This is a genomic window from Knoellia sp. Soil729 (assembly GCF_001427985.1).
Classification (GTDB): domain Bacteria; phylum Actinomycetota; class Actinomycetes; order Actinomycetales; family Dermatophilaceae; genus Knoellia.
In genome coordinates, this window is the sequence record NZ_LMSA01000001.1 from 346,030 (window position 1) to 576,715 (window position 230,686).

The window sequence follows — 230,686 nt, forward strand, 5'->3', positions numbered from 1 at the left end:
AGGGGTCCGGCACGTGACGAGGAGGTGAGTTCCGCGGAGCTGAACGAGGCCTTTCGCGTCCTGGACCTGACCGGGGTGTTCGCCAACGCGCTGCTCGGCGGCGTCATCGCCAGACGGGAGCGGCTGGACCCGATCGGCTTTGCCACCCTCGCAGTGCTCTCCGGTCTGGGCGGTGGCCTCATCCGCGACGTGCTCCTGCAGCACGGGCCGCCGATCGCCCTGACCGACTACGCCTACCTCGCGACCGCGTTCGCGGGTGCGGCCGTGAGCTTCCTCGCCCGCGTGGACGGCCGCGCCTGGGACCGGATCTGGCCGTTGGTCGACGCGGTGGCCCTGGGCACATGGGCGACCGCGGGCGCACAGAAGACGCTGGCGGTCGGACTGGGGTGGCTGCCCGCGATCATCCTCGGCACGGTCACCGCGGTGGGCGGTGGCGCGGTGCGCGACATCGTGCTGCGACGGGTGCCGGGCGTGCTGGGTGGCAACACGCTCTACGCGACCTGCGCCATCGTCAGCAGTGCGGTCCTCGTGGCGGTCACCGGGCTCGGTCACCCGAACGCCGCGATCGTGGCCTCGGTCCTCGTCGGCGCAGGCCTGTGCCTCCTCGCTCGATGGCGCGGCTGGATCCTTCCGGAAGCCGACGCCTGGTCGCCCTCGCAGATCGTCCGCAAGTCCTACGAGACCCGCCTCAAGAAGCACCTCAAGCGCAAGAGCCGCAAACCACACCGACCCGCAGCCGAGGAGAACGCATGAACTCTCACCAGGAGCAGGCACGGGCGGTCCTCGCCGGCCTCGACGACACCCGCAGCTGGCGCGAGGAGCTCTATCGCAGCCTGCACCAGAACCCCGAGCTCTCCCACCAGGAGACCAGGACGGCGGCAGCGGTGCGCGAACGGCTCGACGGCGCCGGGTTCGAGATCACCGACGGGGTGGGAGGCACCGGCCTCGTCGCCATCCTCCGCAACGGCGACGGACCGACGGTGCTGTTGCGCGCCGACATGGATGCGCTCCCCGTCCAGGAGGCCACGGGCCTGCCCTACGCCAGCACCGCCACTGACCAGGACGACCAGGGGCAGACCGTCCCGGTGATGCACGCCTGCGGCCACGACGTCCACGTGGCCGCGCTGGCCGGGGCAGCGTCTCTGATGGCGGCGTCGACCCAGCAGTGGAGCGGGACGCTCGTCGCCCTCTTCCAGCCCGCCGAGGAGGTCGGGGACGGAGCACGAGGGATGGTCGACGACAACCTCGCCGGCGTGGTCGGCAAGGTCGACGTGGCACTCGCCCAGCACGTGCTCGCCATGCCGTCGGGCGTCGTCGGCACCCGCAGCGGCGCGGTGCTCTCGGCGGCTGACAGCATGCGCGCCACGGTCCACGGGCGAGGAGCCCACGGGTCGATGCCGCAGGCCGCCATCGACCCCGTCGTCCTCGCGGCGATGATCGTCATCCGCCTCCAGACCGTCGTCTCCCGGGAGGTGGCACCGACCCAGCCGGCCGTTCTCACCGTGGGCAGCCTGCGGGCGGGCACCAAGTCCAACGTCATCGGCGACCATGCCGTCCTCGAGCTCAACATCCGCACCTACGACGACCAGACCCGCACCACGGTCCTCGAGGCGATTCGCCGGGTCGTCAACGCCGAGTGCGAGGCCTCCGCCAGCCCAGCCCCTGCTGAGTTCGAGCTCTTCGACCAGTTCCCCCTCACGACGAACGACCCGGACACCACGCAGCGCGTGGGCGAGGCGTTCACCGAGTTCTTCGGCGTCCGGCACCAGGAGCTGCCCCTCCAGAGTGCGAGTGAGGACTTCAGCGACATCCCGGTGGCCTTGGGCGTGCCCTACACCTACTGGGGCATCGGCGGCACCGACCCCGCCACGTACGCAGCAGCCCAGCGGGCCGGACGGGTCGACCAGGACATCCCGGTCAACCACTCTCCCTACTTCGCCCCGGTCCTCCAGCCCACGCTCGACACGGGTACGCAGGCACTGGTCGTGGCCTCGCTGGCTTACCTGGGCGCCCCCGGCTGAGCCCGACGGCCCACCGGTATGCCGCCTGCCCACCTCCGCAGGCGGTCCTCGCCTCCCGCTTTCCTCCGGAGCTCAGCTCGTGAGGAGGACGCCCGTGGTGGCGACCACGAAGACCCACGCGGTGGAGACTGCTCCCAGAACGACCGGGCGTCCGCCCAGCTTCCTGAGGACGCTCACCCGCACACCGCAGCCGAGGGCAAACATGGCCGCGGACAGCAGAACGGTGTGCAGGATCGACCCTGCGTGGACCACCTCTGGACCGAGCGGCAGGAACGTCCGGGCCAGGGCCGCCACGAGGAAGCCCACGATGAACAGGGGCACCAGGGGTGGTCGGGTTCCCTCGACCGGAGCCGACCCGCGACGGCGCACCAGGCCGATGACGAGGATGACCGGTGCGAGCATGAGGACGCGGGCGAGCTTGACCACGACGGCCGTCGCCAGCGCACCACCACCAATGATGCCGCCCGCAGCGACGACCTGCGCGACCTCGTGGATCGACCCACCGGCGATGAGCCCCTCTTGGTGGTTGGTGAGGTCAAGCAGGCTGAGCACGCCAGGTGCGATGCCGATCATCGCCGTGCCGAAGACCACCACCAGGCCGATGGCGGAGGCAGTGTCCTCCTCGCCTGCATCGACCGCTCCGTCCACGGCAGCGACGGCCGCCGCTCCGCAGATGGAGAATCCGCAGGCGATGAGCAGGCGTTGCATCGGCGGTACCCGCAGGGCCCGACCGACGACGAGCGTGCCACCGATGCCCAGGCCGACGATGAGCAGGACCACGAGGATCATCCGCGGGCCGAGCGCGAGGATGTCCCCCAGCGCGAGCTGCAGACCGAGGACGACGATCCCCAGGCGCAGGAACCGCTGCGCCGCGACCTTCATCCCCGGAGCGAACGAATCGGGGATGGACCACAGGTTGGTGAGGGCGACGCCGAGGATGATCGCGACGAGGAGCGGACTGACGGCCGGAAGCAGCCTCTGCCCGAGAAGCGCGACCGCGGCGGCAGCGAGGGCCAAGGCCACGCCGGGCCACGGGGATCGCCGAGCAGCCACTTCTGGCGGCGTGACCTCGCTGCTCATGTCTTCACTCTCGCGCACCGTGGGGGGCGCAGGTAGTCCGCCCTGCGGGCGGTATGGACCAGGACCAGGCGGCCCCTGGTGGGTGCCCAGGACGTTCGCGCCCTCCTCCGGCGGGTGGGCCGCCCGGACAACGGGCTGACACAGCGGCGCGCCGCGCGGGCTGGGCCCGACACGGCGCGTCCTGGTCTTCGGCGTCCTCAGCGGCGGCCGCGCAGCACCTTGATCGCCAGGATGACGGCGACGACAGCCACGGCCGCAGCCACGCGCTCGACGCGAAGGTCGCCCTCGGGTGTCGTCGTCGCGTCGGCGAAGCGAGCCTTGGCCTGGTCGACCTGGCGCTTGGCGATCGCGGAGGGCGTGGCCCTCGCCGTGAGCTCGTTGAGGGTGCGGGCCAGGCGCGTACGGCGCTCGGCGATGTCTGCCTCGAGGGCGGGGATGCTGCTCATGGGTCAGTCCTCACTGAGTCCGAGGTCGCGGCGCAGCTTGGCGACGTGACCTGTGGCTTTGACGTTGTACCAAGCGTGCTCGACCGTGCCGTCCTCGTCGATCACCAAGGTGGAGCGAATCACGCCCTGGACGATCTTGCCGTAGAGCTTCTTCTCGCCGAAGGCACCCCACGCCGTCATGACCGCTTTGTCCGGATCCGAGAGCAGGGTGAGCGAGAGGTGCTCCTTGTCACGGAACTTCGCGAGCTTCTCGGGCTTGTCCGGCGAGATGCCGAGCACGGTGTAGCCATCGGACTTCAGGGACTCGAGCGACTCGCTGAAGTCGCACGCCTGCGTGGTGCAGCCCGGCGTCATGGCGGCGGGGTAGAAGTAGACGATGACCTTGCCACCACGCAGGTCCGAGAGCGTCACGCTCTCGCCGGCGTCGGTGGTCAGGGTGAAGTCCGGGGCAACGTCGCCCGGGCTGAGTCGCTCAGTCACGCAGATCTCCTCGGTGGTCGGCTCTCGCCAAACTATCAGCGGAGCACCGGCAGTCAGTGCGCGAGGCGGGACTCGAACCCGCACACCCGAAGGCACTGGATCCTAAGTCCAGCGCGTCTACCTGTTCCGCCACTCGCGCTTGCGGAAGACAGGGTATGCCGTCCGCCCACCACCTGCGTCCCGCTCCCCCACGACTGATTGCCCGTTTGGCCAGTCGCGAGCGCAGCGAGCTCCTCGCCAAACGGGCAATCAGTCGCGCAGTCCAGGGTCAGGTGAGGCGTTCGCGCAGGATGGGGATCATGGCGCGGAAGGCGCGCCCACGGTGCGAGATCGCGTTCTTCTCGGCGTCGGTGTACTCAGCCATCGAGCGGGTGTCGCCCTCCGGGACGAAGATCGGGTCGTAGCCGAACCCGTTCTCGCCGACCGGGTTCCGGCGGACCGTCCCGGGGACGCGTCCCTCGACCGACTCGACCGAGCCGTCGGGCATGGCCAGCACGGCGGCACACACGAAGGCGGCACCACGGTGCTCGTCGGGCACGTCACCGACCTGCTCGAGGAGCAGGGACAGGTTGGCGCGGTCACGAGCTGCTCGGGGAGCGTCGGCGCCGGCGTGCGTGCCGGACCAGCGCGCGGAGAACACGCCCGGTGACCCGCCGAGCACGTCGACGGCCAGGCCGGAGTCGTCCGCGACGCTGGGGAGCCCCGTGGCCCTGGCGACCGCCACGGCCTTGAGGCGCGCGTTGCCCTCGAAGGTGACCTCGCTCTCGACGACGTCAGGGGCGTCCGGGAACTCCGACGCACCGACGATCTCGAGACCGAGCTCGTCGACGAGCTCGGCGAGGATCTGGCGCAGCTCGTGGACCTTGTGCTCGTTCTGGGTCGCGAGGACGAGCCGAGTCACAGCGTCCGCTCCCGGGGGGCCTCGGCGAGCGCCTGCTTCTGCTTCTCGGTGAGTGCCGCGCATCCAGTCGCCGCGAGGTCGAGCAGCTCGTTGAGGCGGTCACGGTCAAAGGCGGCGTCGGCACCCTCGGCGGTGCCCTGCACCTCGACGTACTTGCCCGACCCGGTCATGACGACGTTCATGTCGGTGTCTGCTGTTGAGTCCTCGGGGTAGTCCAGGTCGAGCACCGGCAGACCACCGACGACCCCCACGCTGACCGCCGCGATCGAGTCCACCAGCGGCGAGGCGTTCTTGGCGATGAGGCCCTTGGCCTTCGCGTCCTCGATGGCGTCAACGAGCGCGACGTAGGCACCGGTGATCGACGCGGTCCGCGTGCCACCGTCGGCCTGCAGGACGTCGCAGTCGACGACGATCGTGTTCTCGCCCAGCGCCTGGGTGTCGATGACCGCGCGGAGGGCTCGGCCGATGAGCCTCGAGATCTCGTGGGTGCGGCCGCCGACCTTGCCCCTGCGGGACTCCCGGTCCGAGCGGGTGTTGGTCGAGCGCGGAAGCATCTCGTACTCGGAGGTCACCCACCCTGTGCCCTTGCCCTTGAGCCAGCGCGGTACCCCCTCGGTGAAGGACGCGGCGCAGAGCACCCGCGTGCGGCCGAACTCGATGAGCACGCTGCCCTCGGCGTGGTCGAGCCAGTTGCGGGTGATCCGCACCTCGCGCAGGTCCTCGGGGGTGCGTCCGTCATGTCTGGTCTGCTGCTGTGAAGTCACACGAGCAGGCTAGACGCGACCCGCGGCCCGGGGCACATCGACGTCAGCAGGGACCGACGTGGTAGACCGCGTCGGCCTGTGCCACCTCGACACCGGGCCAGAACGGCTCGGCCTGCGCACGGCATACCTCTGGGTCGTTCCACGCCGGCATGTGGGTGAGCACGAGCCTCTTCACCCCACCGGCCGCCACGGCCGCCTGGGCCGCACGGCTGGCCGTGAGGTGGATGCCCCGGAACTCGTCGCGCCCGTCGACGAAGGCCGAGTCGGCCAGCACGAGGTCGGCGTCCTTCATGAGGGGCTCGAGGTTCTCGCACGTGTCGGTGTCGCCGGTGTAGCACAGCACCGCCCCGTCGGACTCGACGCGGAAGCCGAAGGCCTCGACCGGATGGCGCACGGCCCGGGCGGTGATCGCCATGGGACCCACCGTGGTGGTCGCCCCGTCATGGAGCCGGTCGACGTCGAAGACCTTGTCCATCCCCCCGTTCTCGAGACCGTGGTACATGAGGGCCAGCCGAGAGGCGGCGCCCTCAGGGCCCCACACCGGCAGCCGCCCGTCGACGGCGCCACCGGGGGCGTAGTGGCGCCACACGTAGAGGCCGCACAGGTCCGCGCAGTGGTCGGGGTGCAGGTGGCTGAGGAAGATCGCATCGAGGTCGTGCAGGTCGAGGTGTCGCTGCAGCGGGCCCAGCGCGCCGGAACCGAGGTCGAACAGGACGTTCCAGGTGCGTTGGCCGTCGTCGACGGACACGAGGTAGCTCGAGGCAGGAGAGGCCGGACCGGCGAACGACCCGCTGCAGCCCACGACCGTGACCTTCACGCGCTCACCTCCGCAGGCTCCCCCACGGACGAGGTGAAGATGTGACCGAAGTTGGGGCCGAGCCCGAGGAACCTCAGTGCGAGCCGGCGGAACTCCTCGGGATCGCCCGTCGTCGTGAAGCCGTGCTGCGGCGCCGGCGCACTGTCCGGACGCAACAGGTCGGCATCGGCGAGCACCCGGTAGAGCTCCTTCGCCGTCTCCTCCGCCGAGGACACGAGCGTGACGTCCGGACCCATGACGTAGGAGATGACACCGGCGAGCAGCGGGTAGTGCGTGCACCCGAGGATGAGCGTGTCGACGTCCTGCTCCTGGAACGGTGCAAGGTACTCCCGGGCCACCGCACGCAGCTCCTCGCCACCGGTCACCCCCGACTCCACGAAGTCGACGAAGCGTGGTGCAGCACCGCTCGTGACGTGCAGCTGCGGGGCTGCGGCGAAGGCGTCGAGGTAGGCGCGCGATTGGTGCGTGCCCAGGGTGGAGATGACACCGATGCGGCCGCTGCGCGTCGCGGCCACGGCGCGTCGGACCGCGGGCCGGATGACCTCCACCACCGGCACGTCGTAGCGCTCGCGCGCATCGTGCAGGACGGCGGCGCTCGCGGTGTTGCAGGCGATGACCAGGGCCTTGACGCCGTGGTTGACCAAGCGGTCGAGGCACTCCAGGGCGAAGGCCCGGGTCTGCGCGATCGGGCGTGGGCCGTAGGGGGTGCGCGCCGTGTCACCGAGGTAGGCCACCGACTCGTGCGGAAGCTGGTCGAGGACCGCTCGGGCGACGGTCAGGCCGCCATAGCCGGAATCGAAGATTCCGATCGGGGAGTCAGGCACCGCCCAAGGTTAAGCGTTGGGACCGGCATCGGGGAGCATCGCCGTGGCGAGCGTCTCCTGAAGCCAGGTGAGGAAGTCGTAGACCGACATCGCGTGCAGGCGAGGGTCGTCGTCGTCCGCGGCGTCCAGCTCCTTCTCGAGACGGTCGACATCGGCGTCCTCACGCAGCCCGAGGCGTTCGCCCAGCACGAGCCGCACGTCGGTGAGGGCGACCACCATGTCGATGGCCGCACGCTCGTCGAGCTCGACGCCCGAGCCGGGCGCACGCAGGGAGGCGATGGCCGACTCGAGGTGTCGGGCCTTGCGCTGGCGCAGGCTGTGCTCGGTGAGCCGGCGGAACTCCGCCGACGCCTGGTCGTCGGCCCGGTTCCCGGCGGGGAGCAACCGCTCGAGGGCAGGGTCGCGGTCCCCGAACGAACGGGCGTCATGGGGCAGGGGACGGGCGTCCGGCAGCTGGTCCTCCGCCGAGACCGAGACTCCCATGCCGAGCCCGCCGAGCCCGGACACGATGGAGTCGAAGTCGTTCCCGCCCCGCGCTGCGGTCGTCGCGTCCCCCGGCTCCGGAGCCACGAGGTCGTGGACCTGCTGCATAAGGCCCGCGACGACGGTGCGCTCCACGGCGTCGAGCTTCGCGGCATACCTGACGGTCCTGCCCTTGCCCTTGCGGGCGAACGCGCGAGCCATCAGTCGTCCTTCTGGCTGGTCATCTCGCCCTTGCTCTCAGAGACATTCGCACGCGCCATCAGTCGTCCTTCTGCCTGGATGTCTCGCCCTTGCTCTCACGGGCTATCGCACGGACCATCAGTCGTCCTTCTGAAACGTGGCCCACAACCCGTACCCCTGCAGCGCCTCGGTGTCGATCTCCATCTTCTCGCGGGAGCCGTGGGAGACGACCGCCCGACCCTGCGTGTGCACGTCCATCATGAGCTTCTCCGCCTTGGCGCGCTCGTAGCCGAAGTAGCTCTGCAGGACATAGGTCACGTAGGACATGAGGTTGACCGGGTCGTTCCAGACGAGAGTGATCCAGGGGACGTCGGGCGCGATGTCGGTCGAGGAGGAGGTGATCTCCTCCTGCACGGGCGCGATGGACACGGCTCCCACAATAGGGTGCCAAGAGTGAGCCCCCACCTCCCCGCACCCGCCCCGTCACCCCGGTCGACCGCACTCCTGACCGACCACTACGAGCTGACCATGGTCCAGGCAGCCCTGCGCTCGGGTGCGGCCTCGCGACGCTGCGTCTTCGAGACGTTCGCCCGCCGCCTGCCCGACGGTCGGCGCTACGGCGTGGTGGCCGGGACGGGCAGGTTGCTCGACGCGATCGAACACTTCCGCTTCGGGGACGCGGAGATCGCGGCCCTGCGGGCGGGCGAGGTCGTCGATGACGAGACGCTCGACTTCCTCGCGGGCTACCGCTTCGACGGGAACATCTCCGGGTATGCCGAGGGCGAGGCCTACTTCCCCGGCTCACCGGTGCTCGTGGTCGAGTCCGACTTCGCCCACGGTGTCGTCCTCGAGACCCTCGTGCTGTCGATCCTCAACCACGACAGCGCCATCGCCAGTGCGGCCTCGCGCATGACCGGCGCCGCGGGCACGCGTCCGTGCATCGAGATGGGGTCCCGGCGCACCCACGAGGAAGCCGCAGTGGCAGCCGCGCGGGCGGCATACATCGCAGGGTTCGAGACGTCCTCGAACCTGGAGGCGGGGCGCCGCTGGGGGGTGCCCACGGCGGGGACCGCGGCGCACGCCTTCACGCTGCTGCACGACGATGAGCGCGAGGCGTTCGCCGCGCAGGTCGAGGTCCTCGGCACGGGGACCACCTTGCTCGTCGACACCTATGACGTCGAGCGCGCCGTGGAGATCGCGGTCGAGGTGGCCGGGCCAGAGCTCGGCGCCGTGCGCCTCGACAGCGGCGACCTGCTCGTCCAGGCCCGAGAGGTGCGAGAGCAGCTCGATGCGCTGGGCGCCACCAACACCAAGATCGTCGTGACCTCCGACCTGGACGAGTTCGCGATTGCCGGGCTGGCGGCCGGTCCGGTCGACGCCTACGGAGTGGGCACGCAGCTCGTCACCGGCTCCGGCGCACCGACGGCCGGCATGGTCTACAAGCTCGTGGCGCGCTCGGACGACTCCGGCGAGATGGTCGGCGTCGCGAAGGCCAGCAAGGACAAGACCTCGGTGGGCGGGCGCAAGTTCGCGCTGCGCCGCCGCACCTCCCGCGGGACCGCGGAGGCCGAGATCATCGGGATCGGTGAGCCGCCTGCCGACGACGGGGACGACCGGGCTCTGCTCGTCGACTACGTGCGTGCCGGGGAGGTCGTCGGGGCGGCGCACGTCCAGCTGGAGGCGGCGCGTGACCGCCACGAGTCGTCGGTCGCCGAGCTGCCCCGTGCCGCCCACCAGCTCAGCCGGGGCGAACCCGCGATTCCGACGACCTACCTCTGACAAACCCCAAGAACCACTGATTGCCCGTTTGGGCAGTATTTCCGCACCGACCCAACGGGCAATCAGTCGTGCTTGTCAGCGCCGCTTACCGCTCCAGGAGAGGTGGTACTTGCCGTCGTCGCACGCCAGCCCGCCCTCACCGAGGTCCAGCGGACGGAAGGTGTCGACCATGACGGCGAGCTCGTCGAAGTACTCCGCGCCGATCGACGCCTCCGCCGCGCCCGGCTGGGGGCCGTGGGCATGGCCGCCCGGGTGCAGCGAGATCGAGCCCTGTCCGATGCCCGAGCCCTTGCGGGCCTCGTAGTCGCCCTCCACATAGAACATGACCTCGTCGGAGTCCACGTTGGAGTGGTAGTAGGGCACCGGGATGGACAGCGGGTGGTAGTCGACCTTGCGGGGCACGAAGTTGCAGACGACGAAGTTGGTGCCCTCGAAGACCTGGTGCACCGGCGGCGGCTGGTGCACCCGGCCGGTGATCGGTTCGTAGTCGCGCACGTTGAAGACGTAGGGGTAGAGGCAGCCGTCCCAGCCGACGACGTCGAGCGGGTGGAAGGGCAGGGTGTGGATCGTGCCGACGATCCCGCCGGACGCCGCCGGCCCCGAGCCGCGATGCTTGATGTAGACCTCGGTCTCGTCGCCCTGCTTGGCACCCACGTCCTCGGCGAGCAGCGGTCCCTGGGGCACCCGCAGGTCGCGCTCGCAGTAGGGGGCGTGCTCGAGCAGCTGGCCGTACTTGCTCAGGTAGCGCCTCGGCGGGGCGATGTGGCTGTTGCCCTCGATGACATAAGCCCGCAGCGGCTCCTTGCGCGAGGCGACCGGGATCCAGCGGTGCGTCGTCGCCCTCGGGATGATGAGGTAGTCGCCCTGAGCGACCTCGAACGCGCCGAAGACGGTCTCGACCCTGGCCGCGCCCCGCTCGATGTAGACGCACTCGTCGCCGATGGCGTTGCGGTACCACGGGCTCGTGGCGCCGGCGACGGCATACGAGATGCGCACGTCACCGTTGCCGAGCAGCAGGCGCCGCCCCGTGACGACGTCGGTGTCCTTGACCGTTTTGCCCTTGTCGAAGAGCGCATGCGGCTGCAGGTGCAGGGGCCTGAGCGGGTGGTTGGGCGTCGTGGACAGGTCGCCGATGTCCCACACGCGTGCGTCGACGATGGTCGACGGGATACCCCGGTGGTAGAGCAGCGAGGAGTCCGACGAGAACCCCTCCTCGCCCATGAGCTCCTCGTAGTAGAGCTCGCCGGTCTTGCCCCGACCGGCCGGTCGCCGGTGCTGCGTGTGCCGCTTGGGCGGGATGCTGCCCATCGACTGGTAGTGCGCCACTTGCTCTCCACCTCACTGTGGTCCGGAACGGGTCTCAACCCTGTGCCAATCTGCTGCTTCCCCCAGACTAGTAGCGTGTCAGGCATGTCAACGGCGCCTCCCGCCCTGCTCGCAGGGCTCATCGACGATGCCGCCGTCTTCCCTCCCGGCAAGGCGCCCCTCGACATCGCGGTGGCCCGCCACCGTGGTCACCGGACAGCGGCGTATGCCGGCCTGGTCGGTCCGCTGCTCGTGCCCGCTTCCGGCGTGGAGGCCCTCGTGGCCGAGGCTCGCGGGGGCAGCGACGACAGCGGTGAGCCGCTGCGGGTGGCACTCATCGCGCGCCCTGGAGTCGACCCGTCAGTGGTGGTGGCCGCAGTGAAGCGCCTCGCAGACGTGGATGAGGCAACGGCAGTGGGTGCCGAGCTCGGCTGGTTCCCGGGGTGGCGCGACGTGCCGGTCGGACAGCTTCCGCTCACGCTGGAGGTCCCGCGGGGCAAGGACCGGGACCGGGCCCTGGAGGACATCCGGGCCGGCACCGACGAGGCCGGTCACGTCGTCCAGGCGAAGTTCCGCACCGGCGCCACCCCGTCCTGGCAGTGGCCCGACGAGGGGGAGCTGGCGGCGTTCATCCACGACTGCGCCCGGCTGGGTGTCCCGTTCAAGCTCACCGGCGGCCTGCACCACGCCGTCCGCGCCGAGCACCACGGCGAGCCGCAGCACGGACTTCTCAACGTGCTTCTCGCGGTGCGCTCGGCCTCCAACGACGGAGCGCTGCCTGCCGTCGAAGCGCTTCTGGCACACCGCGACTCGCGGATGCTGGTGGACACCGTGTGCGACCTCGACGAGACGGACGCGGCCCGGCTGCGCAGCTTCTTCACGGCATACGGATGTTGTGAGGTCACCGACCCCATCGGTGAGCTCGACGACCTCGGCATCCTCGACCTCGACCGCCGCCCCACTGAGGAGACCCCTTCATGACCTGGCTCGACCTGCCTGCCGACCACCCCTTCGGCATCACCAACCTTCCCTACGGCGTCTTCTCCACCCCGGGGTCCGAGCCCCGCGTCGGCACCCGCATCGGGGACCACGTCCTCGACCTCGGCGCGTGCGCCGAGAAGGCAGGGATGGAGTCGTATGCCGTGTGGCAGCAGCCGTCGCTCAACGCCTTCCTGGGCCTGGGCCGTCCTGCGTGGACGTCAGCGCGCGAGTGGCTGGTCGAGGCCCTGACCAACCCGGCCATGCGCGACTGCGTCGAGCCCTACCTGCTCGCCGCGGCCGACGTGACGATGCACCTGCCCATCGAGGTCGCCGACTATGTCGACTTCTATGCGAGCGAGCAGCACGCCACCAACGTCGGCAGAATCTTCCGCCCCGACTCCGAGCCGCTCACCCCCAACTGGAAGCACCTGCCCATCGGCTATCACGGCCGCGCCGGCACCGTCGTCGTCTCGGGCACGGACGTCGTGCGTCCCAGCGGCCAGCGCAAGCCCCCGACCGAGTCCGAGCCCGTCTTCGGGCCCAGCGTCCGGCTCGACATCGAGGCCGAGCTGGGCTTCATCGTCGGTGGAGCGACGCAGCTGGGTTCGCCGGTCTCGGTGGCAGCTGCCGATGACCACCTCTTCGGGGTCGTGCTGCTCAACGACTGGAGCGCGCGCGACATCCAGGCCTGGGAGTACGTCCCCCTCGGGCCGTTCCTCGGCAAGTCCTTCACCACGACGATCTCCCCCTGGGTCGTGACGACCGAGGCCCTGCGCTCCGCCCGGGTGCCGCTGCCCGGCCAGACCAATCCCACTCCCCTGCCCTACCTGCAGGGTGAGGCGACCGATGACGGTGCGGGCACGGCATACGGGCTCGACATCACCTACGAGGTCGAGTGGAACGGCACGGTCGTCTCACGACCGCCCTACTCCTCGCTGTACTGGTCACCCGCGCAGATGCTCGCGCACATGACGGTCAACGGCGCGACCCTGCGCAACGGCGACCTCTTCGGGTCGGGCACGATCTCCGGCGCCGAGAAGGAGCAGCGTGGCTCGTTCCTCGAGCTGTCGTGGAGCGGCCAGGAGCCGGTCACGCTCGACGACGGAAGCGAGCGCACGTTCCTCGAGGACGGCGACACCGTGGTGCTGCGCGCGACTGCGCCCGGCCCCGACGGGACGACCATCTCGCTCGGCGAGTGCGTCGGGACGATCCGCCCCGCTCGCTAGGGCGTGGTCCGGCGCTCGGCGCGCCCCTTGATGACGATCGTCCTGGCGACCTTGTCGTGGAGCGCCTGGTTCCGGTCGTCCGCAATGGGCCAGACGAGGTCGATGACCAGGGCGACGGAGCCGATGAGGGACGCGTACGGCAGGTTGCCCAAGGCCTGCACGGCGGCCTGGAAACCGGCCCGTCGCAGGGCGGTGTCCATGTCGAGCACACCCGCACGGTCGACGCGTCGCACGCTGATGCCGACGGCCATCTTGCCGGGGGTGGCGCCCCACCGGACCAGGCAGAACACGTGGTAGATCATGAAGAGCACGAGCTGCAGGGCGATGAAGGCGGCAAGGTAGCCCAGGCTTGCCTGGGTGATCGCCTGGCTCATGGCCTCGACGTCCCCGGTGTTCAACGCGGTGTCGAACTGCTCCAGGACCGGCTCGAGGGCCTTCCAGAGGAACCAGCCACCGAGGAGCAGCGAGACGGCACCGACCACCAACATGTCGAGGATGTAGGCGACGACGCGCAGCCCATAGGACGCGAGCACCGGCTGGCCGGGGAGCGTCGACTGCCCGGGCCGCAGGGTCTGCGCCAGCGGACCCGTCTGCTGGTGTGGCTGCGGCCCCCACCCGGCCGGCCGTTCACCCGGAGCCGTCGGTTGCGGCGCGACGGGTCCCTGGTGGGCCCGCTTGCGCAGCGGCGTCGTGTTGGCGGTCCAGAGGATGCCGTCGAAGTAGCGCAGCTCTTCGGGGTTGTCGGGGTTCTCGTACCACCCGGGGCTGCTGGGGGTGCTCATGACCCGCAGGATGTCACACGGAGCACCCCACGCCCGCATCGCCGGCGGGAGGCTCCCATGCGTCCAGCCGGCTCAGCTCCTCATCGACGGGATCCGCCGGGCACTGAGCAGCACACCGGCGAGGACCACGGCCGCATAGAGCCCCACAAGGAGTCCGGCGTCTGCCACCGTGATCGGGAGTGGTGGCCGTAGCTCGAACTGGCCCCAGAAGTCGTAGATGCGACTACCGAAGACAGCCATGACGTTGCGCGGGTCCCAGGCCACGACGAACGGCGCCATGAACAGGGCGAGCGCGGCCAGGACGAGCGGCCAGGAGGAGGATCCCGTGAGCGCACCCATGAGGTATCCCACCAGCCCGAACCCCAGGCCCACCATCGCGGTCAGGGCGATCTTCGCCCACAACGCACGGCTCTCGGGAAGCACCAGGGGGTAGGCGACCTGGTCACGCACCTCACCCGCGAAGAGCTGACCTGCACCACCGACGAGGAACCCGAGACCGGCCGTGGCCAGGGCCGCCGCCGCGGCTGCCACCGCGAGCACCAGGCTCTTGGCCAGGACGATGGTCGACCAACTCTGGCGGGTGGCGCGGAAACCGACCGTTCCAGCGACACGGTCCACCAGGGCGATGCGCGTGCCGAGGAAGAGGAACAGCAGGGGCACGACGAGGAACGTCACGAAGTCGAGCGCGGTCGCGGCCATGCTCGCCGGCTCGACGGCGCGCACGGCGGCGGACAACTGCAGGAAGTCGTACTTCAACGGGTTGTCGATCGTCTGGGACCCCCCGGAGGTGGTGACGGCAACTGGGGCCGCGAGCGCGGCCTCCAAGGTGATGCCCTGGTGGGCGAAGCGGGCGACCTGCTCCTCGAAGCCACGGACAGCCGCCACCGCGTGGCTCCTCGAGCCGACGTAGGAGAGGACCACACCCACGGTCAGGACGAAGAGGGCCGCCAGCGCCTGGCGGGTGTGGACGAAGAGCAGCAGCTCAGAGCGGAGTTCGCGTCGCACGCGAGTCGTAGAGGTCAACAAGGGAGCTCTCCTTCGGTGTGGGACAAGGCGGTTGGGCCACGCGTTCGAGCCCGCCCTCGCGCAGAATGCTGACGGTGTCGACGAGGCCGGAGTAGAACTCGAGGTTGTGGCCCGTGAGGACGATGGTTCGCTCCTTCTTCAGGGCCTGGAGGTCTTCCTGGAGGCGCACCATCGAGGTCCGGTCGAGCCCGTTCGTCGGCTCGTCGAGGAGGAGGACGGGAGAGGTCGAGTTCAGTGCCATCGTCAGCGTGAGACGCATCCGTTCGCCGTGCGAGTACGTCGAGACCCTGGACCCGAGCTTTGCCTCGCTGAGGTACTGGATCGAGCCGTCCACGCTTTCCGGGCAGAGCACTGACAGGTTCTGACGGCCGGTCAGGCGAAGGTAGGCGGGGGCGGTGTCGAAGACCGGCGTGAGGGTCCTGCTCTCGGGTGCGATGCGCCGGCCCTCCCACGTCACCTGCCCGAGGTGTCGCTCGATGCCCATGATGCAGCGCAGGAGGGTGCTCTTGCCCGCGCCGTTCTCGCCCATGACGAAGTGGACAGCGTGGGGTTCGAAGGAGGCGCTCAGGTCGTTGAGGACCGGGGTGCTCCCGTAGCTCTTCGTGAGGCCGACGACGTCGAGGGTCATGACAGGCAGCTTTCTGTTGTGCGGGTGCCTGGAGGGCTCGTGTGAGCCCTCCAGGCAGGTGGGCGGATCAGTCGGACCAGGCCGACCAGGCGCCGTCGTGGTTCACCGAGAGGCGGTGGATGAAGTCGGAGGTGTAGACCGTGACGTCACCCCACGGCGTCACCACCCCGGCCCCGATGGTGTTGGCCGCACGGAACCGGTCGTTTCGCACCGTGTCGTAGTACTTCGAGATGCCCTTGTTGCGCGCCACGTTCGGGAAGACGGAGCCGGACTGCTGGTAGGGGCTCGTCCAGTTCACCCGGGTCCAGTCGAACCCGAAGTCGACGTTGTCGCGGGTCCACATGAGGAAGGAGCCCCGGTAGTAGCTCGCCCGACGGCTGGCCGTCGTCAGTGCTACGGCGTTGCTCGAGGGCTTCACGGCCCCGGCCGACACGGTGCTGCCCGCCACGAAGCTGTCGATCGCGGCCTGCTGGCTTGCCGAGAGGTCCGTGCGGGCCTCGAGCTGGGCGGGCGACAGCGTGTCGGCACTGGCGGCCTGCATCGGAGCGACGAGCGCTCCGACACTGAGGAGGAGTACTGCGGCCTTGCGCATGTTCTGTTCCCTTCGATCGCGGTGATCGAGACGGTCCCGATCACCTGTCCTCAACGGGGTCCAGGAGCTACGCTCGTCGAGGATCTTCTGCATCCCAACTGCCGAAGTCCGGCCCGGACCAGTGCCTCTGGTCCGGGCACTTTTCTTGGTGACCGGGCAGTGATCAGGACGCTAGCGAGCGGGGGCTGCGCGGTGACAGGCCAAAGGCCTGTCCGGGTCGGGCCATGTCCGCAGTGGGCCAGACCGCACTCCTGCCCACCGCCCATGCCGCCGCTGAGAAACCGCCTGGTCGCGGAGGGGAGAGCTGCTTGAGCTAGTCGAAGGGGCTGTCGATCCATCCGCGTGCGGAGGCTCGCAGCGCGAGGTCGAACCTGCTGCGTGCGTTGAGAGTGACGGCGAGACCCGCCACGAGCCGGCGGATGGTGCGCGTGGACTGGCCTGTCGAGCGAGCGATGGCCTCGTCCTTGTGTCCCAGCGCCAGCAGGTTCAGGACAGCGAGCTCCATCGGCCGCGGCCCCTCGGCTGGGTGGCTCGGCGCCGTTGCGGTGATGGGGTCGGAGTCCTTCCAGTGCAGCTCGAACAGGCTGTGCAGCAGATGGACGATGGTGCCGTGGTCAATGAACGTGGCGCCTTCGGCGGACACCTCTGGATCCAGGGGCAGCACCGCGACGCTCCGGTCGAACAGCAGCATGCGGGTGGGCAACGTCGGACGAGTTCGGACCTTGATCCCGAGGTCGGCCGACAACAGGAGGTGGCGGGCCTCGGTGGCATCGCGGTAGAAGGCCTCGAGGCAGACCATGCGCAACGTCACTCCGCGAGCGAGCAGCAGTCCGTCCAGGCGGCGTCCCTCGGCCGCTGCGTGCGCGGGCGCCTGCACGGTGACGAAGGAGCAGACCTCGTTCTTGACTTCTCGGCCCAGCTCGGAGAGCCGCTCCATGACCTCGTCGCGGCGGTACAGGGTGACGACCCCCGGGGCGTCGATGTGCCGGCCACCGTTGGCGAACACGTCGGAGAGGCGGTCCACGAGCTGTCGGGTCTCGGCCAGCTCGTCCATGTGGACGGCGAGACGACGCTCCCGGTCGGCGAGGAGTCCGTTGAGGGCCGACCGGGGGTGGATCAACGACCAGCCGGCGCCCGGTTCGGGCTTGACCACCCCCAAGGACTCGAGGTCCTCGAGCCGGGCGGTCACCACCTTCTCGTCGAGGTCGGTCAGGCCGGACAGCGTCGCGACGTCCCGCTGCGGGTGCTCCAGGAGGGCCTCGAGCACCGCCATCAGCGCTTCGTCACGCACGTCACCGTTGACGACCTCACTGTCGGACGACCACCCCATGGGCTCACGCTATCGCCGAAGCCGCCGGGGCGCGCGACACCCTCACCTGTCGGCGGCGCGTGTCACCAGCAGACCACGCACCACGTCTGGATGACGTCGACGACGCCCTGCAGCGGGGGCAGGCCGAGCCGCTCCCAGGCGGTCGTGAACGTGAGCAGCGAGTAGATGTCCATGTGTGGGTCCCCTGTGTTCTGCGAGTCGTGCGGTTACCCGCTGAGCCTCACACCCACCGGGCCGCCGCGCATCACGATTCGGGTGTCCGCAAGGGGCAGTGTCCGCTTGCGGCCTTGGCTACACGCGGGAAACCTCGCTCTCGTGGTCAGCCCAGCGCCCGCTCGAACGTCACGAGGACGCCCTCGACACCGCCGGGGCCGATGCGCCCCTTCACCTCGACCGAGGTGATCTGCTTGAGCTGCCAGCCCTTGGACGCCCACTCGTTGAGGACCGACTCGAGCTTGTCGGCGGACATCTTGCCGCCGATCATGCCTTCACGGATCTGCACGACCTTGTACTCGTATCCCATGCCCCAACCCTACGGTCGACTTCGCTTGACGACGGGCGACTTCGCTTGACGACGGGCGACTTCGCTTGACGAACGCCCTCTTCGCTTGATGGCGGACGTCAAGCGAAGAGGGCGCAACCCACTTCAGGCGGGAAAGGTGGGGCGGGTGGGGTGGGGTCAGAGGTTGCCGCGCTTGTCCTGCTCGCGCTCGATGGACTCGAAGAGGGCCTTGAAGTTGCCCTTGCCGAAGCCGAGGGAGCCGTGGCGCTCGATGATCTCGAAGAAGACCGTCGGGCGGTCGCCGAGCGGCTTGGTGAAGATCTGCAGCAGGTAGCCGTCCTCGTCACGGTCGACGAGGATCTTGCGCTTCTTGAGCTCCTCGATCGGCACGCGGACCTCGCCGATGCGGGCGCGCATCTCCGGGTCGTCGTAGTAGGCGTCCGGGGTGTCGAGGAACTCCACACCCTCGTTGCGCAGCCAGTCGACGCTGCCCAGGATGTCGTTGGTCGCGACGGCGAGGTGCTGGGCACCGGGGCCCTGGTAGAAGTCGAGGTACTCGTCGATCTGGCTGCGCTTCTTGGCGATGGCCGGTTCGTTGAGGGGGAACTTCACCCGGTGGTTGCCGTTGGCCACGACCTTGGACATGAGGGCCGAGTAGTCGGTGGCGATGTCGTCACCGATGAACTCGGCCATGTTCACGAAGCCCATGACGCGGTTGTAGAAGGTGACCCACTCCTCCATCTTCCCGAGCTCGACGTTGCCGACGATGTGGTCCAGGGCCTGGAAGAGGCGCTTGGGCGCACCCTCGCGCTTGGTGTAGGTCGTCTCCTTGACGACGTAGCCCGGGAGGTACGGACCCGCGTAGGTCTGGCCGTCCACGGAACGCTGCACGAGGGTGTGGCGCGTCTCGCCGTAGGTCGCGATGGCGCCGATGCGCACCGAACCGAACTCGTCGGACACCGTCTCGGGCTCCTGGACGACGCGGGCGCCGGCGGCCCTGGCCTGCGCGATGCACTTGTCGACGTCGGGGACCTCGAGCGAGATGTCGACGACACCGTCACCGTGCTTGGCGTGGTGGGCGATGAGCGGGCTGTCCGGGCTGACCGCACCCTTGAGCACGAAGCGGATCGAGCCCGACTTGAGGACGAACGCCTTGTGGTCGCGGTTGCCGTTCTCGGGGCCGGAGTAGCCGACGAGCTCCATGCCCCAGGTGGACTGGTAGTACTGCGCTGCCTGGGTCGCGTTGCCGACGACGAACACGATGGCGTCCCAGCCGGTGACGGGGAACGGGTCCTTGCTCTCGTCGTACTCCACGAGCCCGACGAGTCGCTTGAGCTCCTGGATGTTGAGGTCGGCCGCGCGCTCCTGGTCGGTGAGGTCGATCGGGTTGCCGTTCGCCTCCGGCAGGGCGTGCGAGGCCTGGTCCTTCAATGTCGTGTCAGTCATGGTTGCAGGGTGTCTGACCCACGCAGGATGTGCAACGGTATGCCGCCGCGCTGCACAGACTGCGCACCGTGTTGCCTTTTCGTGGGTACGGGGCCGACACTGTGCCCATGATCCGACCCGACGGCATCGACGCCCTGGACGCCCGCCTCATCGCGCTCTTCACCGAGAACCCGACGGTGGGCGTGCTCGGCGCTTCGCGCAGCCTCGGAGTGGCGCGAGGGACGGTCCAGGCCAGGCTCGACCGGCTGCAGGGCCGCGGCATCATCTCGTCGATGGGGCCACAGGTCGACCCCGTCGCGCTGGGCTATCCCGTGACGGCGTTCTGCACGCTCGAGATCCGTCAGCGCCAGGGTCACGAACCGGTGGTGGCGCACCTGGCCGCCATCCCCGAGGTGCTGGAGATCCACTCGACGACGGGCATCGGTGACCTCATCGTGCGGGTCGTCGCCCGCGACAACGCCGACCTGGGCCGCGTCATCGACGAGATCATCGACGACGTGCACGTCCTGCGGGCCAACACGTCGATGTGCCTGGTGACCCACCTCGACCACCGCACGGGTCCTCTCGTCGAGGCGTCAGCCCGGCGAGGGTCCGACTCCTGACCCACGTCCGAACGACGTCACGCAGGGAAGGCGTTGCCGAGCACGAAGGCCGCCCAGATGGACCCGACGATGAGCAGCCCCCCGAGCACGGAGACCGCCATGCCGCGGGAACCGCCGGTGGCCCTGCGCCGCAGGCCGCCGACCACCACGAGGAGGGCTCCGACGACGTTCATGGGGATGGCGACGAGCCACGCCCACGTCCCCGTCGTGAAGGCACCGAAGGTGAAGGCGCCGGCGATGAGGACCGCGATCACCACGAGGGCGATCTGGTTGACGGTGATCTTGGCTTCGAGGATGTTCACCGGATCACCACGTCCCGAACGAGGCCGGCGGCCGGGGTGGGTCGTGGCGAGGAGCCTCCTGCTCCGGCGCCCGCCTGCCGTCGCTCGACGGCTCGGGAGTCGGCCAGTCCGGAATCCTCGTCTCCGGGTCACCCGGCCGGGAGTGGCGCGCCATGTGTTCGAGCCCCTCGCGCAGCTCCGGGTCGTTCTCGCTCTCCTGCTCGACGATGCTCCGCAGCCATCTCCCGACCTGCTCGCGGTAGGCCTGCGCACTCGAGTGCTCGTCCCGGCCGGTCAGCACGTCGGCCCACGACGTCTCCTCACGGTCCAGCCGGCGTTGCAGCTCACGTCGATCGGGTCCCAGCGCGCCCGTCCGCGCCTCCTTCTCCTCCTGCTCCCGGTCGGCGCGTGAGTCCTCGGCCTCGGCATCGAGCTCGGCGCGCGCACGCGCCATCAGGTCGTTGGCCTCACCCACCTTGGCCAGGAGGTCGTGGATGTCGTCCTCCTGCCGGCGCAGCGCGGCCTCCGCCTCGAAGACGGTGCTCTCCTCGGCCCAGCGTGCGTCGCTCACCGGAACCCTGCCTCCGCCGTCTCGTCGACGTGGTTGCCGGCCGACGAGCTGTCGGCCGACGCGGCGAAGCTGAGGATGACGTTGAGGGCCGAGAGCGCCGTGGCGACCGCCGCAGCCGCCGCGGACAGGGCCGGCAGCAGCCTGGTCAGCTCCTTGATGAGGTCGATGGCCTGGTTGATGAGCCGGATGGCTCGCCGCACCCCGGCGCCACCAGTGAAGATCTCCTTGGCGAGCTTGGCCAGGCTCATCGTCAGCACCCACTCCTCGACGAGCCCCAGGAGACCGCACGCCGCGTTCACGACCTGCTCGGTGGCCTTGAGCATGTTGCCGAGCTGCCGGCTCATCAACCCACAGGCGGTGCCCTGCCGGCGGTGGGCGGCAGCGTGCTGGGCCATCCTCGACTGGGCGCGCTCGGCTGCCGGCGCCTGCCAGGCGTCGCCCACCGCGCCCGCGATGGTGTCGTAGTTGTTGCCCGCCGCGGTCAGGGCCAGCCCCACGTTGTGCCAGTTCGACCTGAGGCGGTCGACGCCGTTGAAGTCGCCCGCGATCGGGGACATGAGGGCCTCGATCGGGGAGAAGTGCAGCAGCTTCTGGGCGGCCCAGTCGATGGCCTGGAGGATGATGCCGCAGTTGCCCTTGGCGGACTCGATCATGGCGCCGTAGGCGTCTCCGCCCGACGCGGGCACGAGCAGGTCCTTGGGGTCCTGCAGGGTGATGGCGGTCATCGAAGCCCCTTGTTCTCGAAGTGCTCGTAGTCGTGCTGGTCCTCGACCGCCCCCTGGCCGTCCTGGATCGTCTGTGCCACCGACTCACCCTCCCCGAGGACCGAGATGATCGGCAGCGGGTTGCCCCGTCCCCCACCACGGTGCCTTGGCCCGACGCCATCCTCCCTCTCCAGCTCACGGATGCCTTCGTCGAGGTCCTCCGCGAGACCGGAGCCACTGGCGAGGTTCTTGTCCGTTGTGGTGACGAGGGGGTCGGTCCCCGGTGTCATTCCCGGGATCTGGGGCAGCTCCACCTCGACGGTGATGCCCTTGAGACGGGTGGAGGCCGCGATGTCGTCCTGGCGGTAGCGCCTGCGGTTGTTGTCGATGGTCGTGGCGATCGCCGTGGCGCTCGAGTGCCCCTTGGCCAGACTCTGCTCCGCCGTGTCGTAGGCCTCCTCGTACTGCGCCTTGAAGACCCCGAGGAACCCGGTGAACGCAGCGGCGTCGTCACAGTGGCCGGTGACGAAGGAGTGGGCAGCCTCCAGGTAGCCGGCGTTGAGGGCCGCCGCGGCCCGGAGACTGCGCATCCCCGCGTAGTCGACCTCGATCTCCGTCACTGCTGGTCCCTCCCCGCGTGCGATCAGAACGTGTGCGTGTGTCCCGAACTCTAAAGAACTCCCTGCCCCCGGGCGATGGGGAGCACTCCCCACCTCACCGGCGTCGCACTAGCGACGCCCGACGAACCAGTTGCGCACCTTGTCGATGCGCACCGCCACCTGCTCGGAGGACGCGGCCGCGAGCTCCGGCCCGCCACACGCCCTGCGCAGCTCCATGTGCACGTTGGCGTGCGGCGCCCCGGTCTTCTTGGCATAGGCCGCCACGAGCTTGTTGAGTTCCTTGCGCTGCGCAGCCAGCGCCCGGTGGGCGGAGATCGGCGCCTCGGACGCGCGGGGCTTGCGACCCGTGGCACTCGACTGCTTGGCCTGGCGTTCGTGGAGGAGCACCGACACCTGGTCGGGCTCGAGGAGGCCCGGCAGGCCGAGGTAGTCCTGCTCCTCGTCCGAGCCGACGTCCGCATGCAGGCCGAACTGCTGCGCGTCGAAGAGGACGTGGTCGAAGTGGGCGTCGGACTCGAGCGCCTCGAAGCTCTCCTCCTCGAGGCCCATCGTCCGGTCGGTGCGGTTCGCCGCCGCGATGAGGCCCTCCTCCTCGGCCCACATGGAGGCTTCTGCCTCGGGGTCGCTCTTGCGGTTGAGGGCGTGGTCGCGCTCGAGCTCCATCGACGCGGCGTGCTCGAGGATCGTGGGCACCGAGGGCAGGAAGACCGAGGCCGTCTCGCCACGCTTGCGTGCCCGCACGAAGCGGCCGACGGCCTGGGCGAAGAACAACGGTGTGGACGTCGACGTGGCATAGACGCCGACGCAGAGCCGGGGCACGTCGACCCCCTCGGAGACCATGCGGACGGCGACCATCCAGCGGGCGTCTCCCGCCGAGAACTCCTCGATCCGCGCGCTCGACCCGGCGTCGTCTGAGAGCACGACGGTCGTCTTCTCGCCCGTGAGCGAGTGCAGGATCCTGGCGTAGGCGCGCGCCGTCGTCTGGTTCGTCGCGATGACGAGTCCCCCGGCGTCGGGTACGTGCCGCCGGACCTCCGTGAGGCGCTTGTCGGCCGCGGCCAGGACCGACGGGACCCACTCCCCCTTGGGGTCGAGAGCCGTGCGCCAGGCCTGGGCCGTCTGGTCCTTGGTCAGCGGCTCACCCAGGCGGGCGGCGATCTCGTCGCCGGCCTTGGTGCGCCAGCGCATCGCGCCGCCGTAGGCGAGGAACAGCACGGGACGCACGACAGCGTCACGCAACGCGGCGGCATACCCGTAGGTGTAGTCGGCGGCGGAGCGCACGATCCCGGCCTCGTCCATCTCGTAACGCACGAACGGGATGGGGTTGGAGTCCGAGCGGAAGGGCGTCCCGGTCAGCGAGAGCCGGCGCACGGCCGGGGTGAACGCCACGCGGATGGCGTCCCCCCAGCTGCGGGCGTCTCCGCCGTGGTGGATCTCGTCGAGGATGACGAAGGTCGGGGTCGCCTCGGTCCTGCGCTGGTGCAGGTCGGGCCGGGCGGCGACCTGGGCGTAGGTCAGCGCCACTCCGTCGTACTCGTGCGAGTGGACGGCGGTGGAGTTCGAGAACTTGGGGTCGAGCTGGATGCCCACGCGAGCGGCAGCCTCCGACCACTGGGTCTTGAGGTGCTCGGTGGGCGCGATGACCGTGATCGCCCGGACCTCCCTGCTCTCGAGCAGCTCGGCCGCGATGCGCAGGGCGTAGGTCGTCTTCCCGGCGCCGGGGGTGGCCACGGCCAGGAAGTCCTTGGCATCCGCCTCGAGGTATGCCGTCAGGGCCTCCTGCTGCCAGGCGCGCAGCTTCGCTGCGGTACCCCACGCCGCCCGCTCCGGGAAGGCGGGACTTAGGTGGCTGGCAGCAGAGGTACTCATCGGCTCCGCAAGGGTAGACGAGATCGTGGTGGCGACATGCCGAGGGCCCGCCTCCCGGACGGGCCCTCGGTGAGGTGCTGGCCCTGCTCAGGGGCCGCGGTGACGGGTCAGCCGCGGTAGGCGATCCAGCCACTCTGCATGCGCGCGAGCTGACCGGAGGAGAAGTGGTCCATGCACGCGTCGGTCGTGTAGTCCATGAAGTTGCGGATCGGGTCCAGGCCCGGGAGCGTGCAGGTGTCACGTCCGGTCGGGCACCCCGAGGCCGGGCTCGCCTCGGCGGGCGTGTCACGCACGTAGTCACCGGCCGTGTCCGAGCAGCCGCCCTGGAACGTGTGGTAGAGGTTCAGCCAGTGGCCGATCTCGTGCGTCGCCGTGTCGCCCTGGTTGTAGGGAGAGGCGGTGCCACCGGGCAGGCTCTCGTCGAGGATGACGACCCCGTCCATGACGTCAGCCTGCTTCTTGGGGAAGGTCGCCCAGCCGAGCAGGTTGCTGCCGAGGTCGGCGGTGTAGATGTTGAGGTCCGAGTTGTCACCCTGGTGCAGGGCGGTCTTCATCGCGCGCTCCTGGGTGGTGCCGTGGTCGAGCCCGTTGTACCAGGACGCGTTGTTGGTCGTCGTCGTCCCCCTGAGTGCGAAGCTGAAGCCGGTGCCGGAGTAGGCGCTGTTGAGGACGCTGATCTGGCCGTTGATCTCGCTGGCGCTCAGCGCACCCCTGGTGCCGTCGGTGATGGTGTGCCAGTAGACGTCGATGGTCGCCGGAGCGAAGGAACCGCCACCACCGCCGCCGGGCTTCCTCGCCTCACCGGCCGCGTTGCGCGTGTAGCCCTTGGCGGCGAGCGCCTTGGTGAGCTGGGCCTCCATCGCCTTGGCCTGGGCCGTCGAGACGTCGTGCGGGTCGCGAGCGTGGGAGCTGCGACCGGCCACGGCCGAGCCGGAGGCGGCATCGGTGGCGCACTCGGCCCGGACGCCGTTGAGGCCGGCGGTCGGGATGGCCGACGCGCTCGTGACGCCGAGACCAAGACTTGCAGCGGAGAGGATCGAGGCCGCGAGAACTGCCGCGGAACGCACTGGGCGAACAGACATGTGGTGTCCCTTTCGGTGCACGAACCCGGGTGGGGTTCGAGGGAACCGAACCTAGCGACGCCACCGCCCGCGCTGATACCAGAAACGGTCCTGAAGTCGGTCAAGGTTTGGCAAAGCGGGTCAGGCTGCCCGACCTCTCACTCGCCGCCGTCCTGGGGTGCGCGGAAGCCTTCGTAGATCTCCTTGCACTCCGGGCACACCGGGAACCGCTTGGGGTCGCGCCCGGGGATCCACACCTTGCCGCACAGGGCCGTCACCGGCTCTCCGGAGAGCGCGGACTCGAGGATCTTCTCCTTGCGCACGTAGTGCGCGAAGCGCTCGTGGTCACCCGGCTCCTGGACCTGGGGCAGCGTCTCCTCGCGTTCGAGGACGGCCGTCTGGGTCGAGGGACCGGAGGGCTGCTGCTGGGGGGCGCCGGGGTCACTGAGGGGGCTCTGCGGATCGCTCACCCGACCAGAGTACGTCGGGTCAGTTGAGCTCTGGGTCCGACGGGAAGTACGCGACGAAGGCGAGCTCGCTGCTCTGGCGTCGGAGCACGCGCTGCCACAGGTGCTCGGGGTCGTCGGTGAGCAGGTCGTCGGCCAGGGAGTCCACGACCATCCAGGAGCCACGCTGGAGCTCGTGCTCGAGCTGCCCGGCGGACCACCCGGCATACCCGGCAAAGATCCGGAGCCCGCCGACCTCCGGCATGACGAGCAGCGGCGGCGTGTCGAGGTCGACGATCGCCACCGACCCGAAGAGCCGCTGGCTCCCCGGCGGCAGGGCATCCTCACCCGGGACGGTGACGAGGCCGAGCGCCGAGTCGAGCTGGACGGGTCCGCCCTGGAAGAGCGTCTGCGGCTGGGCGATGTGCTCGCCCCACCCCGGCAGGACGGAGTCGACGTCGGCGCCCAGGGGTTTGTTGAGGACGACCCCCTGGGCGCCGCTGACGTCGTGCTGGAGCATGAGGATCACGCTGCGGTGGAACACCCCGTCGTCGAGCTGGGGGGTGGAGACGAGCAGGCGGCCCGTCGTGCGGTCAGCGGTCACGCTTCCATTCTGCACGGCCACCGGGCCCGCGGCGCTCGCCACCCTGACGTCCTCCCGAACTCCCCTGGTGGCCGCGCGAGGCGCCCTGGAAGCGACGCGGCGGCCCGCCCGGACGATGACCGCGCTGGGGCTGCTTCGCCTCGAGCAACGGCTTCCAGACCTCGTCGGCGACCGGCACCATCGACGGGGTGCGTCCACCGGCTGCCGCGACGTGCTCGTCACCGGGGCGCACGCGGATCGGCGCGACGTCGAGACCGGCGGCCTCGGCCAGGCGCTCCATGGTCCGCTTCTGGTGCGGCAGCGCGAAGGTCACGACCGTCCCCTTCTCGCCGGCGCGAGCCGTGCGGCCGGCACGGTGCAGGTAGTCCTTGTGGTCGGCGGGAGGGTCGGCCTGCAGGACCAGGCCGATGTCGTCGACGTGGATGCCGCGGGCGGCCACGTCGGTCGCCACGAGCACCGGCAGCGAGCCGTCGCGGAAGGCACCGAGCGCCCGGTTGCGCAGGTTCTGCGACAGGCCGCCGTGGATGGCGGCCGCGAGGACGCCCTTCTCGCGCAGCTCGCGGGCGATGCGGTCGGCACCGAGCTGGGTGCGCACGAAGACCACCGTGCGTCCGTCTCGGGCGGCGAGCTCGGCCGTGAGCTGCTTCTTGTTGTTGGGGTCGATGAGCATGATGTGGTGGCTCATCGTCGTGACGCTGGCGGTCACGTCCTCGGTCGAGTGCGTCACCGGGTCGGTGAGGTAGCGGTCGACCAAGGTGTCGATGCCCTTGTCGAGGGTCGCCGAGAAGAGCAGCCGCTGACCTCCGGCCGGCACCTTGTCGAGGATGGCGGTGACCTCGGGCAGGAAGCCCATGTCGGCCATGTGGTCGGCCTCGTCGAGGATCGCGACCTGCACGTCGTCGAGCTCGACGGCGCCGCGCTCGATGAGGTCGGCGAGGCGACCCGGGGTGGCGACGAGGATGTCGATGCCCTTGGCGAGCGCCTTGACCTGCGGCTCGTAGGACAGGCCACCGGCGACGAGCTTGTGGCGCAGGCCGGTCACGTGCACGAGCGGCTCGAGGGCGTCGCTCACCTGCATGGCGAGCTCACGCGTGGGCACCATGATGAGCGAGCGCGGGCGCTTGCTCGCGGGCTTCGTGCCGTCGACGAGGCGGGTGATCGTCGGGAGGCCGAAGGCGAGGGTCTTGCCGGAACCGGTCTGGCCGCGGCCGAGGACGTCACGACCCGCGAGCGCGTCCGGGATCGTCGCATCCTGGATGGGGAACGGGGTCGTGATGCCGTCGCGTGCCAGCCGCTCGACGAGGCGGGGGTCGACACCGAGCCTGGCAAAACCGTTGTCCTCGGTCACCGTCGCGGGTCCGGTGCCCTTCTTGGACTCGTACTTCACCCAGGTGTCGGCCTGGGCACGCTCGGCCTCTGCCTCCTCGAAGGTGCGGGGCTGCTCGAGGTCGTGGCGGTGCTCGTCGAAGTGACGGCCCTCGTGGCGGTCGCGACGCACCGGATCGGCCACGCGACGCGCCGGGGTGTCGCTGTCACGACGGAAGGGCGGGCGACCCTCGCGACGCTCCCCGTAGGCCGGGCGGCTGCCGCGGTCATCGCGACGCTGGCCATGGGCCGGACGCTCACCTCGAGTGTCACGTCCCTGGTAGCCACGGCTCTCGCTGCGGTCGTCACGACGCTGGCCGTATGCCGGACGCTCACCCCGGCTGTCGCCGCGCGAGTCGCTGCGCTGGTCACGTCCCTGGTAGCCGCCACGGCTGTCGCTGCGGTCGTCACGACGCTGGCCGTATGCCGGACGCTCACCACGGCTGTCACCGCGCGAGTCGCTGCGCTGGTCACGTCCTTGGTACCCGCCGCGGCTCTCGCTACGGTCGTCACGTCCCTGGTAGCCGCCGCGCGCACCGGCGCGGTCGTCACGGCGAGGCGCAGAGGAGCCACGGTCGTCGCGGCGCTGGTAGCCACCGCGGTCGCTGGTCACGCGCGCGTCGCGGCTGTCGCGTCGATCCGGGCGCTCGCTGCGCTCGGGGCGCGCGCTGCGGTCCGACGGGGCCTCGCGGTCCCAGCGCGGGCTGCGCTCCGAGCGAGGCGCCTTGGTGCGGGAGGGGCCGTCGGGCTGGCCGCGGTGATGGCTCTTCTTGGCTCCCTGGGCCTTGGCGGCCTTCTGGGAGGAGGTCCAGCGCGGCTTCTTGGCGCCGGCGGAGGGCTTCTTGGGCATGATGAATCACTCGATCCGAGTCGATGGTGGTGGGCGTCTACGGCCCTCCACGCGACTTCTGTGTCAACGAGATTCAACGGGCTGGAACGCGGGCGCCGGACATGGCGCAAGGGTCCATCCTACCAGCGGTGGGCTCCTGCGCCCTACTCGTGAGCACCGACCCCGACCCCCGGCCCTCAGGTCTCGCTTCGTCGGACGTCCTTCGGTTCGCCGGAAACCCGGCGCAACGACCGGGACGCGACGTAGCGAGCGGCCACCAGGCCCACGCCCACTCCCACCAGGTCCGCGACGACGTCCCACGGGTCACCGGACCGGTGCGGCAGCAGCGTCCACTGGATGAGCTCGCTCACCGGAGCATGCAGGGCGACGAGCACGACCACCGGCCACTTCGGAAGACCGGCCACCAGGGCCAGGAGGACCGGCAACGCGAAGACGGAACAGTGCACGAGCTTGTCGAAGCTGGGGAACGGCGCCACCCCTCCGCCCGAGGGCGAGTACAGGACGACGAGCTGGACGACCAGTGCAGCCGCAGCAGGCACCAGGCGCCAGCGACGCGACCGGTCCGCGGTCACGCCAGGGTTTCGGCGGTCTGCGAGATCGGCGTCTGGGGCGCGGTTCCGCCGGCCGTGAGCGCAGCCGCGGAAACGGCGGCGGCGACGACCTCGGCGACGTCGGGGTGGAACACGCTGGGGATGATGTAGGTCGCGTTGCGCTCGTCCTCCTTGACGACGGCCGCCAGCGCGTCGGCGGCCGCGAGGAGGACCTCGGGCGTGAGCATCTTGGAGCCGGAGTCGAGCAGCCCGCGGAAGACGCCGGGGAACACGAGCACGTTGTTGATCTGGTTGGCGAAGTCGGACCGGCCGGTGGCCACGACGGCGGCGTGCTTCGACGCCTCGACCGGGTCGACCTCGGGCGTGGGGTTGGCCAACGCGAAGACGACCGCGTCCTCGCCCATCGTCGCGATGTCGTCGCCGGTGAGGATGTTCGGTGCCGAGACACCGAGGAAGACGTCGGCTCCCACCAGGGCCTCCCTCAACGTCCCCGAGAGCCCCTCGGGGTTGGTGTGCTCGGCGATCCACGTCTGGTTCGGGTGCTCCCCCGAGAGGACGTCCTCGCGGTCACGGTCGATGACTCCGTACATGTCGGCGACGACGACGTTGCGCGCACCGGCATACAGGAGGAGCTTGAGGATGGCCGTGCCGGCGGCACCGGCACCGCTCATGACGAGCTTGACGTCGGCGAGGTCCTTGCCCACCACCGCGAGCGCGTTGCGCATCGCCGCCACGCAGACGATGGCCGTCCCGTGCTGGTCGTCGTGGAAGACCGGGATGTCGAGCTCGGCGCGCAGCCGGGCCTCGATCTCGAAGCAGCGGGGCGCCGAGATGTCCTCGAGGTTGATCCCCGCGAAGACCGGCGAGATCGCCTTGACCGCGGTGATGATCTCCTCGGTGTCCGTGGTGTCGAGGCAGATGGGGAAGGCGTCGATGTCGGCGAACCGCTTGAACAGGGCCGCCTTGCCCTCCATGACGGGCAGTGCCGCGAGGGGGCCGATGTCGCCCAGGCCGAGCACGGCGGTGCCGTCGGTGACCACGGCGACGGTGTTGCGCTTGATCGTGAGGCGCCGGGCGTCCTCGGGGTTCTCCGCGATCGCGAGGCAGACCCGCGCGACACCGGGGGTGTAGATGAGGGACAGGTCGTCACGGTTGCGGATCGGCACCTTGGACTCGATGCTCAGCTTGCCGCCCAGGTGCATGAGGAAGGTGCGGTCCGAGACCTTGCCGATCTCGATGCCCTCGACCGTGCGCATCCGCTGGACGATCTCGTCGGCGTGCTCGGGGTCGCGGGTCATGAGCGTCACGTCGATGCGCACCTGCTCGTGCCCCGACGCGGTGACGTCGAGGCCGGTGACCACTCCCCCGGCTTCCTCGACGACGCTGGTGAGCTCACTGACGGCCGTGGCACGAGCCGGGACGACGAGGCGGACGGTGACGGAGTTCGCGGCGGAGGGAAGGGCGACCATGCGGACGATTCAACCGCTTACTCGTGAGTTCGACGCAATCGACCCTCACAGAGGGGCCGCCGTCGTCCCTCATCGCCCTGCCGGGACGCAGACCTACAGTGGCCCCCATGACCGACCACGTCGAAGTCACCGGCCATGGAACCCACCACGTCCCGCCCGATCTCGTCGTGGTGCGGGCCCGCGTCCAGTGCGAGGCTCGCGAGGTCGCGACGGCGCTGACGGAGTCCTCGAACCGCACCACCGCGGCGCTGCAGGCAGCGGCCGACCACGGCGTCGAGGCCCGTGACCGGCGCACCGACGACGTCGGCCTCCACCCGCGGCACGACCAGGACGGGCGTGAGGTCATCGGCTACACCGCCCACCAGTCCTTCCGGCTCATCGTCCGGGACCGCGACCGCGTCGGCGCCCTCCTCCAGGCCCTGGCGGGGGCAGCCGGTGACGCCCTCGCCGTCGACGGCATCGAGCTGGGCGCCGAGCCGACCGAGGAGGCGCTGGTCGCTGCCCGCGACGCGGCCTTCGGGGATGCTCGTGCTCGCGCGAGCCAGTTCGCCCGCCTCGCCGGTGCGCAGCTCGGCAAGGTCGTGCACATCCACGAGGGCGGTTCCGACGAGCACCTGCCGCGACCGATGATGGCGCGGTCGGCCGACGTCGCCGCCTGGATGCCGGTCGAGGGCGGCACCCAGGCGATCTCGACGACGGTCACCGTGCGGTGGGAGCTGACGTGAGCTGGACCGACGCCCTCGGCTGGTTCGGGTCGGCCCTGCTCGCCTTCTCGCTCCTGCAGGCCCGGATCCTGCGGTTGCGCGTGCTCAACACGGTGGCCTGCCTCATCCTCGTGGTCTTCAACGCGCTGGTTGGCGTCTGGCCGATGGTCGCGATGAACGTGGTGCTGGCTGCGGTCAACCTCTGGTTCATCGCGAAGATGCTGCGCGAGCGCAGCGACGAGAACGCCTTCACTGTCATCGAGGTCGAGGAGGACGATGCCTACCTGCAGCACTTCCTCGAGGTCCAGCGCGCCGACATCGCGACGTTCAACCCCGGGTTCGGCGGGGTGGCGGAGTCCTCGGAGCGTTTCGCCTACCTCGTCCTGCACGGCAACGAGACCGTCGGCGTGGTCGCCGTGCGCGACACCGGCGATGGTGTCGGGCAGGTCGAGCTCGACTACGTCACCGAGCGCTACCGCGACTTCACGCCGGGCGAGTTCGTGTGGCGGCGCAGCGGCCTGTTCGTCGGCCACGGCTGGCGCACGATCCGCACGCCGGCCGGCATGGTCGGCGCCTACTACGAGAAGCTCGGATTCCGGCGGGACGGCGACGCGTGGACGCTGGACCTCGCTGGCGTCACCCAGCCGCCGGACCGTCTCGACGACGTCGAGCCAAGGTGATCCTCAGCCGGTGACCGGTGATGACGGTCGCCAGCCAGCCCAGTCCGATGGCCCAGCCGGCGACGACATCGGTGAACCAGTGATGGCCCAGGAAGACCCTGGAGAGCCCCATGGCGGCGATGAGGACGGTTGCGACGGCGATGGTGACGGCTCGCCACCGCTTCTTGCGCAGCCAGATGACGAGCAGGTATGCCGTGAGCCCCAGGACCACGGTCGCGTTCAGCGTGTGCCCCGACGGGAAGCTGGCGGAGCTCTCGAAGGGTGGCACCGCGAGCGCCCGAGGCGGACGCGTCCTGGCGGTGAGGTCCTTGCCGGTCACGGTGATGAGGAGCGAACCGGCGCTCGCGATGGCCATGAGGACGAGGGGCATCCACCTGCGCCACGACAGTGAGAGACCGACGGCCACGACGAGCGCGAGGATCGGCATGCCCACAGGACCACCGATGTTGGTGAAGTCGGTGGCGAGTCGGTCCGCGAGCGGCGTGCGCATCCGGACCGCTGCGTCGAGCACGGGCTGGTCGATGACGGAGATCCCGTCCCTGTCGACGACGTTCTCGTAGACCTCGGCCGAACCAGCCGTGAGGGCGGCCACGACGCCCAGCCCGATGACGACGGTGAGGACGAGGGCGATGTTGGCGGAGGACCAGCGCAGCGCACGGCCGACGAGCACGGAGACGTGGGCGAGCCAGCCTGCGACGAGCCGGCCGGGGGCACTGCGCCAGTGGGCGAGGTCGCGGTCACCGATCCGCTCGTCCTTGGGCGGCGAGGTGCGCTGGGGCTCTGCTGACGGCATACGAGATCGTCACACATCTGGACGCACGAACACCCGGCGCGGTCAGCGCAAGCCGACCGGCCGGGTGTGGGTGCAGGTGGGATGACCACGGTGGTGGAGGTGGCGGGAATCGAACCCGCGTCCACTGACGGGAAACCAAGACTTCTCCGGGTGCAGTGCGCTGTGGATTTTTCTCGGCCCCAGGGCTCGCGCGCACACGTTCCCTGACAGGCCCAGTCGGATTGAGTCCCACGCCACCCCCCGACAGGAGCGACGCAGCCAGTTCTCTAGATGGCGCCAGGCACTGAGTCGAGATCTAGCTCAGGCTGACGGACTTCGAAGCTCGCTCAGGCGGCGAGGGCGAAGTCGGTGCGCTTGTTGTCGGCACCTATTGGTTTGCACAGATCGTTAACGAGATAACTGTGCATCCTCGACCCGCTTCCCTTGATCTGCCGATCAATGTCGAAACCGATCACCCCCCTGAGGGGGCTCATCCCACGCTGTTGAGTTGTGTCAGCAACTGTACCCGTCAACGCGCGGCGGCCTCGAATCATTTCCCGCAGGCCCGCCGCGCGAGGCGGTTCAGCCCACAGCGGCAGCAAGCGCCTGCGTCAGGGACGTCGTGGGACGGCCCAGCAGGCGTGACAGGTCTCCGGAGTCGACGAACAGCTGACCGTGCTTGAGTCCGTCGTCACTCATGGCCAGGGCCTGTGCGTAGCCCTGCGGCAGGCCGGCGTCGACCAGGGCGGCGGCGTAGTCCGGCACGGACAGGTCGCGATAGGTGACCTCGGTGCCCGACTGCTGCGAGAGGGCTGAGGCGTACTCGCCGAGGGTGAAGGCCTCGTCGCCGCCGAGCTCGTAGACACGTCCGGACTGCTCGTCCCCGGTGATGACTGCCGCAGCCGCCTGCGCGAAGTCGGCACGCGCAGCCGCACTCACGCGACCCTCGGCCGCTGCTCCGAGGACGACCCCGTGCTCGAGCTGCACGGGGACCTGGGCGGTGTAGTTCTCGAGGTACCAGGAGTTGCGCAGGAGTGCGTGCGGCAGGCCCGACTCGGCGAGCGCCTTCTCGGTGGCGATGTGCTCGGCAGCCAGCGCGAGGGAGGAGGTGTCGGCACGCACGATGCTCGTGTAGGCGACGAGCTCGACGTCTGCACGGACGGCGGCATCGATGACGTTCTGGTGCTGGACGCCGCGCTGACCGACCTCGCTGCCGGAGATGAACAGGAGCCGGTCCACGCCTGCGAGGGCTGCGTCGAGGGAGGCCGGGTCGCCGTAGTCCCCGACGCGCACCACGACACCACGCGCAGCGAGGTCGGATGCCTTGGCCGAGTCCCGCACGAGCGCGACGACGTCACCGGGCTCCACGCCGCGGGTGAGGAGGGAGTCGATGGCGAGGCGACCGAGCTGGCCGGTGGCGCCGGTGACGAGGATCGTGCTCATGGGGCAAGGCCTTTCGAGGTGGGAGCTGAGGTGCTGACACCGGAGGAAACGAGCTGATCGTCGGCATGCTTCCCAAAAGTTAGTACCCACTTTGAAGTAAGGTACGTACATGGCGGTAAGCAACCCACTGCGGACGTTCTTCCCCGACCGCGTGTTCGCGGCGGGCTGCCCGAGCCGGACCGTGCTCGACCACGTCATGAGCAAGTGGGGGCTGCTCGTCCTGCTGGCCCTCGGGGACGGTGAGCCCCTGCGTTGGAGCGAGCTGCGCCGGCGTGCAGAGGGGGTGAGCGAGAAGATGCTCGCCCAGACCTTGCGCACCCTCGTGGCCGATGGCTTCGTGGTCCGCGACGCTCGCCCGGTCGTCCCACCGCATGTCGAGTACTCGCTCACCCCCCGCGGGCTCGAGCTCGCTGCCCTGCTCAACCCGCTCATGGTGTGGGTCGTGGAGAACGCCCCCGACATCCTCGAGGACGCCGCCGCCTCATAGGGCCGCGACCGGCCGTGTCCGTCGCCGGTGCCGCCCAGGACGTGCACGCGTCCGGAGTGTGGTCCACCCGTCTCACGTCGTGGGCCGACACTAGTCTTGCAGCACGCATTTTCGACCCCAGCTGGAGGTATGCCGTGTTCCGCAAGGTCCTCGTCGCCAACCGGGGCGAGATCGCCGTCCGGGCGTTCCGCGCCGCCACCGAGCTCGGCGCCAAGACCGTCGCGGTCTTCCCCCACGAGGACCGCAACTCCGAGCACCGGCTCAAGGCTGACGAGTCCTACCAGATCGGCGAGGAGGGCCACCCCGTGCGGGCCTACCTCGACCACGAGAACATCGTGCGCGTCGCGGTCGAGTGCGGGGCGGACGCGGTCTACCCGGGCTACGGCTTCCTCTCCGAGAACCCGCTGCTGGCCGAGGAGTGCGCGGCCCACGGCATCACCTTCATCGGTCCACCGGCCAAGGTCCTGCACCTGACCGGCAACAAGTCCAAGGCCATCGCGGCCGCGCGTGAGGCCGGTCTGCCCACACTGCGCGGGTCCGAGGCGGGCACCGACCTCGACGCCCTCGAGCGGGCGGCGACGGACATCGGCTTCCCCTGCTTCGTCAAGGCGGTCTCTGGCGGCGGTGGGCGAGGCATGCGCCGGGTGGAGCGGCCCGAGCAGCTGCGCGAGGCACTCGAGGCGGCGCAGCGCGAGGCCGACGCGGCCTTCGGCGACCCCACGCTCTACATCGAGGAAGCCGTCGTCGACCCGCGCCACATCGAGGTGCAGATCCTCGCTGACGGCACGGGCACCCGCGAGGAGGACAGCGGCGGCGTGCTGCACCTGTTCGAGCGCGACTGCTCCGTGCAGCGCCGCCACCAGAAGGTCGTCGAGATCGCGCCGGCCCCCAACCTCGACCCGGCGACCCGTGAGCAGATGTGCGCCGATGCCGTGCGCTTCGCCCGCGAGATCGGCTACGTCAACGCCGGCACCGTCGAGTTCCTCCTGGGCAAGGACGGCCGCTACGTCTTCATCGAGATGAACCCGCGCATCCAGGTCGAGCACACGGTCACCGAGGAGGTCACCGACGTCGACCTGGTGGTCTCCCAGATGCGCATCGCCTCGGGTGAGACCTTCGAGGACCTCGACCTGCGCCAGTCCGAGATCGTCCTGCGCGGGGCTGCCCTGCAGTGCCGGATCACCACCGAGGACCCCGCCAACGGCTTCCGGCCGGACGCCGGGACGATCACGGTCTATCGCTCGGCCGGCGGTGGCGGTGTGCGCCTCGACGGTGGCACGGTCTTCGTCGGCGCCAAAGTTTCCGCCCACTTCGACTCGATGCTCGTCAAGCTCACCTGCCGCGGACGCAGCTTTCCCGTCGCGGTCCGCCGGGCGCGAAGGGCCTTGGCAGAGTTCCGGATCCGCGGAGTGTCCACCAACATCCGCTTCCTCGAGGGCGTCCTCGCCGACCCGGTGTTCCAGGCGGGCGAGGCGACGACCTCGTTCATCGACGAGCGACCCGAGCTGCTCACCGCGCGCACCCCGGCCGACCGCGGGACCAAGCTCCTCACCTACCTCGCCGACGTGACCGTCAACCAGCCGCACGGCGCCGCGCGCACGACGCTCAAGCCGCGCAGCAAGCTGCCCACCCTCGACCTCGAGGCTCCCCTGCCGCCTGGTTCGCGCGACCTCCTGCAGCGCGTCGGCCCGGCAGGGTTCGCGAGCCGGCTGCGAGCGCGCACGGAGGTGGCGGTCACCGACACGACGTTCCGTGACGCCCACCAGTCCCTGCTCGCCACGCGCATGCGCACCCGCGACCTGCTCCACGTCGCCGGGCACGTCTCCCGCCTCACCCCCGAGCTGCTCTCGATGGAGGCCTGGGGAGGGGCAACCTACGACGTGGGCCTGCGCTTCCTCAGCGAGGACCCCTGGGAACGGCTCTCGCTGCTGCGCGAGGCGATGCCCAACATCCCGCTGCAGATGCTGCTGCGCGGGCGCAACACGGTGGGCTACACGCCCTACCCCACCAAGGTGACCGACGCGTTCGTCCACGAGGCGGCCCGCTCGGGCCTGGACATCTTCCGCATCTTCGACTCGCTCAACGATGTGGACCAGATGCGACCGGCCGTCGAGGCGGTCCTCGCCACCGACACGTCCGTCGCCGAGGTCGCCCTCTGCTACACCGGCAACCTCAGCGACCCCGGCGAGAAGCTCTACACGCTCGACTACTACCTGCGCCTCGCCGAGCAGATCGTTGGCACCGGCGCCCACGTCCTCGCCATCAAGGACATGGCCGGGTTGCTGCGCGCCCCCGCGGCTCGCACGCTGGTCAGTGCCCTGCGCGAGCGCTTCGACCTGCCCGTGCACCTCCACACGCACGACACGGCGGGCGGCCAGATCGGCACCCTGCTCGCAGCGATCGACGCCGGCGTCGACGCCGTCGATGCCGCGTGCGCCGCGATGGCGGGCACCACGAGCCAGCCCTCCCTGTCGGCCCTGGTCGCCGCAACCGACGGGACGCCGCGCCCGACGGGCCTGGACATCGACAAGGTCTTCGCGCTCGAGCCCTACTGGGAGGCGGTGCGTCAGGTCTATGCGCCCTTCGAGTCGGGCCTGCCCTCCCCCACCGGACGCGTGTACTTCCACGAGATCCCGGGCGGCCAGCTCTCGAACCTGCGCCAGCAGGCGATCGCTCTCGGGCTCGGGAACCGCTTCGAGGACATCGAGAACATGTATGCCGCCGCCAACCGGATCCTGGGCAACCTCGTCAAGGTCACCCCGAGCAGCAAGGTGGTGGGGGACCTCGCCCTGGCACTGGTGGGGGTCGGCGCGGACCCGGACGACTTCGAGGAGAACCCCACGAAGTACGACATCCCCGACTCGGTCATCGGCTTCCTCGAGGGCGAGCTGGGCGATCCGCCCGGCGGCTGGCCCGAGCCGTTCCGCACCAAGGCCCTGCAGGGCCGCCGGCGCAAGCCACGCGTCACCGCACTCTCGCCCGAGCAGGAGCAGGCCCTCGACACCGACCCCCGCGCGACGCTCAACCAGCTCCTCTTCCCAGGTCCCACCAAGGACTACCTCTCGTCCACCGAACGCTACGGCGACCTGTCGGTCTTGGGCACCGTCGAGTTCCTCCACGGCCTGGAGCAGGGACGCGAGTACGAGGTCGAGATCGAGGCGGGCAAACGGCTCCTGCTCGGCATCTCGTCCATCGGTGACGCCGATGCCAAGGGAATGCGCACCGTCATGTGCACCCTCAACGGTCAGTTCCGCCCGATCACGGTGAGGGACAGCGCTGTTCAGGTGGACGTCAAGGCCGCTGAGAAGGCAGACCCGGGCAACGCGATGCACGTGCCAGCACCCTTCGCGGGAGTCGTCACTCCTGCGGTCGCGGAGGGTGACACGGTCGAGGCCGGTGCCGTCGTGGCCACCATCGAGGCCATGAAGATGGAGGCCAGCATCACCGCTCCGAGCGCCGGCGCCGTCGAGCGCCTCGCCATCGGTGGTCACCAACAGGTCGAGGGCGGAGACCTCCTTCTCGTCCTCAAGGGGTTAGCCTGAAAGGGCACCGAGGCGTCAAGAGGCGGCGTCACTGCAACGGTGCAGATCACTATCCGCCCGACCAAGGAGACTCACCATGGGTATCGGAGACAAGATCGACAACATGACCGACGACGCTTCCGGCAAGGCCAAGGAAGCGACCGGCAAGGCGACGGATGACGAGGGCCTGGAGGCCGAAGGTCGCGCCGACCAGTCGAAGGCCGACATCAAGCAGGCTGGCGAGAAGGTCAAGGACGCGTTCAAGAACTGACTCGCTCCACGACACACGCGAAGGCCGGTCCTCCTCACGGAGGGCCGGCCTTCGTCTGTCGCCCGGGACTCAGCCCGGCGCCCGGTCTCAGCCCAGGGCGTCGAGCAGCGCCTTGGTGAAGGCGGGGATGTCATCGGGGTTGCGGCTGGTGATGAGGTTGCCGTCGACGACGACCTCCTCGTCCTGCCAGGTGCCACCTGCGTTGCGGATGTCGGTCTGCAGGCTGGGCCACGATGCGAGGGTGCGACCCTGCAGGACGTCCGCCTCGACGAGCGTCCACGGTGCGTGGCAGATGGCCGCCACGGGCTTGCCCGACTCGACGAACGCCTTGACGAAGGCCACCGCGTCGGCGTCCATGCGCAGCGCGTCCGGGTTGGCGACGCCACCCGGGAGGACCAGGGCGTCGTAGTCGTCGACCGAGGCGTCCTTGACGACTCCGTCGACGGGGCGGGTCTCGGCCTTGTCGAGGTGGTCGAAGGTCTGGACGGTGCCCGGCTCGGTGCTGAGGAGCGAGGCGGAGTGCCCTGCCCCGGTGACCGAGTCCCAGGGGTCGGTCAGCTCGACCCGCTCGATGCCTTCGGTTGCGGTGAGGAATGCGATCTTCTTGGTCATGAGGTCCACACCATCACACCCGTCCAACCCCTCGCCACCCCCCATCGGGTGAGGCTCGCGATGCGTGCGTCCGCGACGAAGAAGCAACCGAACGAGCGTCGTGAGTGTCGCCATGCATGCGTGCCCGACGAACGAACAGCCGAATGTGTGTCGTGAGTATCGCCATGCGTGCGTGCCCGATGCACGAACAGCGGAAAGTGTGTCGTGAGTGTCGCCATGCGTGCGTTTGCGACGAAGGAGCAACTGAGCGCGCATGGCGACACTCCCGACACCACGACGCGTCACGACACCCCACGACACCACAGGCACCCGACCGAGCTGGGCAGCGACCGGTCACCTACCAGGAGCCGCCGCCACCTCCCCCGCCACCACCTCCGGAGAACCCCCCGCCTCCGGAGAAGCCACCACCACCCAGTCCCGAGCCGCCGGACGACCCGGGCGTCGACACGAACGTTCCGGCCGCCTGGGTGGAGAAGGAGTCCATGCTCGAGGCGACGTAGCCGAAGTTCCACCCCGTCACCGGCCCGGCGTACCAGAGCGGCGCGGCAATGACGTGGCCCGCAGCGGCCGCGGCCGCGGCGACGTCCTCGAAGACCTTGGCCCAGCGGTCGGCCAGACCGAAGACGATGGCGTAGGGCAGGAACTTCGAGAAGATGTCCTGCGCCTCCTCCCACCTGATCTGGTTGGCCTCGGCCGTCGCGATGTAGCGCTCGAAGCCCTGCGACTGTGCGAAGACGGCACTGCCCTCGGCCGTCCTGGCAGCCATTCGGCGCCCCAGGGCCTTGACGATGAAGCCCGCGACGATGAGGCCGATGCCGAAGACCCAGCCCATGGCGCTCAGACGTGGACCCCCGAGGCCGCCGAGGGCGCTCGAGAGGAAGAACAGGGAGAGACCACCGAGGACGAGAAGGACGGTCCCGAGGCCGCTCCATGCAGCGCGCTGGGCATCCGGCGAGCGGCGGAACCAGTGGCGCTGCACGGCTTCGGTGTACATCATTCCCTGCACCGTCGCCAGGGTGCTGGCGAACGAGTTCTTCAGCGCCGACAGGCGGGTCTCGTCGCCGGAGGCGAAGACCCCGTCGAGCAGTCGCTGCTCATAGGCGGCGAGGGCGGCCGCCCCGGAGGGCGGGGTGGTCCGTCGCAGGATCCAGTCGTCACTGCGGAAGCGTCCCTTCTCCTCGGCAGTGAGGGTGAGGTGGCCGCGGACCGCGAGGTCGATGAGGGTGGCGGTGACGTCGACGACGTCGGCGCGCTCGTCGATGATCGTGCCGACCATGCCCGGCTGCACCCCGGCCGGAGGCGTGAACTGCACCGCGATGGTGGGGGCCGAGCCGCGCACGACCGGCGCGCTCTCCCCCGCACCGGGGGTGAGGCCCGGAGTGAGCCCGGCATAGACCTCGTCGCGGCCCCTGGTCCACACGAGCAGCCCCATGAGCCCGCCGGCGAGCAAGGGGATGAGCACGCCGCCACCGAGCAGCGCGGCTCCGAGGTACTTCTGCTGGTCGTTGCTCAACGAGGGCCCGGGGTCGTAGCCGCCGCCGTAGCCGCCATCGCTCCCGGACTCGCGCAGGTCGGGCGTCAGGTCCCCGAAGGCCGTGCGCGGCCAGGAGACGACGATCGTCGCCCCCTGCCCGGGCTCGATGTCGGGGATGGTGAACGAGGAGGTCGCGCCAGCCGTCCCGGTGCACGTGGTGTCCTCGTGCAGCACGCCGTAGTAGCAGGCGACCCGGGTGGCCGGCACGGGACCGGTGACGTCCGCCGTCACCTGGTGGTAGGCGTACTCGTTGGAGGGGTCGATGTGGTTGTAGTAGAGCTCTGCGGTGCCGTCGCCGACGTCGTTGATGACGTTGTCCAGCACGTACGACAGGACGTACTCCTGGACCCCTGACACGGTCTCGTCGGCGCTGCCGATCCGCACCTGCTCGTAGGCGCCGAAGTCCGAGATGTCCGTGTCGGTCGGTGCCCCGGTCGGCGAGGTGACCTCGACGTCGGAGAGCTCGTAGTGGCGGTACTGCGTCGTGGAGTCCTGGTAGCCGGCCCGCGTCTGGATCGTGCGATAGATGCCGTGGCGGTCCTCCCCGTCGGGGAAGTCCCAGCGGATGCGCTGGGTGACCTTCATCGACCCGTCGGGACGCACGGCATACAGGACGTTGAAGCTCGCGGCGTCGTCATCCATCGGCAGGAAGCCGACGAGCGAGGCCGGCGACGAGCCGGGCGGGCTCGCGAGAGCCGCACCGGCCGGCATGGCGAGGACCAGGGCCACCAGCACCCCCGCTCCCGCCACCCAGGAACGAAGCCGACCGGTCATGGACTACCCCCTGCTCGTACCGAGCGCGCGCTCGGTCTCACGACGATCCTGACGCTCACGCAGCGCGTGACGCTTGTCGTACTCCTTCTTGCCCTTGGCGATCGCGATCTCGACCTTGGCCCGCCCATCCTTGAAGTACAGCTGGAGGGGGACGATCGTGTGCCCGCTCTCGCGGGTCTTGTGCATGATGCGGTCGAGCTCCTTGCGGTTGAGCAGGAGCTTGCGACGGCGGCGCGGCGTGTGGTTGGTCCACGTGCCGGAGATGTACTCGGGGATGTGGACGCCCTCGAGCCAGAGCTCGTCACCGGTGAAGCTGGCCCACCCGTCGACGAGGGTCGCGCGGCCCATGCGCAGCGCCTTGACCTCGGTGCCCATGAGGACGAGCCCCGCCTCGAACGTGTCCTCGATGAGGTAGTCGTGCCGTGCCTTGCGGTTGCTGGCGATGAGCTTGCGCCCATCGTCGGGCTTGGCCTGCTTCTTCTTGGCTTGTGCCACGACGTCACCTCCTCGAGTGGGCTCCACAGGCTACGTCAACGTATGCCGGGTGCGCGCCCGGGTTCCCTGGCCCACCTGTCAGAGGTAGTTGCGCGGGTCGACGAACGTGCCGTCCTCGTAGACCTCGAAGTGGATGTGGCAGCCGTTGGAGGTGCCCGTGCTGCCCTCATAGCCCACGACGTCGCCTCGCGACACGTGTCCGCCGGTGACCCGCAGGCGCTCCATGTGGTTGTAGGTCGTCGTGAGGTTCACGCCGCCCATGACCCCATGGTCGATGACGACACGGTTGCCGTAGCCGGAGTGGTAGCCCGCCTCGATGATCTCGCCGCTCGCCGCAGCGTGGACCGGTGCACCACAGGGTGCGGCGTAGTCGCGTCCGCTGTGCAGGCGCCACACGTGGTCGATCGGGTGGAAGCGCATCCCGAACTCGGAGCTCACCCAACCCTCGGTGGTGGGTGCGCTCAGCGGACCGCCGGCGGGGGGCGGCGGGGCGGGTGGTGGTGGGGCGGGTGCCGGACGGCTGGGGGCGTCGGGACGGCTGGGGCGGCTGGCCTGGGCAGCCGCCGCGGCACGGGCGGCTGCCGCGGCCCGGGCACGGGCAGCTGCGGCCTCACGGGCGGCAGCACGGGCCGCGCGAGCCCGCGCGGCGGCCTTGGCGCGGGCGTTGGCAGCGGCCTTGATCTTGGCGCGCTTGAGGGCAGCCGCCGCGCGGGCCTTGATGACCTTGCTGAGGCGCGCGGACTCGCCCTGCATCTGGGCGAGGCTGGCCTTCTCCGCCTCGGACTGGGCCTTGACGGTGGCCGCCTGCGTGGCCTGCTGCGCGGCGAGGGCATCGAGCGCTGCCTTGGCGGCTGTCGCCCTGTCGCGCGCGGAGTTGGCAGCCGCGAGGGCCGCCTCGGCCTTCTTCTTGGCCTTCTGGGAGTCGGCGCGCAGCGCGGAGAGGTGGTCCTCCTGTGCCGTCTGGCTCGCCCTGGCCGTGGCCAGCGCGACCATCGACTGCCCCTGGATGTCCATGACCGTGCCGATGAGCGCGATCCGGTCGGCGAACTGCTGGGGGGTCGTCGACGTCATCGCCATGTCGAACTCGCCGAAGCCCTGCTCCTGGTAGATCTGCGCAGCGAACTGGGCGACCTCGCTGCGGCTCTCGCGGATCTGCTTGCTGGTCGTGGCGAGCTCGTCCTCGGCCTTGGTCTCGTTGGCCTGCGAGACCTCGAGCTCCTGCGCGGCCATCGCGTTGGCCGTCTCGGCTCGGGTCGCGGCCGAACGCGCCTGGGCCAGCGCGGCCTGGGCACCGGGCAGCTTGCCCTGGGTCGTCTTCAGCGCGATGTAGGCGTTCGCGAGGGACGCGTTGGTCTCGTGCAGGTCCTCGCGCAGCTGGTCGATCTGGGAGTCGACCTTGCGCTTCTGCTGGTGTGGGTCAGGGTCTCGCCCCTGCAGGGCGGAAACCGGCGTCATCATCAGCGCCATGGAGCACGCGAGCGCCACGGAGACACCGGAGTACCGACGTACGGCAGCGGTTCGGGGCGCAGGGGTTCGCCACATAGACACCATTGGTAACACGAGTCACGTCCAAAGGGAACCGTTGGGGGCACATCCGAGCCAAATTGTTTCAGCCCGGGACCCCTGTCGCGGGCAGAATCGCCACGACACGCGCCACCCGGCAAGGAACACCTCAGACACGCAGGTACCGACGCAGGGTCACGACGCTCGTGAGCACGGCGATGACGATGACCCCGCCGAAGAGCCACGGCGTGAGCGCCCAGACGTCGTTGGCGCCGATGAGGGCCTTGTTGAGCACGACCTGGTTGAAGCCCAGGTTGAAGATCAGGCGCAGCCCGAGCCACAGCATGCCGACCGCCAGGCCGACGCCGAGGGTGGCGACGACGAGCATCTCGATGATGAACGGCATGCGGATCGTCCAGTTCGACGCACCCACCAACCTCATGATCCCGATCTCGCGTCGTCGGATGAACGCCGCCTGGCGAATCGTCGTCGCCATGAGCAACGCGGCACAGACAACCATGAGGCCCGCGAGGAAGACCGAGAAGACGGTGATCCAGTTGATGATCTGGAAGAAGCGTTTGAGGACCTTCTCCTGGTCCTGGACGCTGGCCACACCCGGTGCACGTTCGAACTGACTCGTGACGACCGCATACTTCGTCGGGTCACTGAGCTGCACGCGGAAGCTCTGCGGGATGTCGCCCTGCTGGACGTTGCCGGTGATCGGGCTGTTGCGGAACTGCTCCTTGAAGCGGGCGAACGCCTCGGCCTCGGACTCGTGAAAAACCTCCTTGACCTCGGGCATCGCCTTGAGCTGGTTCTCGATGCTCTCCTGCTGGGCCTCCGTCGCCGCCTGGCCCTGGCAGTTGGGCTGCAGCGAGGTGTCCGTGCACAGATAGATCGAGACCTGGATCCGGTCGTACCAGTAGCCCTTCATGGTGTCCGCCTGACGCTGGGCGAGCAGCCCCATGCCGAGCAGGAACATCGACACCATCGTCACGAGGATGACCGAGAGGGCCATGGAGAGGTTGCGGCGCAGGCCTGACCAGACCTCGCCGGCGATGAAGCCCGCCTTCACTTCTCTCCCTCCGGCGCGAGGTAGGTCGCGTCCTCGGCGTCACGCACGACGACCCCGTCCTCGAGCTGCACCACCCGGCGGCGCATCTCGTTGACCGTGTCGGCGTCGTGCGTGGCCATGACGACGGTCGTGCCGGAGCGGTTGATGCGGTCGAGCAGGTGCACGATGTCGAGGCTGATCTTGGGGTCGAGGTTGCCGGTGGGCTCGTCGCACAGCAGGATCTGCGGCTTGTTGACGACGGCGCGCGCGATCGCCACGCGCTGCTGTTCACCGCCCGAGAGCTGGTGCGGAAGCCGCTTGCCCTTGCCCTCGAGCCCCACCATCTCGAGTGTCTCGGGGACGAGCTGGCGGATGGCCGAGGTCGGCTTGCCGATGACCTGGAGGGCGAACGCGACGTTCTGGTCGACCGTCTTGCCGGGCAGGAGCCGGAAGTCCTGGAAGACCGCGCCGATTCCCCGCCGGAAGCGCGGCACCTTGCGGGCGGAGAGCCCGCTGAGGTCCTGGCCGGCCACGAGCACCGTGCCCGACGTCGCCTTCTCCTCGCGCAGGGCGAGGCGCAGCATCGTGGACTTGCCGGACCCGGACGGCCCGACGACGAAGACGAACTCGCCGCGCTCGACGTTGACGTTGACGTCGGTGAGCGCCGGGCGGGTCGACCTCGGATAGACCTTGGAGACGTTGTCGAAGCGAATCATGCGGTGGGGTCAGGCCTCACGGCTCGGGGGCAGGGTGCGAGTCGAGCATAGGTTCCGCTGCAGTGCGGTAGGCGCAACCCCCGCCGGAGCGGCGTGCCCGGCGACCCGGGCACATGAAGTTGCTTGACGCAACCAACGGGTGTTTAATAGTTGACATGGTCAAGCAACCGGGCGAAGGAGATGCCTTCGAGGAGTTCAGCTCCAGCCTCTTCCGGCTCACCCGCTCCCTGCGCTCGACCTCGCACCTGTGGGTGCAGCTGCCCGGCGGACTCAAGCGCACGGACATCGGCATCCTCACCGTGCTCGCCGACCACGGACAGTGCCGTCCGGGCTTCATCGCCGACCGCCTCAACGTCGGCGCCTCCGTCATCAGCCGACAGCTCGTCTCCCTCGTCGCCGACGGCATGGTCGTCCGCGACAAGGATCCGCAGGACGGCAGGGCCGAGCAGATCTCGCTGGCACCCGAGGGGCGGCTGCGACTTCACGCCCTGCGGGCGGCATACATCCGCGGTCTGCGGGAGCAGTTCACCGACTGGGACGAGACCAAGGCTCGCGACGCGGCGGCCCTGCTCCACGAGATCTCCGACCACATCATCCCGGCGCTCGGCGGCCACGAACGGCCCCTTCGAGACGACGCCACGACCTCCCAAGAGAGCACGGACAGTGACACCAAAGACAGCGCAAGCACCACCAGCGAAGACACCGAGGACACCCATGGCTGAGACCACGTTCAAGGAGCCCGACCTCAGCCACAAGGAGATCCTCGAGGTCCTCACCGGACTCCTCTCCATGCTCTTCGTGGCCCTGGTCAGCTCCACGATCGTCAGCACCGCACTGCCGACGATCATCGGCGACCTCAAGGGCAGCCAGACCTCCTACACGTGGGTCGTCACGGTGACCCTGCTGGCCATGACGGTCACCAGCCCCATCTGGTCCAAGCTGTCCGACCTCTTCGACAAGAAGATGCTCGTGCAGATCTCGGGCGTGATCTTCCTGCTCGGCGCGCTCGCGGCCGGCTTCGCCCAGAACGTGCCGCAGCTCCTCGTCGCGCGCGGACTCCAGGGCGTCGGCGTCGGCGGCCTCATGGCGCTCGCCCAGGCCATCATGGGCTCGATCATCCCGCCGCGTGAGCGCGGTCGTTACACGGGCTACATGGCGTCGGTCATGGCCGTCGCCACCGTCTCGGGCCCGCTTCTCGGTGGTCTGCTCGTGGACAGCGTCGGCTGGCGCTGGTGCTTCTGGGCGGCCGTGCCCATCTCCCTCGTCGGTCTCGGCATGCTCCAGAAGTTCCTGCACCTCGAGCACGTGCGGCGCGAGGTGAACATCGACTGGTGGGGTGCCATCCTCATCTCGGTCGCGGCCAGCCTTCCCCTCATCTGGGTCTCGTTCGCCGGCCGCAGCTACGCCTGGGCCTCGGTCGAGACCGCCTCGTTCCTGGTGCCCACGGCCCTGGCAGTGGCCGCCCTCATCTTCGTCGAGCGTCGGCACCCCGAGCCGCTCATCCCGGGCCGCATCCTCCTCGAGAAGACCACCTCACTGGCCATCATCGGCAGCATCGCCGTCGGCATCGCCCAGTTCGGCACCTCGGTCTTCCTCAGCCAGTTCTTCCAGGTCGCACAGGGCTTCTCGCCGACCCAGGCAGGTCTGCTCATGCTCCCCCTGATCTTCGGCAGCATGGTCGGCGCGACGGTGTCCGGCCTGCTCATCACCCGCACCGGTCGATGGAAGCCCTACATGCTCGGTGGTTCGCTCTCACTGATCCTGGGCCTGGGACTCATGGGGTTCACCGACCACACGACCCCCATCTGGCACCTGTCGATCTACATGATCCTCATGGGCCTGGGCCAGGGCATGTTGATGCAGAACCTCGTGCTCGTCGTGCAGAACACCGTCGACATCCGTGAGATCGGCACCGCCAGTGGTGTCGTCAGCTTCTTCCGCTCGCTCGGTGGCACCGTCGGCATCGCCGTGCTCGGCGCCATCCTCACCACCCGGGTCAGCGACCACATCGCCACAGGCCTGCAGGAGGCTCGCATCCCGGTGCCGCCGGGCAGCAGCGCGGGCGCCAACCTCGACCTGGACACGCTGCCCGCGCCCATCCTCGAGATCGTGCGCCACGCCTACGGTGACAGCACCGGCTACATCTTCGTCATCGCCGGCGCCGTCGCGGTCATCACGCTGGTCGCCGTCGCGCTCATGCCCCACACCGAGCTGCGCACCACCGTGGCCAAGCACGATGAGAAGGACCCGCTCGGCCTCGAGCAGCCCATCGACTGAAATCGCATCTGATGGCCCGTTGGGCCGCCTCCTCGCCTCGGTTCGCCGAATGCGGGACGGGCCCAACGGGCCATCAGTGGTTCAGGGTCAGTGCTTCACAGGGTGCAGGTGTTGAGCAGGTCACCCGAGGCCGGTCGCGCCACGGTGGCGTTCGCCGGTGGTGCGGTGCCGTCCTCCACCCAGGCGGTCAGGGCCTCGAACCCGGCACGCGCACAGGGCAGCATCGGGCGCAGCCTGTCCGGGAACGCCGGCACGAGCGCGTCGGTGTGCGTGCCATCCGCGATGCGGAAGGCGCGGTGCTGGGCGGCCCGGCCCTCGTCGGCGACGAGACCGGCATACACGTCCTGGTCGGTCGCGATCGGCAGCAGCGTGTCGAGGTCACCCTGCAGCGAGATGAGTGGCTTCGTGATGTTGCCGGTCAGCTCGACCGAGCGCATGGCCTCCTTGACCGAGTCGGGTCGGCTCGCGTAGTCGTAGTCGGCGTCGCACTGAGGCGTGCCGCTGGCGCAGTACGGCGTCCCCGCGTCGGTCGCCCCGTCGAACTCGGGGTCGAACTCCTCACGGTAGATGCGCTGGGTCAGGTCCCAGTAGACCGTCTCGTGGAACGGCCAGAGAAACTCGCTGCCCGGTGCGAAGCCGGCCGCGATCATCGCGTCGTGGGCAGCAGCGTCACCGGTCGCGGCATACGCGGGGTAGTTCTTGAGCGCGGTCGGGAGGTAGGTCAGCAGGTTGGGACCATCGGCGCGCAGGAGCGTGCCCTCCCAGTCGAGCCCGCCGTCATAGAGGTCGGGGCGGTTCTCGAGCTGCCACCGCACCAGGTAGCCACCGTTGGAGATGCCCGCCATCCACGTGCGCTGGGGCGCCTTGGCCCGCACCTGCTTGACCACCCGCTTGGCCGCGACCGTGAGCTCGGTGACGCGCGAGTTCCACTCGCGCACACTGCCGCCCGGCGCCGAGCCGTCGTCATAGAAGCGCAGCCCCATGTTGCCCTTGTCGGTGCTGGCGAAGGCGTAGCCCTGGGCGAGGACCCAGTCCGACCAGATGAAGTCGTTGGCGTACTGGCTGCGGTTGCCCGGCGCTCCGGTGACGACGAGGCCACCGTTCCAGCTGTCGGGGATGCGCAGGACGAACTGGCTGTCGTGGTTCCACCCGTTGTTGGTGTTCGCCGTCGAGGTGTCCGGGAAGTACCCGTCGACCTGTATGCCGGGAACTCCCGTCGGGTTGACCGTGCCGGGCGTGTGCAGACCGGCGAAGTCTGCCGCCTTGCTGTGTCCGGACGGCACCGTGCCGGCCGTCGTGAGGTCGTCGAGGCAGGCGACCTTCTGCATCTGTGCGCCGGGCACGTCGATCTTGGACTGGCGGGCGCAGTGGCCACCGCCCGGCTTGTCGGTGGACTTGTCGGCCGAGGCCGGCGGTGCGGCCGCCACGAGGGCGGCACTGGCGATCAGGGCGGTCAGGGCGGCAAGCGCCTTGCGAGGAGACGTCGTTGTCGGACTCATGGCGGTCAGCATGCTCGCGTCCGCCGTGGCGTCCCATGTGCCGAGGCCCCACTCCCCCGCGGCCCGGTGTGTGCCCGGGCCGGCGCAGTCCGAGGCGGCTCAACCGGTGGGGCTCAGCCGGGGACGGCTCAGCCGCGGGTGACCAGGAAGATGTCGCGCAGCGTGCGCGTCACGAGGTCGGCCGCTGCCTGCGCCTGTGCAGCAGGCAGGTAGGACGACTCGGCGACGTCATCGGGGAACCAGCGGCTCCAGATGCGGTCCTCGATGAGGTCGTGCCCGGGCCGGCGCCACCCCAGCGCGTCGACGCGTGCCTCCTCGTCCTCGGAGAGCAGGTAGTCACCGCCGAAGTTCTCGCTGCCGATGAGCTCGGCCACCGCGTGGTCCTCGTCGCGGCGCACGCGTGCCCAGGGCGAGGTGTCGTCGTGGTGGGCCGGGATGAGCCCGAACAACCGGCTCTGCCGGAGCATGTGCGGGCGCGTCAACGCGGGGACCGACACCACGATGTCGTCGTCCGGTGCGAGCATGCGTATCCGCAGGGCGAGATCCGCCGACCACGCCGACCAGTCCTCCGGTCCCTGGGCGGGGAGCTCCACGGCATACGTCATGGGGTTTCCTCAGTGTCGGTGTCCGGCAAGCCAGCTCACTCCGCGGCCTTGCGCTCGGCGATCTGCCAGCGGATGCCGGCCTCGATGAAGCCGTCGATGTCACCGTCGAAGACGGCGCTCGGGTTGCCCGTCTCGTAGTCGGTGCGCAGGTCCTTGACCATCTGGTAGGGGTTGAGGACGTAGGAGCGCATCTGGTCGCCCCAGCTCGCCTTGACGTCGCCGGCCATCTCCTTCTTGACCGCGGCCTCCTCGGCGCGCTTGAGGAGGAGCAGTCGCGACTGCATGACGCGCAGTGCGGCGGCGCGGTTCTGGATCTGCGACTTCTCGTTCTGCATCGACACCACGGTCCCGGTGGGGATGTGCGTCATGCGCACGGCGGAGTCCGTCGTGTTGACCGACTGGCCACCGGGGCCCGACGAGCGGAAGACGTCGATCTTGAGGTCGTTCTCGGGGATCTCGATGCTGTCGGTGCCCTCGATGAGGGGGATGACCTCGACGGCGACGAAGCTGGTCTGGCGGCGGCCCTGGTTGTCGAAGGGGCTGATCCGGACGAGACGGTGGGTGCCGCCCTCGACGGAGAGGTTGCCGAAGGCATAGGGCACGTTGACCTCGAAGGTCGCGGACTTGATGCCAGCCTCCTCGGCATAGGAGGTGTCCATGACCTTGGTCGGGTAGCCGTGGCGCTCGGCCCAGCGCAGGTACATGCGCATGAGCATCTCGGCGAAGTCCGCGGCGTCGACGCCACCGGCGCCGGCGCGGATGGTCACGACGGCGGAGCGCTCGTCCCACTCACCACTGAGCAGGGTGCGGACCTCGAGCTCGCCGACGGCCTTCCTGACCGCTCGCAGCTCCTTCTCGGCCTCTTCGAGGGTCTCGGCGTCGTTCTCCTCCTGGCCCATGTCCACGAGGGCCTCGAGGTCGTCGACGCGGGTGTCCATGCCCGTGACGCGCTCGTACTCGGACTTGGCGCGGGAGAGCGCGGAGGTGACGGCCTGCGCCTTCTCCTGGTCGTCCCACAGGTCGGGCGCGGCCGACTGCTCCTCGAGGTCGGCGATCGTCGCCTCGAGCGTGCTCAGGTCGGTGACCTCACGCACGGAGGTCATCGTCGCGCGCAGGTCCTTGATCTCTTGCTGGAAGTCGGTGGCCACGAGAGCCAAGACTACGTGCCCGTATGCCGTGAGCTCACCGCGCGCGTGCCGATGCCGCTGTGCACAAGTGCCAAGGCGGGCGACCCTCCCTGTCGGTCACCCGCCCTGACACGATCGTGGAGGGGCCGCTACCCCTTGAGGAGACCGCTGGTCGCGACCAGTGGTGTCAGTCGCACGGGTCCTCCCGACGGAAGAGGGATGGCCCTCGACTCATGGGATCGTCCCCTTCCGCGAGTCGCGCTGCGGCGACCTCGTTGTCGCCAGTCCTCGGCACAGCTCCTTGCCCTCTGAGTGTCACCCCTGCGGGGTGCCGATGACCTCACGAAACACCGGAATGACCACGATGTGGCGGGTCATTTTATACCCACCCGAAGGAGTTAGTCCCAAGGGGTCATGGGCCGATGGCGGAGGGCGGGTGGCCGGGGCCGGCCCCCACGCAGTCCACCGGAGGGAACGTGAAGGGTCCGGAGGGAAAGGTCCCCTCCGGACCCTGCACGTTCCCTCATGGGGAGCAAAAGTCGGGGCTCAGCGGGCGGCGGAGCCCTCGACGTAGTCGCTGTCGGTGTCGGACTTCACCCACGACATGAGCTTGCGCAGCTCCTTGCCCGTGGCCTCGATGGGGTGCTGGGCACCCTTCTCACGCAGTGCCTTGAACTCGGGGCCACCCTTGTCCTGGTCCTCGATGAAGCGCGTGGCGAACGCACCACTCTTGATGTCGGCCAGGACGGCCTGCATGTTCTCCTTGACCGACGGGTCGATGACGCGCGGGCCCGAGACGTAGTCGCCGTACTCGGCCGTGTCGGAGACCGACCAGCGCTGCTTGGCGATGCCGCCCTCGACCATGAGGTCGACGATGAGCTTGAGCTCGTGGAGCACCTCGAAGTAGGCGATCTCCGGCTGGTAGCCCGCCTCCGTGAGGGTCTCGAAGCCGTACATGACGAGCTGGCTCGCACCACCGCAGAGCACGGCCTGCTCACCGAAGAGGTCGGTCTCGCACTCCTCCGTGAACGTGGTCTTGATGCCGCCGGCACGCAGGCCACCGATGGCCTTGGCGTAGGACTTCGCGAGGTCCCAGGCGGTGCCGGACGCGTCCTGCTCGACAGCGAGGAGCACGGGGACGCCACGGCCGTCGACGTACTCGCGACGCACGAGGTGTCCGGGCCCCTTGGGGGCCACCATGATGACGTCGGAGCCCGGCTCGGGCTGGATGTAGTCGAAGCGGATGTTGAAGCCGTGACCGAAGAGCAGCGCCGCGCCCTCCTTGAGGTTCGGCTTGATCTGCTCGGCGTAGACGGTGCGCTGCACCTGGTCCGGCGTGAGGATGACCACGAGATCGGCGTCCTTGACCGCGTCGGCGACGCTCGAGACCGGTAGGCCCTCGGCCTCCGCCTTGGCGCGGCTCTTGGAACCCTCGGCGAGGCCGACGCGCACGTCGACTCCGCTGTCGCGGAGGCTGAGCGCGTGGGCGTGGCCCTGGCTGCCGTAGCCGATGACGGCAACCTTGCGCCCCTGGATGATCGACAGGTCGGCGTCGTCGTCGTAGAACATTTCAGCCATGGTTTCGCACTTCTCCTTGTGTGTATGCCGGGTGCAACGTGTCATTTGCGCACGTCACGCGTGTGGGTCAGGATCCGCGCAGTGCGGGTCGGGTGATGTGGCAGGTGGTCAGGCTCCGCGCAGCGCGCGGTCGGTGATGGAGCGGGGGCCGCGGCCGATGGCGACGATGCCCGACTGGACGAGCTCGCGCACGCCGTAGGGCTCGAGGACACCGAGCAGCGCGGTGAGCTTCTCACCGTGACCGGTGGCCTCGATCGTCACCGACTCGGTGGCGACGTCGACGACCTTGGCACGGAAGAGCTGGACGAGCTCGAGAACCTGGCTGCGCGTTGCCGCGTCGGCCCGGACCTTGATGAGCATGACCTGGCGCTGGACGGCCGAGGCCGCGTCGAGCTCGACGACCTTGAGCACCTCGACGAGCTTGTTGAGCTGCTTGGTCACCTGCTCGAGCGGGAGCCCTTCGACGTCGACGACGACGGTGATGCGGGAGATGTCGTTGTGCTCGGTCTCGCCCACGGCCAGTGAGTGGATGTTGAAGCCGCGGCGGGCGAAGAGGCCGGCGATGCGGGCCAGGACGCCGGGCTTGTTCTCGACGAGCACCGACAGGGTGTGCTGCGACATCAGTTGTCCTCACCTTCGCCGGGCTCGCCGGGAGCCTCGGCCTCGCTGTGGTCGGCGTCCTGGTCCTGCGGGAGTGCCTCGGACTCTTCCCGATCCCATTGCGGCGCAGTGTCCTTCGCAACCTGGATCATGTCGTTGCTCACGCCGGCCGCGACCATGGGCCACACCATCGCGTCGCGGTGGACGACGAAGTCGACGACGACCGGGCGGTCGTTGATCGCCATCGCCTGTCGGATCGTGTCGTCCACGTCCTCGGGGCGCTCGCACCGCAGTCCGGCGCAGCCGTAGGCGTCGGCGAGCTTGACGAAGTCGGGGATGCGCTGGCCGTCGGCCGAGGTGTGCAGGTCGGTGTTGGAGTAGCGCTTGTCATAGAAGAGCGACTGCCACTGGCGCACCATGCCCAGGCTGCTGTTGTTGATGACCGCAACCTTGATCGGGATGTTGTTGATGACGCAGGTGGCCAGCTCCTGGTTCGTCATCTGGAAGCAGCCGTCGCCGTCGATGGCCCACACCGTGCGGTCGGGCTCGCCGACCTGGGCACCCATGGCGGCGGGCACGGCATACCCCATCGTCCCGAGCCCACCGGAGTTGAGCCACGCCCGTGGACGTTCGTACTGCACGAACTGTGCCGCCCACATCTGGTGCTGGCCGACGCCGGCGACGTAGACCGCCTCGGGACCGGCGATGGCGCTGAGCCGCTCGATGACGTACTGCGGGGCCAGGCTCCCGCTCTCGGACTCGGAGTAGCCGAGGGGGAAGTCGCGCTTCCAGCCCTGGGTCCGCTCACGCCACGCGGCGTAGTCGCCACCGCGACCGGCGTCGATGTCGGTGTCGACCGAGGTGATGAGGTCGACGAGGACGTCCTTGCAGGAGCCGACGATCGGCACGTCGGCCTGACGGTTCTTGGAGATCTCGGCCGGGTCGATGTCAGCGTGGATGACCTTGGCCTCGGGGGCGAAGGACGACAGCTGGCCGGTGACGCGGTCGTCGAAGCGAGCGCCCAGGGTGATGAGCAGGTCGGACTTCTGCAGCGCGGTCACGGCGGCCACCGAGCCGTGCATGCCGGGCATGCCCAGGTGCAGCTCATGGCTGTCGGGCAGGGCGCCGCGGGCCATCAGGGTCGTCACGACGGGGATGCGGGTGAGCTCGACGAACTGGCGCAGCTCCTCGCTCGCGTCGGCGCGGATGACGCCGCCACCGACATAGAGCACCGGGCGCTCGGCGGCAGCGATGAGCCGAGTCGCCTCGCGGATCTGCTTGGCGTGCGGACGCGTCACCGGGTGGTAGCCGGGCAGGTCGATGCGCGGCGGCCAGGTGAAGGTCGTGCGGGCCTGCAGCGCGTCCTTGCTGATGTCGACGAGCACCGGACCGGGGCGGCCGGTCGCCGCGATGTGGAAGGCCTCGGCGAGCACGCGCGGGATCTGGGCGGGGTCGGTCACGAGGTAGTTGTGCTTCGTGATCGGCATCGTGATGCCGCGAATGTCGGCTTCCTGGAACGCATCCGTGCCGATCGAGGCACTCGCGACCTGGCCCGTGATGGCCACGATCGGCACCGAGTCCATGTGGGCGTCGGCAAGCGCCGTGACGAGGTTGGTCGCACCGGGCCCGGAGGTCGCCATGCAGACGCCGACCTTGCCGGTGGCCGAGGCGTAGCCCTCCGCCGCGTGCCCGGCACCCTGCTCGTGGCGGACGAGGATGTGGCGCACCTTGACCGAGTCGAGCAGCGGGTCGTAGGCCGGGAGGATCGCCCCGCCGGGGATGCCGAACACGGTGTCGACCTCGAGGGCCTCGAGCGAGAGTACGAGGCTCTGGGCTCCGGTCACCTCGTGGGGTGCCTTGGCTCGGGCCTGTTCGGCGAGCCGCGCCGGGGTGGGCGCTGCCTGGGTCTCGCTCACGTCGTCACCATCTTCAGTCGGGTCCTTGAGTTGGGGTCGGTTCTGCGGTGCTGCTGTGCCTGCTGCTCGTGCGTGGCCATAAAAAAACCCTCCCGTCCCACATGTACGGGGACGATGGAGGGAGGCGCCTGGCCGGACCTTCTAGGAGAGGCCGGGCGCCGGGGGAAGTACGAGAAGTCGGGACACACGAGAACTCTCTCCCTCCACCCCTGCTGTGTCAACGTGTGAGACGCCACATCCCACCATTCGGTCAAAGGGGGGGTGGCCAACCTCGTGCGCCGTCGACTTATTGCGACTTGGGACAGTGGCTCGCTGCGCTCGCAACTGTCCCAAGTCGCAATAAGTCTGGGTGTGGCTCAGTCGCAGACGGCGCCCTTGCTCGCCGAGCCGACGAGCTTGCGGTACTTGGCCAGCACGCCGCGGGTGTACTTCGGCTCGGGGTGGGTGACGCCCTCGGCGCGGCGACGGTCGAGCTCGGCCTCGTCGACGAGCAGGTCGAGGGTGCCGTTCGCGACGTCGAGGCGGATGCCGTCACCGTCACGGACGAAGGCGATCGGGCCCTCGTCAACGGCCTCGGGGGCGACGTGTCCGACGCAGAGGCCGGTCGTGCCGCCGGAGAAGCGGCCGTCGGTGAGCAGCAGCACGTCCTTGCCGAGCCCGGCCCCCTTGATCGCGCCGGTGACCGCGAGCATCTCGCGCATGCCCGGGCCACCCTTGGGCCCCTCGTAGCGGATGACGACGACGTCCTGGGGCTTGAGCGTGCCCTGCTCGACGGCGTCCATGGCGGCCCGCTCGCCGTCGAAGACGCGGGCGGTGCCCTCGAAGACGGACTCGTCGAAGCCGGCGGACTTCACGACGGCACCCTCGGGAGCGAGCGAGCCGGTGAGGATGGTCAGGCCCCCCGTGGCGTGGATGGGCTTGGTGAACTCGCGGATGACCTTGCCGTCGATGTGCGGTGGCTTGATCTCGTCGAGGTTCTCGGCGACCGTCTTGCCGGTCACGGTGAGGCAGTCACCGTCGAGCAGGTCAGCCTCCATGAGCGTCTTCATGACGACGGGGATGCCGCCGATGTGGTCGATGTCCTTCATGACGAACGCGCCGAACGGCTTGACGTCGGCGAGGTGCGGGACCTTCTTGCCGATGCGCTGGAAGTCGCCGATGGTGAGGTCCACCTCGGCCTCGTGGGCCATGGCGAGCAGGTGCAGGACGGCGTTGGTCGAGCCACCGAAGGCCATCACCACGGCAATGGCGTTCTCGAAGGCCGGCTTCGTCATGATGTCGCGCGCGGTGATGCCCTTGCGCAGCAGCTCGACGACGGCCTCCCCCGAGCGCCGGGCGTGCACGTCACGACGACGGTCCGTGGCCGGCGGGGCGGCCGAGCCGGGGATGGACATGCCGATCGACTCGGCGACGGCGGCCATCGTGTTGGCCGTGTAGAAGCCGCCGCAGGCACCCTCGCCCGGGCAGATCGCGCGCTCGATGGCATCGACGTCCTCGAGCGACATCTTGCCGGCGGCGCACGCACCGACCGCCTCGAAGGCGTCGATGATCGTGACCTCCTTCTCGGTCCCGTCCGAGAGCTTCGCGATCCCGGGAAGGATCGACCCGGCATACAGGAAGACCGAGGCCAGGTCGAGGCGCGCGGCGGCCATGAGCATGCCGGGCAGCGACTTGTCACAGCCGGCGAGCAGGACCGAACCGTCGAGGCGCTCGGCGCTCATGACCGTCTCGACCGAGTCCGCGATGATCTCGCGCGAGACCAGGGAGAAGTGCATGCCCTCGTGGCCCATCGAGATGCCGTCGGACACCGAGATCGTCCCGAACTCGAGGGGGTAGCCACCAGCGGCGTGCACGCCGTCCTTGACCGCCTTGGCGAGCCGGTCGAGGGGGAGGTTGCACGGAGTGATCTCGTTCCAGGAGCTCGCGACACCGATCTGCGGCTTGACCCAGTCGTCGTCGCCCATGCCGACGGCACGGAGCATCCCTCGGGCGGCGGTCTTCTCGAGGCCGTCGGTGACGTCGCGGGAACGGGGCTTGATGTCGATGTCGGGGGCGTCGCTCATGCGGCAACTCTAGGCCGCACGTCCACGGGGTGGGACGCCGATCTCACTCCTCGACGATGCCCACCCCTTGGGTGGCATCAGGCGAAGAGGCGAGGCCACCAGAACCGGTCCCCGAGGACCAGAGAAATCGCCGGGACGAGCACGGTGCGCACGACGAGGGTGTCGAGCAGGACGCCGACGCAGATGATGACACCGAGCTGGGCGAGGACCACCAGGGGCAGGACGCCGAGGACCGCGAAGACGGCGGCGAGCAGGATGCCGGCACTCGTGATGACCCCGCCGGTGGCGGACAGGGCGCGCAGCATGCCTTCACGGGATCCGTGGCCGGGCGCCTCCTCGGCGGCCCGCGTCACGAGGAAGATGTTGTAGTCCACGCCCAGCGCCACGAGGAACACGAAGGCCAGCAGTGGCACCCCGTCGTCGAGCCGCTCGAACCCGAGCACCTGGGTGAAGAGCACCCACGACAGTCCCAGGCTCGCGAGGTAGGTGGCGACGACGGTGGCCACGAGGATCAGCGGGGCCACCACCGAGCGCAGCAGCAGCGCCAGAGCGATGAGGACGAGACCGAGGATGAGCGGGAAGATGAGCAGGCGGTCGCTGCCCGAGGCCTCCGCGGAGTCGAGAGCCTGCGCCTCGGTGCCACCGACGTGGGTGTCCGGCGTGTCGGCCACGGCGTCACGGATCGCCGTCACCGTCCGGGAGGCGGCATCCGAACCCGGTGGGGCGGCGAGCACTGCCTGGATCTCGCTCACACCACCCTCGCTGGCCACGGGACGCGTCGAGGCGACCCCGTCGACCTTCGACACCGTCGCGACCAGCGCAGCGGGGTCCGTGCCGCGTGAGACGACGGTCGTGGGGTCCGCGGAGCCGGCCGGGAAGGACTCCGACAGCCGCTCGCCGGCCGAGATGGCCTCGGGCTTCTGGAGGAACTGGTCGGCGCCGTCGAGGCCGGTGCGGATCGACAACATGCCGGTGGCCGCGATCGCCAGGAGGGCGACCGTGCTCGCGGCGAAGACCACGGGCCGGCGGGAGACGGTGTCCCCCACGCGGCGCCACAGCGACCGGGAGTCGGCGAGGCTGGGCTGTCCCTCTCTCGGCACCTTGGGCCAGAAGATCCAGCGGCCGAAGACCACGAGCGCCGCCGGCAGCACGACGAGGACGAAGGAGGCGGCCACGACGACACCCACGGCACAGGCGAGTCCCAGCCCGCGGGTGGTCGGGAAGGCCGACAGGAGCAGGGTCAGCAGACCGACGATGACGGTCGAGGCGCTGGAGAGGACCGCCTCGGCGGTGCGGGCGAGCGCGCGGGCCATCGCGTCGCGGCGGTCGGCGTGGTGCCTCAGCTCGTCGCGGTAGCGCGAGATGAGCAGCAGCGCGTAGTCGGTGCCCGCGCCGAAGACGAGCACCGACAGGATGCCGATGGTCGACTCGTCCCACTGCACGTCGAACACCGACAGGGTCCGGGTGGCCAGCACCGCGGCGAGCTGGTCGGCCACCCCGACCACGGTGAGCGGAACGAGCCACAGGACGGGGCTGCGGTAGGTGATGATCAGCAGGAGGGCGACCACGGAGGCGGTGGCTGCCAGCAGACGGAAGTTCGCACCGTCGAAGACGGCCGCGAGGTCTGCCTGGATCGCGGCCGGGCCAGTGACCTGGGCGACGACCCCGTCGGGCAGGCCTTCCTTGGCGGCCGCGCGCAGCGCCTCGACGACCTCGGCGACCTTGGCCGCATCGGTGGCCGTGACCGGCACGAAGACGGTCGCTGCCGTCCGGTCCTGCGCGATGGCCGGCGGAGCGCCGACCGCACCGGGCAGCGTCCGTGCGCGCTCCTGGATGATGGCGAGGGCTGCCTCGCTCAGCGGGGCGTCGCTGCTGAACAGCACGACCGCGGCCGATCCCTCGGCCTCGGGCAGCGCGGCACTCAGCTCGGCGGCGGCCCTGCTGTCGGAGCCGAAGGGCAGCGACGCGGTCGCCTGCGGAGTGAGCTCGGCCTGCCCCACCACGCCGATCACTGCCCCGGCGCCGAGAAGGGCGAAGAGGGCGAGCAACCCCGCGACCCACTGACGGGTGATGAGCCGAGCTAGGCCAGCCATGGGAGTCCCCTTGCTAGTGTTGTTCGTTAACGACATGATTAACGAGGTTACTAAGTAGGTGAGTGATATTACGGAACACCCCGCGCCGGAAGCAAACTCCGGCGAACCGACCCCGGGCATCCAGACCACGCCCGCCTCTGTCGCCCCGGGCTATCGGGGCTCGCCCTCGCTGGACGCCCTCCGCGAGCTCGTGGAGCTCGCCGAGCACGTGCCACAGCAGGTGGCACGCCACGCGGGGATGTCCGTCTCCGAGCTGCACTCCCTGCGCCACCTGGCAGCCACGCCGATGGGACCTGTCGAGCTCGCCAAGGCGCTCGGCGTCACCTCCGCCGCGTCGTCGGGGGTCGTGGACCGACTCGTCGCCCGTGGCCATGCCGAGCGCCACGAACACCCTGCCGACAAGCGCCGCACCGCGGTGGTCGTCACCGAGTCGGGGCGCCGTGAGGTGTTCGCCCTGCTGGCGCCGATGTTCACCAAGCTCGCGGAGATCGATGCACCCCTCACCGACGAGGAGCGAGCCGTGGTGGCGCGCTACCTGCGCGGAGCCATCGCCGCGCTGCGGTCGGTCACCTGAGCCGGCGTCACGGTGGCGGACGCGCCTGCCTCAGGCCTCAAGCCGACTCGTGGTCCGTGGCGCGGGCGACGTGGAAGCGGTCCAGCTGCGCCACGCCGGGAGCAAGCTCGCTCCAGTGGCCCGAGAACCGCAGCAGCGCCACCCCTGTGGTGGGGAAGCCCTGGCTCATGAGGTCGTGGGCGCGGTCGCTGCCCTCGCCGTCGGCCAGGAGCGAGGCCAGCACCGGGATCCCCGGGGCGTGGCCCACCAGCATCACGACGTTGGCGTCGGCGTCGGCCTCGCGCACGACCTCGAGCAGCCGGTCGGCCGAGGCGTTGTAGATGCGGTGCTCCTCGTGGATGTCCGCCTCGCAGCAGCCCGCCTTCCAGATGCCCTCGCAGGTCTGCAGCGCCCGGATCGCCGTCGAGCAGAAGACCTCGTCCACCCCGATCCCCTGCTCACACAGCCAGCGGCCGGCCCCCTCCGCGTCACGGTGGCCGCGCGGCGCCAGCTCCCGTTCATGGTCGGCGTCGTAGCCACCCTGCTCGGCCTTGGCGTGGCGCACGAGCACGAGCGTCCGGTCCTCAGCTGCGGTGGTCATGACCCGATCCTGCCCTTGTCCGCCGGGGATGTCAGGTCTTGACAATCGGTCGCACGAGGTGGTGCGGCGCCTCCCCGGCGACGATGAGGGCCAGCTGCTCGCGCACGAGGTCGGCCATCCGCGGAAGCAGCGCCGTCGTGTTGCCACCGGCGTGGGGGGTGATGAGGACGTCGGGTGCCGTCCACAGCGGGTGGCCGTCGGGCAGCGGCTCGGGCTCGGTGACATCGAGGGCGATGCGCAGCCGACCGGCGTGGCGCACGAGCGCGTCGGTGTCGGCCACGGGTCCTCGCGCGACGTTGACGAGCAGCGCCCCGTCCGGCATGGTCGACAGGAAGGTGTCGTCGACGAGCCGCGTGGTGGACTCGTTGAGCGGGACGATGACCACGACGACGTCGTGCTCGGGCAGCAGGGCGGGCAGCTCGTCGATGCCGTGGACGACGTCGACGAGGTCGTCACCGCCGCGCGCCCGGGAGGCCACCGCCGTCAGGGAGACGTCGAACGCGCTGAACCGACGTGCGATCGCCGTGCCCACGGAGCCATAGCCGACGATGAGCACGCGACGGTCGGCGAGCGACGTGCGCTGGCCCAGCGGCTGCCACGTCGCCCGGTCGCCGGAGCGCACGGCTTCCGGGATGCCCCGCAGCGAGGCGATGGTCAGCCCCAGCGCGAGCTCGGCCGTGGGTGCGTCGTAGACACCGGCCGCGTTGGCGATGCCGACCGTCTCCGGGACGACCTCGAGCACCCCGTCGTAGCCCGCCGACTGCAGCTGGACGAGCCGACACTGCGGCAGGTCGGCGACGGTGCCGAGCTTGTGCGCGGCGCCGAGGTAGGGCGCGATGACGACCTCGATGCGGTCGTCGTCCGCGGGACCGGAGCCGGGGTCCCAGATGACGCTGTCCACGCCGGGGACGTCACCCACGGCGTCACGAAGGAGGGGTTCGGGGAAGGAGACGACGACCATGACTGCGCACCCTAGGCGACGTCAGGCCGGGGTGAGCAGCGCGACCGGGATGCGGCGTTCGGTCTTCTCCTCGTAGCCCCCGAACGTCGTCCCCTCCGCGGCGAAGCGCCGCCACAACGCGTCGCGCTCCTCACCGTCGAGGATGCGCACGGTGACGACGTGTCGGCTGTCCCCCACCTCGATCGTCGCGGTCGGTGCCGCCCTGAGGTTGCGGAACCACTGCGGTTCGGCGTCGGACCCACCGGCGCTGCCGGTCACGGCGTAGCCACCGTCGGACTCGATGTAGCAGACGGGTGTGGTGATCTCGCGACCGCTCCTGCGACCCCTCACCGTGAGCAGGAGGACCGGCAGGCCCGCCATGCGCCGGAAGGCCGGCGCGCTGAACCGTCGGTACAGGGCCGCGTGCACGTTCGCGCCCGTCCGGATGACCTTGGACATGAGGGACATCCTGCGAGTGTCCCCCTCGACCATGGTTCTCGTCACCCTTTGCGGCAAGGATGGGGTATGCCGTCCGCCCACCTCGCCCGCCGACCTCTCGTCCTCGCGACGGCGGCTGCCCTGGCCCTGTCGGGCTGCACCGGCAACGGGACCCCGAGCAGCACCGGCCCGACCGAGGTCCCGACGACGCCAGCCGCCTCACCCGTCACCCCCACGGGGTCGAGCAGTTCGCCCTCGAGCCCGTCACCGACTCCTTCTTTAACTGCGACTGCGTCCCAGGGGCGGGATCTCCCCACGGGCTCGCCGTCGGACGTCATCACGGGTCTGGACGTGCCGTGGTCGATCGCGTTCCTGCCCGACGGGGACGCCCTGGTCACCCTGCGCGACAGTGGTGAGGTCCTGCGCGTCAGCCCGACCGGTGAGCGGTCGAGCCTGGGCAAGGTCGACGGAGTGGACGGAGAAGGTGAGGGCGGTCTGCTCGGGGTCGCGGTCTCACCGAGCTTCGCGACGGACGCCACGGTGCACCTCTACCTCACCGCCTCGCACGACAACCGGGTCGTCCGGACAACCCTCGGGGCAGACGGGTTCGGGCCCATGACACCGGTGCTCACCGGCATACCCAAGGCGAGCAACCACAACGGGGGCCGCATCAAGTGGGGCCCCGACGGCTTCCTCTACGTCGGCACGGGTGACGCAGGGCAGTCCGACCGGTCCCAGGACCGGGACGACCTGGGCGGCAAGATCCTGCGGGTCACGGCCGACGGCAAGGCCGCCCCGGGCAACCCCTTCGGGGCCAGTCCGGTGTGGAGCCTGGGCCATCGCAACGTCCAGGGCCTGGCCTGGGGCGCGGACGGCACGATGTTCGCCAGCGAGTTCGGCCAGAACACCTGGGACGAGCTCAACGTGATCGTGCCGGGCAAGAACTACGGCTGGCCGCAGGTCGAGGGCATCGAGGACTCCGGGGGCGACTTCGTGCCACCCATCGCACAGTGGGCGACCTCGGACTCCTCCCCCAGCGGCATCACCGTCGGGCCCGACGGCGCCGTCTACCTGGCAGCGCTGCGCGGGGCCTCGCTGTGGAAGGTCGCCGTCGATGGACGTCGAGTTCGTGGCGAACCAGTTCGCTTGCTGCACAACACCTACGGACGCATTCGTGACGTCGCCACCGCCCCCGATGGGAGCCTGTGGATCCTGAGCAACAACACGTTCCGGGGCGACCCCCGCACGGGCGACGACCGGATCGTCCGGGTCCCCATCGGCTCAGGCCCCTGACCGGCCGGTCGGCTACGCCCCGTTGTGCTCAGCCGGTCGGTACGTTGACAGCAGAGGTGGGCGGCGAAGCCCACCGGACGACGAGAGGTGGCACCACGATGGCCGCAGTTGACGACATCCTCCAGAACCTGCCGATCGACCAGCTCGCCCAGCAGGTCGGCGCGCAGCCTCAGGAGGTGCAGCAGGCCGTGCAGACGGCCCTGCCTGCCCTGCTCGGCGGTCTGCAGGCCAATGCGCAGGGTGGTGGCTCCAGCTCCATCGTCGAAGCCCTCGGCCAGCATGACGACGACCTCCTCAGTGGAGGTGTCGACCTCGACCAGGTCGACCGCGCCGACGGCGAGAAGATCGCCTCGCACATCTTCGGACCGAACCAGGACCAGGTCTACTCGGCACTCGGTGGCACGAGTGGCAACAGCGGACTGATGCGGAAGCTCATCCCGATCCTCGCCCCGATCGTGCTGTCGTACCTCGCCAACAAGGTGCTCAAGGGTGGTGGGCTCGGCGGCGCCATGGGTGGCGGCGGAACCGCCCCGCAGCAGGGCCAGGCACCGGCTGACCAGAGCGCTCAGGGTGGTCCCGGCTCGCTCGACTCGATGCTGCAGGACGTCCTCGGCGGAGCACTCGGAGGCGGCGCGGCCGCCCAGCAGACGCGGGCTCCCCAGCAGACCGAGCAGACGCACGAGTCGGGCGGAGGGGGCCTCCTCGGCGGGATCCTGGGCGGGCTGCTCGGCGGCGGTCGCCGCTGAACAACCCAGATGCCCAGGGTGCGGTGCGCGCGTTTGCGACGAAGGAGCAACTGAGCGCGTGACGCGCCCTGGGCATCTGGGTGCCGTCAACGGGCCAGTCAGCCGGTGAGCTTGGCGAGGATGATCTCGCGGGCCTTGCCGGCGTCGGCCTGGCCCTTCATCTCCTTCATGACCTGGCCGATGAGGGCGCCGGCGGCCTGGACCTTGCCGTCACGAACCTTCTGCGCCACCTCGGGGTTGGCCGCGATGACGGTGTCGACGGCTGCCTCGAGGGCGCCGTCGTCCTGGACGAGCTCGAGCCCACGGGCATCGGCGACCGCCGTCGGGGTGCCCTCGCCGTCGAGCACGCCCTCCCACACCTGGCGGGCCATGGAGTCGTTGAGGCGACCACCCTTGACGAGGCCTTCGAGCTCGACGACGTGAGCAGGGGTGATCCCCCGCTCCACGGCATACGTGGCGACGTCGACGGCACCGTCGGTGTTGGCGCGACGGGCGATCTCACCGGACCACCACTTGCGTGCCCCGGCCGGCGTGGCACCCGCCTCGACGGTCGATCCGATGAGGTCGACCAGGCCGGCGTTGAGGACGTCGCGCATCTCGAGGTCGCTGAAACCCCAGTCGGACTGGAGCCGCTTGCGGCGCTGGGCCGGCGGCTCGGGCAGCGTGGCCCGCAGCTCCTCGACCCTCTCCTGCGGCGGGGCGACCGGCACGAGGTCGGGCTCGGGGAAGTAGCGGTAGTCGTCGGCGTCGGACTTCGGGCGACCCGAGGTCGTGACACCGGTGTCCTCGTGCCAGTGACGCGTCTCCTGCAGGATCGAGCCACCGGCCTGCAGGATCGCGCCGTGGCGGCACATCTCGTACCGGACAGCCCGCTCGACCGAGCGCAGCGAGTTGACGTTCTTGGTCTCGGTGCGCGTGCCCAGCGTGGTGGAGCCCTTGGGCATGAGCGAGAGGTTGACGTCACAGCGCATCGAGCCCTGCTCCATCTTCACGTCGGAGACGTCGAGCGCCTTGAGCAGGTCGCGCAGCGTCGCGACGTAGGCCCGGGCGATCTCGGGTGCCCGCTCCCCCGCACCACGCAGGGGCTTGGTCACGATCTCGATGAGGGGGATGCCGGCGCGGTTGTAGTCCACGAGCGAGTGGGTCGCCCCGTGGATGCGGCCGGTCGACCCGCCGACGTGCAGCGACTTGCCCGTGTCCTCCTCCATGTGGGCCCGCTCGATCTCGACGCGGTAGGTCGAGCCGTCGTCGAGGTCGACGTCCAGGTAGCCCTCGAACGCGATCGGCTCGTCGTACTGCGACGTCTGGAAGTTCTTGGGCATGTCCGGGTAGAAGTAGTTCTTCCGGGCGAACCGGCACCACTGCGCGATCTCGCAGTTGAGCGCCAGTCCGATCCGAATCGCCGACTCGACGGCCTTCTCGTTGACCACGGGCAGGGCGCCCGGGAGGCCGAGGCAGACGGGGCAGACCTGCGTGTTGGGCTCGGCTCCGAACTCGGTCGCGCAGCCGCAGAACATCTTGGTGTTCGTACCCAATTCGACGTGGACCTCAAGGCCCATGACCGGGTCGAAGGACTCGAGGACCTCCTCGTAGGAGATCGTGGCTTCGGTATCGATCGAACTCATGTCAGGCGCCCTCACCCTTCGTGACGTCTGCGGATGTGGTCGCTCCAGCCGTCGCATCCGCAGACGCGATGGAAGCGTTGGTGAGGTGGGGCGCGCGGTTGAGGAGTGGACCGCCCCACGACGCGAGCAGACGCTGCTCGAGGGCCGCGCCCACGGCATACAGGCGGTCGTCGGCAGCAGCCGGGGCGAGGATCTGGAAGCCGGCCGGCAGGCCGTCCTCGTCGGCGAGGCCGCTGGGCAGGGACATGCCCGGCACACCGGCGAGGTTGGCGGGGATGGTGGCGATGTCGTTGAGGTACATGGCCATCGGGTCGTCGATCTTGTCGCCGAACCTGAACGCCGTCGTCGGTGCTGTCGGCGAGACCAGCACGTCCGCCGTCTCGAAGGCACGCGCGAAGTCGTCGGCGATGAGGCGACGGACCTTCTGCGCCGAGCCGTAGTAGGCGTCGTAGTAGCCCGACGAGAGGGCATAGGTGCCCAGGATGATGCGGCGCTTGACCTCGTCACCGAAGCCCGCGTCCCGGGTGGCCGCCATGACCTGCTCGGCGCTCGGCGCGTCGACACCCTCGGGGAGCACACGCAGGCCGAAGCGCATGGCGTCGAACTTCGCGAGGTTGCTCGATGCCTCCGACGGGAGGATGAGGTAGTAGGCCGCGAGCGCCGCGGTGAAGCTGGGGCACGAGACCTCGACGACCTCGGCGCCGGCGTCGACGAGGTGCTGGACGGACTCGTCGAAGCGGGCCTGGACACCGGCCTGGAAGCCGTCACCGGTGAGCTCACGGACGATGCCGATCTTCATGCCCTTGACGTCGGCGCGGCGGGCCGCCTCGACCACGGGAGGGACGGGCGCGTCGATCGAGGTCGAGTCCATCGGGTCGTGGCCGCCGATGACCTCGTGCAGCAGCGCGGCGTCGAGCACGGTGCGCGTGCACGGGCCGGCCTGGTCCAGCGACGACGCGAGGGCGACGAGCCCGTAGCGCGAGACGCCGCCATAGGTGGGCTTGGTCCCGACGGTCCCCGTCACCGCGGCGGGCTGGCGGATCGAACCGCCCGTGTCGGTGCCGATCGCGAGCGGCGCCTGGAAGGAGGCGACGACCGCGCTGGACCCACCACCGGAGCCGCCGGGGATGCGGTCGAGGTCCCAGGGGTTGCGCGTCGGACCGTAGGCCGAGTGCTCCGTCGAGGAGCCCATCGCGAACTCGTCCATGTTGGTCTTGCCCAGGATGGGCATGCCGGCCTCGCGCAGACGCGCCACGACGGTGGCGTCGTAGGGCGGCACCCAGCCCTCGAGGATCTTCGAGCCGCAGGTCGTCGGCAGGCCCTTGGTGGCGAGGACGTCCTTGACGGCGATCGGCACGCCGGCGAGCTGGTGCAGCGCCTCACCACGCCCGCGCCGCTCGTCGACGTCGCGGGCACTCGCGAGCGCGCCGTCGTGGTCGACGTGGAGGTAGGCGTGGACGTCGGTGTCGACGTCGTGGGTGCGCGCCAGCAGGGCCCGCGTCACCTCGACCGACGACGTCTCACCGCTGGCGAGGAGGTCGGCAAGCTCGGAGGCGCTGGCGCGGGTCAGGTCGGTGGTCACATCGGTCCTTGCGGTTTGGAAGTCGTGATGGCTGCTGCGTGGTGGCGAAGGTCTGTGGCGTATGCCGGATGGTCACCACCCGGCACAGGTGCGCCGGTCAGTCTTCGTCAAGGATGCGGGGCACGGAGAAGCGCTGCTGGTCGGCCGCCGGCGCTCCTGCCAGGACCGCATCGGCCGCCAGGCTTGGGCGCACGACGTCGGGGCGCGTGACGTTGACGATGGGCATCGGGTGGCTCATCGGCTCGACGCCCTCGATGGGCGCCTGCTGCACGACGGCCACGGACTCGAGGATGATCCCGAGCTCACCGACCATCTTGTCGAGCTCGGCGTCGGAGAGGTCGATGCGGGCGAGACCGGCGAGGTGCGCCACGTCGTCGCGGGTGAGTTCAGCCATGTGCCTCAGTCTAGGGCGCGCCCTCGGCAGCTTCCGCTCAGGCCTCGGGGGCTGCCTCGGCAGAACCGGACTCGAGCAACGTGACGAAGCCGGCCTCGTCGAGGATGGTCAACCCGAGCTCGCGCGCCTTGGTCTCCTTGGACCCGGCGCCGGGGCCGACAACGACGTAGTCGGTCTTCTTCGACACCGACCCGGACGCCTTGCCGCCGCGGGAGAGGATGGCCTCCTTGGCCTCGTCGCGGCTGAAGCCCTCCATGGACCCGGTGACGACGACGCTCAGGCCGGCAAGGGTCTGCTCGAGGGACTCGTCACGCTCGTCCTCCATGCGGACGCCGTCGGCGGCCCACTGGTCGACGATGGCGCGGTGCCACTCGTTGCCCTCACGGTCGAACCAGTCGCGCACCGACTCGGCGATGATGCCGCCGACGCCCTCGACACCGGACAGCTCCTCGACACGTGCCTCGCGGATGCGTTCCATCGACCCGAAGTGCTGCGCCAGGGCGCGCGCCGCAGTGGGCCCGACGTGGCGGATGGACAGGCCGACGAGCACCCGCCACAGCGGCTGCTTCTTGGCCTCAGCCAGGTTGGCGACCAGCTTGGAACCGTTGGCCGAGAGCACCTTGCCGTCGACGACGGACTCGGGCGGGTCGGTCTTCTTGGCGGCGCGCGTGTAGAGCGGCACGCGGGCGATGTCGGTGTCGGTCAGGCCGAACAGCGTCGACTCGTCGGTCAGCACCCCGGACTCCAACAGGGCGACGGCCCCCTCCCAGCCCAAGGCCTCGATGTCGAACGCGCCTCGACCGGCGAGCCCCGACAGGCGCTCGCGCAGCTGCGAGGGGCAGGTCCGGGAGTTGGGGCAGCGGATGTCCTTGTCGCCCTCCTTGGCCGGCGCCAGCGGGGTGCCGCACGAGGGGCACTCGGTGGGCATGACGAACGCACGCTCGGTGCCGTCGCGCAGGTCGACGACCGGCCCGAGGATCTCGGGGATGACGTCGCCAGCCTTGCGCAGCACGACCGTGTCGCCGATGAGCACACCCTTGCGCTCGACCTCGGTGGCGTTGTGCAACGTCGCCCGCTCGACCGTCGACCCCGCGACGACCACGGGCTCCATGACCCCGAAGGGCGTCACGCGGCCGGTGCGACCGACGTTGACCTGGATGTCGAGGAGCCTGGTGTTGACCTCCTCCGGTGGGTACTTGTAGGCGATCGCCCACCGCGGCGCCCGCGACGTCGACCCCAGCTGGCGCTGCACGCTGATCTCGTCGACCTTGACGACGACTCCGTCGATCTCGTGCTCGACGTCGTGCCGGTGCTCCCCCGTCGAGACGATGAAGGCGTTGACCTCCTCGATGGTGTCGACAACGCGGTAGTGGGTCGAGATCGGCAGGCCCCAGGACCTCAGCGCGTCGTAGGCCTCGCTCTGGCGGGTGAGCGCGAAGCCCTTGCGCTTGCCGATGCCGTGCACGAGCATGCGCAGCTGCCGGGTGGCCGTGACCCGGGGGTCCTTCTGGCGCAACGATCCTGCTGCCGTGTTGCGCGGGTTGGCATAGGGCGGCTTGCCGGCCGCGACCAGCTGCGCGTTGAGCTCACCGAACGCCTCGATCGGGAAGTAGACCTCGCCGCGCACCTCGACGAGGTCGGGCACCGGGTGCTCCGTGCTCCCCGCGAGCTCGGTCGGTATGCCGTGCACCGTCCTCACGTTGAGCGTCACGTCCTCCCCCGTGCGGCCGTCACCGCGGGTGAGTGCGCGCGTCAGCCTGCCCTTCTCGTACAGCAGGTTGACGGCGAGGCCGTCGATCTTGAGCTCGCAGAGGTAGTGGAAGCCGCTGCCGGCGTCGCGGGTCACCCGCGCCGACCACTCCACCATCTCCTCGGGCGAGAAGGCGTTGTCGAGACTGAGCATCCGCTCGAGGTGGTCGACGGCCTGGAAGTCCGTGGAGAAGATGGCGCCGCCCACGCTCTGGGTGGGGCTCTCGGGTGTGCGCAGCGAGGGGAACTCCTCCTCGAGGGCGTTGAGCCGCTTCATGAGGGCGTCGTAGGCGCCGTCGCTGATCGTCGGTGCGTCCTTGACGTGGTAGGCGAACTGGTGCCCGCTGGCCTGCTCGGCCAGGTCGGTCCACTCGTGACGCACGTCCTCGGGCACGTCGCTGACCATGTCGTTCTCGCTCACGCGCCCATCCTGCCGCACGGCACCGACACTTCCCGGTCACGCCAACGGGGTCCTCGTCGGAGCGGCCCCGTGCACGCAGTTGTGCGTGTCCTGGTGAAGTGGGGCCCCCGTGCCGTGTCGCTGTGCCACAGTTCGCTCACCGTCCAGTCGAAGCCAGGGGGCCCAGATGACCGACGACACCAGCATGCCGACCCCGCGGGGGCCGGCATCCGTGGCCGACTTCCTCGCGTCCTTCGACGGTGACGTCGACGCTGCGATCGCTGCGCTGCGGACCCACCACGACCGCGGCAGCAGTATCCGTGCGGCACTGCCGCTGCGGCAGCGTCCCCGACGCGAGCGCTCGGGCGACCACATCATCACGGTGACGGATCTGCGCAAGACCTACAGGATGGGTCGGCAGAAGGTCAGCGCGCTCGGCGGCGTCTCCCTCGAGATCGACCGGGGTGAGTTCGTGGCCCTCACCGGTGCCAGTGGGAGCGGCAAGAGCACCCTGCTGCAGATCATCGGCGGCCTCGACAAGCCCAGCGGGGGCACGGTGCTCGTCGACGGTGTCGACATCGGCACGCTGAGCGACGCCAAGCTGTCGCGCTTCCGCAACCGGACCATCGGGTTCGTCTTCCAGTTCTTCTACCTCCAGCCGTTCCTGCGCCTCGTGACCAACACCGAGGTTCCCGGCATGTTCGCCAAGACGCCGCGCAAGCAGCGCAGGGCCCAAGCCCTTGACCTCATCGAGGAGGTCGGGTTGTCGGACCGCTCCCGGCACCTGCCCCGAGAGATGTCCGGGGGCCAGATGCAGCGCGCAGCCATCGCCCGCGCCCTGCTCAACCAGCCGCTGGTGCTGCTGGCCGACGAGCCCACCGGCAATCTCGACAGCGCCACGGGTGCGTCGATCATCGAGCTCTTCGAGCGCATCCGCGACGAGTTCGGCACCACCATCGTCATCGTCACCCACGACGACGACCTGGCCGAGCGCGCCGACCGCACGATCCGGCTCAGCGACGGGCTCGTCGTGCCGAGCGGGGTGCCCGCATGATCGGCCTGCGCGACTCGGTGACCCTGGCTCGCACCAAGGTGCGCTCCAAGCGGATCCGCCTGCTCATCACGACGATCGTCTCCGGGTTGCTCTTCGGCCTGATCTCCGGGGGAATCCTGCTCTTCGACGGGACCGCAGCGAGCGTCAGTCGCTTCGCCGACCAGAACCTCGACGGGCGCTACCTCGTGCAGGGCACACCCATGCTGGACGGCACCGAGGCCTTCCCGGACCCCACCGACCCCAAGGTGATCGACGACGTCGTCGCCCTGCACGCGGCATACATCGCGGAACGCAAGGCCGCGGCCGAGAAGTACGGCATCACCGGCTACGACGAGAAGACCGAGATCCAGCCGGTCGTCGACAACGCCTATGGCGACCCGAACGCCCCGGCGGACCAGAGCAGGATGGCCAACCCCGAGTCGGTCGCCTGGAAGCGTCGCGAGGCCGCCGGCATCGCGAAGATGCGCGAGAAGTCGCAGAGCACCCCCGAGAGGTTCGCGGCCGACTCGCGGGCGTCCGGAGCCACCGACACCTATCAGCCCAGGACGCTGCAGCACCTTGGGCTGGCCTACCTCAAGGACGGTCGCGAGGACCTCACCCGCACGGAGCAACCGAGCGACGCGGGGCCACCGATGGGCGCTGAAGGGCCCGACGGGTCGAGCATCTCGGGCTCGAACTACACGATCATGGACGATGCCCTCGTCAAGGCCTTCATCGCCGAGCCCAACGACGCCCGGGCGACCCCGAAGGGCATCCCGGTGCTCGTGCCGATCGACGACCTGGTCTCCACCATGGGCAAGCAGCTGGGCCTGGCCAAGAGGCCGAGGGACGGTGCGGGACAGGTCAGCTGGTACCGCTCGGTGCGCGACTCGGCCAACGGCGTGACCTTCACCTCGTGCTACCGCAACTCGGCCGAGCAGCAGCGGATCGAGCAGGCGCGCCAGGTCGACGCCGAGATCAAGGCCAACCAGGACAAGCCCGGCTACGAGAAGCCCGAGCTGGTCCTCGAGCTGCCCACGAGCCCTTGCGGACCGGTGAGCGTCGTGAGTGACACCCGCAGCGAGAGCGAGAAGCAGAAGGAGGCCAACCAGCGCGCCTTCGACAACCAGTTCACGCCCCAGGACGCCCCGAAGGCCGAGCTGCTGACCTTCCAGGTCGTCGGTGTCCTGCCCACGCCCCAGTCCGGTGGCGGCCGGCTGGAGTCGGTCGTGTCAGGCATCGTCGGCACGACCTACGGCTACGGCGCGCTCATCCCGTCCGGCCTGTTGGCGGAGCTGCCCGCAACCTTGCGCCACGACGACGTCCTGGCGCTCGAGCCCGCGGCCAACGACCCGACGACGATGATGTACTTCGGCCCCATGGGGCCCGAGGCCGCCTACATCTCGTCGTTCCCGACGGTCGACGGCGCCAAGGCGTTCATCGCCTCCATGACGTGCGACACCGGTGGCGGCGGGTTCCTGGGCAACGACTACTACATGGAGTGCGGCAAGCCGTTCTCCGTGGGCACCTTCGGCACGAGCTACCTCGTCGTCGACGACATCGCCCGCGGTGCGCGGCCCTACCTCCTGGGCCTGCTCGGCGCCCTGTTCGGCGTGGCCACGATCATCATCTGGGCCATGATGGGCCGGGTCATCGCGGACTCACGGCGCGAGACGGCCGTCTTCCGGGCCATCGGGGCGAGGCGCTCGGACATCACCAGCGTCTACCTCATCTACTCGTTGTGGGTGGCCCTGCGGATCGCGGTCTTCGCGGCACTCCTGGGCGGTGCCATCGCCCTCGTCATCGAGCTCCTGTACTCGGGGCGCGCCACCAATGCGGCGCAGCTCGCCTACGGGGTCTTCGACGGTGACGCGACCTTCCACTTCGTCACCGTCCCGTCACTGTTGTGGTGGTCGATCCTCGGGGGCATCCTCGTGATGGCGCTCGTCGCGATCACGCCGCCGCTGCTGCGCAACATCCGCCGCAACCCCATCCGGGACATGCGCGACGAATGAGGAACCTGCGTTGTCGGCCTACCCGGCCGCGGAGTGCTCGGCACGAGCCGTGGGTCGGTCAGAAGCCGGGGGTCTCCGGCTCCCCCAGCAGCGCTGCACGGGCACGCTCGGCGCCCGGGGTGGCCCTGAGCTCGGCGGACAGGCGGGCGAGAGAGCTCGCGCGATCCGGTGGGAGCAGGAGCAGCCGGGTGGCAGCGGCGCCCAGCTGCGCCGGAGTGGCCGCATTCGGGTCCAGCGCCTCACCCAGTCCGGCGGCCTCGACAGCCGCCGCACCGGCGAACTGGTCGGTGGACAGCGGCAGGAGCAGCAGGGGGACGCCCGCAGTCAGCGCCTCGGTCACGCTGTTGTTGCCGCCGTGCGACACCGCGAGGACGGCTCGGTCCAGGAGGGTGACCTGGGGCAGCTCGGCCCTCACGAGCCAGGACCGCGGGCTCGGGCCCAGTGCCTGGCGCGGAGTGGACCCCGACGCCAGGGCGACACGGACGTCCAGCTGCCGTAGGGCCTCCGCCACGCGCGACAGGACGTCGGCGCGCACCGAAAGGAAGCTGCCCAGGCTGACGTAGACGACCGGAGCGCCGTCACGGGCCAGCCAGGCCTCCACCTCGGGGTCCAGCTCCTCGGCGCGCACCGCCGAGCCGAGGAAGGCGTGCTGCCCCAGCAGGGCGGTCCGCTCGGGCGGGTGCAGCTCGCCGGGGTAGTTGAGCAGCAGCACGTCTCCGGTCTCGGCGAAGGCGTCCTCGCTGGCAGGAGCTGCCGGGTCGAGCGAGACCAGCACGTCATTCCACTGTGCGGTGAACGCATCCCGCACACGCTCGCACCGGCGGCGAAGGTCGGCGAGCTCGTGCGGGTCGGGGCGCAGGCAGCTGGGCCAGGCCGGCGGGTAGCCGTAGACCTCGTCGCCGACGGACAGCGCCGACGGGTGCCCGAGCACCACGTCCGCGTGCGGCACGCCCGTGCCGGACAGCCCCAGACGCGCACTGAAGGCGAGGTGGTCGACGAGAACGTGGTCGGGGCGCACCCGCTCGACGACACGCTGCACGTCGCGAGCCACCCGCAGCGGCTCCCAGAGGAGGTCGTCGCCACGGGCGGCCGCCTGGAAGGCCAGCGTCGGCACGGCGCCGCGCCTGGTGGCGTCGAAGAAGCCACGCAGGCTGTCGTCCTCGCCTGCCGGCTGGTCCTGCGCCCGGATCACTCCGGGGTTGGACCCGCGGCCCAGCTGCAGGTCCTCGCGCTCGAAGCCGAAGCGCCGCACGATCGCGTCCGTGGCCGGGCCGGTGGCGACGACGACCCTCTCACCGGCCGCGGCCCACGCGGCGCCCATCGTGGCGAGCGGCAACAGGTGGGAGGCGTAGTCAGGACTGATAACGAGCAGCGTCATGAGCAACCTCCGAGTAGAGCGCCGCGAGGGAGGTGGCCATGGTTGCGATGCTCAGCTCGTCGGCCACCTGGGTTCGCGCACGGTCGGCGCGGGCACCGGCGTCGGGGGCCGCGGCGAGGTCGAGGGCCGACCCGATGGCTGCGGCCAGCCCGGGGCGTGAGGTGGTGTCGACGAGCAGGCCCGTCACGCCGTCCTCGACATAGGTCGCGGGGCCACCTTCACGCGGTGCCACCACGACGAGGCGGGAGGCCAGGGCCTCGAGGATCGCGATGCCGAACTCCTCCTTGAGGCTGGCGGACACATAGATCCCGCCGGGTGCCGCAAGACCCCTCCTGCCGAGCCGGACGGCGGCGAGCCAGGTGGCGACCACCCCGTTGGGGCGGTGGCCGGCGAGCAGCAGGCCGCGCCGGGCGGCATCATCGCGCGGCACTACCGCGTCGATGCGTTCGAGCTGTTCCCGCTCGTCGCCATTGGGGTCCTCGAGGTCGCCCCCGACGACGAGCAGGTTGCAACGCTGGGCACAGGCCGGCTCGGACGCCCACGCATCCACGAGCGTCGCCACCCCCTTGACGCGGTGCAGACGACCGACCGTGACCACGAGCGGAAGCCCGCGTCGTTCGGCCGGCAGGGTGGCGAGCAGGGAGTCCAGCTCGGTCAGGGCCTTCTGGGTCGGCGTCGACGTTGCCTCCCCGGCAGCGGACTGCCGCACCTCGCGGTCGGCCCGGTCGAGCGGAGCGAGGTCGATGCCCTCGGGCACGACCCGAAGGAACGGGTCGTCGACACCGAGGTCGAGCTGCAGCAGGTCGCGCAGGTCCTGCTCCAGATGAGGACGCGGGAAGACCACGAGACGCGCCGCGTCAGCAGCGAGCTGACGCAGCAGCCGCACCCGGAAGACGAGGTGTTCGGCGTGGTCCGCCGCGCCGAACCCGGCCCGAGTGAGGGTGCCCGATGCCTCCCGCGCCCCGATGAGGGCGTGCGGGTCGGGCGCAAGGGTCAGCACGGTCGGGATGCCCAGCTCGTGCGCCACCTCTGCGGCCACCCACGACCCGACGTCCGCCATGCGCAGGTGCAGGACGTCGACGCGGCCGGCCGAGGCCAGCGCCCGACGCATGCCTCGCCGAGCGTGGACCCGCAACGGCCAGGTCTCGCCCGAGGGGCGCGCCGGTCCGGGCAGGCGAACTCCGAGGTAGTGGTGGCCCGGTGTGCTGACGTCGCCGGAGCTGGTGTCGTCGTCCTCGCCGTGATGACGTCGCGACAGGGTCAGCACTCGCGCGATCCGTGGGTCGGCGACGAGCGAGTCCCCCAGGCGGACCAGCAGCGTCGCGATGCCACCGGTGTCGCCCTTGCCCGCCTGCAGCAGGCTCCCGTCGATGTCGGCGTGCAGGAACAGCTGGGCGACGGTGAGGCCGGTGGAGGCGCTGCCCCCGACCGCGCCAGCCTGCGCTCCACTTCGGACGTCGCGGTCGCGGTCCGGGGCAGGGTCCGGTTCCGTGCAGCCCCACGCCTCGAGGGTCGCCTCGGCGAGCATCCCGGTGAAGCCGCCGACGTGCATGATCTCGTGCAGCCGGGGCACGGCCTCGGGCAGCCGGGGACTCGACCGGAGCGACCACACGGCGTGCTCCCGCAGGAACGGCACGGACGAGTCCAGCAGCGGCACGACGAGAGTCCCCGCCAGAGCCGACCCCCCGGCCGCATGCACCGCGGCGATGGCTGCCAGCTGGTCGGTGTCGTGGATCACGTCCCGCAGCGCGGGCTCCGCCCTGTCACCGTCCGCGCGAACGGCGTCGGCGAGCGGGTCGATGAGCTCGATCGCCGCGAGGAGCGAAGGCGCGGTCCGCAGCGCGTCGAGCACCGTCAGGGTGGGCGCCGAAAGGGTCGTGGTCACTGCCCCATCGTAAACCAATCCTTGTACAAACCCTATACAGAACTCGGGCGCTCTTCCGGTTCGACGACCTCGTGCTCAGGAGCCGCCGCGCTCGGGGGGCCCGCAAACCGCATGAGCAGGTCCGCGGCCACCCCCACCGCGATCGTCGCCGGGACCTTGCCGGCGAGCCGGGGCAGGCCGATGGGTGAGGTGACGCGGTCGACGACCTCCTCGGCCAGACCTCCCTCGGTGAGCAGCCGCCGGCGCAGCCGGGCCCACTTGGCGCTCGAGCCGATGAGACCGATCGACCCGATGCCCTCGGTTCGCAGGGCGGCATCGAGGATTGCCGCGTCCTCGGCGTGGTCGTGCGTCATGACGAGGACGTGGGCCCGGGGCGGCAGCTCACCGAGCACGAGCTCCGGCAGGACCGGCACGGGGTGCGGGTGGACCCGGGCGTCGGCGTCGGCGAGCGGAGCGAGCGCCTGCTCGGTGAGCGCCTCGGGTCGGCTGTCGACGAGGTGCAGGTCGAGGTCGTGACGAGCCAGGATGCGGGCCAGCTCGTGGCCGACGTGGCCCATCCCGAAGATGGCGACGACAGGCGCCACGGCGAGGGGCTCGAGCAACACGCCCACCTCGCCGCCGCAGCACTGCATCCCGTGCTGGAACGGCACCTTGTCGGAAAGTGAGGACGTGAAGGCCTCCGGGACGACACGTCCCTCGTCCAGCATCTGCCGCGCTCGCTCGACAGCCACCGCCTCGAGGTTGCCCCCGCCGATGGTGTCCCACGTCTGGGTGCGCCCGACGACCATCTTGGCGCCGGCCTCGCGCGGAGCGTGACCCCGCACCGACGTCACGGTCACGAGCACACCGGGCTCGCCCCCCGTGCGCAGCTGCTCGACGGCTCGCAGCCAGCGCACTGCTCACGCCCCCGAGAGGTGGTGAAGGGCCGCCTCGGACTCGGGGAGCCGCTGCGGAGAAGCCTGGTCAGCCTCAGGAGGTGTCGGCCCCTCGCAGGGCTCGACGTCACCGTCGCGGTCATGGCCGGACCGCGCGCCCTCGAGGGCCCAGAAGACCGCCTCGGGTGTCGCCGGACTGGCGAGGTCCACGCTCGTGCCCTGTGGCCCGAAGGCTGCGCAGGCCTGGCGCAGCGCCTCGCGGACGGCGAAGGCCAGCATCAGCGGCGGCTCGCCGACCGCCTTGGACCCGTAGACGGCGCCCTCCTCGTGGGCACGGGCGAGCAGGGAGACGTTGAGGACCTCGGGCATCTCGGAGAAGCTCGGCAGCTTGTAGGTGCTCGCCGACGCGGTCGCCAGGCGCCCCCGGTGCTCGCCGTCGCTGGTGTCCCACCGCAGGTCCTCCAGGGTGAGCCACCCGGCGCCCTGGACGAACGCCCCTTCGATCTGCCCGATGTCGACGAGGGGCGAGAGGCTGTCACCGACGTCGTGGACGATGTCGACGCGCAGCGTCCGGTGGGCCCCCGTGAACCCGTCGACCTCGACCTCGGTCGCCGCGACGCCGTGGGCGAAGTACTTGAACGGGCTGCCCCGCATGACCGTCGAGTCCCAGTGCAACCCTTCGGTGCGGTAGTAGCCGGCCGAGAAGAGCTGGGTGCGGGCGAAGTACGCCGAGTGCACGAGGTCGGCCCAGGCCAGCGACTCGTCGGTGCCGAGCCCGGTGACGACCCCGTCGAGGAAGCGCACGTCCGGGGCGGGGACGCCGAGCCGCTGCGCGGCCACGAGCGCGAGGCGCCCACGGATCTGCTCGCACGCGTCCTTGACCGCCCCGCCGTTGAGGTCGGCCCCCGAGGAGGCCGCAGTGGCCGACGTGTTGGGCACCTTGTCGGTGCGGGTCGGGGCGAGCCGCACGTTCGCCAGGGGGACACCCAACGCCGTCGCCGCGACCTGCAGCATCTTGGTGTGCAGGCCCTGGCCCATCTCGGTGCCGCCGTGGTTGACCAGGACGGAGCCGTCCTTGTAGACGTGCACGAGCGCACCGGCCTGGTTGAAGGCGGTGAGGTTGAACGAGATCCCGAACTTCACCGGTGTCATCGCGACAGCCCGCTTGACGTGCTCGTGCGTGGCGTTGAACTGCGAAATGGCGCTCCGGCGCCCGTCGAGGTCTGCGTCTGCGGCGACCTGGTCCCAGGCCCGGTGCAGGCGCTCGGCCTGGGTGATGACCTGTCCGTAGGGCGTGCTTTGGCCGTCCTCGTAGAAGTTGCGGCGGCGCAGCTCGTGCGCCTCGATGCCGAGCAGGGGTGCGCAGCGCCCGAGGATGTCCTCGATGACGAGCATCCCCTGCGGTCCGCCGAAGCCACGGAACGCGGTCTGTGACGTCTTGTGGGTCCGGGCGACCCGCCCGGTCACGCGGATGTCGGGGATGAAGTAGTTGTTGTCGACGTGGCAGAGGGCGCGGGCGAGGACCGGCTCGGAGAGGTCCAGGCTCCAGCCGCCGTCGGAGGTCAGGGTCGCCTCCAGCGCCTGGAGGTGACCGTCGTCGTCGAAGCCAACCCGCCACCGCGCATGGAACCCGTGCCGCTTGCCGGACATCGTCAGGTCCTGGGTTCGGTTGAGCCGCAAGCGGACCGGGCGTCCGGTGAGCCGGGCGCCCAGGGCCGCAATCGCGGCATACCCGTGCGGTTGCATCTCCTTGCCGCCGAACCCGCCGCCCATGCGCAGGCACTGGACGGTGACCTCGTGGTTGTGCACGCCCAGCACCTGGGCGACGATCTCCTGGGTCTCGCTCGGGTGCTGCGTACTGCTCTGCACGAACAGGCGGCCGTCGTCCTCGACCACGGCCAACGCGGCCTGTGTCTCGAGGTAGAAGTGCTCCTGCCCGGCCATCTCGACCTCGCCGTGGAACACGTGGGACGACCGCTCGAGGCCCACCCGAGCGTCACCGCGAGCGACGGTGGGCTGGGCTCCCTGGAAGCTTCCGGCCTCGATCGCCTCCACGAGGGTGATGACCGACGGCAGTGGCTCGTAGTCGACCTCGACGGCGAGAGCGCCACGTCGGGCGGCCTCGAGGGTCTCGGCGAGCACCCAGCAGACCGCGTGGCCGTGGAAGCACACCTCGCTGGGGAAGAGCGGCTCATCGTGCTTGGTTCCAGCGTCGTTGAGGCCCGGGACGTCCTGCGCGGTCAGCACGCGGACCACACCGGGGACGGCGTATGCCGGTTGCGCCCGTAGGTCGGTCACCCTGGCGTGGGCGTGCGGTGCCTGGACCGGCCAGGCGTGCAGCACGTCCTTGGTGCGCGGGTGGAGGTCGTCGGTGTAGAGCGCCCGACCAGTGACGTGCAGGGCCGCGGACTCGTGGCGCACGGTCTGCCCGACGACGGCGGAGTCGGGACGCTCGGACAGCTGGCTCATCGCTCGCCGCCCTGCTCGTCGTCCTGCGCAGCGCTGCCGGCGGCGGTCTGCTCGGCATACAGCTTGAGCAGCGACTGCCCCAGCATCGCCCTGCGGTAGTCGGCGGTGGCGCGGTGGTCCGTCAGCGGTGTCCCCTCCTGCGCGAGGACGGCCGCTGCGGTGTGCACGCCTTCGCGGTCCCACCGCGTACCCTCCAGCGCAGCCTCGGTGCGCAAGGCGCGTATCGGGGTGGTCGCCACTCCCCCGAGACCGATGCGTGCCCGGGTCACGGTGCCCTCGACGACCTCGAGCGCGACCGCGACGGCGACCCCGGAGATGTCGTCGAAGCGGCGCTTGGCAACCTTGTGGAAGGCCGCGATCGGAGCCAGCGGCAAGGGGATGTGGATCTCGCGGATGAGCTCGTCGGGGCGTCGCAGGCTCACGCGGTAACCGGTGAAGTAGTCGGCCAGTGGCACCACTCGGTCGCCCTCCGGCCCGGCCAGCACGAGCGAGGCCTCGAGCGCCAGCAGCGCGGGGGCGCAGTCGCCGATGGGTGACGCGGTGCCGAGGTTGCCGCCGAGGGTCGCGCCGTTGCGGATGAGCCGCGAGGCGAACAACGGGAAGAGCTGCGCCAGCATCGGCACCCTCCCGCCGAGGCCGCGCTCGACCTCGGTGAGCGTGAGCCCGGCGCCGATACGCACCTCGTCGGCCCCCACGTGGAGGTCCCGCAGCTCGGGCAGCCGGTCGACAGCGACGAGGAGCGTAGGCCGCAGGCCCTTGAGGTTGAGGTCCACCCCGACGTCTGTGGAGCCGGCCAGGAGCACGGCGTCAGGGTGGGCTGCAAGGAGCTGCACCGCCTCGGCGAGGTCCAGGGGTCGCACCAGCTCCGCGCCGTCCGCCACGACATGGGTTCTCATGGGCGGCGCCGGCGCGGACTGCCGACGCTCGGCGAACGGGTCAGAGTCCTCGGGCAGGCCCAGGGCGTAGGCCGCGTCGCGGATGGGTCGGTACCCGGTGCAGCGGCACAGGTTGCCCGACAGCGCGTGCAGGTCGAAGCCGTTGGAGCCGTGGTCGCGCTCCGGCTCCAGGTCCCGGGCAGCAGCCTCCTCGGCGTCCTCCCCATGCGTGGGAGTGCGGCCGGCCCGGTAGAACTCCGCCGCCATCGAGCAGACGAAGCCGGGCGTGCAGTACCCGCACTGGGACCCGCCACGGTCGGCCAGCTCCTGTTGGACCGGGTGCAGCCGGTCGGGCGTGCCGAGCCCCTCGGACGTCACCACCTCCTGGCCATCCAGGGCGGCGACGGGCACGAGGCAGGAGTTGAGCGAGACCCACTCGGTGGCCGTCGTGCCGGGAGAGCCCGGCCGCGCCACCATGACCGCGCACGCGCCGCACTCGCCCTCGGCGCAGCCCTCCTTGCTGCCGGTGAGACCGCGGTCGCGCAACCAGTCCAGGGTCGTCGTGTGTGGGGTGATCGACGCGCCGAGCGGCACCGGGGACCCGTTGACGGTCAGAGAGGCTTCTCCCTGGGCCACGGGCTGCAGCGTCACGGTGCCGACCCCTCGGGTGCGGCGAGGAGGACGTCGCGGGTGACCTCGAGCTGGCCCAGGTGCTGGACGAGCTCCTCGTAGATGTGCATGAGCACGTCCCCCTGCGTGGCGTATGCCGTTCGGTCCCCTTGCGTGGGCGGGTTCACCGGCGAAGCCGCCGGGTCGGCCGCCCGGGCGTCCTCGTGCAGCCGGCCACGGGCCGACTCGAGCTGTGCGAGCGCCTCGTCGACGCTCCCGGTCGCCGTGAACTCCGCGTCGCGGTCCCGTGGGACCTCGATCCCCCGGTTGACGTCGCGGGCCCAGTGACCCATCACGCCGACGGCATGGGAGACCAGCGCGAAGCCGGAGTTCGAGCCCTCGACCGCGGGAACCACCCCGTTGACCTGCGCGTCTCCCAATGCCCGCAGGCACCCGGCATACGAGTCCAGGGCATGGTCGCAGTAGGCGAGGTAGGAGTCGACGGTGATCACGCCACCGAGTCTTTCACCCGACACGCCCCACGGAGCCGCGTGGCAGATAACAATGGCGACGACCCCCGTCCCGGCAAAGGAGCCACTTCCCATGGGCAGCGCAGAGTCCAACCTCGCCTTCCACCTCGTCAGCACCGCGAAGGCCATGCCGGACCGGCCGGCGATCAAGATCAACGGCCAGGACATCAGCTACCAGCAGCTGCATGGCATGGCGGCCAAGCTCGCAGGCACCTTGCGCGCCAACGGGATCGAGCCAGGTGACCGGGTCGCGCTCATCCTGCCCAACGTCCCGGCCTTCCCCGTCGCGTTCTTCGCCACGCTCCTCGCGGGCGGCATCGTCGTGCCGATGAACCCGCTGCTGAAGTCGGGCGAGATCGACTTCTTCTTCACCAACTCCGGCGCAAAGATCGCGTTCGTCTGGCCGGACTTCGTCGACGAGGCCACCAAGGGTGCCGAGCGCTCGGGGACCAAGATCGTCGAGTGCGGGCCGCTCGGTCCCGTCGAGGGCGCCCTGGACGCCGGGGACGGCGGCGCAGAGCCGATTGCCGAGCCCACCGAACGCGAGGGCGACGACACCGCGATCATCCTTTACACGTCCGGGACCACCGGCCGTCCCAAGGGTGCCGAGCTCACCCACGACAACGTCAGCCTCAACGCCATGCGCTGTGCGCAGGGCATCCAGGAGATCTCCCCCGACGACGTCATCATGGGCTGCCTGCCGCTGTTCCACGTCTTCGGTCTCGTCGTCGGGCTCAACGCCGCCGTGCGAGCCGGCGCCTCGCTGGCCCTCATCCCGAGGTTCGACCCGGCCGCGGCGATCAAGGTCATCGGTGACGAGAAGGTCACCATCATGCAGGGCGTCCCGACGATGTATGCCGCGATCCTCAACCACCCCGACGCCGACTCCCTCGACGCGTCCTCGCTGCGCACCTGCGCCTCGGGTGGGTCGGCGATGCCGCTCGAGGTGATGAAGGCGTTCGAGGAGAAGTTCGGCTGCGTCATCCTCGAGGGGTACGGCCTGTCCGAGACCTCGCCGGTGGCGTCGTTCAACATGCCCGACCGCGAGCGCAAGCCCGGCACCATCGGGTTGGCCATCCCCGGCTGCGAGATGCGGGTCGTCGACCTCGAGGGCAACGAGGTGGAGCACGGCGAGGTGGGCGAGATCGCCATTCGCGGCGACAACGTCATGAAGGGCTACTGGTCCGACCCCGAGGCGACCGCCGAGGCGATCCCCGACGGCTGGTTCCGCACCGGCGACCTGGCCACCCAGGACGACGAGGGCTACTTCACGATCGTCGACCGCAAGAAGGACATGATCCTGCGCGGCGGCATGAACGTCTACCCGCGGGAGGTCGAGGAGGTCATCTACCAGCACCCGGACGTCCTCGAGGTCGCCGTCGTCGCCGTGCCCGACGAGCTGCTCGGGGAGCAGGTCGGCGCGGGCGTCGTGCTGCGCGAGGGGTCGACGAGCACTGCGGACGACATCATCGCGTTCACCAAGGAGCGCATCGCCGCTTACAAGTACCCCCGCAACGTCTGGCTCCTCGACGAGCTGCCCAAGGGTCCCACCGGCAAGATCCTGCGGCGCGAGGTGAGCGCCCCCAGCGCTTCCTGAACCGGAGCTCGAGGGCGCAGAGCCCGAGGGCGCAGAGCCCGAGGGCGCAGAGCTCGAGGGCGCAGGACACGCCGGGCCACGTCGCGTGGTCGGGCAGATCCTGCGCTCTCGGCTCTCAGGCGTGGGGCGACGCGGGTGCCACGTCGGGAACCGCCAACGGTGTGCGAGCCCGCCGCGTCGGCGCGTTGATGACGCCGGCGGCCACGAGCACGATGGCGAACCCGACCACCTGGAACACGCCGAGCGACTCCCCCAGCACCAGCACCCCGAGGAGCACCGAGACGATCGGGATGAGATAGGTGATCGTCGAGCCGATGACCGGCCCGGCCCCGCGCACGACGTCGAACTGCAGGATGTAGGCCGCGCCGGTCCCGATCATGCCGAGGGTGAGGATGCAGAGCAGCGGGAGGAGGACCCAGCCCCCACCGGGGCTGCCTGCCTCGAGGTGGGAGGTCCCGAGGCGGGCGCGGTCGTAGGCCCAGATGGACCCGATGCCCCCCGGCTGGAGCGCACCCCACACCAGCGTGACCGGGACCATGAGCACCGTGCCCATCGTGAGGGTCGCGGCCGGCTGGCTCAGCCCACCGAGGTCTGCGCCAGCCAGGAAGCGGCGGTTGTAGGTCCAGCCGATGCCGTAGCAGGCACCGCCGGCCAGGGCCATGCCGAACCCGACGAGGTCGGGTCGCCCTGACGCCCAGGGCTGCATGATCGTCACCACGCCGATGAAGCCGATGACGACGGCCACCACCTTGGGCCGAGTGGCGCGGGCACCGGGGAGGAAGGCCATGGTCGCCAGCACGGTGGCGATCGGGGTCGCCGCGTTGCCGATGCCGGCGAGGGCCGAGCTCACCCGGGTCTCCGAGAGCGCGAAGAGGGTGAACGGCAGGGTGCCGAGCAGCAGCCCGGTGACGGCCAGGTGCTTCCACACCCACCGCTCACGCGGCAGCGAGCCCCCACGCATCCACAGGAGCAGCAGGATCGTCGCGGCGCCCGTGAGCAGCCGTAGCGCGGCGATCTGCACGGCCGAGAGCGACTCCAGCCCCACCTTCATAAGCAGGAAGCTCGAGCCCCAGATGAACACCAGCGCCATGAACTTGGCCTGCCACGGGACCCTGGGTGCCGGTGACATCAGTCCTGCTCCTTCTCGGTGAGCTCGCGGGCGGCGTCGATCGCCACCCGCTGGACGGCGACCGCCGCCGACGGTGGGAGTGAGGGCAGCCCGCACGCGGGGGTGACGGTGACGTCGGCAAGGCGGGCGGACGGCATACCGATCGCTCGAAACCCGTCGAGAACTCTGGTGACCGCTGCTCGCACCGCGTCCCCCGAGGACCCGACCGGAGTCGTCGCCACCACCCCCGCCCACAGGCGGGTGCCGCTCTCCATCGCCGCGGCGAGCGCCTCCCAGCGCTGGGGCGAGGCGTCGGTGAGGTCGAGGGAGAGCGCCGTGGCTCCCGTGGAGGCGAGCAGCTCGACCGGGGCTCCCGGGTGGCAGGAGTGCAGGACGACGTCACCGTCGTGCGCCTCACGAACCTCCCGTATGCCGCGTGCCACCTCCGCGCGGTCGACCGCACGCACCCGTCCGTAGCCGGACGCCGTGGGCAGCTCCCCGCGAAGGACCGACAGGACCGACGGCTCGTCGAGCTGCACCGTGACCACCGCTCCCGGCACGAGCCGCTGCACCTCGGCCACGTGCTGGCGCACGCCCTCGGCGAGGGAGGCGACGAGGTCGCGGCGGGCACCCTCGTCGGTCACCGAGCGCTCGCCGCGGTTGAGCTCGATGGAGGCCGCGAGGGTCCACGGGCCGGCGACCTGCAGCTTGAGCGGGCCGGCATACCCGTCGTAGGCCTCGGCCAGCTCGTCGAGGTCCTGGCGCCAGAAGGATCGAGCGCGGGACTGGTCCCGGCCCGGCCGGTCGGTGAAGCGCCAGCCCGAGGGCTGGAGGTCGACGGAGAGGTCGGCGAGCAGGGCCGCGGACCGCCCGATGAGGTCGGATCCCGGCCCGCGAGAAGGGGTTTCGGGGAGATAGGGGATGCCGGAGACGTCGATGTCAGTGAGGAGGTCGCGCACCGACACGATGGCCTCGCGGGAGGACTCGCCCGGCCAGGACCCGACTCCGGAAACGTGTGTCACGCGAGAACTCTCGCACTCGCCCACGCGCGAGCCAACCGGGGTACCCCGGGAGCCGTGATGGCTGCCCGCGATGTCAGCGCCTGGGCGTGACCGGCGCAAAGGCTGGTGACCGGCATCCGCGTGGGGACGCCGGTCACCGGGCTGAGCGCCGGTCGCGCCACCGGCGCAGAAGTTCCCGCCACGTCAGGGCCAACGGCTGCTGCAGCCAGCACTCACGCTGACGTGGGGACAGGCGCGGCGGCGCGGTCGGTCGAGGCGATCGTCGCCGACCCCACGACGCGCGGGCCGTCATAGAGGACGACGGACTGCCCCGGAGCCACCCCCCGGATGCGCGAGTCGAGGCGCACGTGGACCACCTGCGGGTCGGTGTCGTCGACCCGTGCCCAGGCCGGGATCTCCTCACCGTGGGCGCGCACCTGCGCACCCACGCGCACCTCGCCCGCCGGCGCAGGGCCGCACCACCGGGCATGGTCCGCGGCGATGAGGTCGACGCCCAACAGGTCGGCGCTGCCGATGAGCACCCGGTTCGAGGGGGCATCCACCCCCACGACGTAGCGCGGCTCGGCACCGAGCGACGAACGCTCCAGCCCCAACCCGCGCCGCTGCCCGACGGTGAACCCGTAGGTGCCCGCGTGCGAGCCCACGACCTCCCCGCTCGCGGCGTCGACGATCTCACCGGGCTTCTCCCCCAGCTGCGACGTCAACCATCCGCGGGTGTCCCCGTCGGAGATGAAGCAGATGTCGTAGGAGTCGGGCTTCTTGGCGACCGAGAACCCGCGCGCTGCGGCCTCCTCGCGGATCTGCGGCTTCGTCGTGTCGCCCAGGGGGAAGAAGGCCCGGGCCAGCTGGTCGGCGTCGAGGACCCCGAGCACGTAGGACTGGTCCTTGAGCGGGTCGACCGCACGGTGCAGCTCGCGCCGCACGACCCCGTCGGCACCGGGACGCTCGACGACCTGCGCATAGTGACCGGTCGCCACGGCGTCGAACCCCAGGGCAAGAGCCTTGTCGAGCAGGGCAGTGAACTTGATGGACTCGTTGCAGCGCAGGCACGGGTTCGGCGTGCGACCCGCGCGGTACTCCGCCACGAAGTCGTCCATGACGTCCCGCTGGAAGCGCTGCGCCATGTCCCACACATAGAACGGGATGCCCAGCCGGTCGGCGACGCGACGCGCATCCCCGGCGTCCTCGATCGTGCAGCACCCCCGGGCCGACTCGCGCAGCGTCGCGGCCGACCGTGACAGCGCCAGGTGCACCCCGACGACCTCGTGGCCGGCGTCGAGCATCCGAGCCGCGGCGACCGCGGAGTCCACTCCCCCGCTCATGGCGGCGACGACGCGCATCAGGCGGCCCCGCTCGCCCGGCGGGCGCGCTCGACGACCGCGGGCAGCGCAGCCAGGAAGGCCTCGACGTCGGCCTCCATCGACGTGTGTCCCAAGGAGAGCCGCAGTGCCCCGCGTGCCTCCGCCTCCGGGTAGCCCATGGCGAGCAGCACGTGGCTCGGCTGCGGCACACCGGCCTGGCACGCTGAGCCGGTCGAGCACTCCACACCGGCGGCGTCGAGCAGGTAGAGCAGGGAGTCACCCTCGCAGCCCCGCACGAGCAGGTGGGCATTGCCGGGAAGCCGTTCGGTGGCGTCACCCTCGGTCCAGCAGCCACTCACACTGATGCCGAGGTCGAGCCCCAACGCACCGGTGATGAGCCGGTCCCGCAGCCCCGTGAGCCGCCGCGCCTCGTCGTCGCGCTCGGCAACGGCCTCGGTCAGGGCAACGGCAAACGCGCGTATGCCGGCCGCGTCGAGAGTGCCCGAGCGCACCTGCCGCTCCTGGCCGCCTCCGTGGACGAGGGGCACGAGCGTGGCGTCGCGCCGGGCGAGGAGCGCACCCACCCCGACCGGGCCGCCGACCTTGTGTGCCGTGACGGTCATGAGGTCTGCACCGCAGCCCGCGAAGCTCACGGGCAGCTGGCCCACCGCCTGCACGGCGTCGGTGTGGAACGGCACCCCGGCCTCGTGGGCCACGGCGGCGAGCTCGGCGACCGGCTGGACCGTGCCCACCTCGTTGTTGGCCCACATGACGCTGACCATCGCCGCGTCCAGCGGCTCGGCGGCCAGCGTCGCCCGCAGGCCCTCGACCGAGATGTGGCCGCACCGGTCGGGCTCCAGCCAGGTGACCGAGGCACCGTGCCTCTTCACGAGGTGCTCGACGGGGTCGAGCACCGCGTGGTGCTCGATACCGCTGACCACGAGCCGGGAGGCACCCACGGAAGCCAGCCGTGCGGCATACGTGCCCTTGATGGCGAGGTTGTCGGCCTCGGTGCCGCCGGAGGTGAAGACGACCTCGGACGGTCGGGCGCCGAGCGCATCGGCGATCTCCTCACGCGACTCCTCGACCACGGCCCGCGCGGCTCGGCCGGAGGTGTGCAGCGACGAGGGGTTGCCCACGTGGGCGGACTGCTCGAGCCATGCCTCACGTGCCGACGGCCGCAGAGGGGTCGTCGCAGCATGGTCCAGGTACGCGCTCACCCGGGAATTCTACGTTCCCACCCCCAGAACGACTTGTTGCCCGTTCGGCCACCTCCCAGCACCGGTGAACGGGCTTGGGACATGGGCCGAACGGGCAATAAGTCGAACTCAGGCCTTGGCCTTCTTGACGGCCTCGGTCGCCTGCGGGAGGACGGTGAACAGGTCACCGACGACGCCGAAGTCGACGAGCTCGAAGATCGGGGCCTCCTCGTCCTTGTTGACCGCGATGATCGTCTTGGACGTCTGCATGCCGGCACGGTGCTGGATCGCGCCCGAGATGCCCGCCGCGACATAGAGCTGCGGCGAGACCTGCTTGCCGGTCTGGCCGACCTGGTTGCTGTGCGGGTACCAGCCGGCGTCGACGGCGGCGCGCGAGGCACCGACCGCAGCACCGAGGCTGTCGGCGAACTGCTCGACCGGGTCGAAGTCCCCGCCGGTGCCTCGACCACCGGAGACCACGATCTTGGCCTCGGTGAGCTCCGGGCGACCGGTCGACTCCTTGGGCTTGGACTCGGTGATCTTCGCTGCCTTGGACGCGTCGGACAGCGTGACGTCCAGCTGCTCGACGGCACCGGCAGCGGGGGCCGGCTCGATCGTCACGGAGTTGGGCTTGACCGCGACGATCGCGGTGCCCGTGGTGACGGTCGCCTTCACCGTGTAGGAACCGGCGAAGACCGACTGGGTGGTCTCCACGCCGTCGCCACCGGCGGTGACGTCGACGGCGTCGGTGATGACACCGGACCCGGTGCGGATCGCGAGACGGGCAGCGATCTCCTTGCCGGCCGTGTTGCTCGGGATCAGCACAGCGAGCGGGGAGGTCTTCTCGACGACTGACGCGAGGATCTCGGCCTGGGGGCCGACGAGGTACTCCAGTGCGTCAGGGGCGTCGTAGACGTAGACCTTGGCGGCGCCGTACTTGGCGAGCGTGACCTGGGCCGTCTCGGCACCGGGGCCGATGTAGACCGCGGAGGGCTCACCGAGGCGGCGGGCGATGGTCAGCAGCTCGGCGGTCGCCTTGCGGATCTTGCCGCCGGCGTGGTCGACGAGGACGAGAACTTCAGCCATGGGTGGATTCTCCTCAGAGGAACTTCTGGGCGGACAGGAACTCGGCGAGCTTGGTGCCACCGTCACCCTCATCGGTGACGATCTGGCCCTGCTCACGCGGCGGGCGCTTGGTGAACGAGGTCACCTTGGTCCACGCGGCGTCCAGGCCGACCTGGCCGGCGTCGACGCCCAGGTCCGCGAGGGTCCAGGTCTCGACCGGCTTCTTCTTGGCGGCCATGATCCCCTTGAAGGAGGGGTAGCGCGGCTCGTTGATCTGGTCGGTGACCGACACGAGGGCCGGCAGCGTCGAGGTGATCGTCTCGGACGCGGCGTCGCCGTCGCGCCGGATGGTGACCGACTCGCCGTCGAGGGTCAGCTCGGAGGCGTAGGTGACGCCCGGAAGGCCCAGGCGCTCGGCGACCATTGCGGGCACGACGCCCATGACGCCGTCGGTCGAGCTCATGCCCATGATGACGAGGTCGGGGTTGCCGTCGCCGGAGGCCTTCTTGATCGCTTCGGCGAGGATGAGCGAGGTGGCCGCGGCGTCGGAGCCGTGGATGGCCTCGTCGCTCACGTGCACACCCTTGTGGGCACCCATCTGCAGCGCCTTCTTGACGGCGTCGATGGCCTGGCCCGGACCGACGGTCAGGACGGTGACCTCGCCCTCGCCGGACTCGGCGACCTTGAGGGCCTCCTCGACCGCGTACTCGTCGATCTCCGACAGGAGACCGTCGACACCCTCGCGATCAGTGGTGTTGTCGGCCTCGTTGAAGGTGCGGTCGGACTGTGCGTCGGGCACGTGCTTGACGCAGACGACGATGTTCATGCGTGCCTCGTCCTCTTCTCTGGGATCGATGTCAGTGGTGTGGGGTGTGGCTTCACGACCTCCGACCGAGCGTATGCCGGGTGCTCGCCCCGTGGACAATTCTCCGGGCGTGATGGTGGGCACAGAAAACGTGGGAAAAGAATCTTCGCGGGGCCTGACGCCCACAGCGAGGGTGGAATACGAGACCATCGGGGTGCAGTCACCACACTCGACTTGAAAACACAGGACCGAGGAGGATGAGCTGGTGTTCAAGGTGCTTCTGCTGGACCTCGACGGGGTCCTGCGCCTCTGGGACCCTGAGCTCACCACGACGGTGGAGCTGGCCCACGGGCTGCCCCCAGGAACCCTTCTGGCGGCCGCGTCGGAGCCGGACCGGCTCCTGCCGGCCCTCACCGGCGCCGTGGCCGATGAGGTCTGGCGCACCTCCGTGGCCGAGGCCGTCTCTGCCGAGCACGGCGAGGAGGGACACGCGGCCGTCCGCGACTGGATGGCTCCTGCCGGAACCGTCAACCAGGAGGTCCTTGCCGTCGTGCGCGAGGCCCGCTCCAGGCTGCGCATCGTTCTCCTGACCAACGCGACCAGCCGGCTGGGCGACGACCTCGACCGCCTGGGGCTGGCCGACGAGCTCGACGGCGTGGTGAGCAGCGCCGACCTCGGTCTGGCCAAGCCGGACCCGGACGTGTTCAGCCAGGCCGCCCTGGCGAACGGGCTCATGTTCAGCGAGATCGTCTTCGTGGACCGCTCCCCCGCGAGCGTCGCGTCGGCCGAGATCCTCGGGATCCGGTCCCACCTCTACGAGGACGCCGAAGGCATGCGGACGTTCGTCGACGAGGTCCTCAGCGTCTGAGCCGGGCCCAGCACGCGTCAGGCGCCCTCGAAGGTCGCCTTGCCGGGGCCGCTCTCGAGGAAGGACGCCATGCCGGTGGTGCGGTCCTTGGTCGCGAAGACCGCGGCAAACTGCTGGCGCTCGATCTCCAGGCCGGACTGCAGGTCGACCTCCATGCCGGAGTCGATGGCCTCCTTGGCCGCACGGATCGCGTAGGCCGGGCCACCGACGTAGCGCTGCACCATCGCCTTGGCGGCGGACAGGACAGGACAGGTGCCCTGCTCACTGTCACCGTCGCGGTCCACGACCTCGTCGACCAGCCCGATCTCGAGCGCCTCGTCGGCGTCGACGAAGCGTCCGGTGAAGATGAGGTCCTTGGCCTTGGAGACGCCGATGAGGCGCGGCAGTCGCTGGCTGCCCCCTGCCCCGGGGATGACGCCGAGGAGCACCTCGGGCTGACCGAGCTTCGCGCCCCTGGCAGCGATGCGGAAGTCGCACGCGAGCGCCACCTCGCACCCGCCACCGAGCGCGTAGCCGGTCACGGCCGCGACCGTCGGCTTGGGGATGCGCGCCAGGGCGCGGGTGAAGTCCTGCACCCGCATGGACGCGTCCACCATGTCGGTGTAGGACATCTGCGCCATCTGCTTGATGTCGACTCCTGCCGCGAACACCTTCTCGCCGCCGTAGACGATGACCGCGGAGACGTCCTTGCGGTCGGTCGCCTCCTGGGCGGCAGCGATGATGCCGAGCTGCATCTCGTCGTTGAGCGCGTTCATGGGCGGCCGGTCGAGCCGGATGATGCCGATGCCGTCCTCGACCTCGAGCCGCACGACCTCGGACATCAGCTGTTGCCCGGGGTGCTGCCGTTGGCACCGGGGTTGCCGGTGTCGTCCGCGTCGTCGGGGACCTCGCCGGGCGTCTGGCCCTGCTCGAGGCCCAGCGCCCGCTCGTGCCACAGCTGCACGCCGGACAGGATGATCGAGGTGCTCACCTGGACGAGGGTGGCGACGTCGGCGCCCTCGACGACGAGGTGCTCACTGGTCACGACGAGCGTGTTGTTGGCGACACCGGTCTTGACGCAGTTGAGCGACAGGTTGACCTCGTTGCACGTGGCCGCGACCCGCTCGGGGTCGCTCGCGACCTCATCCGGCAGGGTCCACTGGCCGAAGACGCGCATGACGGGCAGGTCGCCCTCGGTGACGCGGACGAAGACGGTCTGCTCGTTGGCCTGGAAGGCCACGTCACCGTCGGTGTCGAGGTTGGGCTGGGCTCCGGCATCGACGAGCACGTCGAGGACGCGGCCACGCAGGGGGTGCTCGTCCGCGGGAGGCGGGAAGTTCGGGAGGGCAGTCGGATCACTCATGAGTCCACCTTGTCACGTGCCGCGCGCGACGCGCGCGAGAGGCATGGCTGGCGCCGGGCGGCACACCACGTCAATAGGCTGCCCCAATGACGCCGCTGACGTCCGCGAGGACTGCATCCACCCTGCACGTCCGTCGCGACCTTCCCCCCGCACCGGGCGTCACCGTCGTCGACGGCGGCATCGAGGTCAGCGTATATGCCGGTCATGCCGACTCGGTCGAGCTCTGCCTCTTCGACGCCGGCGACTCCGAGGGCACCACGGAGCACCGCATCCCCCTGGTCGAGCACGCCTTCGGCTGGTGGTTCGGCTTCGTCGAGGGTGTCGGCGTCGGTCAGCGCTACGGCTTCCGGGTCGACGGTGCGTGGGACCCGGAGCGGGGCCTGCGCCACAACCCCAGGCAGCTGCTCATGGACCCCTACGCCCGGGCCATCGAGGGCGAGGTCCGCTGGGGCCCGAGCGTCTACGGGCACGTCGTCGACGAGACGTCGTGGCGGGGTGACGGCTTCGCACCCTCGGAGATCGACTCGGCCCCGGACATGCCGCGCTCGGTCGTCATCGACGACAGCTTCGACTGGGGTGACGACGCACCTCCGGCGGTGACGCGCAGCGAGACCGTCATCTACGAGGCCCACGTCCGCAACCTCACGATGGAGCTTCCCGACGTGCCGCCGGAGCTCCGGGGAACCTACGCCGGGATGTCCCACCCCGTGACAATCGCCCACCTCACCGGGCTCGGGGTCACCGCCGTCGAGCTGCTGCCCGTGCACTCCTTCGCCTCGGAGCCGGCCCTCATCCACCGGGGCCTGGTCAACCACTGGGGCTACAACACGTTGGGCTTCTTCGCCCCGCACGCTGCCTACGCGGCCGCAAAGGACCCGCAGGGCGCCCTCGACGAGTTCAAGGGCATGGTCAAGCTGCTCCACGCCGCCGGACTCGAGGTCCTGCTGGACGTCGTCTACAACCACACGGCCGAGCAGGAGGTCACCGGCGCGACCCTGTCCTTCCGCGGCCTGGACAACCGCGCGTACTACCGCCTCGACGAGCGCGGTCGCGACATCGACGTCACCGGCACCGGCAACACCCTCGACCTGCGCCACCCCATCATGTGCCGGCTGGTCCTGGACTCCCTGCGCTACTGGGTGGAGGAGTGCCACGTCGACGGCTTCCGCTTCGACCTCGCCGTCGCCCTCGCTCGTGGGCGCAACGACGAGTTCGACCCCGACCACCCCTTCCTCGTCGCGCTGCGCGCCGACCCCGTCCTCTCGCGCACCAAGCTCATCGTCGAGCCGTGGGACGTGGGCATGCACGGTTGGCGCACGGGGCAGTTCCCGCCTCCCTTCTCGGAGTGGAACGACCGCTTCCGTGACTCGGTGCGCGACTTCTGGCTGGCCGACCATCGACCGTCCGTCCCGGGGCAGGTGCCGCACGGCGTGCAGGACCTCGCAACGCGCCTGGCCGGCTCGCGCGACCTCTTCGGTACCCGCGATCGAGGGCCCACCGCGTCGGTGAACTTCGTGGCGGCACACGACGGTTTCACGCTCGCCGACCTCACGGCATACGACGAGAAGCACAACGAGGACAACGGCGAGGACAACAACGACGGCTCCAACGGCAACCACTCCTGGAACCACGGGGTCGAGGGCCCGACCGAGGACGAACACGTTCTCGCACAGCGTCGCCGGTCGATGCGCAACCTGCTGGGCACGCTGTTCCTCTCCTCCGGCATCCCCATGATCAACGCAGGTGACGAGTTCGGGCGCACCCAGAACGGCAACAACAACCCCTACAACCAGGACAACGCGACGACCTGGTTCGACTGGGACCTCGCGCCGTGGCAGGAGGACCTGCTCGCCACGACCCGCCACCTCGCCGCGATCCGGCGCGAGCACCCGGCACTGCGTCAGCGCACCTGGGCCGAGGGCCGCGAGGTCCACGAGGACGGGTCCATCGACCTCGCCTGGTACGCCGCGGACGGCTCGCCGATGCAGGACTGGACCAGCCCCGACAACCGCACCCTGCAGATGCTCGTCAACGGCGCCTGGCTGGGCCACGAGTCCGTCCTGGTCGTCCTGCACGGTGGGCGCGAGGAGCAGCGTGTGACCCTGCCGACCGCCCCCGGCCTCACGGGATACCGGCTCCTCTGGGACAGCCAGTGGGAGCGCCCCGGGGACGGCCACCAGGTGGGCGCCGGCGCCGAGGTCACCTGCGGGGCACTGAGCCTGCGGGCGTATGCCGTGACCGACCCCACCTGACAGCCCCACCCCTTCGTCGCGAGGCTGTGGACAACTCGCCGGGCGCTCCGGCCGTTTTCCCTAGCGTTCACGTATGCCGTCCGCCCCCGTCGTCCTCGACGTCACCGTGCGCTGGCCCAGCCGGAGCCAGGGACTCGCCACGAGCGGTCCGGCCGGTGGCTCAGGCGGCCTCGACGTGCGTGTCACCGCACCGGTTGGCGCCACCCTCGCCGACGTCCTGCCGCTCCTGGCTGAGCTCGTGGCGTCAGCTGGCGCGACCGGTGCACTGCCTCAGGTCTCCTGCCGGGGAGCGCGCGTGCCGGTCGAGTCGGTGCTGGGGCTGCCTCCGCTCGTGCACGGTGCGACCCTGATGCTGGACGAGCCGAGCCGGCTGGTGGCGACCGCGTCGGCACCCCTGGACGTCGTCGTCGTCGCCGGACCCGATGCCGGACGACGTCTCCCGCTGACGTCCGACGGGGTGGTGGTCGGGCGGTCGGCGGGCCTCGGGCTCAGCCTCTGCGACGAGGGTCTGAGCAGGCGACATGCACGGATCAGCCTGTCGGAGAGGGGTTTTCGGATCACGGACCTCACGTCCACCAACGGCACGCGCTGTGGATCCGTGGCTCTGCCCGAGGGTGGCACCGTGGACGTCGAGGGGTCGGAGCTCATTGCGGTCGGCACGTCCCTGCTTCGTCTGGAGCGGGCTGTCGGGCCGACGGCGTCGACGCTGCCGCTCGGGGACGGACGCATCGCGGTCAACCGCTCACCACGCACCCGACCGCCCGACGTGGCAGTCACCGTGACGGCTCCCACTCCGCCCGCCCCACCGCGACGGGGGCGCATCCCGTGGCTCGCTGCCGCGCTCCCGGTGCCGTTCGCCGGTCTCCTCGCGATGTTCTTCGGGCCACAGATGCTGGCCTTCGCCCTGCTGTCACCCCTCATGCTCATCGGCAATGTGCTGGGCGACCGGTGGGGCGGTCGGCGCGAGTACGCCAAGGAGCTGGCGGCCCACCGGGTCGAGGTGGCCGTGCGCCGGGACGAGTTCGACGCGCTGCGAGCACTGGAGCGGGTGCAGCGCTGGCGGGACCTCCCTGACCCGGCCACCATCCTCGACATCGCGACCGGGCCCGGGACCCGTCTGTGGGAGCGCCGACGTGGCGCCCCGGACGTGGGGCGAGTGCGTCTGGGTGTGGGCGACCTGGTCACGCGCACGACGTGGCGGACCTCCAGTGCTGCCGGTGTGGACCAGCCGGCCAGCTCGATCCACGACGGTGGGCACGCCTCCAGCACAGCCACATTGGCGCACCTCCCGGTCGAGGTCGCACTGGACCAGGTGGGCGGGCTCGGCATCGCCGGCCCGCGTGCGGAGGTCCAGGCGATGATGCGGCAGGTGCTCGGGCAGGTCGTCGCCCTGCACTCCCCGCGGGACGTCCGCCTCATCGTGCGGGTCCCCGATGGTGAAGGTGAGGGCACGCTCGGGTGGGCCCGATGGCTGCCGCACACCACGGCATACGGGGAGCTGAGCACCTGCCTGGAGGTGCTGCGTGAGGTCGTCACCGCGCGTGAGGCCCAGCAGGAGCGCGGGGACAGGTGCAGCGAGCCACGGGTGCTGCTCGTGCTCCCCGAGCACGAGGACGACCTGGGGGTCGGTGAGCTCGACGACCTCGTGGGGCGCGGACGCGGTGTGGGGGTGTGGTGCCTCGTCGGCGCGAGCACGGCTGGCGCACTCCCCTCGTCGTGTCATGCCGTGGTGGGCATGGGGTCCAGCGGTGGTGCGGGTGCCGGTGATCGAGTCGCGCGGCTCGACGTCGACGGGTGTGAGCCCGTCGCCTCGTTCGTCCCGGACCGGGTCGGCTGGTGGTGGGGCGAGCGCCTGGGCCGAGCGCTTGCCGCCCTCGTCGACGTCGGTGGTGACGCCGAAAGCCTTCCCGACACGGTCGACCTGCTCCAGCTCATGCCATGGCTCGACGAGGGAGCGGCCCTGACACCGGGGGCACTGGCATCACACTGGCGCCCGGTTGGGCCTCCCCCACATCCCCCGCCACGGCCGCTCGCCCACGTGGGTCGGGTGGCCGGAGCCGACTGGACGGTGGATCTCGCGGGCGACGGGCCCCATGTCCTCGTCGGTGGCACGACCGGCTCGGGCAAGTCCGAGCTGCTGCGGACCCTCGTGACGTCCTTGGCCCTGCAGTGCTCTCCCGAGGACATGACGTTCGTGCTCATCGACTACAAGGGCGGGTCGGCCTTCGGGGAGTGCGCGGAGCTTCCCCACACCGTGGGGCTGGTGACGAACCTCGACGAGGGACTCGCACGGCGCGCCCTGACCAGCCTCGGTGCCGAGATCACCCGGCGCGAGAAGCTCCTGGCGGGCTCGGGCTCGCGTGACTACGACGACCACTGCCGCCGTGCGGGCGGGCTGCCGCGCCTCGTCATCGTCATCGACGAGTTCCGGCTGCTTGCCGATGAGCTCCCCGACTTCGTCGATGGAGTGATCTCCCTCGCCGCGGTGGGCCGCTCGCTCGGCGTCCATCTGGTCCTTGCCACCCAACGCCCGGCCGGGGCGATCACCGCCGACATCCAGGCCAACGTCAACCTCCGCATCGCCATGCGCCTGCGCGATGCCTCGGACTCGACCGACGTCATCGGTGCCGCCGACGCTGCGCACATCCGGGCCGACCGGCCCGGTCGTGGCTTCGCGCGGGGTGGGGACGGCGAGCTCGTCGAGTTCCAGGCGGCGCGAGTCGGCAGCGGCCTCGACCCGGCCACGACACGGGTCACCGTGCTCGATGCGCTGGGCCACCCCACGGCGCGGTCGTCCTGCAGCGGCGGCCCTCGTCCGCCGGCCGATCCAGCCGACGGCGACGGTGACCCGGCGACTCAGGGACTGGCGGTGTTGGCGTCGGTCGCTCGGCAGGCCGCCTCCTTGGTCGGGGCTCGCGCGCCTCACCGGCCGTGGTTGCCGCCGCTGCCCGAGCTCGTGGAGCGCCCGGTCCTGGGCATGTCCACTGTCGGCCTTCTCGACCTGCCTGCCGAGCAGCGCCAGAACGAGCTCGCCCACGACGGTCACCACGGCCACTGGCTCGTCGTCGGGGGCCCGCGATCCGGGCGCACGAGCGCGTTGCGCACGATCCTCGCCTCGCACGTGGCGCAGCCTGAGACGCCCACCCACGTCTACGTCGTCGACACCAGCGGTGAGCTCGCCGGCCTCGCAGCACTGCCCCACGTCGGTGCCGTGGTGCGGGCCGACGACATCTCCCGGGTGGTGCGGTTGCTGGAGCACCTGCGCGCGCGGACCGAGCACGGCACCTCGTCAGCGACCTCGTCGCCGGCTCCCGTGCTGCTGCTCGTCGACGGCTGGGAGCGGCTCGAGTCCGATGGTGAGCTGCTCGTCGGAGGCCTGCGCGACGAGCTGCTCGACCTGCTGCGTGCGAGCGACACCGGCCTGCGCGCCGTGGTCACCGGTGACCGGTCCGCCCTGTCGAGCCGGCTGAGCACCGTGTGCTCCGAGACCTTCCTGCTCCCCCTGGCAGACCCGGCCGATGCCACGTATGCCGGCCTGTCCCGCCGCGACCTGCCCTCCAGCAACGCGCCCGGCCGGGCGCTGCGCCTGCGCGACCGCCTGGAGGTGCAGTTCGCGCTGCGCGACCCCCTGGCCGAGGCCGCCCCACTGCCCCCAGGGGCCGCCCTGCCCGCAGCGCTGCCGGAGCTCCCCGAGGTGGTCGAGCACTCGCGGCTGCTCCGGCAGGACGCCGACGGGGCACCGCGCCGCGGCCTGCCTGACGCTTCGGACCACACGCTCCCGCTGGGGCTGGACGCCGACTCCGGTGTGGTCGCCGCCCTCGACCCGGCCACACACGGGCGACGGATCCTCGTGGCCGGTCACGCTCGCTCGGGCAGGTCCATGACCCTTGCGGCGATCGGTCGATCCGCCGTGCTGGGTGGGCTCCCGGTGGCGGTCGTCGAGGGGCGTGGCGGAGAGCTCGGCCGCTGCATCGGCGCCCCGACCGCCGTCGACCCGTGGCAGGCCCAGGGACTCATCGACGCGAAGCGCCGTCACCGAGACCTCGTCGTGCTGGTCGACGACGCCGAGCGGCTGGAGGGCACCCCCGTGGAGCCGGTCCTGCAGGAGATCCTGGCCCTGGTGGAGCGTGACGAGGGGCTGGTCGTGGCGGCAACGAGCATCACGGCGGTGGTGTCGGCCTTCCGAGGGCTCGTGCACACGGTCGCCCGTGAGCAGTCCGGAGTGCTCCTGGGTCCACGCGCACCCAGTGACGGTGAGCCCTTCGCCATCCGTGCACCTCGTGGCCTGCTCCGTGTGCCCGGGCGTGGCCTGCTCGTTCACGGACGGCTGCACCGCGAGATCCAGGTGGCTCGGGTGTCGCCCCCTTCGGAGGCCGGCCCCGGCTGAACGCTGCCCTGGGCTCGCCAGGAACCCATCGCCGTCGCGGCTCGTTGCGCGCTGAGAAAGGGGTTTTCGGCCCCGAGCGTCTGCGCTCGAAAATCTTGACGCCAAGAAACCCTGTCGCAATTGGGTCGCTGGGTCTAGACTGAAGGTTCGGACGTCTGCGTGTCTACGTTCGACCGGATTGCAAGGACGCAACCCCAAGGTTGGTCTTTGCTCCCCCGCAGCGGCCAGCACCACTGAACTCCACGGACAAGGAGCACCCCCCCATGGATTGGCGCGACCGCGCTGCCTGCCTCGATGAGGATCCCGAGCTGTTCTTCCCGATCGGGAACACGGGCCCGGCGATCATGCAGATCGAGGAAGCCAAGGCTGTCTGCCGCCGCTGTGAAGTCGTTGACACCTGCCTCAAGTGGGCGTTGGAGTCCGGTCAGGACGCTGGCGTCTGGGGCGGACTCTCCGAGGACGAGCGTCGCGCACTCAAGCGACGCAACGCCCGCGCCCGCCGCGCAGGCTGACTTCCAGCACGACACTCGACGGCCTCGCCATTGCGGCGGGGCCGTTCTTGTGTGCCCTGCACTGCGCGCTCCCCGGCCAGCCCAGGACCGAAGTGGCCACCTGACGCGCGCGCCGCGCCACAGGCGGGCGGACGGCATACGGCGAAGGGGTGAAGGCTCAGGTGCGCGCCATGGGGCGCAACCGGGCGGTGAACTCCACGCGGGTTCCCTGCGGCGAGGCCGGCTCCCAGCGGATCCTGCCCTGGAGGTCCTGCACGAGCGAGGTGACGATACGGGTGCCGAGCCCGGCCAGCACCGGTCGGAAGCCCGCCGGAAGTCCAGTGCCGTCGTCGGTGATCGTCACCGTGAGCCCGTCGAGCCCCGGCTCGACCTCGGCGCGCACGACATCCACGGCGATGGACCCCCCTCGCGAGGCCAGCCCGTGCTCGACAGCGTTCTGCACCAGCTCGGAGACGATCATCGCGAGCGACGTGGCGTCCTCGGCACGCATCCGTCCGAACGAGCCCGTCACGGTCGAGTCGACCCGATGCTCGGTGACCGCGACGTCGACCACCGCGCGCAGCCCCCGCACCGCGATCTCGTCGAAGTCGACCGTCTCGTCGATGCCCTGGCTGAGCGTCTCGTGGACGAGCGCGATCGTCCCGACCCGCCGCACCGCCTCGTCGAGCGCGTTGCGGGCACCTTGGTCGGGGACGCGACGTGACTGCAGGCGCAGCAACGCCGCGACGGTCTGCAGGTTGTTCTTGACGCGGTGGTGGATCTCGCGGATCGTCGCGTCCTTGGTGATGAGCTCCTGCTCACGGCGACGGAGCTCGGACACGTCGCGCAGCAGCAGCATCGCCCCCTCGCGGGTCCCACCGTTGGTGAGCGGGATCGCCCGCATGGTGACGCTGGCGGAGGCGGTCGACACCTCGGTCCACCAGGGGGCGCGGCCCGTGATGACCACCGCGAGTGACTCGTCGACCGCCGTGCCGGAGGACTGCAGGAGCTCGGTGACGATGGCGGCCAGCACCTCACCGATCACGTCGCCTCGGTGACCCAGCCGGTGGATCGCGCTGATGGCGTTGGGACTGGCATAGACCACGGCCCCGTCGAGGTCGAGGTGCACGACGCCGTCACCCACCCGCGGAGCACCGCGCCGCGCGCCCGTGGGTGCGGCGGTGCTGGGGAACTCCCCCGCCGCGATCATCCGGATGAGTGCGTCCGCCAGGTGGCGGTAGGTCAGCTCGAGGCGGCTCGGCGTCCGTCCGGTGACGACGTTGGCGTGCCGGGTGATGACGGCCAGCGACCGGCCCTCCCTGACCACCGGGATCGCCTGCTCGCGCACGGCCTGCTCCCCCTCGCCGGTGTTCGCGCGGCCTGACACGATCCTCCGCTGGCGGTAGGCCTCGTCGAGGATCGGGTCGCGCCAGCGGCCAGAAGTCCGGCCGACGACGTCCTCGTAGAAGACCATCGGACCGGTGTTGGGCCGTACGTGCGCGACGGCACGCCACCCGTCGATCCCCGACGGTACCCACAGGACGAGGTCGGCGAACGACAGGTCGGCGATCAGCTGCCAGTCGCCGACGACGAGGTGGACCCACTCGATCTCGTGGTCCTCCAACGTCGTGGAGGCGCGCAGGGACTCGGCGAGGGTGCTCACGGGGCGAGCCTAGATCGTGCTGCGCTCACTTCCCCGAGCGGACCATGGACCGAAGCGAGCGCAGTGCCACCGACAGTGCCGCGATGTTGGGCTTCTCCAGCGAGCGTATGCCGGTGAGCTGGCTCGCGCTGCGCGCGACCCCATCGGCGTTGGCTTGGCTCCACGACTCGATGCGCTCCTCGGGCGTGACCTTCCCGTCGCCGTCGAGGTCCTCCTCGAACTCGAAGACGTTGCGGGTGAAGGCCTCGAGGACGCCGTAGAGGTCGTCGCGCAGGGCTCCGCGGGCCAGCGCGTCCCAGCGGTCGTCGCGAGGGAGCCGGGCGACGCGGGTGAGCATGGCGTCGATGCCGAACCGCTCTGACATCCTGAAGTAGACCTCCGCCACCTCTGCCGCCGTGTGACCGAGGTCGGTGGCGATGTCGACGACGTCGAGCAGAGAGAACGAGTCGAGGAGCACGGCTGCACTGGCCGCGAGCTCGGCGGGCACGCCCGCGGCCTCCCACCGCGCCGTCTGGTCGAGGACCCGCTCGCGCTCGGTCCCCTGGAGGAGCTCAGGAATGCTCGGCGAGAGCTCGGCGACCACGGGTGCGAAGCGCTCGATCTCGGTGGTGATGTCCAGGCGGGTGGGCCGGGCCTCGAGCAGCCAGCGCACCGCACGGTCGAGCAGGCGGCGGAACTCGAGGTAGAGCTCGGTCTGGACGGAGGTCGGCAGCACGTTGTCGAGTGCCTCGATGGCCTCGACGTGACCCCGCAGGTCGAAGACCTCGCGGCAGACGATGAACGCCCGGGCCACCTGTTCGGGGCTCACCGACACCTCCTCCTGCGCACGGAACGCGAAGGTGATGCCACCACGGTTGACCATCGAGTTCACCACGGAGTTGGTGACGATCTCGCGGCGCAGTGGGTGCTTGCCCAGCTCGTCCGCGTAGGCCTCGCGCAGCGGCGGCGGGAAGTAGTCGGCGAGGGTGGCCTCGAAGTAGGGGTCGTCCGGCAGGTCGCTCGCGATGATGTCCTTCTTGAGCGCCAGCTTGGCGTAGGCGACGAGCACCGAGAACTCCGGCGACTTCAGGCCGACGCCGTCCGAGGCGCGCTTGGCGATCTCGGCGTCGGTCGGGAGGAACTCCAGCCCACGGTCGAGCTCACCGCGACCCTCGAGCCAGGCCATGAGGCGCTGGTGCACGGGGACCATCGACAGCTCCTGCGCCCGGGCGTTGCCGAGCAGGACGTTCTGCTCGTAGTTGTCGCGCAGGACGTGCTCGGCCACGTCGTCGGTCATCGACGCGAGCAGGGTGTTGCGCTGCTCCGTCGTGAGGTCGCCGCGACGCACGACGTCACCGAGCAGGATCTTGATGTTGACCTCGTGGTCGGAGGTATCGACGCCAGCGCTGTTGTCGATGGCGTCGGTGTTGACCCGCACCCCGGACAGGGCTGCCTCGACCCGACCCAGCTGCGACAGCCCGAGGTTGCCGCCCTCGCCGACGACCTTGACGCGCAGCTGGTTGCCGTCGACCCGGATCGCGTCGTTGGCCCGGTCCCCGATGGACAGGTGGTCCTCGCTCGAGGCCTTGACGTAGGTGCCGATCCCGCCGTTCCACAACAGGTCGACGGGCGCGAGCAGAATCGCGTGGATGAGCTCCGTCGGAGTCATCGACGTGGTGTCGTCGGGCAGGCCCAGCGCCTCGCGCATCTCGGGGGTGACCTCGATCGACTTGAGCGAGCGTGAGAAGACGCCACCGCCCTCGGAGATGAGCGAGCGGTCGTAGTCGTCCCACGAGGAACGGGGCAGGTCGAACAGGCGCTTGCGCTCCTGGAAGGACTGCGCCGCAACCGGATCGGGGTCGACGAAGACGTGCCGGTGGTCGAAGGCAGCGATGAGGCGGATGTGCTCCGACAGGAGCATGCCGTTGCCGAAGACGTCACCACTCATGTCGCCGACACCCACGACCGTGAAGTCCTCGGACTGGCTGTCGACGCCCATCTCGCGGAAGTGGCGCTTGACCGACTCCCAAGCGCCGCGGGCCGTGATGCCCATGCCCTTGTGGTCGTAGCCGGCAGAGCCGCCGGACGCGAAGGCGTCGTCGAGCCAGAAGCCGTAGGACTGCGCCACACCGTTGGCGAGGTCGGAGAACTTCGCCGTGCCCTTGTCTGCGGCGACGACGAGATAGGGGTCGTCCTCGTCGTGGCGCACGACCCGGTCGGGTGCCACGATCTCGGTGCCGACACGGTTGTCGGTGACGTCGAGCAGGGCCGAGATGAAGGTGCGGTAGGCCGACTGCCCCTCCTCGAGCCACTTCTCGCGGTCCACCCCCGGGTCGGGCAGCTGTTTGGCATAGAAGCCGCCCTTGGAGCCGGTCGGGACGATGACGGCGTTCTTGACCATCTGCGCCTTGACGAGGCCGAGGACCTCGGTGCGGAAGTCCTCGCGCCGGTCACTCCAGCGCAGCCCACCGCGAGCGACCTTGCCGAACCTCAGGTGCACGCCCTCGACCTGTGGGCTGTAGACCCAGATCTCGTATGCCGGTCGCGGAGCCGGCAGGTCGGGTATCGCCTGGGGGTTGAGCTTGAGCGAGACGTAGGGCTTGGGGTCGCCGCCCTGCGTCGTCTGGAAGAAGTTCGTACGCAGGGTCGCCTTCATCACCGCGAGGAAGGAACGGATGATCCGGTCCTCGTCGAGCGAGCTGACGTCGTCGAGGGCGCTGATGATCCGCTCGGCGATCTCGCTCTCCTGCGCCTCACGGTCCTCGGTGGCGTCGCCGTCGAACCGGTCGGGGTCGAAGCGGGCCCGGAAGAACGCGACCAGGTCGGTGGCGATCGCCGGGTTGGAGACCAGCGCGTCCTCGAAGTAGGACTGGCTGAATGTCGCCTGCGTCTGGCGGAGGTACTTGGCCACGGTGCGCAGGATGACGACCTCGCGCCAGCTGAGCCGGGCGGCGAGGACGAGCTGGTTGAAGCCGTCCGACTCGGCCCGGCGGTCCCACACGGCGAGGACGGCGCTCTCGAAGAGATCACGCAGCTCCTCGTGGGAGACCCCCGACCAGATGTCGGGGTTGTGGACCCGGAGGCCGAAGTCGTAGACGTGCAAGGGCTCCCCGTCGGAGCGCGTGACCTCGTAGGGCTGCTCGTCGACGACCTCGACGCCCATGTCGGTGAAGATCGGCAGGATGTCGGTGAGCGACAGCGGGTCGATTCGGAAGAGCTTGAAGCGGCGGATGTTGTCCGGCGAGTCGGCGGGCCGGTAGAGCGCGACGCTCGTGCGGCGCTCGTCGCCGAGGCGGTCGAGGTGGTGCAGGTCGGCCACCCCCTGGACGACGGCGAAGGTCTCCTCGTAGCCGGTCGGGAAGCCGCGACCGAACTTGTCGAGCAGGCGGTCTCCCTCGACCTCGCCGAGGCGGTCGCGCAGGCCGTCACCGAGGCGGTCCGACCAGTTGCGGCTCACCTCGACGAGCTGGTGCTCCAGCTCCGCGCGCTGCTCCTCGTCGAGGGTGCGGATGTGCTCCCCGTTGGGGACGCGCACGACGAACTGCAGCCGGCTGAGGGCACGCTCGCTCACGCTGGCGGTGAACTCGACGCTCTCACCACCGAAGGTGTCCTTGAGGATCGCCGCCATGCGGGTGCGCACGCCCGTGTTGTAGCGGTCACGTGGGATGTAGACCTGGCACGACACGAAGCGACCGAAGTCGTCCTCGCGCAGGAAGAGCTTGGTGCGGCGGCGCTCCTGGAGCTGGGTGACGGCCATGGCCGTCTCGAACAGCTGGTCGGGGCTGGACTGGATGAGCTCGTCTCGCGGGTAGGTCTCCAGGACCTCCACGAGGTCCTTGCCCGTGTGCGAGTCGGGCGCGAGCCCGGAGCGCTCGATCACGCGGGCGACCTTCTCGGCGACGACGGGCAGGCGCAGCACCGACTCGGTGTAGGCGGTCGACGCGTAGAGACCGAGGAAGCGCCGCTCCCCCAGCGTCTGCCCGTCCGGTGAGTAGGTCCGCACGCCGACATAGTCGAGGTATGCCGGACGGTGGACTGTCGACCTTGAGTTCGCCTTGGTGAGGACGAGGACGCCCCGCTCCCGGGCCTTGCGGCTCGACTGCTCGGACAACGGCCTGGTCGGCTTGTCGGCCGGCGGGTCCTCGCGCAGCATGCCCAGCCCGCTGCCACTCAACGGACGGATGACGTCGCCCTGCGGGGTGTCCTCCAGGGAGTACTCGCGGTAGCCGAGGAAGGTGAAGTGGTTGTTGGCCATCCAGCGCAGGAAGGCCACCGCTTGGGAGACCTCGGCGGGGTCGACGCCCGTGGGCGGGGTCTCCTCGAGCTCGGCGGCGATGACGAGGCACTTGGTGCGCATCGTCGGCCAGTCCTCGACCGCCTCGCGCACGTCCTTGAGGACCTCCTCGAGGACGCCCTGGAGCTGTCCACGCCGCTCCTCGTCACTCTCGCGGTCGATGGTGAGCAGCATCCAGGACTCGTCGAGGACGTCCGATCCGTCCTCGGGAGCGCTCACGCAGTCCTCGTCGCACGTCTCCAGCAGGCGGCCCGACTCGTCGCGACGCACCCTCACCTGCGGGTGGACCACGAGGTGGATGTCGATGTCGCGCTGGACGAGCGCCGAGGTGACGGAGTCCACGAGGAAGGGCATGTCGTCGGTGACGACCTGGATGACGGTGCGGGCGCTGGACCACCCGTCCGTCTCGGTCGTGGGGTTGAAGACGCGGATCACCGCCGTGCCCGGGGTGCGCTGCTGGGCGATCTCGAGGTGGCTCTTCACCGTCCCGGCGAGCGCCTGCGCCGGGCGGGAGCTGAGCTCCTCGAGGGGCACGTGGCGGAAGTAGCGACTGACGACGACGGCCCCGTCCGGGCGGTCGTCGAGGTCGGCGAACGCCGTGATGATGGTGTCGAGCGTGGTCGAGCGTGACTGGACCGATGACTCCGCCATGGTGCGCTGCAGATCCTTTGGTTGCGCCGTCGCCGAGGTCCTCGGCGGGACACGTCGCTGTGTCCTGCACCGAGACTACTCACCCCCTCGGGGCTGTGGATGGGGGCCCGTGGGAGTGACGCGTGAGCACTAGAGTGACGTGGTGCGCCAGCCCGTCGACAGCTCAGCACTCGCCGAGGTGAGCGGGGTTCTCGAGGGGCTGTCGCAGACTGTGACCGCCGTCGAGGACGACCTCCTGTCCTGCCTCGTCGTCATGGGCGAGCCGCGCGCCCAGCACAGCGTCGACGCGTGGGTCGACCAGGTCGTCGACCTCGTGCGGGCCGTGGACGAGGTCACCGGCCAGCACCTCACGACCCTGGCGCGGGTGGCGTCCCGGCTGGACAGCAGCTCCCCGAGCGGCGAGCAGCGCACCCAGCAGGGTTCGTTCGAAGCCACCCCGACCCAGGGCGAGCGCCGGTGAGGGGCCCCGTACCCGGTGACCCCGGCTCCCTCTCGGCCGCCGGCACGGCCGCTCGCCGGGCGGCTCGCGACCTGGCAGGTGCCAGCGAACGCGGCACGACGGCATACCTTTCGCTCAAGAACGTGTGGGGCACCTCGACGTCCGTGCGCCTTCGCAAGGAGGGCCGGCGTTCGATGGCGGCGCTCGCGCGGGGTGGGCAGCAGGCCGACGTGGTCGGCGCTGCACTGCAGACGTATGCCGCGGAGCTCAGTGAGCTCCAGGCGCGCGCAAGGCGGGTGCTCGATGCCGCCGGGCCTGCGGGGCTCGCCGTCGTGGACGGGCGGGTGCGGCCCGCGTGGGGCGTCAGCGGCGAGGCCGACCCCCGTGCGGCCCGGGATGCGGAGGAGCTGATGCGCACCCTGCAGGACGAGCTCGACGGGCTGGGCGCCCAGCACCGCCGCCGGCGCGACCGGCTCCTGGCCGCGCTGGCCGAGTCGACGCGAACCCTGGACGAGATCGCGAACGACCTGCGCCTTCGGTGAGAGGATCGGGGCCCGTCACGTGAGGAGACCCAGGTGAAGTTCACGCATCGAGCCGAGTACCCGGCTGCGCCCGAGGCCGTGTTCGCGGTGATGAGCGAGCAGTCCTTCCAGGACGCGAAGTGCGACGCGACAACAACCGGCCGCTGGACGGCGGACATCAAGGACGCGGGTGACCGCACGGTGATCTCGACCGAGCGGCTCCTGCCCACCGATGGCCTGCCGGACATCGCCCGCTCGTTCGTCGGCGACACGCTGACGATCGTCGAGGTCCAGACGTGGGGCGCCGCGGCCCCCGACGGCAGCCGCAGCGCCGACCTCAACCTCCACGTCAAGGGCGCGCCGATGACCCTCAAGGGCTCAATCCGCCTGTCGCCCACCGCGTCCGGGAGCGTGCAGGAGGTCGTGGCCGACCTGAGGGCGGGCGTCCCACTCATCGGTGGCAAGCTCGAGAAGGCGGCCGCGGAGCCGTTGCTCACGGCCGCCCGGATCGAGACCAGGCTGCTTCGCGACCGCCTCTGACAGCCCTCCCCGCGCCTCAGCCCATGTGGGGATAGGTGTGGTTCGTCGGCGGGACGAAGGTCTCCTTGATCGAGCGGGGGCTCGTCCAGCGCAGCAGGTTCTGCGCCGAGCCGGCCTTGTCGTTGGTGCCCGACATGCGGCCACCACCGAACGGCTGCTGCCCGACGACCGCGCCCGTGGGCTTGTCGTTGACATAGAAGTTGCCCGCGGCGAAGCGCAGCCGGTGCGCGGCCCTGGCGACGGCAGCGCGGTCCTGGGCGAGGATCGAGCCGGTGAGCGCGTAGGCGCTGGCCGAGTCGATGATGTCCATGACCTTGTCGAACTGGCGGTCCGGGTAGACGTGGACGGAGAGCAGCGGCCCGAAGTACTCGGTCGTGAAGATCTCGTCGTGCGGGTCCTCGCCCACCATGATCGTCGGGCGCACGAACCAGCCCTCGGAGTCGTCATAGGTGCCACCGGCGATGATGTCGATGTTGCCCGCCGCCTGTGCCCGGTCGATGGCGTTCTTGTGCTTCGCGAACGCCCGGTCGTCGATCACGGCGCCCATGAAGTTGGACAGGTCGGTGACGTCGCCCATGGTGAGGCTCTCGGTGAGCTCGACGAGGTCCTTCTTGATGACCTTCCAGACGCTGCGCGGGATGAAGGCGCGCGAGGCGGCCGAGCACTTCTGGCCCTGGTACTCGAAGGCGCCGCGGATCATCGCCGTGCGCACGACGTCGGGGTCGGCGCTGGGGTGGGCGAGGATGAAGTCCTTGCCACCGGTCTCACCGACGATGCGGGGGTAGTGGCGGTAGGTCGTGAGGTTGGAGCCGATCTCCTGCCACAGCTTCTGGAAGACCCGCGTGGACCCGGTGAAGTGCAGGCCCGCGAACTCGGGGTGCGTGAGGACGACGTCCGACACCTCGGCACCGTGTCCGCTCACGAGGTTGATGACGCCCGGCGGCATGCCGGCTTCCTCGAGGATCTCCAGGACGAACTGGGCAGCGAGCTGCTGGGTGTGCGACGGCTTCCACACGACGGTGTTGCCCATGAGGGCGGGCGCGGTCGGCAGGTTGCCGGCGATGGCGGTGAAGTTGAACGGCGTGATCGCATAGACGAAGCCCTCGAGGGAGCGGTAGTCCGTGCGGTTCCAGATGCCGCGAGCGTTGGCCGGCGGCTGCTCCTCGAGGATCTGGCGGGCGAAGTGCACGTTGAAGCGCCAGAAGTCGATGAGCTCGCACGCGGCATCGATCTCGGCCTGGTATGCCGTCTTGCTCTGTCCCAGCATCGTCGCGGCGTTGACCTTGGCGCGGTGGGGACCGGCGAGCAGGTCGGCGGCCTTGAGCAGGATCGCGGCCCGGTCGTCGAAGGCCATGTCGCGCCACTCCGGTGCCGCGGCCTGGGCGGCGTCGACAGCAGCGGTGGCGTCGGCCTTGGTTGCGTCACGGATGGTGCCGAGGACCTTGGCGTGGGCGTGGGGCTGGCGCACGTCGATCTTGGTGCCGCGCCCCTCGACGCGCCGGCCGCCGATGGTGTGCGGAAGGTCCCACTTCTGGCTACCGACCTCGGCGAGCGCCACCTCGAGCGCGGCGCGCTCCGGGCTGCCGGGCGCGTAGTCGCGAACCGGTTCGTTGATCGGGGCGGGGACCTGGGTCACAGCATCCATCGGTGGCTTCCTCGATTCCATGGGGTGCGGGGGTGCGTCCATCGTCGCACTACCCGTGTGCGTCTGCGGATTCGGTCGCTCGAGCCGCCACCTCGCAGACGCTGCGAGTGGGGCGGGCTCCGCCGGTCGGTCCGGCGTGGCTCGATGCTTTACTCGCCGAGGAGGGCGATGACGTCGTCGAGCTCGGTGACGTCGTACCAGAGCAGGTCGGCCACCTGACCGCCCGGCTCCTCGTCGATGTGGAACGAGGCGATCCGCGGCAGGGCCACGACGGTGTGCAGCTCCACAGCGGTGCCGTCAGCTGCTGCACGCTCGACGACGGCGGCATCGACGTCGGCCGAGGCGACGACGCGACGGGTTCCGTCCGGGGCACGGCCGGCGGCGTCGGAAGCGGCAGCCGACCACGCGGCATACTCGCGTTCCTCGTCGTCGTTGCCGATCCCGGGACGCGGGCTGGACGCGAGCGCCGCGTGCCCGTTGACCGGGGCCGGACCGAGCTCGCCGCTGTTGCGCAGGGTGGACAGCGTCGCGGGGTCGAGCGGGAGGTAGACGCGAACGATCGGCATGGTCAGTCCTTCCTGCGGGCGCGTGAGCGAGGGGCTTCGAGCAGCTCCTGGAGCGCGTCGATGACCGACTGGCCGAGGACGTCGACGTCGGGCAGTGCGTCGCGGTCGGCGTAGAGCCCGTAGTAGACGCCACCGTCGTAGGAGGTCAGCCCGATGGACAGCGCCTTGGCCTGGCCGAGCGGCATCACCGGGTAGGTGGAGGCCATCCGGGCTCCCGCCACGTACAGCGGATGCTGCGGGCCCGGGACGTTGGTGACGGCGACGTTGTAGAGGCGGCGCGACACGGCGCCCCCCAGACGGGCGGCGAGGGTGTGCATCGTCGGCGGGGCGAAGCCGCCGAGCCCGGACAGGGTGTCGGCGCCGACGGCGCGCCCGGCCTCCATCTGCTGGCGCATGGCGAAGGCGATCTGGTGCAGGCGCATCGACGCACCCGGCTCCCCCACCGGCAGGTCGACGAAGCACGCGGTGAGGTTGCGTCCGGCCGGGAGCTCGCTCTCGTCGTCGTGCACGCTCACCGGCACCATGGCTCGCACCGTCGTGCCGCCGTGCACGCTCTCGCCGCGGGTCATCAGCCACGTCCGGAACGCGCCGGTCACCGTCGCAAGGATGACGTCGTTGATCGACACGTCGTCGGCGACGCTGCCCTTGGTCAGGCGCGAGCGGATCTTCTTGTAGTCGTCGAGGTCGGTGCCCACCATGACGAAGCGGCGGGCCCGCCCGACCTGCGCGTTGAGGGGTGAGGTCGGCGCCGGGCTGGCGGAGGCGCGCGCCAGGGTCGACACCACGGAGCCCGCCGCACCGGCGATGCGACCTGCGGTGGCCTTGACGTCGGTGATGCCCGACTGGAGCGTCTCGACGACCTGGCTCGGCGTGCGCACGGTGTCGGCGAGCGCGCTGACGACGAGCTCGGTCTGGGTGGGCTCCCGGTGGGGGCGCCACGTGTCGTCGATGCTCTCGGCACTCGGCACGGCGGAGTCCTCGAGGATGAGGTGCGCGATGTCGACCGCGTGCACCCCGTCGACGAGCGCCTGGTGGGTCTTGGTGATGATGGCGAACCGGTCGTCGGCCAGGCCCTCGACGAGATAGACCTCCCACAGCGGACGACTGCGGTCCAGGGGTCTCGGCTGGATGCGCGCGATGAGCTCCTCGAGCTGCTCGTCGCCTCCCGGGCGGGGCAGCGCCGACCGGCGCACGTGGTAGGTCACGTCGAAGCGCTCGTCGTCGATCCACACCGGGTTGGCCAGACGGCCGGGGATCGAGCGCACGCGCTGGCGATAGCGCGGGACGTAGGCGATGCGGCGCTCGATGATGCCGACGAGCCGGTCGTAGTCGAAGCCCTCGGTCGGCGCGTCGAACACCATCACGGAGCCGACGTGCATCGGCGTGGTCGGCTCCTCGAGGGCGAGGAAGCTGCTGTCGAGGGTGCTCAGGCGGTCGGACACGGCCCCATGCTCGCAGATGGCGTCACCGACCCGGCGCGAACTTCGACTTCGGTCAACGTGCTCCCCGTCCGAACCTCGCCCGGGCCCGCGCCCGCCCGGCTCTCGTCTCGGGGGCGCGGGCCGCCTCCGGACGCACGAGATCACTGATCCGCGCCATGGCCCGGGTCACCGGTGCTGTCGGCGCCGACTCGACGAGGCTGCGACCCGCGAGCAGAGCGGCGTCGCACTCCTCGGGTGCCCACGGGACGAAGACCGGGTCCTCGAGTCCCGCGAAGCGGCCGAGCACGTCGGCGATCGCTTTCTCGGGCCTGGCGCCAGTTGCGGACGCGCGCACCTTGTTGACGACGATGAGCGGCTCGGGCGAAGGGATCACGGCGACGTCCTGGACAGCGCGCACGAGGCGCTGCAGTCCGATGGGATCAGCGCCGCCCACGACGACGAGGCTGTCACTGCTCTCGAGGGCGGTGAGGGTGGTCGCGTTGCGCCGCGGTGCCGCGGTGTCATAGCTGAGCTCCTCGTCGTCCTCGATCGAGAACCCGCAGTCGATGACGACGTGGTCGACGAGTGCGCGCGACTTCTCGAGGACGTCCTCGACCGCAGCGGCTCGCAGCTCGGGCCACCTCTCAGGCTTCGGTATGCCGGTCAGCACCCGGAGTCCGTCGCTCACCTCGGGTGCCACGCGGGAGAGGGAGGCTCGGTCGAGCGTGCCCTGCTCGGAGGCACGGGCAGCGGCAGCGACTCCGGGAGCCTCGTCGATGAGCGCGAGGGTCTGCGCCACGCTGGCGCCCCACGTGTCGAGGTCCACGAGCAGGGTCCGGACGCCGCGCGAGGCCAGGTCGGCCGCCAGGGTGACGGCGATGGTCGTGCGCCCCGGTGCTCCCGCCGGCCCCCAGATCGCGGTGACGCGTGCGCGCTGCGGCAGGTCCCATCCGTCGTCGCCTGCGCCATGGACGCCAGTGGAGCCCGGCGCCACACCGGCGGTCGCACCGGAATTTGAGGCCGAAGCAGGCCCGACTGCGGGCTTGCCGTCGAGCCAGCTCCCGATGTCGGCGTCGCTCACCGTGGACGTGCCGATGGCGCCCGGCAAGGCTGCACCAGCTGGGGTGCGGGCCGAGACGGACGACGAGGCCGACGCCGCGCCGGTCCCCTCGGCCAGCTCGACGATGACGCGACCCAGCTCGTCGGGGTCGATGCCCGGTCGCAGGAGCGTGTTGACCCCCAGCTGGCGCACCCGCGCCTCCCCTGCGTCATCGCCGGCGGAGACGAACGCCGCGACGCGGACACCGTGACCGGCAAGGTGGCGCAGGGCGTCGCGGTCGAGACCGCGGAAGTCGGCCGACACGATGGCCACGTCGGCGATGCCGGAGGCACCGGTCGACAGCAGCTCGGGGACATCGGCGCACCGGCGAACTACGCTCACGCCGGGAGCGGCGTCGATGGCCGTCACGAGCTCCTGCTCGTGGTGGTGCGAGACGCCAGTGATGACGCTCGACGTCATGACGCCTTCTGGGACACGGCGCCGGGCACGGCCACGAGGGTGATCTTGGCGCCGAGGTCGACGTCGCCGACGAGCTCCTTGACGTTGTCCTTGGGCACCATCACCTGCACGGGACGCGTGTCGCGAGCGCCGCCCAAGACGCCGTCCTCGGTGGACAGGCCCACCACGGTGATGCCCTCGAGGGCCAGGTCGGGCCCGGCAAAGTTCGTCGCTCCGATGGACCCCTTGGCCGGTGCGGCCGGCCGGTTGACATAGACGTCGACGACGGAGCCCTCCCGCAGCGTGGAGGCAGAGGTGGCGTCCACCTGGAGCGTCACGGGCTGGGAGGTGGCCTCGTCCTGGAGTCCCACGGCCGAGCGTGGGATGAGCTCACCGGCTCGCACCTCGCGCAGGACGAAGAGCTGGGCGGGTATCGCATCCTGGGCACTGACGTAGTCCGTGGCGGCGTCGCCGAGCTGCACGTCGACGCGCACGACGTCGTCGGCCGTGAGGGGCTGGCCGGCCATGAGACCGGACTTCGCGGCATACATCGGCACCCGGTCGTCGGCACGGCTCAGGACGTAGGCACCGATGGCCGTGGAGGCCAGGACGAGCAGCAGCCCGATGAGCAGTCGGCTGTCGCGCCACGACGGCTTGCGCAGGCGTTGGGCGGTCGGGGTGTGCAGGTCACTCATCGGGTGGGCTCCGTGTCGTGCGAGGTGCTGGCCGGACATCGTCGAGGGATCGGCGCACATCCCCCGCAGCGATTCTGGCGCAGAACGTGCTGCTCCGCGCGGCCAGACGGCGGCCCTGTGGACAGACTCCCACTCCACCCGGTGCTGGGGACAACCACGACGGGCTGGCCGGCGCGCCGTGGCAGACTTGGGTGACGCACCCGACGACAGGAGCCAGCCCGTGGCCAAGCGGTTCATCCCGCTCACCGAGGTGTCCGAGATCCTCGACATCTCCTCGGCACAGGCCTATGCCCTCGTGCGGTCCGGCGACCTCCCGGCGATCAAGGTCGGCGGACGCGGGCAGTGGCGCGTGGAGACCACCGCGCTGGAGGACTACATCCAGCGCATGTACTCCCAGACCCGCGACTTCGTGCGCACCCAGGGCGAGAGCTGACCCACGCGCAGCACCGGCTTCGGTTCGTGACCGGGGTCAGCGCGCCTCCACGAGCACGACCGCCCAGAAGGGCACGGTCTGTCGGCCCCGGACGTTCTCACTGCGCCGGCTCTCCCCCAGCGCGTGCTCGGCGAGGTCGAGCGAGTCCGCTCCGACGACGTCGATCGTGCCGGTGAGGACCTGGCCGCTCGTGTCGGTCACCGCCACGGCGACCCGGTCACGGGAGAGCCCGCGCAGCGCGTAGCCCAGCGCGAACCGGCGGGCGGTGCGGGCGGACGATGCTCGGGCGGGAAGACCGAGGACACCGGTCACCGACCGCATGGGGATGACGGCTTCACGTCCAGTGGTGAGCTCGAGAAGCAGCCAGTCCTCCCCCAGGTCGAGCAGCTCACCCTGCACCTGGGTTCCGGAGAGCAGACGGAGCCTCAGCTCCGAACCCACCGCCGACGCGAAGCGGGCGGCGAGCTCGACACCGGCCCGCTCGCGTCGCGTGCGGTCGGCCACCTCGGAGTCGCGCTCGCGTCGCTCCTGCGCACCGAGCTGTGCCTCGAGGTCGTCGAAGAGCTGGTCCCACCTCATGGTCGGCAGCGTAGAGGCCACCCGGACCGCCTTCCTCTTGCGTCCACAAAGAGCATCGAATACCGTCATCCACATGCAAACGACAGCAAACAGCATCAAACGGCACTCACAAGCCTTCCGCTGGCCGGCTGTCGTGCGCCTGGTTGCCGTGACCGCCCCCTCCCTGGTGCTCCTCGGCGCGCTCCCTTGGGCCCTCGGGATCGTCTGGTCCTCCGCGCGGGCCGACATCGACGCTGCCGGACCCGCCGCGGCCGACGAGGTGCTCGTCCTCGGGGCGGCGAGCCTCGCGCTGGCCATCACCGGCTGGCTCGTCCTCGCGACCGCCCTCGAGGTGCTTTCCTGCGTGCCGGGTCGCGTCGGGGCCATCGCGCGGACCTGGTCGGCGCGGCTGACGCCGGCTCTCGCCCGCAGGGTCGCGGCGTTCGTCCTCGGCGTGGGTGTCGGCGTCGCTGGCGGCCCGACCCAGGCACTCGCCGGTCCGCGCGTCGCGTCCGCCGCCCCGGCCACAGCCGCCTCACCTGCGTCTCGCGGCGGCGCCGACCCCCGCGTCGCCGACACTCGCGTCGCGGACCCCGGCTTCGCACCCAGCACGTCCGGTCTCGACGCGCCCTCTCCCGGTTTCCGTCCGGCCGACCCAGCCCCGCCCGCGCCCGGGTTCACCCCGGCCGCCCCGCGCGTGCGCCCGCAGCCCGACGCCGGACTCCTCGGCGGACGCGTCGCCGCAGCAGCTCCCTCAAGTGAGGTCGTCGTCCACCGCGGTGACTCGCTCTGGTCGATCGCCGCCCGCCACCTCGGACCGCAGGCCTCGGACGCCGAGATCGCCCGCGCGTGGCCGCAGTGGTACGAGCTCAACCGTGACGTCATCGGTGAGGACCCCGACCTCATCCTCCCCGGCCAGGTCCTGAGCGTCCCGGACGCCCACGAGACAGGGAGCGTGACGCAATGACCCGCCCGACCTCCCACCTGCACTCCGTCAAGGTGCACCCGCCGGCAGCCCCGCGTCCGCCGGCCATCCCTCTGGCCGAAGCGATGCGGCGCTCGAACGACGAGCTCGGCCACCCGGCATACGTGCAGGATGCCTTGGCCGTCGACCTCGCCTCGGCGAGCGACGAGCAGATCTTTGGTCCGCAGAGCACGTCACGTGCCGACCTCCCCGAGCCGGGCCCGTGGGCCGGCCAGATCGCGCAGGCCATCATCGAGGTGATGTCCGGCCTGCGGCCCGCCCCTCAGGTCGTCCGCTGGACGACCCCACAGGTGTATGCCGTGATCGCCCGTCGCGGAGCCCTCGCAGCGCGGCGCCGCGCAGCGGGCTCCCGCTCGCTGGCGCATCGGGCCCTGGTGCGCTCGGTGCACGTGTGCGAGCCTGCGGACGGGGTCGCCGAGTGCAGCGTGGTCGTCAGTGACGGTGCCCGGGTGCGGGCAATGGCGCTACGGCTCGCCGGCCAGGACGGGCGGTGGCGCGTGGAGTCGCTCCAGATCGGCTGAACATCCGTCGAGAGTAGACAAAGTCCCGCCTCCAGTCGCTGGTGGCGGGACTTTGTCTACTCTCGACTGCGTGGGTCTGGCTGAGTGGCGGCGTCAGACCTTGGCGCCGTGGCACATCTTGAACTTCTTGCCCGAGCCACAGGGGCACGCCGCGTTCTTCGGGGTGTGCGCCAGCTGCTCGGGGCTCAGCCCGCCTCGGCCGCCACTGGCGCTGCTGCCGTTGCGTGAGGCCACGTCGCGCTCCTCGACCTCACCCGACTCCGACGGCGCGGTGTAGTGCAGCTGCGCGGGCTGGCGCGGACGCTCCACGCCCACACCGGCCACCTCGACGCGCGGGCTCTCGAGCTCCGGCTCCTGCGTGCCGTCCGAACCCGCAGCCGCCCCCGCACCCGCACCCGCGAGCCCACCGAACATGTCGGAGACGTGCTGCGGCGCGGCGGCGACCTCGGGGGTCGGCTGGTCGACCTGGACGTCGACGTGGAAGATGAGGCCGACGGCCTCCTCCTTGACCGACTCGTTCATGGCCTCCCAGAGCTGGAAGCCCTCGCGCTGGTACTCCACGAGCGGGTCGCGCTGGGCCATGGCGCGCAGGCCGATGCCCTCCTGCAGGTAGTCCATCTCGTAGAGGTGCTCGCGCCACTTGCGGTCCAGGACCGAGAGCATCACGCGACGCTCGACCTCACGCATGACCTCGGCGCCGAGGGCCTCCTCGCGGAGGTCGTAGGCGTGGTGGGCGTCGGTGAGGAGCTCCTCCTTGAGGGACTCGTTGCGCAGGCCGGAGAGGCCACCGGCGGCGTCGACGACCTGCTCCTGGGTGAGCGAGATGGGGTAGAGCGCCTTGAGGGCGGTCCACAGCCGGTCGAGGTCCCAGTCCTCCGCAAAGCCTTCGGAGGTCTCGGCGTCGACGTAGCCGCCGATGACGTCGTTGACGAAGAAGCGCATCTGCTCGTGCAGGTCCTCACCCTCGAGGACGCGGCGGCGCTCCTCGTAGATGACGGTGCGCTGGCGGTTGAGGACGTCGTCGTACTTGAGGACGTTCTTGCGGATCTCGAAGTTCTGCGCCTCGACCTGGCTCTGTGCCGACGCGATCGAGCGCGAGACCATCTTGGACTCGATGGGCGTGTCGTCGGCCATGCCGGAGGTGCTCATGACCCGCTCGACCATGCCGGAGTTGAACAGTCGCATGAGGTGGTCCTCGAGCGAGAGGTAGAAGCGGGACTCGCCCGGGTCTCCCTGTCGACCGGAACGACCACGCAGCTGGTTGTCGATGCGTCGCGACTCGTGGCGCTCGGTACCCAGGACATAGAGGCCACCGCTCTCGGCGACCTCCTCGTGCTCGGCCTTGACCTTGGCCTCGGCGGCCTCGAGGGCTGCGTCCCAGGCCGCTTCGTACTCCTCGGGCGTCTCCACCGGGTCCAGGCCGCGGTCCTTGAGGGCGGCGACGGCCATGAACTCGGGGTTGCCGCCGAGCATGATGTCCGTCCCTCGTCCGGCCATGTTGGTGGCAACGGTGACAGCGCCCTTGAGACCGGCGTCGGCGACGATCGCGGCCTCACGCTCGTGGTGCTTGGCGTTGAGGACGGCGTGCTTGATGCCGCGTCGGCGCAGCAGGTCCGAGAGCAGCTCGGACTTCTCGACGCTCACGGTGCCGACGAGGATCGGCTGGCCGTTCTCGTGGCGCTCGGCGATGTCGTCGATGACCGCGGAGAACTTCGCCTCCTCGGTGCGGTAGACGAGGTCGGCCTGGTCCTTGCGGACCATCGGGCGGTTGGTGCGGATCGGGACGACGCCGAGCTTGTAGATCGAGTTGAGCTCGGAGGCCTCGGTCATGGCCGTACCCGTCATGCCCGAGAGCTTGTCGTACATGCGGAAGTAGTTCTGGAGGGTGATCGTCGCGAGCGTCTGGTTCTCGTTCTGGATCGTCACCCCCTCCTTGGCCTCGATCGCCTGGTGCATGCCCTCGTTGTAGCGGCGGCCCTTGAGGATGCGGCCGGTGTGCTCGTCGACGATGAGGACCTCGCCGTCCATGACGACGTAGTCCTTGTCGCGGGTGAAGAGCTCCTTGGCCTTGATCGCGTTGTTGAGGTAGCCGATGAGCGGCGTGTTGGAGGACTCGTAGAGGTTCTCGATGCCGAGGTAGTCCTCGATCTTCTCGATGCCTGGCTCGAGGACTCCGACGGTCTTCTTCTTCTCGTCGACCTCGTAGTCGCCGCGGCTCGGGATGCCACGCATCTGGTCGGCACCCTCACCACGCTCGAGGTGCTGCACCGCCTTGGCGAACTCGGTGTACCACTTGGTCGGCTGGTCGGCCGGTCCCGAGATGATGAGCGGCGTGCGGGCCTCGTCGATGAGGATCGAGTCGACCTCGTCGACGATGGCGAAGTTGTGGCCGCGCTGCACGAGCTCGTCGGTGGACCACGCCATGTTGTCGCGCAGGTAGTCGAAACCGAACTCGTTGTTGGTGCCGTAGGTGATGTCCTTGGCGTACTGCTCGCGACGCTCGTCGGGCGTCATGCTGGCGAGGATGACGCCGGTCTCGAGGCCGAGGGCGCGGTGGACGCGCCCCATCAGCTCGGCCTGGTACTCCGCCAGGTAGTCGTTGACCGTGATGACGTGCACGCCCTTGCCCTCGATGGCGTTGAGGTAGGAGGGCAGGGTGGCGACGAGGGTCTTGCCCTCACCGGTCTTCATCTCGGCGACGTTGCCCATGTGCAGGGCCGCCCCACCCATGAGCTGCACGTCGAAGTGCCGCTTGCCGAGGGTGCGCTTGCCGGCCTCGCGCACGGCCGCGAAGGCCTCGGGCAGGAGGTCGTCGAGGGTCTCGCCGTCGGCCAGGCGGGTGCGGAACTCGTCGGTCATGCCGCGCAGCTCGTCGTCGCTCATCGCGACGAAGTCGTCCTCGATCGCGTTGATCTGCTCGGCGACGTTCTCGAGCTTCTTGATGATGCGGCCTTCACCGGCGCGCAGCAGCTTCTCGACGATCTTCACCACGGGTAGTACTCCTCGTTGAACGGGCAAGTCCTCGACACCTTCGACGAGACCTGCCAAGGGTAGTCGAGCCACGGAGTCCAACGACCAGGCCCGTTTAATAGGTTCCGTCCCAGCGCGCTTCCGTGATGACATTCCGGTATGCCGTTCCCAGACTCCGTGCCCATCCTCACCGACGGTGTCGTGCGTCTTCGAGCGCACCGGGAGGCCGATGCCGAGCGCATCGTCGAGCAGTGCACCGACCCCGAGAGCCTGCGCTGGACCACGGTCCCGCGCAGCTACACGCTCGAGATGGCCCACGAGTGGGTCGGCGAGATCGCCCAGGGCTGGGACACCGGCGGTGACCAGCTGTGGGCCATCGAGGACGCCACGGGTGCAGGTGACGACGCCGACGGCGCCTTCCAGGGCACCATCGACCTGCGACCGAGGGAGGCGGGTCGGGCCGAGATCGGCTATGGCCTTCACCCGGGGGCTCGTGGCCGTGGCCTCATGGCTCGCGCCCTCAAGCTCGTCTGCCAGTACTGGTTCGACGCCGGCGGTCAGCGTGTCGACTGGTATGCCGAGAGCGGCAACTTCGCCTCGTGGGGTCCGGCACGGGCAGCCGGGTTCGAGTTTCTCGCGACTCTCCCCCAGCACGTCGTGCACGGCGACGGTGGACTCGTGGACGCGTGGTTCGGCAGCCTCGGCCGTGATGACCCGATGCAACCGCGGACGGAGTGGGTCACTCCCCCGGTCCTCGAGGCGGACGGCATTCGCCTTCGTCCGTGGCGCGACAGCGACGTCGAGTCGGTGGAGGCGCCAGACCATCCCGAGCACTTCCTGCCGTCACGGGCCATCCCCACCCCTGAGACGTGGGCCGACTGGCTCATTCGCCGGCGCCTCTTCATGGCTCGCGGGACCAGCGTCTGCTGGTGCATCGCCGACGCCGAGACCGACCGGGCGCTCGGTGACATGCTCGTCTTCGTCGACGGTGGCGCCCTTGCCGACGGGGACACGGCCGAGCTCGGCTACTTCCTGCACCCCAGCGCGCGAGGTCGGGGCGCCGCCCGTACGGGGGCTCGGCTCGCGGTGGCCCACGCGTTCGCACCCAAGGAGAAGGGCGGGCTCGGGCTGCGTCGCCTCGTCGCGGAGACCGCCGCCGACAACACCGCGAGCAACGCCATCCTCAAGGCGGTCGGCTTCACCCGGTGGGGCCACGAGGAGGCGGCGACCGCCCCCGACGGCTCCGTCGGCCCGGCCGACCACTGGGAGCTCCTGCGCTAGGCACGACTTATTGCGCGTTCGGCCACATCGTCGCTGCGCTCCTCACTGGCCGAACGCGCAATAAGTCGATGTCACCGTCGGAGGCGATGGCAGACAAACGGCCCCGCACCACATGGTGCGGGGCCGTTTCGTCACTGCCGGTCGTCAGCGCAGGGCGATGTTGACGTAGTACGTCTGGCCGTCGTCCAGGGTCACACCGACCCGCCAGTAGCTGCCGGCCATCGCCTTGTCCGTCTTCCAGTTGTACTGGTACTGCGTCCCGTTCAAGGCGTAGGTGCCGCCAACGGTCGGGGTGTCGGTGTAGACCGACTCATTGACCGCCGCGTTGGTGGTGCTGCCCTTGACTGGGGCGAGCCACTTGGGTGCAGTGGCGGCCGTGATGACCTGGCCCGCCCCGTTGCGCAGCTCGAACTTCATCGGGATGGTCTGACCGGCGTTGAAGACGCTGGTGGCAACACCCGTCTGGTGGGCGGTGTCGTTGACCGGCTGCAGGAACAGCGTGGTCCCGAACCCGTAGACCACCGTGTAGGCCACCTTGGCGGTGCCCACGTTGCCGGCCTTGTCGGTCGCCGTCGCGGTGTAGGTGAAGGCGCCGACACCGTTCGACGTGCCACCCGTCCGGGTTCCCGTGGCCGGGCCGGCGAGGCCGCTGGTGGCGTCAGTGGCCGACGCGGTGGCGATGGGAACGGCTCCGACCGTGTACTGCGCACCGTCCTTGACGCCGCCGATGGTGACCGACGGTGCGACCGTGTCAACGTTGATGCCGCCGATGGTGGTCGTGCCCTTGTTGCCGGCATTGTCGACCGCCGTGCCCGTGGCGCTGTTCTCACCCTGAGCGGGGAGCGTCGCGTCGGGCTGGCAGGAATCGATCCCGCTGACGGCATCCTGGCAGTCGAAGTGGACTGTGACAGGGGCGCTGTACCAACCGGCGACGTTCGGGCTGGTGGTGGCCTTGCCGGTGATCGTCGGCGCGGTCTTGTCCACCAGGACGGTGGCTGTGCCGGCGGTCTCGGTGTTCCCGGCGTTGTCGACGCTCCAGTAGGCGACCGTGTGCGTGCCCTCGGTCGTGATGCTGACCGTCGTGCCGGCCTGCTGCGCCCCGCCGTCGACCGTGTAGTACGTCCCCGCCACGCCCGAGAGGTTGTCGGTCGCGCTGAGCTTCACGGTGACGTCGCTGCTCTGCCAGCCGCTGGGTGCGGAGGCGGTCGTACTCGGGGCGTGGCGGTCGATCTTGATGCCGCCGACGGTGGCGCCCTTGATGTTCCCAGCGCGGTCGCTGACCGAGGTCCCAGCGGACAGTGCCTGGCCCTCACCGCTGATGGTGCTGTCGGCCGGCTTGTCACCGTCGGCGATGCCCGACAACGTGTCGGCGGCAGTCCACTTCACGGTGACGTCGCCCTTGTACCAGCCCTCGTCGTTGGGTGCCGTGGTGGCGGCACCGGTGAGGGTCGGCGCGGTCTTGTCCACGTTGACGTCGGTGATGGAGAAGGTGTTGCTCTCGTTGTCCGCGGCGTCGGTGGCGGTGCCTTCGGCGCTCTGGGCGGCGCCTTCGCCGAAGGTCTTTGCTGCCGGGCAGGAGAGGACCCCGGAGAGCCCGTCCTGGTCCGCGCAGGTGAACGTCGCCTTGACGTCGGCGTTGAACCAGCCGTTGGCGTTGCTTCCCGCTGACAGGCTGCCGGACACCGTGGGCTTCGTCTTGTCGACGTTGACCGTCGTCTCGTCCGTCGCCGAGTTGCCAGCCTTGTCGGTGGCCTTGCCCTCGACCTTCTGCGCCGCGCCCTCACCCTTGGTGACGGGAGAGGTGCAGGAGGCGATCCCCGAGCCGCTATCGGTGCAGGTGAAGGTCACCGTCACGTCGCTGTTGTTCCAGCTCCGCTCGTTGGCGGTCGGTGCCTGTGTGTGGCTGATGCCGGGGGCCGTCTTGTCGATCTTCACCGTGACGTTCTTCTGGGCCTCGACGTTTCCTGCCACGTCGACGCTCCACACCTGCAGCGCGTGCGTGCCCTCGGTCTCGATCGTGACGCTGGTGCCCACCTCGGCCGGATCTTCGTCCAGCTGGTAGTGCGTGGCAGCGACTCCCGACCGGTTGTCACCGGCGGTCAGCTTGACCGTGACGGCGCCGTTGCTCCAGTCGGAGACATCGGAGACCTTCGTGCTTGGAGCCGTACGGTCGATGTTGACCGGTGCGCTGGCGGCCGAGGTCTCGTTGCCCGCCAGGTCGCGGACCGAGGTGCCGGCGGTGAGACCGGTGCCCTCGCTGCTGATGGTGCTGTCGGCCGGAGCCGCGCCGTCGAGTCCGGACACCTCGTCACCAGCGGTCCACTTGATCGTGACATCGTCCTTGTACCAACCGGCACTGTTGGCGTCGGTCGTGGCGGCACCGCTCAGGGTCGGCGCCGTTTTGTCGACGTTGATGGGGCTGACAGTGGCGGAGTCGGTGTTGCCCGCAGCGTCGGTAGCTGTGCCCTTGGCAGACTGTGCGCGGCCCTCGCCGAGCTTGTCCGGGGACGAGCAGGTGGCCATGCCGGAGAGGGCGTCGGTGCAGCTGTAGCTGACGGTGACGTCACCGGCATACCAGCCGTGGCTGTTGGGGGCACGGTCAGGCGCAGCGGTGATGGTCGGCTTGACCGTGTCGATGCTGACCTTGGCGTTGTCGGTCTGGCTGTTGCCCGCGTTGTCGACGGCGATACCGGGGACGGCCTGGTCCTGTCCGTCCGTGCTGACCTTGGTGACGGGCGAGCACGTCGCCAAACCCGAGAGCTTGTCGTCGCAGTGGTAGGCAACGGTAACCGGGCTGTTGTTCCAGCCCGCCTCGTTCGGGGCCGGGGTGACGGTGTGGGTGATGGTCGGCTTGGTGAGGTCGATCTTGACCGTAACGGTCTGAGCGGCCTCGGTGTTGCCGGCCTTGTCCACGCTCCAGTACGTCAGGGCGTGCTGACCCTCGGTGTCGATCGTGAGCAGCGCACCCTTGACGGCGTCGCCACCGTCGACTGCGTAGTACGTCGCGTCGACACCCGACAGCCCGTCCTTGGCGGCCAGGCTGACCGTCACCGCGCTGTTGTTCCATCCGGCCGGCGCATTGGCACCGGTGGTGGGAGCCGTCCGGTCGATGTTGACCGTGGCGCTGTCGGCGGTGGTGCTGTTGCCGGCCTTGTCGGTCACCGTGGCGGTGTCCTTGAGGCCGCCGCCCTCGCCGGTGATCTTGCTGTTGGCAGGAGCGGAGGCCACGCCGGAGCGGTCGTCCGCGGCCCTCCAGTCGATGGTGACGTCGCCCTTGTACCAGCCGTTGTCGTTGGCAGCAGCCGTCGGCTTGCCGCTCAGCGTGGGCGCCGTCTGGTCGACGTTGATGCCGCCAACCGTGGTGCTGGCCGAGTTGCCGGCCGCGTCCACCACGGTGCCCTCGAGCGACTGGTTCGTGCCCTCGCCGAAGGTCTTGTCGGCGGTGACGCTGTCGATGCCGGACAGCGCGTCCTTGCCGTCGAAGGAGACGGTGACGTCGGTGTTGTTCCAGCCGAAGTCGTTGGCTGCCGGCTTCCGGCTGCCTGCGATGGTGGGCTTGGTCTTGTCCAGGCTCACCGTGGCGGGGTCCTCGGCGCTGTTCCCGGCCTTGTCCGTGGCGGTGCCGGTGACCGCTTGGTCCTTGCCCTCGTCCGTGACCGTCTGGGGGGCGGTGCAGCTGGCAATGCCGGACAGGTCGCCCGGGTCGGCACAGGTGAAGGTGACGGTGACGTCGGCGTTGTTCCAGCCGTTGCCGTTCGCCACGGGGTCGAGCTTGTGCGTGATGGTCGGGTTGCTCTGGTCGATCTGGACCGTGACGGTCCTGGCTACCTCGGCGTTGCCGGCCAGGTCGCCTGAGAAGTACTCGATGGTGTGGGTGCCATCGGAGGTGAGCGCGACGGTGGTGCTCGTGGCGTCGTCGCCGATGGTCCACGTCGCGGCGCCGTCCACGCGGTAGTGGGTCGAGCTGACGCCCGAGAGGGCGTCGTGCGGCGTCAGCGTGACGTCGACGCCGTTGTTGACCCAGCCGCTCGGGGCGGAGACGTCGGTGCTCGGCGCGGTCTTGTCGATCTTCACGGGCGCGCTGGTGGCGCTGGTGATGTTGCCGGCCTTGTCGGTCACTGACGCCGCGGCGGTCTGGCCCTCGCCCTCCGTCGACAGAACCGAGTCGGCAGGCTTGTCGCCGGCGAGGCGGGAGAGAGCGTCGTCCGCGGACCAGGTCTGCGTGACGTTCGTGTTGTACCACCCGTTCTCGTTCGGGCCGGTGGTCGGGGCGGCGCTGAGGTTGGGCGCGGTCTTGTCGATGTTGATGCCGGTGACCGACGTGGACGCGGCGTTGCCGGCGTTGTCGACCGCTGTACCGTCGACCGCCTGGCTGGCGCCCTCAACCAGCCGCTGGGGGCCGGTCACGGTGTCGATGCCGGAGCGGTCGTCCTTGCCGGAGAAGGTGACAGTGACGTCGTCCTTGTACCAGCCGGCCTCGTTCGCCTTGCGGTCCGGGGCTCCGGTGATGGTCGGCGCAGTCTTGTCAATGTTGACCGTGGCGGTGCCGGTGACGCTGTTGCCGGCGTTGTCCGTCGCCGTGCCGGTGACCTTTTGTGCCTCACCCTCCACCGTGACGGTCACAGGGTTGCTGCAGTCCTTCAGGCCGGAGAGGGCCGTCTGGTCCTCGCAGGAGAAGTTCACCGAGACGTCGGTGTTGTTCCACCCCTTGACGTTCTGGGCCGGGGTCTGGCTCGGGGTGATGCTCGGCGATGACAGGTCGATCCGGACCGAGAACGTCTGGGCCTTCTCGGTGTTGCCGGCCCCGTCGACCGACCAGTACTCGACGGTGTGCGGGCCCTCGCCCCCGATCGTGACGGTATCGCCCTTCGTGGGCGTGGTTGCTCCGTCGATGGCGTAGTAGGTGCTGTCCACCTCGGAGAGGTTGTCCGTGCCGCGAAGACCCACGGTCACGGGCGCCTTGACCCAGCCGCCGGGGACGTTGGTGGCGGTCGTGGCCGGGGCGGTGTGGTCGATCTTGATGCCGTCGACGGTGGCCGTCGCGGTGTGACCGGCCTTGTCGGTGACGCTGGCGGAGGCGGAGAGGTTGCCTCCCTCCCCAGTCACCACGGAGTCAGCCGGGCAGGCGACAACGCCAGAGAGGTTGTCGCCACAGGTCCACTCGACCTTGACGTCCCCCGTGAACCAGTCGTTGGCGTTCGGAGTGCTCACGATCTTGCCGCTGATGGTCGGGGCGGTCTTGTCCACGCTGACCTTCGCCGTCGTGACGGAGCCGGTGTTGCCGGCGACGTCCGTGGCGGTGGCCGTACGAGTCTGGTCGGCACCCTCGCCGAAGGTGTGCGCCTTGTCCTGGCTCTTGACGCCCGACACTGCATCCGTGGCCGTAAAGGTCGCAGTGACGTCGTCCTTGTACCAACCGTTGGCGCCTGTGGGCGCGGGCAGCGGGTCGACGCTGATCACAGGCTTCGTCTTGTCGATGCTGACCGCTGCCGGGTCGGTCGCCGTGTTGCCCGCGTTGTCCCTGACAGTGCCGGTGACGGCCTGGGCCTTGCCCTCGGTCGTGACCGTCTGGGGGTCGGTGCAGCTCGCGACGCCCGACAGCGCGTCCGAACAGTCGAAGGTCACCGTGACGTTCTCGTTGTTCCAACCGTCGGCGTTGGCGACCGGGCTCTGGGTGTGGCCGATGGTGGGGGTTGTCTTGTCGATGCCGAAGGAGACCGTGTGCGCCGTCTCGGTGTTGCCGGCGACGTCGGTGCTCCAGAACTTCAGGGTGTGGTTGCCCTCGGCGGTCACCGGCACGCTGGTGCCTGCGGTCTGCGTGCCGCCGTCGAGCTGGTAGTAGGTCTTGTCGATGCCGGACAGCCCGTCGTTGGGCACGAGGGTCAGCGTGACGTCGCTCTTGTTCCAAGCCGGCGGAGCGGTGACGGTCGTGTTCGGGGCGGTGCGGTCGATCTTGACCGCCGCGGACTGCGCGTTGGTGGCGTTGCCGGCCTTGTCCGTCGCGGTGGCGCTCGCTGTCAGCGCGGTGCCCTCACCGGTAATCATGCTGTTCGCAGGGTTCGTCGTGCCCGAGAGTGCGTCTGCCGCGGTCCACGCGACGGCGACGTCCTCGTTGTACCAACCCGCGGCGTTCGCGTCGGTGGTCGGCTTGCCGGAGAGGGTCGGAGCGACCTTGTCGATGCTGATGCCGCTGACAGTGGTGCTGGCCGTGTTGTCGGCGTTGTCGGTGACCGTACCGGTGACCGACTGATTGGCCGCACTGGTGCTCAGAGTGGTGGGAGCGGAAGAAGACTTCACGCCGGACGTCGCGTCGCTTGGAGCGAACGACACCGCGACGTCGGTGTTGTTCCAGCCGTTCGCGTTCGCCGCGGGCGTGCGTGAACCGGTGATGGTGGGCGCGGTCTTGTCGACCTTGACTGTGACGGGGGCACTGGTGGCTGTGTTGCCGACGTTGTCGGTGACCGTCGTGGTCTTCGTGACAGTGCCGTCGGCGGTCACGGTGTCCGTTTCGGGAGCCAGCGTCTTCACGCCGGACCCATCAGCATCCGTGCCGGTCCACGTGATGGCGGCGTCGGCGCGGTTCCACCCGGCACCGTTGGGTGCTGGCGAGACCTTGCCTGTCGCGGAGGGCGCGACGTTGTCGAGCACGTATCCCGGGCTCGACGCGAATGTCTCCCCTTGGTTAGCTACACATTTCTTGCCGTTGGTCTGCTTATAACCCACGACGCTCATGACCTGTACGAGCCCATTCCCGCTCCCTGCCTCGAAGAGGTCGAGCCCGGAGGAGAACACGAAGTCGGTTCCCGATCGCACGGCGTCAACGGACGCGAGGGACCCGTTTGTCTGTCGTGCGTTGACGGTGACGCAGTTCGTCGCTGCATCGGCCTTCACCGTCAGCGTCAGGGCCGCGCCCTGCCGTGCAAACACCCTGCCGTCCCCGGCGACGAAGACACCGGCCCCGCCGGAGAACGCCGCGTCGGTGACAGACGCTGCGTGCGCCGCTGGGGCCACCGCCGCGAGGCCGGCGACGACCATGGCGGACGAGGTGAACGCAGCAGCGAGACGCCGCCTCTGCGGGACTGAGTGACGGGCGTTGGCAGGCAGCGTTGACGGCATGATTTCGTTCTCCTGGCAGGTCATCGTTGGCGATCTGCAGCAAGAGAACCGGCTCAAGCCAGCGCGCGTACCCGAAATCCGGAAACTGCCGTCCCGAGAAGGCACCCATTTCAAGATTCAGTGCTATCGGGCCAGGAGAAGCTGGTCAGGACGGGTGGTGCGGCGATCACCCACCGTCAGGGCGCATCGACCTGACCTGCGGATTCGTGAATCGGCCGGCGATCAGCCCGCGACCCGACGCTTCAGTCGAAAATCTCGGCAGACACGGGGAGGTCGCGCAGCACAGGAAGGCTGCGGCCCTCGCGACCAGTGACAGGCCGGGCCTCAACGAGGCCCCTGAGCACGGCCTCCTCGACGCACTCGGCGACCGCCCGGAACGCCGCGTTGAGCAGCTCGGGATGCGGCTCCCGCACGGACTGCTGCTCCGTGCTGAACGCGACGACGAGCTCGCCACTGCCGTGAGCAGTGACGCATCCCGTGCGAGCCAACCCGTTCTGGGCGCGGCCGCACACCCGGCCCAGGCTCGCGCTGTCGAAGGGGGCGTTCGTCGCGACGACGATGACCACTGAGCCGTCCGGCGGGTCGTCTCCAGAATCCTGACGATCAACGGGCTCCGTCGTCTGGATGAGCTGGCCGCCGATGGTGAGGTCTCCCCAGACACCGAAGTTGCTCACCAGCGCCACGCCCAAGCAGTACTCGCTGCCCCCGACGCCGAACTCCCGGGAGGCGGTCCCGAACCCTCCGCTCAGCCCGAACGTGGTCATGCCCGTCCCCGCGCCGACGGTCCCCTGCTCCACCGCCCCGCCGCTGGCACAACCCAGAGCCAGCGCGAGTTCCCCGTCACCGCAGCGGTATTCACGCGGATCGTTGAAACGCGCGTCGTTGCACTCCAGGACGACCAGGTTGACCGAGCGGCCCCCGTCCCGGCCACCCACGTCGGCATCCGATGCAAGACGGCGGCGCAGCAGGGCGTCCTGCACAGCGGGGACGGCGAAGGTGCTCGTGAAGACGATGGGCGACTCCAGCGTGCCGAGCTCGTCGAGCTGCACCAGCCCGGTGGACTTGCCGTATCCGTTGATCACGTGGCTGGCGGCAGGCACGGCCCGCTCCTCGACACCGGCAGGAACCACCACGCTCACGCCCGTCGCGACACCACGCGCGGGGTCGAGGACCGTCGCGTGACCGACGCGCACCCCGGGCACATCGGTGATCGCGTTGTGCGGCCCTGGTGGCAGACGCCACGTCACGAGCCGTTGCAGGCCCCGCCCGTCATCGCTTCCGTCATCCATGAGGGTCAGCGTGTCACCTCGAGGGCCGCCAGCCCGAGCCAGTCGGCCATCAGCGCGAGCTCCTCGTGCAGCTCGCGCGCATCCTCCGCTCCCCCACGCCCGTGCTCCCACGTCACCCGCCGGGCGAGCAGCCGCCCACCCGCCCGGTCGGCCTTGAGGTCCACGCGCCCAACGAGGTCATCACCGAGCAGGAACGGCAGCACGTAGTAGCCGTGCACCCGCTTCTCCTCGGGGACGTAGATCTCGAGACGGTAGTCGAACCCGAACAGAGCCGAGGTCCGATCCCGTTGCCACACAAGGGAGTCGAACGGGGACAGCAGCGCCCGCGCCGAGATCCGTCGTGGTCGCCGAGCGTCCCGATGCAGGTATGCCGGCCGCCTCCACCCGTCGATCGTCACCGGTTCCAGCTCGCCCGCGGACAGGAGGGCCTCGATCGCCGGACGGGCCTGCTCGGGCCTCAGCCTGAAGTAGTCGCGCAGGCACTGTTCGCTTCCCACCCCGTGCGCCCGGGCCGCGATGCGGAGAAGCTCGACGAACGCCTCGTCGTCGCTCGGCCGCGCGGCTGCGGACTCGGCCGGCTCACGAAGGGAGGCCGGGAGGACACGGGCGGGCACGGCATACCGGCGTTCGAACTGGGTGGTGCGCCCGGCGGAGCTCACCTCACCGGCCCAGAAGAGGTGCTCGAGCGCGGACTTCACCAGCGACCAGTTCCACCCCCACTGCTCGCGGTCGCGGGGCAGGTCGTGGGCGAGCGCCTCCTCGACCTGGCGGCTCGTGAGCGGGCCTCGCGCTCGCACCTCCGCCAGGACGGCGTCGACGAGCTCGGGGTGGTCACGCTTGACGCGCTGCATGCCGCCCCAGGACTCGTCGTGGGCGCGGCGCATGCGGAAGTTGAGCAGCGGCCACGTCGACGGTGGGATGAGGGAGGCCTCGTGCGCCCAGTACTCCACCAGACGGCGGGGTGCGCGGTCACGGGCTCGGTCCACCAGCGTGCTGTCGTGGGGCCCGAGGCGCGAGTAGAACGGCAGGTAGTGGCTGCGCGAGACGACGTTGACGCTGTCGATCTGGACGATGCCGACCGTGTCGATGACCCGCTGCACCTGGCGCGAGGTCGCCGTCCACGGCTGGGGACGCGAGACACCGAAGCCCTGCGCGGCCAGCGCGATCCGACGGGCAGCCGCAGTGCTGAGTCGCATGGGCTCCATCATGGCTGCCCCAACCGACACCTCTCCGACTGCGGGTTGATCAGGCGTCGGGCTCGATCAGGTTGCGGCGCATGGCATAGAGGGCAGCCTCGACGCGCGAGTGCAGCTGCAGCTTCTCGAGGATGTTGCGCACATGGTTCTTGACCGTGTTCTCGCTGATGAACAGCTGGGTCGCGATCTCCTTGTTGGCCTTGCCACGGGCCACGAGACCGAGCACCTCGAGCTCGCGGTCGGTGAGGCGCGGGCCTGGAGCGGTGTCCTTGGGGGGCTCGTTGCTCAGCCGCGAGAACTCGGCGATGAGCTGGCTGGCCATGTGCGGCGGGATCATCGACTGGCCGGCGTGGGCCTTGCGGACCGACTCGGCGATCTCCTCGGTCGGGAGGTCCTTGAGGAGGTAGCCGCTCGCACCCGCCTTGATCGCGGAGAACAGGTCACCCTCGTCGTCGGAGGCCGTGAGGATGAGGATCTTGGTGCGCGGCGACTTCTCCTTGATCGCCGTGCATGCCTCGATCCCGCTGTTGCCGGGCATGCGCACGTCGAGCAGGACGACGTCGGGCTCGAACTCGAAACACTTCTCGACAGCCTCGCCGCCGGACGCCGCTTCGGCCACGATCTCCAGGTCGGGTTCGAGACCGATGACGGCCTGCATTCCACGGCGGTAGAGATCGTGGTCATCAGCGATCACGATGCGGATTCGGTCGCGAACCTCGCCCAAGGGCGAGGCCCCAGACCCCTGGTCATTCAAGGACGGACTCACGCGTTCATGGTGACACGCGGAGTCCGTCCCTGTTGTGGGATTGCGCAACCTGCTGTCCCGAAGGTCAGCAGGGCACCATCGTCACGATGCTTCGGCGCGCTCCTCCTCGGGCTGAGGGGTGGGCGGACCCGGGTCGACGTCGTCCATCGCACCGGCCTCGACCGCCTCGCGAGCGTCGGTCGCGACGTGCGGGTGCGCACCGTCGAGGTCGAGGTGGAGCACTCCGTAGGACCACCCGCGACGGCGGTAGACCACGCTTGCCTTGTCGGTCTCGATGTCGTGGAACAGGTAGAAGTCGTGCCCGACGAGCTCCATCTCGCGCAGCGCCTGCTCGAGGGTCATCGGGGAAGAGGTGTGGACCTTCTCGCGCACCTGGATCGGGGAGTCACCGAAGGGCCCACCGTCATCATCGCCCTCGGCCGCAGTGGCAGCTCCGGACTCGGAGTCGGACGGGACGAACGCAGTGGCGGCCGCGACCGACTCCTGCGGCTTGCGCCCACGGTGCACCGTGCGGTCGTGCTTGCGGCGCAGGCGTTCGAGAAGCTTCTCGAGGGCGACGTCGAGGGCGGCGTAGCGATCCTCCTGGCACGCCTCCGCGCGCACGACCGGGCCCTTGATGTGGCAGGTGATCTCCACCCGATCACAGGCCTTGGACTGGCGGCGGTTCGATTCGTGGCTGATGACGACCTCGATCCGGCGAGTGCGCGGTGCGAGCTGCCGGACCTTGTCCAGCTTCTCCGCGATGTGCTCCCGAAATCGGTCCGAGACGGTCGTGTGACGTCCGGTGACGACGATGTCCACTAGTCCTCCTGAGGATTGGCGTGCCTGGCTGTACCCGGGGGAGCCTGTCGAGGGCTAAAGGCGGCGGCACCACCTCCGATGGAGGATGCGTCTCATGACCCGACGTTAGACCGGACCGTGCACCCTTTCAAGTGGGGGGTTCCTGCGAATGTCGTGCACCGTCGACGCGCCTGCGTGTGGCGCCGATGGCTGCCGCGAGGACGTCGGCAGCACCCGCCTCGTGCAGGGCTCTCGCGGCCTCGGCGAACGTGGCGCCGGTGGTCACGAGGTCGTCCACCACGAGACAGACCGCTCCCGCGACGACGTGCTCGTGGCGCTCGCGCACCGCCATCGCACCGGCCAGGTTGCTCGCCCGCTGCGCGGCGTCCAAGGTGGATTGGTCGCGGGTGATGCGAGTCGGCACGAGCACGTCGGCGACCAGCACCCGGCCGCTGAGACCCGCCACGGCGGTCTCCACGAGGGGAAGCAGCGGCACGTCCCCCCGCCGACGCCGAGCGCGCGGCGACCCCGACACGGGCACCACGACCAGTCCCCGTCCACGCACCGCTGCCCGGGCATCAGGGCTGGATCCCACCGCTGCCCTCAGGGCCGGGGCCAGCAGGGCCGCGAGCGTGCGTCGCAGGTCGCGCCGCTGCTCGTCCTTGTATGCCGTGACGAGGGCGCGCAGCGCCCCGCTCGCCTCCCCGGAGACCCAGCACTGCGGCATACCGGGTGGTGGAGGTGACGGGAGCGCAACGCGCGGTGAGGGATGGATGCAGTCGTCCACCGCCCCACGGCAGGCGGCACACAGGGGACCGGCAGGTCGCTGGCACAGCGCGCACGACGCAGGGAGGACGAGGTCCAGCAGGTCGGACAGCATCGGGGTGAGCCTGTCGCGCACTGTCATTCGAGTGCCAGCGCCTGAGGGCGATCTGTGGACAGGACCGCCTGCGGCCGCCGCCTGTGGACGCTCAGCGTGCGGGAACGGCCACATCCGTGCCCGTCCCGAGGGAGAGCCACTGCTGGCCGGCACGACTGAGGATCTTGTTGTCCGAGGTGGTCACGAGGATGTCGCGCTCCCCTCCGACACTCGTGACGGCGACCGCCTTGGGGGTCTCCGTGAGCGCCTGCTCGGCGCCGTCGACCGAGATGACGTAGGGCCGCAGCTTCTCGGCGGCACCCACCCGACGCCCGAGCGTGGCCACCGACAGGTCCGAGAGCCACACCAGGCCCTCGAGGCCCGTCAGGGTGGTGCCGAGCCGCAGCGGCGCCGCCAGCTCCCGCGGCTCTCCGCCGTCGGCCCGGATGACACCAGCGAGGTCGAGGCGCGGGTCGGAGCCGTTCTCGGCAGTGTGGAGGATGGCCACCCTGTCCCCGTCGGGAGACGGTTTGGCCTCGACGACCTTGCGGCCCTCGAGCCACTTCGCCCGCACGGGCGTGGCGGCCGGCTGCCGCTGCTTGGCCGGGTCGCCCGCGGTGTTGAACGTCCAGAGCCGCAGGTCGGAGTCATCGTCAATGCCCATGCCGCCCGCCCAGAGGAAGCCACGAGTGTCATAGGCCGGGTGACCGACCTCGGTGCCGAAGAACGGCATGTCATAACGCGTGACTTCGTGGAACCGCGACAGCCCTTGCCCGTCGGGGTCCACGGCGGCCAGGTCGGTGCCGTCCGCGGACATCGCGAGCGCGTGGAAGGACGGGGGCACCAGCGGGTGCCCCGACCTGGCTGGGTCCTTGTCGACGACGCTCGTGCTCGGCAGGACATAGAGCGTGTTGCCGCGGCGGACCACCGGCCTGCCCTGCCTGGGGTCGGTCAGGGTGGGGAACCCCACTTGGTCGATCGTGCGCACGGGCAGGTCGACGTTGGGCAGCTCAAGGGTCACGTCCTGCACCTGCACGGTCACGCCCTGCACCGTCGGATCTTGGAGCAGGGTCGACACGAGCTGCGCCCAGACGTTCTCGCGCCGCACCTGGTTGGTGGGGATCTGGCCGGTGATCTCGACCTGGGCGATACCGTCCCTGACCGTGACGGACTCGGCGGTGAGTCGTGCCCCACGCGGGATGTCGTTGCGCACCGACCCTGCGAGGTATGCCGGTGGGTCGGCGAGCTGCGCTCGCGCGAGTCTCGTGGCGAGGTGGTCGCGTGGGAACCAGCGCCGGTCCGGCACCAGGGCACGGCGGTCGGCCGCGATGTAGTGCAGCGTGTAGGGCTTGAGCAGGTTGCCGAGGTCGGAGGTGGTGATCCAGCGGCCGAAGTCCTCGGGAAGGTTGCTGATCCGCCACTCCCCGTTGATGCGCGCGAACTCGAACACGACCCGACGCGCCGCGCCCGCTGCTGCCTTGGCGTAACGGCCGTCCGGGCTGATGACGGCCTCGACACCGCCGGAGAGCACCGCCGCGTTGGGCGGCTTCGGAGTCACCGTCAGGGGCGTGCTCGTCGAGTAGAGGACGACCTCGCCCGTGTCGGGGGTCCATCCCTTGGCCGCCTCCGGCGTGAGGTAGCTGCGGGCGGTCTCGAAGTTGGTGTCACTCGAAGCGCCGGCCCGGACGAAACCGGAGACGATCTGCTGCTGTGTCGCCTTCTTGGGAGGCCCGGGATAGAAGGCACGCACGGGCTCCACGTCGCCGCCGCGGACCTCGAGCCCGGGCTCGGCGGAGCGGGCGGCGCCGACCCCACCGCTGCACCCGGAGAGGACGGTGGCCAGCACGGTGAGCACGACGGCCAGCGACCTCATGTCCGCTCCCCCGGCGACAGCGCGAGCGGTGAGGACGTGAGGGACTCACCGGCCTTCTGGGGGAGGGTCAGCCGGAAGCGCGACCCCTGGCCCTTCTCGCCCCAGGCCTGGAGCCAGCCGTTGTGCAGCCGGGCGTCCTCGAGGGCGATCGCCAGGCCCAGGCCGGTGCCACCGGTCGTGCGGGCCCGAGCGGGGTCCGCCCGCCAGAAGCGGGTGAAGACCATGGAGGCCTCCCCCGGTCGCAGGCCGACTCCGTGGTCCTCCACGAGCACCGCGACAGCACCATCCCCGGCGCGCAGGTGCACGGTGACGGGCTTGCCGTCCCCGTGCTCGATGGCGTTGACGACCAAGTTGCGCAAAATGCGTTCGACGCGTCGCTCGTCGACCTCGGCCTCCACCGGTCCGTGGGCGACCACCCGGATCGTCGAGCCCCGGCGCTCCGCGAGCGGCATCGCCGCAGCGACGACGCCCGCGACGGTGCCCCGCAGGTCGACGGGCGCGGTGTCGAGCGCTGCCGCACCCGCGTCGAAGCGGCTGATCTCGAGCAGGTCCGACAGGAGGGACTCGAAGCGGTCGAGCTCGCCGTGGAGCAGCTCGACCGAGCGGCCGGTGACGGGTCCGAAGTCGGCGCGCGCGTCATAGAGCAGGTCGCCCGCCATCCGGATGGTCGTGAGCGGGGTCCTCAGCTCGTGGGAGACGTCGGAGACGAAGCGTTGCTGCACCCGGCTCAGCCCCTCGAGCTGACGGATCTGGGACTGGAGGCTGTCGGCCATCGCGTTGAAGGACGTGCCGAGGAGGGCGAGGTCGTCCTCGCCGCGCGCCGGCATACGTTCGTTGAGCTTGCCCGAGGCGAGACGTTCGGAGACCTCGGCGGCGCGCCGCACCGGTGTGACGACCTGCTTGGTGACCACCCAGGCCACGGCTCCGACGAGGGCGGTGAGGACGAGGCCGGCGAGGCCGAAGGCGGTGGAGATCAGGCTCATCGTCCTGAGCTCCTGGAGCATCGGATAGATGTAGTAGAGGTCGTAGCGACCGGCGCCCGGCACCTCGACCCCGGTGCCCACGAACACCGCCGGAACCTGTCGGCCGTCGATGAGGACGTCACTGACCATCGTCTGCTGGTGGGTCGGGTCCGCCGCGACCTTCTCGCGGATGTCGCGGGTGACCGCCGACAGACCGAGCCCGCCGGACTCGAGAGCGTTGAGCTGCGTCGGTGAGTTGTTCTTGACCCCACGGAGCATCACGACGTAGCGCGACGGCTCGGGGCCGGGGGGCGTCAGCTTCGACTTCATGATGTCGCTGGCGGCCTGGTTGAGCTCCTGCACGGTCGTGGCCGTGGTGCTGTCCCACTGGTCCTGCGCCTGGGTGGTGAGGGCTCGGGCTTCGTACTCGCTGGTCTGGATGCGGTCGTCCTGCAGCCCGGTCGCGATCTCGTTGTAGAGGTAGGACCCCAGCAGGGACACGACCATGATGCCGAGCAGGACGGTCGTCGTCACCACACGGAACTGCAGCGACCGCCGCCACGTCCGCATCAGCGCGGACGACATCCTGACGATGGCCCGCGCGGCGCTGCGCAGGCCCCGCATGGCGCCGACACCGAGGTGCTGCACCTGCCCTCCCACGGTGTGCGTCGTGGCGGACGGCGACTGCGCCATGGTCAGGCCGGCCCCGCCCGGTAGCCGACACCGCGGACGGTGACCACGATCTCGGGCCGCTCAGGGTCCTTCTCGATCTTGGAGCGCAGGCGCTGCACGTGCACGTTGACCAGTCGGGTGTCGCCGGCGTGGCGGTAGCCCCACACCTGCTCCAGCAGCACCTCGCGGGTGAAGACCTGCCAGGGCTTGCGGGCGAGTGCGACGAGCAGGTCGAACTCGAGCGGGGTGAGGCTGAGGGACTCGCCCTCGCGCTTCACCGAGTGGCCCGCGACATCGATGACCAGGTCACCGATGGTGAGGCGCTCGGGCTCGGCGTCGTTGTCCCGGCGCAGCCGGGCACGGACGCGGGCGATGAGCTCCTGCGGCTTGAACGGCTTGACGACGTAGTCGTCCGCCCCGGACTCGAGGCCGACGACGACGTCGATCGTGTCGGTGCGTGCGGTGAGCATGACGATCGGCACGCCGGACTCGGCCCGGATGCGACGGCACACCTCCAGCCCGTCGATCCCGGGGAGCATCACGTCCAGGAGCACGACGTCGGGGCGGGTCTCGCGGAACGCCGCAAGTGCCCCGGAACCGTCAGCGACGTGGTCAACGTCCAGCCCCTCGTTGCGCAGCACGATGCCGAGCATCTCAGCGAGAGCAAGGTCGTCATCGACGACGAGCACGCGACCCTTCACGGGCATGCCTCCTCGGTGGCACAGGTGATGCGGCGCTGTCCCCGCGCCGATGCCCCATGTTCGCACAGGGAACTGTGCTCACCGGTCACCTTCGCGTCGCCGCAGCCGTCGGCGTCGCGCGCGCAGGGTCGACGGGCTGCGTATGCCGGACGCGCATCTCGGACGCGGCCGTCACAGCAGGCCTGTCGCCGTTTCCTACGGGGCGCGATGGCGAGACCCTCGCGTGCGCGGATGCCGCTCATCCGACGGCTCCCCCAGAAGCCATGGCACGCGCCCTCGAGGACTGGTCGTGGCACACCGCCCTCGAACGCGAGCAGGTGAACGCCGCGTCCGCCTTCGGCGACGTCTTCCTCCGGGCTGATCCAGCGCTCAGCCCTCTGCGGGCTCCGAAACGCCCACGGGGCGGGCCGACGCGACCGACCGACGGGGATGGACGGCAAACGGGGAGGGGTTGAGCACCGGCTTCTCGAGGAGGACAAAGCTCAGCCACACCACCGGCACCAGCGCGGCCGTGGCAACGCCCACTCTGGCCGCAACCGACAGACCGGACAGCCCATAGAAGCTTGACCAGAGCAGCGGCAGGTGCCAGAGGTAGAGGCTGTAGCTCGCCCGCCCGAGGGCGACCATCGGACGCGACTCGAGCAGCCGCCGGGCCAGCCCATCCGTGCCGGGCCGCTGGTCGATGATGAGAAGCGCGACGACGACCGCGATGGGCACATAAGTCACGCGATAGAGCCACGACCCTGACAACCCTGTGGTGGGCACCAGGACAGCGACGACGAACCCGACGAAGGCGAGGTCGGCGATCCCCGCGTCGCGGCCCCTTGTCCGTACCGGCTCGCGCGCGTGGGCGAGCGCGAGCGCGGCGCCGACGAACATCACCGCCAGGTTGCCGACGGGCAGGTAGTAGAACGCCTTCGGAGACAGCGGCATCGACGCGAGAAAGAGCACCGCCGCCAGAACGATGGCACCCCGCATCGCCGCGCTCGTCGATAGCCCCCGGCGCTGCATCGCCACGACCACCAGCGGCCACAGGAGATAGAAGGCCCACTCGACGGTGAGGCTCCACGTCGGCAGCCACGCCTCGACGGGCATCGTCCCGAGGACGTGCCAGAACCCGGTGAGCTGGGCGAGCACCACGAGGCTCCCGGTGACGGCGTCACCCACGTCGCCGGGCCCGGCCACCGTGACGAGGACTCCCGACGCGACGACGAGCCCGACGAGTGCGGGTGTGAGGCGGCGCACCCGCCGCTCGACGAACGCCCGGTATGCCGGACCCGCACGACCGTCGGCGCGCCACAGCAGGCGGGTGATGAGGTAGCCGGACAGCACGAAGAAGACGAGGACTCCGATGAGCCCGGCACCCGGTTCGGCGTTAAGCCCGGACAGCAGCAGGTAGTGGTAATGCACGACGGCGAGCGCCGCCACCCCGCGCAGGCCGTCGAGCATCCGGTCGCGCCCGTGCGGACGGTCGACCCCCACCGCAACGACACGCACCGCGCGACTGGCACCGAGCGTCATGTCAGCGCTTGATGAGGACGTCGTAGATGTTGATCGCGGCCGGGCCGAGGATGACGATGAAGATCACTGGGAAGATACAGACGAGCACCGGGAAGATGACCTTGACCGCGACCTTCTGCGCCTTCTCCTCGGCGAGCTGGCGCCGAATGATGCGCATCTCCTTGGTCTGCTCGCGCAGCACGCCACCGATCGGCACACCGAGACGGTCGGCTTGCACGAGCGCGGAGACGAAGTTCTTGACTTCGGGCGCCGTGTTGCGCTCGCCGAGCGCCTGGAACGCCTGAGAGCGCGTCTTGCCGATCTGGATCTCGGAGAGGACTCGGGCGAACTCACCCCCGATCGGTCCAGTGACGGTGCGCGCCACCTGCGTGAGCGCGGCGTCGAAGCCCTGACCTGCCTCGACACAGACCGTGAGCATGTCGAGGGCGTCCGCGAAGCCCTTGCGCAGGCTCTCCTGACGCTTCAGCCCCGTGTTGTAGACCAGAAGATCGGGCAGGAAGAAGAGACCGACGGCCGCTCCCATGGACACGAGGAGCGCCTTGAACGTGAGCCCGTCGTAGAGCGGCCCGAGGATCCCGCCCACGACGAGACCGATGCCCTTGACGGCAAAGATGCGCTCGACGGGCCAGCCGGGCGGGTTGCCGGCCTTGTCGAGGTTGTTGGCCAGCCGTTCGGCCGTTCCCGAGGGCGAGAGCCGACGGGCGACGCCCTTGAGTCCCTCCTCGAAGGGGACGACGAAACGGTCCTTGGCGGCGAGCTCCGACTTCACCACACTGCGGCTGTCGGGGCGGTAGTTGACGAGCTCGAGCGAGCGGGCGACACCGGTCGTCCCCACCCCCATCGTGCCGATGAGGACGGCGACGATGACGAGCGCCACCGCGACGAGACCCACTGCGACGAGAAGCATCAGACCTCGATCCTGACGACCTTGCGCATCCACAGCGCGCCCACGACCATGCCGACACAGCTCGCGACGAGCAGGAGGATGCCGGGGAGGGTCGTCCACAGCAGACTGATGTACGCCGGGTTGACCCAAAGCATGTAGAGGAAGATGCCGATCGGCAGCGCGATGAGCACGTATGCCGTGAGCTTGCCCTCCGCGGACAGCGCGGCCACCTGCCGCTTGAGCGACTCGCGCTCACGCAGCGTGTGGGCGGTGGTGCGCAGGGTCTCGCCGAGGTTGCCACCGACCTCGCGCTGAATGCGAATCGCCATCGTCGTCCAGGTGAGGCTGTCGCTGCCCATACGGGTGGCGAGGTGGTCGAGCGCGTCCGAGATGTCGGTGCCGATGCGGTTCTCGGCCAGGGCCCGCGAGAACTCCTTGGAGGCGGGCTCGGCTGCGTCACGGGCGACGGCGTCGAGCGCCTGCGAGAGGCTGAAGCCGCTCGCGAGCGTCGTCGCGACGAGCAGCATGACGTCGGGGAGCTGCGCCTCGAACTTGCGGGCGCGCTTGCTTGCCAGGAAGCGCAGGACGATGGCCGGCAGGAAGACCCCGAGGGCGATGCCGAGCGGGACGGAGATCCACCACACGAGCGGCACGAGGAACGGGACGACCAAAGCGCCCACAACAACGGCGAGGAAGCGGAGCACGAACCACTCGCCCGCTCGCAGCGGCAGGTCGGCGCGTTGGATGAGCTGCATCGTCGTGCTCGTCGACTCGCGCCTGTCCATGATCTTGTCGCCGAACCTCACGGCCGACTTGGCGACGGCGGACGGAGCCGCCGCGTCCTGGTGGCGAGAGGCCCGCGTGACGCCGGCGAGGGTGTACATCTCCACCTCGGCCACCCGCTCGTGGCGCTTGGACTTGAAGGGGTCGACTGCGGCGATGACGAGAGTGACCAGACCGACGAAGATCGCGCCCAGGGCCGCGAGCAGGGGACGGCTCACCCCGGTCTCGACCCGCACGAGGGCTGCAGGCGCGGCGCCCGCGGCCGAGACTGGCTCTGTCGAGGCGGTGGGCGACGGCGCGGCCACGGTGCGCGCGCCGAGGTCGATCGTCGAAGTGGCCTGGAAGGGTCGGCCGGAGGCGGTGCCACGCAGGACAACGGGAACCTTGCCGGTGAGGCCCGCCGGCCTGGCGATGTCGAACTCCACCTGCGACTCGAGGACCGCGGCCGCGGCCTCGAAGGCCTTGCGCACGGCCGCGGTGTCGGTCGCCTGGACCACCGAGCCACCGCCCGCCTTGGCGAAGGCCGCGAGCGCCTCTGGGTCGTTCTCGCTCGTCGTGAACCTGACAACCTCGACACGCACCTGCGACGAGGTGAGCGCCTTGACCGACGATGCCAGCCCGGACGCCCGCTCGCCGACGGTGTTGGCGCCGTCGCTGAGCAGCACGATGCTGCGGTCGCCCGCCGCGCCGAGCATCTTCACAGCCGCGGTCATGCCAGTGAAGAGCGCGGTGTTGCCGTCGGCGCGCAGCGCGTCGACGGCCCGCTGGACCGCGGCACGGTCGGTCGTCGGGGCGATCTCCGGTCCCGCAGTGTTGCCGAACGAGACGACGCCCACCTTGACGTCCTGGGGCGCCGACGCCAAGAAGGTCTTGACGGCGCTGCGGACTGTCACCATTCCTGAACGGCCCATGGAACCGCTCGTGTCGATGAGCAGGACGGTCGAGCGCTTCACCTGGGCGGACGGCTCGACCGAGACCGGCGCGGCCTTCTCGCCGAGGGTCGCGGTGAGACCGGGGTCGAGCGACACGGCCGCGTCGCCCGGGCGCAGGCTGATCACGCCCGTGACGTGGTCGGCGGCCACGCGGACCGTGCCCACCCTGGCGGGGATGGGGTCCGCGGCGGTCGCGGCGGACGACGGCCCGAGGACCGCAGCCCCCGTGGCCAGCGTCAGGAGTGCGAGACGGAGCCGTACGGAGATGTTCATCGCATCGATGGCATGAAGAGGTGGAGCGGCAGCTCGATGCCGAGGTCGTTGAGGTCCTCGGTGAACTTCGGGCGGATTCCCGTGCTCCGCAGCTCGCCGAGGAAGCGTCCCTCGGAGTCGCGGCCGGCGGAGTAGTCGAAGGTGAAGAGGTCCTGGAGGGTGATGACGTCGCCCTCCATGCCGATCACCTCGGTGATCTGAGTGATGCGCCGAGTACCGTCCTTGAGCCTGGCCTGCTGGATGATGAGGTCGACGGCGCCCGCGACCTGCTCGCGGATGGCGCGGACCGGCAGCTCGATACCGGCCATGAGGACCATCGTCTCGAGGCGGGCAAGCGAGTCGCGCGAGCTGTTGGCGTGGACCGTGGTGATAGACCCGTCGTGACCGGTGTTCATGGCCTGGAGCATGTCGAGCGCGGCGCCGTCACGGACCTCCCCGACGACGATGCGGTCGGGGCGCATGCGGAGCGAGTTGCGCACGAGGTCGCGGATCGTGATCGCCCCGGAGCCCTCGATGTTGGCGGGCCGGGACTCGAGGCGCAGGACGTGCTTCTGGTGGAGCTGGAGCTCGGCGGCGTCCTCGATGGTGACGATGCGCTCGTCCTCGGGCAGGTAGGACGAGACGACGTTGAGCGTCGTCGTCTTCCCCGAGCCTGTGCCGCCCGAGATGATGATGTTGCGGCGACCGCGCACGCACGACCAGAGGAAGTCCCGCACCGGCTGCGTGAAGGTCCCGAAGGAGATGAGGTCCTTGTCGGTGAAGGGGTCCGCGGAGAACTTGCGGATCGTGAGCACCGCGCCGTCGAGGGCGATCGGCGCGACGACCGCATTGACACGGGAGCCGTCGGGCAGGCGGGCGTCGACGAGTGGGCTCGCCTCGTCGACGCGGCGTCCGATGCGTCCCACGATCTTGTCGATGATGCGGCGCAGGTGGGTCTCGTCGGTGAACCGGGCGTCGGTCGGATAGATCTTGCCGGCGCGCTCGACGAAGATGCAGTCGGCCCCGTTGACCATGATCTCGCTGATCTCGGGGTCGCGGAGCAGAGGCTCGAGCGGCCCGTGGCCGAGGATCTCGTCGGAGACCTCCTGTGCGAGCCGGGTGCGGTCGGCAAGCGAGAGCGGCTTCTGCTCGGCGTCGATGACCTCCTGGAGTGTTTGCCGCACCTGGTTGGCGAGCTCGGACTCCTGGAGGTGCGGGTCGTAGAGGCGCGGGCCGAGGGAGTCGATGAGGCCCTGGTGGACCCGGCTCTTGACCTCGGTGAACGGATCGACCCGGCGGACCTCCGTGTCCGGGGCGCCCATGGGGCCACGCGACGGGACGACTGGCTCCTGGGCCCGGCGGGCGGTGTCGAGGCGGTCGGCGAGGCTGCTCATCGTGATCTCCTGCTGAAGAGGCTGCGGCGCTGGGGCTCGTCCACGGGTCCACCGAACCGGGCACGGATGTGAGTGTCGCCCAGCTCGCGCAGGGCGATGCTCACCGGGTCGCGGGGGGACTCCAGGACGAGCGGGACGCCGCGGTTGACCGAGGCGGGCACGCTCGTGCTCGCCGGGATGCTCACGGCGATGGGGACGCCGAGGGCCTGAACCACGTCCTCAGAGCGGAGGCCCACCTTGACGTCCGCCCGATTGAGGACGACGACGCGGGAGTCCCTCGGGCTGCCCAGGGCGTCGAGCGTCTCGAGGGCGAGCTTGAGGTTCTTGACCGCAGGGATGTCGAGGGTGGCGATGAGGACGAGCAGGCTGCTCACGTCGCAGGCCGCCAGGACGTGCTCAGTGAAGGAGGGAGGCGTGTCGACGATGACGTAGTCGTAGTTCGCGGCGGAGACCCGCAACAGCTCGGTGACGACCTGCGCACCGATCCGGTCGGCGAGCGAGGGGTCGGTGGGCGCCGCGATGACGTCCAGGCCGCTCGCGGCGTGGTGGGTCACGAGCTGGGCCAAGCCCTCGCCGTCGAGGTGGCCGCTCATCGCGACCGCGTCGTGAACCGAGCTCGTGGGTAGGAGCTGCATGCTGATGCCGACGTCACCGAAGGAGAGGTCGAGGTCGACGAGCACCGTGCGGAGCCCGCTCATCGCGAGGTGGGTGGCGAGGTTGGTCGACAGGGTCGTCTTGCCGACGCCGCCCTTGGCCGAGAAGACGGTGATGATCCGGCCCTGGGGCGCGGCCGCCCCGCCGTGGTGGCCGGCGATCTTGGCGGTGAGGTCGCGGCTGCGGCGCACGGCGTCCGACAGGGCCGTGGCGTCGTCCGAGGCGACGACCTCGCGGAAGCCGCTGCGCAGCGCCTGCCCCATCGTCGTGACGTCGAGCCGGTGACGCAGGAGGACGAAGCCGACCTCGGGCCGGTCCGCTCGCACTGACTCGACGAGCAGCGAGGCCTCGTCGATGTTGACAAGCGGGCCGATGACGACGAGGTCGGCGTGTGGGTCGTCGTCGAGAGCCCGGTGCACCAGGGCGGCGGCACTCAGGAGGTGGACGTTGCCGAGGGCGAAGTGGTAGCGATCGGCGGCGCCCGGCTCGTTGTCCCAGAGGATAGTCATCACTGCTTCCCGTGGTACCGGAAATCGTCGGTGGTCAGCGTTGGAGGCACCGTGGTGTCCGACCCCTCGAGTCCGAAGTAGATGTGCTTGGCCGGGTTGTTCTGCAGGTTCTGCGAGTGCTGGATCGCGTGGACGAGCTTGACCGAGTCCGCCGGCGAGACCTCGACGGTCACGAGGTAGCTCTGCACCGGGGTCGCCGTGGTCGGCGAGGTCTCCTTCTTCTCGGTCGTCTGGTTGCTCGTTGAGCCGGTGAGGCTCGTCGTGCCGATGCCGATGACCTGGACCTTCGAGAGCAGGACGCTCGTCCCCTTGACCCCGAGTTCGTTGTACTGCTTCGTCGCCTCGTCTGTGCCGAGCTTCTTGACGTCGTAGGTGTCGTAGAGCGTGATGAGGCTGCCGGGGGTGACGAAGGCACCCACGCGGTTGGGGTCCTCGAGACTGATCGCGATGGCGACCTTGCCGGGCGAGACGCCGATCGCCCTCTGGCCCAGCCGTTCCGTGCCGAAGGCAGCGTCGAGCACGACCTGACCTGGTGCAATGTCCGCGAGGGCGACGAGCGCACTGTTCTCGCTGTCGACGCGCTTGAGCGCTCCGGCAGGAACGGCCTTCGCGGCGACCTGCGTCCGCTTGATGAGCCCGCCCCGCTCGGCGTCCTTGAGGCTGGTTCCGGAGCCGACGAGCTCCTCGGTGACGTAGACTGCCGTGGGCTGCTGTCCCGCCAGCGCCCGGTCGTCGGCGCTGCGAGCATAGAGCAGCACGAGGACCGCACCGACGAGCGCGAGCACGACGGCGGCGATGAGGGCGATGATGCGACGACCCATGGGGTGGAGGCCTTTCGAGGGGGCGTGTGGTCAGCCGGCTGCGAGGACAGCGGTGAGACCGAAACCGGTGGTGGTCGATGGCGGGACGATGGAGGTGACAGGAGTGTTGAGCACGCCCTGGACGAACCAGCCCGAGATGCAGCGGTTTGAGCCACTGCACGGCACGAGACCTGACACCCTGCTTGCTCGCTCATCCGCCGGCCCACCGCCGATCTTGTAGCCACTGAGGTAGAACTTGGCAACGCCCGCCACGTGGTAATAGGTGTTGGCGCCGCCGGCGTCGGCCGGGTCACAGTCGACGGGGGTCGAGCCGACGGGTGTGCCGGTCGTCGACTTCACCATGCAGTCGAAGACGGGGAGGTCGATGACCGGACCATTGGCCCAGATGTTGCCGAGGGCCGTCTGGCAGCTGCCTGTCGTGGAAGAGCCGGTGTCGATGTTGGCCCAGATGTCCACCCCGTTGGTCGTCGTGAGCGATGTGCTGCACGAGCCGCTGGTGTCGAGGTAGCCGAAGCCTCCGGCGGTGTCCTTGCCGTTGTACGAGCAGCCGGGCTTCGTCGGGTCATGCAGCGAGATCTTGACCTCACGGCCGGGAGTGTTCGGAGTCGTGGCCGCAAGCGGATAGGGCGGCTGACCTGCGCCGCCGTAGCCAGGCCACGGCGCGACCGGCGGTTGCGCGACGTACGACGTGCCATTGCTGGTGTAGGTCTGCCATTCGCAGGTCGAGATGGTGATGGGCGAGGTGAAGGTGGCGGACATCGGCGTCCCCCAAGCGGCCCTGGCGCAGGAGACGACGCTGCTGTCGTCCGGGCCGGTGCTGTTGGCCCGCGTGAACAGGTTCGGGATGAGCCCGGGCGCCGCTCCGTTGGAGCGCACGCGGACCTCGACGAAGGGCAGGCTCGAGGACATGCCGGTCGGCACCGGCGGGCACTCGCGCAGGTTGCTCACGCTCGGCGTCGAGGAGCACACCGGGAGGGTGCCCGCGGTCGTGTTGGCCTTGCACTGCCGCTCGATGGTGTGCGTGCGCGAGGCGTTGTTGACGGTGTTCGCGTTGACGAGGGCCGGCAGGCCGTCCGCGTCGACGACGCAGTTGCTCTTGGCGCAGCTCTGGGCGAGCGCCATGGCCGCCGCGTCGGCGGCGTTCTGGGTCTGGCGTCGCTCCCAGAACACCTGTCCGGCGTCGGCCGACCAGGCGAGGAGTCCGGTGACGACGAAGCCACCGAAGAGGAGGGCGACGAGCATCGTCGTCGCGCCACGCTCGTTGCGGGCGCGGCGGGCGGCCGATGGTCGACGGGTCATCCCAGGCACCTCATCGAGGACGTCGCGGACGGGGCGGGGACGGGGATCCCCCCGCCGGGGAAGAGGCCCGCGATGCCGCCAAGAGCAAGCCACTTGAAGCCAGTGACGGAGACGGTGACGGCCCCCCCCTGGGATGGCGTGGGCGCGGCGGGGCAGGTGGCGACCGGGGTCACGGCGTGCGTGCCGGTGGACAGGGCGTCGAGACCCGGCATCGAGGCGTTGGCCCGGGACGTGACGTCGGCGGCCGGCTGCCGGAGGGCGACCATGCGCGCCCCCTCACGGGCACCGTTGGTGACCATGGCCTGGACGAGGAACATCCGCCCGAGGTCGATCATCCCGAAGATGCAGAGCAGCAGGAGGGGGGTGATGAGCGCGAACTCGATCATCGACGCTCCGCGCTCGTTGCGACGCTGCAAGGCCCTACCCCCTCGTCCTGTGCGATTTGACGCTCCCCACTGTCGGGAAGCGGCGGCACCCTGGCCGCGACTGGTGGTGCTAGTGCTGTGGTTCTGGTGGATGCAGTGGGGCCGACGGCCCGTCGAGCCGCCGGCCCCGCTGCCTCGTGACTCAGATGGAGCCGGCGATTCCCGCGAACATGCCGGAGATGGCGGTGCCGAGCGGGCCGACCGCGAGAACGACGACGACGGCGATGAGGGCGACCATGAGGCCGTACTCGACCATGGTCGCGCCCTTCTCGGAAGCGATGCGGTTGCGGAGGCGGAGGAGCGAAGAGGTCATGACGATGTTTCCTTCTGTGTGGTGGTGGTGGTGGTGTTGAGAGTCAGAGGGAGCTGGGTACGCCGGTGAAGAACGAGGAGACCGCCTGCCCCAGAGGGCCAACAGCGGCCACGACGACCGTGGCGATGAGCATGACCATGAGGCCGTACTCGACCATCGTTGCGCCCCGGTCTTGGAGGAGCAGGCGATGGGTCTTGTTGAAAGCCTGGAACATCTGGCTTCCCCCTGTTCGGTGTGGAGCAGGTACCGGTCTGCCCGGCCCGCGCCGAGTCTTCACGAGGCGTGAAGAACTCCAACATGGCCCGAACTAGTCAAAACTGGTGAACGCAGATGACTAGATGAAATGGGTCAGATGACTCCGCCGATTACGTGCAGGGTGGTCGTTAGTGTGGTAGCGCTGCCCGAACGATGGGTGCTTGAGCACGTAATCGCCTGATCCATGCGTAGTCCTACACTACTCAATGATCATTTGTCCATAGCCACGGATAATCATCCGGGCGAACCATGCCTTTGAAGGCTGCCCAGATTTTCTAGCCCTTTCCGATGCGAACCCCGGGCGGATGCCCATCGTCGACGACATACTCGTCGACATGGAGCCTCGCGACCGCCGCCCAGACGTGGGCCGCCTGATGCTCGTTCCCGTCTTCATCGGGCTCGTCGTCTTCAACGTCTCACACCTCCTCGACCGGGACGCCCACCGCAGCGCCCTGGAGGTCGGCGGCACGGTTGCTGCGCTGGCGTTCTACACCGTGCTCGTCGTGATGTACCTGCGGCGCGGCGCCGCTTCGGGCACCGATCGCCGACCGGCCGTCTGGCTCGCCGCGGGCGCCGCCACCTTCTCGCCCTTCCTCATCCCACTCCTCGGCTCGGGTGGAGCCCACACGACGGCTGCTGGGATGGGCTCGGCGCTCGTCCTCGTCGGCGTCGCCCTGTCGACGTGGTCGCTCCTCAGCCTCCGGACCAACATCAGTGTGGTCCCACAGGCGCGCGAGCTCTCGACGAGCGGACCCTACCGCTGGTTCCGACACCCCCTCTACGTCTTCGAGTATGTCGCCGCGATCGGTCTCGTCCTGCTCAGCGGCGGCGGGCTCGCGTGGCTCGTCTTCCTCGGCCTCGGCGTGCTGCAGGTTCTCCGCGCGCGCTGGGAGGAAAAACTGCTGCGCGAGGAGCTTCCCGGCTACGCCGCGTACGCAGCCCGCACGCCCGGCTTCTCGTGAGGTCCCGCTGGGACTGGATCGTCCTCGGGGGCTGGGTCACCGCGCTCGTTGTGTTCCGGGCGGCGCGGATGACCGAGCGCGACCCCTACTGGCAGGCCCGTGACGGCATCGAGCGGCTCTCCGGGACTTCGCTGATTCGCGCCGACTCGTGGAGCTGGGGTCCTGCCGACGGCATCTTCCGTCCGACCTCGCCGCTGTGGAACACCATGCTGGGGCTCGGTCACGAGAGCCTCGGCCTCGCGGGCATCGCGCTTGTCGGCGCCCTCGGCATGCTCGGGTACTTCGTCGTCGCGGCGATCACCGCACGCCGGCTCGGCGCTCGTCCGCTCCCGACCCTCGCGGCTACGGTGCTCGTGGCTGTGCTCGCCCTGCCGATGGTCTCGCCGCGAGCGACCATCGTCGTGCAGACCCTCCTGCTCGCGACCCTCGCGCTCGGGCACGCTCTCGCCACCCGTCCGCTGCCGCGCCGGTGGTCGACCTATGCCGCCGTCACCTTTGCCGCGGCGGTGCTCGGCATGCTCGGTGCATGGCTCCACGTCTCATGGGCTGTCACCGCCCTCGGTCTCGCCGGCGCACTGCCGCTCCTCGCCCTGCTGGCTGGGGCTGCCCGGTGGCGCACTGCCCTGGCGGCAATCGTCGGCGTTGCACTCGCCGTCGGCAGCCTCCTAGGGCCTTACGGCTGGTCGGTGTGGCGCCTCCTCCTCGACGTCAGCTCAGCGTCGGACGGCCAGATCATCGAGTGGTTGTCACCCTTCACCGCCGGGCTCCGCAGCCGCTGGCTGCCGGTTGTCCTCGTGCTGCTCATGCTCGCCGTGGTCAGCACGGTCCGACTGGCCCGCTACCGGGACGGCACGCCCGGCTCGCGCGAGCGCTCCCGTTGGGCGCTCGAGGTCGTGCTCACCGCCATCGGCCTCGTCAGCGCGGTGGCAGGACTCGTCGCCATCCGCTTCCTCGGGGTGGCCGCGCTGACCCTCCTGCCCGTCTTCGCCTCGCGGCTTTCCGCGGCCACCCCGGGTTGGCGAGCGAACCCAGCACGCAGCGAGGCCCTTCGAGCGCGTCTGCGCGCGGCCTACTGGCGGCCGATCGTCACGGCCGTCGCCGTTCTCCTGCTCCCCATCGCGCTCCTGCGGTCGGTCGACCCGGGCACCCCTCTCGCCGAGGCCGAGATTGCACCGTCACTCCCCCGTGACTGCCTCCTCTTCACCGACCCCGACACCGCCGGCGCCATGCTCCTGCTCCGTCCGGACGTCAAGGTGTGGATCGACATGAGGACCGAGGTTCACGGTTCGCAGGCTTACGCCGATACCCGCCGGCGCTTGACCAACCTCCGCGCGGTTCCGCTGCCCCGAGGAACGACTTGTGCGCTGCTTCCTGCCAGCGTTGCCTCTGCCCACATCGATGGTGACCCGGCTGCCGCCTGGAGCCGCCTCACAGCCGCCTCTGGGCTCAGCCTCTGGGTTCCGGCCTGAGCGAGCGTTCCGCCGGCACGTGGCTCAAAGCCAGAGCATCAATGACCCGAGACCAAGGCAGTTGACGAGGACCGTGGCCCAGAAGATCGCTCGGAAGGGCTGCTTGATCGTCTTGTGCCTGAAGACCGGTCGTGCGACGAGGGCACCCGGCCAGCCACCCAGCAGGCCAAGCAGGTGAAGCGTTGACTCGGATGCACGCCAGCGGCCTTGGATCGCTGCGGCCTTGTCCGCGCCGTACACCATGAAGGCGATGCCGCTGACGAGACCGTAGGCAGCCAGCACCGTGCCAGGCACTTCATCGAGAACCCACAAACCGGCGAGGAGGGCGAAGAAGAGCGCCGTGACCGCGAATGCCGATGGAATCCCGCTTCCACGTGAATGGCCAACCGCGGTCGCGAACCGCACATCGACTGCTCGGGCCCGATGCTGCTCGTCGTGGGCATCCGCGTACGTGACCTCTCGGCCGACAACCGGTCGGTTGCCACGGGCAAAGGCGCTGATGTGGACGAACACCCGCTGGCCGCCAGTTGCTGGGGCGATGAAACCGAAGCCTCGTTCGTCGTTCCAGACCTCGAGCGTTCCTCGACGTCGCTCAACCCCATGGACTCCGGACACGCCATCCCCCCATCGGACTCTTCGAGCACTCGTGGCTCGCATTATCCGACAAGCGCTTTCACGCGAGCGCCGAACCGACAAACACTTGCTCTGGGGGCATGTTCTCAGCGAAAGCCCGTGCCGCACCGAATGGCGCGATGCTCGGACGCAGGTATGCCGCCCGCTCGAGGGGCGGATTCAAGGGGTCGTCGCAACACCGTTGGTTTGTGGCGATGACAGTAGTCGCGTAAGAGCCTCGGCTGGGGTGTCCCAGCCGAGGCTTTTGCGTGGGCGCCCGTTAAGGCGTGCGGCGACGTCGGCCAGGTGGTCGCGGGGGTGGCTGCTGAGGTCGGTGCCTTTGGGGAAGTACTGACGCAACAGGCCGTTGGTGTTCTCGTTCGTGCCCCGTTGCCACGGTGAGCCGGGGTCGCAGAAGTACACCGGAAGATCGGCCTGGACTTTGATCTCGTGGTGCAGCCCCATTTCGCTTCCCTGGTCCCAGGTCAGCGAGCCCCGTAGCTGTTCGGGCAGTGTGGTGATGGCAGCGACCACACCGTCGCGCACGGCGATGGCGTCGTGACGTTGGGGTAAGTGGACCAGCATCGTGAACCGGGTGCTGCGTTCGACCAAAGTCCCGATCGCGGACGTGTTCGGGGTGCCAATGATCAGGTCCCCTTCCCAATGGCCGGGAACTGCGCGGTCCTCGACCTCAGCGGGTCGGTCACTGAGCATCACCATCGGCTCGACGAACCGCTGGCGCCGCTCGTAGGGCTGCCGGTGGGGCTTGCGACGGGTCCGACCTGTGCGCAGCGCCTTGGTCAGTTCCCGACGCAACTCCCCGCGGCCCTGCACATACAGCGCTTGATAGGTCGTCTCGTGGGACACGTGCAGCTCCGGGTCATCAGGGAAGTCCCGACGCAGCCGGCATGCAATCTGTTCCGGACTCCACTCCTGCTCGAGCCCGTCCTCGATGGCCTGCCGCAGGCGCGGACACGATCCGATCTTGCCCGATTTGGGACGCGACCGCCGTAGCTCTGCCTGTCGATGAGCCCAATGAGGCCCGTAGCCACGGCTGCTGTCGTTGCGTCGCAGTTCCCGGCTGATCGTCGAGGGATCCCGGCCCAGCTCCCGCGCTATCGCCCGAACGGACCAACGCGCCAGCTTCAGGTCAGCGATCTGAATCCGTTCATCGAACGTCAGGGACGAGCCCGCTGGGCCCAGGAGTCCGGCAGGCACACGCCCACCCGACTCCTGGGCCCAGCGCTGTCCCGTTCGGGGATGAACACCAACTTCACACGCAGCCGCCTCGGACGCCATGCCCGATAGTTTCAACTCCCAGAAACGACGACGCTCGAGATACAGCCTCTTTCCACCACGCGGCATACAACACCCCAATCATTAGGGGTGTTGCGCCGACCACTAGAACCCAAGACCTGAGCGGGCGGCATACCGAATGCGTTGTGGCTGAGGACTCTCAGTAGCGGTAGTGGTCCGGCTTGTAGGGGCCGGCCACGTCGACACCGATGTACTCGGCCTGCTGCTTGGTGAGCTCGGTCAGCTCCACGCCGAGGGCCTCGAGATGGAGACGGGCGACCTTCTCGTCGAGGTGCTTCGGCAGGACGTAGACCTGCTTGTCGTACTCGCCGTTCTTGGTGAAGAGCTCGATCTGGGCGATCGTCTGGTTCGCGAACGAGTTGCTCATGACGAACGAGGGGTGACCGGTGGCGTTGCCGAGGTTGAACAGGCGTCCCTCGGACAGCACGATGATCGAGGTCCCCCCGGAGAAGGTCCACTCGTGGACCTGCGGCTTGATCTCGGTCTTGGTGATCCCCGGGACCTTCGCGAGGCCGGCGATGTCGATCTCGTTGTCGAAGTGACCGATGTTGGCGACGATCGCCTTGTTCTTCATCTGCTGCATGTGCTCGGCGGTGATGATGTTGTAGTTGCCGGTCGTCGTGATGAAGATGTCGGCGGTCTCGACCACGGACTCGAGGCGAGCCACCTGGTAGCCCTCCATCGCGGCCTGGAGCGCACAGATGGGGTCGACCTCGGTGACAACGACGCGCGCACCCTGACCGGACAGCGCCTGGGCGACACCCTTGCCCACGTCACCGTAGCCGCAGACCACGGCGAGCTTGCCGGCGATGAGGACGTCGGTGGCGCGGTTGAGGCCATCGAGAACGGAGTGGCGGCACCCGTACTTGTTGTCGAACTTGGACTTGGTCACCGAGTCGTTGACGTTGATCGCCGGGAAGAGCAGGTCGCCGGTGTTGGCGAGCTCGTAGAGGCGGTGCACGCCGGTCGTGGTCTCCTCGGTGACGCCCTTGATCTCCTCGGAGACCGTGGTCCACTTCTGCGGCGACTGCGCCAAGGTGCGGCGGACGAGCTCCTTGAAGACGCCCTCCTCCTCGGAGTCGTTCTCGTCGGTGGGGGGCACCTGACCGGCGGCCTCCCACTCGCGGCCCTTGTGCACGAGCATCGTGGCGTCGCCGCCGTCGTCGAGGATCATGTTGGCGCCCTCACCACCGGGCCAGGTCAGGATCTGCTCGGTGCAGTCCCAGTACTCGGTGAGGCTCTCGCCCTTCCAGGCGAAGACGGGGACGCCCTGCGGGTCCTCGAGGGTGCCCTCGGGGCCCACGACGACGGCCGCGGCGGCCTCGTCCTGGGTGGAGAAGATGTTGCAGGAGGCCCAGCGGACCTGCGCGCCGAGCGCGGTGAGGGTCTCGATGAGGACCGCGGTCTGCACGGTCATGTGCAGCGAGCCAGCGATGCGAGCGCCGGTGAGCGGCTTGCTCTCGCCGAACTCCTCCCGAAGGCTCATGAGGCCGGGCATCTCGTGCTCGGCCAGGCGGATCTGGTGACGGCCGGCCTCGGCGAGGCCCAGGTCGGCAACCTTGTAGTCAAAGGACATGCGAAATCTCTTCCGTTGAGTGTGGTTTGCGACCCGGCGCAGCCCATCTGGGCGAACTCGATCGGTTCTCGAGGAGCGGGGTATCACCCGCGCCGGCGACCCCCATTCTAGCGACTGCACGCGGTAGACATGGACGAGCACGGGGCACACCGGTGCAGCCCGCCAACGAACGGAGCATGCGATGAGTGACACCTCCGAGAACCAGCCCACCGCCGGCAAACCCGAGGAGGTGCGCGACGAGGTCCGCCTCGACCTCGACGAGGACGGCCTCGACAAGTGGGAGGAGGTGCGGAGCAACTACGTGGTCGACCCCGAGTCCGAGGTCGCACACCCCGCCCTCACCGAGAGCGAGGACGACGACGAGGACGACCTGAAGCCGACCTCCGAGGACGGCGAGGAGGACGACGAGGCCGAGGACGAGGAGTCCCGCGACGAGGAGGAGTAGCCCTCGCGCCGGCCGGCGGATGGGCCTTGCCGCGTCCCTCCCTCGGTAGTCTGACCGCGTGACGCACCTCGAGAACCTTCCAGCCCTACAGGTCAGCTGATGGCCGGCGGCCTCTTCGCCCTGCTCGACGACATCGCGGTGCTCGCCAAGGCGGCTGCGGTCTCGGTCGACGACGTCGCCGCCGCTGCCGGGCGCGCCAGCATCAAGGCGACCGGCGTCATCGTCGACGACACGGCCGTCACCCCTCGCTACGTCGAGGGCCTGTCACCGGCGCGTGAGCTCCCGATCATCAAGAAGATCGCCATCGGCTCGCTGCGCAACAAGCTCGTCTTCATCCTGCCCGCCGCCCTCCTGCTCAGCCAGTTCCTCCCCCAGGCCCTCACGCCGCTGCTCATGCTCGGTGGCACCTACCTCGCCTTCGAGGGTGCCGAGAAGGTCTGGGAGAAGCTCAGCGGCCACTCCGAGCACGAGGCCGACCAGGCCCACGAGGAGGGCAAGGTCGCGGACGAGGACGCGATCACGAGCGGCGCGATCCGCACCGACTTCATCCTCTCGGCCGAGATCATGGTCATCTCGCTCAACGAGGTCGCCAGCGAGGGCCTGGTCTCACGCGCCGCGATCCTCATCGTCGTCGCGATCCTCATCACCCTGCTCGTCTACGGCGTCGTCGCGCTCATCGTCAAGATGGACGACGTCGGCCTGCACCTGTCGACCAAGGATGGCGCCCGCGCCTCCATCGGCCGCGGCATGGTCGCCGCGATGCCCAAGCTCCTCTCCACCCTCTCGACCGTGGGGATCGCCGCGATGATCTGGGTCGGCGGACACATCCTCCTCGTCGGGCTGGACGACCTGTCCCAGGAGTACGGCTGGTCGCTCCTCCACCACCCCTACTCCTGGGTGCACCACGCCGAGGAGTGGGTCCATAACGCGACCGGGCCCCTCGGCGGCATCCTCGGCTGGGTCACCAACACCGTCGGTTCGGCGATCCTGGGTCTCATCGTCGGCGCGGTCGTCGTCGTGATTCTTCACCTCATCCCCCGCAAGAGCGGCCACGAGGCCCCCGCGGTCTCCGAGCCCCAGACCGAGAAGCACTGACCCGTATGCCGTCCGCCCGCGGAACGCTCGACTGGTCACCTGCCGCTGATCACCCGGATCTCGTCGCACCTTCGGTGGCCGCCGCACTGGCGGCCACGCACGTCGACGGCATCGCGGCAGCGGGGGTGGCGCCCATCGACGCGACGCACGCCGACACCGAAGCCTTCTGTGCGGCATACGACGTCGCTCTGGAGGCGAGCGCGAACTGCGTCATCGTGGCGGGCAAGCGTGCCGGCGAGACGACCTATGCCGCCGTCATGGTGCTGGCGACCGACCGCGCCGACATCAACGGCGTCGTGCGTCGCCACCTCGGCGTCCGCAAGATCTCCTTTGCTCCGCACGACGACGCCGTGTCCCTGACGGAGATGGAGTTCGGCGGCATCACCCCGATCGGACTGCCTGCCGACTGGCCGGTGCTCGTGGATGCGGCGGTCGCCGCAGCGGGTCCGGTCATCATCGGAAGCGGTCTGCGCCGCAGCAAGGTCCTCGTCGACGGCGCCGCGCTGGCGCTGCTGCCCACGGCCGAGGTCCTGGAGCTGGTCCGCAGCTGAACGCTCGCCACGGTGCCGAGGTCAGTCCGGGTCACGGGCGAGGTCGAACTCGCGCCCGGTCACCTCATTCACCTCGATGGCGACGAGGATCGCCTTGTCCGTCTGCACCCAGGAACGACGTTGCAGCCTCTCGGCGAAGCCGGGCTCCGTGTGCTCGAGGATGTTGGCCCGGCCTCGGGCGACGACACTCCACGCGCTGTGGTCCAGCACCTCGTCGACCTCGAACGCGACGTCGTGGTTCATGACGATCCCGAGGAGCTTGCTGCCCTCGGAGGTGCAGAAGACCACGCGATCGTCGTCGACGAGGTAGTTGACGGGCACGATGTGCACTTCGTCGGTCAGGTGGAACGCCAGGCGCCCGAACTCCCGCTCGGCCAGGCGCTCCCAGCACTCCAGCTCATGCAGCTCGCGGACCACGTCCTCGTTGTCGTTCATGGCCCCACGCTACTCCTACACGGGGTAGTAGCTCCATCGTGACTGCTGTTCCCGCCAGACGGCCTCGTCGGGCCCGCCCAGTACGGGTATGCCGACCACGCCCGCGACGGCCCATGTCGTTCTCGCCGTGCCATGCCGCAGTGGGGCCATGCGCCAGCGAGAACGACATGCGCGGGCGAGACCTGCAGTCGGCATGCCCGGAGAGGGCCAGACCTGGGGTGGCTGCGCGAAAGCGTCAGCTGGTGCGGTCGCGCAGCTCGGTGACGTGACGTGACACGGCAGGGTCGAGCCCGAGCCCCAGCGCGAGGTAGGTCGCCGTGTAGTCGGTGAGCGCGATGAGGGACGCGAGCCGCTCGATCGGGTGGCCGCCCAACGCCTCGACCTCCCACACCCGCACGCCGGCATCCTTGGCCGAGGCGACAACGGCGTCGGCGAGGTCGCTGGGCCGGAGACCCGGTGAGGTGGGGTCGGTCCTGCGTGCCTCGTCGGGGTGGTCGCGCAGCATGAGCAGGCCGAGCTGGGGAGTGGGCGGGCCATCGAGGAAGGGGTCGGCGAAGAGGTCCCTGCCTCCGTCGGGCGCCGCTCCCCCGCCACCGGCGAACGGCCCGTCGAAGCAGGCGACGACCTGGGAGGCCGCGTCGGGCAGGGCGCCGTGGGTCGTGGGGATGCGGGCGGTGCGGGCAAGCATCGCCGCCGCGCGGCACGCCGCGACACCGGTGAGCACGCCGTCGCCGAGGACGACCGGCACCGTCTCGGCCAGACCGAGGGCGAGGAGCTTGGCGGGGTTGACGAACGACTCCGACGACGGACGGCACTCCTCGGCGCGCCCGTCGAGGAGGTCGGCGACCCGCTCGAGGACCGGCTCCGGGCAGTCGACGAGACCGAGCCCGTCGGCGGCGAGCAGCACCGGCGTGAGCATCGACCAGATCGCCGTGCGCGAGGTGGGTGCGGGCACGGCCACGTCGACGTGCACCCCGCGACCGCGGGCGCAGACGTCGGCCAGCGGGGAGTCGGGGGCGCCGACGGTGAGCAGGGCGGCGCCGCGGCGGGCGGCCTCGGCGGCCAGCGCGAGCGGGCCCGGCGCCCGCCCCGAGAGGGACACGGCGATGACGAGGTCGAGCGGGCCGATCCAGCCCGGCAGGGGCGCCTCTCGGCGGGTCGTCAGCGGGACGGGTGAGCCCGGCTCGGCGAGCACGTCGAGGACGTCACAGACGACGGAGGAGCCACCGAGGGCAGCAACGAGGACCGACCTCGGACGGTCTCCCCCGGCCACCCGGTCGATTCCCGCCTCACGGGCCGCGACGAGGGCTCGGCGCACCTGGGCACCGGCACTCGCGAGCGCGCGCAGCGAGCCCCTGCTGTCCAGTGCTTCGAGGGACTCCGCGGAGTCGAGGAACGCCTCGTCGAGGTGCGGCATGGTCGGTGCGGCGCAGACCGGGCTGGCCGGTCAGGCCGGCTTGCGCGCCTCGTCGACGAGGAGGACGGGCACTCCGTCGTCGATGCGATAGATGAGGCCGCACGTGTCGGAGGTGCAGACCAGCTCGGGGCCGCCCTCGCCGTTCTCGTCACGCAGCTCGGCCCGGCAGTTGGGGCAGCGCAGGATCTCGCGCAGCCAGGGCTCCATCGTCGCCATCTCTAGTTTCCTCTCGCAGTGCCGCGGACAACGCTCAGGACATCGTCGCGTATCGCGGCCATCGTGTCTGCATCGGCTGCCTCGACGTTGAGCCGGAGCAGGGGTTCGGTGTTGGAGGCTCGCAGGTTGAGCCACCACATCGGGTCGCCCTCGCCGTCGCCGGGGTGGGTCAACGTGAGGCCGTCGAGCTCGTCGACCTCGACCTCCCTGTCACTCGCCCAGTCGCGGACCAGGGCCGTGCTCGCAGCGGCGTCGTCGACGGTCGAGTTGATCTCACCAGAAGCGCTGTATGCCGTGTAGTCGCCCATGACTTCGGACAGCGGCTCGCTCTGCTCACCCAGGGCGCCGAGGACGTGCATCGCGGCCAGCATGCCGGTGTCGGCGAACCAGAAGTCGCGGAAGTAGTAGTGGGCACTGTGCTCGCCGCCGAAGACCGCATTGGCGCGGGCCATCTCCCCCTTGATGAACGAGTGCCCGACGCGGGTGCGCACGGCCCGGGCGCCGAGCTCCGCGATGACCTCCGGGACCTGGGCCGAGGTGATGACGTTGTGGACGATCGAGACATCCCCCGCCGGCGTGCCGGATGCCACCTCGCGCGCGACCTCGCGCGTCGCGATGAGCGCCGTGATCGCGCTGGGGCTCACGGCGTCGCCGTGCTCGTCGATGACGAAGCAACGGTCGGCGTCACCGTCAAAGGCCAGGCCGAGGTCGGCGCCGTGCTCGACGACGGCCGCCTGGAGGTCGCGCAGGTTCGCCGGCTCGAGGGGGTTCGCCTCGTGGTTGGGGAAGGTGCCGTCGAGCTCGAAGTAGAGCGGGACGACCGTGAGCGGGAGGGACGGCATACCGGCCTGTGTGCCCAGGACGGCAGGGACGGTGTGCCCGCCCATCCCGTTGCCGGCGTCGACGACGACGGTGAGCGGACGGATGGCCGAGAGGTCGACGAGGCCACGCAGGAACGCGGCGTAGTCCGCGAGCACGTCGCGCTCTGTCGTCGCGCCCTCGTCCTCGTGGCCGAGCTCGGTGGTGCCGTCGAGGATCGCCTGGGCGAGGTCACGGACGTCGGCGAGGCCGGAGTCCTGGCCGACCGGTCGGGCACCGGGGCGGCACAGCTTGATGCCGTTGTAGGCCGCGGGGTTGTGGCTCGCCGTGAACATCGCACCGGCGAGGTCGAGGTGACCGCTGGCGAAGTAGAGGCCGTCGGTGCTGGCCAGCCCGATGGAAGTGACGTCGACACCGCGGCTGCTCACGCCCTTGCCGAACGCCTGAGAGAGCTCGGGTGAGGTGGCGCGCATGTCGTGCCCGATGACGCAGCCGGGCCTGCCGTCATGGGGGGCCTCGCGGCTGGTGACCACCTCCGCGAAGGCTGCGCCGAGGGCCCACGCCACATCGACGTCCAGCTGCTCGGGCACGAGGCCCCGGACGTCGTAGGCCTTGACGAAGTCGGAGAGGTTGTGTGGAGGCACGGTGGCGACCCTACTCGCGCACTACGGTTGGATTCGTGACCGAACCCCACGCTGCCGACACCCACGACCTCATCAGCGTCCAGGGCGCACGCGAGAACAACCTCAAGGACATCAGTCTCGACATCCCCAAGCGCCGCCTGACCGTCTTCACCGGCGTCTCGGGTTCGGGCAAGAGCTCGCTCGTCTTCGGCACGATCGCCGCCGAGTCGCAGCGGATGATCAACGAGACCTACAGCGCGTTCCTCCAGGGCTTCATGCCGTCCCTGGCCCGGCCCGAGGTGGACCACCTGGAGGGCCTCACGACGGCGATCATCGTCGACCAGGAGCGCATGGGCGCCAACCCGCGCTCGACGGTGGGGACGGCGACCGATGCCAACGCCATGCTCCGCATCCTCTTCAGCCGGCTCGGCAAGCCCTACGTCGGGCCGCCCACGGCCTACAGCTTCAACGTGCCCACGATGAAGGCCAGCGGTGTCGCCCAGACCGAGAAGGCGGGCCGGACCGAGAAGAAGGTCGTCAAGGACGTCGTCTACCTCGGCGGCATGTGCCCGCGCTGCGAGGGCATGGGCAACGTCAGCGACATCGACCGGTCGGCCCTCTATGACGACTCGAAGTCGCTCAGCGAGGGCGCGCTCACGGTGCCGGGATACTCGATGGACGGCTGGTACGGCCGGCTGTTCGAGGGCATGGGCCTGCCCATGGACAAGCCCATCGCGAAGTTCACGGCCAAGCAGCTCGACACGATGCTCTATGCGCCCCCGACCAGGATCAAGGTCGAGGGCGTCAACCTGACGTTCGAGGGGATCATCCCCCGCATCCAGAAGTCGATGCTCTCCAAGGACCCGGAGGCAATGCAGCCGCACGTGCGGCGATTCGTCGAGCGGGCGGTGACATTCCAGCAGTGCCCGGAGTGCAGTGGCACGCGCCTCACCGCGGATGTGCTGAAGTCCACGATCAAGGGCAAGTCCATCGCCGACTTGTGCGTCATGCAGATCAGCGACCTCGCCCAGTGGGTGCGCGAGCTCCAGGAGCCCTCCGTTGCTCCCCTGCTCAAGGGGCTGCAGCACCTCCTCGACTCGTTCACCGAGATCGGGCTGGGCTACCTGTCCCTGGACCGGTCCGCGGGAACGCTGTCGGGGGGCGAGGCCCAGCGCACCAAGATGATCCGTCACCTCGGGTCCTCCCTCACGGACGTCACCTACGTCTTCGACGAGCCGACGATCGGCCTGCACCCGCACGACATCGCCCGGATGAACGACCTGCTGATCCGGTTGCGCGACAAGGGCAACACCGTCCTCGTCGTCGAGCACAAGCCAGAGACGATCGAGATCGCGGACCATGTCGTCGACCTCGGGCCCGGGGCGGGCTCCGGCGGTGGCGAGATCGTCTTCGAGGGCACCATCGAGGCACTGCGCAAGGCCAAGACCCTCACCGGTCAGCACCTCGACGACCGCGCCTCGCTCAAGGACTCGGTGCGCCCGGCCACCGGGACGATGGAGGTGCGGGGCGCGTCGACGCATAACCTGCGGAACGTCGACGTCGACATCCCCCTCGGGGTCCTCGTGGCCGTCACCGGTGTCGCCGGCTCGGGCAAGAGCTCACTCATCCACGGTTCGGTCGACGGGCGCGACGGCGTGGTCGTCATCGACCAGGCTGCGATCAAGGGCTCGCGCCGGAGCAACCCGGCGACCTACACCGGGCTGCTCGAGCCGATCCGCAAGGCGTTCGCCAAGGCCAACGGGGTCAAGCCCGCGCTCTTCTCCTCGAACTCCGAGGGTGCCTGCCAGACCTGCAACGGTGCGGGCGTGATCTTCACCGAGCTGGGCGTCATGGCGACCGTGGAGTCGCCGTGCGAGGTGTGCGAGGGCCGCCGGTTCCAGGCCTCCGTCCTCGAGTACCAGCTCGGCGGCAAGAACATCTCCGAGGTCCTCAGCCTGTCGATGCAGGAGGCCAAGGCGTTCTTCGCCCAGGGCGAGGCCAGCATCCCCGCCGCCCACAAGATCCTCGAGCGGCTCGTCGACGTGGGCCTGGGCTACCTCACGCTGGGGCAGCCGCTCACGACGCTCTCCGGCGGGGAGCGCCAGCGGATCAAGCTCGCCTCCCAGATGGCCGAGAAGGGTGAGGTCTATGTCCTCGACGAGCCGACGACCGGCCTGCACCTCGCCGACGTCGAGAACCTGCTCGGGCTGCTGGACCGGCTGGTTGACTCGGGCAAGTCGGTCATCGTCATCGAGCACCACCAGGCCGTCATGGCCCACGCCGACTGGCTCATCGACCTCGGGCCGGGAGCCGGTCACGACGGCGGCACGGTGGTCTTCGAGGGCACCCCGCGCGACCTCGTCGAGGCTCCCACGACGCTGACCGGCAAGCACCTGGCGGCCTACGTCGCCGGCTGAGCCAGGCGACGTCGAGGGCCAGCGTGACGTGCGCTCGATGAGGTTGAGCGAGCGAGAAATTGTGCGGGGTGCGCGTTTGCGACGGAGGAGCAACTGAGCGTGCACCGTACTTTTCGCGCGAGCGGATCAGCCTTCGCCGCTGCCGGGCAGGACCCGGAGGTGGCCGCGACGGAGCTCACCGGGCACCGGCGCCGGCATCGCGCTGACCACGGCACTGGCCACCGAGGGCTGCGCGTGGGGCAGCGGACGCTCACGCACCGCGTCGACCACCGCGAGCAGGTCGTCGACCTCGGGCGCGGGCTCGTAGCCGTCGGAGTCGAGCCGGACGACCTCCCAGCCCTGCGGCACCGTCAGGCGCATCGCGTGATCGGCACAGAGGTCGTAGGAGTGGGGCTCGGCATAGGTCGCGAGCGGCCCGAGAACGACGGCGCGATCGGCATACGCGTAGGTCAGGGTGGCCACCGCGAGCTGGGGGCACGCAGTCTTGGAGCACCTTCTGGACGCGTTCACCCCACGACTCTAGGTCACCGCTTCGACAGCGCTTCGCTGACGCGCCGTAGTCTCCTGTCGTGGCCCCTCCCAACCCCAGAAGACCCGGACACGCGACCCGGCGCGACCGGCGTGGCCGGGGAGTTCGCGGGCCGCTGGCCTGGCCTCCGGTGCCCGCGATGCGCACGCGACGCGAGACCTTCGACGACGTGGTCATCGACGTCGCTGAGCGCGCGCGGACCTACCTCGGCAACCGTCACGCCGACGTGGAGTTCGCCGTCGAGGACGTCCCACCGACCGACCCGGCCCCGTGGGAGGAGCAGTCAGCGGCCGTGGGTCGGCTCCTGCCCGTGGGCGGCAGCGCCGGCCACCGGATCGTGGTCTATCGCCGTCCGGTCGAGACCCGTGCCCGCGACCTCGACGAGATCGCGGCCATCGTGCGCGAGGTGGTGGCCGAGCAGGTCGCCGCGCTCCTCAACGTGCCGCCGTCCGAGATCGAGCTCTAGCGCGGGCGGAGACGCGCAAGCCTGCGACGCAGCGCCGCAACGACCCTGCGCTGGAGGGTGGGAGGCGGTGCAGGAACGGCGACGCGAGCAGGCGTGGAGATGGGCGGACCCTTGATGCTGAGGTTGCCATAGCGGGTCGCGTAGGCCTCGAGATGTAGCCCTGTCTGCCCTGACCACTCCCGCTCCCGGGACTCGTCAGGTGCCTCGCCCCATCCGGACGGGGCGGAGACCCGACGCAGGAACCGCCACCCGAACACCTCGAACTCGGCGCGGAGATCCAGCACGAGCCGGTGGTCCCCGTCGCCCATGCCGCAAAGGACCGTCGCCGGCACCTCTGCCCAGCCATCGAAGGCCACGCTGACGCAGGTGGCGTCCGTGGACTCAAGGGCGGTCCCAGCCACGGGCTCGAGCACGACGCCGCCCAGGACGCGGAACGTGCGCTCGACCAGCCCGTCACGCGTCTGGACGTTGAGCAGGCAGCTCGCCTCGGGCAGGTCGTCGGTGACCTCCAGGAGGTGCGCCTCCGAGACGGACAGGTCGAACGCTTCCCGGGGCTCCCACCGCACCGACTGGCCATCGCGGTGGAACAGCACCGGACCCCCGTCGCGGTGGACCAGCACGGCGCGCACCCTCACGCGGAGCGAGTCCTCGTTCCAGCGCACCTCGGTGGCTGCGGCCCGGGCGGTCATGTCCGCCTCCTCACGAGCCAGGGCCATCATCCGGTTCACGTGTCCGCTGCGCAGCAGGTGGACCCGCACGCGGCCGGAGAAGTTGAGGTGACGGTCGGTGTGCTCGGGGTAGCGCTCGAGCACCAGCTGCCGCACGGCGTCGACCATCGCCTGCCGGTACTCCAGCGCATAGTCGAGCATCGCCGGACGGGCCACGATCGGCAGGAGCTTGCGCTCGAGCCAGTGCGACATCAGCGCATCCCGGCTCGTCCCGGCCTCGGTGTGCTGCTCGACGATGTCCAGAACCCGGTTCACGGCCACCTCGACGTACTCGTGCGGGTCCTTCTCCATGCTCGAGGCGTGGTCGCTGTCCTCGCGACGGGTCCAGTAGTAGAAGGGGTGGTCGACGTAGATCGACACCCGCCTGGCCGCGAAGTATGCCTGCATCGTCAGCTGGTGGTCCTCGAGGCGCACCTTGCCCTCGGGGAAGCGGATGCCGTGCCTGTCCAGGAGCTTCCGCCGGTAGAGCTTGTGGGGAGTCAGCAGGCGCACGATGGGTGAGTTCTCGAAGGTGGCGTCGGGCACGTTGTCGACGAACATGAAGCGGCCGATGTTGCGGCCGACGCCGACCTCGTGGGCCACGACGACATCGCTGTGGTGAGCTCGCGCGTAGGCATGGGCCGTCTCGAGCGCTCGCGGACCCAGGTAGTCGTCGTGGTCCAGGAACGTGACGAACTCCCCCCGTGCCAAGGAGATGCCGAGGTTCCTCGGCGTGCCGGGCCAGCCGGAGTTGGGGATGTGCCGCACCGTCCAGTTCTTGCGCGCTGCTGCCAACTGGTCCAGCAGCGCGCCCGTGCCATCGGTGGAGCCGTCGTCGACGACGATGACCTCGAACTGGTCCTGGGGCATCGACTGCCCGTCGAGCGAGCGAGCGAGCTCGTGCAGCGGCGCCCCCGTGTTGTAGGCGGCCACGACGACGCTCACGGCAGGCTTTCGGCGCAAGCCGGTGGTGATGCGGCGCCATGGGGAGGACATGGCATCAACGTATCGGGGTCGGCCCGCACTGTCCGGCGTCATCGGGAGGTTGGCTGCCGGCAACCCGGGGACACGGGTCAGGAGACCGGGTGTGCCCGCCCGACGACCGACTGCACGGCCGTCTCGACCAGCGGCGTCGTGGACACGAGCGGCGCCCCGCCGGACATTCCCACGCTTGCCACCGCGGCGCGCAGAGCGCCGGTGCCACTGCCACGACGCACCCACACGGCCGTGGCGTCGCCGAGGTCGAACCGGACCGTGCTGTCCTGCGCCACATCGATGGACTTGGTCGTCCAGGCGCCCTTGACCTGCCAGGTCACGGTGGCCTTGGCTGGTGCACCGGTGCTCGAGAGGATCAGGGAGCGGCTGAAGCCCTGCGGGAACGCCGCTCCGAGGAGACCCTCAGCGGGCTCCATCGAGGGTGACCAGGTGAAGTCACCCGGCCGCGAGCCAGAGCGCCACGCCGAGAACATCGAGGCGACGACCGGCACGTCAGCGGTGACGCGCACGGCATACCGGCCCGGCTTGAGCCCCTTGACGGGGAGCTCACCGGTCGACCGGGCCGGCACGCGAAGCGCTCCGCCGAGGGGTGAGGCGCCGTCGGGGCCGAGGACCTGGGCGCTCACGACCGCCTGCTGGCTGCCGGGCACCGCGACGCGCAGCGATCCGGAGTCGCCGGTGATGTAGGCGGGGATGACCTGGGTCTTCGACGGCGCCGCAGTGGGCACCGTGGTCTCGGCACCCACGGCCACCGACCCGGCCAGCCAGATGTCACTCATGACGGCGCGCACGGTGCCACCGGTGGCGCGCACGTGCACCGCCGGCGACTCCTCGGCGCCGCTGATGGCATCGACGAGCATCGCCACGCGGCCATGCGCCGGGACGACCGTGCTGCCGGTGGGTGAGGGCACGAAACCCTTGCGGCCGAGGACCTGGAGGTCGACGGTCACCTCGTTGGCGCCGGGGTTGCTGAGGATGAGCCGCTCCTGGCGACCGGGGGCGCCGCCACCGGCGAGCAGCCACAGGTCGGAGCCCGGTGAGGCACACGGCACGGTGGCCAGTCCTCTGAGCTCGGGACGGACCACGCTCCACTCCTGCGTGGCGGCCAGCCCGGGCGCCAGCGCCCCGGTCGCGAGCACCTCGCTCGGTCCGGCAGACACTGTGTCGTCGACCGCCGTGACACCGCGCTTGGTCGTCGTGGTGGCCACCTCGTCGCCGGAGCGCACCTGGACCCGACCGCTGCCCTGTGCCTTGACGGGGGCAAGCGCCGAGTCCGGGGCCGTGGCGACGGCCAGGCGGGCGGGCACGGTGATGTCCTCGACGCCCTTGACGCCGCTCAGCTCGGGGCCGGGGCAGGACAGCGACGCCGTCGCGACCGGTTCGAGCGTGGTGCCCCGCGTCGTGCCCTGGGTGGTGGCGCCGGACACCTCGGCCCCGGTCACGGGCGAGAGTGCGGCCAGGGTGACGAGGCCACCGGCGGCCGCGGCCGTGAGGGCGAGACGCACCGGGCCGACCAGGCGTGCGCGGTTCATCGACGCCTCCTCGACGCACGGCTGCCGAACGGTATCGCGAGGAAGGCCACGATCGCCAGGGCCAGGGCCTGGAGGGCTCGCCACCAGCCGTCAGCCGTCTCGACGTCGATGGTGAGGTGGTGCGTGCCCGCGGGCATGGCGTAGGTCGGACGCTCCTCGTCGGCAGCGGCTGTCAGCTCACGTCCGTCGACCGCCACCCTCGCGTGGCCGGCCCAGGCGGGAGGCTCGGCGACGGTGAGGACGTCGCCCTCACGAGCCGTCACGGTCGTGTCCGTGGCGCCGTGCTCGCCGGTGGTGGCGACGAGGGTGGGGTCACCGCCGGTGAGGAGCGAGAGGCGCGTCGGTGAGACCGGGCGGTTGGCGGCGTTGCCGAGGGCGGCGATCCGCCACACGTCGAACCCGTCCCGGCTCGCGAGCCGGGACAGTCCCTGCGCCGAGTCGAGGCGGCGCGGCACGTCCTCGCCCGCGGTCCGCGCGACCGCGACGAAACCGATGCCGTGCTGCGCCAGCCGGGGGCCGGAGTCGGCGCGGGTGCCGTCGAGCAGGCGGCTGATGTCCCCGGCGATGACCGCGTCGTTGGCGACGCTGTGCGGGAGCGAACGGGCCAGGGAGCCGGTCTCACGACCGACGATCCGGTATGCCGCCCCGCTGGCTCCCGGGGTCACGAAGACCGAGCGGTTGGCCAGCTCTCCGGCGGCCTGCTCGACCGCGACGGCCGGTCGCGGGTCGGTCCAGGTGCCCAGGGTGTCGCCGAACCCGAACCAGGCCAGGGCGCCGGCGCCGACGAGGCCGACCAGCCCGAGCGAGGTCACGGCGACGACGCGCAGGCGGTTGCGCAGCTGGTCGAGGCCGATCACCGCCGACGCGATCAGGGCCAGGCTGAGCGGCAGCATGAACGTGCCCGCCCACGGGGTGACGACACCCGCGCCGGCCACGGACGGTGTCGACGAGGCGGAGGAGGCGAGGTCGACGTGCGAGGAGGCGAGCACGGCGGCGAGAGAGACGAGGCCCACGAGGGCGGCTCCGGTCGACACCGAGCGCACCGACGTCGTGGCAAGGAGCCCGGCGAGGCCGGCAGCGATGACGAGCGCACCGATCCACCACGGGAGGCTTCCGTCGCCACCGGGGCTGAGCAGCGCGAGGGAGATCGCGTCGGCGCTGGAGGACCCCCACTGGCTCAGGCCCGGGCCGGTCGCCGCGAGCGCCCAGTTGTCGACGACGTCGCGCAGCCAGGGGCCGAGCAGCAGCGGTCCGACGAAGGCGGGCACCAGTGCCAAGTGTCGTGACGGCGCCCGGCCCAGGAGGGAGACGCCGAGGCAGACGAGCACGACCAGGGCGAGCAGCGGCGGGGCGAAGGCACCGAGGACGGCCGCGCCCAGGGCGGTGGCGAACGCACCGGTCGCGGTTGCGAGAGGGCGGGAGAGCAGGACGACACCGGCGAGGACGGCCGGCAGGAGGATCAGCGCGACCAGGGCTCCGAGGCGACCCTGCGCCACGGCCGCGCCTGCGGCCCCGGTGGTCGCCCACGCGAGCGCTGCGACACCACGCGCGAGGCGCGAGGACGTCAGCACCCGTGCGGAGACGTAGGCGGAGAGGGCGGCCAGCGGCAGGGTCAGCACGAGCAGGGCCCCGACGACGGCGCCCGCCGGGGACGTGAGGTCACCGCTGCCGGGCAGGTGCTCGACGATCCATGTCGGCAGCGCCAGCAGGGCGAGCGACGGGGCGGCGGGACCGTCGCCGCCGAGGCCCGTGCCCTGCCAGCCGTCGAAGGCGGCGTGCCAGAGGCTGCTCGACGTCGCGCGGGTGGTGACCAGCTCGCCCCCGGTCACCCCGGACTCGAAGCGGCTGAGCAGTCCGCCGCCGATGTCGCGACCGGCGGCAGCCACCACGGCGACCGTGGCGAGGACGGCGAGGAGCGCCGGGTGGAGCAGGCTGCGCGACACGAGCGGCCTGGCGTCCTCGTCGGTCCTGAGGTTGTGGTCGTCGAAGGTCGGTGGAGCGACGAGCGCCTCGTGGGCCCGGTCCACGCCGGCGCGCACGATGCTCGAGGCGGGCACGAAGAGGGAGGCGATGTCGCGGTGACGCACCTCGCGACCACCGCGCGTTCGGAAGCGGCCCAGCAGCGCGCTGACCGGGTTGAGCGCGCCGAGGTCGCCGAAGGCCTCGGCCGCGGCCCTGGGTCGCTTGAGGAGCAGCAGGCCGACGCCCGACAGGAGCGCGCTGACGAGGATCCACAGGGCGAGCACGGGTGCGGACCACCACGAGGCCCGCGCCAGCGCCACCCGCCGGGCGGCGCGGCGACGCCGGCCGTTCGTGGCCGTGGCCAGTCCGACCGAGGCGATCGAGCGCATGCGGGCGTCGGGTGCGACGATGACGCGGCGGCCGGCCAGCTGGGCCCGCCAGCCCAGGTCGAGGTCCGCGCCGAGGTCACCGAACGACGGCTCCCAGCCGCCGAGCTCGCGCAGCAGCGTGCCCGTCGCCAGCAGGCCGGCCAGCGGGACGGCGAGGACGTCGCGGCGCAGGTCGTACTGCCCCTGGTCGGGCTCGCCGGAGGGTGGGTCGTCGACGACGCGGCCGCTGCGGGTGCTGTTGATGCCGACGGAGCGCAGGGTGTGGGGGTTCGAGGAGTCGACGTGCTTGGGCCCGACCAGCCCGACGGACGGGCTGCGGCGGTGTGCGGCGAGCAGGCGTCCCAGCGTCTGGGGCTCGGGGATGGAGCCGACCGGGAGGAGCCAGACGAGGTCGTCGGCGCCGAGGTCGGCGGACGCGAGCCACTGCGCGACCGCCACGCGATCCGGCATACCGGCGTCGAGGGAGACGTGGGCGACGGAGAAGGAGGGCGACTGCTCGGAGGCGACCGCGGCTGCGACCTGTGCGTCGGGGGTCTGCGCGGACGTGTCGAGGACGACGACGCGGTCGGGTCGGACCTCGGACGCGGCCACCGCGTCGAGGAGGGCACGCAGTCCCGAGGCGCCGGAGGTGAGGACCACCGCGGACACCGCCGGCCCGGAGACCGGGGCGGAGACAGGGGGCAGCACGGAGGCGGTCGTCAGCGTCATCGGGGAGCCGCGTGGGCGGTCAGACTGCGCGCTTCTTCAGCTTGCGCCGCTCACGCTCGGACAGTCCACCCCAGATGCCGAAGCGCTCGTCGTTGGCCAGGGCGTACTCGAGGCACTCCGACCGCACGTCGCACCCGACGCAGACCTTCTTGGCCTCACGGGTGGATCCGCCCTTCTCGGGGAAGAACGCCTCCGGGTCCGTCTGTGCGCAGAGACCGCGCTCCTGCCAGGAGAGCTCGGTCTCCTCCTCAACCATGGCGTCGACCAACGTCAACTCGTGCATCGCTGCCTCCTCGACCCTTCTGCGACCCAACCCGTGCCCTGCGCCTTCCCCCGACCGAGGGAACGTTTTCGCCGCGACACAATGATGAAATTACACGCGTGTCATCCCCATTCGTCAAGCCGAGTTCTGCTATCGGGCCAACTTTTCTGCACCGGACCGGCGTGTCGGCGGAACTCGCGGGTGCGTCAGACTGGCCCGCATGCGAATCACAGCCCTCGCGGGCGGCGTCGGTGGAGCCCGCTTCCTCAGGGGACTGCGCGCCCATCTCGACGTCGTGGCACCGGAATCCGAGCTCACGATCATCGCCAACACCGGCGACGACATCAGTCTCTTCGGGCTGCGGGTGTGCCCCGACATCGACACGCTGCTCTACACCCTGGGCGGCGGTGTCAACGAGGAGCAGGGGTGGGGCCGGGCCGAGGAGTCGACGCGGGTGCAGGGCGAGCTCGCGGCCTACGGCGCGGTGCCGCAGTGGTTCACCCTGGGTGATCTTGATCTCGGCACGCACATCGTCCGGTCGCAGTGGCTCGCCCAGGGGCTGACCGCGTCGGCCGTCACCGAGCGACTGGCCACGCGGTGGGGACTGCCCGATGCCCGGATCCGGTTGCTGCCGATGACCGACGTCCCGGTCGAGACGCACGTCGTGCTCGACTCGCAGGATGGCGAGACCCAGCGCGCCGTGCACTTCCAGGAGTGGTGGGTCCGGCTGCGGGCCGAGGTCCCCGCGTCACGCTTCGTCGTGGCAGGGCTGGACCGCGCGGCCGCCGCCCCGGGCGTGCTGGACGCCCTTCGTGACGCCGACGTCATCGTTCTCCCGCCGAGCAACCCCGTGGTCTCGATCGGGATCATCCTGGGCGTGCCGGGCGTGCGCGACGCCCTGCGCGGTTCGCGGGCGCCGGTCGTCGGGGTGTCCCCGCTCATCTCGGGCCGCCCCGTGCGGGGGCACGCCGACGCCTGCCTGTCCGCGATCGGGGTGGAGTCCACGTCGGCGGCCGTCGCCGGGCTCTATGCGGACTTCCTCGACGGCTGGCTCGTGGACCCAGCGGATGCCTCGGTGTCGGTGCGGGGGGTGGAGACGGCCGTGCACGACAGGCCCCTGCTCATGACCGACGTGCCGGCGACCGCGCACATGGCCGAGGCGCTGTTGGCCCTGGCTGAGCGCGTCCGCTCGTGACGCGCGCCCTGGCGATCATTCCGGTCCTCGGGCTGCCCGAGGTGGTCGCCGGTGACGACCTCGCCCGGCTGCTGCTCACTGCTCTGGACGGACCGCTGCAGGCGGGCGACGTGGTGGTCGTGTCGAGCAAGGTCGTCTCGAAGTCGTTGGGGCTCACCGCTGCTGGCGACGACAAGACGGCCCTGGTGCTGGACGAGTCGGTGCGCGTCGTCGCGGAGCGATCGGTGGGCGACCGCGTCACCCGCGTGGTGGAGGCCGCAGCCGGGCCGGTCATGGCCGCCGCCGGGATCGACGCGTCCAACACCGGGCCCTCGGGTGCACTGCTGTTGCTGCCGCGCGACCCCGATGCGTGTGCCGTCGCCTTGCGCTCCGCCTTGCTGGCGCAGTCCGGTATGCCGTCCGGCACCCCATTCGCTGTCGTCCTCAGCGACACCGCCGGACGGCCGTGGAGGGCGGGGCTGACCGACTTCGCGCTCGGCTCGGCCGGGCTGCGGGTGCTGCTCGACCACCGCGGGGAGGTCGACGCCGACGGGCGGCTGATGTCGGTGACGGCTCGGGCCGTGGCGGACGAGGTCGCTGCGGCCGCGGACCTGGTCAAGGGCAAGTCCGACGGGGTCGCAGCGGCGGTGGTGCGCGGCCTGCCCGACGCCTGGTTCCTGCTTCCCGGGCATGAACCTGTTGCGTCTGCGGATGTGGCGGCTGGAGCAACCACCTCCACAGACGCAACGGGGGCAGCGCCTGTTGCGTCTGCGGATGCGGCTGCCAGAGCAGCCGCATTCGCAGACGTTGTGGGGGCGCGGGGGCTGGTGCGCACCGGAGCCGGCGACTGGTTCGCCCTCGGTCATGTCGAGGCGTTGCGCGCCGCGCTCGGTGTGGCACCCGGGTCGTCCGACTCCGAGTCCGTCGGCATCAGGTCGGTGGGCCCCGAGCCCTTCGCGGACCGGGTGGCCAGGGTCGTCGCGCTCACCCTCTTCGAGGACGAGGACGCCAGCCTCGACCTGGAGCTCTCCGCGGAAGGTGACTGGCCGGCATACGGCGAGGTCGTTGCCTCGGTGACCCTGGGGGCTGCTGACGACTTCGCTCTCGGCCGGCTCGTCCAGCGACTCGAGGTCGCTGCGGCGAGCGAGGACCTCACGGTGACCCCCACCGGCTCCCCCACTGCCGAGCACTCCATCACCGCCGGACTCTCCCCCATCGCCTGAGCGATCTCGTGGCAAATGTGCGTGGCGCACGCGTGACTCGTGAGCGACGCTGTTGGCCATGGCTTCCGCTGCGCCACCCACTTGGGTGCTCCTGGAGGGCGCCAGCGACGTCGCGGCGATCAGGGCACTGCGGGCCGCTCGTGGCATCCGGCGCGAGGACGAGCCCTGCCCGCTCGTCGACATGGGCGGGGCCACGAGCATCCGACGACACCTCGACGAGATCGTTTCGACGGCGCCTCGCCCGCGGGTCGTCGGCCTGTGCGACGAGCGGGAGGCGCCGTTCTTCCTCCGTGCCGTGGACCTCCACCGCGGGCCCCTCGGCATCGAGGGACGGGTGACCCTGGCGCGGCTGCCGGAGCTGGGCTTCCAGGTGTGCCGCCGCGACCTCGAGGACGAGCTGATGCGGGCGCTGGGTGTCGACGGCACGCTGGCAGTGTTCGACGAGCTGGGACTGCTCGAGGCGTTCCGGGCCTTCACCCGTCAGCCGGCGTGGCAGGCGCGCCCGGTGTGGGACCAGCTGCGACGGTTCGGGACGACGACCTCGGGTCGCAAGGAGCTCCTCGCGGGCGCCTTGGCGGCGGCTCTCGACGTGGCTGCGACCCCTGCTCCGTTGGCTGCGCTGCTCGCCTCGATGCCGGCTCGACAGGGCGTGTCAGACCCCTCTGCTTGACTGGTTCCAGAGGGTGAGGATACCCCTGCGGTTCACGTGAGTTCGCTTGCAGCAGAATGGAATTCGCTTCATCAGGGCTTGATCTCGGACGCCTGTTCGACTAGGATGAAGGCATGAACCTGAGTGCGGTGAAGACGGCAATGGCGGACCTCTACGCCGCCGTCGCCGCGCCCGCGCAGCCCGGGTCCGACTCGGCTGGTTCGTTGGACGCCGACACCCTTCTCACCGTGGTCGAGGATGCGCAGCGGGTCATCAACATCGCCGGCGGCATCCAGGCCCACGCCATCGCCCACCTCGCCGCCCACGACGAAGTCCGCGACGACGAGCAGGAGTCCGGCTGGACGTGGAGACGTCACAACCTCGGGTTCACCGCCGAGGACACCGCTTCTCTGGTCGCGCCCTGTCTTGGAGTCTCTGTTCCGGTCGCGCAGGGCCGGGTGGAGGACGCTGTCCACCAGGTGTCCGTCACCCCGCGCCTGGTCGACGTCATGGGCTCGGGTGAGCTGGACGTGTTTCGGGCCCACCTGGTCACCCGCGAAGTCATGCCCTGCAGCGACGAGATCGCCCGCGAGATCGTCGACCGCCTCATCGAGCACTTCCGGCGCACGGGCCGATGGAGTGAGACCGCTGGACCGCTGGCCTCGCGCACTCGTCGGCTGGTGGCCCGCCTTGCCCCAGACGTCGCCGCCGCCACGAAGGTGAAGGCGGTCACGGACCGCGCCCTGACCCGCCGGCCCATCTCCGAAGCAGCAGACCTCTGGAACGGCCTCGTCCCCGTCGAGCAGTCACTGGTCATGTGGCAGGCCATCGACCACCTCGCCCGTGACCTGAAGCGTGCCAACCCCGACCTCACCCTCGACCAGGCCCGCCTCGACGCCATGCAGCAGCTCATCCTCGGACAGGCCGACGTCACCATCCACCTGCACGCCACCCACGCCGAGGTCGAGCACGAGTCCGCAGGGGATTCCGGCGAAGACCACAGCGCTCATGAGGCGACCGCGTCTGCCGCGCCCAGCCCACACCAGACCAGGTCAGGACTGGCGGAGCGCGCGGTGCGTGGAGTCGTGGAGCTCGGCGGCCTGAACCGGCCGGGGACCACTGTCGTGGACCTCGATCGGCTCCCGTCCTGCGTACGGCTCGTCCCCTCCACCCCGCTCGGATGCCATCCAGGTACCGGCGCCCTGACCAGTGGTGTCGTCCCCAGAGCCCTCGCCCCCTGCGACCTGGCACCGCCACCACCGGGGACGATCGAGGACCGGTACCGACCCTCGCCCGCGCTGCAACGCCTCGTTCGCCTGAGGGACGGACACTGCCGCTTCCCCGGGTGCCAGATCGCTGCCCGCTCCTGCGACCTCGACCACGTCATGGCGTGGCCGGCAGGACCCACGGCTGCCCGCAACCTCATGTGCCTGTGCCGGCGGCACCATCGCATCAAGCAGCGCCCCGGGTGGAGCGTTCGACTCGAACCCGACGGGATCGCGCACTGGACCGACCCCACTGGACGCATCACCGAGACCGAGCCCATCGACCACCTCGACCGCGTCCACCATCCCGTCATGCCCCACACCCAGCGACGCCCGACCGCTGAGCCGTCGAGACGTGAACCCTCGAGCGTTGACCCGTCGCGCCCGTCGTCGACACGCGAGCGCATGACCCGCGAACGCCTGTCCGCCCTCCTCCTCAGCCATGACGCGACACCCGACACGCTCGCCGAGCTCACCCTCGCCCGCCTGCTCCACATCGCGCAGTCCGACACCGTGCCAGCCCCACTCATCCGCATCGACTGGCGCGATGGACTCGTTGCAGAGCTCGTCGGCCCCGCGCTGTGCCGCGACGCCGCCCCCGCTCGCCCGGACAAGCCAGCCAAGGAGAGCGAGCCGCCTCCGTTCTGAGTGCTCAGGGTTCGTGAAGGGTCGTGTTGCGATTCGGCAACGCTCGGAACCGCGCAGTGGCGAGCCCCGTCCCAGCCGCATGAGATCACTTCGTGCGGTTCTGATGGCCAGTATCCTCGTCATAGCCTCCGGGTGCTCGGCCTCCGGTGGGAGCGACGCGTCCGGCGACGCGGAGCACTACTACGACTCCTACTCCGAGCAGCAGGACGACACCACGGCCGGCAGCAGCGCCACTGCTTCAGAAGGCGGCGCCGTCGCCGGACGAGCGGGGACGCCGACTGAGGTGGGGCCGTTGCAGGACAGCACCTTTGTCGACGCCGGCACGAGCGGTTTCCAGGACCCGGAGGTGTGGCCCTTGTCCACCTTCGCGGCCGATGTCGACACCGGCTCCTACCGAGTCGGCCAGGCCCTGCTCGCCGATGGGCAGCTCCCGCCGGCTGCGTCCGTGCGCGCCGAGGAGTGGGTCAACTCCTACGACAGCGGCTTTCCCTCGCCGCAGCGCGACGACCTCGAGCTGAGGTCGGACCAGGCACTTTCGCCGTCCGCCTCGCAGACCTCAACGGAGTCCACGTCTGCATCGGGTGGCACGCGTCTGGTGCGGATCGGTCTCCAGGCCCGTCAGGTCGAGGAGTCGCAGTGGGCCCCGGTCGCCCTGACCATGGTCGTGGACACCTCCGGCTCGATGGACATCCGCGAGCGTCTCGGCCTGGTCAAGTCGTCCTTGGCCCTGCTCGTGCAGAACCTGCGTCCGAGCGACACCATCGCGATCGTCACCTACGAGACCAACGCCACTCCCCTGCTCAGGCCCACGCCGGTCCGCCGGGCCGACGAGATCCTCGACGCGATCGACCGGCTGCGGGCCGGCGGCAGCACCAACCTCGAGGCCGGGCTGCTCCTGGGCTACGACCAGGCCCGCGAGGCCTACCGGGACGGAGCGACCAACGTCGTCCTGCTCGCCTCCGACGGCGTCGCCAACGTCGGCGTCACCGACGGGGGCACCCTCGCGTCAGCGATCCGCGACAACGGTCGCCGCGGGATCCACCTGGTGACCGTGGGCTACGGGATGGGCAACTACAACGACCACCTCATGGAGCAGCTCGCCGACCGGGGCGACGGCTTCTATGCCTACGTCGACACCTTCGAGGAGGCCAAGAAGCTCTTCGTCGACGACCTGCGCGCCACCCTCACGCCGGTGGCCAAGGACGCCAAGATCCAGGTGGAGTTCGACCCCGCGACGGTGGCGGCCTATCGCCTCATCGGCTACGAGAACCGGGCGCTCGACGAAGAGGACTACGAGGACCCGGGCGCCGACGCCGGTGAGATCGGTGCAGGACACCGGGTCACGGCGCTCTACGAGGTCCGTCCGACGGAGAGGGCGCAGGTCGGGGACAGGATGGGTCTCGCGCGGGTGCGCTGGGCCTCGGTCGGTGATGGTGAGCAGCGCGAGGACTCCTTGCCCCTCACGCTGGAACGCCCCCAGGCTCCGACGGGCACGCTGGGCGTCGCCGCGGCCGTTGCCGACCTCGCCCAGCTCGTCAAGGCGGGCGGCTGGGGCGACGACGACCAGGAGGGCGGGTCGACCTCTCTCCGGCGACGCGTGGACGCCCTGGTCGCGCAGGACGCGCCGGGTGCCCCGGAGCTCGCCACGCTCCTGCGGGAGGTCAGGGCGGCGCGGTGATCAGCGGCCGGGCAGGTGGGTCGGCAGGGTGAACCGCGGACCACGTCGCGGCCGCATCGCGCCGCTCAGCTCGAGGAGGCGCTGGACGCGGTAGCGGTGCCCGGCGTAGGGCTCGAGCAGCTCCGCGAGACCGTCGTCGTCGACGGGCGTGCCGGTCAGCGCCCAGCCGATGTTCTTGGCCACGTGGTAGTCGCCAAAGCTCACCGCGTCCGCGTCACCGAGTGCGCGGTGCGCCACCTCGTTGGCGGTCCACCGACCCACGCCGGGCACGGTCTCGAGCCGGCGGCGGGCCTCGAGGGGCGGCATACCGGCGGTCTCCTCGAGGCGACCGGCGAGCGTCGCCGCCGAGACGCACGGTCGGGAGCGCGCACCGTCGACACCTGCCTTGAGCCACTCCCAGGACGGGATGAGAGCCCATGTGCGCGGGTCCGGCGGCACCACGAGGCGCAGCTCGGCACCGAGGCCGGGAGCAGTGGTTCCGTTGCGGCGCACCAACATCCGGTAGGCCGCGAAGGCCTCCTTGCCGGTCACGCGCTGCTCGATGATCGTCGGGATGAGCGCCTGCACGACCAGTCCGGAAGCGGGCGCGCGCCAGCCGGCGAAACGGCTGCGGGCCTGCGCCACGACCTCATGGCGCGCCTCGAACCCGGAGTCGTCATCGTGCTCACCCAGCAGGTGCGGGAGCCGGTCGAGGATCCACTCGGCGCCCTCGCCCCAGGCGTGCGCCTCGACCGCGCCCAGATGCGGCTGGTCGACCAGGCGCAGGGTGACGGGTCCGGTAGGCGCTCGCCACGCGAACACCCACGTGTGCGCCCGGTCGGTCCACGACGTCGGGTCCCCTGCTCCCCGCCGGAACGTCGAGACGACCGCGCCGAGCTGCAGCGCGCGGCTCGGGCGGAAGGTCCGGGTGAGGTCCGCGGGCGACGTCATCCGACGTGGCGGGGCGCGACCCGAAGCAGTGGACCGGCGGGAGTGGCGGGCTCCTTGAACGCGAGCCACACATAGGTCGGAACCAGCGGAAGGGTTGCGGCGAGCGCCTTCTCGGGCAGTCGAGCAACCCAAGCAGGGATGACGTCTCCCCCCGAGAACGCCTCGGGGTCGGCCAGCACCGGGAGGGTGTAGTCCCACACGTCGAAGGCCGCGAACATGCGCCGCAGCCCGGCCGGCGTCGAGTACTTCTCGTAGTAGTGCTCACCCTTGCGCGTCAGTCGCATGTACCTGTCGGCGGCGCCCTGTGGCAGCCACGACAGGAACGGCAACCGGTGGTGCGGCTCGATGACCTGCCACCGGTGGCCGATGCCGAGGTAGAGCACGCCGCCCGGCGCGAGCACCCGGTGAATCTCGGCAACCACCGCGTCGGGGTCGACGACGTGCTCATAGATGTGGTTGAGGACGACCACGTCGACCGACCCGTCCTCGAACGGCAGGTCCTCGCCGCGTGCCAGCCGGAAGTCCACGCGGTCCCCGAAGCGCTCCCGTGCCTTGGCCAGCCCGGGCTCGTCGATGTCGACACCCGTCGTCGTGGCTCCGGCCAGCGCGAGCTCATCAGCGATGAACCCCGCCGAGCAGCCCACGTCCACCGCGGTCAGGCCGGCCAGCGGCCCGCCCTCGTCCGCGGCGGAGCGGCCCAGGCCGTGGGCGATGACGGAGATGAGCTTGGCGGCCTTCTGGCGCCGGGCCTGCTCGTCGAGCATCTTGCCCATCAGCTCGGAGTAGGCCAGCTGCTCCTCGCGCGGCTGGTCGCTCATGCCCACCACCTCATGTCCGTGATCCTAGGAGGTGGTGCGAACGGGCCCATGCCCAGCCGAGCGCCGCGACGACGATGTCCGCGACGACGGTGAAGAAGCGCGAGATGACCACGATCGCGAAGGCGGCCGGGAACGGCATGAGCGCAGCGAGCAGGACGGCCAGGACGCCGTCACGCACGCCGACCCCGGCCGGCACGATGACCGAGAACATGCCGATCGCGGAGGCGAGCGCGAACCCGCTGATCGACGTCACGAACAGGTCGCGCACCGGGGTGTCCGGTGACATGGCGTGGGCGAGGACGAGCACCGAGAGCCCCGCACTGAGCCAGGCGAGGGCGAACCAGACGGACGTGAGGATGATGGCGCGTCCAGAGAGGGAGTGCTCGAGCGGCTCGCGGCGCAGCAGCCGCAGGACGCGGGCAATCCCCCAGTTGAGCAAGCGCGGCCAGAGCAGCAGGAGCAGCACCACGGCGGGCGCGAACCACCACAGCGACCGCACCTCCCCCGTCCGGGCGACCAGCAGTGGGAGTGCGGGGATGCCGACGATGGCGCCGGTGAGGATGGAGAGCAGGATCGACAGGAGGCCCACGATGCCCATGCGCCGGCGCGGGATGCCGAGCCGTGAGCCGAGGTCGGCCTGCGCGACGACGCTCCACACCGAGCCGGGGAGGTACTTGCCCAGCTGGCCGACGAAGAACACGCTCGCCGCCGGCGGCAACGACAAGCGAGTCCCGAGGTCGGCGAGCAGCACCCGCCAGCCGAACAGCGTGCAGATGGGCGCGAGGAGGGCGAGGACGAATGCTCCCGCGAGGGTCGGTGCGGGCACCTCGCGCAGGTGCGCGGAGACCTCGCTCCAGTTGCGCCACACCGCCACGACGACGGCCGCGAGCACGAGCAGGGCGACGACGACGCGCACGACGTCGAGCAGCCGCTTGCGCGTCATGCGTTCCCCGCGGCCATGGCCGTCACCGGCGCCGGAACGTGAGTCGAAGGATCCCGTATGCCGGGTTCGCACCGCTGTCGCCCTGGTCCGGTTGCGCTGCGCGCACCTCACGGGCGGAGGCCGAGGCGCTGCGGATGCGCTCGGTGATGTCGCCGTCGACGTCACCGACGAGCACCAGCCCGAGGTCGTCGGCGCGCGCGAGGATGCCGCGGATGTCGGCGGGGCTGATGGCCCACTGAGGGTCGTCCTCACCGACGGGGAGGGTCATGATGAGGAGGCCACCCGTGCGCAACGCCCAAGAGGCCTGCGACACAACGTGATCCACGTCCTCGGCACCACAGTCTGCAGGGTGCAGACGGGCGATGACGTCGAGGCTGGCCGTGTCGACGTCGAGCACCTCCACGGAGCTGCGCCGGCCGGTGACCTCGAGCTCGACGGCCGCGAACCCCAGCTCGCGGACCCACCGCGAGAAGGGGCTGCGAGTGCCCGACTCGTCGACGATCACCGCACCGCGCTGGCCGTCGTCGCGGATGCGCAGGATCGCGGCCACCGCACCGAGCGCGGCCCACGCCGAGACGGCGTCGGAGCAACGCGGGAGTCCCAGCTCGCGCGCCAGCGACTGCGCGTCAAGCGCATCGTCGTCGAGGGCGAGCACATCGGAGGCTCGCACCCACTCGGGGAAGTCCGTGGGCCGCAGGGTGAGCTGGCGTCGCGGGCGCAGGCGCATCGTGGTGAGCAGCTCCTTGGCGCGCGTCCTGCCCCGCTCGAGTGGACCGACTGGGGCCTCCCCCGGCGCGTCGTCATGGTCGGCCAGCGCCTCGGAGTCCGTGCTGGCCAACGCCTCGATGCCGCCGACGTAGTGCGCCCACGGCCCCGACAGGTCCGGTGGGCGGACCGCGGAACGCAGCTGGCCGGCATACGCACGGTCGGAGAGGCGACGCAGCGCGTCGACGAGGGCGGCACGGTCGTTCGGGGGGACGAGGAGCCCGTCGACCCCGTCGCGCACCTGGCCGCCGAAGGTGCCGACGTGCGTGGCGAGGACCGGGAGACCGTGGAGCCGCGCCAGCAGGACGTTCTGGGACGCCGTCGCGTGACGGTAGGTCAGGGTGAGCACGTCGTGGCGCGCCAACAGGCCCGCGATGCGGTCGGCGGGGACGTAGCCGCTGTGCACCTCGACCCGACCGGCCAGTCGAGGGTCGGCGGCGAGCTCCTTGACGCGCCGGCCGCTGTCGCCCCACATCTCCCCCGCGATGGTCAGGCACACCTCGGGCACGTCGAGCATGGCGTCGAGCAGGAGGTCGACGCCCTTGTAGTCACGCACGATGCCGAGCGCGAGCAGCCGCGTCGGACCGGTGGAGTCGACGTGCTTCTCGCGCGGACCACCGGGCAGGTGCGGCGGCAGGTCGAGCTCGCGCACGTGCGCGGCACCCATCTCGGCGGCGAGCTTCGCCTGCGAGTCGGAGTGCACGACGACGGAGTCGACGCGCCGGAACAGCGCCTCCATGAACTGGCGGTCACCGGGCCGCGGTTCGTGGGGCAGCACGTTGTGGGCGATGACGATGCTCTCCGGACCGGCGCCGGCCGCACGCAGCAGGGCCAGGTGGGCGGGCACCACTTGCGGGATGACGTGGATGACGAGAATCGCGTCGACGTCACGCAGGCTGCGGCCAGCGCGCACCCACGTGTCGGGACGTGCCCACGACAGGGAGCGGACGGTGTTCGGGAACGGCGTGACGTCCGGCGCGCCACCCGGCACGGCCTGCTCGCCCGGATAGAGCATCGACGGGTAGAGGTGGGTCCACGACACCAGCGTGACGTCGTGGCCGGCCTCGGCCAGCTCGTGGCACAGCTGGGTGGTGTGCGAGGCGACACCGCCGCGGTGGGGGTGGGTGGGCCCGACGACCGCGAGGCGGAGGGAGGCCGGGCTGTCCCGCTCAGACACCGTCTCTCGACCTCACCACGAGGTCGGAGAGCAGGGCCAGGGAGCCGATCATGATGCCGCTGACGATGAGCAGCACCGTGGACGCGGGGAAGTAGAAGGGGTGGCGCACCATGTCGACGACGCCTTTGAGAAAGCCGATGACGACGAGCCACAGCGCCGGAGGCATGAGGACCTTGAGCGGGTCGAAGTACATGACCATGCGCAGGACCTGGAGGATGTAGCGGTAGGCGTCATTGACGAAGTGGAACTTCGAGACACCGGCCCGCTTGGCGTAGGACGTGTCGACGTACTTGATGTCGTGCTGGTTGGACAGGAACGCGATGGTGATCGTCGTGACGCATGAGAAGCCGGCCGGGAGCAGCCGCAGGTAGGGCAGGCTGACCTCGCGGCGGAACGCGCGCAGACCCGAGTTGAGGTCGGGGATCTTGGTCTTGGTCAGCCACTGCGCGACGTTGCGGATGAACCACTTCGCCGGGACGCGCGCCCACTTGTGGGTGCCCTCCTCGGTGGTGCGCGCGCCGACGACCTGGTCGTAGCTGACGTCGTCGCGCAGGATCCGCACGAGCTCGGGGATGCGCTCGTTCTCGTAGGTCATGTCGGCGTCGGTCCACACGACGATCTCGCCGTGGGCCTGCTGCGTGCCGATGCGCCGGGCCGTGCCCGAGCCCCCGTTGCGGCGGAACGGCATGATGCGCAGGTTGGCGAAGTCGCGGGCCGCCTGCTCGAGCACCTCGAGCGTGTTGTCGGTCGAGGCGTCGTCGATGCACAGCAGCTCATAGGTGAACTCGCTGCTGTTCATGGCCGCCGTGATGCGGTCGATCTCCTTGAGGACGTGGGCGCCCTCGTTGTAGCAGGGCAGCACGATCGTGACGTAGGGCCGCTCGGTGCCGTCCTCGAGCAGGGCAGGCCGCGGGTCGGGCTCGACAGGCGTCTCGTATGCCGTCCCCTCGACGCGCGCAGCCCGCTTCCCGGCGATCGCGGGGTCGTCACTACCGCCCGCGAGCTCACCCGTGCGCGTCGTGATGCGCTCGGTAATCTGGTCTGCCTGGTCCGGAGGGTTCGGGTGCTCGTTCATCGCTGCCGAGACTACCCGGCGGTGACCCGTTCTCCTGCGGTCGGCAGGACGCGCGGCAGGGTGAAGGAGTAGGCGGCGGCGAACACCGCGACGAGGCCGAGCACCAGCCAGATCGTGAAGGTGCCGTGCTCGAGCAGCGACGTGTAGGCCACCGGGGCCACCGCACCGCCGAGGCCCCAGACGAGCTGGACGAGCCCGAGGTAGCGTCCCCGGAGGTGGTCCGGCGCGGCCTCCGCCGCGGTGGCCGCGAACACCGGGCCGCCGGCGAGCTCACCACCGGTGTAGACGAGGGCGCCCAGGAGCATGGCGACGACAGCGACACCGACGGGCAGCACGCCGGCCAGGGCGAAGCCCGCGTAGCCGAGGACGAAGAAGAGCTGGGCGAGGGCCATCATCCGGGCGCGCACCCGTCCGGTCATCCACCGGACCATGAGTCCCGCACCCAGCCCGACGAGGAGGGTGTTGAGGGTGAAGATCGCCCCGACGAGCCAGCCGGGGAGCTGGAGGGTCTCCGCGGCATACACCGGCAGGGCGAAGTTGAGCACCATCATGCCGACGACGAAGGTCAGCTGCCCGAGCACGAGCCGCAGGTAGGCACGGTCGCGCAGGACGACGACCCACCCACCGGCGGGCTGGTCGTCGGCCGCCACGGAGCGGTGGTCGGGCACGTCGAGCAGCAGGAGGAAGGCGAGGACGAAGGTGGCGGTGTTGGCCACGACCACGGTGTGGAAGGCGAGCTCGGTGTCGAGCTGGACGGCGATGCCGGCCAGGACGCCACCGACCGCGAAGCCGAGGTTGCGCAGCGCCTGGAGGAAGCCGAACCACAGCTCGCGCTCTCCTCGCCGGGTGATGGCCGTGACGACGTTGCCGAAGGAGCCCCAGAACGCCTGCCGCCCGAGGTTGAGCAGGACCGTCGCGAGCGCCACCGGCCAGAACGCCTCGACCCAGAGGTAGGCCAGCATGCCCGCGGCCTGCACGAGGTTGCCGATGAGCATCATCCGGCGCCCACCGAACCGGTCGACGAGCGTCCCGATGACGAAGGCGGCCGGCATGGTGAGCAGCGCCGACACCGACAGCGCCGCGCCGACCTCGACGAGCGTGAGGTCGGTGACCTTGAGGAAGTACAGGATCGTGAGCGGCAGGAAGAGCCCGCTGCCGATGGTGTCGGCGACGATCGCGGCGACGAACCTGCGGTGCTCCCCCACGCGAGGGAATCCCAGTCTCTGCAGCACCCGCGCATCCTGCCCCATGGGTGTCCACCCTGCGCAGACGGCTCCCGGGGATCAGGACCTCACCGACGACCCGTCGCCTGCTCCGGTGGGACGTAGGCAGGCCATGAACCGAGAAGCGTCTCCATCCGCGACAGCTGCTCTCGTGTCACCCACGAGGGGTTCGACATGCGCGGCTGGAGCTGGACCTCCAGGTCGGTGATCCCCGCGCCCACGAGTGCCGTCGACGACACCTCGGCGCCCTTCTCGAAGAGGGGGATGTCGAGCGGCACGTCTCCGAGCGAGGCCGGGGGTGCGTCTGCCCGCCCCTGCTGGATGTCCCCCGTGACCCAGCCAACGCCCCAGATGCCTCGGGTCAGACGACGGCCGTTCCCTGAGATCCAGAGCACCGCTCGGTCGCCGGGCTTCATCATTCGGCTGCGATAGGTGTTCGCGACGCACCACGTCCTGACGACGACTGCCCCCGGGCTCTCGACGCGATGCCGGAGCTCAGGGTTGGCCTCGGGGTCGCACTTGAGCAGCCAGGCCCCGAGCTTCTCGTCCGTGATGAGGCGCGCCATGGGCCAGTTCTACCAAGGAAGCTCAGGCCTCGTGGATGGGCTCCTTGGGGAGCTTGCGGACCTTGGCGCGGCGACGACGGCGCTCCGGGATCATCGATCGCATCTCCTCGAGCTTGCCGAAGCAGAGCAGCCGGTCCTGGGCCTCCAATACCGTGCGACGACGAGGGTTGGGGATGACGGAGGTCCCGCGGTGCAGCGTGAGCACCGTGATGTCACGCTCCTCGAGCCCGGACTCCGCGATCGTCCTGCCGACGAGGTCTGCGCCCGACAGGACGACGAGCTCGGCGACGCCGTAGCCCGTCGAGACGGTGAGCCGCTGGCGCACGTCGATCTCGGGGAACGCCACCTGGTTGCCGATGTAGTCGATGATCGCGCCGGCCACGTCGAGCTTGGTCGCGGCCTCGATGCCCTCCAGCCCCGGCGAGGAGTTGACCTCCATCACCTGCGGCCCGTCCGCTCCCTCCAGCATGTCGACGCCAGCGACGCGCAGCCCCATGATCTGGGCCGAGCGCACGGCCGCCTCCTCGAACGCCGGGTCGAGCGTGACGCCCTCGACCGAGCCACCACGGTGCACGTTGGAGCGGAACTCGTCACCCTGCGCCGTGCGCCGCATCGCCGCGACAACCCGGTCACCGACGACCAGGGCGCGGATGTCGCGGCCCTTGCTCTCCTTGACGAAGCTCTGGATGAGCACGTTCTGGCTCGTGCTCTGCAGCGTCTCGATGATCGCCTCGGCCACCTTGTTGTCCGGCGCGAGGATGACCCCGATGCCCTGCGTGCCCTCGAGCAGCTTGATGACGACCGGGGCCCCGCCGACGCGCTCGATCGCGTCGGGCACGTCGGCGCGGTTGCGGACGAAGGTCGTGGCCGGCATACCGATCTGGTGCCGGGACAGGATCTGGGTCGCGCGCAGCTTGTCGCGCGAGTTGGAGATGCCGTTGGCGGTGTTGGGCGTGTAGACGTCCATCTGCTCGAACTGGCGCACCACGGCGGTGCCGAAGTAGGTGATCGAGGCCCCGATGCGCGGCAGGATCGCGTCGTAGTCCGACAGCGTCCGGCCACGGAACTGCAGGTCGGGCTCCGGCCCCGAGAGGTCGATCGCGAAACGCAGGGTGTTGAGCACCTTCACGTCGTGACCTCGGTCGAGGGCGGCGGTGCGCAGGCGCTGGGTCGAATAGGCCCTGGGCGCGCGCGAGAGGATCGCTAGCTTCATGTGGGGTACCTGCAAGGATGGTCGGGTGCCGGTCGAATCCCATCCAACCATCCGTGTCGGGTGGCGCGAATGGGTGCGTATGCCGTCCGCGGGCCTTCCGTGGATCAAGGCCAAGATCGACACGGGGGCACGCTCCTCCGCGATCCACGCCTTCGACCTCGAACGCTTCGAGCGCGACGGTGAGCCGTGGGTGAGGTTCTCGATCCACCCCTGGCAGGACTCCGACGAGGACGGCGTCACCCTCGAGCGGCCCGTCGTCGACGAGCGGGTCGTGCGCTCCTCCAACGGTCACGCCGAGGAGCGCCTGGTCGTCGAGCTCGAACTCGTCCTCGCCCGGCGCCGCCGCACCACCGAGGTGACGCTGAGCCGACGGGACGAGATGGGCTTCCGCATGATCATCGGGCGCGAGACGCTCCTCCACGGTTACGTCGTCGACCCGGCGGTGTCCTACCTCGGGCCACGACCCAAGCAGCACCTGCGCCGGCGCAACCGGGGTCGTGCATGAGCTCCCCCGACGCCGGGCCCGCCAAGGCCGACAAGCCCGTCAAGCCCGTCAAGGCTCCCCGCGCTGCCCGGCGCCCACGTCCGTCGTTCGCCATCGGCTCGGTGAAGGTGCGCCCCGGGCACGCCTCCGAGGTCGGGCTGCCCATCACCAAGCTCGTCACCGGCTCGGAGGTGAGCCTGCCCGTGCGGGTGATCCACGGGCGCCACGACGGACCGGTCGTCTGGGTCAACGCCGCCATCCACGGCGACGAGGTGGTCGGGGTCGAGGTCATCCGTCGGGTCCTGGCCACGCTCACCCCCCGGACCTTCCGCGGCACGCTGCTGGCCGTCCCGATCGTCAACGTGCACGGGTTCATGGCGGGCGACCGCTACCTGCCGGACCGCCGCGACCTCAACCGGTCCTTCCCCGGGTCCCAGCGCGGGTCGCTCGCAGCACGTATCGCGCACCTCATGATGCGCGAGGTCGTGGACAAGTGCGAGGTGGGCATCGACCTGCACACGGGCTCGGACCGGCGCACCAACCTGCCCCAGATCCGCGCCGACCTCGACGATCCCCGCACCCGCTCGCTCGCCGAGGCGTTCGGTGCCCCGGTGATGGTGCACGCCAAGGTCCGTGACGGTTCCCTGCGTGCCGCAGCGGTCGAGAGCGGCGCCACGGTGCTGCTCTTCGAGTCGGGCGAGGCGATGCGCTTCGACCAGTGGGCGATCGAGGCCGGCGTCGACGGCGTGCTGCGGGTCCTGGCCGCGCTCGACATGATCGACACGGACGAGGCGGTCGATGCCAGCCCGCCCGTCGGGCTCGTGAGCCGCCGCAGCGGCTGGCTGCGCGCCGGCCGCACCGGGATCGTCCACCTCGACGCGACGCTCGGGCAGCGAGCCGAGCTCGGTGACCGCCTCGGCGGTCTTAGCGACTCGTTCGGGCGCACGTTGCGACTCGTCAAGGCCGACCGCGCCGGCGTCGTCATCGGGCGCACCACCGCTCCCCTGGTCAACCGCGGCGACGCCCTCGTGCACATCGCCGAGATCGAGGGGGCCGAGCCGCCGGGCACCCCGGACCACCCCGACGCGGCCGACGGCTTCGACGCCCTCGACGAGATCTCGGTCCTCTAGCCCCCGCCACACGTTTCCCGCCCCATGGCGGAACCTTGGGAAGCGGAGGGTTTGTTTCCCTCCGGCACCCACATGTTCCCTCCGGTCGCCACCCGGCATGCCGTTCGGCCACCCACCCGGTATGCCGTTCGCCCCCCTGTTGTGGAAGCGTGGCCTTCGTGGACACTGGAGCAGTACTCGACCTCATGAAGCAGGTGGCGGCGCAGGTCATCACCCCGCGCTTCCGCTCACTCGCCGACGGTGAGGTGATCGAGAAGAACCCCGGCGACCTCGTGACCATCGCCGACCGCGAAGCCGAGGTGCTCATCACGCAGGCCCTCAGCGCGGCATACCCGGATGCCGTCGTCCTGGGCGAGGAGGCGCACGCCGCCGACGGGAGCATCCTCGAGCGCTACATCGCAGCCGAGCACGCCTTCACCGTCGACCCGGTCGACGGCACCAAGAACTTCGTCCACGGGAACCCCGACCACGCCGTGATGATCGCCGAGACGGTTGCCGGCGAGACGGTGCGCGGCTGGATCTGGCAGCCCGAGCACGAGGTCGCCTGGGTCGCCGAGCGCGGCGCCGGCGTCGAGCGCAATGGCGAGCGGGTCACGCGACGGCCCGTCGGGGCCGACGAGGACCCCCGCGGCGCGACCTCGATCTGGGCCCTGCGCGACCACTCCTTCGAGGACCTGCCGGCCCTGCGACCGTCCTGGGTCTGCTGCGGCGTCGACTACCCCAAGCTCATCGAGGGCGAGGTCGACTACATCCTCTACAGCCGCTCCAACGCCTGGGACCACGCGCCCGGTTCGCTCATGGTCGTCGAGGCCGGTGGCCATGTCGGTCACCTCGACGGCAGCGTCTACGGCCCGAGGTCGACGACTCCCGGCATCATCGTCGCCTCCGACAGGACCACGTATGCCGCCGTCGCCCGCCGGATGCCCCAGGGCGCCGTCTCCCGCTGAGACCGTCCGGGCCGGCGACGTCAGGGGGCGGTCGCGGTCCAGACCTCGAGCGACAGCGGGACGAGGCCGTCCGGACGGCGCTCGAGGAGCCGAGCGTCCTCGGCCACGAACGTGTCGCTGACCTGACGGATGTCGCTGGCGCCCAAGGCATGCAGCTCCTTGGTCCCCTCAGCTGCCAGCAGGACGAGCCGTCCACCCCTGGCCGAGACGGCGCGGTCGATGGTCGCGATGGTCGAGGCGAGCTGCGACGGGTCCTGACGCAGGGCGCGGGTAGTCGAGAGCGCCGGGTGACCGCACTGACCTCGCACCACCTGGGGCCACTCGTTGGCCGCCCTCGAGTCGACCGCCAGGACGACGTCGCCCTGGGCGAGTGAGTCACACACACCCTGCACCGCTGCGAGCTCGCCGAGCTCGACCCGCTCGGCGCGGTGCGGCCAAGTCGCCAGCGCGGTGGGGATGAGCGTCGCCGCCGCGAGCGCCACGCCCGCACCGGCGGCGACGGCGACCGGGGCACGGCGCGAGAGGTGCCGCACGGCGAAGGCCGCGGCCGTGACGCACAGCAGGACGACGAACGGCAGCGCGATGAGCAGCCGCCGCTCCGCCCAGGGGTGGTCGGGCGTGATGCCGGGGCGCCAGATCGTCAGCACGGTCGAACCCGCACCGACGAGCAGCGGCCCGGTCCACCCCGGCAGCGGCTCGCCCGCGCACCACCGCTGGGCAGCGATCCTGACCGCCCAGGCGAGGGCCGCCAGCGCGATGACGAGCGCAGGGATGCCGACCCACCACGACAGCCACACCACGGTCTGCTCGGCGTAGGTGCGTCCCCCGTCGACCGCGAGCCCCTGCCGCAGCTGCAGCCCGGCGACGACCCGCGAGCCGGAGTCGTCGGGCGACTGTCGCACGGTCTGCCACAGCGGGCGGCTGGCGAGCACGAGGCCGACGACGACGACCAGCACGGCCAGCCCGTCGGCCAGGTGCCTCGAGACCGCCCGGGGCAGGGAGCCTCCGCGCCGCTGCCACCAGAGCATCCCCGACGCGACCAGCCCCAGGAGGACGCCGAGCCCCAGGAGAGGAACGAGGCTGGCGGCGATGCTCCCGAGGTACTGGTTCGACAGCCACAGCGCAGCGAGCCCGGCGAGGAGTGTGGACGCCCCCGCCCCCAGGAGGGTGCGTCGCGGCCAGCGCTGGCCCTGAGCGAGGGCCAGGGCCGCCACGGGGATGAGCAGCATGGTCTCGCGCAGCCCGTCGATCCGCACGAACGCCGTGCCGCCGACGAGCACGCCGGCGAGGGTTGCCGCGCGCCCGACCTCGCCACGGTTGCCCTGGCGGGCCGCGATGACGAGAGCGAGCAGCCCACCGGCGAGCGTCACCATCGCCAGCGGCTCGGAGTAGGTCGACCGCGCGGTGTGCAGGACGGGGAAGAGCAGGGCGACACCGGCGGCGGCCAGTGGCGACCACCTCGGAGCGCCGATACGGGCGGTGAGCAGCCCGAGCCCGAGAATGCCCAGAGCCGAAAGGAGTGCAGGCAGCAGCATCGCGCCAACCGCTCCGCCGAGCCACACCCCCATCGACCAGACTGCTCCCGGGCCGATGACGAACTGCGGCTGGACGGCAGGCTCCTCCTCGCTGCCGACGGCATAGAAGGCGGGACTGGCCAGGGTGATGCCGTCGAGGGCGAGCACCTCCGGCCCGCCCACGGACTCCGCCGTCACGGGCACGACCCGCCGGTGGGTCTCGGCCATGGAGATGGCGGTCTGGAGATAGCTGGCCGAGTCGCGGCGAGGCAGCACCTGCTCGGAATGCGTTGTGGCAGTCCAGATCCCGGCACCGACGCTGACGACGACGAGGAGCGCTGCCGTCCAGAGGGGCAACGACCGGGCCGGTATGCCGTGTGCCCACCACCCGCACGCCGCTGCAGCGACCAGCGCGACCGGGAGGACCAGCCAGGGGAACCAGGCGCCGAGTCCGGAGAGGACAACGGCGAGCAGCGAGATGACGACGACCCACGTCGCCGCGCCGAGGACGACCGTCTGGAGCCACCGACCGGCCCTCTGCTCGAGCGACGAGGAGGGGAAGGGCTCGTCAGCGGTGGGCAGCGAGCGGCTCATGGTCGCCCACGCTAGCCGCTGGCGACCATGAGCCCGCTCAGCCCAGCCCGACGTGCCCGGGGTGCGGCTCGGTGGGGATGACCCCGAGGCGCCCGGCCTGGAAGTCCTCGAACGCCTGCATCAGCTCGGCCCGGGTGTTCATGACGAACGGTCCGTAGGCAGCGACGGGCTCGCGGATCGGCCGTCCCCCGAGGACGAGGACGTCGAGCTGGGGGCTTCGCGACTCCTGGCGCTCGGACGCACGCACCCGGATCGAGTCACCCGCGCCGAGGACGGCGAGCTGGCCCTTGCGGATCGGCTGACGCGATGCCCCCACCTGCCCCTCACCCGCGAGGACGTAGACGAGGGCGTTGAAGTCGGGTCGCCACGGGATGTCGACCTCGGCGCCGGGCTCGACGGTCGCGTGCGCCATGGAGATCGGGGTGTGGGTGATGCCGGGACCCTCGTGTCCGCCGACGTTCCCGGCGATGACGCGCAGCAGCGCACCTCCGTCGGGCGAACTGAGCAGCCCGACCTGGCCGCCGCGGATGTCCTGGTAACGGGGGTTGGACATCTTCTGGCTGCCCGGCAGGTTGACCCACAGCTGGACTCCGTGGAACAGCCCACCACTGACCACCAGCGACTCCGGCGGCGCCTCGATGTGGAGAAGTCCCGAACCAGCAGTCATCCACTGGGTGTCACCGTCGCTGATGACGCCGCCACCACCGTTGGAGTCCTGGTGCTCGAAGATGCCGTCGAGGATGTAGGTCACCGTCTCGAACCCGCGGTGGGGGTGCCAGGGAGTGCCCTTCGGCTCGCCGGGTGCGTACTCGACCTCGCCCATCTGGTCCATGTGGATGAAGGGGTCGAGGTCGGCGAGGTCGACGCCGGCAAAGGCGCGGCGCACCGGGAAGCCTTCACCCTCGAAGCCGCTCGGCGCCGTCGTGATGCTCCTGACGGGACGCGCCTGGGCGCCCAGGTCGGGTGCGAGAAGCGTGGGCAGCGCGAGGATGTCGTCGACGGTCACTGCGGGCATGGCTACCTCCGAAATAGAGATTGAATGTTCAATCACTTGGGAAAGCGTGACCCGCATCCACGGTATTCCCGGTCGGTCTGCTGAGGAGGCTGTTTGGGCTCGACGCCTACGCTTCTGGGGTGACCCGACCCGCCGACGTCCTGCAGCAGATGCTCCGCTCCGACTCCGCGAAGCCGCGGATCACGACCTACGACGACACCGAGGGCCCGACCCGCGGCGAACGCATCGAGCTGTCCGCCCGTGTCCTGGGCAACTGGGTCAACAAGGCAGCCAACGTGCTGCAGGACGAGTTCGACATCGCGCCCGGCTCCGTCGTCCGGCTCGACCTGCCGCCGCACTGGCGCACGGCCTACTGGGCGCTGGCCACCTGGTCGGTCGGGGGCACGGTGAGCCTCGGCCTCGACTCGGCCGAGGAGGCGGCCGACCTCCTCGTGACGACCGATCGGGAGGCGGCCGCTGCGGCCGCTACCGCTGGCTCACCCGCCGTCCTGGTCACCCTGGCCGGCCTGGCTCGCTCGGCCTCCACCCCGGTCCCCCAGGGCGTCATGGACGAGGCCAAGGAGCTGAGCACCCACGGCGACCAGTTCGCCGCGTGGGAGGAGCCGAGCGACGACGACACCGCACTGGTCGCGGGAGGCGAGCGGACGGCATACGCCGATCTTGTTGCGCCGGCGGGCACAGCAGAACGCCGGCACCTCACCATGACTGACACAACCGACTTCCTCCGCGCCTGCCTTGCCCTGTGGGCGGCAGACGGTTCGGTCGTGCTCAGTCGCGGCGAGGCGCCGGCGAGGCGCCGGCGAACGTCCTGGAGGAGAGGTCCCGCACCGAGGGTGCGGTGCAGGGCCCAGTCCTCGGAGGTCTCTAGATCTGCTTCTCGATGGCCTTCCAGGTCAGCGTGGCCACGACGCCGGTCGAGGCGAGCTTCGCCCTGGACTGCGCCGCCTTGACCGCGGCCTCGGTGCCGGGACCGAACGACCCGTCGGCGGTGAGGTGCAGGGCCTTCTGCAGGGCCTTGACCACCGTGCCGGTCGAGCCGCGCTTGAGCACCTTGTTCCAGTAGGGCAGGAGGGGGTGGACCTTGAGCTCCACCCTGTCCCAGGTGGCGCGGTCCACGACACCCGTCGCCGAGAGACCGACGACCTTCTGGAAGGCGATGACGCCGGCGGCCGTGGCCTGGCCGAACGCCCCGTCGACGGCGAGGCCACCGACACCGGCCTGGAGCACCCGGACCGCAGTGCCCTTGGAGCCGGTGCGCAGGACGGTCGACTTGTAGGCGGTGAACTCCGTCGTGGTGGCCGACGGGGCCGGTGGGGTGGTGCTCGTGGGGGTCCCCGTCGAGGACTGGCCCATGAGGGCTGCCCACGTCGATGCCGCGACGACACCGGTGGGCGAGATGCCCTTGGACGTCTGGTAGGCCTTCACCTTGGTCTCCGTCCCCGGGCCGAAGGACCCGTCGGCGGTGAGGGCGAGGGCCTTCTGGAGGGCGACGACGGCCGGGCCGGTCGACCCGCGGCTGAGGACGACCTTGGCGTAGGCCGCCAGAGGGCTGGTCGTCGTGGCGGCTGGGGCGGTGCCCATGAGGGCCTTCCACGTCGACGCGGCGACGATGCCGGTGGGTGAGATGCCCTTGGACGACTGGTAGGCCTTGACCTTGGCCTCGGTACCCGGGCCGAACGAGCCGTCCGCGGTGAGGTTCAGGGCCCGCTGGAGGGCGACGACCGCCGCACCCTTGGAGCCACGCTGGATGACGGTGTTGACGTAGGCCGACAGCGGGCTCGTCGTCGTCGTGCTGCCACCATTGCGGGCGGGGACGAGGCCGAGCTGGATGAGCTTGGTCCACGTGGCGTTGTCGAGCTCCTTCGTGACGGGGACGCCCTTGCTCGACTGGAACGACGAGACCGCGGCCTCGGTGCCGGCACCGAACGAGCCGTCCTTGGTGATGCCAAGCGCACCTTGGGCGATGAGCAGGTCCTTGTGGGTGTCACCGCGCTTGAGCAACGGGTAGCCCGTGGCCGTCATGGCCGGGGTCGTGGTCGTCACGGGAGCCGTGGCACCGGAGATGGGGCCGGTGAGCTCGACCGACGTGAGCGCCTTGCCGGTCCACCACGATGTGCGCTGGTAGGCGCCGTCCCACGTGAAGGAGATGTGGATGTGGTCGGTGTGCGGGGAGACGCCCGAGTACGGCGCCCAGCCCCGGCCCGGGTCGTAGGCACGCCACATCTGGCGGTTCCAGATGATGTAGTTGATGCCGAACCGGCGGGCCATCGCGCCCGGCCGCCCCTCGGAGTCGGGAGCCGCCAGCCAGCGGGTGATCGCATTGCCCAGCTCGAGGCCGTCGGCCGTGTAGGCGTTGTTCATCCAGTCCAGCGCGCGACCCTCGCCGTGCTCGGCCGCGCACGTGCGGTTGATCCCGTAGATGTGGGTGCCGTAGGTGCTGTTGAGCAGCTTGGCGAAGGCCGTCGGACCCGGTAGGTCACCGCTGAGGCAGCGGTACCCCTCCTGGTACTTCGGTGCGATGTCGAGCTCCTGCGGCAGCGGCTTGGTGGGCGGGGGCGGGACGCTCGCGGCGAGCGCCGCGGACGCGCTCCCACCGGCGAGGGACAGGCCGAGGGGGATCGACAGCAGGGAGGCGGTGACGGCACCGAGGGTGCGAACAGTTCCTCGGGTCGACGTGGCAGGCAGGGTGGCGCGCGTCAACGAAAGCTCCTCTTGGGGCGGCAGTAATCAGGGAGACAACGCCCCGGAAGTCGGTCACAGAGGTCACTCCAGCGGCGTTGGCTTGACAGTTGTCCCATCTGTCCCATGGGTTACGCAAGTGGGTAACTAGGAATTACACGCATGTACTTCGATTCGACCCGCTCAGCGACGCAGGATCTTCGTCAAAACCCGTCAAAGTCAGGAAGATCCACGGAGCATGTCGCAGACCCATGTCCGGCTCCCCCCTCTTGGGCCCCCACCACATGTAGGCCCGCACCGGGGGGAACTAGAGTGCCCACCATGGACAAGGTCGTCTCCTCTGCAGCCGAAGCCCTCGAGGACGTCCGCGACGGTGCCAGCCTCGCCGTCGGCGGGTTCGGGCTCTGCGGCATCCCCAGCGTTCTCATCGACGAGCTGCACACCAAGGGGGTGCGCGACCTCGAGGTCTTCTCCAACAACTGTGGTGTGGACGACTGGGGCCTCGGCATCCTTCTCGGAGCCAAGCAGATCCGCCGGATGGTCAGCTCCTACGTCGGCGAGAACAAGGAGTTCGCCCGCCAGTTCCTCGAGGGCGAGCTCGAGGTCGAGCTCACCCCGCAGGGCACCCTGGCCGAGCGCCTGCGCGCCGGCGGCGCCGGCATCGCCGCGTTCTTCACGCCGACCGGTGTCGGCAGCCAGGTCGCCGATGGTGGACTGCCCTGGAGGTATGCCGCGGACGGCAGTGTCGCGCTCGCCTCACCTCCCAAGGAGACGCGGACCTTCTCGCTGGGCGGCGAGGAGCGCACGTTCGTCCTCGAGGAGAGCATCGCTGCGGACTTCGGCCTGGTGCGCGCGTGGAAGGGCGACCGCCACGGCAACCTCGTCTTCAACAAGTCCTCCCGCAACTTCAACCCGCTGTGCGCCATGTCCGGTCGCGTGTCGATCGCCGAGGTCGAGGAGCTCGTCGAGCCCGGCGAGCTCGACCCGGACGAGATCCACCTGCCGGGGATCTATGTGCAGCGGGTCCTTCCGTTGACACCGGAACAGGCTCAGGACAAGCGAATTGAGAAGCGAACGGTGTCTGCCGCGCCGTCCACCACCGACAGCAAGGAGGCCTGACCGATGGCGCTCACCCGTGACGAGATGGCGGCCCGTGCGGCCTCCGAGCTGACCGACGGCTCCTACGTCAACCTCGGCATCGGCCTGCCCACGCTCGTGCCCAACCACGTCCCCGACGACGTCGAGATCGTGCTGCAGTCCGAGAACGGCATCCTCGGCGTCGGTGCCTACCCCACCGAGGACGCGGTCGACCCCGACCTCATCAACGCCGGCAAGGAGACCGTGACGACGCGTCGTGGCGCGAGCTACTTCGACAGCGCGACGAGCTTCGGGATGATTCGCGGCGGCAAGGTCGACGCCGCGATCCTCGGCGCCATGCAGGTCTCCCGCGGTGGCGACATCGCCAACTGGATGATCCCCGGCAAGATGGTCAAGGGCATGGGCGGGGCCATGGACCTCGTCCACGGCGCCAAGAAGGTCATCGTCCTCATGGAGCACGTCGCCAAGGACGGCACCCACAAGATCGTGCAGGAGTGCAGCCTGCCGATCACGGGACTGGCCGTCGTGCAGCGGATCATCACCGACCTCGCCGTCATCGACGTCACCGACGACGGGCTCGTGGTGCGCGAGCTCGCCCCCGGGGTCACCGAGGACGAGCTGCGCGAGAAGACCGGCCCCGAGCTGACGTTCGCGCTCTCGGGCTGAGCGCGGCAGCAAGCCAGCGGCAGCAGTCCTAGGGAGAGACCCCTCCCGAGGCGATGTGCTCGATGACCTCGGTGGTCGACACCGAGGGGGTGCGTGGGAAGTAGACGACCTCACAGATGTCGCTGAACTCGTCGAAGCGACCCTCCCAGTCGTCGCCCATGGCCAGGACGTCGGCCCCGTGCTCGACGAGGTAGTCGCGCTTGAGGTCCAGGCTCTCCTCCACGAAGACGTCGTCGACCATCTCCAGTGCGGCGATGATCTCCATGCGCTCGTCCTGGGTGAAGACGGGGGCACGGCCCTTCTTCGAGACGTTCAGTGCGTCGGCGGACACTCCGACGACGAGCCGGTCCCCCAGCTCGGCCGCGCGACGCAGCAGACGGAGGTGGCCGACGTGGAAGACGTCGTAGGTGCCGAACGTGAGAACGGTTTTGGGCATGTGAGCGACTCCTTGGCTTCGGTGGCTGTCAGGCTACTTGCCAGCGTCACCCGGCCGGGCGGCTGCCTACGAGACCCCGGCGAGCGGCTGCCGGCTCGACCACAGCCCGTCACCGGTCCCGTGGAAGAGCCACCACCGTCCTGAGCCGTCCTGCCCCATGACGTCGTTGACGCCGTCGCCGTCACCGTCGCCCATGCCGGCCAGCCTCGTGAGGTCCGACTGACCCGTGGAGAGGACTCGGTACTCCCCGAGGGCACCCGCTCCTGTGCCGCGCCACAGGAGCATGGCCCCGTCGCTGGCGCGCACGCTGAGGATGTCGCCGTTGAAGTCCTCGTCGACCGATCCGGCGCCGGTGACGGTGCGCATGCCGCCGAACGAGTTCGACAGCGTGATCTCCCACTGCCACGTCCAGGACGGGCTCAGGGCGTAGACCCGGAGCTGACCGCCCGGGGTGAGTGCGAGCACGTCGGGGACCCCGTCACGCGTGTAGTCACCGGCCGGTTCGATCTGGCTGAACGTCTGCCAGCCCGACGCGATCCGGACGGGAGCACCGAACCCCGACGCGGTTCCGCTCAGCCCGTAGAGGTTGCCCGAGGTGTCGCGGGCGATGGCGTCGCCGCGACCGTCACCGTCGACGTCACCGACCAACCTCACGAGGTCGGCGTCCAGGCCCAACGGCACGCGTGCGGCGGGGACGTCGAAGTCACGGGCGCCCGTCCCGGCATACAGCACGAGTGCTCCCGAGGACCGCTTGCGGGCGACGACGTCTGCGTTGCCATCCCCGTCCCAGTCCGCCCCGGAGGTCACCTGGTCCAGGCCGTTCCACCCGCTCCCCCAGTACGAGATGCGACGCAACGGGTCGTGACCCTCGGCGTAGTAGCTCCTCATCCCGCCGGCCGTCTCCATGGCCAACAGGTCGGAGTCCGCTCCGTCACCGTCCAGGTCACCGGTGCCGATGAGGTCCGCAATGGCGCCCCAACCCTGGCCGGACACCACCGTGAGGGCACCGAGACCTCCCGTCGCCGTGGCGGGCCACCGGACGAAGGCGTTGTCCGACGTGCGAAGGGCGAAGAGCTCGCTCCGCCCGTCACCATCGACGTCGCCGCCTACGGCAATCGACCGGTAGGCGTTGAAGCCCGTGCCGATCGTGGATCCGGACGTCACCCAACCCGTCCCGTCGCCCGGGTAGAGCTTCAGGGCCCCATCCTTGCGAAGGGCCAGGAGATCCGCCCGCCCGTCGCCCGTCCGGTCCCCGGCGGCGATGAGCTTCGTGATGTCGTTCCAGCCCGAACCCAGACGGGTGACTCCGGCGAAACCCCCGCGACCGTTGCCACGGTAGACGCGCAGGCCGCCCGCACGCGGGTCGCGAGCGATGACGTCGGCATGACCATCCCCGGTGAAGTCCGAGCTGAGGACAATGTCGTCGAGACCGAGCCAACCGGTGCCGATCGTCCTGCCCGAGGCGACCGGCTGGACCGGTTGCCCACGGGAGATGCTCACGGATCCCGATCCCTCGAGGCCCAGCACGTCGGTCCGCCTGTCGGCGTCCCAGGACCGGGCACCGTCCACCTTGGTCTGCGTTCCCATGAGAGAGGCGACGTCGCGGCGGATGGAGGGCAGGAGGTTGTAGAGAGACTGCCCCGGGCAGGAGGTCGAGTTCCCCTTTGCATCGCGGTGACCGAAGATCCGGTTGTAGTTCGTGCCACCGATCGACACCGTCCCGGTCGCCGGTATGCCGTGGATCGAGAACTTCCAGGCGACCACCGACTCGATGGCACCGAGCATCGCCGAGGAGGGTTGGCGGGTGCTGTAGTCGCCGATGGCCGACACTCCCACCGTCGAGGAGTTGTGTCCCAGGGTGTGGGCCCCGACGACGGCCTTGTCCAGGCCACCGGCCCGGCCCTCCCAGGCGCGGCCGAAGCGGTCCACGAGGATGTTGTAGCCGATGTCGTTCCAGCCGTTGGTCTGGACGTGGTAGGCGTAGATGCCGCGCAGGATCGATGGCACCGAGGAGGCGCTGTAGTCGTTCGCGCCGGCGGTGTGGTGGATGACCGCGGCCTGCACCTGGCCGTAGGAGGGCGAACCGCGGCGGATCGACTCGTCCGCTCCCCAGTCCTGCCGGGAGGCGATGCTCGGACGGGCAGCACCGTCGGCGAAGCCGGACGTGCGCTGACCGTCCGTGGCCGCAGCTGCAGCCGGCGCCAGCTCCGTGTCGGCGGCCGACTGTCCCGGGTCGATGACGACGGCCTCCACCTGCGGGGCGGCACCGTCGGTGCTGGTCGCGCGGACCTCGACCTGTGTCCCGGTCGCCACGAACGGTTCGGTGGAGGTGGCCTTGCCCTGCTCGCGCACCATGTCCTGCCACGGCCCCCACTGACCCTTGTGGCGCGAACGGATCTGGACGACGTCGTCGCCGTCGAGGGCACCGCTCTTCCACGAGGCACCGACGACGGTGGCCTCCGCCGGGAGGTCGAGGTCCCCGCTGGAGACGACGGCGCCGCCGCGTGGCGTGCCCTGTCCGGCCTGCTTCACGAGTGGGACGACCTTGCGGCTCGTCTTCACGGGGTGCGGCGCGCTCCGTCCTCGGGTGCTCTGTGGCTGGGACTCCTGCGTCTGCTTCGGCGCCGACTGCGTGGGCTGCGCCGACTGCGTGGGCGGCTGCACTGGCTGTCCCGGCCCCTCCTGGGAGGCTGCCATGGCGGCGGGGCTGGCGAGGAGTGTCCCCGCCAGGAGAAGGCCCAGAGTGGGCGCAAACAGGGTGTGGCGGGCGGACGGCATACGGGACTCCAGCGATCGAGCGAGGGATAACTAGTGTGAAGGGTGCCTCACGATGGTCACTTTCGCCACTTCTGTCTCACCGACGTGACTAGTGTCGGCGTGTCGTGGAGCTGGAGACGAGCGCTTCGGTCCCCGCAGGCGGCACGAGTGTCGGCATGCAGGAAGCCGGCCGCCCATAGGGTTGAATGGGCCGCGATGAAGACCGATGACGTGTGGCTGGTCGTGCCGCTCTACAACGAGGCGGCCGTCATTGCCGACGTCGTGCGCGAGGCACTGCAGGCCTTCCCCAACATCGTGTGCGTGGATGACGGCTCGCACGACGACTCCGCTGTGCTGGCTGCCGCGGCAGGCGCCCATGTGGTGCAACATCCGGTGAACCTCGGCCAGGGCGCCGCGCTCCAGACCGGCATCGAGTACGCCCTGTACGACCCGTCGATGTCCTACGTGGTGACCTTCGACGCAGACGGGCAGCACCAGGTCCAGGACGTGCTCGACATGCTCGAGCGGATCCGCCGGGACGACCTCCACGTGGTCTTCGGCTCCCGCTTCCTGGACGCCCGGTCGGAGGCCTCGGCCCTCAAGCGGCTCGTCCTCAAGACGGCCGTCGTCTACACGAACCTCACAACCGGCACCAAGCTCACGGACGCCCACAACGGCATGCGCGTCCTGTCCCGCACCGTCGCGGAGCGCCTGCAGATCACGCAGAACGGCATGGCACATGCGTCCGAGATCGTGGCCCAGATCGGGGCGATGCGCGTGGACGGCGCACCCGTCCGCTACGCGGAGGCACCAGTGCACGTGCTGTACACGGACTACTCGCGAGCCAAGGGACAGTCCCTCTGGAACTCGGTCAACATCCTCGTGGAGCTGATCCTGCGATGAAGATCATCCTCCTGCAGGTCTTCCTCATCGTCCTCGTCCTGGCCATCTCGTGGCGGCTGCTCACCGGCGGCGGGCAACGGATCCAGGCGGTGCGGCGCCTCGGCCTCGGCGCCTTCGCCACCTTTGCCGTCCTGTCCATCCTCTTCCCCAACGTGTGGACCCGCATCGCCCACCTGGTCGGCGTCGGACGTGGGACCGACCTCATCCTGTACGGCCTCGTCATCGCGTTCTTCAGCTTCGTGGTGACGACCTATCGGCGCCTTCGCCAGGTCGAGCTCCGCTACACCCGGCTGGCTCGTCGCCTCGCACTGGACGAGGCGCTGCGTGACGACCCGCGTCCCCCCGGTTCCGTGCCGACGGATGCGGACGGCGCCTAGGAATGGGACCGCTCACACGTCGGCCCGCAGGGGCCGGGCTCAGGGTCGTGCTCGTGAGCCGACTCTTCCCACCCGAACCGGGCGCGGCCGCCTTCCGCCTCGGCGCCCTGGTCAGGGCTCTCGCTCGCCGGGACCACGACGTCCGGGTCATCACGACACGGCCTCCGAGCCACCTGCGGGGCGGCGGACCCACGCCTCCGGGCGTGCGGGTGAGCCGCTGGCCGGTCCTGCGTGACCGCGGTGGGAACGTGCGCGGTTATGTGCAGTACGCCAGCTTCGACGTCCCCGCCTTCGTCCGGTTGCTGGTGGCTGAGCGTCCCGACGTCGTCGTCGTCGAGCCGCCTCCCACCACGGGTGTCGTCGTCCGGGTCGTGTGCGCGCTCCGGCGCGTGCCGTACGTCTACTACGCCGGCGACGTGTCCACGACGGCTGCTGCCGGCATCGGTGCCGCGGCTCCTGTCGTCGCGGTGCTGCGCCGGGTCGAACGGTGGGTCCTGCGTGGGGCCACCTCCGTCCTGGCCGTGTCCGCGGGCGTCGCCTCGGACATCCGCGACATCGCCGGCGACGTCCCGACCACGGTCGTGGGCACCGGCGTGGACACCGACATCTTCACCCCTCGACAGGTCGCTGCCCGACAGGTCGCTTCCCGCCAGACCTTCGTCTACGCCGGAACCATGTCCGAGCTCCAGGGTGCCGAGGTCTTCGTCCGCGCCTTCGCCCAGATCTGCGGCAGCCACCCGGGGGTGGACCTCGTCATGTACGGCCAGGGAGCCGAGCGCGAGCAGATCGAGCAGGTGGCCACCCAGCTCGCCCCCGGACGGGTGCACTTGCGGGGGGTGGTCTCCGGCGACGAGGTGGCCGAGGCGTTGAGCGGAGCCGTCGCGGGCCTCGCGTCCCTGCACCCCCGTCGCGGCTACGACTTCGCCTTCCCCACGAAGATGTTCGCCGTCACGGCCTGCGGCTGCCGGGTCATCTACGCGGGCCCCGGCCCGGGACGAGCCATGGTCGAGGACAACGCCCTCGGGTGGGCCTGCGACTGGGACAGCGACGCCGTCGCGGAGGCCATGAGGAGTGCCTTGGCCACGCCAGGGTCGGCCCAGGAGACCGCGAGGATTGCTGCGTGGACCCAGGAGAACGCGAGCCAGGCCACCGTCGCGGCCAGTGCCGCTGACACCGTGGTGACGGCGGCAGCGCGACGAGGGACCCGGTGAGCGAGACTCCGCCCGAGACGCCCGTGGGGCTGCTGCGCGAGCTGGTGCGGCCCGTGGAGCTGGACCGGCCCACCGGCGGCACGATGGCGAGCCGAGGCGCCTGGGGGCTGCTCGGGACAGCCTCACAAGGAGGGCTGCGCTTCGTCTCCAACCTCGTCGTCGGCCACGTCGTCGGACGAGCGGCGCTGGGGATCTTCCAGGGCGCCATCTCCGTGGCGCTGCTCCTCTCGCTGCTGTGGCCGACCTCGATCGGAAGCGCCGCCTCGAAGTTCCTGGCGCAGTCGCGCGGTGCGGGCAACCACACGCAGACCGCCGCTGTCGCGGCACACCTCGCCCGGCGCAACATCCAGATCACCCTCGCCCTCGCCGTGGCAGCCGCCGGCTACTGGCGGTGGCACTCCCCCGGTGCCAGCGTGCTCGACCTGGTGAGCCTTGCCGCCCTGCTCATCGGCTACTGCGGGTACGCGTTCACCCGAGGAGTGCAGTACGGCGTGGGCCAGGTTCGGCGAGGCACCCTCTGGGACGCCATCGCCTCGAGCCTGGGACTGCTCTCCCTGCTGGTGCTCGTCCTGGCGGGCGTCCGAGGGCTCCCCCTCCTGCTCGCCCTTGCGGTGAGCTACGGGCTGTACACCGTGGCGTGCTGGCCGCACGGTGCTCGCGGCACCCTGGAGCGCTCGCTGCGCCGTGAGATCGACGGCTTCATCACGCTCGCCGCCGTCGGCACGCTCCTCAGCTCGGGTTTCCTCCAGCTCGCCATGGTCGTCGCACGAGCCACGACCTCTGCCGACGATGCAGGCCTGTTCGCGGCCGCCCTGACGCTGGCCACCCCTGCCTCCCTCCTCACCGGCTCCCTCAGCCTCGTGCTCTTCCCGACCATGGCCGAGGCGTGGGGCCGAGGCAACCGTGAGCAGTTCCGCACCCAGACGGACCTGGCCACGCGGGGACTGTTCAGCGTCATGATCGGCGTCTTCGGCGTCATCGTGCTCTGCAGCCGGCTGATCGTCGACCTCCTCTGGGGGGATGCGTACGAGGGCTCGGCCACCGTCCTGCCGATCCTGCTCACCGCCGTGTGCCTGTCCACCCTGGCCATGTCGAGCACGAACGCCATCATGATCGTCGGGCCCTGGGGACTGAGGGTGATGACCGCTGCGGGCGTCGTCGGGGTGCTCCTCGGCATCCTCGTGTGGTGGCTCACCGCCGGCTCCTGGGGGATCATCGGCATCGCCGTCGGCTACCTCTGCAGCAACGCCGTGATCTTCACGGTCAACGTCGGCTTGTGCTGGCGGGTCTGGCGACACCGGTGGGCCGGCCTGGCGCTGCGGACCGCCCTGGCCTTTGCCGGCGTCGGCGGCCTCACCTGGGTCTCGGCCGACAAGGCGTGGGGTGCACCGCAACAGGTGCTCCTCGCCGCGGTGTTCCTCGTGGTCTGGCTGACGGCCTGCCTCCCGGACCTGCGCCGGGCCCTGCCACAGCGGCGGAGCGCCTAGCGGGACTGCGGCGAAGCCGCCCGTGCCGCCCCCCGGGCCCGGGCGACGTCGAGCAGCTTCTGCACGTTGGCCAGGACGACGTCCCGCCCCCAGATCCCGCGCATGACCTCGCGCCTGTGCTCCAGCGCGGCCCCGGACACCGTGGCCTCGGGCAAGGACGTCATCGACTCGATGTCGATCACGTCCAGCCCGTGGCCGACGAGGAAGTCCCGCACAGGACTGTGCCGCGACAGGGCCACGTGCGCGCCGGCCCAGAGGCCGATGCCGACGTTCCCGAGTCCCTGCTGACGGTGGTGGTTCATCATCACGACCCCGCACTGGCTCACGCGGTCGACGTACTGATCGAGGGGAAGCGGCGCCAGAAGCGGGTCGAACGCCGACCCCAGGACCCGGCGGCCGTGCTCGACCACGGCGTCCCGGTATGTCGCACTGCCGTAGGCAAGTGGGGTGAAGACCCGACGGTCCCGCAGATCGAGCCGGCTCAGGACGTCGATGGCCTCCAAGTGGTTGTTGGAGGGGTATGCCGAGTTGCCCAGAAGGATGTCCCCGGTCGCCGGAACCGGAGTCGAGCGTGTGAAGGACCCCGTGTCGGCGTAGTTGAGCTGGAGGTACTCCCCGCCCAGCACGGGGTAGCGCTGGCGCATGACCGCTGCGTCCTCCGGCACCGGCGCGGAGAACGCATCCACCCGGCCCGCGGCGCGGGTGAGGAGCCCCTCGGTCAGCCAGCGCACCGGGCTTCCACCGATGGGCTCGGCGCCCAGCCCGAGCTCGGCCACGAACTCCGCCGTCCGGGGCCCGAGCAGGGAGACCGCCTCCGGACCCGTCCGGTAGTAGTCGGCACCCCAGCCACTCCACACGCGGAAAGCACGTGGACGAGCCGAGAGCAGAGCGACTGCCGTCGGGAGGGTGAGCATGTGGGCGACCACCACGTCCGCCTGACGCGCCGCGCGCGCGATCCGCCCCAGCGACCCGGCGTACTGCAGGGCCGCCCCGGCGAGCTGCGGCGCCCCCGAGGACTGCGGCGGCGAGGGGTAGCGCAGCACCGTGTTGCATCCCGGCGCCGCGCGCTCGAAGTACTCCACGAGGAAGTCGACGAACGGAGAACTCGAACCCACGTGGAGGATGCGCACGCGGGAACCCTAACGTCTGCGCTGGGCGGGCACGCCGGCATACATCGCGTCGGCAGCGACATCGGCGAGGACGCACGCACCGGCTGCCACGACCGAACGCGCTCCCAGGACGAGCCGGCGGTCGGGAGAGCCGTTGATGACGGACGCACCGGTGCCCAGGAAGGCCTCCTCACCGACCTCCACCCACCCGGCAACGTGCACTCCCGGGGAGAGGGTCGCGTACTCGCGCAGGACGCAGTCGTGGCTGACGGTGGAGCCGACGTTGACGTGGACGTGGTCCTCGACGACGACCCCCACCGAGAGAACCGCTCCGGCCGCCACGATGACGTCGTCACCGAGGTGGGCCAGCGCGCTGAGGTCCACGGAGGGGTGGACGACCTGGGCTGCGGCCATCCCGGTTGCCGCGAGCGCCGCCTGGGCCCGCCGACGCGCCGGCACCGAACCCACCGCCGTGACCCACCGGTCCCCGTCTCGCGGACGGAGGTCGTCGAGAACGACAGCGGACACGCCGCCGCCCGCGGGTAGGTAGCGCGCCTCGTCCACCACGAAGGTGAGGGAAAGCTCGACCCCCCAGGCCGCACGAGCGAACCACGCCGCCTCGCGCCCTTGTCCACCCGCTCCGAAGATGTAGAGATGCCGCGGGGACTCGGGCGCCACCGTCACTGGGCGGACTCCATCGCTTCCGCGAGGATGCCACCGATCGTGCGGATGTCGTCCGTCGTCACCGCCGTGCCGGAGGGCATGACGATGACCCGGCGGGCCACATCCTCCGTGTGCGGCAGGACCAGTCCGGCGTGCGGGTACAGGTCACGGTAGGGCTGCATCCGGTGGATGCCGGGCCAGAAGTACTTGCGGGCCAGCACGTTGTTCTCGCGCAGCCGGGCGACGATGGCGTCGCGGACCTCCTGCGAGCCGGACTCGACCTCGAGGACGACGTACTGGTGGTTGTTGCGGTCGGAGTCCTCGAACGGCAGGGCTCTCAGCCCGGGCACCTCCGAGACGACCGCGGCATACGCCTCGGCGTTCTCGCGGTTGGTCGCGGTGACCTCCTCGATGGCCTCGAGGTTGGTCAGCCCCATCGCGGCGCTCACCTCGTTGAGCTTGCCGTTGGTGCCCGGATGGATGACGTTGTCCTCACCGGCAAAGCCGAAGTTGCGCATGAGGCGCATCCGCTCGGCGAGGTCGTCATCGTTGGTGAGGACGGCCCCGCCCTCGATCGTGTTGAAGAACTTCGTGGCGTGGAAGCTCAGCACCTCCGCCCGCCCGTGCGAACCGACCGGACGGCCGGCGAAGGTGCAGTCAAAGGCATGGGCGGCGTCGAAGATGAGCTCGAGGCCGCGCCGCTCGGCGATCTCCTCGAGTGCTGCGGCCGGCGCACTGCGGCCCCACAGGTGCACGGCGAGGATCCCGGTCGTGCGCGGTGTGATCATGCGCTCGACGGCTACGGGGTCGATCTGGTGGGTGTCGGGGTCGATGTCGGCGAACACCGGGACGATGCCCTGCCAGTGCAGGGCGTGCGCCGTGGCGACGAAGGTGTAGGAGGGGACGATGACCTCGTCGCGCATCCCCACGGCGCGGATGGCGATCTCCAGGGCGATGGTGCCGTTGCACATCGCCAAGCAGTGCCGCACCCCCATGCGCTCTGCGATGCGCTCCTCGAGCTCACGCACGAGGGGTCCGTCGTTGGACAACCACCGCCGGTCGAGGATGTCGTTGACCCGCTCCAGGAACCGCTCTCGGCTGCCGATGTTCGGGCGTCCAACGTGCAGCGGGGTCTCGAAGGCAGGCGCATCCAACGGCATGTGGGCAGCATAGTGGCGCTGCCCTCGCGCACCTCGTGCGACCCGGCCGTGGCGCAGGCCTAGCTCACGCCCGATGTCAGCAGGCGCTCGATGAGCTCGTCCTCGACAGCGACGTCGCGCTCGCTGCTGAGAGCCCGCGCGTGCTCGTGCGAACGTTCCTTCGCCGTCCTCACCCGCTCGGGGTCGAGCTGGCGCAGGGCCCGCACGAACGCGTCCTTGCTGAAGTCGTCACTCACGACGCCGAGGTCGTACTGGCGCACGAGCCGGGCCATCTCGGGGGCCGGGCCGACCGCCTGCGCGAGACGGGCCTGGACGAAGTCGAAGAACTTGTTGGGCAGGGCGTACTCGGCGTTGACGTTGATCGGCGGCATGCAGAACGCCCCGACGTCGTAGGCGTTCAACGTCGCCGGCAGCTCGTCCGGCGCCACGGGGTCACGCAGGGCGATGCGGTCCTGGCCCGCGGCGAGCCGGGTGAGCTTGTCGAGGTAGCCCCCGCCGTCACCCGCCCCGACGAGGTAGAGGTCGAGCGTGGCGTGCGGGATCTCGATCACCGCTTCGATGAGCATCTCGAGGTTCCGCCCCGGGACCGCGCCGCCACTGTGGACGACACGGAGCAGGTCGTCCCGGACCGGGGTCGGCGCCAGCTCTGCACGGTAGGGCCCGGCGTTGCGCACGATGAGGGGTGCGGCGATGCCGTAGCGCTCCGCATAACGGTCGGCCAGGGGCTGGCACACCGTGGTCACGGCAGCCGCCTGCGGCAGGTACCGGCGGGCGATGTGGTCCATGAGCGGAGCCACGAGCAGCCGCCACGTCGTGACGTGCGAGAACTCCTCGGCCGCCCACTCGTGCATGTCGCACCAGACCGGTGCACCCGAGGCGACCTCCATGGCCAGCGGGATGGCGCGCGCGTCATTGGCCACGACGAGGTCGAACCGTTCGTTCCCGATCAGCTCGCGCCCCTTCTTGAGCCCCGGGGCCGCCATCTCCGCCCGCCGCAGCATGCGTGTCGCCAGCAGCGGCAACCCCGCTGCGGTGCGGGGAAGGCTGGGCGCCCCGTCCGGGAGCCGGAGGTGGCGGGCGACCCCCGAGGGGGCCTCGCCGTAACCGAGGCTGGTGACCTCACCGTGCCGCGCGAGCACCTCGAGCTGGCGCAGGACGCGGGCGTCCCGCAGCAGCGTCGAGTAGGAGATCGAGAGGATCCGCGGTCGGCGCGCCGGCTCGCTCATGGGGCTGCTCACGTCAGAGGGTGACGGTGTGACCGGTGGTGGCCGACTCGATGCAGGCCTCGGCGACGCGCACCGTCTGCAGGCCCTGGGTCATCGTGACGATGTCGGCGTCCTTGCCGAGCACGGCGTCGCGGAACTGCTCGTGCTCGACCCGCAGCGGCTCGGGCTTGGCGATGGCGTAGCGGATGACGTCTCCCTCGGAGACCCCCCGGAAGTTCGCGATGTCGTCCCAGGTGGTCTGCACCTCACCGTTGGCGTAGAAGGTGAGATCCGCGGTGAGGGTGTCCGCGACGAACGCGCCCTTCTCACCGGTGATGATCGTGACCCGCTCCTTGAGCGGGGAGAGCCAGTTGACGAGGTGGTTGGTCACGACACCGTTGGCCAGCTGACCGGTGACCGCGACGAGGTCCTCGAACTCCCGACCGCTCTTGTATGCCGTGCGCGCCGAGACCGAGGTGAACTCCTGCTGGGTGACCCAGGCGGTGAGGTCGATGTCGTGGGTGCCGAGGTCCTTGACGACCCCGACGTCGGCGATGCGCGCCGGGAACGGGCCCTGGCGACGCGTCGAGACCTGGTAGAGGTCACCGAGGTCACCGGCCTCCAGGCGACGACGAGCCTCCTGCAGGGCAGGGTTGTAACGCTCTATGTGACCCACCGCGCCCACCAGGCCCTTGGCCTCGAACGCCTGCGCGACCTTGGTCGCGGCCGGGGTGTCCTGGGCAAGGGGCTTCTCGATGATGGCGTGGACCCCGGCCTCGGCCAGGGCCAGGCCGACCCGCTCGTGGTAGACGGTCGGGACGGCGACCATGCAGTAGTCGAGGCCCTGCTCGATGAGCTGCTCGACGTTCTCCAGCACCGGGCGGCCACCGGCGACGTTGTGGACGTCACCGCCGGGGTCGGCCACTGCCACGAGGTCCACGCCGGGAAGGCTGGCCAGGACCCGAGCGTGGTGGCGGCCCATCATCCCCAGACCGATGAGGCCCGCACGCAGGTTCGCCATCAGGCACCGGCCTTCGCGAGCGTGTTGACGGCCTGCACGACCCGCTCGAGGTCGGCCTGGCTCAACGACGGGTGCACCGGCAACGACAGGCACTGCGCGGCGGCCTTCATCGTCTCGGGCAGGTCGACGTCCCGGGTGTCGTTGACGAACGGCTTGAGCTGGTGGTTGGGCACCGGGTAGAACATCCCGGACCCGATGTTGAACTGCTCCCTGAGCGCGGCCGCGAAGCCGTCACGGTCCTGCGGAACCCGCACCGTGTACTGGTGGTAGACGTGCACCGCACCGTCCGCGACCGGCGGCACCGTGACCCCCTCGAGGTTCGCGTCGTAGAACGCCGCGTTCTCCTGCCGGGTCCTGGTCCACGCGTCGACCTTCTTGAGTTGCTCACGACCGATGGCGGCGTGGATGTCGGTCATGCGGGTGTTGAAGCCCACGACCTCGTTGTGGTACTGCTTCTCCATCCCCTGGTTGCGGTACAGGCGCATGAGTCGCTCGATCTCGGGGTCGGCGATGGAGACCATGCCGCCCTCACCCGAGGTCATGTTCTTCGTCGGGTACAGCGAGAACATCGCGAACGTGCCGAACGCCCCCACCGGGGTGCCGTCCAGCGACGCCCCATGTGCCTGGGCAGCGTCCTCGTAGACCTGCAGGCCGTGCTGGTCCGCCATCGCCATGATCTGCTTCATCTTGGCCGGGTGCCCGTACAGGTGCACCGGCATGACCCCCACGGTCCGGTCCGTGATGGCAGCCTCGATCGCCGCCGGTGAGATGCAGAAGTCATCGGCATCGATGTCGGCGAACACCGGGGTCGCCCCCGTCAACGCCACCGAGTTGCACGTCGCCGCGAACGTGAAGGACGGCACGATGACCTCGTCCCCGGCCTTGACCCCGCTGGAGAGCAGACCCAGGTGCTGGCCACTGGTCCCCGAGTTCACCGCCACACAGGGACGTCCGAGCCCGAAGTGCGCCGAGAACTCCTCCTCGAACGCCTTGACCTCGGGCCCCTGGGCCAACATGCCACTGCGCATCACCCGGTCGACGGCGGCACGCTCCTCGTCGCCGATGAGGGGCTTTGCCGGGGAGATGAATGCTGGCGTCGTGGTCTCGGTCATGGTGTGACGGCCTCCGTCAGGGTGTCGTTGGTCTGGATGTAGGTGTCGCCGGTCTGGGGGCAGATCCACGTGTCTGGCTGCTCGCCGGCCTCGAGCGGAACGCCCGCCTTGCCGACCCAGCGGATGCGCTTGGCGGGGACGCCGGCGACGAGGGCGAAGTCGGGCACGTCGGCGGTGACCACGGACCCGGCGGCCACGAGGGCCCACCGGCCGATCGTCACCGGAGCGATGCACACCGCGCGGGCCCCGATCGAGGCACCCGTGCGGCAGGTCACGCCCACGGCCTCCCAGTCGTCACCGGACTTGATGCTGCCGTCGGGACTGACCGCACGCGGGTAGTGGTCATTGGTGAACACCACCGCCGGTCCGACGAAGACACCGTCCTCGAGCACAGCCGGCTCGTAGACGAGTGCGTAGTTCTGGACCTTGCAGTTGTCGCCCATCCTGACGCCCGTGCCGATGTAGGCGCCTCGGCCCACGATGCAGTTGGCGCCGAGGACAGCGCCCTCACGCACCTGCGCGAGGTGCCAGATCGAGGAGCCGTCCCCGATCTCGGCTGCGTCCGCCACGTCAGCACTCTCGACGATGCGCACCCCCACGGCTCAGGCCTCCTTCTGGGCCTGGCCGACGACGATGAGCCGCGTGCCCTCGAAGCGGGTGGGGTCGAGGACCCGACGCCCGTCGACGACGACCTCGGCTCCGGGCAGGTCGCTGGCCGACAGGTCGCGGTACTCCGCGTGGTCGGCCTGGAGGATCGCCAGGTCGACCGGCTCCCCGATGGCGTACGCGTCCCAGCCGAAGCGGGCCAGCTCCTCGGGCGAGTACATCGGGTCGTGGACGACGACGTCGGCCCCGGCCTCGCGCAGCGCCTCGACCGTGGCGAAGACCCCGGAGAACGCGGTCTCCTTGACGCCACCGCGGTAGGACGCACCCAGAACCGCCGCCTTCTTGCCCTGCAGCGACCCACCCATGGCGCCTGCGGCCAGACCGACGCAGTAGGACGGCATCTCGAGGTTGGCCTCTCGGGCGGCCGACACCACCGTCGCGTGCGGGTCGTTCCAGAGGTACAGGCGCGGGTAGACGGGGATGCAGTGCCCGCCCACGGCGATGCCGGGACGGTGGATGTGGCTGTAGGGCTGGGAGTTGCTCGCGTCGATCACCTGGTGCACGTCGATGCCGTGCTCCGCCGCGAAGCGCGCGAACTGGTTGGCGAGGCCGATGTTGACGTCGCGGTAGGTCGTCTCGGCGAGCTTGGCCATCTCGGCGGCCTCGGCCGACCCGAGGTCCCAGACACCGTTGCCACGCTCGAGGTCCGCCCGGTCGTCGAACTGGAGCACCTCCTCGTAGAACGCGCGGGCACGGTCCGCACCCTCCTGGGAGAGCCCTCCGAGCAGCTTGGGGTACTTGCGGAGGTCGGCGAAGACACGCCCGGTCAGCACGCGCTCGGGCGAGAACACGAGGTGGAAGTCGCGCCCCTCCACCAGTCCGGAGCCCTCCTCCAGCCGCGGCTTCCACCGGGTGCGGGTCGTCCCGACGGGCAGCGTCGTCTCGTAGATGACCAACGTCGAGCCGTCCGCGCGCAGGCCACGGGCGATGTCCTCGGTCGCTGCGTCCATCCCGCCGAAGTCGGGGCGGGCCTCCTCGTCGACGAACAGCGGGACGACCACGACCACGGCGTCGCTCTCTGCCACCGCCGCCGCCGTGTCGGTGCTCGCGCGCAGGGCGCCTGATCCGGACACCTCTGCGAGGTACTCGGCGAGGTGCGCCTCCCCCGGGAACGGCTCCGTGCCGGCATTCACTGCGTCGACCACCGCCTGGCTGACGTCGGCACCGATGACCTCGGCCCCGGACCGGGCGAACTGCACCGCGAGTGGAAGTCCGATCTTGCCCAGGCCGATGACGGTGACCTTCATGAAGCTCCTTGTGTTCGAGTGCAGCGAGCGATTCCGCACGCCATCGTAGCCGGGGAGGAGACGACCACCGTCAGGCGCGGAGGTCCTCGGCGTACTCCTCCAGCGTCTCCTCGATCGAGGCGTCGGCGCGCAGCTCGCCCCGGCGCAGGTACAGACCACGGGTGCAGAACCGGCGCAGGTCCTTCTCGTTGTGGCTCACGAGGAAGAGCGTCCGCCCGTCCGCCAGGAGCTCCTCCATCCGTGCGTAGCAGCTCTCGCGGAACGCCTTGTCCCCCACGGCCAGCACCTCGTCGACCAGGATGATCGGCTCGTCGAGGGTGGTGATGACGGCGAAGCCGAGGCGCACCTTCATTCCCGACGAGAAGTGGCGGTATGCCGTGTCGAGCCCGTCGCGGACCTGTGGCCCGGCGAAGTCGACGATCTCGTCGAACCGCTCGTCGATCACCTTCTTGGGCAGGCCGTGCAGCCCTGCCGTGAGGTAGATGTTGTCCCGCGCGGACAGCTCCCCCACGAACCCACCGGTGAGCTCGATGAGCGGCGCCACACCTCCACGGACCTGCACCGACCCCTCGTCCGGGAGGAGGACCCCGGCGATCATCTTGAGCAGCGTGCTCTTGCCGGAGCCGTTGCCCCCGACCAGCCCGACCGCCTCGCCCGGCTGGATGTCGAACGAGACGTCTCGCAGCGCCCAGAAGGTCTCCTTGCTGGCGCCGCTGCGGCCCTGGAAGAGCATCTCGCGCACCTGCATCCGCCGTCGACGGGCTCGCAGGAACTCGATGCCGAGACCGTTGACGGAGATGACCGGGTCACTCATCAGATCTCCTTGAGCACACTGCGCTCGAGCCGGGAGAAGACGCGGAAGCCGAGGAGGAGCAGGATGACGGCGGTGACCACGGAGAGCCCGATCGGGCCCCACATGATGGGGTAGCGGTCGTGCTCGAAGAAGCCGGCACGCATGGCCTCGACGACTCCGGTGAGCGGGTTCAGCCAGGTGAGGCGGTCCCACGGTGCGGGAACGAGGTGACCGGTGTAGATGATCGGGGTCGCGTAGAAGCCCATCCTCAGCAGGATGCGCACGACCCTCTGCATGTCCGTCACCAGGACCGTCACGGGGGCGAGCAGCAGGCCGATCCCGACGAGCGCCACGAACTGCACGAGCACGCCGAGCGGGAACAGGATGAGCCACCGGTTGAGGTGCAGCTCCCCACGCGCGAAGTAGAAGAGCGCGAAGGCCAGCAGGACCGGCAGCGAGAGGAGGTACTCGACACCCTTGCTGCACACCACGCGGACGACCCAGACCTCGCGGGGCAGGTTGGTGGAGCGCACCAGGCGCGCCTCGGAGATGAGCGCTCGGGAGGTGTCGGTGGTCGACGCGGAGAACCACTGCCAGCTGAGCAGTCCGATGACGAGGAAGAGGAAGTAGGGCTGGTGACCCAGGTCGCCGCGCCGCAGGATGCCCACGAAGACGACGAAGTAGATGAGGGACATCAGCAGCGGGTCCAGGACGGTCCACAGGTAGCCGAGCACGCTCCTGCTGTACCTCACTCGGAGGTCACGGACGACCAGGGTCGACAGGACGCTGCGGCGATCCACCAGCACACGGGTACGACCGACGAGTCCCATCGACACCTCCTTCTTCCCGCTGTCACACCTTGTCGTGAGGAACGCGTGTGCAGGCTACTGCACCTGTGCCCGTGAGCCCCTCAACGGCTCGGAGGCCCTCCTCGTGGTGCTCTAGGCTCGGTCACGTTCTGTCAGTCCTACCTGCGAGGTTCCCCTTCCGTATGAACGCGCTCCGCGAACCCGCCGTTCGACGAGGCGTCCTCGCCATCGGCGTCTGGGGACTGGCCTGCGCCGTCGCCCTCGCCGGGGCCCTTGCCGAGTCCGGCTGGGTGGTCGCCGTCGCGCTCGTGGTCTCGTACGTGGCAGACGCGACGATGTATGCCGGTGACCTGCGCCTGACGAGATGGCTGGGCGCGCACCGCCTGGCAGCGGCGGAGAGGTCGCTGGTGCGTGAGGCGGTCGCGGTGCTCGCCTGGCTCCTGGCGGCAACGCCCGCACTCCTTCCCACGGTCGCGGTGGTCACGGCCGTCATGGCCGTACACGCGGCCCACGTCGGTCACCGCGTCCTCAACTGGGGCGACCGCCGGCGGCGTGGTGGCAGGCTCGGGTGGCTGGGGATCGACGTCGACGGCCGGTTGCAGGGTCCGGAGGTTCTCCCACCGGTCCTGCCGCAGCTGTGGACGATCCGCGGTCCACGCACCGCCCTGCACGCCGACCTTCCGGTCGTGCTGGGCCTGCTCGTCGCCGTCGCGGGCGGACCGGACGACGCGCCCGTCTGGGGCGCTGGTCTGACGATCCTAACGAGCGTGCTCGTGCTCGCCGCGAGCCTGCGGCGCTCTCGGCTCGTCCTCGGGCTGCCCTCCGCGAAGAAGGACAACGACCGGCTCCGCTCGGCGGTCGAGCGCCTGGCGCCGCAGGTCGTCGTCTACTTCAGTGGAGGCGTCGGCACGACGTACCAGCTCAACGTGTGGCTCGAGACGCTGGAGCGCCTGCCCCAGCCGACGCTGGTCCTGATCCGCGAGGCACACCATCTCGAGGCGCTGACACCCACGACCCTGCCCATCGTGGTCGCTCCGCGGGCGACGGACGTGGAGCTCATCCAGACGGAGTCGATGCGTGTCGTGCTCTACCCGACGACGGTGATCCGCAACAACCACATGATCCGGCTCCCGGGGCTCAGGCACGTCTTCATCAACCATGGGGACGGGGACAAGGCGGTCACCTACAGCCCGTTGCACCGCGTCTTCGACGAGGTGTGGGTCGCGGGGCGGGCGGCCTGCGACCGCTACCTGCAGCACGGGGAGGGGATGCGCACGGACCAGCTCGTGGTCGTGGGCCGGCCCCAGCTGGCCCACATCGAGCGCGCCCGGGAGCTGCCCGATCCGGATCGGGCACGGACCGTGCTCTACGCGCCGACGTGGGAGGGCAACTTCGACAAGGTCGACTACTCCTCCGTCGCAGGCATGGGCGTGGAGCTGGTCGACGCACTCCTCGCGGACCCCACCCTGCGGGTCCTGTTCAAGCCACATCCGGCGACCGGTACCCGGCTGCGGGCGGCAGGTGACGCACTGCGTCTCATCGAGTCACGCCTGGCCGGTGCACCCAACGGTGTCCTCGTCCACGCCGACGCCGGTTCGCTCTATGAGGCGTTCAACGACTGCGACGTCCTCGTCGCTGACGTGTCCAGCGTGGTGGCGGACTTCCTCGCCTCCCGCAAGCCCTACCTCATGACCAACCCGAAGTCGCTGCCCCACGAGCAGCTCGAGCGCGAGCTGCCCTCCACCACGGGAGCGACGATCCTCGACCCGGCTCAGCTGCCCCGGGTCCTGGACCTCCTGCGTGAGGCCATGGGCCCCGACTCACGGCGGGAGCGCCGGGAGCAGCTGGCCGACTACTTCCTCGGAACGCGCGACAGCGACCCGGTCGCGCGCTTCGTCGACGAGGTCGGACGGTGCGTGGGTCGCTCCCAGGCGCGCCATGACGTGGCCGAACCCGTGCACAGCGAGGGGGGTCAGGCATGAGGGTCCCCCGCCCCCTCTTCGCCCTGCTTGCAGCGGGCTTCGCCGTCGCCCTCGTCGGAGTCGGGTTCGCCTTCGACCGACCGGGCGCTGGCGGCCTCATCTTCCTGGGCGGCACCGTCATGGTCCTCGTCGCCGAGAGCCTGCTCGTCCGCGAGGCAGTGCTCCTGCGCGCCCTGGAGGCCGCGCACATCGGCGGGACGGTCCGTGCGGGCCTGTTCGGCTTCCTCGTCGCCGGCCTCTCGTCGTCCCTGCTCGAGGAGCAGTCCGGCAGCCCCCACCTCGCGCCAGCAGTGGCGGCGCTGGCCTGGGTCCTGCACCTCATCGCCTCCTTCCTGTCGGGTGACGCCACCGCGGCGAGGGAGACCATGAGCCAGGTGTCCTGGCGCCAGCTGAGCGTGCCCGGGGTGCGCCGGACAGCACCGCTTCCGCTCGCCGGTCGACGACCTCTGGAGCGCATGTTCCTCGGCGCCCTGGCCCTCTTGGGAGCCGGGACGGCCCTCGTCCACCTCGGCGCCCCCAGCCCGGTGCTTGTCGGGTCTGCCGTCGTCGCCGCCCTCCTCGTCGTCGCCGAAGTGGTCATCGCCGGCGTCGAGCGAATCCGCGCCCTGGACGACACCGGGCTCCAGGAGTCGGTGGAGCGGCTGGCCGACGCGCTCGCGGCCTACTCCCCCGACGCGATCTTCTACTATTCGCGACCCGAGGCGATCGGCTACATCGCCAACGTCTGGATGCCGGTGCTCGACCAGCTCGAGCGCCGGATCATCGTGCTGTGCCGCGAGCAGTACAACGCCGACCTCGTCGCGACCTCGCGCCTGCCCGTCGTCCTCGTCCGTCGCGCGAACGACCTGGAGAAGGTGGTGCCCTCGTCGGCGCGGCTGGCGATGTATCCCTCGAACGTCGCGAAGAACAACCACCTCATCCGGGTTCCCGGCCTCGTGGACGTCTTCATCGGTCACGGCGACAGCGACAAGGGTGGTAGCGCCACGACGCTCAGCCGCATCTACGACGAGGTGTGGGTCAGCGGTCCGGCCGCGCGAGACCGCTACCGCACCGCGCACGCCGGCGTGCGTGACGACCAGATCCGTGAGATCGGCCGGCCCCAGCTCGCCGAGGTGGTCCACGCGTCACCCGAGGACGACCTCTCGGGCGATCGCGTGTCCGTGCTCTACGCCCCCACGAGGGAGGGCTTCTTCTCGGCCTGGCAGTACTCCTCGATCCTCACGCAGGGACACGGGATCCTCAGCACGCTGCTCGCCGACCCGGGCGTCCAGGTGCTCTTCAAGCCGCACCCCGGCACGGGCACCGACGACCCGGCCTTCGGTGAGGAGGTCCAACGCCTCGTCGCACTCGTCGAAGGGGCCGGCGCCCCGCACGAGGTGGTCTCAGGGACCGAAGGGCTCTACCAGGCCTTCAACCGCGCCGATGTCCTCGTCAGCGACATCTCGAGCGTCATCACCGACTTCCTGGCGTCCGAGAAGCCCTACGTCGTGACCGACCCGAGCGGCATCTCGGAGGAGGACTTCCGGCGCGAGTTCCCGTCGGCCGCTGGCGCGTGGATCCTCACCGGTGACGGCACGGGCGTCGCCGAGGCGGTCCGCGATGCCGTCGGCGAGGACCGTCACGCCGACCGGAGGCGGCGTACCGCCGGCTACCTCCTCGGCTCCGCGGAGGGTGACCCGCTCGCACGCTTCGACGCAGCCTTTGACGACGCCGTCGCCGCGACCCAGGACAAGGCGGCCAACCGACCGGTCCCGTAACCCTCAGGTCACTGGACCCGACCTCAGCGCGAGGCGGGCACCTCGATGCTGAGGTTGCCCTTGTCGGTGGCGTAGGCCTTCGCGCCATCTGAGGCACTCAGGTCGGCACCGGGTGTCGTCCCCGCCGGAGCCGGGACACGGCGGATCAGTGACCAGCCGGCCACCCAGAGGCGTGCGTTGACGTCGATGGTGCCGTGGGCCGGCCGTCCCGCAGCCATCAGGGCCGGGTCGATGGTGCCCGTCCCTCGCGCGACGAGTCGCAGCAGGCCCTCGTCGCCGGAGGGCTCGAGCGACACGGTGCCCCGCACCGGGGCGAAGTAGTCCTCGGGCGCGTCCCGCTCCTTGACGAGGAGGTCGAACCGCGCTCGGTCGATGTCGTCCGTGACGTCGAGTACGTCCGGCGTGACAACTGCGGGGTCGAGCTCGACGGGCGGCACGTGGACAACTCGGTCGCCGTTGCGGCGAAAGGTCACGTCCGAGCCGTCCGCATACCGGAAACGCATCTCGATGTCGACCTCGACGACGTCACCAGCCAGGCGCACCGCCGTGGTCGTGATGTCGGCGCCCTGCCCCAGCTCGGCCGTGGCGAGCGGCAGCAGGTCCTCGAAGCGGTCGTGGCGCAACAGTGCGGAGCGGATCCGGACGCGCGTGGGCAGCTGGCGGTCGACCGACGGCGGCACACGTCGAAGCGTCAGGTCGCGAATCGCGGCATACATCTCGCTGCGGCGCTCTTCGTCATAGGTCACGAACCGCTTGTCGGTCAGCCGCATGAGCATCTTGGTGTCGTACCAGTGCGCCAGGAGTCGGTCGCGCAGCTCGGGATCACCAGCTGCCTTGTCCTCCACGACGGCCAGGACGGCGTCCATGCTGGTCCCGTAGTAGGTCGCGGCGACCCACGGGTTGTAGGACGCGTTCTGGGCCCCGTCGGGATCCTTGCGCTTCGTCCAGACATAGCAGGGCTGGTCGGCGTAGATCGAGATGCGTCGGGCGGCGAAGAACGCCTCGATGTTGAACAGGTGGTCCTCGAGACGGAACACGCCCTCCCGGAAGGCCAGCCCGTGGTCGGCGAGGAACTGCCGTCGATACATCTTGTGAGGGGTGAGGATGCCGAGCACCGGGTCGGCGCCGAGGCGCGCATCGGGCACGCTTTCGCGGAAGACCTCCTTGGAGACGACCCTCCCCTTGCCGAGCTCACGACCGATGACGACGTCACTTCCGTGACGTGTGCCGTAGTCGTACATGTCCTGGAGTCCCGAGGGCGGGATGACGTCGTCGTTGTCGGCGTAGACGACGTACTCGCCGCGCGCGACCCGAGTGCCGACGTTGCGGGGGCGGCCGGGCCAGCCCGAGTTGCGGATGCGCCGGTAGGTGAAGTTGCTGTGGCGCAGGGCCTGGAGCGCGAGCCACCGCCCGGTGCCGTCGGTGGAGCCGTCATCGACGAAGACCACCTCGAACTCGTCGTCACGGAGTGTCTGGGCCTTGAGCGAGGCGACGAGGTGGCGGATGTGCCGGCCCGGGTTGTAGACCGGCACGACGACGCTCACCTTGGGCGAGCGCGGACGCAGCCCGGGGCGCCTGCTCATCGGCCGGCTCCGAGGTCGGACGAGGCGGCCTCCGAACCCTCGGGCATCTCGTCACTGGGCTCGGTCTCGTGCATGGACGCGGCCACCTCGGCCGAGACCTCGTGCGAGCCGAAGGGATCCGCACGCCGGACGTCGATCACGTAGCCGGTCTGTGGTGACAGGAGGACACGCAGGGCCGCACGGGCCACGGTCTCGGAGTCGAGGAGGCTGTCGGCCGGCTCCTGCCCGAAGGCCTTGGTGCGCATCGGCGTGCCCGTCCGCTCGGGGTTGATGCAGTTGACCCGCACGCCGTCGACGGCCCACTCGTCCGCGAGCGCCTGGGTGAGGTTGACCGTCGCCGCCTTGGCCGAGCTGTAGAGGCTGTAGCCGGAGCGGCCACGCGTGTAGGAGCTGGACGTGAAGAGGAGCAGCCCTCCACCCGTCTCGCGAAGGTAGGGATGGAACTCCTGGGCGATGAGGATGGGCGCGACGTAGTTGACCTCGGTCGCGGCGTAGATCGTCTCCTCGCTCGTCTCCTCGAGCCTGCCGCGGGGCAGGACACCCGCCGAGTTGACGACGAAGTCCACTCGCCCGGTCGCCGCCAGGACCTTCTCGCGGGCGGCTCGGACGTCGGACCGGCGCTCCACGTGGGTGCCGGTCAGGGAGCGGCTGAAGGTGAACACGGTTGCGCCGAAGCGCTCGCAGAGCGCCACGATGTCGGCGCCGATGCCATAGCTGCCTCCGAAGACCACGACCGTGCGCCCGTCGAGGGCTGCCCGGAAGTCCTCGTCGGGCCGGTCGTCGGGCAGGTCGTGGCTCGTGAGCTGGAACAGCTTGTCGGCCAGGTAGACGTCGATCGGCTCGGTGACCTTCATGTTGCGGTCGTCGCCGGGCACGACGACGATCGGCACGTCCGGCAGGTAGCGCAGCACCACGGTGCAGTCGTCGGTGGCGGTGAAGTCCGGGTCCGCGCCGGCGACCTCGTAGGCCCTGGCGATGACCGACCGGCGGAAGCCCTGTGGCGTCTGACCACGGCGCAGCATCGAGCGCTGGGGCACGTCACGGATCTCGTCGCGTTCGTTGACCTCGATGATGGTGTCCGCCGAGGGGATGGCCGTGTCGACGGCCTCGTAGGTGGCGAGCGCCGCCACGCAGTCGGCGATGATGCGCTGGCTGAGCAGCGGCCGCACGGCGTCGTGGAAGAGGACGTTGCACTCCTCCTCACCGAGCGCCGCGATCGCGCGCTCCGTGGTGGCGTTGCGGGTGTCGGCCCCCGGAAGGATCTGCGTGACCTTGGCGTAGCCGCCCTTGTCGACGATCTCGCGCACCGCGTCCAGGTGCCCCGGCGTCATCATGACGATGACCTCGTCGATGAGCGGACTGGCGTTCATCGTGTCGATCGTGTGCTCGATGATGGGACGACCGGCGATCTTGATGAGCTGCTTGGGGATGCTGAGCCCGACACGGGTCCCCACTCCACCGGCGAGGACGACTCCAACGGTTCGCATCGCTGTCACGGCGCAGACACTACCCGACCGCTCATCGGCCGCCCCCTACGATGAGGCCATGCTCGCCGACCCGCTGACACCCCTCGAGCCGCTGCAGTGATCGAGGCCCAACCGGTCGGTTGGCTCTCGGCTGTCCCCGTCCTGCTGGCCTGTGTCCTGCTGGTGCTGGGGCCCGGCGCGGCCACCCTGCGACTGGCCCGCTTCCCCCTGCTGGTGGTCGCGGGCGCTGCCGCTCCCCTGACCGTCTCGGTCCTCGTCGTGGCCGGGCTTGCGGCCGGCCAGGTCGGCCTGCCATGGACCGCGGCCACCCTGGCCGGCGTCGTCGTCCTCATGCTGGCGGCTGGGTTCGCGGTCGGTCGACTGCGTCGCTCCACCGCAGTGTCACCGCTGCCACGGCCCAAGGCGGCGTGGGTGGGCGCGAGCGTCGTCCTTGCAGCGCTCGTCGGTGCGCTGCCGGCGATGGTGACCATGGGCGATGCCGGCGCGATCCCCCAGCAGCCGGACACGATCTTCCACCTCGGCACCATCAGGTCGATGCTCGACCTCCGCGACATCTCCACGCTGCACGCGCTGGGGTTCGCCACACCGGGGGGGTCCGGCTTCTACCCGGCCGGCTTCCATGCGGTCGCAGCGACCCTGGTCGACCTGACCGGCGCCTCCGTCACCGTGGCCGCCAACGCCGTGGCCATCGTCAGCGGGTTCCTCGTCTGGCCGCTGGCGATGACGCTGCTCGCCGGGGTCGCCTTCGGGTCGCGGACCTCCGTGCTCGTCCCTGCCCCGTTCGCCGCCGTGGTCTTCTCGACCTTCCCCACGTGGTTCCTGGGCTACGGCGTCCTGTGGCCCAACCTGCTGGGGCAGGCGATCCTGCCGGCCACCGTCGCGCTCGGCGTGCGGCTCCTGCGCGCCGAGCGCTCCTGGTCGGAGCTGGCGTTGCTCGTCATCCTGCTGCCCGGCCTGACCATCTCCCATCCCAACGCGCTCTTTGCGTTCGTCGTCGCCGCCGTCGTCGTGGTCGTGTGCGCAGCGATCGCGTATGCCGTCCGCCCGGGTGTCGCTGCCCGCCGGCGGTTGGCCGCCCTGGTCGCCGCAGCCGTGTGCACGGGGGGCGCGGCCGCGGCGTGGCTTCTCGGCGGAATGCTCTCGCCGTCGATGCGCGCCTCGAACCCGCTCGGCCCGGAGGCCACGCTCTCCGAGGCCGTCATCGACGTGGCCTTCTCGGCGGCTCGCTGGCAGCGCCCGCTCTGGGTCCTCGGCATCGTCACGCTGGCCGGTGCTGTCGTGCTCGTGGTCCGACGTCGCGGCGGCTGGGTCCTCCTGCTGTCTGCAGTGTGCGCAGTGCTCTACGTCCTCAGCGTGGTCGTGGACTCCCCCCTCGTCCGCTGGGTCACCTGGCCCTGGTACAACAACTCACCCCGGCTGGCGAGCCTCCTCGTGCTTCCACTGGCCCTCCTCGTGGTCGCGGCGCTGTCGCACGCCGCTCGTGTGGTGGCCCAGCACCTGCGACCGTCCGTGCGTCCGCTCGTGCCGGCCGCACTGGTCCTCGTGCTCCTTGCGACGACGGTGGGCGGCAACGCGGCCGCACGCGTCATGGCACTGGACGGCTACTACGACCCAGAGCCGTCCCAGTCGTGGATCTCGCGGGCCGAGCTGAGGTCCCTCACGGTCCTGGGGCAGAAGATCCCCGACGGCTCGGTGGTCGCGGCCAACCCGTGGTCCGGAGGGAACTGGCTCGCGCTCGTGAGCGACGAGCGCATGCTCTACCCCACCGAGAAGGTCCTGTCGGGCAGCCGCGACCTGATCGTGCTCGGCAAGCACCTCGACGAGGTGGCCTCGGACCCCGAGGTGTGCCGTCTGGCGCGGGAGCGTCAGGTGGACTATGCGATCACGGGTGGGCGCGTGGCGACCAAGACCAAGGCGTCCCGGTCGGCCTACTCCGGGGTGGAGGGTGTGGGCGACGCGAAGGCCTGGGAAGAGGTGGCCGAGTCGGGCCCCTACCGGCTCTACCGGCTCACCGGCTGCCAGACCCGCTGACGACCGGAGCCGGTGACGGTCAGCTCGACAACGCCGCGGCGATCGCGGACTCGAAGCGCTCCGTCGCCGCCCCCGGACTGACATCCCCGAAGTAGTGCTCGACGAGCTCGCCCCAGCCCGACGGCATACCCGTCATGACCGAACGCACCACGGACACCGCGTCGGGCGCCTGCTCGACGTGCAGTCGCGGTGCCAGCTCGAGGAACGCCGTGGGCGGAACGCTCGCGAGGTCGTTGGCCGGCTGTGTGACGAGCAGGGGCTTTCCGGTGGCCAGCCAGTCGTAGGCGACGGACGACACATCGGTGATGCACACGTCCGCGAACGCCGGCTGCCAGCCGTAGTCACTGACGTCGACCAGGTGGTCGGTGTCCGCCAGGAGCGCCCGGATCTCGCCATCGGCCCGCCGGTGTGCCGAGGACACGGTCCCCGAGCGCGGGTGCGGCCGGTAGATGACCCGGAAGCCCCCGTCGCGCAGGAGGGACCGGACGAGGGCGACGCCATGGGTGGGCAGGGAGCCGTAGGACATGCTCGGCCGGTCGCCCTCCCACGTCGGGGCGTAGAGCACCCGCACCCTGTCGTCGCGTGGCCACTCGGGAGCACCCGCCCGCGCGTGGTCCAGCTGCGGGCGCCCGACCATCGGTGCGCGGGTCGTCGCGTCGAACCCGCGCAGCGCTCCCGAGAGCCGGTCGCGTCCCGCCTGCCCGGCCACGAACACGCGGTCGTAGGCCTTGTTCTGGTTGGACACGCTCGAGTCCTTGTCGCTCTCGCCGTGGCCGAGGTAGATGTGCACCGGGCCCGCGAAGCGCAGCATCCTGAAGTTCCGCTCGAGGTGGTTGACGTACAGGACGCCGCGCACCCCGGCCGCCACGAGCGCCTCGAGGTCCGGGGCGCCCTTGGCCAGGCGGACCGGCAGGTCGGTGGCATCCATGACCGCACGGGCACCGTCGGCCCGGGTGCAGACGATGACGAGCGGGAGGGTGCGGTCGAGGTGCTCGAGCACCGGGAGCCAGTCGACCAGCTGGTACAGCTCCACCGGGCCGCCGGCATAGAACACTGCCACCGGGAGGTCCGGCATCGGGTTGCGCTGCTTTGCCGCCGTCGCCGTGGCAGAGGCCCGCAGGTAGTTCGCGGCCTGCGTCTGGAGGGTTCGAGCGACGTGCGTGACCCGACTCAGCACCAGAGCACTCCCTTCGAGAGGCGTTGGAGCGCCCGTGGCACACCCACGCTCAGCACAGTCCGCAGGAGACGCCACGGTAGCCTGCACCGAACCTGTCGCGCGCCACCGGCGCCCCGACATCCGACCCCCGAGGAGGCCCCGGTGACTCGCGCGACAGCGGAGCGGCCGTTCGCGACCCGGACCCCGAAGGTGTCCTACGTGCTGCCCGTGCTCAACGACGCGGCCGCGCTCCACAAGGCCATCACGAGCGTGCTGGCGCAGGACTACCCCGGGGAGCAGGAGGTCGTCGTCGCCGTCGCCCCCTCGCACGACGGCACCCGGGCGGTCGCCGAGGAGCACAGCCGCGACGACCCACGGGTGCGCGTGGTCGACAACCCCGACACCGACATCCCGGCCGGGCTCAACCGTGCCGTCGCCGCCGCGGACGGCGAGGTCATCGTGCGTGTCGACGCCCACTCCGAGCTCCCCCCCGGATACACCCGGCGCATGGTCGAGACCCTGCGCCGCACCGGCGCGGCGAACGTCGGTGGCGTGATGCTGGCTCGGGGCAGCTCCGGGCTCCAGGCCTCCGTGGCCAGGGCCTACAACAGCGGGTTGGGCCTGGGTGGTGGCGCCTACCACGCCGGCACCGAGGAGGGTCCCGGCGAGTCGGCCTACCTCGGCGTCTTCCGCCGCAGCGACATCGAGCCGCTGGGCTGGTACGACGAGTCCCTGCGGCGCGGCGAGGACTACGAGCTCAACCAGCGGATCCTGGCGGCCGGACACCTCATCTGGTTCGTCCCCGATGTGCAGGTCGAGTACCGTCCGCGGGCCGGCTGGGGCTCGCTCGCCCGGCAGATGTATGCCACCGGGGTCTGGCGTGCCGAGATGGTGCGGCGCGCCCGCTCCACCCCACCGCGCTACCTCGCGGCTCCACTCGTGGTCGGTGGGCTCGGCGCCAGCCTGGCCGTGGGCGCTGCCCAGCTCGCTGGCGCCCCCAGATGGCCGTGGTCGGTGGTGCACACGGGTCCGATCGCGTATGCCGCCTTCCTCGCGTATGCCGGGCAGGCGATGGGCGGGCAGAGCGCCTCCGAACGTGTGCGCGACGCCGCGGCCGTGGCCACCATCCATCTCACCTGGGGCGCCGGTTTCCTCAAGGGCCTGGCCCTGGGCGCAGGCGCGACGGTCGACCGTTCCCGCGTCAGCCGCGGCGCCGGGCGCGCCCTGGGCCAACGCTGAGCAGACGGTCGACGACCCTCCGGGATGCCTCACCGTCGTCGAGCGCGTTGAACTCGGCCTGCCACGAGGCATACCTCGTGGCCCAGCGCTCCCGCTCCGCGGTCGCCGACAGCACGGCGTCGGCGCACTCGGACGCCGTGCGCACGAGCGGGCCCGGCGCTCTCGCACCGAGGTCCCAGTTGAGGCCACGGGTGGTCGATGAGTACTCCTCCTCGTCGGCGACGAAGAAGACCATCGGGCGGCCGGATGCGCTGAAGTCGAACATCACCGAGGAGTAGTCGGTGATGAGGACGTCCGCGGTCGCGAGGAGCGGACTCACGTCGGGCTCCCTGGTGACGTCAAGGACGCGTTCGCCGAGCGACTGCGTGCGCGCGTCCATGGTGCGGGCGTGACCGCGCACCAGCACGGTCCAGTCGGGCCCGAGGCGACGGGCGAGGTCGGCGACATCGAGGAGGTCCGGCGCGTCGAGGGCGTGGTCACGCCACGTGGGCGCATAGAGGACGACCTTGGGGGTCTTGATGCCGAGGCGGGAGCGGATGTCCCCGTCGTCACCGCGGGCGATGACGTCGTTGCGCGGGTAGCCCTCCACCCACATCGGGCGGGCAACGGCGTACGACCGGCGCAACAGCCGGGCTGCCGACGGGCTCTGCGCCAGCATCGCCGACCAGCGGGAGGACTGCTTGACGACGGCGGCGAACAGTCGCGGGGTCCGGCCCCGTCGCCCCAGGGCGATGCGCTTGAGCGGGGTGCCGTGCCAGGTCTGGAGCAGGAACTGGTCCCGACGGGGGCGCCAGTCGTCCTCGACCCAGTCGTTGAGGACCAACAGGTCCGCGGCGTCACGCGCGGCGAACCACTCGGGGGTTCCGCGTCGCACCGCCTCGGCGCCGTGGGGAACGGTCACCGACGCATCGGTGACCGACCACGTCCGGCGGGCGGACGGCATACGCGCGGAGATCTCGCGGTCGAGGGCGGCCGGGTTGCACGAGACGTTGCGGCCGTGGAAGCTCTCGAAGAAGACCGTCCGCGGCCACTCCTCGAGCCGCTGTGCACCCGTGAGGGCGAGGACGCGGTCGACCACCCGGGCGGCGGAACGACCGTCGCGGTGCGCGTGGAAGCGCTGGGCCACCCCGGCGGAGTGCGCCAGGGCCTCGGCCCGCGCCGGACCCTCCTCGAGGACAGCGGTGAGGCGTTCGAGCGCCTCGGCCCAGGTCCGCTGGACGGAGCCGCCAGCCGTGTCGGCATACGGCTCGTAGAGCCCGTGCTCGGCCGCATAGGTCACCTCGTCGGGAGCGAGATGCACGATGGGCCCGCCGGTAACGGCGTAGTCGACGAGGACCGATGAGAAGTCGGTGACGAGGGCATCGGCGGCGCTCAGCACGGCCATCACCTCGGGCTCCGCCTCGGATGCCAGCAGCCTGACCGCATCCGAGGTGTGGGTGTAGTCGCCGATGCCCAGAGGGTGTGGTCGCACGACGAGGACAGCGTCGTGCTCGGCGAGCCAGGACTCGATGGCCTGCCACTCGGCGTGGGTCGGCACGACGGGATCGGCCCGTCCGTCGCGCCAGGTGGGCGCGAAGAGGACGACCCGGCGCTCACCCAGTGGGCCGACCGAGGACTCCAGCCGGGTGCGCGCCGCCCGGCGACGTTGCTCGGCGCCACCGCGGAAGAGCACGTCCGTCCTCGGCTCCCCCAGCACCTCGACCCGCCCCTCGGGGAGGCCGAAGGCGCCGCGGAGCCGGGGGACGACCAGCTCCGAACCGGCCGGCATCACGCCGATCCGGGACGTGCCACGTCGATACATGGCACCCATCAGCCGTCGTGCGGGAGCGATGCCGCCGATGATCGGCAGCCGCAGGGCCGCGGGGCTGTCCAGGTGCATGCGCTTGAGCGGGCTGCCGTGCCAGAGGTTGACCACGAGCGCACCACGGCTGCCGAAGCGACTCGCGTCGCCGAAGCCGTGCGTCACCACGACGACGTCCGCCCGCAGGGCACGCCAGAACGCGCGCCACGAACCGTGGTCGAGGACGTCGGCACCGATTGCCCGTGCCGCGCGGGCCTCTCCGGCAGAGCGCGCGAGCCACGTCACCCGCGGCGGCGCGGGGCGGGACAGCGCCTCGACGAGGAGGGCACGGGCCCCGTCGTTGACCCCGAGAGCGCTTCCGACCACCCACGAGCCGCGACGGCGCGGGACGAGCCGGCTGAGGAGGTCACCGCCCAGGTAGCGCGGCAGGGCCAGCAACTTCGAGGCGTTGTTGCGGGCGAAGGCGTTGTCGGGCACGGCTCGATCATCCCTCAGGGCAGCTGGGCCGAAACGTCCGCAGGGGTCGGCGCGCCGTTTTGCTTCGGTGGCCGGCGTCGGCAGAGTATGGGGCCCGTGCCCGAACGCCCGCCTCGACGAGACGACGCCCGGCCGATCCCGCAGCGGGGTGGGCCGGCTCGTCCGAACCCGGACGAGGACGTCGAGGACGACGTCTTCACCGTCGACACCCGCGGCCGGCGACCGGGCCGGACGTCACGCCCAGCCCGTTCGGCACGTGGTGAGCGGTCCCAGCGCCCCGAACGGCCGATCCCCCCGACGCGCCGACCGGACCCCCGACGTCAGCCCCCACCGGGCGGTCGCCGGCCCGTCGCGGAGCCCCTGGAGGACCAGCAGCCCCGCCCGCGCCGCCGTCGTCGGTGGTGGCGGCTCGTCCCCCTCGTCCTCCTGCTCTGGCTGGCCTTCCTGGTCGCCACCCCGCTCCACGCGTGGAGCACGGTGTCGCGCGTCGACGCCGCACCGGCGGGGAGTCGTCCTGCCCAGACGCCGGGCGACACCTACCTGCTCGTCGGCTCGGACGCCCGCGACGACCTGACCGCGGCGGAGCGCAAGGAGCTCGGCACCGGCTCGGCCGACGGCCGACGCACCGACTCGATCATGCTCATCCACGTGCCCTCCGGTGGCGGCAAGTCGGCCATCATCTCGATCCCGCGCGACAGCTACATGCCGATCCCCGGGCACGGCAGCAACAAGGTCAACGCGGCCTACTCCATCGGCGGCCCACAGCTCCTCGTCGAGACCCTCGAGCAGGTCACCGACCTGCGCATCGACGGCTACCTCGAGATCGGCTTCGGCGGGTTCGCGTCCGTCGTCAACAGCCTGGGCGGCGTCGACATCTGTGTCCCCTTCACAATGAAGGACAAGTTCGCCCACATCAACCTCAAGAAGGGCTGCCAGACGCTCGACGGCAAGAACGCCCTGGGCTTCGTGCGCGCCCGGCACTCCGACCCCCGCGGCGACATCGGCCGGGCCGAGCGACAGCGGCAGTTCCTCGGGGCCATCATGAAGGGGGCAGCGACCCCGTCGACCGTGCTCAACCCGTTCCGCTACTGGTCGTTCACGCACACCGCTGCGCAGGCTGTGGGTGTCGGGAAGGACACGTCGCTCAAGGACGCTGCCAACATCCTGCTGGCCATGCGCGGCGCCAGCAACGACTCGACGCTCAGCCTGACCGTTCCCCTGCAGGACCTCGGCTACCGCACCCGCGCCGGGCTGGCCGTGAAGTGGGACAGCGAGCGGGCCAAGGCCCTGTTCACGATGCTGCGCGAGGACCAGCCGCTCGAGGCCCCGCCTGCCGGGACCGACGGCAAGCCGAGCGGCGGCTGAGCAGCCCGGCAGTCACGACAGCCAGGGCGTCCGTCGAAATAGGACGACATGCCCGGCCCGCGCGTTGTGGACCGGCGTGTCGCACAACCTCGACCCACCTCGACGAGGTGGGCGGACGGCATACCGAAGGCTTGGTGGGCGTCAGCCCTTGAGCAGCTGACGGGCCATGACGATGCGCTGCACCTGGTTGGTGCCCTCGTAGATCTGGGTGATCTTGGCGTCGCGCATCATCCGCTCGAGCGGGAAGTCGCGGGTGTAGCCCGCGCCGCCGAGGAGCTGGACCGCCTCGGTGGTCACCTTCATCGCGACGTCGGAGGCAAAGCACTTGGCCGCGGCCCCGAAGAAGGACAGGTCGGCGTCACCGCGCTCGGACTTCGCCGCGGCGACGTAGACCATCTGGCGGGCAGCCTCGAGCTCCATGGCCATGTCGGCGAGCAGGAACTGGATGCCCTGGAAGTCGGCGATGCGCTTGCCGAACTGCTTGCGCTCCTTGACATAGGCCAGCGACTGGTCGAGCGCGCCCTGGGCGATGCCGACGGCCTGGGCGCCGATCGTGACCCGGGTGTGGTCCAGGGTGCGCAGCGCGATCTTGAGGCCCTCGCCGGGAGCGCCGATGATGCGGTCCCCGGGGATGCGCACGTTGTCGAAGATCAGCTCCCGGGTGGGACTGCCCTTGATGCCGAGCTTGCGCTCCTTCTCACCGAAGGTGAAGCCCTCGTCGGACTTCTCGACGACGAAGGCGCTGATGTTGTTGCCGCGTCCGCCGTCGGGGTCGGTGACCGCGAGCACCGTGTAGTAGTCGGAGACACCGGCGTTCGTGATCCACGACTTCTGCCCGTTCAGGATCCAGTCGTCGCCGTCAGGCTTGGCACGGCACTTCATCGCGGCCGTGTCGGAGCCGGCCTCACGCTCGGACAGCCCGTACGAGAACGACGTCCTGCCCTCGGCCAACGGGGTGAGGTAGGTGCGCTTGAGCTCCTCGGAGCCAGCGAGGATGACCGGCATGGAGCCGAGCTTGTTGACCGCGGGGATGAGCGAGGAGCTGGCACAGACGCGGGCGACCTCCTCGATGACGATGCAGGTGGCGAGCGCATCCGCACCGACGCCGCCGTACTCCTCAGCGACGTGCGGTGCAAAGAAGTCGGACGCGACGAGGGCGTCGTGCGCCTCCTGCGGGTAGCGCGACTCCTCGTCGACGGCAGCCGCGAACGGCGCGATCTTGGCCTCCGCCACGTCCCGGACCGCGGCGCGGATCGCCTCGTGGTCCTCGTTGACCTGGAACAGGGGGAAGTCGCTCGATGCAGTCACCCGTCGATCCTAACGAGGGCGTATGCCGTCCCCCCGCCGGTTGCGGTGTGGGACCGGACACTCAGCGCAGCGCCGGGATGACCTCCCGCTCGAACAGCTCGACGCCCGAGAGGTCGTAGGCCGACTCCATGAAGTTCGTGATCGCATACGTCATGCCGAGGTCCTGCATGTCGGCGAGCGCGCTGGCCACTTGGTCGGGCGTGCCGACGGCCGGGCCTTCACGGTTGGCCTTCATCGTCCGGGCGACGGCGTCCTCGGGCACGCCGGCGCTGCGGAGGTGGTTCTCGATCCAGGCCAGCCGCTCCTGCACCTCCTTCTCGTCACGACCGATGACGACGTTGAAGTCGGTGGACCGCGTGATGGTGTCGAAGTCACGGCCCACGTCCGCGCAGTGCTGCTTGAGGATCTCGCTCTTGCGCTTGAAGGTCTCGGCGTCGGCGCCGAAGTTGGTGTAGTCGGCGTACTCGGCCGCGATCCGCAACGTCTTGCGCTCACCACCACCGGCGATCCAGATGGGGATGCCGTTGCGCTCGGAACCGTCGAAGGCGGTGCCCTGCAAGGGCCGGGGGAAGCACATGGCGCCGTCGACCTGGTAGTGCTCCCCGGCATACGTCGCGGTTCCGGTGGTCCACATCTGACGGAAGATCTCGACGCCCTCGCGCAGGCGGGCGAGCCGCTCGCCCGCACCCGGGAAGCCGTAGCCGTAGGCGCGCCACTCGTGCTCGTACCAGCCGGCGCCGATGCCCATCTCGAGGCGCCCCTCGGAGATGACGTCGATCGTGGCGGCGACCTTGGCGAGGTAGGCCGGGTTGCGGTAGCTCATGCACGTGCACATCTGACCGATGCGGACCCGCCCGGTCACCGCGGCGAAGGCCGACATGAGCGACCAGGCTTCATGCACGGCCTCCTCCGTCGGGTGCGGGACGGGGTGGAAGTGGTCGAAGACCCAGATCGACTCCCAGTCGCGTATGCCGTCCGCCCGCCTCGCGAGCCCCGCCATCACCCCCCAGTGCTGGGCCGGCTCGATGCCGACGAGGTCATGACGCCAACCCTGGGGAATGAAGAGACCGAATCGCATACCCCCACCCAACCCGCCCTCCCTCTCCCCCGCAAGTCCCCTCGCGGAGGGCATGATGCGAAGCATGAGCTATCGCCTGCGCAACGACCCCGACCTCATCCGTGAGCTCCTCAACGACCCGGGCGTCTGGGTCGTGGTCGGGCTCAGCAACCACGAGGAGCGCCCCGCCTACGGCGTGTCCCAGTGGCTCAAGCACGAGCTGCACAAGGGGATCATCCCGGTGCACCCCAGGGCCGAGACGGTGCTCGGCGACCAGGGCTACGCGACGCTGGCCGACATCCCGGACCAGGACGTCAAGGTCATCGACTGCTTCGTGAACTCCGCCAACGTGGGCGCCGTCGTCGACCAGGCGATCGACCACAAGGACCGCCTGCAGATCGACGCCATCTGGATGCAGCAGGGCGTCGTCGACGAGGCTGCCGCCGACCGGGCGCGCAAGGCCGGGCTCGACGTCGTCATGGACACCTGCCCCAAGATCGAGTGGCCCCGCGTGAAGCACGAGGGCTCAGCGCGCTGAGCGTCGCTCCCTGAGCGCGGCGCCCTTGGCGTGCGCCTCGTCGCGCAGGCCGACCCGGAAGTCGGCCATCGCCGCGCGGATGCGCGCCGCCTCGTCACCCTCTCCGGCGCCGAGGATGCGGGCCGCGAGGAGCCCGGCGTTGCGCGCTCCCCCGACCGACACGGTCGCGACCGGCACCCCACCGGGCATCTGGACGATCGAGAGAAGGGAGTCCATCCCGTCGAGGTACTTCAGCGGCACCGGTACGCCGATCACCGGCAGGGACGTCACTGAGGCGAGCATGCCGGGCAGGTGGGCGGCTCCCCCCGCGCCGGCGATGATGACGCGCAGCCCCCGCTCCTCCGCCCGCTGCCCGTAGCCGATCATCTCGTCGGGCATGCGGTGCGCCGAGACGACGTCGACCTCATGGGCGATGCCGAACTCGTCCAGCACCGTGGACGCGGGCTCCATCACTGGCCAGTCGCTGTCGCTCCCCATGACGACGCCGACGACGGGAGCCGTTGTGGGAGTGGGTGATTCGCTGCTGCTGCTCGTCATTCGGAGATCGCTCCCTCGATGTAGTCGGCCGCGTGCCGCGCCCGCTCGCGCAGGTCGGCGAGGTCGTCACCGCTGACGTTGACGTGCCCGATCTTGCGACCGGGACGCACGCCCTTGCCATAGAGGTGCACCTTGACCTCCGGGTCACGCGCCATGACATGACGGTATGCCGGGTAGAGGTCCGCGTGCTCGCCGCCGAGGATGTTGCCCATCACCGTCCACCGCTGGCGCGGCCGCGGTGAGCCGAGCGGCAGGTCGAGCACCGCACGCAGGTGCTGCTCGAACTGGCCGGTGACCGCGCCGTCCATCGACCAGTGGCCGCTGTTGTGCGGGCGCATCGCGAGCTCGTTGACGACGAACTCGCCACCGGGCAGCTCGAACAGCTCGACGGCCAGCACTCCGGTCACGCCGAGCTCCCCGGCGATGCGCAGCCCGGCCTCGGTGGCGCGGGCCGCCAGCTCCGGGTCGAGGCCGGCCGCTGGCGCGATCACCTCCGTGCAGATGCTGTCGGTCTGGACCGTCTCGACGACCGGCCAGGCCGCCGCCTGTCCGGACGGGCTGCGCGCCAGGAGCACCGCGAGCTCGCGGGTGAAGGCGACCTTCTCCTCGAGCAGCAGCGGGGAGTCCTCGGACGCGGCTCGCTCGAGCCAGTCGGTCAGCTCGTCCGCGGAGCCGATGACCCGCACGCCCTTGCCGTCGTAGCCGCCGCGCGGTGTCTTGGCCACGACGGGCCAGCCGACCTCGTCCCCGAAGGACGTGACGTCATCGGCGGTACGAGCGGCCACCCACCGAGGGCACGGGATGCCGAGCGCGCTGAGCCGGTCGCGCATGGCCAGCTTGTCCTGCGCGAAGACCAGTGCCTCCGGGGTCGGGTGCATGACGACGCCGGCCGCGGCCAGCGCCCCCAGCACGTCAGTGGGCACCTGCTCGTGGTCGAAGGTCACGACGTCGCACTCCCGCGCGAACGCGAGGACCGCCTCGGTGTCTGTGTGGGCACCCACCGGCGCCGAGGGGATGACGAGGGCGGCACTGGCGTCGGGCGCCTCGGCGAGGACGCTCAGCGTGATCCCCAGCTCGGCGGCCGGGCCGGCGCACATCCTCGCGAGCTGCCCTCCCCCGATGATGCCGACGACGGGGAATCCTCCGGGTGCACGCAGCGGGGAAGTCACCCCGCGAGGATATCGGCCCGGGGTTTGGCCGCTACGCTCGGTCGGTGACGTCCACGACGCCCGGCCGAGGGCCGCTCGACCGGCTCCGGGGAGCCGTCGGCGTCCTCTATCGCGAGGCCATCAAGTTCGGTGTCATCGGCCTGGTGGCGTTCGTCATCGACATGGGCAGCTTCAACCTCCTGCGGCACACCGTGCTCGAGGACAAGCCCACCGCCGCAGTCATCGTCTCGGCCTCGATCGCCACCGTGTTCGCGTGGGTCGGCAACCGCGCGTGGACGTTCCGGCACCGGCGCAACCGGCCCGCGCACCACGAGGCCGCGCTCTTCGCCGGCACCAACGGCGTCGCGCTGCTCATCCAGGCGGCCTGCGTCGCGTCCTCCAACTACCTGCTGGGGTTCGAGTCGCTCACGGCCGACAACGTCGCCAAGGTCGTGGGCATCGGGCTCGGCACGCTCTTCCGGTTCTGGGCCTACCGCCGCTACGTCTTCGCGGGAGAACCACTTGACCTCGACCAGTCACCTCTGAGCGACCGCAAGCCGCTCTCCGGGGGCACGCCACCCTGACCGGCGTGTCCCGTGCCTTTCTCACCAATTCCCCCGAAATGCACCCGACACGCCGATAGCCACAGCGCGTATGCCGGGTGCTCACCTTCCGCTATCGGCGCACCCCGGCCTCAGTCGTCGGCCTCAGTCGTCGGCCTCGGAGAGGAACACGGCGAAGACCGCCGGCTGCGCGCTGACCAGCTCGAGGCGGCCACCGCTGTCCTCGGCGAGGTCCCGGGCCAGCGTGAGCCCCAGCCCGGAGCCGGTCGACGACACCGACCGCTCGAAGATGTGCGGCGCGATGGCCGGTGCCACCCCGACGCCCTCGTCGCCCAGCTCGATGACCACCGAGGGGCCGGCCCGACGCGCAGCGATGTCCACCACCCCTCGCCCGTGGGCGAGGGCATTCTCGATGAGCGTCGACATGATCTGGGCGAGGGCGACCGGGGTCACCCGGACGCGCAGCCCACGCTCGCCATGGATGCGCATGCTGCGCTTGGACGCGGCGAAGGCCGGCTGCCACTCGCGCTGCAGCGAGGCGAGCACGGCGTCGAGCGAGACGCTCGGGCGCGCCGGGTCGCCGACGCGGCTGCGTCCCATGAGGTCGTCGACGACCTTGGTCAACCGGTCCACCTGGGCGATGGCGACCTGGGCCTCCTCCTGCACGACCGCGAGGTCGTCGGTGGCGGCGATCTCGTCCAGGCGCATGAGCAGAGCCGTGAGAGGGGTGCGGAGCTGGTGCGAGGCGTCGGCGGCGAAGTCACGTTCGGCGGCGAGGTTGCGCGTCACCTGGTTGGCACTGCGTGAGAGGACGTCGCTGATGCGGTCGAGCTCGCGGATCCCCGAGTTGAGCGGGCGGAAGCGCGACTCGCCGGCGCCGAGCCGCTCGGCCCGGTCCGCTAGGGCGGTCAACGGGTCACCGAGCAGTCGGGCCCGGCGCTGCGCCACGAACCAGCCCGCACCGAGGCCGAGCAGCACCAGGACGACCACGAGCGCCGTCAGGATGACCACACCGTGCATCCCGGAGGTCGACTGCACGAGGTGCGTCCGCCTCTCGACGGGTGCCGTCGCCACGACGACCCCCAGGACGAGCAGCGGGAGGGCCAGCAGGGCCACGGCGGCTCCGACCGCCGCGAGAGTCGATCTCAGCAGGAGACGGCGCATGCCCTCGTCAGCCCCCCGTGGGGTCGAAACGGAAGCCGACGCCACGGATCGTCGTGATGTACCGCGGTTGCATCGCGTCGTCACCGAGCTTCTTGCGCAGCACCGAGATGTGCATGTCGAGGGTCTTGGTGGAGCCGTACCACGCCGTCTCCCAGACCTCGCGCATCAGCTGCTCGCGGGAGATGACCTTGCCCTGGCTGCGGGCGAGGACGCGCAGGAGCTCGTACTCCTTGGCGGTCAGCTGGATCTCCTCGTCGTGGAGGAAGACCCGTCGTGACTCGGTGTCGACCCTGATGTCGACCT

The 230,686-nt window shown here is 70.3% G+C and carries 197 protein-coding genes, 1 tRNA gene and 1 other RNA gene (1 of these 199 cut by a window edge); 59 read left to right on the forward strand and 140 right to left on the reverse strand.

Translation table 11 applies throughout. The annotated features are described in order from the left end of the window. The first annotated feature begins 24 nt into the window (after positions 1-24). A complete protein-coding gene (locus ASG74_RS01635) occupies positions 25-753 on the forward strand; it encodes a trimeric intracellular cation channel family protein (protein WP_056138297.1) in 729 nt (242 codons plus the stop codon). After that, the gene (locus ASG74_RS01640) at positions 750-2,021 is read left to right on the forward strand and encodes an amidohydrolase (RefSeq protein WP_056138299.1); all 1,272 of its coding nucleotides are present in this window, start codon (positions 750-752) and stop codon (positions 2,019-2,021) included. The genes ASG74_RS01635 and ASG74_RS01640 overlap by 4 nt, the downstream gene beginning before the upstream one ends. A gap of 72 nt (positions 2,022-2,093) precedes the next feature. On the opposite strand, the gene ASG74_RS01645 is transcribed toward ASG74_RS01640, so the two are convergent. From ASG74_RS01645 to clpS, 10 genes are all read right to left on the reverse strand, one after another. Beyond that, positions 2,094-3,101, reverse strand: coding sequence for a YeiH family protein (locus tag ASG74_RS01645; protein ID WP_056138301.1), 1,008 nt, complete (start codon positions 3,099-3,101; stop codon positions 2,094-2,096). Positions 3,102-3,298: 197 nt separating this feature from the next. Beyond that, the gene (locus ASG74_RS01650; protein WP_056138303.1) at positions 3,299-3,547 is read right to left on the reverse strand and encodes a DUF3618 domain-containing protein; all 249 of its coding nucleotides are present in this window, start codon (positions 3,545-3,547) and stop codon (positions 3,299-3,301) included. A 3-nt stretch (positions 3,548-3,550) separates the two neighbouring features. Continuing rightward, on the reverse strand, positions 3,551-4,027 hold the full coding sequence (bcp, locus tag ASG74_RS01655) for a thioredoxin-dependent thiol peroxidase (RefSeq protein WP_056138305.1): 477 nt from the start codon (positions 4,025-4,027) through the stop codon (positions 3,551-3,553). A 57-nt stretch (positions 4,028-4,084) separates the two neighbouring features. Further along, positions 4,085-4,166: transfer RNA gene (locus tag ASG74_RS01660), tRNA-Leu, on the reverse strand. Positions 4,167-4,295: 129 nt separating this feature from the next. Continuing rightward, positions 4,296-4,928 (reverse strand): RdgB/HAM1 family non-canonical purine NTP pyrophosphatase, encoded by a 633-nt coding sequence (rdgB, locus tag ASG74_RS01665; protein ID WP_056138307.1) that lies wholly within the window; start codon positions 4,926-4,928, stop codon positions 4,296-4,298. Beyond that, on the reverse strand, positions 4,925-5,692 hold the full coding sequence (gene rph, locus ASG74_RS01670) for a ribonuclease PH (RefSeq protein ID WP_056138309.1): 768 nt from the start codon (positions 5,690-5,692) through the stop codon (positions 4,925-4,927). The genes rdgB and rph overlap by 4 nt, the downstream gene beginning before the upstream one ends. 43 nt (positions 5,693-5,735) lie before the next feature. Beyond that, positions 5,736-6,509, reverse strand: coding sequence for an MBL fold metallo-hydrolase (locus ASG74_RS01675; protein WP_056138310.1), 774 nt, complete (start codon positions 6,507-6,509; stop codon positions 5,736-5,738). Beyond that, positions 6,506-7,333 carry a glutamate racemase gene (gene murI / locus ASG74_RS01680; protein WP_056138312.1) on the reverse strand — a complete coding sequence of 276 codons (828 nt, stop codon included), beginning with the start codon at positions 7,331-7,333 and terminating at the stop codon, positions 6,506-6,508. Before murI ends, ASG74_RS01675 begins: the two co-directional genes overlap by 4 nt. A gap of 9 nt (positions 7,334-7,342) precedes the next feature. After that, the gene (locus ASG74_RS01685; protein WP_056138316.1) at positions 7,343-8,017 is read right to left on the reverse strand and encodes a DUF2017 family protein; all 675 of its coding nucleotides are present in this window, start codon (positions 8,015-8,017) and stop codon (positions 7,343-7,345) included. A 117-nt stretch (positions 8,018-8,134) separates the two neighbouring features. After that, complete coding sequence (gene clpS / locus ASG74_RS01690; RefSeq protein ID WP_056139530.1) at positions 8,135-8,425, reverse strand: ATP-dependent Clp protease adapter ClpS; 291 nt, start codon at positions 8,423-8,425, stop codon at positions 8,135-8,137. A gap of 24 nt (positions 8,426-8,449) precedes the next feature. On the opposite strand from clpS, the gene ASG74_RS01695 reads away from it, so the two are divergent. After that, positions 8,450-9,775, forward strand: coding sequence for a nicotinate phosphoribosyltransferase (locus ASG74_RS01695; protein WP_056138318.1), 1,326 nt, complete (start codon positions 8,450-8,452; stop codon positions 9,773-9,775). 75 nt (positions 9,776-9,850) lie between these two features. Here ASG74_RS01695 and ASG74_RS01700 read toward each other — a convergent pair whose 3' ends face one another. Then, a complete protein-coding gene (locus ASG74_RS01700) occupies positions 9,851-11,101 on the reverse strand; it encodes a homogentisate 1,2-dioxygenase (RefSeq protein ID WP_056138321.1) in 1,251 nt (416 codons plus the stop codon). 84 nt (positions 11,102-11,185) lie between these two features. Between ASG74_RS01700 and ASG74_RS01705 the strand changes: the two genes are divergently transcribed. Together ASG74_RS01705 and fahA are read left to right on the forward strand one after the other, a co-directional pair. Then, positions 11,186-12,061 carry a hypothetical protein gene (locus ASG74_RS01705; protein WP_056138323.1) on the forward strand — a complete coding sequence of 292 codons (876 nt, stop codon included), beginning with the start codon at positions 11,186-11,188 and terminating at the stop codon, positions 12,059-12,061. After that, positions 12,058-13,287 carry a fumarylacetoacetase gene (gene fahA, locus ASG74_RS01710; protein ID WP_056138325.1) on the forward strand — a complete coding sequence of 410 codons (1,230 nt, stop codon included), beginning with the start codon at positions 12,058-12,060 and terminating at the stop codon, positions 13,285-13,287. The genes ASG74_RS01705 and fahA overlap by 4 nt, the downstream gene beginning before the upstream one ends. Here the strand turns inward: fahA and ASG74_RS01715 are convergent. The 7 genes from ASG74_RS01715 to hppD all read right to left on the reverse strand — a co-directional run bounded on the left by ASG74_RS01715 (position 13,284) and on the right by hppD (position 19,593). Continuing rightward, complete coding sequence (locus ASG74_RS01715; protein WP_162252782.1) at positions 13,284-14,069, reverse strand: RDD family protein; 786 nt, start codon at positions 14,067-14,069, stop codon at positions 13,284-13,286. The two genes, fahA and ASG74_RS01715, sit on opposite strands and share 4 nt — an antisense overlap. Before the next feature lie 72 nt (positions 14,070-14,141). Beyond that, a complete protein-coding gene (locus ASG74_RS01720) occupies positions 14,142-15,074 on the reverse strand; it encodes a hypothetical protein (protein WP_056138331.1) in 933 nt (310 codons plus the stop codon). Beyond that, positions 15,052-15,723: an ATP-binding cassette domain-containing protein gene (locus tag ASG74_RS01725; protein WP_056138334.1), complete on the reverse strand. Its 672-nt coding sequence runs from the start codon at positions 15,721-15,723 to the stop codon at positions 15,052-15,054. Before ASG74_RS01725 ends, ASG74_RS01720 begins: the two co-directional genes overlap by 23 nt. 67 nt (positions 15,724-15,790) lie before the next feature. Beyond that, a complete protein-coding gene (locus ASG74_RS01730) occupies positions 15,791-16,315 on the reverse strand; it encodes a hypothetical protein (RefSeq protein ID WP_056138338.1) in 525 nt (174 codons plus the stop codon). 313 nt (positions 16,316-16,628) lie between these two features. Beyond that, positions 16,629-17,645 carry a hypothetical protein gene (locus ASG74_RS01735; RefSeq protein ID WP_056138341.1) on the reverse strand — a complete coding sequence of 339 codons (1,017 nt, stop codon included), beginning with the start codon at positions 17,643-17,645 and terminating at the stop codon, positions 16,629-16,631. Positions 17,646-17,964: 319 nt separating this feature from the next. Next, on the reverse strand, positions 17,965-18,168 hold the full coding sequence (locus ASG74_RS01740; protein ID WP_056138343.1) for a DUF4177 domain-containing protein: 204 nt from the start codon (positions 18,166-18,168) through the stop codon (positions 17,965-17,967). A 156-nt stretch (positions 18,169-18,324) separates the two neighbouring features. Continuing rightward, on the reverse strand, positions 18,325-19,593 hold the full coding sequence (hppD, locus tag ASG74_RS01745) for a 4-hydroxyphenylpyruvate dioxygenase (protein ID WP_082569454.1): 1,269 nt from the start codon (positions 19,591-19,593) through the stop codon (positions 18,325-18,327). A gap of 107 nt (positions 19,594-19,700) precedes the next feature. On the opposite strand from hppD, the gene ASG74_RS01750 reads away from it, so the two are divergent. Beyond that, positions 19,701-20,195 (forward strand): Lrp/AsnC family transcriptional regulator, encoded by a 495-nt coding sequence (locus ASG74_RS01750; RefSeq protein ID WP_056138345.1) that lies wholly within the window; start codon positions 19,701-19,703, stop codon positions 20,193-20,195. A 17-nt stretch (positions 20,196-20,212) separates the two neighbouring features. Here the strand turns inward: ASG74_RS01750 and ASG74_RS01755 are convergent, their stop codons facing one another. From ASG74_RS01755 to ASG74_RS01805, 11 genes are all read right to left on the reverse strand, one after another. Continuing rightward, positions 20,213-20,497, reverse strand: a complete 285-nt coding sequence (locus ASG74_RS01755) for a hypothetical protein (RefSeq protein ID WP_056138347.1) — start codon at positions 20,495-20,497, stop codon at positions 20,213-20,215. Positions 20,498-20,501: 4 nt separating this feature from the next. Continuing rightward, complete coding sequence (locus tag ASG74_RS01760) at positions 20,502-21,047, reverse strand: hypothetical protein (RefSeq protein ID WP_056138353.1); 546 nt, start codon at positions 21,045-21,047, stop codon at positions 20,502-20,504. Then, positions 21,044-21,772 (reverse strand): hypothetical protein, encoded by a 729-nt coding sequence (locus ASG74_RS01765; protein WP_056138356.1) that lies wholly within the window; start codon positions 21,770-21,772, stop codon positions 21,044-21,046. Before ASG74_RS01765 ends, ASG74_RS01760 begins: the two co-directional genes overlap by 4 nt. Continuing rightward, on the reverse strand, positions 21,769-22,371 hold the full coding sequence (locus ASG74_RS01770; RefSeq protein WP_056138358.1) for a hypothetical protein: 603 nt from the start codon (positions 22,369-22,371) through the stop codon (positions 21,769-21,771). The genes ASG74_RS01765 and ASG74_RS01770 overlap by 4 nt, the downstream gene beginning before the upstream one ends. A gap of 108 nt (positions 22,372-22,479) precedes the next feature. Next, the gene (locus tag ASG74_RS01775) at positions 22,480-24,240 is read right to left on the reverse strand and encodes a DEAD/DEAH box helicase (protein ID WP_056138360.1); all 1,761 of its coding nucleotides are present in this window, start codon (positions 24,238-24,240) and stop codon (positions 22,480-22,482) included. A gap of 107 nt (positions 24,241-24,347) precedes the next feature. Next, a complete protein-coding gene (locus ASG74_RS01780; RefSeq protein ID WP_056138361.1) occupies positions 24,348-25,322 on the reverse strand; it encodes a zinc metalloprotease in 975 nt (324 codons plus the stop codon). A gap of 137 nt (positions 25,323-25,459) precedes the next feature. Then, a complete protein-coding gene (locus ASG74_RS01785) occupies positions 25,460-25,771 on the reverse strand; it encodes a DUF3039 domain-containing protein (RefSeq protein WP_056138363.1) in 312 nt (103 codons plus the stop codon). Positions 25,772-25,790: 19 nt separating this feature from the next. Continuing rightward, positions 25,791-26,351, reverse strand: a complete 561-nt coding sequence (locus ASG74_RS01790; RefSeq protein WP_056139535.1) for a YqgE/AlgH family protein — start codon at positions 26,349-26,351, stop codon at positions 25,791-25,793. After that, positions 26,341-28,566, reverse strand: coding sequence for a DEAD/DEAH box helicase (locus tag ASG74_RS01795; RefSeq protein WP_056138365.1), 2,226 nt, complete (start codon positions 28,564-28,566; stop codon positions 26,341-26,343). Before ASG74_RS01795 ends, ASG74_RS01790 begins: the two co-directional genes overlap by 11 nt. A gap of 176 nt (positions 28,567-28,742) precedes the next feature. Next, complete coding sequence (locus tag ASG74_RS01800) at positions 28,743-29,138, reverse strand: hypothetical protein (RefSeq protein WP_056138368.1); 396 nt, start codon at positions 29,136-29,138, stop codon at positions 28,743-28,745. Next, the gene (locus ASG74_RS01805; RefSeq protein WP_056138369.1) at positions 29,135-30,586 is read right to left on the reverse strand and encodes an NAD-dependent malic enzyme; all 1,452 of its coding nucleotides are present in this window, start codon (positions 30,584-30,586) and stop codon (positions 29,135-29,137) included. The genes ASG74_RS01800 and ASG74_RS01805 overlap by 4 nt, the downstream gene beginning before the upstream one ends. Positions 30,587-30,693: 107 nt before the next feature. Here ASG74_RS01805 and ASG74_RS01810 point away from each other — a divergent pair, with 107 nt between their 5' ends. Both ASG74_RS01810 and ASG74_RS01815 read left to right on the forward strand, forming a co-directional pair. Beyond that, positions 30,694-31,311 (forward strand): SIMPL domain-containing protein, encoded by a 618-nt coding sequence (locus ASG74_RS01810; RefSeq protein ID WP_056138371.1) that lies wholly within the window; start codon positions 30,694-30,696, stop codon positions 31,309-31,311. Then, complete coding sequence (locus ASG74_RS01815; RefSeq protein WP_056138373.1) at positions 31,308-31,970, forward strand: YgjV family protein; 663 nt, start codon at positions 31,308-31,310, stop codon at positions 31,968-31,970. The genes ASG74_RS01810 and ASG74_RS01815 overlap by 4 nt, the downstream gene beginning before the upstream one ends. Here ASG74_RS01815 and ASG74_RS01820 read toward each other — a convergent pair. The 3 genes from ASG74_RS01820 to ASG74_RS01825 all read right to left on the reverse strand — a co-directional run bounded on the left by ASG74_RS01820 (position 31,927) and on the right by ASG74_RS01825 (position 34,185). Next, entirely contained in the window at positions 31,927-32,763 is an 837-nt protein-coding gene (locus tag ASG74_RS01820; RefSeq protein ID WP_056138375.1) for a phosphatase PAP2 family protein, read from the reverse strand. The genes ASG74_RS01815 and ASG74_RS01820 overlap by 44 nt on opposite strands. A 91-nt stretch (positions 32,764-32,854) precedes the next feature. Then, positions 32,855-33,222: a transfer-messenger RNA gene (gene ssrA, locus ASG74_RS16795) on the reverse strand. Between the two features lie 102 nt (positions 33,223-33,324). Further along, positions 33,325-34,185 carry an SDR family oxidoreductase gene (locus ASG74_RS01825; protein WP_056138378.1) on the reverse strand — a complete coding sequence of 287 codons (861 nt, stop codon included), beginning with the start codon at positions 34,183-34,185 and terminating at the stop codon, positions 33,325-33,327. A 109-nt stretch (positions 34,186-34,294) separates the two neighbouring features. On the opposite strand from ASG74_RS01825, the gene ASG74_RS01830 reads away from it, so the two are divergent. The 3 genes from ASG74_RS01830 (at position 34,295) to ASG74_RS01840 (ending at position 38,464) form a co-directional block, all read left to right on the forward strand. After that, positions 34,295-34,672 carry a winged helix-turn-helix transcriptional regulator gene (locus ASG74_RS01830; protein WP_056138380.1) on the forward strand — a complete coding sequence of 126 codons (378 nt, stop codon included), beginning with the start codon at positions 34,295-34,297 and terminating at the stop codon, positions 34,670-34,672. A gap of 134 nt (positions 34,673-34,806) precedes the next feature. Continuing rightward, positions 34,807-38,214, forward strand: a complete 3,408-nt coding sequence (locus ASG74_RS01835) for a pyruvate carboxylase (protein WP_056138382.1) — start codon at positions 34,807-34,809, stop codon at positions 38,212-38,214. A gap of 76 nt (positions 38,215-38,290) precedes the next feature. Next, complete coding sequence (locus ASG74_RS01840; protein ID WP_056138384.1) at positions 38,291-38,464, forward strand: CsbD family protein; 174 nt, start codon at positions 38,291-38,293, stop codon at positions 38,462-38,464. An 87-nt stretch (positions 38,465-38,551) separates the two neighbouring features. Here the strand turns inward: ASG74_RS01840 and ASG74_RS01845 are convergent, their stop codons facing one another. The 6 genes from ASG74_RS01845 to ftsE form a co-directional block, all read right to left on the reverse strand. Continuing rightward, entirely contained in the window at positions 38,552-39,076 is a 525-nt protein-coding gene (locus ASG74_RS01845) for a type 1 glutamine amidotransferase domain-containing protein (protein ID WP_056139537.1), read from the reverse strand. A gap of 337 nt (positions 39,077-39,413) precedes the next feature. Beyond that, positions 39,414-41,384 carry a DUF2207 domain-containing protein gene (locus tag ASG74_RS01850; protein WP_235498763.1) on the reverse strand — a complete coding sequence of 657 codons (1,971 nt, stop codon included), beginning with the start codon at positions 41,382-41,384 and terminating at the stop codon, positions 39,414-39,416. A gap of 3 nt (positions 41,385-41,387) precedes the next feature. Continuing rightward, positions 41,388-41,879 carry an SsrA-binding protein SmpB gene (gene smpB, locus ASG74_RS01855; RefSeq protein WP_056138386.1) on the reverse strand — a complete coding sequence of 164 codons (492 nt, stop codon included), beginning with the start codon at positions 41,877-41,879 and terminating at the stop codon, positions 41,388-41,390. 78 nt (positions 41,880-41,957) lie between these two features. Continuing rightward, positions 41,958-43,364, reverse strand: coding sequence for a peptidoglycan DD-metalloendopeptidase family protein (locus ASG74_RS01860; protein ID WP_056138389.1), 1,407 nt, complete (start codon positions 43,362-43,364; stop codon positions 41,958-41,960). Positions 43,365-43,551: 187 nt separating this feature from the next. After that, positions 43,552-44,457, reverse strand: coding sequence for a permease-like cell division protein FtsX (gene ftsX / locus ASG74_RS01865; RefSeq protein WP_056138391.1), 906 nt, complete (start codon positions 44,455-44,457; stop codon positions 43,552-43,554). After that, positions 44,454-45,152 carry a cell division ATP-binding protein FtsE gene (gene ftsE / locus ASG74_RS01870; protein WP_056138393.1) on the reverse strand — a complete coding sequence of 233 codons (699 nt, stop codon included), beginning with the start codon at positions 45,150-45,152 and terminating at the stop codon, positions 44,454-44,456. Before ftsE ends, ftsX begins: the two co-directional genes overlap by 4 nt. Positions 45,153-45,307: 155 nt before the next feature. Here ftsE and ASG74_RS01875 point away from each other — a divergent pair, with 155 nt between their 5' ends. Continuing rightward, complete coding sequence (locus ASG74_RS01875; protein ID WP_056138395.1) at positions 45,308-45,874, forward strand: MarR family winged helix-turn-helix transcriptional regulator; 567 nt, start codon at positions 45,308-45,310, stop codon at positions 45,872-45,874. After that, on the forward strand, positions 45,867-47,429 hold the full coding sequence (locus ASG74_RS01880) for an MDR family MFS transporter (RefSeq protein WP_056138398.1): 1,563 nt from the start codon (positions 45,867-45,869) through the stop codon (positions 47,427-47,429). Before ASG74_RS01875 ends, ASG74_RS01880 begins: the two co-directional genes overlap by 8 nt. 95 nt (positions 47,430-47,524) lie before the next feature. Here the strand turns inward: ASG74_RS01880 and ASG74_RS01885 are convergent, their stop codons facing one another. From ASG74_RS01885 to ASG74_RS01920, 8 genes are all read right to left on the reverse strand, one after another. Beyond that, the gene (locus ASG74_RS01885) at positions 47,525-48,928 is read right to left on the reverse strand and encodes a tannase/feruloyl esterase family alpha/beta hydrolase (RefSeq protein ID WP_235498764.1); all 1,404 of its coding nucleotides are present in this window, start codon (positions 48,926-48,928) and stop codon (positions 47,525-47,527) included. Between the two features lie 128 nt (positions 48,929-49,056). Continuing rightward, positions 49,057-49,533, reverse strand: a complete 477-nt coding sequence (locus ASG74_RS01890; protein WP_056138400.1) for a TY-Chap domain-containing protein — start codon at positions 49,531-49,533, stop codon at positions 49,057-49,059. Positions 49,534-49,568: 35 nt separating this feature from the next. After that, positions 49,569-50,681, reverse strand: a complete 1,113-nt coding sequence (prfB, locus tag ASG74_RS01895) for a peptide chain release factor 2 (RefSeq protein ID WP_056138402.1) — start codon at positions 50,679-50,681, stop codon at positions 49,569-49,571. Positions 50,682-51,206: 525 nt separating this feature from the next. Then, complete coding sequence (ilvC, locus tag ASG74_RS01900) at positions 51,207-52,283, reverse strand: ketol-acid reductoisomerase (protein WP_156465244.1); 1,077 nt, start codon at positions 52,281-52,283, stop codon at positions 51,207-51,209. 63 nt (positions 52,284-52,346) lie between these two features. After that, positions 52,347-52,859, reverse strand: coding sequence for an acetolactate synthase small subunit (gene ilvN, locus ASG74_RS01905; protein ID WP_056138406.1), 513 nt, complete (start codon positions 52,857-52,859; stop codon positions 52,347-52,349). After that, complete coding sequence (locus ASG74_RS01910; protein WP_056138407.1) at positions 52,859-54,754, reverse strand: acetolactate synthase large subunit; 1,896 nt, start codon at positions 54,752-54,754, stop codon at positions 52,859-52,861. The genes ilvN and ASG74_RS01910 overlap by 1 nt, the downstream gene beginning before the upstream one ends. Positions 54,755-55,110: 356 nt before the next feature. Beyond that, on the reverse strand, positions 55,111-56,817 hold the full coding sequence (gene ilvD / locus ASG74_RS01915) for a dihydroxy-acid dehydratase (protein ID WP_056138409.1): 1,707 nt from the start codon (positions 56,815-56,817) through the stop codon (positions 55,111-55,113). Between the two features lie 77 nt (positions 56,818-56,894). Then, positions 56,895-58,910 (reverse strand): MMPL family transporter, encoded by a 2,016-nt coding sequence (locus tag ASG74_RS01920; protein ID WP_056138412.1) that lies wholly within the window; start codon positions 58,908-58,910, stop codon positions 56,895-56,897. Between the two features lie 58 nt (positions 58,911-58,968). Between ASG74_RS01920 and ASG74_RS01925 the strand changes: the two genes are divergently transcribed. Next, positions 58,969-59,484: a MarR family winged helix-turn-helix transcriptional regulator gene (locus ASG74_RS01925; protein WP_235498765.1), complete on the forward strand. Its 516-nt coding sequence runs from the start codon at positions 58,969-58,971 to the stop codon at positions 59,482-59,484. A 37-nt stretch (positions 59,485-59,521) separates the two neighbouring features. On the opposite strand, the gene ASG74_RS01930 is transcribed toward ASG74_RS01925, so the two are convergent. Genes ASG74_RS01930 through ASG74_RS01940 form a run of 3 tightly spaced genes read right to left on the reverse strand, consistent with a single transcriptional unit; the run spans position 59,522 to position 61,463 of the window. Further along, positions 59,522-60,064 (reverse strand): SixA phosphatase family protein, encoded by a 543-nt coding sequence (locus tag ASG74_RS01930; RefSeq protein WP_056138413.1) that lies wholly within the window; start codon positions 60,062-60,064, stop codon positions 59,522-59,524. Between the two features lie 31 nt (positions 60,065-60,095). Continuing rightward, positions 60,096-61,025 carry a 2-hydroxyacid dehydrogenase gene (locus ASG74_RS01935; RefSeq protein WP_056138416.1) on the reverse strand — a complete coding sequence of 310 codons (930 nt, stop codon included), beginning with the start codon at positions 61,023-61,025 and terminating at the stop codon, positions 60,096-60,098. A 21-nt stretch (positions 61,026-61,046) separates the two neighbouring features. Next, complete coding sequence (locus tag ASG74_RS01940; protein WP_162252771.1) at positions 61,047-61,463, reverse strand: nitroreductase/quinone reductase family protein; 417 nt, start codon at positions 61,461-61,463, stop codon at positions 61,047-61,049. A 66-nt stretch (positions 61,464-61,529) separates the two neighbouring features. Between ASG74_RS01940 and ASG74_RS01945 the strand changes: the two genes are divergently transcribed. Together ASG74_RS01945 and ASG74_RS01950 are read left to right on the forward strand one after the other, a co-directional pair. Then, entirely contained in the window at positions 61,530-62,735 is a 1,206-nt protein-coding gene (locus ASG74_RS01945; RefSeq protein ID WP_056138420.1) for a PQQ-dependent sugar dehydrogenase, read from the forward strand. Positions 62,736-62,833: 98 nt separating this feature from the next. Beyond that, entirely contained in the window at positions 62,834-63,481 is a 648-nt protein-coding gene (locus tag ASG74_RS01950) for a DUF937 domain-containing protein (protein WP_056138422.1), read from the forward strand. 98 nt (positions 63,482-63,579) lie between these two features. On the opposite strand, the gene gatB is transcribed toward ASG74_RS01950, so the two are convergent. The 4 genes from gatB to ligA form a co-directional block, all read right to left on the reverse strand. Further along, entirely contained in the window at positions 63,580-65,106 is a 1,527-nt protein-coding gene (gene gatB, locus ASG74_RS01955) for an Asp-tRNA(Asn)/Glu-tRNA(Gln) amidotransferase subunit GatB (RefSeq protein ID WP_056138423.1), read from the reverse strand. Position 65,107: 1 nt separating this feature from the next. Further along, entirely contained in the window at positions 65,108-66,688 is a 1,581-nt protein-coding gene (gene gatA, locus ASG74_RS01960) for an Asp-tRNA(Asn)/Glu-tRNA(Gln) amidotransferase subunit GatA (protein ID WP_056138425.1), read from the reverse strand. Positions 66,689-66,785: 97 nt separating this feature from the next. Further along, positions 66,786-67,082, reverse strand: a complete 297-nt coding sequence (gene gatC, locus ASG74_RS01965; protein WP_056138427.1) for an Asp-tRNA(Asn)/Glu-tRNA(Gln) amidotransferase subunit GatC — start codon at positions 67,080-67,082, stop codon at positions 66,786-66,788. Positions 67,083-67,119: 37 nt separating this feature from the next. Beyond that, positions 67,120-69,237 (reverse strand): NAD-dependent DNA ligase LigA, encoded by a 2,118-nt coding sequence (gene ligA / locus ASG74_RS01970; protein ID WP_056139545.1) that lies wholly within the window; start codon positions 69,235-69,237, stop codon positions 67,120-67,122. Between the two features lie 181 nt (positions 69,238-69,418). On the opposite strand from ligA, the gene ASG74_RS01975 reads away from it, so the two are divergent. Further along, positions 69,419-70,285, forward strand: coding sequence for an ABC transporter ATP-binding protein (locus tag ASG74_RS01975; RefSeq protein ID WP_200942500.1), 867 nt, complete (start codon positions 69,419-69,421; stop codon positions 70,283-70,285). Beyond that, on the forward strand, positions 70,282-72,279 hold the full coding sequence (locus ASG74_RS01980; RefSeq protein ID WP_056138429.1) for an FtsX-like permease family protein: 1,998 nt from the start codon (positions 70,282-70,284) through the stop codon (positions 72,277-72,279). Before ASG74_RS01975 ends, ASG74_RS01980 begins: the two co-directional genes overlap by 4 nt. A gap of 58 nt (positions 72,280-72,337) precedes the next feature. On the opposite strand, the gene ASG74_RS01985 is transcribed toward ASG74_RS01980, so the two are convergent. Genes ASG74_RS01985 through ASG74_RS02010 form a run of 6 tightly spaced genes read right to left on the reverse strand, consistent with a single transcriptional unit; the run spans position 72,338 to position 80,882 of the window. After that, complete coding sequence (locus ASG74_RS01985; protein WP_056138431.1) at positions 72,338-73,657, reverse strand: glycosyltransferase; 1,320 nt, start codon at positions 73,655-73,657, stop codon at positions 72,338-72,340. After that, positions 73,632-75,542: a glycosyltransferase gene (locus ASG74_RS01990; protein WP_056138433.1), complete on the reverse strand. Its 1,911-nt coding sequence runs from the start codon at positions 75,540-75,542 to the stop codon at positions 73,632-73,634. The genes ASG74_RS01985 and ASG74_RS01990 overlap by 26 nt, the downstream gene beginning before the upstream one ends. Before the next feature lie 32 nt (positions 75,543-75,574). Further along, complete coding sequence (gene xdhC, locus ASG74_RS01995) at positions 75,575-76,438, reverse strand: xanthine dehydrogenase accessory protein XdhC (protein WP_056138435.1); 864 nt, start codon at positions 76,436-76,438, stop codon at positions 75,575-75,577. A 3-nt stretch (positions 76,439-76,441) separates the two neighbouring features. Then, complete coding sequence (gene xdhB, locus ASG74_RS02000) at positions 76,442-78,886, reverse strand: xanthine dehydrogenase molybdopterin binding subunit (protein WP_056138437.1); 2,445 nt, start codon at positions 78,884-78,886, stop codon at positions 76,442-76,444. Next, positions 78,883-80,412 (reverse strand): xanthine dehydrogenase small subunit, encoded by a 1,530-nt coding sequence (locus ASG74_RS02005; RefSeq protein ID WP_235498766.1) that lies wholly within the window; start codon positions 80,410-80,412, stop codon positions 78,883-78,885. Before ASG74_RS02005 ends, xdhB begins: the two co-directional genes overlap by 4 nt. Further along, the gene (locus tag ASG74_RS02010; protein ID WP_056138439.1) at positions 80,409-80,882 is read right to left on the reverse strand and encodes a mycothiol transferase; all 474 of its coding nucleotides are present in this window, start codon (positions 80,880-80,882) and stop codon (positions 80,409-80,411) included. The genes ASG74_RS02005 and ASG74_RS02010 overlap by 4 nt, the downstream gene beginning before the upstream one ends. A 91-nt stretch (positions 80,883-80,973) precedes the next feature. Here ASG74_RS02010 and ASG74_RS02015 point away from each other — a divergent pair, with 91 nt between their 5' ends. Then, positions 80,974-82,497, forward strand: a complete 1,524-nt coding sequence (locus ASG74_RS02015; RefSeq protein WP_056138441.1) for a long-chain-fatty-acid--CoA ligase — start codon at positions 80,974-80,976, stop codon at positions 82,495-82,497. Positions 82,498-82,612: 115 nt separating this feature from the next. On the opposite strand, the gene ASG74_RS02020 is transcribed toward ASG74_RS02015, so the two are convergent. From ASG74_RS02020 to ASG74_RS02045, 6 genes are all read right to left on the reverse strand, one after another. Continuing rightward, positions 82,613-83,626: a DMT family transporter gene (locus ASG74_RS02020; RefSeq protein WP_056138442.1), complete on the reverse strand. Its 1,014-nt coding sequence runs from the start codon at positions 83,624-83,626 to the stop codon at positions 82,613-82,615. Next, complete coding sequence (locus ASG74_RS02025) at positions 83,626-84,627, reverse strand: methionine synthase (RefSeq protein ID WP_056138445.1); 1,002 nt, start codon at positions 84,625-84,627, stop codon at positions 83,626-83,628. Before ASG74_RS02025 ends, ASG74_RS02020 begins: the two co-directional genes overlap by 1 nt. Positions 84,628-84,839: 212 nt before the next feature. Further along, the gene (gene mnmA / locus ASG74_RS02030) at positions 84,840-85,967 is read right to left on the reverse strand and encodes a tRNA 2-thiouridine(34) synthase MnmA (RefSeq protein ID WP_056138448.1); all 1,128 of its coding nucleotides are present in this window, start codon (positions 85,965-85,967) and stop codon (positions 84,840-84,842) included. After that, complete coding sequence (locus ASG74_RS02035) at positions 85,967-87,148, reverse strand: cysteine desulfurase family protein (RefSeq protein ID WP_056138450.1); 1,182 nt, start codon at positions 87,146-87,148, stop codon at positions 85,967-85,969. The genes mnmA and ASG74_RS02035 overlap by 1 nt, the downstream gene beginning before the upstream one ends. A 108-nt stretch (positions 87,149-87,256) precedes the next feature. Next, on the reverse strand, positions 87,257-88,213 hold the full coding sequence (locus tag ASG74_RS02040) for an electron transfer flavoprotein subunit alpha/FixB family protein (RefSeq protein ID WP_056138452.1): 957 nt from the start codon (positions 88,211-88,213) through the stop codon (positions 87,257-87,259). 13 nt (positions 88,214-88,226) lie between these two features. After that, complete coding sequence (locus tag ASG74_RS02045) at positions 88,227-89,018, reverse strand: electron transfer flavoprotein subunit beta/FixA family protein (RefSeq protein ID WP_056138453.1); 792 nt, start codon at positions 89,016-89,018, stop codon at positions 88,227-88,229. A 244-nt stretch (positions 89,019-89,262) separates the two neighbouring features. Between ASG74_RS02045 and ASG74_RS02050 the strand changes: the two genes are divergently transcribed. Continuing rightward, positions 89,263-89,865, forward strand: a complete 603-nt coding sequence (locus tag ASG74_RS02050) for an HAD family hydrolase (RefSeq protein ID WP_162252772.1) — start codon at positions 89,263-89,265, stop codon at positions 89,863-89,865. A 17-nt stretch (positions 89,866-89,882) separates the two neighbouring features. Here the strand turns inward: ASG74_RS02050 and ASG74_RS02055 are convergent, their stop codons facing one another. Together ASG74_RS02055 and ASG74_RS02060 are read right to left on the reverse strand one after the other, a co-directional pair. After that, complete coding sequence (locus tag ASG74_RS02055; RefSeq protein ID WP_056138457.1) at positions 89,883-90,686, reverse strand: enoyl-CoA hydratase/isomerase family protein; 804 nt, start codon at positions 90,684-90,686, stop codon at positions 89,883-89,885. After that, positions 90,686-91,207 carry a T3SS (YopN, CesT) and YbjN peptide-binding chaperone 1 gene (locus ASG74_RS02060; protein WP_056138459.1) on the reverse strand — a complete coding sequence of 174 codons (522 nt, stop codon included), beginning with the start codon at positions 91,205-91,207 and terminating at the stop codon, positions 90,686-90,688. Before ASG74_RS02060 ends, ASG74_RS02055 begins: the two co-directional genes overlap by 1 nt. 86 nt (positions 91,208-91,293) lie before the next feature. On the opposite strand from ASG74_RS02060, the gene glgX reads away from it, so the two are divergent. From glgX to ASG74_RS02075, 3 genes are all read left to right on the forward strand, one after another. After that, positions 91,294-93,459: a glycogen debranching protein GlgX gene (glgX, locus tag ASG74_RS02065; RefSeq protein ID WP_056138462.1), complete on the forward strand. Its 2,166-nt coding sequence runs from the start codon at positions 91,294-91,296 to the stop codon at positions 93,457-93,459. Between the two features lie 73 nt (positions 93,460-93,532). Beyond that, the gene (locus ASG74_RS02070) at positions 93,533-97,846 is read left to right on the forward strand and encodes an FtsK/SpoIIIE domain-containing protein (RefSeq protein WP_056138464.1); all 4,314 of its coding nucleotides are present in this window, start codon (positions 93,533-93,535) and stop codon (positions 97,844-97,846) included. A gap of 263 nt (positions 97,847-98,109) precedes the next feature. After that, a complete protein-coding gene (locus tag ASG74_RS02075) occupies positions 98,110-98,358 on the forward strand; it encodes a WhiB family transcriptional regulator (protein WP_035905910.1) in 249 nt (82 codons plus the stop codon). 157 nt (positions 98,359-98,515) lie between these two features. On the opposite strand, the gene ASG74_RS02080 is transcribed toward ASG74_RS02075, so the two are convergent. Together ASG74_RS02080 and ASG74_RS02085 are read right to left on the reverse strand one after the other, a co-directional pair. Then, complete coding sequence (locus tag ASG74_RS02080) at positions 98,516-100,000, reverse strand: sensor histidine kinase (RefSeq protein WP_056138465.1); 1,485 nt, start codon at positions 99,998-100,000, stop codon at positions 98,516-98,518. 25 nt (positions 100,001-100,025) lie between these two features. Next, complete coding sequence (locus ASG74_RS02085) at positions 100,026-104,924, reverse strand: NAD-glutamate dehydrogenase (RefSeq protein ID WP_056138466.1); 4,899 nt, start codon at positions 104,922-104,924, stop codon at positions 100,026-100,028. A 142-nt stretch (positions 104,925-105,066) separates the two neighbouring features. On the opposite strand from ASG74_RS02085, the gene ASG74_RS02090 reads away from it, so the two are divergent. From ASG74_RS02090 to ASG74_RS02100, 3 genes are read left to right on the forward strand one after another with little or no spacing between them, the layout of a single operon-like run. Further along, on the forward strand, positions 105,067-105,384 hold the full coding sequence (locus ASG74_RS02090) for a hypothetical protein (protein WP_156465245.1): 318 nt from the start codon (positions 105,067-105,069) through the stop codon (positions 105,382-105,384). After that, positions 105,381-105,905, forward strand: coding sequence for a hypothetical protein (locus ASG74_RS17075; protein WP_056138471.1), 525 nt, complete (start codon positions 105,381-105,383; stop codon positions 105,903-105,905). Before ASG74_RS02090 ends, ASG74_RS17075 begins: the two co-directional genes overlap by 4 nt. Positions 105,906-105,938: 33 nt before the next feature. Next, complete coding sequence (locus ASG74_RS02100; RefSeq protein WP_056138473.1) at positions 105,939-106,424, forward strand: DUF2505 domain-containing protein; 486 nt, start codon at positions 105,939-105,941, stop codon at positions 106,422-106,424. Between the two features lie 16 nt (positions 106,425-106,440). Here ASG74_RS02100 and pruA read toward each other — a convergent pair whose 3' ends face one another. The 5 genes from pruA to ASG74_RS02125 form a co-directional block, all read right to left on the reverse strand. Then, positions 106,441-108,069 (reverse strand): L-glutamate gamma-semialdehyde dehydrogenase, encoded by a 1,629-nt coding sequence (gene pruA, locus ASG74_RS02105; RefSeq protein WP_056138475.1) that lies wholly within the window; start codon positions 108,067-108,069, stop codon positions 106,441-106,443. 149 nt (positions 108,070-108,218) lie between these two features. Continuing rightward, the gene (locus ASG74_RS02110) at positions 108,219-108,635 is read right to left on the reverse strand and encodes a DUF6912 family protein (RefSeq protein WP_056138477.1); all 417 of its coding nucleotides are present in this window, start codon (positions 108,633-108,635) and stop codon (positions 108,219-108,221) included. A 2-nt stretch (positions 108,636-108,637) separates the two neighbouring features. Further along, positions 108,638-110,077, reverse strand: coding sequence for a WS/DGAT/MGAT family O-acyltransferase (locus tag ASG74_RS02115; protein WP_056138478.1), 1,440 nt, complete (start codon positions 110,075-110,077; stop codon positions 108,638-108,640). A gap of 52 nt (positions 110,078-110,129) precedes the next feature. Further along, a complete protein-coding gene (locus ASG74_RS02120; protein ID WP_056138480.1) occupies positions 110,130-111,575 on the reverse strand; it encodes an AAA family ATPase in 1,446 nt (481 codons plus the stop codon). After that, positions 111,572-112,249, reverse strand: coding sequence for a hypothetical protein (locus ASG74_RS02125; RefSeq protein WP_156465246.1), 678 nt, complete (start codon positions 112,247-112,249; stop codon positions 111,572-111,574). Before ASG74_RS02125 ends, ASG74_RS02120 begins: the two co-directional genes overlap by 4 nt. Positions 112,250-112,469: 220 nt before the next feature. Between ASG74_RS02125 and ASG74_RS02130 the strand changes: the two genes are divergently transcribed. After that, positions 112,470-112,682 (forward strand): helix-turn-helix domain-containing protein, encoded by a 213-nt coding sequence (locus tag ASG74_RS02130; RefSeq protein WP_056138484.1) that lies wholly within the window; start codon positions 112,470-112,472, stop codon positions 112,680-112,682. Between the two features lie 36 nt (positions 112,683-112,718). On the opposite strand, the gene ASG74_RS02135 is transcribed toward ASG74_RS02130, so the two are convergent. Beyond that, the gene (locus ASG74_RS02135; RefSeq protein WP_056138487.1) at positions 112,719-113,261 is read right to left on the reverse strand and encodes a hypothetical protein; all 543 of its coding nucleotides are present in this window, start codon (positions 113,259-113,261) and stop codon (positions 112,719-112,721) included. A 73-nt stretch (positions 113,262-113,334) separates the two neighbouring features. Here ASG74_RS02135 and ASG74_RS17370 point away from each other — a divergent pair, with 73 nt between their 5' ends. Together ASG74_RS17370 and ASG74_RS02145 are read left to right on the forward strand one after the other, a co-directional pair. Next, positions 113,335-114,207: a LysM peptidoglycan-binding domain-containing protein gene (locus tag ASG74_RS17370; RefSeq protein WP_200942501.1), complete on the forward strand. Its 873-nt coding sequence runs from the start codon at positions 113,335-113,337 to the stop codon at positions 114,205-114,207. Continuing rightward, on the forward strand, positions 114,204-114,746 hold the full coding sequence (locus ASG74_RS02145; RefSeq protein ID WP_056138491.1) for an Rv3235 family protein: 543 nt from the start codon (positions 114,204-114,206) through the stop codon (positions 114,744-114,746). Before ASG74_RS17370 ends, ASG74_RS02145 begins: the two co-directional genes overlap by 4 nt. 93 nt (positions 114,747-114,839) lie before the next feature. On the opposite strand, the gene secA is transcribed toward ASG74_RS02145, so the two are convergent. Continuing rightward, positions 114,840-117,737 carry a preprotein translocase subunit SecA gene (secA, locus tag ASG74_RS02150; RefSeq protein ID WP_056138493.1) on the reverse strand — a complete coding sequence of 966 codons (2,898 nt, stop codon included), beginning with the start codon at positions 117,735-117,737 and terminating at the stop codon, positions 114,840-114,842. Between the two features lie 138 nt (positions 117,738-117,875). Between secA and ASG74_RS02155 the strand changes: the two genes are divergently transcribed. Beyond that, positions 117,876-118,997: a GNAT family N-acetyltransferase gene (locus tag ASG74_RS02155; protein ID WP_056138494.1), complete on the forward strand. Its 1,122-nt coding sequence runs from the start codon at positions 117,876-117,878 to the stop codon at positions 118,995-118,997. Positions 118,998-119,141: 144 nt separating this feature from the next. Here the strand turns inward: ASG74_RS02155 and ASG74_RS02160 are convergent, their stop codons facing one another. The 19 genes from ASG74_RS02160 to ASG74_RS16805 form a co-directional block, all read right to left on the reverse strand. Then, positions 119,142-126,113: an OmpL47-type beta-barrel domain-containing protein gene (locus ASG74_RS02160; RefSeq protein WP_056138496.1), complete on the reverse strand. Its 6,972-nt coding sequence runs from the start codon at positions 126,111-126,113 to the stop codon at positions 119,142-119,144. Positions 126,114-126,355: 242 nt separating this feature from the next. Then, a complete protein-coding gene (locus ASG74_RS02165) occupies positions 126,356-127,402 on the reverse strand; it encodes a P1 family peptidase (protein ID WP_056138497.1) in 1,047 nt (348 codons plus the stop codon). A gap of 5 nt (positions 127,403-127,407) precedes the next feature. Continuing rightward, complete coding sequence (locus tag ASG74_RS02170; protein ID WP_200942502.1) at positions 127,408-128,598, reverse strand: winged helix-turn-helix domain-containing protein; 1,191 nt, start codon at positions 128,596-128,598, stop codon at positions 127,408-127,410. Between the two features lie 49 nt (positions 128,599-128,647). Next, entirely contained in the window at positions 128,648-129,292 is a 645-nt protein-coding gene (locus ASG74_RS02175) for a response regulator transcription factor (RefSeq protein ID WP_327034126.1), read from the reverse strand. Between the two features lie 153 nt (positions 129,293-129,445). Beyond that, positions 129,446-130,165, reverse strand: coding sequence for a ribosome hibernation-promoting factor, HPF/YfiA family (gene hpf / locus ASG74_RS02180; protein ID WP_056138503.1), 720 nt, complete (start codon positions 130,163-130,165; stop codon positions 129,446-129,448). A gap of 127 nt (positions 130,166-130,292) precedes the next feature. Then, on the reverse strand, positions 130,293-131,051 hold the full coding sequence (locus ASG74_RS02185; RefSeq protein WP_235498767.1) for a ComF family protein: 759 nt from the start codon (positions 131,049-131,051) through the stop codon (positions 130,293-130,295). Positions 131,052-131,115: 64 nt separating this feature from the next. Beyond that, complete coding sequence (locus tag ASG74_RS02190) at positions 131,116-132,876, reverse strand: GerMN domain-containing protein (RefSeq protein ID WP_056138507.1); 1,761 nt, start codon at positions 132,874-132,876, stop codon at positions 131,116-131,118. After that, positions 132,873-134,531, reverse strand: coding sequence for an MtrAB system histidine kinase MtrB (gene mtrB / locus ASG74_RS02195; RefSeq protein WP_235498768.1), 1,659 nt, complete (start codon positions 134,529-134,531; stop codon positions 132,873-132,875). The genes ASG74_RS02190 and mtrB overlap by 4 nt, the downstream gene beginning before the upstream one ends. Before the next feature lie 2 nt (positions 134,532-134,533). Beyond that, entirely contained in the window at positions 134,534-135,211 is a 678-nt protein-coding gene (mtrA, locus tag ASG74_RS02200) for an MtrAB system response regulator MtrA (RefSeq protein ID WP_442910077.1), read from the reverse strand. Positions 135,212-135,580: 369 nt separating this feature from the next. Next, complete coding sequence (locus tag ASG74_RS02205; protein WP_056138510.1) at positions 135,581-136,732, reverse strand: acyltransferase family protein; 1,152 nt, start codon at positions 136,730-136,732, stop codon at positions 135,581-135,583. 1 nt (position 136,733) lies between these two features. After that, positions 136,734-137,639, reverse strand: coding sequence for a type II secretion system F family protein (locus tag ASG74_RS02210; protein ID WP_056138513.1), 906 nt, complete (start codon positions 137,637-137,639; stop codon positions 136,734-136,736). Then, complete coding sequence (locus ASG74_RS02215) at positions 137,639-139,606, reverse strand: type II secretion system F family protein (protein WP_056138515.1); 1,968 nt, start codon at positions 139,604-139,606, stop codon at positions 137,639-137,641. The genes ASG74_RS02210 and ASG74_RS02215 overlap by 1 nt, the downstream gene beginning before the upstream one ends. After that, entirely contained in the window at positions 139,603-140,979 is a 1,377-nt protein-coding gene (locus tag ASG74_RS02220) for a CpaF family protein (RefSeq protein WP_056138517.1), read from the reverse strand. The genes ASG74_RS02215 and ASG74_RS02220 overlap by 4 nt, the downstream gene beginning before the upstream one ends. Further along, positions 140,976-142,142 (reverse strand): AAA family ATPase, encoded by a 1,167-nt coding sequence (locus ASG74_RS02225; protein WP_056138519.1) that lies wholly within the window; start codon positions 142,140-142,142, stop codon positions 140,976-140,978. Before ASG74_RS02225 ends, ASG74_RS02220 begins: the two co-directional genes overlap by 4 nt. Next, positions 142,142-142,963 carry a Flp pilus assembly protein CpaB gene (cpaB, locus tag ASG74_RS02230; RefSeq protein ID WP_056138520.1) on the reverse strand — a complete coding sequence of 274 codons (822 nt, stop codon included), beginning with the start codon at positions 142,961-142,963 and terminating at the stop codon, positions 142,142-142,144. Before cpaB ends, ASG74_RS02225 begins: the two co-directional genes overlap by 1 nt. Positions 142,964-142,993: 30 nt before the next feature. Beyond that, positions 142,994-144,262 (reverse strand): pilus assembly protein TadG-related protein, encoded by a 1,269-nt coding sequence (locus tag ASG74_RS02235; RefSeq protein WP_056138523.1) that lies wholly within the window; start codon positions 144,260-144,262, stop codon positions 142,994-142,996. Further along, the gene (locus ASG74_RS02240) at positions 144,259-144,648 is read right to left on the reverse strand and encodes a TadE/TadG family type IV pilus assembly protein (protein ID WP_056138525.1); all 390 of its coding nucleotides are present in this window, start codon (positions 144,646-144,648) and stop codon (positions 144,259-144,261) included. The genes ASG74_RS02235 and ASG74_RS02240 overlap by 4 nt, the downstream gene beginning before the upstream one ends. 181 nt (positions 144,649-144,829) lie before the next feature. Next, the gene (locus ASG74_RS02245; RefSeq protein ID WP_056138527.1) at positions 144,830-145,000 is read right to left on the reverse strand and encodes a Flp family type IVb pilin; all 171 of its coding nucleotides are present in this window, start codon (positions 144,998-145,000) and stop codon (positions 144,830-144,832) included. A 43-nt stretch (positions 145,001-145,043) separates the two neighbouring features. Further along, on the reverse strand, positions 145,044-145,214 hold the full coding sequence (locus ASG74_RS16805) for a Flp family type IVb pilin (RefSeq protein WP_082569459.1): 171 nt from the start codon (positions 145,212-145,214) through the stop codon (positions 145,044-145,046). Positions 145,215-145,590: 376 nt separating this feature from the next. On the opposite strand from ASG74_RS16805, the gene ASG74_RS02250 reads away from it, so the two are divergent. Both ASG74_RS02250 and ASG74_RS02255 read left to right on the forward strand, forming a co-directional pair. Then, positions 145,591-146,217, forward strand: a complete 627-nt coding sequence (locus tag ASG74_RS02250; protein WP_162252774.1) for a methyltransferase family protein — start codon at positions 145,591-145,593, stop codon at positions 146,215-146,217. Continuing rightward, a complete protein-coding gene (locus ASG74_RS02255) occupies positions 146,214-147,686 on the forward strand; it encodes a hypothetical protein (protein ID WP_056138530.1) in 1,473 nt (490 codons plus the stop codon). The genes ASG74_RS02250 and ASG74_RS02255 overlap by 4 nt, the downstream gene beginning before the upstream one ends. 24 nt (positions 147,687-147,710) lie before the next feature. Here the strand turns inward: ASG74_RS02255 and ASG74_RS02260 are convergent, their stop codons facing one another. The 3 genes from ASG74_RS02260 to ahcY form a co-directional block, all read right to left on the reverse strand. After that, positions 147,711-148,343: a DUF1294 domain-containing protein gene (locus ASG74_RS02260; protein WP_082569460.1), complete on the reverse strand. Its 633-nt coding sequence runs from the start codon at positions 148,341-148,343 to the stop codon at positions 147,711-147,713. Positions 148,344-148,478: 135 nt separating this feature from the next. Continuing rightward, on the reverse strand, positions 148,479-149,597 hold the full coding sequence (locus ASG74_RS02265; protein ID WP_156465248.1) for an IS30 family transposase: 1,119 nt from the start codon (positions 149,595-149,597) through the stop codon (positions 148,479-148,481). Positions 149,598-149,754: 157 nt separating this feature from the next. Continuing rightward, positions 149,755-151,191: an adenosylhomocysteinase gene (gene ahcY, locus ASG74_RS02270; RefSeq protein WP_056138537.1), complete on the reverse strand. Its 1,437-nt coding sequence runs from the start codon at positions 151,189-151,191 to the stop codon at positions 149,755-149,757. 181 nt (positions 151,192-151,372) lie between these two features. Here ahcY and ASG74_RS02275 point away from each other — a divergent pair, with 181 nt between their 5' ends. The 3 genes from ASG74_RS02275 (at position 151,373) to ASG74_RS02285 (ending at position 153,282) form a co-directional block, all read left to right on the forward strand. After that, positions 151,373-151,636 (forward strand): hypothetical protein, encoded by a 264-nt coding sequence (locus ASG74_RS02275; protein WP_056138539.1) that lies wholly within the window; start codon positions 151,373-151,375, stop codon positions 151,634-151,636. A gap of 99 nt (positions 151,637-151,735) precedes the next feature. Continuing rightward, the gene (locus ASG74_RS02280) at positions 151,736-152,731 is read left to right on the forward strand and encodes a DUF808 domain-containing protein (RefSeq protein ID WP_056138541.1); all 996 of its coding nucleotides are present in this window, start codon (positions 151,736-151,738) and stop codon (positions 152,729-152,731) included. Positions 152,732-152,736: 5 nt separating this feature from the next. Further along, the gene (locus ASG74_RS02285) at positions 152,737-153,282 is read left to right on the forward strand and encodes a YbaK/EbsC family protein (RefSeq protein ID WP_056138543.1); all 546 of its coding nucleotides are present in this window, start codon (positions 152,737-152,739) and stop codon (positions 153,280-153,282) included. A 21-nt stretch (positions 153,283-153,303) separates the two neighbouring features. Here the strand turns inward: ASG74_RS02285 and ASG74_RS02290 are convergent, their stop codons facing one another. The 4 genes from ASG74_RS02290 to ASG74_RS02305 form a co-directional block, all read right to left on the reverse strand. Further along, on the reverse strand, positions 153,304-153,717 hold the full coding sequence (locus ASG74_RS02290) for a pyridoxamine 5'-phosphate oxidase family protein (RefSeq protein WP_056138545.1): 414 nt from the start codon (positions 153,715-153,717) through the stop codon (positions 153,304-153,306). Between the two features lie 235 nt (positions 153,718-153,952). Continuing rightward, on the reverse strand, positions 153,953-155,134 hold the full coding sequence (locus ASG74_RS02295; protein WP_056138547.1) for an SIS domain-containing protein: 1,182 nt from the start codon (positions 155,132-155,134) through the stop codon (positions 153,953-153,955). A 30-nt stretch (positions 155,135-155,164) separates the two neighbouring features. Next, positions 155,165-155,350: a Trm112 family protein gene (locus ASG74_RS02300; RefSeq protein ID WP_056138549.1), complete on the reverse strand. Its 186-nt coding sequence runs from the start codon at positions 155,348-155,350 to the stop codon at positions 155,165-155,167. Between the two features lie 2 nt (positions 155,351-155,352). After that, positions 155,353-156,813, reverse strand: a complete 1,461-nt coding sequence (locus ASG74_RS02305) for a phosphomannomutase/phosphoglucomutase (RefSeq protein ID WP_056138551.1) — start codon at positions 156,811-156,813, stop codon at positions 155,353-155,355. A gap of 35 nt (positions 156,814-156,848) precedes the next feature. On the opposite strand from ASG74_RS02305, the gene ASG74_RS02310 reads away from it, so the two are divergent. Further along, positions 156,849-159,209: an ATP-binding cassette domain-containing protein gene (locus ASG74_RS02310; RefSeq protein WP_056138552.1), complete on the forward strand. Its 2,361-nt coding sequence runs from the start codon at positions 156,849-156,851 to the stop codon at positions 159,207-159,209. 126 nt (positions 159,210-159,335) lie between these two features. Here ASG74_RS02310 and ASG74_RS02315 read toward each other — a convergent pair whose 3' ends face one another. Further along, complete coding sequence (locus tag ASG74_RS02315) at positions 159,336-159,719, reverse strand: DUF3499 domain-containing protein (RefSeq protein ID WP_056138555.1); 384 nt, start codon at positions 159,717-159,719, stop codon at positions 159,336-159,338. Positions 159,720-159,877: 158 nt separating this feature from the next. Between ASG74_RS02315 and ASG74_RS02320 the strand changes: the two genes are divergently transcribed. After that, positions 159,878-160,204: a metallopeptidase family protein gene (locus tag ASG74_RS02320; RefSeq protein WP_056138557.1), complete on the forward strand. Its 327-nt coding sequence runs from the start codon at positions 159,878-159,880 to the stop codon at positions 160,202-160,204. Here the strand turns inward: ASG74_RS02320 and ASG74_RS02325 are convergent. From ASG74_RS02325 to ASG74_RS02340, 4 genes are all read right to left on the reverse strand, one after another. After that, positions 160,201-161,907, reverse strand: a complete 1,707-nt coding sequence (locus tag ASG74_RS02325; protein WP_056138559.1) for a glycosyltransferase family 2 protein — start codon at positions 161,905-161,907, stop codon at positions 160,201-160,203. The genes ASG74_RS02320 and ASG74_RS02325 overlap by 4 nt on opposite strands. 77 nt (positions 161,908-161,984) lie before the next feature. Beyond that, positions 161,985-163,439, reverse strand: a complete 1,455-nt coding sequence (locus ASG74_RS02330; protein ID WP_056138561.1) for a DUF5719 family protein — start codon at positions 163,437-163,439, stop codon at positions 161,985-161,987. Further along, the gene (locus tag ASG74_RS02335; RefSeq protein ID WP_056138563.1) at positions 163,436-166,498 is read right to left on the reverse strand and encodes a glycosyltransferase; all 3,063 of its coding nucleotides are present in this window, start codon (positions 166,496-166,498) and stop codon (positions 163,436-163,438) included. Before ASG74_RS02335 ends, ASG74_RS02330 begins: the two co-directional genes overlap by 4 nt. 19 nt (positions 166,499-166,517) lie before the next feature. Next, entirely contained in the window at positions 166,518-166,781 is a 264-nt protein-coding gene (locus tag ASG74_RS02340) for a WhiB family transcriptional regulator (protein WP_056138564.1), read from the reverse strand. Positions 166,782-166,980: 199 nt separating this feature from the next. On the opposite strand from ASG74_RS02340, the gene cofD reads away from it, so the two are divergent. The 5 genes from cofD to ASG74_RS02365 all read left to right on the forward strand — a co-directional run bounded on the left by cofD (position 166,981) and on the right by ASG74_RS02365 (position 173,397). Next, positions 166,981-167,955, forward strand: a complete 975-nt coding sequence (gene cofD / locus ASG74_RS02345) for a 2-phospho-L-lactate transferase (RefSeq protein WP_056138566.1) — start codon at positions 166,981-166,983, stop codon at positions 167,953-167,955. Then, positions 167,952-169,157 (forward strand): coenzyme F420-0:L-glutamate ligase, encoded by a 1,206-nt coding sequence (locus ASG74_RS02350; protein ID WP_056138568.1) that lies wholly within the window; start codon positions 167,952-167,954, stop codon positions 169,155-169,157. The genes cofD and ASG74_RS02350 overlap by 4 nt, the downstream gene beginning before the upstream one ends. Before the next feature lie 58 nt (positions 169,158-169,215). After that, positions 169,216-169,827 (forward strand): ATP-dependent endonuclease, encoded by a 612-nt coding sequence (locus tag ASG74_RS02355; protein ID WP_156465249.1) that lies wholly within the window; start codon positions 169,216-169,218, stop codon positions 169,825-169,827. A 113-nt stretch (positions 169,828-169,940) separates the two neighbouring features. Beyond that, positions 169,941-171,719: an HNH endonuclease signature motif containing protein gene (locus tag ASG74_RS17305; protein WP_056138573.1), complete on the forward strand. Its 1,779-nt coding sequence runs from the start codon at positions 169,941-169,943 to the stop codon at positions 171,717-171,719. Positions 171,720-171,822: 103 nt separating this feature from the next. Beyond that, positions 171,823-173,397 carry a vWA domain-containing protein gene (locus ASG74_RS02365; protein WP_056138574.1) on the forward strand — a complete coding sequence of 525 codons (1,575 nt, stop codon included), beginning with the start codon at positions 171,823-171,825 and terminating at the stop codon, positions 173,395-173,397. Here ASG74_RS02365 and ASG74_RS02370 read toward each other — a convergent pair whose 3' ends face one another. Genes ASG74_RS02370 through ASG74_RS02405 form a run of 8 tightly spaced genes read right to left on the reverse strand, consistent with a single transcriptional unit; the run spans position 173,398 to position 182,107 of the window. Then, positions 173,398-174,327, reverse strand: coding sequence for a DNA-3-methyladenine glycosylase family protein (locus ASG74_RS02370; RefSeq protein ID WP_056138576.1), 930 nt, complete (start codon positions 174,325-174,327; stop codon positions 173,398-173,400). It abuts the gene before it with no gap. Next, a complete protein-coding gene (locus tag ASG74_RS02375) occupies positions 174,324-175,145 on the reverse strand; it encodes a class I SAM-dependent methyltransferase (RefSeq protein ID WP_056139553.1) in 822 nt (273 codons plus the stop codon). The genes ASG74_RS02370 and ASG74_RS02375 overlap by 4 nt, the downstream gene beginning before the upstream one ends. Before the next feature lie 10 nt (positions 175,146-175,155). Then, positions 175,156-176,088: a lysylphosphatidylglycerol synthase transmembrane domain-containing protein gene (locus tag ASG74_RS02380; protein WP_056138578.1), complete on the reverse strand. Its 933-nt coding sequence runs from the start codon at positions 176,086-176,088 to the stop codon at positions 175,156-175,158. Between the two features lie 22 nt (positions 176,089-176,110). Beyond that, positions 176,111-178,030 (reverse strand): glycosyltransferase family 4 protein, encoded by a 1,920-nt coding sequence (locus ASG74_RS02385; RefSeq protein WP_056138581.1) that lies wholly within the window; start codon positions 178,028-178,030, stop codon positions 176,111-176,113. Beyond that, on the reverse strand, positions 178,023-179,105 hold the full coding sequence (locus tag ASG74_RS02390) for a glycosyltransferase family 2 protein (protein WP_235498769.1): 1,083 nt from the start codon (positions 179,103-179,105) through the stop codon (positions 178,023-178,025). The genes ASG74_RS02385 and ASG74_RS02390 overlap by 8 nt, the downstream gene beginning before the upstream one ends. Positions 179,106-179,116: 11 nt before the next feature. Next, positions 179,117-180,355 carry an MFS transporter gene (locus ASG74_RS02395; RefSeq protein WP_235498771.1) on the reverse strand — a complete coding sequence of 413 codons (1,239 nt, stop codon included), beginning with the start codon at positions 180,353-180,355 and terminating at the stop codon, positions 179,117-179,119. Positions 180,356-180,396: 41 nt separating this feature from the next. Further along, positions 180,397-180,894 (reverse strand): EVE domain-containing protein, encoded by a 498-nt coding sequence (locus tag ASG74_RS02400; RefSeq protein WP_056138586.1) that lies wholly within the window; start codon positions 180,892-180,894, stop codon positions 180,397-180,399. Positions 180,895-180,916: 22 nt separating this feature from the next. After that, the gene (locus ASG74_RS02405; protein WP_056138588.1) at positions 180,917-182,107 is read right to left on the reverse strand and encodes a RimK family alpha-L-glutamate ligase; all 1,191 of its coding nucleotides are present in this window, start codon (positions 182,105-182,107) and stop codon (positions 180,917-180,919) included. Between ASG74_RS02405 and ASG74_RS02410 the strand changes: the two genes are divergently transcribed. The 3 genes from ASG74_RS02410 (at position 182,106) to ASG74_RS02420 (ending at position 184,668) form a co-directional block, all read left to right on the forward strand. Further along, positions 182,106-182,612, forward strand: a complete 507-nt coding sequence (locus ASG74_RS02410) for an ATP-dependent zinc protease family protein (RefSeq protein ID WP_082569463.1) — start codon at positions 182,106-182,108, stop codon at positions 182,610-182,612. The two genes, ASG74_RS02405 and ASG74_RS02410, sit on opposite strands and share 2 nt — an antisense overlap. Continuing rightward, on the forward strand, positions 182,609-183,721 hold the full coding sequence (locus ASG74_RS02415; protein ID WP_082569464.1) for a succinylglutamate desuccinylase/aspartoacylase family protein: 1,113 nt from the start codon (positions 182,609-182,611) through the stop codon (positions 183,719-183,721). The genes ASG74_RS02410 and ASG74_RS02415 overlap by 4 nt, the downstream gene beginning before the upstream one ends. 158 nt (positions 183,722-183,879) lie before the next feature. Continuing rightward, positions 183,880-184,668 (forward strand): inositol monophosphatase family protein, encoded by a 789-nt coding sequence (locus tag ASG74_RS02420; protein WP_056139558.1) that lies wholly within the window; start codon positions 183,880-183,882, stop codon positions 184,666-184,668. Positions 184,669-184,688: 20 nt separating this feature from the next. On the opposite strand, the gene ASG74_RS02425 is transcribed toward ASG74_RS02420, so the two are convergent. Next, on the reverse strand, positions 184,689-186,776 hold the full coding sequence (locus ASG74_RS02425; RefSeq protein ID WP_056138591.1) for a hypothetical protein: 2,088 nt from the start codon (positions 186,774-186,776) through the stop codon (positions 184,689-184,691). Positions 186,777-186,813: 37 nt separating this feature from the next. Further along, positions 186,814-187,791, reverse strand: coding sequence for a pirin family protein (locus tag ASG74_RS02430; RefSeq protein ID WP_056138593.1), 978 nt, complete (start codon positions 187,789-187,791; stop codon positions 186,814-186,816). Between the two features lie 119 nt (positions 187,792-187,910). On the opposite strand from ASG74_RS02430, the gene ASG74_RS02435 reads away from it, so the two are divergent. Next, positions 187,911-188,741: a TIGR03089 family protein gene (locus tag ASG74_RS02435; RefSeq protein WP_056138595.1), complete on the forward strand. Its 831-nt coding sequence runs from the start codon at positions 187,911-187,913 to the stop codon at positions 188,739-188,741. Here the strand turns inward: ASG74_RS02435 and ASG74_RS02440 are convergent. After that, positions 188,656-190,491, reverse strand: coding sequence for a peptidoglycan-binding domain-containing protein (locus ASG74_RS02440; protein WP_056138597.1), 1,836 nt, complete (start codon positions 190,489-190,491; stop codon positions 188,656-188,658). The genes ASG74_RS02435 and ASG74_RS02440 overlap by 86 nt on opposite strands. 300 nt (positions 190,492-190,791) lie before the next feature. Between ASG74_RS02440 and ASG74_RS02445 the strand changes: the two genes are divergently transcribed. Both ASG74_RS02445 and ASG74_RS02450 read left to right on the forward strand, forming a co-directional pair. Continuing rightward, positions 190,792-191,589, forward strand: a complete 798-nt coding sequence (locus ASG74_RS02445; RefSeq protein WP_056138599.1) for a CoA transferase subunit A — start codon at positions 190,792-190,794, stop codon at positions 191,587-191,589. A 3-nt stretch (positions 191,590-191,592) separates the two neighbouring features. Next, the gene (locus ASG74_RS02450) at positions 191,593-192,234 is read left to right on the forward strand and encodes a CoA transferase subunit B (protein WP_056138601.1); all 642 of its coding nucleotides are present in this window, start codon (positions 191,593-191,595) and stop codon (positions 192,232-192,234) included. A gap of 28 nt (positions 192,235-192,262) precedes the next feature. Here the strand turns inward: ASG74_RS02450 and ASG74_RS02455 are convergent, their stop codons facing one another. Together ASG74_RS02455 and ASG74_RS02460 are read right to left on the reverse strand one after the other, a co-directional pair. After that, positions 192,263-192,670, reverse strand: a complete 408-nt coding sequence (locus ASG74_RS02455) for an adenylyltransferase/cytidyltransferase family protein (RefSeq protein ID WP_056138603.1) — start codon at positions 192,668-192,670, stop codon at positions 192,263-192,265. 66 nt (positions 192,671-192,736) lie between these two features. Next, positions 192,737-195,448: an FG-GAP-like repeat-containing protein gene (locus ASG74_RS02460; RefSeq protein WP_082569465.1), complete on the reverse strand. Its 2,712-nt coding sequence runs from the start codon at positions 195,446-195,448 to the stop codon at positions 192,737-192,739. 195 nt (positions 195,449-195,643) lie between these two features. On the opposite strand from ASG74_RS02460, the gene ASG74_RS02465 reads away from it, so the two are divergent. The 4 genes from ASG74_RS02465 to ASG74_RS02480 are packed head-to-tail and all read left to right on the forward strand — an operon-like array spanning position 195,644 to position 199,405. Beyond that, a complete protein-coding gene (locus ASG74_RS02465; RefSeq protein ID WP_056138609.1) occupies positions 195,644-196,330 on the forward strand; it encodes a glycosyltransferase family 2 protein in 687 nt (228 codons plus the stop codon). Further along, on the forward strand, positions 196,327-196,707 hold the full coding sequence (locus tag ASG74_RS02470) for a DUF2304 domain-containing protein (protein ID WP_056138611.1): 381 nt from the start codon (positions 196,327-196,329) through the stop codon (positions 196,705-196,707). The genes ASG74_RS02465 and ASG74_RS02470 overlap by 4 nt, the downstream gene beginning before the upstream one ends. Before the next feature lie 53 nt (positions 196,708-196,760). Then, positions 196,761-197,918, forward strand: coding sequence for a glycosyltransferase (locus ASG74_RS02475; protein ID WP_235498772.1), 1,158 nt, complete (start codon positions 196,761-196,763; stop codon positions 197,916-197,918). After that, positions 197,915-199,405 (forward strand): lipopolysaccharide biosynthesis protein, encoded by a 1,491-nt coding sequence (locus ASG74_RS02480; RefSeq protein WP_056138616.1) that lies wholly within the window; start codon positions 197,915-197,917, stop codon positions 199,403-199,405. Before ASG74_RS02475 ends, ASG74_RS02480 begins: the two co-directional genes overlap by 4 nt. Here the strand turns inward: ASG74_RS02480 and ASG74_RS02485 are convergent. The 10 genes from ASG74_RS02485 to ASG74_RS02530 form a co-directional block, all read right to left on the reverse strand. After that, positions 199,402-200,535 carry a TDP-N-acetylfucosamine:lipid II N-acetylfucosaminyltransferase gene (locus ASG74_RS02485; protein WP_056138618.1) on the reverse strand — a complete coding sequence of 378 codons (1,134 nt, stop codon included), beginning with the start codon at positions 200,533-200,535 and terminating at the stop codon, positions 199,402-199,404. The genes ASG74_RS02480 and ASG74_RS02485 overlap by 4 nt on opposite strands. 9 nt (positions 200,536-200,544) lie before the next feature. Next, positions 200,545-201,198 (reverse strand): acetyltransferase, encoded by a 654-nt coding sequence (locus ASG74_RS02490; RefSeq protein ID WP_056138622.1) that lies wholly within the window; start codon positions 201,196-201,198, stop codon positions 200,545-200,547. Beyond that, positions 201,195-202,337 carry a DegT/DnrJ/EryC1/StrS family aminotransferase gene (locus ASG74_RS02495; RefSeq protein ID WP_056138624.1) on the reverse strand — a complete coding sequence of 381 codons (1,143 nt, stop codon included), beginning with the start codon at positions 202,335-202,337 and terminating at the stop codon, positions 201,195-201,197. Before ASG74_RS02495 ends, ASG74_RS02490 begins: the two co-directional genes overlap by 4 nt. 59 nt (positions 202,338-202,396) lie before the next feature. Continuing rightward, the gene (locus ASG74_RS02500) at positions 202,397-203,575 is read right to left on the reverse strand and encodes a glycosyltransferase (RefSeq protein WP_235498773.1); all 1,179 of its coding nucleotides are present in this window, start codon (positions 203,573-203,575) and stop codon (positions 202,397-202,399) included. A gap of 1 nt (position 203,576) precedes the next feature. After that, positions 203,577-204,563, reverse strand: coding sequence for a Gfo/Idh/MocA family protein (locus ASG74_RS02505; RefSeq protein WP_056138625.1), 987 nt, complete (start codon positions 204,561-204,563; stop codon positions 203,577-203,579). After that, positions 204,563-205,675, reverse strand: a complete 1,113-nt coding sequence (locus tag ASG74_RS02510) for a DegT/DnrJ/EryC1/StrS family aminotransferase (protein WP_056138627.1) — start codon at positions 205,673-205,675, stop codon at positions 204,563-204,565. Before ASG74_RS02510 ends, ASG74_RS02505 begins: the two co-directional genes overlap by 1 nt. Next, entirely contained in the window at positions 205,672-206,274 is a 603-nt protein-coding gene (locus ASG74_RS02515; RefSeq protein WP_056138629.1) for an acyltransferase, read from the reverse strand. The genes ASG74_RS02510 and ASG74_RS02515 overlap by 4 nt, the downstream gene beginning before the upstream one ends. A 3-nt stretch (positions 206,275-206,277) precedes the next feature. Then, the gene (locus ASG74_RS02520; protein ID WP_056138630.1) at positions 206,278-207,588 is read right to left on the reverse strand and encodes a nucleotide sugar dehydrogenase; all 1,311 of its coding nucleotides are present in this window, start codon (positions 207,586-207,588) and stop codon (positions 206,278-206,280) included. A 70-nt stretch (positions 207,589-207,658) separates the two neighbouring features. Beyond that, a complete protein-coding gene (locus ASG74_RS02525) occupies positions 207,659-208,402 on the reverse strand; it encodes an ABC transporter ATP-binding protein (protein ID WP_056138631.1) in 744 nt (247 codons plus the stop codon). Next, entirely contained in the window at positions 208,402-209,211 is an 810-nt protein-coding gene (locus ASG74_RS02530) for an ABC transporter permease (protein WP_056138633.1), read from the reverse strand. Before ASG74_RS02530 ends, ASG74_RS02525 begins: the two co-directional genes overlap by 1 nt. 161 nt (positions 209,212-209,372) lie before the next feature. Here ASG74_RS02530 and ASG74_RS02535 point away from each other — a divergent pair, with 161 nt between their 5' ends. Beyond that, positions 209,373-211,172, forward strand: coding sequence for a CDP-glycerol glycerophosphotransferase family protein (locus ASG74_RS02535; protein WP_056138635.1), 1,800 nt, complete (start codon positions 209,373-209,375; stop codon positions 211,170-211,172). Next, positions 211,169-212,929 carry a CDP-glycerol glycerophosphotransferase family protein gene (locus tag ASG74_RS02540; RefSeq protein WP_056138637.1) on the forward strand — a complete coding sequence of 587 codons (1,761 nt, stop codon included), beginning with the start codon at positions 211,169-211,171 and terminating at the stop codon, positions 212,927-212,929. The genes ASG74_RS02535 and ASG74_RS02540 overlap by 4 nt, the downstream gene beginning before the upstream one ends. Before the next feature lie 23 nt (positions 212,930-212,952). On the opposite strand, the gene ASG74_RS02545 is transcribed toward ASG74_RS02540, so the two are convergent. After that, positions 212,953-214,512: a glycosyltransferase family 2 protein gene (locus tag ASG74_RS02545; RefSeq protein ID WP_056138639.1), complete on the reverse strand. Its 1,560-nt coding sequence runs from the start codon at positions 214,510-214,512 to the stop codon at positions 212,953-212,955. Beyond that, the gene (locus ASG74_RS02550; RefSeq protein WP_082569466.1) at positions 214,509-215,999 is read right to left on the reverse strand and encodes a bifunctional cytidylyltransferase/SDR family oxidoreductase; all 1,491 of its coding nucleotides are present in this window, start codon (positions 215,997-215,999) and stop codon (positions 214,509-214,511) included. Before ASG74_RS02550 ends, ASG74_RS02545 begins: the two co-directional genes overlap by 4 nt. A gap of 96 nt (positions 216,000-216,095) precedes the next feature. On the opposite strand from ASG74_RS02550, the gene ASG74_RS02555 reads away from it, so the two are divergent. Further along, positions 216,096-218,030, forward strand: a complete 1,935-nt coding sequence (locus tag ASG74_RS02555; RefSeq protein ID WP_056138641.1) for a DUF6541 family protein — start codon at positions 216,096-216,098, stop codon at positions 218,028-218,030. Between the two features lie 19 nt (positions 218,031-218,049). Here ASG74_RS02555 and ASG74_RS17515 read toward each other — a convergent pair whose 3' ends face one another. Continuing rightward, positions 218,050-219,207 (reverse strand): CDP-glycerol glycerophosphotransferase family protein, encoded by a 1,158-nt coding sequence (locus tag ASG74_RS17515; RefSeq protein ID WP_056138642.1) that lies wholly within the window; start codon positions 219,205-219,207, stop codon positions 218,050-218,052. A 141-nt stretch (positions 219,208-219,348) separates the two neighbouring features. Here ASG74_RS17515 and ASG74_RS17520 point away from each other — a divergent pair, with 141 nt between their 5' ends. After that, entirely contained in the window at positions 219,349-220,425 is a 1,077-nt protein-coding gene (locus ASG74_RS17520) for a glycosyltransferase family 2 protein (protein WP_235498774.1), read from the forward strand. Here ASG74_RS17520 and ASG74_RS02570 read toward each other — a convergent pair. Further along, positions 220,388-222,703: a CDP-glycerol glycerophosphotransferase family protein gene (locus tag ASG74_RS02570; protein ID WP_056138644.1), complete on the reverse strand. Its 2,316-nt coding sequence runs from the start codon at positions 222,701-222,703 to the stop codon at positions 220,388-220,390. The two genes, ASG74_RS17520 and ASG74_RS02570, sit on opposite strands and share 38 nt — an antisense overlap. Positions 222,704-222,799: 96 nt before the next feature. Here ASG74_RS02570 and ASG74_RS02575 point away from each other — a divergent pair, with 96 nt between their 5' ends. Beyond that, entirely contained in the window at positions 222,800-224,068 is a 1,269-nt protein-coding gene (locus ASG74_RS02575) for an LCP family protein (RefSeq protein ID WP_235498775.1), read from the forward strand. A 141-nt stretch (positions 224,069-224,209) separates the two neighbouring features. Here the strand turns inward: ASG74_RS02575 and ASG74_RS02580 are convergent, their stop codons facing one another. Continuing rightward, positions 224,210-225,376: an acyl-CoA dehydrogenase family protein gene (locus ASG74_RS02580; protein ID WP_056138646.1), complete on the reverse strand. Its 1,167-nt coding sequence runs from the start codon at positions 225,374-225,376 to the stop codon at positions 224,210-224,212. Positions 225,377-225,437: 61 nt separating this feature from the next. Continuing rightward, complete coding sequence (locus ASG74_RS02585) at positions 225,438-226,454, reverse strand: LLM class F420-dependent oxidoreductase (RefSeq protein WP_056138648.1); 1,017 nt, start codon at positions 226,452-226,454, stop codon at positions 225,438-225,440. 64 nt (positions 226,455-226,518) lie between these two features. On the opposite strand from ASG74_RS02585, the gene ASG74_RS02590 reads away from it, so the two are divergent. Next, a complete protein-coding gene (locus ASG74_RS02590; protein ID WP_056138650.1) occupies positions 226,519-226,971 on the forward strand; it encodes a CoA-binding protein in 453 nt (150 codons plus the stop codon). On the opposite strand, the gene purE is transcribed toward ASG74_RS02590, so the two are convergent. Beyond that, positions 226,960-227,508: a 5-(carboxyamino)imidazole ribonucleotide mutase gene (purE, locus tag ASG74_RS02595; protein WP_056138655.1), complete on the reverse strand. Its 549-nt coding sequence runs from the start codon at positions 227,506-227,508 to the stop codon at positions 226,960-226,962. The genes ASG74_RS02590 and purE overlap by 12 nt on opposite strands. Then, a complete protein-coding gene (locus ASG74_RS02600; protein WP_056138657.1) occupies positions 227,505-228,677 on the reverse strand; it encodes a 5-(carboxyamino)imidazole ribonucleotide synthase in 1,173 nt (390 codons plus the stop codon). The genes purE and ASG74_RS02600 overlap by 4 nt, the downstream gene beginning before the upstream one ends. A gap of 44 nt (positions 228,678-228,721) precedes the next feature. On the opposite strand from ASG74_RS02600, the gene ASG74_RS02605 reads away from it, so the two are divergent. Further along, positions 228,722-229,240, forward strand: a complete 519-nt coding sequence (locus tag ASG74_RS02605; protein WP_235498776.1) for a GtrA family protein — start codon at positions 228,722-228,724, stop codon at positions 229,238-229,240. A gap of 123 nt (positions 229,241-229,363) precedes the next feature. Here ASG74_RS02605 and ASG74_RS02610 read toward each other — a convergent pair whose 3' ends face one another. Both ASG74_RS02610 and ASG74_RS02615 read right to left on the reverse strand, forming a co-directional pair. Then, the gene (locus tag ASG74_RS02610; protein ID WP_056138658.1) at positions 229,364-230,383 is read right to left on the reverse strand and encodes a sensor histidine kinase; all 1,020 of its coding nucleotides are present in this window, start codon (positions 230,381-230,383) and stop codon (positions 229,364-229,366) included. A gap of 7 nt (positions 230,384-230,390) precedes the next feature. Further along, positions 230,391-230,686: the 3' end of a response regulator transcription factor gene (locus ASG74_RS02615; RefSeq protein ID WP_056138659.1), read on the reverse strand. 382 nt of this gene lie beyond the right edge of the window; 296 of the gene's 678 nt are visible here — the last part of the coding sequence; the start codon falls outside the window, past its right edge — the gene reads right to left on this strand; it ends in the stop codon at positions 230,391-230,393.

Bases quoted from the DNA above. Each gene is read 5' to 3' on its own strand.
- ASG74_RS01640 (WP_056138299.1), top strand. From the start codon at position 750: ATGAACTCTCACCAGGAGCAGGCACGGGCGGTCCTCGCCGGCCTCGAC.
- ASG74_RS01645 (WP_056138301.1), bottom strand. From the start codon at position 3,101: ATGAGCAGCGAGGTCACGCCGCCAGAAGTGGCTGCTCGGCGATCCCCG.
- ASG74_RS01650 (WP_056138303.1), bottom strand. From the start codon at position 3,547: ATGAGCAGCATCCCCGCCCTCGAGGCAGACATCGCCGAGCGCCGTACG.
- ASG74_RS01685 (WP_056138316.1), bottom strand. From the start codon at position 8,017: ATGGCTCGCGCGTTCGCCCGCAAGGGCAAGGGCAGGACCGTCAGGTAT.
- ASG74_RS01705 (WP_056138323.1), top strand. From the start codon at position 11,186: ATGTCAACGGCGCCTCCCGCCCTGCTCGCAGGGCTCATCGACGATGCC.
- fahA (WP_056138325.1), top strand. From the start codon at position 12,058: ATGACCTGGCTCGACCTGCCTGCCGACCACCCCTTCGGCATCACCAAC.
- ASG74_RS01715 (WP_162252782.1), bottom strand. From the start codon at position 14,069: ATGAGCACCCCCAGCAGCCCCGGGTGGTACGAGAACCCCGACAACCCC.
- ASG74_RS01725 (WP_056138334.1), bottom strand. From the start codon at position 15,723: ATGACCCTCGACGTCGTCGGCCTCACGAAGAGCTACGGGAGCACCCCG.
- ASG74_RS01730 (WP_056138338.1), bottom strand. From the start codon at position 16,315: ATGCGCAAGGCCGCAGTACTCCTCCTCAGTGTCGGAGCGCTCGTCGCT.
- ASG74_RS01735 (WP_056138341.1), bottom strand. From the start codon at position 17,645: ATGGGGTGGTCGTCCGACAGTGAGGTCGTCAACGGTGACGTGCGTGAC.
- ASG74_RS01740 (WP_056138343.1), bottom strand. From the start codon at position 18,168: ATGGGATACGAGTACAAGGTCGTGCAGATCCGTGAAGGCATGATCGGC.
- hppD (WP_082569454.1), bottom strand. From the start codon at position 19,593: ATGACTGACACGACATTGAAGGACCAGGCCTCGCACGCCCTGCCGGAG.
- ASG74_RS01750 (WP_056138345.1), top strand. From the start codon at position 19,701: ATGATCCGACCCGACGGCATCGACGCCCTGGACGCCCGCCTCATCGCG.
- ASG74_RS01765 (WP_056138356.1), bottom strand. From the start codon at position 21,772: ATGACCGCCATCACCCTGCAGGACCCCAAGGACCTGCTCGTGCCCGCG.
- ASG74_RS01775 (WP_056138360.1), bottom strand. From the start codon at position 24,240: ATGAGTACCTCTGCTGCCAGCCACCTAAGTCCCGCCTTCCCGGAGCGG.
- ASG74_RS01780 (WP_056138361.1), bottom strand. From the start codon at position 25,322: ATGTCTGTTCGCCCAGTGCGTTCCGCGGCAGTTCTCGCGGCCTCGATC.
- ASG74_RS01795 (WP_056138365.1), bottom strand. From the start codon at position 28,566: ATGCCCAAGAAGCCCTCCGCCGGCGCCAAGAAGCCGCGCTGGACCTCC.
- ASG74_RS01805 (WP_056138369.1), bottom strand. From the start codon at position 30,586: ATGGTCGCCCTTCCCTCCGCCGCGAACTCCGTCACCGTCCGCCTCGTC.
- ASG74_RS01810 (WP_056138371.1), top strand. From the start codon at position 30,694: ATGACCGACCACGTCGAAGTCACCGGCCATGGAACCCACCACGTCCCG.
- ASG74_RS01820 (WP_056138375.1), bottom strand. From the start codon at position 32,763: ATGCCGTCAGCAGAGCCCCAGCGCACCTCGCCGCCCAAGGACGAGCGG.
- ASG74_RS01825 (WP_056138378.1), bottom strand. From the start codon at position 34,185: ATGAGCACGATCCTCGTCACCGGCGCCACCGGCCAGCTCGGTCGCCTC.
- ASG74_RS01830 (WP_056138380.1), top strand. From the start codon at position 34,295: ATGGCGGTAAGCAACCCACTGCGGACGTTCTTCCCCGACCGCGTGTTC.
- ASG74_RS01840 (WP_056138384.1), top strand. From the start codon at position 38,291: ATGGGTATCGGAGACAAGATCGACAACATGACCGACGACGCTTCCGGC.
- ASG74_RS01845 (WP_056139537.1), bottom strand. From the start codon at position 39,076: ATGACCAAGAAGATCGCATTCCTCACCGCAACCGAAGGCATCGAGCGG.
- ASG74_RS01850 (WP_235498763.1), bottom strand. From the start codon at position 41,384: ATGACCGGTCGGCTTCGTTCCTGGGTGGCGGGAGCGGGGGTGCTGGTG.
- ftsE (WP_056138393.1), bottom strand. From the start codon at position 45,152: ATGATTCGCTTCGACAACGTCTCCAAGGTCTATCCGAGGTCGACCCGC.
- ASG74_RS01875 (WP_056138395.1), top strand. From the start codon at position 45,308: ATGGTCAAGCAACCGGGCGAAGGAGATGCCTTCGAGGAGTTCAGCTCC.
- ASG74_RS01880 (WP_056138398.1), top strand. From the start codon at position 45,867: ATGGCTGAGACCACGTTCAAGGAGCCCGACCTCAGCCACAAGGAGATC.
- ASG74_RS01885 (WP_235498764.1), bottom strand. From the start codon at position 48,928: ATGAGTCCGACAACGACGTCTCCTCGCAAGGCGCTTGCCGCCCTGACC.
- ASG74_RS01890 (WP_056138400.1), bottom strand. From the start codon at position 49,533: ATGACGTATGCCGTGGAGCTCCCCGCCCAGGGACCGGAGGACTGGTCG.
- ilvC (WP_156465244.1), bottom strand. From the start codon at position 52,283: ATGACACGTTGCACCCGGCATACACACAAGGAGAAGTGCGAAACCATG.
- ilvN (WP_056138406.1), bottom strand. From the start codon at position 52,859: ATGTCGCAGCACACCCTGTCGGTGCTCGTCGAGAACAAGCCCGGCGTC.
- ilvD (WP_056138409.1), bottom strand. From the start codon at position 56,817: ATGAGCGACGCCCCCGACATCGACATCAAGCCCCGTTCCCGCGACGTC.
- ASG74_RS01920 (WP_056138412.1), bottom strand. From the start codon at position 58,910: ATGGCTGGCCTAGCTCGGCTCATCACCCGTCAGTGGGTCGCGGGGTTG.
- ASG74_RS01930 (WP_056138413.1), bottom strand. From the start codon at position 60,064: ATGACCACCGCAGCTGAGGACCGGACGCTCGTGCTCGTGCGCCACGCC.
- ASG74_RS01935 (WP_056138416.1), bottom strand. From the start codon at position 61,025: ATGGTCGTCGTCTCCTTCCCCGAACCCCTCCTTCGTGACGCCGTGGGT.
- ASG74_RS01940 (WP_162252771.1), bottom strand. From the start codon at position 61,463: ATGTCCAAGGTCATCCGGACGGGCGCGAACGTGCACGCGGCCCTGTAC.
- ASG74_RS01945 (WP_056138420.1), top strand. From the start codon at position 61,530: ATGCCGTCCGCCCACCTCGCCCGCCGACCTCTCGTCCTCGCGACGGCG.
- ASG74_RS01950 (WP_056138422.1), top strand. From the start codon at position 62,834: ATGGCCGCAGTTGACGACATCCTCCAGAACCTGCCGATCGACCAGCTC.
- gatB (WP_056138423.1), bottom strand. From the start codon at position 65,106: ATGAGTTCGATCGATACCGAAGCCACGATCTCCTACGAGGAGGTCCTC.
- gatC (WP_056138427.1), bottom strand. From the start codon at position 67,082: ATGGCTGAACTCACCCGCGACGACGTGGCGCACCTCGCCGGTCTCGCC.
- ligA (WP_056139545.1), bottom strand. From the start codon at position 69,237: ATGGTCAGCGACGTGCCCGAGGACGTGCGTCACGAGTGGACCGACCTG.
- ASG74_RS01975 (WP_200942500.1), top strand. From the start codon at position 69,419: ATGACCGACGACACCAGCATGCCGACCCCGCGGGGGCCGGCATCCGTG.
- ASG74_RS01980 (WP_056138429.1), top strand. From the start codon at position 70,282: ATGATCGGCCTGCGCGACTCGGTGACCCTGGCTCGCACCAAGGTGCGC.
- ASG74_RS01985 (WP_056138431.1), bottom strand. From the start codon at position 73,657: ATGACGCTGCTCGTTATCAGTCCTGACTACGCCTCCCACCTGTTGCCG.
- xdhB (WP_056138437.1), bottom strand. From the start codon at position 78,886: ATGAGCCAGCTGTCCGAGCGTCCCGACTCCGCCGTCGTCGGGCAGACC.
- ASG74_RS02015 (WP_056138441.1), top strand. From the start codon at position 80,974: ATGGGCAGCGCAGAGTCCAACCTCGCCTTCCACCTCGTCAGCACCGCG.
- ASG74_RS02020 (WP_056138442.1), bottom strand. From the start codon at position 83,626: ATGTCACCGGCACCCAGGGTCCCGTGGCAGGCCAAGTTCATGGCGCTG.
- mnmA (WP_056138448.1), bottom strand. From the start codon at position 85,967: ATGCGCGTCGTCGCCGCCATGAGCGGGGGAGTGGACTCCGCGGTCGCC.
- ASG74_RS02040 (WP_056138452.1), bottom strand. From the start codon at position 88,213: ATGGCTGAAGTTCTCGTCCTCGTCGACCACGCCGGCGGCAAGATCCGC.
- ASG74_RS02045 (WP_056138453.1), bottom strand. From the start codon at position 89,018: ATGAACATCGTCGTCTGCGTCAAGCACGTGCCCGACGCACAGTCCGAC.
- ASG74_RS02055 (WP_056138457.1), bottom strand. From the start codon at position 90,686: ATGTCCGAGGTCGTGCGGCTCGAGGTCGAGGACGGCATCGGCATCATC.
- ASG74_RS02060 (WP_056138459.1), bottom strand. From the start codon at position 91,207: ATGAGTGATCCGACTGCCCTCCCGAACTTCCCGCCTCCCGCGGACGAG.
- glgX (WP_056138462.1), top strand. From the start codon at position 91,294: ATGACGCCGCTGACGTCCGCGAGGACTGCATCCACCCTGCACGTCCGT.
- ASG74_RS02070 (WP_056138464.1), top strand. From the start codon at position 93,533: ATGCCGTCCGCCCCCGTCGTCCTCGACGTCACCGTGCGCTGGCCCAGC.
- ASG74_RS02075 (WP_035905910.1), top strand. From the start codon at position 98,110: ATGGATTGGCGCGACCGCGCTGCCTGCCTCGATGAGGATCCCGAGCTG.
- ASG74_RS02085 (WP_056138466.1), bottom strand. From the start codon at position 104,924: ATGGCGGAGTCATCGGTCCAGTCACGCTCGACCACGCTCGACACCATC.
- pruA (WP_056138475.1), bottom strand. From the start codon at position 108,069: ATGGATGCTGTGACCCAGGTCCCCGCCCCGATCAACGAACCGGTTCGC.
- ASG74_RS02110 (WP_056138477.1), bottom strand. From the start codon at position 108,635: ATGCCGATCGTTCGCGTCTACCTCCCGCTCGACCCCGCGACGCTGTCC.
- ASG74_RS02120 (WP_056138480.1), bottom strand. From the start codon at position 111,575: ATGACGTCGAGCGTCATCACTGGCGTCTCGCACCACCACGAGCAGGAG.
- ASG74_RS02125 (WP_156465246.1), bottom strand. From the start codon at position 112,249: ATGAGTGACCTGCACACCCCGACCGCCCAACGCCTGCGCAAGCCGTCG.
- ASG74_RS02135 (WP_056138487.1), bottom strand. From the start codon at position 113,261: ATGAGGTGGGACCAGCTCTTCGACGACCTCGAGGCACAGCTCGGTGCG.
- ASG74_RS17370 (WP_200942501.1), top strand. From the start codon at position 113,335: ATGCAAACGACAGCAAACAGCATCAAACGGCACTCACAAGCCTTCCGC.
- ASG74_RS02145 (WP_056138491.1), top strand. From the start codon at position 114,204: ATGACCCGCCCGACCTCCCACCTGCACTCCGTCAAGGTGCACCCGCCG.
- ASG74_RS02155 (WP_056138494.1), top strand. From the start codon at position 117,876: ATGCCGTTCCCAGACTCCGTGCCCATCCTCACCGACGGTGTCGTGCGT.
- ASG74_RS02160 (WP_056138496.1), bottom strand. From the start codon at position 126,113: ATGCCGTCAACGCTGCCTGCCAACGCCCGTCACTCAGTCCCGCAGAGG.
- ASG74_RS02165 (WP_056138497.1), bottom strand. From the start codon at position 127,402: ATGGATGACGGAAGCGATGACGGGCGGGGCCTGCAACGGCTCGTGACG.
- ASG74_RS02170 (WP_200942502.1), bottom strand. From the start codon at position 128,598: ATGCGACTCAGCACTGCGGCTGCCCGTCGGATCGCGCTGGCCGCGCAG.
- ASG74_RS02185 (WP_235498767.1), bottom strand. From the start codon at position 131,051: ATGACAGTGCGCGACAGGCTCACCCCGATGCTGTCCGACCTGCTGGAC.
- ASG74_RS02190 (WP_056138507.1), bottom strand. From the start codon at position 132,876: ATGAGGTCGCTGGCCGTCGTGCTCACCGTGCTGGCCACCGTCCTCTCC.
- mtrB (WP_235498768.1), bottom strand. From the start codon at position 134,531: ATGGCGCAGTCGCCGTCCGCCACGACGCACACCGTGGGAGGGCAGGTG.
- ASG74_RS02205 (WP_056138510.1), bottom strand. From the start codon at position 136,732: ATGACGCTCGGTGCCAGTCGCGCGGTGCGTGTCGTTGCGGTGGGGGTC.
- ASG74_RS02210 (WP_056138513.1), bottom strand. From the start codon at position 137,639: ATGCTTCTCGTCGCAGTGGGTCTCGTCGCGGTGGCGCTCGTCATCGTC.
- ASG74_RS02215 (WP_056138515.1), bottom strand. From the start codon at position 139,606: ATGAACATCTCCGTACGGCTCCGTCTCGCACTCCTGACGCTGGCCACG.
- ASG74_RS02220 (WP_056138517.1), bottom strand. From the start codon at position 140,979: ATGAGCAGCCTCGCCGACCGCCTCGACACCGCCCGCCGGGCCCAGGAG.
- ASG74_RS02225 (WP_056138519.1), bottom strand. From the start codon at position 142,142: ATGACTATCCTCTGGGACAACGAGCCGGGCGCCGCCGATCGCTACCAC.
- cpaB (WP_056138520.1), bottom strand. From the start codon at position 142,963: ATGGGTCGTCGCATCATCGCCCTCATCGCCGCCGTCGTGCTCGCGCTC.
- ASG74_RS02235 (WP_056138523.1), bottom strand. From the start codon at position 144,262: ATGACCCGTCGACCATCGGCCGCCCGCCGCGCCCGCAACGAGCGTGGC.
- ASG74_RS02240 (WP_056138525.1), bottom strand. From the start codon at position 144,648: ATGATCGAGTTCGCGCTCATCACCCCCCTCCTGCTGCTCTGCATCTTC.
- ASG74_RS02245 (WP_056138527.1), bottom strand. From the start codon at position 145,000: ATGACCTCTTCGCTCCTCCGCCTCCGCAACCGCATCGCTTCCGAGAAG.
- ASG74_RS16805 (WP_082569459.1), bottom strand. From the start codon at position 145,214: ATGTTCCAGGCTTTCAACAAGACCCATCGCCTGCTCCTCCAAGACCGG.
- ASG74_RS02250 (WP_162252774.1), top strand. From the start codon at position 145,591: ATGGAGCCTCGCGACCGCCGCCCAGACGTGGGCCGCCTGATGCTCGTT.
- ASG74_RS02260 (WP_082569460.1), bottom strand. From the start codon at position 148,343: ATGCGAGCCACGAGTGCTCGAAGAGTCCGATGGGGGGATGGCGTGTCC.
- ASG74_RS02265 (WP_156465248.1), bottom strand. From the start codon at position 149,597: ATGGCGTCCGAGGCGGCTGCGTGTGAAGTTGGTGTTCATCCCCGAACG.
- ahcY (WP_056138537.1), bottom strand. From the start codon at position 151,191: ATGTCCTTTGACTACAAGGTTGCCGACCTGGGCCTCGCCGAGGCCGGC.
- ASG74_RS02275 (WP_056138539.1), top strand. From the start codon at position 151,373: ATGAGTGACACCTCCGAGAACCAGCCCACCGCCGGCAAACCCGAGGAG.
- ASG74_RS02280 (WP_056138541.1), top strand. From the start codon at position 151,736: ATGGCCGGCGGCCTCTTCGCCCTGCTCGACGACATCGCGGTGCTCGCC.
- ASG74_RS02285 (WP_056138543.1), top strand. From the start codon at position 152,737: ATGCCGTCCGCCCGCGGAACGCTCGACTGGTCACCTGCCGCTGATCAC.
- ASG74_RS02290 (WP_056138545.1), bottom strand. From the start codon at position 153,717: ATGAACGACAACGAGGACGTGGTCCGCGAGCTGCATGAGCTGGAGTGC.
- ASG74_RS02295 (WP_056138547.1), bottom strand. From the start codon at position 155,134: ATGCCGCACCTCGACGAGGCGTTCCTCGACTCCGCGGAGTCCCTCGAA.
- ASG74_RS02300 (WP_056138549.1), bottom strand. From the start codon at position 155,350: ATGGCGACGATGGAGCCCTGGCTGCGCGAGATCCTGCGCTGCCCCAAC.
- ASG74_RS02320 (WP_056138557.1), top strand. From the start codon at position 159,878: ATGCGCACGCGACGCGAGACCTTCGACGACGTGGTCATCGACGTCGCT.
- ASG74_RS02325 (WP_056138559.1), bottom strand. From the start codon at position 161,907: ATGTCCTCCCCATGGCGCCGCATCACCACCGGCTTGCGCCGAAAGCCT.
- ASG74_RS02330 (WP_056138561.1), bottom strand. From the start codon at position 163,439: ATGAACCGCGCACGCCTGGTCGGCCCGGTGCGTCTCGCCCTCACGGCC.
- ASG74_RS02335 (WP_056138563.1), bottom strand. From the start codon at position 166,498: ATGACGCTGACGACCGCCTCCGTGCTGCCCCCTGTCTCCGCCCCGGTC.
- ASG74_RS02340 (WP_056138564.1), bottom strand. From the start codon at position 166,781: ATGCACGAGTTGACGTTGGTCGACGCCATGGTTGAGGAGGAGACCGAG.
- cofD (WP_056138566.1), top strand. From the start codon at position 166,981: ATGCGAATCACAGCCCTCGCGGGCGGCGTCGGTGGAGCCCGCTTCCTC.
- ASG74_RS02355 (WP_156465249.1), top strand. From the start codon at position 169,216: ATGGCTTCCGCTGCGCCACCCACTTGGGTGCTCCTGGAGGGCGCCAGC.
- ASG74_RS17305 (WP_056138573.1), top strand. From the start codon at position 169,941: ATGAACCTGAGTGCGGTGAAGACGGCAATGGCGGACCTCTACGCCGCC.
- ASG74_RS02365 (WP_056138574.1), top strand. From the start codon at position 171,823: ATGGCCAGTATCCTCGTCATAGCCTCCGGGTGCTCGGCCTCCGGTGGG.
- ASG74_RS02370 (WP_056138576.1), bottom strand. From the start codon at position 174,327: ATGACGTCGCCCGCGGACCTCACCCGGACCTTCCGCCCGAGCCGCGCG.
- ASG74_RS02375 (WP_056139553.1), bottom strand. From the start codon at position 175,145: ATGAGCGACCAGCCGCGCGAGGAGCAGCTGGCCTACTCCGAGCTGATG.
- ASG74_RS02380 (WP_056138578.1), bottom strand. From the start codon at position 176,088: ATGACGCGCAAGCGGCTGCTCGACGTCGTGCGCGTCGTCGTCGCCCTG.
- ASG74_RS02390 (WP_235498769.1), bottom strand. From the start codon at position 179,105: ATGAACGAGCACCCGAACCCTCCGGACCAGGCAGACCAGATTACCGAG.
- ASG74_RS02395 (WP_235498771.1), bottom strand. From the start codon at position 180,355: ATGGGGCAGGATGCGCGGGTGCTGCAGAGACTGGGATTCCCTCGCGTG.
- ASG74_RS02400 (WP_056138586.1), bottom strand. From the start codon at position 180,894: ATGGCGCGCCTCATCACGGACGAGAAGCTCGGGGCCTGGCTGCTCAAG.
- ASG74_RS02410 (WP_082569463.1), top strand. From the start codon at position 182,106: ATGTGGGGTACCTGCAAGGATGGTCGGGTGCCGGTCGAATCCCATCCA.
- ASG74_RS02405 (WP_056138588.1), bottom strand. From the start codon at position 182,107: ATGAAGCTAGCGATCCTCTCGCGCGCGCCCAGGGCCTATTCGACCCAG.
- ASG74_RS02415 (WP_082569464.1), top strand. From the start codon at position 182,609: ATGAGCTCCCCCGACGCCGGGCCCGCCAAGGCCGACAAGCCCGTCAAG.
- ASG74_RS02425 (WP_056138591.1), bottom strand. From the start codon at position 186,776: ATGAGCCGCTCGCTGCCCACCGCTGACGAGCCCTTCCCCTCCTCGTCG.
- ASG74_RS02430 (WP_056138593.1), bottom strand. From the start codon at position 187,791: ATGCCCGCAGTGACCGTCGACGACATCCTCGCGCTGCCCACGCTTCTC.
- ASG74_RS02445 (WP_056138599.1), top strand. From the start codon at position 190,792: ATGGACAAGGTCGTCTCCTCTGCAGCCGAAGCCCTCGAGGACGTCCGC.
- ASG74_RS02450 (WP_056138601.1), top strand. From the start codon at position 191,593: ATGGCGCTCACCCGTGACGAGATGGCGGCCCGTGCGGCCTCCGAGCTG.
- ASG74_RS02455 (WP_056138603.1), bottom strand. From the start codon at position 192,670: ATGCCCAAAACCGTTCTCACGTTCGGCACCTACGACGTCTTCCACGTC.
- ASG74_RS02460 (WP_082569465.1), bottom strand. From the start codon at position 195,448: ATGCCGTCCGCCCGCCACACCCTGTTTGCGCCCACTCTGGGCCTTCTC.
- ASG74_RS02465 (WP_056138609.1), top strand. From the start codon at position 195,644: ATGAAGACCGATGACGTGTGGCTGGTCGTGCCGCTCTACAACGAGGCG.
- ASG74_RS02470 (WP_056138611.1), top strand. From the start codon at position 196,327: ATGAAGATCATCCTCCTGCAGGTCTTCCTCATCGTCCTCGTCCTGGCC.
- ASG74_RS02495 (WP_056138624.1), bottom strand. From the start codon at position 202,337: ATGCCGTTGGATGCGCCTGCCTTCGAGACCCCGCTGCACGTTGGACGC.
- ASG74_RS02505 (WP_056138625.1), bottom strand. From the start codon at position 204,563: ATGGCGAACCTGCGTGCGGGCCTCATCGGTCTGGGGATGATGGGCCGC.
- ASG74_RS02510 (WP_056138627.1), bottom strand. From the start codon at position 205,675: ATGACCGAGACCACGACGCCAGCATTCATCTCCCCGGCAAAGCCCCTC.
- ASG74_RS02520 (WP_056138630.1), bottom strand. From the start codon at position 207,588: ATGAAGGTCACCGTCATCGGCCTGGGCAAGATCGGACTTCCACTCGCG.
- ASG74_RS02525 (WP_056138631.1), bottom strand. From the start codon at position 208,402: ATGAGTGACCCGGTCATCTCCGTCAACGGTCTCGGCATCGAGTTCCTG.
- ASG74_RS02530 (WP_056138633.1), bottom strand. From the start codon at position 209,211: ATGGGACTCGTCGGTCGTACCCGTGTGCTGGTGGATCGCCGCAGCGTC.
- ASG74_RS02535 (WP_056138635.1), top strand. From the start codon at position 209,373: ATGAACGCGCTCCGCGAACCCGCCGTTCGACGAGGCGTCCTCGCCATC.
- ASG74_RS02540 (WP_056138637.1), top strand. From the start codon at position 211,169: ATGAGGGTCCCCCGCCCCCTCTTCGCCCTGCTTGCAGCGGGCTTCGCC.
- ASG74_RS02545 (WP_056138639.1), bottom strand. From the start codon at position 214,512: ATGAGCAGGCGCCCCGGGCTGCGTCCGCGCTCGCCCAAGGTGAGCGTC.
- ASG74_RS02550 (WP_082569466.1), bottom strand. From the start codon at position 215,999: ATGCGAACCGTTGGAGTCGTCCTCGCCGGTGGAGTGGGGACCCGTGTC.
- ASG74_RS02585 (WP_056138648.1), bottom strand. From the start codon at position 226,454: ATGCGATTCGGTCTCTTCATTCCCCAGGGTTGGCGTCATGACCTCGTC.
- ASG74_RS02590 (WP_056138650.1), top strand. From the start codon at position 226,519: ATGAGCTATCGCCTGCGCAACGACCCCGACCTCATCCGTGAGCTCCTC.
- purE (WP_056138655.1), bottom strand. From the start codon at position 227,508: ATGACGAGCAGCAGCAGCGAATCACCCACTCCCACAACGGCTCCCGTC.
- ASG74_RS02610 (WP_056138658.1), bottom strand. From the start codon at position 230,383: ATGCGCCGTCTCCTGCTGAGATCGACTCTCGCGGCGGTCGGAGCCGCC.